This is a genomic window from Algoriphagus aestuariicola (assembly GCF_017254835.1).
GTDB lineage: Bacteria > Bacteroidota > Bacteroidia > Cytophagales > Cyclobacteriaceae > Algoriphagus > Algoriphagus aestuariicola.
The window spans coordinates 277,266-507,951 of the sequence record NZ_JAFKCW010000004.1; the positions used below are offsets into that span (position 1 = coordinate 277,266).

At 48.6% G+C, this 230,686-nt stretch carries 210 protein-coding genes and 1 tRNA gene (1 of these 211 running past the window's edge); 105 read left to right on the forward strand and 106 right to left on the reverse strand.

The window, feature by feature from the left end; translation table 11 throughout:
* From J0A67_RS17395 to J0A67_RS17420, 6 genes are all read right to left on the reverse strand, one after another.
* A partial coding sequence (locus J0A67_RS17395) for a glycine-rich domain-containing protein (protein ID WP_498366374.1) occupies positions 1 to 918 on the reverse strand: 918 nt, incomplete at its 3' end.
* A 348-nt stretch (positions 919 to 1,266) separates the two neighbouring features.
* A complete protein-coding gene (locus J0A67_RS17400) occupies positions 1,267 to 4,422 on the reverse strand; it encodes a beta strand repeat-containing protein (protein ID WP_206570670.1) in 3,156 nt (1,051 codons plus the stop codon).
* A gap of 253 nt (positions 4,423 to 4,675) precedes the next feature.
* Complete coding sequence (gene rho, locus J0A67_RS17405) at positions 4,676 to 6,523, reverse strand: transcription termination factor Rho (RefSeq protein ID WP_206570671.1); 1,848 nt, start codon at positions 6,521 to 6,523, stop codon at positions 4,676 to 4,678.
* Positions 6,524 to 6,723: 200 nt separating this feature from the next.
* Positions 6,724 to 7,413 carry a DNA repair protein RecO gene (recO, locus tag J0A67_RS17410; RefSeq protein ID WP_206570672.1) on the reverse strand — a complete coding sequence of 230 codons (690 nt, stop codon included), beginning with the start codon at positions 7,411 to 7,413 and terminating at the stop codon, positions 6,724 to 6,726.
* Positions 7,414 to 7,581: 168 nt separating this feature from the next.
* Entirely contained in the window at positions 7,582 to 8,166 is a 585-nt protein-coding gene (locus J0A67_RS17415; RefSeq protein ID WP_206570673.1) for a thymidine kinase, read from the reverse strand.
* A gap of 2 nt (positions 8,167 to 8,168) precedes the next feature.
* Positions 8,169 to 8,495: a 2Fe-2S iron-sulfur cluster-binding protein gene (locus J0A67_RS17420; protein ID WP_206570674.1), complete on the reverse strand. Its 327-nt coding sequence runs from the start codon at positions 8,493 to 8,495 to the stop codon at positions 8,169 to 8,171.
* 33 nt (positions 8,496 to 8,528) lie between these two features.
* Here J0A67_RS17420 and J0A67_RS17425 point away from each other — a divergent pair, with 33 nt between their 5' ends.
* Entirely contained in the window at positions 8,529 to 9,638 is a 1,110-nt protein-coding gene (locus J0A67_RS17425; RefSeq protein ID WP_206570675.1) for a DUF8457 domain-containing protein, read from the forward strand.
* Positions 9,639 to 9,764: 126 nt separating this feature from the next.
* On the opposite strand, the gene rodA is transcribed toward J0A67_RS17425, so the two are convergent.
* The 5 genes from rodA to J0A67_RS17450 form a co-directional block, all read right to left on the reverse strand.
* Positions 9,765 to 11,039 carry a rod shape-determining protein RodA gene (gene rodA, locus J0A67_RS17430; protein WP_206570676.1) on the reverse strand — a complete coding sequence of 425 codons (1,275 nt, stop codon included), beginning with the start codon at positions 11,037 to 11,039 and terminating at the stop codon, positions 9,765 to 9,767.
* Entirely contained in the window at positions 11,039 to 12,841 is a 1,803-nt protein-coding gene (gene mrdA / locus J0A67_RS17435; RefSeq protein WP_206570677.1) for a penicillin-binding protein 2, read from the reverse strand. The genes rodA and mrdA overlap by 1 nt, the downstream gene beginning before the upstream one ends.
* Positions 12,842 to 12,958: 117 nt before the next feature.
* Positions 12,959 to 13,480: a rod shape-determining protein MreD gene (locus J0A67_RS17440; RefSeq protein ID WP_206570678.1), complete on the reverse strand. Its 522-nt coding sequence runs from the start codon at positions 13,478 to 13,480 to the stop codon at positions 12,959 to 12,961.
* On the reverse strand, positions 13,470 to 14,309 hold the full coding sequence (gene mreC / locus J0A67_RS17445) for a rod shape-determining protein MreC (RefSeq protein ID WP_206570679.1): 840 nt from the start codon (positions 14,307 to 14,309) through the stop codon (positions 13,470 to 13,472). Before mreC ends, J0A67_RS17440 begins: the two co-directional genes overlap by 11 nt.
* Before the next feature lie 7 nt (positions 14,310 to 14,316).
* Entirely contained in the window at positions 14,317 to 15,345 is a 1,029-nt protein-coding gene (locus J0A67_RS17450; RefSeq protein ID WP_206570680.1) for a rod shape-determining protein, read from the reverse strand.
* 320 nt (positions 15,346 to 15,665) lie between these two features.
* On the opposite strand from J0A67_RS17450, the gene rimP reads away from it, so the two are divergent.
* From rimP to J0A67_RS17490, 8 genes are all read left to right on the forward strand, one after another.
* Positions 15,666 to 16,139 carry a ribosome maturation factor RimP gene (gene rimP / locus J0A67_RS17455; protein WP_206570681.1) on the forward strand — a complete coding sequence of 158 codons (474 nt, stop codon included), beginning with the start codon at positions 15,666 to 15,668 and terminating at the stop codon, positions 16,137 to 16,139.
* 5 nt (positions 16,140 to 16,144) lie between these two features.
* Positions 16,145 to 17,389, forward strand: coding sequence for a transcription termination factor NusA (nusA, locus tag J0A67_RS17460; protein ID WP_206570682.1), 1,245 nt, complete (start codon positions 16,145 to 16,147; stop codon positions 17,387 to 17,389).
* Between the two features lie 61 nt (positions 17,390 to 17,450).
* The gene (gene infB / locus J0A67_RS17465) at positions 17,451 to 20,306 is read left to right on the forward strand and encodes a translation initiation factor IF-2 (protein WP_206570683.1); all 2,856 of its coding nucleotides are present in this window, start codon (positions 17,451 to 17,453) and stop codon (positions 20,304 to 20,306) included.
* A 386-nt stretch (positions 20,307 to 20,692) separates the two neighbouring features.
* The gene (locus J0A67_RS17470) at positions 20,693 to 21,238 is read left to right on the forward strand and encodes a hypothetical protein (protein ID WP_206570684.1); all 546 of its coding nucleotides are present in this window, start codon (positions 20,693 to 20,695) and stop codon (positions 21,236 to 21,238) included.
* Positions 21,239 to 21,373: 135 nt separating this feature from the next.
* On the forward strand, positions 21,374 to 22,309 hold the full coding sequence (locus tag J0A67_RS17475) for a transporter (protein ID WP_206570685.1): 936 nt from the start codon (positions 21,374 to 21,376) through the stop codon (positions 22,307 to 22,309).
* Between the two features lie 12 nt (positions 22,310 to 22,321).
* The gene (locus J0A67_RS17480; protein WP_206570686.1) at positions 22,322 to 23,857 is read left to right on the forward strand and encodes a vanadium-dependent haloperoxidase; all 1,536 of its coding nucleotides are present in this window, start codon (positions 22,322 to 22,324) and stop codon (positions 23,855 to 23,857) included.
* 26 nt (positions 23,858 to 23,883) lie between these two features.
* Positions 23,884 to 24,984: a transporter gene (locus J0A67_RS17485; RefSeq protein WP_206570687.1), complete on the forward strand. Its 1,101-nt coding sequence runs from the start codon at positions 23,884 to 23,886 to the stop codon at positions 24,982 to 24,984.
* A gap of 91 nt (positions 24,985 to 25,075) precedes the next feature.
* A complete protein-coding gene (locus tag J0A67_RS17490; protein ID WP_206570688.1) occupies positions 25,076 to 26,239 on the forward strand; it encodes a DUF3179 domain-containing (seleno)protein in 1,164 nt (387 codons plus the stop codon).
* An 8-nt stretch (positions 26,240 to 26,247) separates the two neighbouring features.
* On the opposite strand, the gene J0A67_RS17495 is transcribed toward J0A67_RS17490, so the two are convergent.
* Complete coding sequence (locus J0A67_RS17495) at positions 26,248 to 27,879, reverse strand: carbon starvation CstA family protein (RefSeq protein ID WP_206570689.1); 1,632 nt, start codon at positions 27,877 to 27,879, stop codon at positions 26,248 to 26,250.
* Positions 27,880 to 28,094: 215 nt separating this feature from the next.
* On the opposite strand from J0A67_RS17495, the gene accD reads away from it, so the two are divergent.
* The 7 genes from accD (at position 28,095) to J0A67_RS17530 (ending at position 35,263) form a co-directional block, all read left to right on the forward strand.
* Positions 28,095 to 28,937: an acetyl-CoA carboxylase, carboxyltransferase subunit beta gene (accD, locus tag J0A67_RS17500; RefSeq protein WP_206570690.1), complete on the forward strand. Its 843-nt coding sequence runs from the start codon at positions 28,095 to 28,097 to the stop codon at positions 28,935 to 28,937.
* A 133-nt stretch (positions 28,938 to 29,070) separates the two neighbouring features.
* Complete coding sequence (gene nqrF, locus J0A67_RS17505) at positions 29,071 to 30,372, forward strand: NADH:ubiquinone reductase (Na(+)-transporting) subunit F (protein WP_206570691.1); 1,302 nt, start codon at positions 29,071 to 29,073, stop codon at positions 30,370 to 30,372.
* 82 nt (positions 30,373 to 30,454) lie between these two features.
* Entirely contained in the window at positions 30,455 to 31,606 is a 1,152-nt protein-coding gene (locus J0A67_RS17510; protein WP_206570692.1) for a formimidoylglutamase, read from the forward strand.
* Positions 31,606 to 31,833, forward strand: a complete 228-nt coding sequence (locus tag J0A67_RS17515; RefSeq protein ID WP_206570693.1) for a cytochrome b5 domain-containing protein — start codon at positions 31,606 to 31,608, stop codon at positions 31,831 to 31,833. Before J0A67_RS17510 ends, J0A67_RS17515 begins: the two co-directional genes overlap by 1 nt.
* Position 31,834: 1 nt before the next feature.
* Positions 31,835 to 32,677, forward strand: a complete 843-nt coding sequence (locus J0A67_RS17520) for an N-acetylglucosamine kinase (RefSeq protein WP_206570694.1) — start codon at positions 31,835 to 31,837, stop codon at positions 32,675 to 32,677.
* Between the two features lie 99 nt (positions 32,678 to 32,776).
* Positions 32,777 to 33,595, forward strand: coding sequence for an N-acetylmuramic acid 6-phosphate etherase (gene murQ, locus J0A67_RS17525; protein ID WP_206570695.1), 819 nt, complete (start codon positions 32,777 to 32,779; stop codon positions 33,593 to 33,595).
* A 123-nt stretch (positions 33,596 to 33,718) separates the two neighbouring features.
* Complete coding sequence (locus J0A67_RS17530) at positions 33,719 to 35,263, forward strand: pseudouridine synthase (RefSeq protein WP_206570696.1); 1,545 nt, start codon at positions 33,719 to 33,721, stop codon at positions 35,261 to 35,263.
* Between the two features lie 126 nt (positions 35,264 to 35,389).
* Here J0A67_RS17530 and J0A67_RS17535 read toward each other — a convergent pair whose 3' ends face one another.
* From J0A67_RS17535 to J0A67_RS17590, 12 genes are all read right to left on the reverse strand, one after another.
* On the reverse strand, positions 35,390 to 38,287 hold the full coding sequence (locus J0A67_RS17535) for a M1 family aminopeptidase (protein ID WP_206570697.1): 2,898 nt from the start codon (positions 38,285 to 38,287) through the stop codon (positions 35,390 to 35,392).
* 111 nt (positions 38,288 to 38,398) lie between these two features.
* Positions 38,399 to 39,535: a helix-turn-helix domain-containing protein gene (locus J0A67_RS17540; RefSeq protein ID WP_206570698.1), complete on the reverse strand. Its 1,137-nt coding sequence runs from the start codon at positions 39,533 to 39,535 to the stop codon at positions 38,399 to 38,401.
* A 121-nt stretch (positions 39,536 to 39,656) separates the two neighbouring features.
* Complete coding sequence (gene trxA, locus J0A67_RS17545) at positions 39,657 to 39,965, reverse strand: thioredoxin (protein WP_206570699.1); 309 nt, start codon at positions 39,963 to 39,965, stop codon at positions 39,657 to 39,659.
* A 58-nt stretch (positions 39,966 to 40,023) separates the two neighbouring features.
* Complete coding sequence (locus J0A67_RS17550; protein WP_206570700.1) at positions 40,024 to 40,575, reverse strand: OmpH/Skp family outer membrane protein; 552 nt, start codon at positions 40,573 to 40,575, stop codon at positions 40,024 to 40,026.
* A gap of 13 nt (positions 40,576 to 40,588) precedes the next feature.
* Positions 40,589 to 41,119, reverse strand: a complete 531-nt coding sequence (locus J0A67_RS17555; protein WP_206570701.1) for an OmpH/Skp family outer membrane protein — start codon at positions 41,117 to 41,119, stop codon at positions 40,589 to 40,591.
* Positions 41,120 to 41,209: 90 nt separating this feature from the next.
* Positions 41,210 to 43,906 (reverse strand): BamA/OMP85 family outer membrane protein, encoded by a 2,697-nt coding sequence (locus J0A67_RS17560; RefSeq protein WP_206570702.1) that lies wholly within the window; start codon positions 43,904 to 43,906, stop codon positions 41,210 to 41,212.
* A gap of 101 nt (positions 43,907 to 44,007) precedes the next feature.
* Positions 44,008 to 44,745 carry an undecaprenyl pyrophosphate synthase gene (gene uppS, locus J0A67_RS17565; RefSeq protein ID WP_206570703.1) on the reverse strand — a complete coding sequence of 246 codons (738 nt, stop codon included), beginning with the start codon at positions 44,743 to 44,745 and terminating at the stop codon, positions 44,008 to 44,010.
* Positions 44,746 to 44,826: 81 nt separating this feature from the next.
* Positions 44,827 to 45,588: a type IX secretion system protein PorG gene (gene porG / locus J0A67_RS17570; protein WP_206570704.1), complete on the reverse strand. Its 762-nt coding sequence runs from the start codon at positions 45,586 to 45,588 to the stop codon at positions 44,827 to 44,829.
* A 90-nt stretch (positions 45,589 to 45,678) separates the two neighbouring features.
* Positions 45,679 to 46,554 carry an NAD kinase gene (locus J0A67_RS17575; RefSeq protein WP_206570705.1) on the reverse strand — a complete coding sequence of 292 codons (876 nt, stop codon included), beginning with the start codon at positions 46,552 to 46,554 and terminating at the stop codon, positions 45,679 to 45,681.
* Between the two features lie 89 nt (positions 46,555 to 46,643).
* Positions 46,644 to 47,309: a CBS domain-containing protein gene (locus J0A67_RS17580; RefSeq protein WP_206570706.1), complete on the reverse strand. Its 666-nt coding sequence runs from the start codon at positions 47,307 to 47,309 to the stop codon at positions 46,644 to 46,646.
* An 81-nt stretch (positions 47,310 to 47,390) separates the two neighbouring features.
* On the reverse strand, positions 47,391 to 48,590 hold the full coding sequence (chrA, locus tag J0A67_RS17585; RefSeq protein WP_206570707.1) for a chromate efflux transporter: 1,200 nt from the start codon (positions 48,588 to 48,590) through the stop codon (positions 47,391 to 47,393).
* 1 nt (position 48,591) lies between these two features.
* Positions 48,592 to 49,569 (reverse strand): isopenicillin N synthase family dioxygenase, encoded by a 978-nt coding sequence (locus J0A67_RS17590; RefSeq protein WP_206570708.1) that lies wholly within the window; start codon positions 49,567 to 49,569, stop codon positions 48,592 to 48,594.
* A 77-nt stretch (positions 49,570 to 49,646) separates the two neighbouring features.
* Here J0A67_RS17590 and J0A67_RS17595 point away from each other — a divergent pair, with 77 nt between their 5' ends.
* The 5 genes from J0A67_RS17595 (at position 49,647) to J0A67_RS17615 (ending at position 53,214) form a co-directional block, all read left to right on the forward strand.
* Positions 49,647 to 50,417, forward strand: coding sequence for a hypothetical protein (locus J0A67_RS17595; RefSeq protein ID WP_206570709.1), 771 nt, complete (start codon positions 49,647 to 49,649; stop codon positions 50,415 to 50,417).
* Between the two features lie 36 nt (positions 50,418 to 50,453).
* Positions 50,454 to 51,725, forward strand: coding sequence for a serine--tRNA ligase (gene serS / locus J0A67_RS17600; RefSeq protein WP_206570710.1), 1,272 nt, complete (start codon positions 50,454 to 50,456; stop codon positions 51,723 to 51,725).
* Between the two features lie 309 nt (positions 51,726 to 52,034).
* On the forward strand, positions 52,035 to 52,667 hold the full coding sequence (locus J0A67_RS17605; RefSeq protein ID WP_206570711.1) for a peroxiredoxin: 633 nt from the start codon (positions 52,035 to 52,037) through the stop codon (positions 52,665 to 52,667).
* Between the two features lie 6 nt (positions 52,668 to 52,673).
* Entirely contained in the window at positions 52,674 to 52,985 is a 312-nt protein-coding gene (locus tag J0A67_RS17610) for a thioredoxin family protein (protein WP_241265241.1), read from the forward strand.
* The gene (locus J0A67_RS17615) at positions 52,966 to 53,214 is read left to right on the forward strand and encodes a DUF6952 family protein (protein ID WP_206570712.1); all 249 of its coding nucleotides are present in this window, start codon (positions 52,966 to 52,968) and stop codon (positions 53,212 to 53,214) included. The genes J0A67_RS17610 and J0A67_RS17615 overlap by 20 nt, the downstream gene beginning before the upstream one ends.
* A 115-nt stretch (positions 53,215 to 53,329) precedes the next feature.
* On the opposite strand, the gene J0A67_RS17620 is transcribed toward J0A67_RS17615, so the two are convergent.
* The 8 genes from J0A67_RS17620 to J0A67_RS17655 all read right to left on the reverse strand — a co-directional run bounded on the left by J0A67_RS17620 (position 53,330) and on the right by J0A67_RS17655 (position 59,413).
* Complete coding sequence (locus tag J0A67_RS17620) at positions 53,330 to 54,214, reverse strand: bestrophin family protein (RefSeq protein ID WP_206570713.1); 885 nt, start codon at positions 54,212 to 54,214, stop codon at positions 53,330 to 53,332.
* 44 nt (positions 54,215 to 54,258) lie between these two features.
* Positions 54,259 to 54,867, reverse strand: coding sequence for a dephospho-CoA kinase (gene coaE / locus J0A67_RS17625; RefSeq protein WP_206570714.1), 609 nt, complete (start codon positions 54,865 to 54,867; stop codon positions 54,259 to 54,261).
* A complete protein-coding gene (locus J0A67_RS17630; RefSeq protein WP_206570715.1) occupies positions 54,860 to 55,825 on the reverse strand; it encodes a YbbR-like domain-containing protein in 966 nt (321 codons plus the stop codon). The genes coaE and J0A67_RS17630 overlap by 8 nt, the downstream gene beginning before the upstream one ends.
* Positions 55,826 to 55,833: 8 nt before the next feature.
* Positions 55,834 to 56,151 (reverse strand): preprotein translocase subunit YajC, encoded by a 318-nt coding sequence (gene yajC / locus J0A67_RS17635; RefSeq protein WP_206570716.1) that lies wholly within the window; start codon positions 56,149 to 56,151, stop codon positions 55,834 to 55,836.
* 6 nt (positions 56,152 to 56,157) lie between these two features.
* A complete protein-coding gene (locus J0A67_RS17640) occupies positions 56,158 to 56,694 on the reverse strand; it encodes a DUF1573 domain-containing protein (RefSeq protein WP_206570717.1) in 537 nt (178 codons plus the stop codon).
* A gap of 1 nt (position 56,695) precedes the next feature.
* Positions 56,696 to 56,998, reverse strand: a complete 303-nt coding sequence (locus J0A67_RS17645) for a YtxH domain-containing protein (RefSeq protein WP_206570718.1) — start codon at positions 56,996 to 56,998, stop codon at positions 56,696 to 56,698.
* A 9-nt stretch (positions 56,999 to 57,007) separates the two neighbouring features.
* Complete coding sequence (gene nusB / locus J0A67_RS17650; RefSeq protein ID WP_206570719.1) at positions 57,008 to 58,192, reverse strand: transcription antitermination factor NusB; 1,185 nt, start codon at positions 58,190 to 58,192, stop codon at positions 57,008 to 57,010.
* A gap of 120 nt (positions 58,193 to 58,312) precedes the next feature.
* On the reverse strand, positions 58,313 to 59,413 hold the full coding sequence (locus J0A67_RS17655; protein ID WP_206570720.1) for a Glu/Leu/Phe/Val dehydrogenase dimerization domain-containing protein: 1,101 nt from the start codon (positions 59,411 to 59,413) through the stop codon (positions 58,313 to 58,315).
* A 145-nt stretch (positions 59,414 to 59,558) separates the two neighbouring features.
* Between J0A67_RS17655 and J0A67_RS17660 the strand changes: the two genes are divergently transcribed.
* Positions 59,559 to 61,349, forward strand: a complete 1,791-nt coding sequence (locus J0A67_RS17660; RefSeq protein ID WP_206570721.1) for an ABC transporter ATP-binding protein — start codon at positions 59,559 to 59,561, stop codon at positions 61,347 to 61,349.
* A gap of 69 nt (positions 61,350 to 61,418) precedes the next feature.
* A complete protein-coding gene (locus J0A67_RS17665; protein ID WP_206570722.1) occupies positions 61,419 to 61,736 on the forward strand; it encodes a hypothetical protein in 318 nt (105 codons plus the stop codon).
* Between the two features lie 60 nt (positions 61,737 to 61,796).
* Here J0A67_RS17665 and J0A67_RS17670 read toward each other — a convergent pair whose 3' ends face one another.
* The 7 genes from J0A67_RS17670 to hemW all read right to left on the reverse strand — a co-directional run bounded on the left by J0A67_RS17670 (position 61,797) and on the right by hemW (position 69,668).
* Positions 61,797 to 63,161, reverse strand: a complete 1,365-nt coding sequence (locus J0A67_RS17670) for a peptidylprolyl isomerase (RefSeq protein WP_206570723.1) — start codon at positions 63,159 to 63,161, stop codon at positions 61,797 to 61,799.
* A gap of 40 nt (positions 63,162 to 63,201) precedes the next feature.
* Positions 63,202 to 65,196 (reverse strand): peptidylprolyl isomerase, encoded by a 1,995-nt coding sequence (locus tag J0A67_RS17675; RefSeq protein WP_206570724.1) that lies wholly within the window; start codon positions 65,194 to 65,196, stop codon positions 63,202 to 63,204.
* An 87-nt stretch (positions 65,197 to 65,283) separates the two neighbouring features.
* A complete protein-coding gene (locus tag J0A67_RS17680) occupies positions 65,284 to 65,697 on the reverse strand; it encodes an ATP-binding protein (RefSeq protein ID WP_206570725.1) in 414 nt (137 codons plus the stop codon).
* 1 nt (position 65,698) lies between these two features.
* On the reverse strand, positions 65,699 to 66,031 hold the full coding sequence (locus J0A67_RS17685) for an STAS domain-containing protein (protein WP_206570726.1): 333 nt from the start codon (positions 66,029 to 66,031) through the stop codon (positions 65,699 to 65,701).
* Positions 66,032 to 66,061: 30 nt separating this feature from the next.
* On the reverse strand, positions 66,062 to 68,134 hold the full coding sequence (locus J0A67_RS17690; protein ID WP_206570727.1) for a GAF domain-containing SpoIIE family protein phosphatase: 2,073 nt from the start codon (positions 68,132 to 68,134) through the stop codon (positions 66,062 to 66,064).
* Between the two features lie 96 nt (positions 68,135 to 68,230).
* Positions 68,231 to 68,542: a DciA family protein gene (locus tag J0A67_RS17695; RefSeq protein ID WP_206570728.1), complete on the reverse strand. Its 312-nt coding sequence runs from the start codon at positions 68,540 to 68,542 to the stop codon at positions 68,231 to 68,233.
* Between the two features lie 4 nt (positions 68,543 to 68,546).
* Positions 68,547 to 69,668 (reverse strand): radical SAM family heme chaperone HemW, encoded by a 1,122-nt coding sequence (gene hemW / locus J0A67_RS17700; protein WP_206570729.1) that lies wholly within the window; start codon positions 69,666 to 69,668, stop codon positions 68,547 to 68,549.
* A 48-nt stretch (positions 69,669 to 69,716) separates the two neighbouring features.
* On the opposite strand from hemW, the gene J0A67_RS17705 reads away from it, so the two are divergent.
* The 8 genes from J0A67_RS17705 to porN all read left to right on the forward strand — a co-directional run bounded on the left by J0A67_RS17705 (position 69,717) and on the right by porN (position 78,967).
* Positions 69,717 to 71,414: a BamA/TamA family outer membrane protein gene (locus J0A67_RS17705; protein WP_206570730.1), complete on the forward strand. Its 1,698-nt coding sequence runs from the start codon at positions 69,717 to 69,719 to the stop codon at positions 71,412 to 71,414.
* 15 nt (positions 71,415 to 71,429) lie between these two features.
* A complete protein-coding gene (locus J0A67_RS17710; protein WP_206570731.1) occupies positions 71,430 to 72,539 on the forward strand; it encodes a DUF4271 domain-containing protein in 1,110 nt (369 codons plus the stop codon).
* A gap of 34 nt (positions 72,540 to 72,573) precedes the next feature.
* A complete protein-coding gene (locus J0A67_RS17715; protein ID WP_206570732.1) occupies positions 72,574 to 73,347 on the forward strand; it encodes a uroporphyrinogen-III synthase in 774 nt (257 codons plus the stop codon).
* Positions 73,348 to 73,420: 73 nt separating this feature from the next.
* The gene (locus J0A67_RS17720) at positions 73,421 to 74,398 is read left to right on the forward strand and encodes a PorP/SprF family type IX secretion system membrane protein (RefSeq protein ID WP_206570733.1); all 978 of its coding nucleotides are present in this window, start codon (positions 73,421 to 73,423) and stop codon (positions 74,396 to 74,398) included.
* A 169-nt stretch (positions 74,399 to 74,567) separates the two neighbouring features.
* Positions 74,568 to 75,662, forward strand: a complete 1,095-nt coding sequence (gene porK, locus J0A67_RS17725) for a T9SS ring complex lipoprotein PorK/GldK (protein ID WP_206570734.1) — start codon at positions 74,568 to 74,570, stop codon at positions 75,660 to 75,662.
* A gap of 45 nt (positions 75,663 to 75,707) precedes the next feature.
* On the forward strand, positions 75,708 to 76,490 hold the full coding sequence (gene porL, locus J0A67_RS17730; protein WP_206570735.1) for a type IX secretion system motor protein PorL/GldL: 783 nt from the start codon (positions 75,708 to 75,710) through the stop codon (positions 76,488 to 76,490).
* Between the two features lie 37 nt (positions 76,491 to 76,527).
* Positions 76,528 to 78,126, forward strand: coding sequence for a type IX secretion system motor protein PorM/GldM (gene porM, locus J0A67_RS17735; RefSeq protein ID WP_206570736.1), 1,599 nt, complete (start codon positions 76,528 to 76,530; stop codon positions 78,124 to 78,126).
* Between the two features lie 25 nt (positions 78,127 to 78,151).
* Positions 78,152 to 78,967 carry a type IX secretion system ring subunit PorN/GldN gene (gene porN / locus J0A67_RS17740; RefSeq protein WP_206570737.1) on the forward strand — a complete coding sequence of 272 codons (816 nt, stop codon included), beginning with the start codon at positions 78,152 to 78,154 and terminating at the stop codon, positions 78,965 to 78,967.
* A gap of 12 nt (positions 78,968 to 78,979) precedes the next feature.
* Here porN and uvrC read toward each other — a convergent pair whose 3' ends face one another.
* From uvrC to porW, 3 genes are all read right to left on the reverse strand, one after another.
* Positions 78,980 to 80,785 carry an excinuclease ABC subunit UvrC gene (uvrC, locus tag J0A67_RS17745; RefSeq protein WP_206570738.1) on the reverse strand — a complete coding sequence of 602 codons (1,806 nt, stop codon included), beginning with the start codon at positions 80,783 to 80,785 and terminating at the stop codon, positions 78,980 to 78,982.
* 65 nt (positions 80,786 to 80,850) lie between these two features.
* Positions 80,851 to 83,154 (reverse strand): penicillin-binding protein 1A, encoded by a 2,304-nt coding sequence (locus J0A67_RS17750; RefSeq protein WP_206570739.1) that lies wholly within the window; start codon positions 83,152 to 83,154, stop codon positions 80,851 to 80,853.
* Between the two features lie 6 nt (positions 83,155 to 83,160).
* Entirely contained in the window at positions 83,161 to 85,779 is a 2,619-nt protein-coding gene (porW, locus tag J0A67_RS17755; protein ID WP_206570740.1) for a type IX secretion system periplasmic lipoprotein PorW/SprE, read from the reverse strand.
* Between the two features lie 132 nt (positions 85,780 to 85,911).
* On the opposite strand from porW, the gene J0A67_RS17760 reads away from it, so the two are divergent.
* From J0A67_RS17760 to atpG, 8 genes are all read left to right on the forward strand, one after another.
* Positions 85,912 to 86,145 carry an AtpZ/AtpI family protein gene (locus tag J0A67_RS17760; protein ID WP_206570741.1) on the forward strand — a complete coding sequence of 78 codons (234 nt, stop codon included), beginning with the start codon at positions 85,912 to 85,914 and terminating at the stop codon, positions 86,143 to 86,145.
* A 119-nt stretch (positions 86,146 to 86,264) separates the two neighbouring features.
* Positions 86,265 to 86,648, forward strand: a complete 384-nt coding sequence (locus tag J0A67_RS17765) for a hypothetical protein (protein ID WP_206570742.1) — start codon at positions 86,265 to 86,267, stop codon at positions 86,646 to 86,648.
* 19 nt (positions 86,649 to 86,667) lie between these two features.
* Complete coding sequence (gene atpB / locus J0A67_RS17770) at positions 86,668 to 87,696, forward strand: F0F1 ATP synthase subunit A (RefSeq protein WP_206570743.1); 1,029 nt, start codon at positions 86,668 to 86,670, stop codon at positions 87,694 to 87,696.
* A gap of 37 nt (positions 87,697 to 87,733) precedes the next feature.
* Positions 87,734 to 87,991 carry an ATP synthase F0 subunit C gene (gene atpE, locus J0A67_RS17775; RefSeq protein ID WP_206570744.1) on the forward strand — a complete coding sequence of 86 codons (258 nt, stop codon included), beginning with the start codon at positions 87,734 to 87,736 and terminating at the stop codon, positions 87,989 to 87,991.
* 83 nt (positions 87,992 to 88,074) lie between these two features.
* On the forward strand, positions 88,075 to 88,569 hold the full coding sequence (locus tag J0A67_RS17780; RefSeq protein WP_206570745.1) for a F0F1 ATP synthase subunit B: 495 nt from the start codon (positions 88,075 to 88,077) through the stop codon (positions 88,567 to 88,569).
* Positions 88,570 to 88,575: 6 nt separating this feature from the next.
* Complete coding sequence (gene atpH, locus J0A67_RS17785; RefSeq protein ID WP_206570746.1) at positions 88,576 to 89,139, forward strand: ATP synthase F1 subunit delta; 564 nt, start codon at positions 88,576 to 88,578, stop codon at positions 89,137 to 89,139.
* Between the two features lie 23 nt (positions 89,140 to 89,162).
* Positions 89,163 to 90,740: a F0F1 ATP synthase subunit alpha gene (gene atpA / locus J0A67_RS17790; RefSeq protein ID WP_206570747.1), complete on the forward strand. Its 1,578-nt coding sequence runs from the start codon at positions 89,163 to 89,165 to the stop codon at positions 90,738 to 90,740.
* Positions 90,741 to 90,795: 55 nt separating this feature from the next.
* Positions 90,796 to 91,665 carry an ATP synthase F1 subunit gamma gene (gene atpG / locus J0A67_RS17795; RefSeq protein WP_206570748.1) on the forward strand — a complete coding sequence of 290 codons (870 nt, stop codon included), beginning with the start codon at positions 90,796 to 90,798 and terminating at the stop codon, positions 91,663 to 91,665.
* 150 nt (positions 91,666 to 91,815) lie between these two features.
* Here atpG and J0A67_RS17800 read toward each other — a convergent pair whose 3' ends face one another.
* Positions 91,816 to 92,451: a GDSL-type esterase/lipase family protein gene (locus tag J0A67_RS17800; protein WP_206570749.1), complete on the reverse strand. Its 636-nt coding sequence runs from the start codon at positions 92,449 to 92,451 to the stop codon at positions 91,816 to 91,818.
* Between the two features lie 141 nt (positions 92,452 to 92,592).
* Between J0A67_RS17800 and J0A67_RS17805 the strand changes: the two genes are divergently transcribed.
* Positions 92,593 to 93,423: a UbiA prenyltransferase family protein gene (locus J0A67_RS17805; RefSeq protein WP_206570750.1), complete on the forward strand. Its 831-nt coding sequence runs from the start codon at positions 92,593 to 92,595 to the stop codon at positions 93,421 to 93,423.
* Between the two features lie 54 nt (positions 93,424 to 93,477).
* Here the strand turns inward: J0A67_RS17805 and J0A67_RS17810 are convergent, their stop codons facing one another.
* A complete protein-coding gene (locus tag J0A67_RS17810) occupies positions 93,478 to 94,836 on the reverse strand; it encodes an acyl-CoA dehydrogenase family protein (protein WP_206570751.1) in 1,359 nt (452 codons plus the stop codon).
* A 132-nt stretch (positions 94,837 to 94,968) separates the two neighbouring features.
* On the opposite strand from J0A67_RS17810, the gene J0A67_RS17815 reads away from it, so the two are divergent.
* A complete protein-coding gene (locus tag J0A67_RS17815; protein ID WP_206570752.1) occupies positions 94,969 to 95,577 on the forward strand; it encodes a class I SAM-dependent methyltransferase in 609 nt (202 codons plus the stop codon).
* Here J0A67_RS17815 and J0A67_RS17820 read toward each other — a convergent pair.
* From J0A67_RS17820 to J0A67_RS17840, 5 genes are all read right to left on the reverse strand, one after another.
* Entirely contained in the window at positions 95,566 to 96,444 is an 879-nt protein-coding gene (locus J0A67_RS17820) for a helix-turn-helix domain-containing protein (RefSeq protein ID WP_206570753.1), read from the reverse strand. The genes J0A67_RS17815 and J0A67_RS17820 overlap by 12 nt on opposite strands.
* Positions 96,445 to 96,478: 34 nt before the next feature.
* Positions 96,479 to 96,781 carry a DUF983 domain-containing protein gene (locus J0A67_RS17825; RefSeq protein WP_241265244.1) on the reverse strand — a complete coding sequence of 101 codons (303 nt, stop codon included), beginning with the start codon at positions 96,779 to 96,781 and terminating at the stop codon, positions 96,479 to 96,481.
* A gap of 204 nt (positions 96,782 to 96,985) precedes the next feature.
* A complete protein-coding gene (locus J0A67_RS17830) occupies positions 96,986 to 98,347 on the reverse strand; it encodes a neutral/alkaline non-lysosomal ceramidase N-terminal domain-containing protein (protein WP_206570755.1) in 1,362 nt (453 codons plus the stop codon).
* A gap of 41 nt (positions 98,348 to 98,388) precedes the next feature.
* Positions 98,389 to 99,552 (reverse strand): AIR synthase related protein, encoded by a 1,164-nt coding sequence (locus tag J0A67_RS17835; RefSeq protein WP_206570756.1) that lies wholly within the window; start codon positions 99,550 to 99,552, stop codon positions 98,389 to 98,391.
* A gap of 109 nt (positions 99,553 to 99,661) precedes the next feature.
* Positions 99,662 to 101,071, reverse strand: a complete 1,410-nt coding sequence (locus J0A67_RS17840) for a M24 family metallopeptidase (protein ID WP_241265245.1) — start codon at positions 101,069 to 101,071, stop codon at positions 99,662 to 99,664.
* Positions 101,072 to 101,171: 100 nt separating this feature from the next.
* On the opposite strand from J0A67_RS17840, the gene bshA reads away from it, so the two are divergent.
* The 5 genes from bshA (at position 101,172) to J0A67_RS17865 (ending at position 107,255) form a co-directional block, all read left to right on the forward strand.
* Positions 101,172 to 102,308 carry an N-acetyl-alpha-D-glucosaminyl L-malate synthase BshA gene (bshA, locus tag J0A67_RS17845; RefSeq protein WP_206570757.1) on the forward strand — a complete coding sequence of 379 codons (1,137 nt, stop codon included), beginning with the start codon at positions 101,172 to 101,174 and terminating at the stop codon, positions 102,306 to 102,308.
* A 102-nt stretch (positions 102,309 to 102,410) separates the two neighbouring features.
* Complete coding sequence (locus J0A67_RS17850; RefSeq protein ID WP_206570758.1) at positions 102,411 to 103,037, forward strand: sterol desaturase family protein; 627 nt, start codon at positions 102,411 to 102,413, stop codon at positions 103,035 to 103,037.
* Between the two features lie 133 nt (positions 103,038 to 103,170).
* Positions 103,171 to 104,001: a Rossmann-fold NAD(P)-binding domain-containing protein gene (locus tag J0A67_RS17855; RefSeq protein ID WP_206570759.1), complete on the forward strand. Its 831-nt coding sequence runs from the start codon at positions 103,171 to 103,173 to the stop codon at positions 103,999 to 104,001.
* A 247-nt stretch (positions 104,002 to 104,248) separates the two neighbouring features.
* Positions 104,249 to 106,135 carry a molecular chaperone HtpG gene (gene htpG, locus J0A67_RS17860; RefSeq protein ID WP_206570760.1) on the forward strand — a complete coding sequence of 629 codons (1,887 nt, stop codon included), beginning with the start codon at positions 104,249 to 104,251 and terminating at the stop codon, positions 106,133 to 106,135.
* A gap of 364 nt (positions 106,136 to 106,499) precedes the next feature.
* Positions 106,500 to 107,255 (forward strand): glycine zipper family protein, encoded by a 756-nt coding sequence (locus tag J0A67_RS17865; RefSeq protein ID WP_206570761.1) that lies wholly within the window; start codon positions 106,500 to 106,502, stop codon positions 107,253 to 107,255.
* A gap of 462 nt (positions 107,256 to 107,717) precedes the next feature.
* Here J0A67_RS17865 and J0A67_RS17870 read toward each other — a convergent pair whose 3' ends face one another.
* The gene (locus tag J0A67_RS17870; RefSeq protein ID WP_206570762.1) at positions 107,718 to 108,197 is read right to left on the reverse strand and encodes a hypothetical protein; all 480 of its coding nucleotides are present in this window, start codon (positions 108,195 to 108,197) and stop codon (positions 107,718 to 107,720) included.
* Positions 108,198 to 108,463: 266 nt separating this feature from the next.
* Between J0A67_RS17870 and J0A67_RS17875 the strand changes: the two genes are divergently transcribed.
* The 9 genes from J0A67_RS17875 (at position 108,464) to J0A67_RS17915 (ending at position 116,786) form a co-directional block, all read left to right on the forward strand.
* On the forward strand, positions 108,464 to 109,264 hold the full coding sequence (locus J0A67_RS17875; protein WP_206570763.1) for a LytR/AlgR family response regulator transcription factor: 801 nt from the start codon (positions 108,464 to 108,466) through the stop codon (positions 109,262 to 109,264).
* A gap of 70 nt (positions 109,265 to 109,334) precedes the next feature.
* Positions 109,335 to 109,751, forward strand: coding sequence for an RrF2 family transcriptional regulator (locus J0A67_RS17880; RefSeq protein ID WP_206570764.1), 417 nt, complete (start codon positions 109,335 to 109,337; stop codon positions 109,749 to 109,751).
* Positions 109,752 to 109,825: 74 nt separating this feature from the next.
* On the forward strand, positions 109,826 to 110,104 hold the full coding sequence (locus tag J0A67_RS17885) for a DUF2061 domain-containing protein (protein ID WP_206570765.1): 279 nt from the start codon (positions 109,826 to 109,828) through the stop codon (positions 110,102 to 110,104).
* Positions 110,073 to 110,777: a phosphoadenylyl-sulfate reductase gene (locus tag J0A67_RS17890; protein ID WP_241265246.1), complete on the forward strand. Its 705-nt coding sequence runs from the start codon at positions 110,073 to 110,075 to the stop codon at positions 110,775 to 110,777. Before J0A67_RS17885 ends, J0A67_RS17890 begins: the two co-directional genes overlap by 32 nt.
* An 88-nt stretch (positions 110,778 to 110,865) precedes the next feature.
* On the forward strand, positions 110,866 to 111,765 hold the full coding sequence (cysD, locus tag J0A67_RS17895) for a sulfate adenylyltransferase subunit CysD (protein ID WP_206570767.1): 900 nt from the start codon (positions 110,866 to 110,868) through the stop codon (positions 111,763 to 111,765).
* A 74-nt stretch (positions 111,766 to 111,839) separates the two neighbouring features.
* A complete protein-coding gene (locus tag J0A67_RS17900; protein ID WP_206570768.1) occupies positions 111,840 to 113,099 on the forward strand; it encodes a sulfate adenylyltransferase subunit 1 in 1,260 nt (419 codons plus the stop codon).
* A gap of 147 nt (positions 113,100 to 113,246) precedes the next feature.
* Positions 113,247 to 115,346: a ferredoxin-like domain-containing protein gene (locus J0A67_RS17905; RefSeq protein ID WP_206570769.1), complete on the forward strand. Its 2,100-nt coding sequence runs from the start codon at positions 113,247 to 113,249 to the stop codon at positions 115,344 to 115,346.
* Positions 115,343 to 116,113 carry a uroporphyrinogen-III C-methyltransferase gene (cobA, locus tag J0A67_RS17910; RefSeq protein WP_206570770.1) on the forward strand — a complete coding sequence of 257 codons (771 nt, stop codon included), beginning with the start codon at positions 115,343 to 115,345 and terminating at the stop codon, positions 116,111 to 116,113. Before J0A67_RS17905 ends, cobA begins: the two co-directional genes overlap by 4 nt.
* A gap of 97 nt (positions 116,114 to 116,210) precedes the next feature.
* A complete protein-coding gene (locus J0A67_RS17915) occupies positions 116,211 to 116,786 on the forward strand; it encodes a precorrin-2 dehydrogenase/sirohydrochlorin ferrochelatase family protein (protein ID WP_206570771.1) in 576 nt (191 codons plus the stop codon).
* Between the two features lie 126 nt (positions 116,787 to 116,912).
* Here the strand turns inward: J0A67_RS17915 and J0A67_RS17920 are convergent, their stop codons facing one another.
* Together J0A67_RS17920 and J0A67_RS17925 are read right to left on the reverse strand one after the other, a co-directional pair.
* Entirely contained in the window at positions 116,913 to 118,049 is a 1,137-nt protein-coding gene (locus J0A67_RS17920; protein ID WP_241265247.1) for an acyltransferase family protein, read from the reverse strand.
* Positions 118,050 to 118,167: 118 nt separating this feature from the next.
* On the reverse strand, positions 118,168 to 118,725 hold the full coding sequence (locus J0A67_RS17925; RefSeq protein WP_206570772.1) for an ankyrin repeat domain-containing protein: 558 nt from the start codon (positions 118,723 to 118,725) through the stop codon (positions 118,168 to 118,170).
* A gap of 450 nt (positions 118,726 to 119,175) precedes the next feature.
* Between J0A67_RS17925 and J0A67_RS17930 the strand changes: the two genes are divergently transcribed.
* The 3 genes from J0A67_RS17930 to J0A67_RS17940 all read left to right on the forward strand — a co-directional run bounded on the left by J0A67_RS17930 (position 119,176) and on the right by J0A67_RS17940 (position 124,940).
* Entirely contained in the window at positions 119,176 to 121,245 is a 2,070-nt protein-coding gene (locus J0A67_RS17930; protein WP_206570773.1) for a helix-turn-helix domain-containing protein, read from the forward strand.
* Positions 121,246 to 121,334: 89 nt separating this feature from the next.
* Complete coding sequence (gene metK / locus J0A67_RS17935; protein WP_206570774.1) at positions 121,335 to 122,588, forward strand: methionine adenosyltransferase; 1,254 nt, start codon at positions 121,335 to 121,337, stop codon at positions 122,586 to 122,588.
* 177 nt (positions 122,589 to 122,765) lie between these two features.
* Positions 122,766 to 124,940: a bifunctional alpha,alpha-trehalose-phosphate synthase (UDP-forming)/trehalose-phosphatase gene (locus J0A67_RS17940; RefSeq protein WP_206570775.1), complete on the forward strand. Its 2,175-nt coding sequence runs from the start codon at positions 122,766 to 122,768 to the stop codon at positions 124,938 to 124,940.
* Between the two features lie 21 nt (positions 124,941 to 124,961).
* On the opposite strand, the gene J0A67_RS17945 is transcribed toward J0A67_RS17940, so the two are convergent.
* The 7 genes from J0A67_RS17945 to J0A67_RS17975 form a co-directional block, all read right to left on the reverse strand.
* Positions 124,962 to 126,743, reverse strand: a complete 1,782-nt coding sequence (locus J0A67_RS17945; RefSeq protein WP_206570776.1) for a glycoside hydrolase family 15 protein — start codon at positions 126,741 to 126,743, stop codon at positions 124,962 to 124,964.
* Between the two features lie 127 nt (positions 126,744 to 126,870).
* Complete coding sequence (locus tag J0A67_RS17950) at positions 126,871 to 128,445, reverse strand: M1 family metallopeptidase (protein WP_206570777.1); 1,575 nt, start codon at positions 128,443 to 128,445, stop codon at positions 126,871 to 126,873.
* Between the two features lie 20 nt (positions 128,446 to 128,465).
* On the reverse strand, positions 128,466 to 128,948 hold the full coding sequence (locus J0A67_RS17955) for a GNAT family N-acetyltransferase (protein ID WP_206570778.1): 483 nt from the start codon (positions 128,946 to 128,948) through the stop codon (positions 128,466 to 128,468).
* Positions 128,949 to 129,009: 61 nt separating this feature from the next.
* Entirely contained in the window at positions 129,010 to 129,447 is a 438-nt protein-coding gene (locus tag J0A67_RS17960) for a UPF0158 family protein (protein WP_206570779.1), read from the reverse strand.
* 90 nt (positions 129,448 to 129,537) lie between these two features.
* Complete coding sequence (locus J0A67_RS17965; protein WP_206570780.1) at positions 129,538 to 130,185, reverse strand: alpha/beta hydrolase; 648 nt, start codon at positions 130,183 to 130,185, stop codon at positions 129,538 to 129,540.
* Positions 130,186 to 130,260: 75 nt separating this feature from the next.
* Positions 130,261 to 130,560, reverse strand: coding sequence for a DUF3784 domain-containing protein (locus J0A67_RS17970; RefSeq protein ID WP_206570781.1), 300 nt, complete (start codon positions 130,558 to 130,560; stop codon positions 130,261 to 130,263).
* 121 nt (positions 130,561 to 130,681) lie between these two features.
* Positions 130,682 to 131,161, reverse strand: a complete 480-nt coding sequence (locus J0A67_RS17975) for a cytidine deaminase (protein ID WP_206570782.1) — start codon at positions 131,159 to 131,161, stop codon at positions 130,682 to 130,684.
* Between the two features lie 119 nt (positions 131,162 to 131,280).
* Here J0A67_RS17975 and J0A67_RS17980 point away from each other — a divergent pair, with 119 nt between their 5' ends.
* Positions 131,281 to 132,609 (forward strand): saccharopine dehydrogenase C-terminal domain-containing protein, encoded by a 1,329-nt coding sequence (locus J0A67_RS17980; protein ID WP_206570783.1) that lies wholly within the window; start codon positions 131,281 to 131,283, stop codon positions 132,607 to 132,609.
* 6 nt (positions 132,610 to 132,615) lie between these two features.
* Here the strand turns inward: J0A67_RS17980 and J0A67_RS17985 are convergent, their stop codons facing one another.
* The 6 genes from J0A67_RS17985 to J0A67_RS18010 all read right to left on the reverse strand — a co-directional run bounded on the left by J0A67_RS17985 (position 132,616) and on the right by J0A67_RS18010 (position 138,486).
* Positions 132,616 to 133,323: a tRNA1(Val) (adenine(37)-N6)-methyltransferase gene (locus tag J0A67_RS17985; RefSeq protein WP_206570784.1), complete on the reverse strand. Its 708-nt coding sequence runs from the start codon at positions 133,321 to 133,323 to the stop codon at positions 132,616 to 132,618.
* On the reverse strand, positions 133,323 to 133,925 hold the full coding sequence (locus J0A67_RS17990) for a DUF2179 domain-containing protein (RefSeq protein ID WP_206570785.1): 603 nt from the start codon (positions 133,923 to 133,925) through the stop codon (positions 133,323 to 133,325). The genes J0A67_RS17985 and J0A67_RS17990 overlap by 1 nt, the downstream gene beginning before the upstream one ends.
* Before the next feature lie 60 nt (positions 133,926 to 133,985).
* On the reverse strand, positions 133,986 to 135,152 hold the full coding sequence (locus tag J0A67_RS17995; protein ID WP_206570786.1) for a CynX/NimT family MFS transporter: 1,167 nt from the start codon (positions 135,150 to 135,152) through the stop codon (positions 133,986 to 133,988).
* Between the two features lie 80 nt (positions 135,153 to 135,232).
* On the reverse strand, positions 135,233 to 136,264 hold the full coding sequence (gene hemH / locus J0A67_RS18000) for a ferrochelatase (RefSeq protein ID WP_206570787.1): 1,032 nt from the start codon (positions 136,262 to 136,264) through the stop codon (positions 135,233 to 135,235).
* Between the two features lie 146 nt (positions 136,265 to 136,410).
* Positions 136,411 to 137,646 (reverse strand): cation:proton antiporter, encoded by a 1,236-nt coding sequence (locus J0A67_RS18005; RefSeq protein ID WP_206570788.1) that lies wholly within the window; start codon positions 137,644 to 137,646, stop codon positions 136,411 to 136,413.
* Positions 137,647 to 137,652: 6 nt separating this feature from the next.
* Entirely contained in the window at positions 137,653 to 138,486 is an 834-nt protein-coding gene (locus J0A67_RS18010) for a universal stress protein (RefSeq protein ID WP_206570789.1), read from the reverse strand.
* 198 nt (positions 138,487 to 138,684) lie between these two features.
* Here J0A67_RS18010 and J0A67_RS18015 point away from each other — a divergent pair, with 198 nt between their 5' ends.
* From J0A67_RS18015 to J0A67_RS18025, 3 genes are all read left to right on the forward strand, one after another.
* The gene (locus J0A67_RS18015) at positions 138,685 to 140,271 is read left to right on the forward strand and encodes a M14 family metallopeptidase (RefSeq protein WP_206570790.1); all 1,587 of its coding nucleotides are present in this window, start codon (positions 138,685 to 138,687) and stop codon (positions 140,269 to 140,271) included.
* 12 nt (positions 140,272 to 140,283) lie between these two features.
* Positions 140,284 to 142,023: a M14 family metallopeptidase gene (locus tag J0A67_RS18020; protein ID WP_206571034.1), complete on the forward strand. Its 1,740-nt coding sequence runs from the start codon at positions 140,284 to 140,286 to the stop codon at positions 142,021 to 142,023.
* A 176-nt stretch (positions 142,024 to 142,199) separates the two neighbouring features.
* Positions 142,200 to 143,189 carry an SAM-dependent methyltransferase gene (locus tag J0A67_RS18025; RefSeq protein ID WP_206570791.1) on the forward strand — a complete coding sequence of 330 codons (990 nt, stop codon included), beginning with the start codon at positions 142,200 to 142,202 and terminating at the stop codon, positions 143,187 to 143,189.
* Positions 143,190 to 143,327: 138 nt separating this feature from the next.
* On the opposite strand, the gene J0A67_RS18030 is transcribed toward J0A67_RS18025, so the two are convergent.
* Both J0A67_RS18030 and J0A67_RS18035 read right to left on the reverse strand, forming a co-directional pair.
* Complete coding sequence (locus J0A67_RS18030; RefSeq protein ID WP_438839594.1) at positions 143,328 to 145,517, reverse strand: DUF5916 domain-containing protein; 2,190 nt, start codon at positions 145,515 to 145,517, stop codon at positions 143,328 to 143,330.
* Positions 145,518 to 145,568: 51 nt separating this feature from the next.
* The gene (locus tag J0A67_RS18035; protein WP_206570792.1) at positions 145,569 to 147,962 is read right to left on the reverse strand and encodes a TonB-dependent receptor; all 2,394 of its coding nucleotides are present in this window, start codon (positions 147,960 to 147,962) and stop codon (positions 145,569 to 145,571) included.
* Positions 147,963 to 148,275: 313 nt separating this feature from the next.
* Between J0A67_RS18035 and J0A67_RS18040 the strand changes: the two genes are divergently transcribed.
* Positions 148,276 to 149,067 carry a hypothetical protein gene (locus J0A67_RS18040; RefSeq protein ID WP_206570793.1) on the forward strand — a complete coding sequence of 264 codons (792 nt, stop codon included), beginning with the start codon at positions 148,276 to 148,278 and terminating at the stop codon, positions 149,065 to 149,067.
* Positions 149,068 to 149,116: 49 nt separating this feature from the next.
* Here J0A67_RS18040 and J0A67_RS18045 read toward each other — a convergent pair whose 3' ends face one another.
* From J0A67_RS18045 to J0A67_RS18065, 5 genes are all read right to left on the reverse strand, one after another.
* Positions 149,117 to 151,264: a cation:proton antiporter gene (locus J0A67_RS18045; protein ID WP_206570794.1), complete on the reverse strand. Its 2,148-nt coding sequence runs from the start codon at positions 151,262 to 151,264 to the stop codon at positions 149,117 to 149,119.
* Between the two features lie 287 nt (positions 151,265 to 151,551).
* On the reverse strand, positions 151,552 to 152,508 hold the full coding sequence (locus J0A67_RS18050; protein ID WP_206570795.1) for a calcium/sodium antiporter: 957 nt from the start codon (positions 152,506 to 152,508) through the stop codon (positions 151,552 to 151,554).
* Positions 152,509 to 152,708: 200 nt separating this feature from the next.
* A complete protein-coding gene (locus J0A67_RS18055) occupies positions 152,709 to 154,208 on the reverse strand; it encodes a flotillin family protein (RefSeq protein ID WP_206570796.1) in 1,500 nt (499 codons plus the stop codon).
* Positions 154,209 to 154,220: 12 nt separating this feature from the next.
* The gene (locus J0A67_RS18060; protein ID WP_206570797.1) at positions 154,221 to 154,787 is read right to left on the reverse strand and encodes an NfeD family protein; all 567 of its coding nucleotides are present in this window, start codon (positions 154,785 to 154,787) and stop codon (positions 154,221 to 154,223) included.
* A 205-nt stretch (positions 154,788 to 154,992) separates the two neighbouring features.
* A complete protein-coding gene (locus J0A67_RS18065) occupies positions 154,993 to 157,914 on the reverse strand; it encodes a S9 family peptidase (RefSeq protein ID WP_206570798.1) in 2,922 nt (973 codons plus the stop codon).
* 148 nt (positions 157,915 to 158,062) lie between these two features.
* Between J0A67_RS18065 and J0A67_RS18070 the strand changes: the two genes are divergently transcribed.
* A complete protein-coding gene (locus J0A67_RS18070) occupies positions 158,063 to 159,061 on the forward strand; it encodes a TolB-like translocation protein (RefSeq protein WP_206570799.1) in 999 nt (332 codons plus the stop codon).
* A gap of 260 nt (positions 159,062 to 159,321) precedes the next feature.
* Here J0A67_RS18070 and J0A67_RS18075 read toward each other — a convergent pair whose 3' ends face one another.
* Positions 159,322 to 161,025 carry an amidohydrolase gene (locus J0A67_RS18075; protein ID WP_206570800.1) on the reverse strand — a complete coding sequence of 568 codons (1,704 nt, stop codon included), beginning with the start codon at positions 161,023 to 161,025 and terminating at the stop codon, positions 159,322 to 159,324.
* A gap of 63 nt (positions 161,026 to 161,088) precedes the next feature.
* Entirely contained in the window at positions 161,089 to 163,179 is a 2,091-nt protein-coding gene (locus J0A67_RS18080) for an FG-GAP-like repeat-containing protein (RefSeq protein WP_206570801.1), read from the reverse strand.
* 92 nt (positions 163,180 to 163,271) lie between these two features.
* Here J0A67_RS18080 and J0A67_RS18085 point away from each other — a divergent pair, with 92 nt between their 5' ends.
* On the forward strand, positions 163,272 to 164,567 hold the full coding sequence (locus J0A67_RS18085) for a UDP-N-acetylmuramoyl-tripeptide--D-alanyl-D-alanine ligase (protein WP_206570802.1): 1,296 nt from the start codon (positions 163,272 to 163,274) through the stop codon (positions 164,565 to 164,567).
* Positions 164,568 to 164,582: 15 nt separating this feature from the next.
* Here the strand turns inward: J0A67_RS18085 and J0A67_RS18090 are convergent, their stop codons facing one another.
* The gene (locus J0A67_RS18090; RefSeq protein ID WP_206570803.1) at positions 164,583 to 165,581 is read right to left on the reverse strand and encodes a hypothetical protein; all 999 of its coding nucleotides are present in this window, start codon (positions 165,579 to 165,581) and stop codon (positions 164,583 to 164,585) included.
* 175 nt (positions 165,582 to 165,756) lie between these two features.
* Here J0A67_RS18090 and J0A67_RS18095 point away from each other — a divergent pair, with 175 nt between their 5' ends.
* The gene (locus tag J0A67_RS18095) at positions 165,757 to 166,434 is read left to right on the forward strand and encodes a DUF2461 domain-containing protein (RefSeq protein ID WP_206570804.1); all 678 of its coding nucleotides are present in this window, start codon (positions 165,757 to 165,759) and stop codon (positions 166,432 to 166,434) included.
* Positions 166,435 to 166,459: 25 nt separating this feature from the next.
* Here J0A67_RS18095 and J0A67_RS18100 read toward each other — a convergent pair whose 3' ends face one another.
* The 9 genes from J0A67_RS18100 to J0A67_RS18140 all read right to left on the reverse strand — a co-directional run bounded on the left by J0A67_RS18100 (position 166,460) and on the right by J0A67_RS18140 (position 170,382).
* Positions 166,460 to 167,284: a Cof-type HAD-IIB family hydrolase gene (locus J0A67_RS18100; protein ID WP_206570805.1), complete on the reverse strand. Its 825-nt coding sequence runs from the start codon at positions 167,282 to 167,284 to the stop codon at positions 166,460 to 166,462.
* Complete coding sequence (locus tag J0A67_RS18105; RefSeq protein ID WP_206570806.1) at positions 167,284 to 167,556, reverse strand: hypothetical protein; 273 nt, start codon at positions 167,554 to 167,556, stop codon at positions 167,284 to 167,286. The genes J0A67_RS18100 and J0A67_RS18105 overlap by 1 nt, the downstream gene beginning before the upstream one ends.
* Positions 167,557 to 167,573: 17 nt before the next feature.
* A complete protein-coding gene (locus J0A67_RS18110) occupies positions 167,574 to 167,993 on the reverse strand; it encodes a hypothetical protein (protein ID WP_206570807.1) in 420 nt (139 codons plus the stop codon).
* A 34-nt stretch (positions 167,994 to 168,027) separates the two neighbouring features.
* Entirely contained in the window at positions 168,028 to 168,342 is a 315-nt protein-coding gene (locus tag J0A67_RS18115; protein WP_206570808.1) for a hypothetical protein, read from the reverse strand.
* A 306-nt stretch (positions 168,343 to 168,648) separates the two neighbouring features.
* Positions 168,649 to 168,909, reverse strand: coding sequence for a GIY-YIG nuclease family protein (locus J0A67_RS18120; protein WP_206570809.1), 261 nt, complete (start codon positions 168,907 to 168,909; stop codon positions 168,649 to 168,651).
* A 114-nt stretch (positions 168,910 to 169,023) separates the two neighbouring features.
* Positions 169,024 to 169,284 carry a GIY-YIG nuclease family protein gene (locus tag J0A67_RS18125; RefSeq protein ID WP_206570809.1) on the reverse strand — a complete coding sequence of 87 codons (261 nt, stop codon included), beginning with the start codon at positions 169,282 to 169,284 and terminating at the stop codon, positions 169,024 to 169,026.
* A 62-nt stretch (positions 169,285 to 169,346) separates the two neighbouring features.
* A tRNA-Ala gene (locus J0A67_RS18130) sits at positions 169,347 to 169,420 on the reverse strand.
* Positions 169,421 to 169,468: 48 nt separating this feature from the next.
* Positions 169,469 to 170,077, reverse strand: coding sequence for a recombination mediator RecR (recR, locus tag J0A67_RS18135; RefSeq protein WP_206570810.1), 609 nt, complete (start codon positions 170,075 to 170,077; stop codon positions 169,469 to 169,471).
* Positions 170,078 to 170,088: 11 nt separating this feature from the next.
* The gene (locus tag J0A67_RS18140; protein ID WP_206570811.1) at positions 170,089 to 170,382 is read right to left on the reverse strand and encodes an ATP-dependent Clp protease adaptor ClpS; all 294 of its coding nucleotides are present in this window, start codon (positions 170,380 to 170,382) and stop codon (positions 170,089 to 170,091) included.
* Positions 170,383 to 170,434: 52 nt separating this feature from the next.
* Between J0A67_RS18140 and J0A67_RS18145 the strand changes: the two genes are divergently transcribed.
* Positions 170,435 to 171,880, forward strand: coding sequence for a sodium:solute symporter (locus tag J0A67_RS18145; protein ID WP_206570812.1), 1,446 nt, complete (start codon positions 170,435 to 170,437; stop codon positions 171,878 to 171,880).
* On the opposite strand, the gene J0A67_RS18150 is transcribed toward J0A67_RS18145, so the two are convergent.
* Together J0A67_RS18150 and J0A67_RS18155 are read right to left on the reverse strand one after the other, a co-directional pair.
* Positions 171,877 to 172,215: an MGMT family protein gene (locus J0A67_RS18150; RefSeq protein ID WP_206570813.1), complete on the reverse strand. Its 339-nt coding sequence runs from the start codon at positions 172,213 to 172,215 to the stop codon at positions 171,877 to 171,879. The genes J0A67_RS18145 and J0A67_RS18150 overlap by 4 nt on opposite strands.
* Positions 172,196 to 173,089: a mechanosensitive ion channel family protein gene (locus J0A67_RS18155; RefSeq protein WP_206570814.1), complete on the reverse strand. Its 894-nt coding sequence runs from the start codon at positions 173,087 to 173,089 to the stop codon at positions 172,196 to 172,198. The genes J0A67_RS18150 and J0A67_RS18155 overlap by 20 nt, the downstream gene beginning before the upstream one ends.
* A 57-nt stretch (positions 173,090 to 173,146) precedes the next feature.
* Here J0A67_RS18155 and J0A67_RS18160 point away from each other — a divergent pair, with 57 nt between their 5' ends.
* From J0A67_RS18160 to J0A67_RS18170, 3 genes are read left to right on the forward strand one after another with little or no spacing between them, the layout of a single operon-like run.
* Positions 173,147 to 173,824, forward strand: coding sequence for an SDR family NAD(P)-dependent oxidoreductase (locus tag J0A67_RS18160; protein ID WP_206570815.1), 678 nt, complete (start codon positions 173,147 to 173,149; stop codon positions 173,822 to 173,824).
* A 3-nt stretch (positions 173,825 to 173,827) separates the two neighbouring features.
* The gene (locus tag J0A67_RS18165) at positions 173,828 to 174,289 is read left to right on the forward strand and encodes a nuclear transport factor 2 family protein (RefSeq protein ID WP_206570816.1); all 462 of its coding nucleotides are present in this window, start codon (positions 173,828 to 173,830) and stop codon (positions 174,287 to 174,289) included.
* Positions 174,290 to 174,294: 5 nt separating this feature from the next.
* Positions 174,295 to 174,750, forward strand: a complete 456-nt coding sequence (locus tag J0A67_RS18170; RefSeq protein WP_206570817.1) for a GreA/GreB family elongation factor — start codon at positions 174,295 to 174,297, stop codon at positions 174,748 to 174,750.
* Between the two features lie 7 nt (positions 174,751 to 174,757).
* Here J0A67_RS18170 and J0A67_RS18175 read toward each other — a convergent pair whose 3' ends face one another.
* Positions 174,758 to 175,186, reverse strand: a complete 429-nt coding sequence (locus J0A67_RS18175) for an META domain-containing protein (protein WP_206570818.1) — start codon at positions 175,184 to 175,186, stop codon at positions 174,758 to 174,760.
* Between the two features lie 409 nt (positions 175,187 to 175,595).
* Between J0A67_RS18175 and thrA the strand changes: the two genes are divergently transcribed.
* The 3 genes from thrA to thrC all read left to right on the forward strand — a co-directional run bounded on the left by thrA (position 175,596) and on the right by thrC (position 180,341).
* A complete protein-coding gene (gene thrA / locus J0A67_RS18180) occupies positions 175,596 to 178,046 on the forward strand; it encodes a bifunctional aspartate kinase/homoserine dehydrogenase I (protein ID WP_206570819.1) in 2,451 nt (816 codons plus the stop codon).
* On the forward strand, positions 178,046 to 178,981 hold the full coding sequence (locus J0A67_RS18185) for a homoserine kinase (protein WP_206570820.1): 936 nt from the start codon (positions 178,046 to 178,048) through the stop codon (positions 178,979 to 178,981). The genes thrA and J0A67_RS18185 overlap by 1 nt, the downstream gene beginning before the upstream one ends.
* A 61-nt stretch (positions 178,982 to 179,042) precedes the next feature.
* Positions 179,043 to 180,341, forward strand: coding sequence for a threonine synthase (thrC, locus tag J0A67_RS18190; RefSeq protein WP_206570821.1), 1,299 nt, complete (start codon positions 179,043 to 179,045; stop codon positions 180,339 to 180,341).
* A gap of 64 nt (positions 180,342 to 180,405) precedes the next feature.
* On the opposite strand, the gene J0A67_RS18195 is transcribed toward thrC, so the two are convergent.
* The 3 genes from J0A67_RS18195 to J0A67_RS18205 all read right to left on the reverse strand — a co-directional run bounded on the left by J0A67_RS18195 (position 180,406) and on the right by J0A67_RS18205 (position 182,082).
* Complete coding sequence (locus J0A67_RS18195; RefSeq protein WP_206570822.1) at positions 180,406 to 180,810, reverse strand: type II toxin-antitoxin system VapC family toxin; 405 nt, start codon at positions 180,808 to 180,810, stop codon at positions 180,406 to 180,408.
* Positions 180,807 to 181,058 carry a DUF6364 family protein gene (locus J0A67_RS18200; RefSeq protein WP_206570823.1) on the reverse strand — a complete coding sequence of 84 codons (252 nt, stop codon included), beginning with the start codon at positions 181,056 to 181,058 and terminating at the stop codon, positions 180,807 to 180,809. The genes J0A67_RS18195 and J0A67_RS18200 overlap by 4 nt, the downstream gene beginning before the upstream one ends.
* A gap of 94 nt (positions 181,059 to 181,152) precedes the next feature.
* A complete protein-coding gene (locus tag J0A67_RS18205) occupies positions 181,153 to 182,082 on the reverse strand; it encodes an SGNH/GDSL hydrolase family protein (RefSeq protein WP_206570824.1) in 930 nt (309 codons plus the stop codon).
* A gap of 118 nt (positions 182,083 to 182,200) precedes the next feature.
* Between J0A67_RS18205 and J0A67_RS18210 the strand changes: the two genes are divergently transcribed.
* Positions 182,201 to 183,301, forward strand: a complete 1,101-nt coding sequence (locus J0A67_RS18210; protein ID WP_206570825.1) for a glycoside hydrolase family 43 protein — start codon at positions 182,201 to 182,203, stop codon at positions 183,299 to 183,301.
* A 101-nt stretch (positions 183,302 to 183,402) separates the two neighbouring features.
* Here J0A67_RS18210 and J0A67_RS18215 read toward each other — a convergent pair whose 3' ends face one another.
* Positions 183,403 to 184,377: a polyprenyl synthetase family protein gene (locus J0A67_RS18215; RefSeq protein ID WP_206570826.1), complete on the reverse strand. Its 975-nt coding sequence runs from the start codon at positions 184,375 to 184,377 to the stop codon at positions 183,403 to 183,405.
* A gap of 159 nt (positions 184,378 to 184,536) precedes the next feature.
* Between J0A67_RS18215 and J0A67_RS18220 the strand changes: the two genes are divergently transcribed.
* From J0A67_RS18220 to J0A67_RS18230, 3 genes are all read left to right on the forward strand, one after another.
* Positions 184,537 to 185,016 carry a DUF4199 domain-containing protein gene (locus J0A67_RS18220; protein ID WP_206570827.1) on the forward strand — a complete coding sequence of 160 codons (480 nt, stop codon included), beginning with the start codon at positions 184,537 to 184,539 and terminating at the stop codon, positions 185,014 to 185,016.
* Between the two features lie 80 nt (positions 185,017 to 185,096).
* Positions 185,097 to 186,794: a 1-acyl-sn-glycerol-3-phosphate acyltransferase gene (locus J0A67_RS18225; protein WP_206570828.1), complete on the forward strand. Its 1,698-nt coding sequence runs from the start codon at positions 185,097 to 185,099 to the stop codon at positions 186,792 to 186,794.
* On the forward strand, positions 186,772 to 187,830 hold the full coding sequence (locus tag J0A67_RS18230; protein ID WP_206570829.1) for an NAD(P)H-dependent glycerol-3-phosphate dehydrogenase: 1,059 nt from the start codon (positions 186,772 to 186,774) through the stop codon (positions 187,828 to 187,830). Before J0A67_RS18225 ends, J0A67_RS18230 begins: the two co-directional genes overlap by 23 nt.
* A 76-nt stretch (positions 187,831 to 187,906) precedes the next feature.
* Here J0A67_RS18230 and J0A67_RS18235 read toward each other — a convergent pair whose 3' ends face one another.
* A complete protein-coding gene (locus J0A67_RS18235; protein WP_206570830.1) occupies positions 187,907 to 189,067 on the reverse strand; it encodes a PQQ-dependent sugar dehydrogenase in 1,161 nt (386 codons plus the stop codon).
* A gap of 63 nt (positions 189,068 to 189,130) precedes the next feature.
* Positions 189,131 to 190,177, reverse strand: coding sequence for a class 1 fructose-bisphosphatase (fbp, locus tag J0A67_RS18240; RefSeq protein ID WP_206570831.1), 1,047 nt, complete (start codon positions 190,175 to 190,177; stop codon positions 189,131 to 189,133).
* A gap of 56 nt (positions 190,178 to 190,233) precedes the next feature.
* Here fbp and J0A67_RS18245 point away from each other — a divergent pair, with 56 nt between their 5' ends.
* The 3 genes from J0A67_RS18245 (at position 190,234) to J0A67_RS18255 (ending at position 193,681) form a co-directional block, all read left to right on the forward strand.
* Positions 190,234 to 191,502 (forward strand): aspartate kinase, encoded by a 1,269-nt coding sequence (locus J0A67_RS18245; protein WP_206570832.1) that lies wholly within the window; start codon positions 190,234 to 190,236, stop codon positions 191,500 to 191,502.
* A gap of 85 nt (positions 191,503 to 191,587) precedes the next feature.
* Positions 191,588 to 192,691, forward strand: coding sequence for a Gfo/Idh/MocA family protein (locus J0A67_RS18250; protein ID WP_206570833.1), 1,104 nt, complete (start codon positions 191,588 to 191,590; stop codon positions 192,689 to 192,691).
* Positions 192,692 to 192,754: 63 nt separating this feature from the next.
* Entirely contained in the window at positions 192,755 to 193,681 is a 927-nt protein-coding gene (locus J0A67_RS18255; protein ID WP_206570834.1) for an alpha/beta fold hydrolase, read from the forward strand.
* Positions 193,682 to 193,698: 17 nt separating this feature from the next.
* Here the strand turns inward: J0A67_RS18255 and J0A67_RS18260 are convergent, their stop codons facing one another.
* Genes J0A67_RS18260 through J0A67_RS18270 form a run of 3 tightly spaced genes read right to left on the reverse strand, consistent with a single transcriptional unit; the run spans position 193,699 to position 195,546 of the window.
* Positions 193,699 to 194,196 (reverse strand): GNAT family N-acetyltransferase, encoded by a 498-nt coding sequence (locus J0A67_RS18260; RefSeq protein ID WP_206570835.1) that lies wholly within the window; start codon positions 194,194 to 194,196, stop codon positions 193,699 to 193,701.
* Positions 194,196 to 195,068, reverse strand: a complete 873-nt coding sequence (locus tag J0A67_RS18265; protein ID WP_206570836.1) for a fructosamine kinase family protein — start codon at positions 195,066 to 195,068, stop codon at positions 194,196 to 194,198. The genes J0A67_RS18260 and J0A67_RS18265 overlap by 1 nt, the downstream gene beginning before the upstream one ends.
* Positions 195,061 to 195,546, reverse strand: coding sequence for a low molecular weight protein-tyrosine-phosphatase (locus tag J0A67_RS18270; protein WP_206570837.1), 486 nt, complete (start codon positions 195,544 to 195,546; stop codon positions 195,061 to 195,063). Before J0A67_RS18270 ends, J0A67_RS18265 begins: the two co-directional genes overlap by 8 nt.
* A 52-nt stretch (positions 195,547 to 195,598) precedes the next feature.
* Here J0A67_RS18270 and J0A67_RS18275 point away from each other — a divergent pair, with 52 nt between their 5' ends.
* From J0A67_RS18275 to panB, 4 genes are read left to right on the forward strand one after another with little or no spacing between them, the layout of a single operon-like run.
* Complete coding sequence (locus J0A67_RS18275) at positions 195,599 to 196,987, forward strand: 3-deoxy-D-manno-octulosonic acid transferase (protein WP_241265248.1); 1,389 nt, start codon at positions 195,599 to 195,601, stop codon at positions 196,985 to 196,987.
* A complete protein-coding gene (rsgA, locus tag J0A67_RS18280) occupies positions 196,977 to 197,900 on the forward strand; it encodes a ribosome small subunit-dependent GTPase A (protein WP_206570838.1) in 924 nt (307 codons plus the stop codon). The genes J0A67_RS18275 and rsgA overlap by 11 nt, the downstream gene beginning before the upstream one ends.
* Before the next feature lie 54 nt (positions 197,901 to 197,954).
* The gene (locus tag J0A67_RS18285) at positions 197,955 to 198,446 is read left to right on the forward strand and encodes a phosphoribosyltransferase family protein (protein ID WP_206570839.1); all 492 of its coding nucleotides are present in this window, start codon (positions 197,955 to 197,957) and stop codon (positions 198,444 to 198,446) included.
* Positions 198,447 to 198,450: 4 nt separating this feature from the next.
* On the forward strand, positions 198,451 to 199,272 hold the full coding sequence (panB, locus tag J0A67_RS18290) for a 3-methyl-2-oxobutanoate hydroxymethyltransferase (RefSeq protein WP_206570840.1): 822 nt from the start codon (positions 198,451 to 198,453) through the stop codon (positions 199,270 to 199,272).
* 81 nt (positions 199,273 to 199,353) lie between these two features.
* Here panB and J0A67_RS18295 read toward each other — a convergent pair whose 3' ends face one another.
* Positions 199,354 to 202,299: a serine hydrolase domain-containing protein gene (locus tag J0A67_RS18295; protein WP_206570841.1), complete on the reverse strand. Its 2,946-nt coding sequence runs from the start codon at positions 202,297 to 202,299 to the stop codon at positions 199,354 to 199,356.
* Between the two features lie 260 nt (positions 202,300 to 202,559).
* Between J0A67_RS18295 and J0A67_RS18300 the strand changes: the two genes are divergently transcribed.
* Genes J0A67_RS18300 through J0A67_RS18315 form a run of 4 tightly spaced genes read left to right on the forward strand, consistent with a single transcriptional unit; the run spans position 202,560 to position 206,534 of the window.
* Positions 202,560 to 202,970, forward strand: coding sequence for a hypothetical protein (locus tag J0A67_RS18300; RefSeq protein WP_206570842.1), 411 nt, complete (start codon positions 202,560 to 202,562; stop codon positions 202,968 to 202,970).
* Positions 202,963 to 204,804, forward strand: a complete 1,842-nt coding sequence (gene mutL, locus J0A67_RS18305) for a DNA mismatch repair endonuclease MutL (RefSeq protein ID WP_206570843.1) — start codon at positions 202,963 to 202,965, stop codon at positions 204,802 to 204,804. The genes J0A67_RS18300 and mutL overlap by 8 nt, the downstream gene beginning before the upstream one ends.
* Position 204,805: 1 nt before the next feature.
* Positions 204,806 to 205,597 carry a rhomboid family intramembrane serine protease gene (locus J0A67_RS18310; protein ID WP_206570844.1) on the forward strand — a complete coding sequence of 264 codons (792 nt, stop codon included), beginning with the start codon at positions 204,806 to 204,808 and terminating at the stop codon, positions 205,595 to 205,597.
* 1 nt (position 205,598) lies between these two features.
* Positions 205,599 to 206,534 (forward strand): rhomboid family protein, encoded by a 936-nt coding sequence (locus J0A67_RS18315; protein WP_206570845.1) that lies wholly within the window; start codon positions 205,599 to 205,601, stop codon positions 206,532 to 206,534.
* A 30-nt stretch (positions 206,535 to 206,564) separates the two neighbouring features.
* On the opposite strand, the gene J0A67_RS18320 is transcribed toward J0A67_RS18315, so the two are convergent.
* Both J0A67_RS18320 and rlmN read right to left on the reverse strand, forming a co-directional pair.
* Entirely contained in the window at positions 206,565 to 207,035 is a 471-nt protein-coding gene (locus J0A67_RS18320; protein ID WP_206570846.1) for a hypothetical protein, read from the reverse strand.
* Between the two features lie 68 nt (positions 207,036 to 207,103).
* Entirely contained in the window at positions 207,104 to 208,345 is a 1,242-nt protein-coding gene (gene rlmN / locus J0A67_RS18325; protein WP_241265249.1) for a dual-specificity RNA methyltransferase RlmN, read from the reverse strand.
* Positions 208,346 to 208,357: 12 nt separating this feature from the next.
* Between rlmN and ccsA (J0A67_RS18330) the strand changes: the two genes are divergently transcribed.
* From ccsA (J0A67_RS18330) to rnhA, 6 genes are all read left to right on the forward strand, one after another.
* Positions 208,358 to 209,080, forward strand: a complete 723-nt coding sequence (ccsA, locus tag J0A67_RS18330) for a cytochrome c biogenesis protein CcsA (RefSeq protein ID WP_498366377.1) — start codon at positions 208,358 to 208,360, stop codon at positions 209,078 to 209,080.
* A 3-nt stretch (positions 209,081 to 209,083) separates the two neighbouring features.
* Positions 209,084 to 209,326 carry a CcmD family protein gene (locus tag J0A67_RS18335; RefSeq protein WP_206570848.1) on the forward strand — a complete coding sequence of 81 codons (243 nt, stop codon included), beginning with the start codon at positions 209,084 to 209,086 and terminating at the stop codon, positions 209,324 to 209,326.
* Between the two features lie 10 nt (positions 209,327 to 209,336).
* Positions 209,337 to 209,753 (forward strand): cytochrome c maturation protein CcmE domain-containing protein, encoded by a 417-nt coding sequence (locus tag J0A67_RS18340; protein WP_206570849.1) that lies wholly within the window; start codon positions 209,337 to 209,339, stop codon positions 209,751 to 209,753.
* 28 nt (positions 209,754 to 209,781) lie between these two features.
* Entirely contained in the window at positions 209,782 to 212,301 is a 2,520-nt protein-coding gene (gene ccsA / locus J0A67_RS18345) for a cytochrome c biogenesis protein CcsA (RefSeq protein WP_206570850.1), read from the forward strand.
* 67 nt (positions 212,302 to 212,368) lie between these two features.
* Complete coding sequence (locus J0A67_RS18350) at positions 212,369 to 212,950, forward strand: MarC family protein (protein ID WP_206570851.1); 582 nt, start codon at positions 212,369 to 212,371, stop codon at positions 212,948 to 212,950.
* Between the two features lie 87 nt (positions 212,951 to 213,037).
* On the forward strand, positions 213,038 to 213,490 hold the full coding sequence (rnhA, locus tag J0A67_RS18355; protein WP_206570852.1) for a ribonuclease HI: 453 nt from the start codon (positions 213,038 to 213,040) through the stop codon (positions 213,488 to 213,490).
* Between the two features lie 91 nt (positions 213,491 to 213,581).
* Here the strand turns inward: rnhA and J0A67_RS18360 are convergent, their stop codons facing one another.
* On the reverse strand, positions 213,582 to 214,706 hold the full coding sequence (locus J0A67_RS18360) for a sugar phosphate isomerase/epimerase family protein (protein WP_206570853.1): 1,125 nt from the start codon (positions 214,704 to 214,706) through the stop codon (positions 213,582 to 213,584).
* Positions 214,707 to 214,958: 252 nt separating this feature from the next.
* Here J0A67_RS18360 and J0A67_RS18365 point away from each other — a divergent pair, with 252 nt between their 5' ends.
* Positions 214,959 to 215,342, forward strand: coding sequence for a GIY-YIG nuclease family protein (locus tag J0A67_RS18365; RefSeq protein ID WP_206570854.1), 384 nt, complete (start codon positions 214,959 to 214,961; stop codon positions 215,340 to 215,342).
* A gap of 62 nt (positions 215,343 to 215,404) precedes the next feature.
* Here the strand turns inward: J0A67_RS18365 and J0A67_RS18370 are convergent, their stop codons facing one another.
* The 3 genes from J0A67_RS18370 to yihA are packed head-to-tail and all read right to left on the reverse strand — an operon-like array spanning position 215,405 to position 216,826.
* Positions 215,405 to 215,716 carry a hypothetical protein gene (locus J0A67_RS18370; protein ID WP_241265250.1) on the reverse strand — a complete coding sequence of 104 codons (312 nt, stop codon included), beginning with the start codon at positions 215,714 to 215,716 and terminating at the stop codon, positions 215,405 to 215,407.
* A gap of 35 nt (positions 215,717 to 215,751) precedes the next feature.
* Positions 215,752 to 216,174, reverse strand: coding sequence for a DUF5606 family protein (locus J0A67_RS18375; protein ID WP_206570855.1), 423 nt, complete (start codon positions 216,172 to 216,174; stop codon positions 215,752 to 215,754).
* 40 nt (positions 216,175 to 216,214) lie between these two features.
* The gene (yihA, locus tag J0A67_RS18380) at positions 216,215 to 216,826 is read right to left on the reverse strand and encodes a ribosome biogenesis GTP-binding protein YihA/YsxC (protein WP_206570856.1); all 612 of its coding nucleotides are present in this window, start codon (positions 216,824 to 216,826) and stop codon (positions 216,215 to 216,217) included.
* 122 nt (positions 216,827 to 216,948) lie between these two features.
* Here yihA and ubiE point away from each other — a divergent pair, with 122 nt between their 5' ends.
* From ubiE to J0A67_RS18425, 9 genes are all read left to right on the forward strand, one after another.
* Positions 216,949 to 217,671 carry a bifunctional demethylmenaquinone methyltransferase/2-methoxy-6-polyprenyl-1,4-benzoquinol methylase UbiE gene (ubiE, locus tag J0A67_RS18385; RefSeq protein WP_206570857.1) on the forward strand — a complete coding sequence of 241 codons (723 nt, stop codon included), beginning with the start codon at positions 216,949 to 216,951 and terminating at the stop codon, positions 217,669 to 217,671.
* Positions 217,672 to 217,682: 11 nt separating this feature from the next.
* Complete coding sequence (gene porT / locus J0A67_RS18390; protein WP_317195069.1) at positions 217,683 to 218,411, forward strand: type IX secretion/gliding motility protein PorT/SprT; 729 nt, start codon at positions 217,683 to 217,685, stop codon at positions 218,409 to 218,411.
* A gap of 167 nt (positions 218,412 to 218,578) precedes the next feature.
* On the forward strand, positions 218,579 to 218,791 hold the full coding sequence (locus tag J0A67_RS18395) for a hypothetical protein (protein ID WP_206570859.1): 213 nt from the start codon (positions 218,579 to 218,581) through the stop codon (positions 218,789 to 218,791).
* Entirely contained in the window at positions 218,788 to 220,200 is a 1,413-nt protein-coding gene (locus J0A67_RS18400) for a sodium:solute symporter family protein (protein ID WP_206570860.1), read from the forward strand. The genes J0A67_RS18395 and J0A67_RS18400 overlap by 4 nt, the downstream gene beginning before the upstream one ends.
* Complete coding sequence (locus J0A67_RS18405) at positions 220,190 to 221,569, forward strand: glycoside hydrolase family 88 protein (RefSeq protein WP_206570861.1); 1,380 nt, start codon at positions 220,190 to 220,192, stop codon at positions 221,567 to 221,569. Before J0A67_RS18400 ends, J0A67_RS18405 begins: the two co-directional genes overlap by 11 nt.
* A complete protein-coding gene (locus tag J0A67_RS18410) occupies positions 221,566 to 223,008 on the forward strand; it encodes an oxidoreductase (RefSeq protein ID WP_206570862.1) in 1,443 nt (480 codons plus the stop codon). The genes J0A67_RS18405 and J0A67_RS18410 overlap by 4 nt, the downstream gene beginning before the upstream one ends.
* Positions 223,005 to 223,775 (forward strand): 3-ketoacyl-ACP reductase, encoded by a 771-nt coding sequence (locus J0A67_RS18415; RefSeq protein ID WP_206570863.1) that lies wholly within the window; start codon positions 223,005 to 223,007, stop codon positions 223,773 to 223,775. The genes J0A67_RS18410 and J0A67_RS18415 overlap by 4 nt, the downstream gene beginning before the upstream one ends.
* Before the next feature lie 38 nt (positions 223,776 to 223,813).
* Complete coding sequence (locus J0A67_RS18420; RefSeq protein ID WP_206570864.1) at positions 223,814 to 225,109, forward strand: NCS2 family permease; 1,296 nt, start codon at positions 223,814 to 223,816, stop codon at positions 225,107 to 225,109.
* The gene (locus tag J0A67_RS18425; RefSeq protein WP_206570865.1) at positions 225,106 to 225,897 is read left to right on the forward strand and encodes a 5'-methylthioadenosine/adenosylhomocysteine nucleosidase; all 792 of its coding nucleotides are present in this window, start codon (positions 225,106 to 225,108) and stop codon (positions 225,895 to 225,897) included. The genes J0A67_RS18420 and J0A67_RS18425 overlap by 4 nt, the downstream gene beginning before the upstream one ends.
* Before the next feature lie 48 nt (positions 225,898 to 225,945).
* Here the strand turns inward: J0A67_RS18425 and J0A67_RS18430 are convergent, their stop codons facing one another.
* From J0A67_RS18430 to J0A67_RS18440, 3 genes are all read right to left on the reverse strand, one after another.
* Positions 225,946 to 227,085, reverse strand: a complete 1,140-nt coding sequence (locus J0A67_RS18430) for an acyl-CoA dehydrogenase family protein (protein ID WP_206570866.1) — start codon at positions 227,083 to 227,085, stop codon at positions 225,946 to 225,948.
* Between the two features lie 94 nt (positions 227,086 to 227,179).
* Entirely contained in the window at positions 227,180 to 228,055 is an 876-nt protein-coding gene (locus tag J0A67_RS18435) for a glycoside hydrolase family 16 protein (protein WP_206570867.1), read from the reverse strand.
* Between the two features lie 20 nt (positions 228,056 to 228,075).
* A complete protein-coding gene (locus tag J0A67_RS18440) occupies positions 228,076 to 230,190 on the reverse strand; it encodes an outer membrane protein assembly factor BamB family protein (protein ID WP_206570868.1) in 2,115 nt (704 codons plus the stop codon).
* Positions 230,191 to 230,426: 236 nt separating this feature from the next.
* Here J0A67_RS18440 and J0A67_RS18445 point away from each other — a divergent pair, with 236 nt between their 5' ends.
* Positions 230,427 to 230,686, forward strand: the 5' portion of a protein-coding gene (locus tag J0A67_RS18445; RefSeq protein WP_206570869.1) for a heme exporter protein CcmB. It continues 406 nt past the right edge of the window; 260 of the gene's 666 nt are visible here — the first part of the coding sequence; it begins with the start codon at positions 230,427 to 230,429; its stop codon lies off the right edge, out of view.

The following is a 230,686-nucleotide window of genomic DNA, read 5'->3' on the forward strand; positions in this document are numbered from 1 at the left end:
TGTAGCAGTAAGCGCGCCAACCTGTGCGGAGGTCAGGGTGGTTGAGTTGGTACCGACATTGGTGACGTTGGCAGTGAAGGCCAGATCGTCTGCCCTTTGCCATTGGATGGTTCCTGTGGCACTGGCTACTGTTAAATTTGAGGGGGAACTTCCACTGCAAATAGCTTGATTAGCTGAAATAGCTCCAACAGCGCTGGGGTTTACTGTTATTATTATTCGACCATTACCCCCATTACCTCCATTTCGGGAAGACCCTGAATTTCTTATTCCTCCTGATCCACCACTTCCTGGACTATTTCCAGAATTACCATTAGAAGTACCTGAAACTCCGTTTGGACCTACTGTACTTCCATTTGTAGAAGTACCACCTGTTGATCCAGAAGCAGGATTTCCATTTCCTGAAGTTCCGGCACTTGCGCCACCCCCTCCACTGGTTGTTGTACCATTCGTATTACCACCAGCTCCTCCATACCATGAGGCCAATGTACCCCCTAAATTCCCTGAGGTCACTGCCAGAGCTCCTGTTCCTATTCCCGATGAAGTACCAGCTCCTCTACCTCCAACTGCAAAAATAGAACTGTTAGTTTGAAACCAACTACTTTGTCCATCAGATCCTGATGCACCTGATCCGCCAGAACCCACAAAATAATTAATTGAAGATCCTGGAGTAACGGATAAATTTGTCCTGACATACCCTCCTCCAGAACCGCCTCCACCTGCAGAAGGATTACTACCCGCTACTCCACCAGCACCACCTGCTCCCCATACTTCGACAGTAATTGAAGTTACGCCAGAAGGCACTGGCCATGATCCATTGCCTGGGGTTGAAATTGTTGTAGGAGAAGGACACTGCCCATACGCCTCCCTGCCGACCAAAATCAGAAAAAGTGTAATGAAAGAAAGTAAAACTCTCCTCATAGAATCAAATTGGGAATTGGGCGATTTTTGTACTCACAAAAACGTATTTCAAATATATCGGTATTTTTCCAAGTTAAATGTATCTGATAATATTTTATTCTTTGCTAATCTGGAACTTATAACAGGTTATAATTGGATACGATGGCCAAAAAACGGGTAGGAGAGCTGTTTTTATCCGATTCGTCGACTCGTCGGGTGATTTTTTTATTATAGCTTCCTAATGGCTCTTCGATGGATCAATATTTCCCAAAAAACTTTATGACGCATTTAACCCAAGCGAAAAATCTCCGATGTGCCGGATGCCTCCAAGACAAAAGTAAAAAATCAGAAGAAGGCAAATTGGCAAAGCTATTTTCTGATCACCTTGAGCTGTTGGCTTTGTGAGCCCCACAGAATTTGAACAAGGTATATTCCCGGAGGATACAGAGCCATCCACTCCGAGAGTAGACTCGACGCCTCATTGGGTGAGGTTGCCTGTCCGCTTTTCACCTCTCCAACAGTAGTAATGAGGGAAAGGGTTATTTTTTCGTCGAGATACAATTCGGCCCCGAGCGGCTGTATTTGGATTGCGGCTCCACCGGCGCTTGGGTTTGGAAAGAGAATCCACGCTTCACGGGATCCTGCAGCAGGTGCCTGAATCGCCCGGGTGATGCTATAGGAGTAACTGCCGTCAAAATCCACCTGCTTGATGCGGTAGAATACATTGCCGCCTGAAGGTGGCAAAGCCATGTCCTCGTAGAAGTACTCCATTGGCTTCTCGGAGTATCCTTGTCCGGCTACTTCACCGATTTTTTCCCAAGTTTTGATGGAATTTACCGCACGCTCTATCTCAAAGTGGGAATTCCCCCATTCTTTGGTGGAGGCCCAAGAAAGCTTTGCGGATCTTTTGGAGTCTATAAATTCTGCTTGGAAGGAAGCAAACTCGATCGGAAGGATTCTACAGCCACCGTAGAAAGCAGGGCTGGGAGAAATGGACATTCCCGAGCCGCTGGCGTTTGGGTACTGTCCAGAAACTGTTCCGTCTGGTAGTCTGGCATTACAAAACACCAATTGGCTGTCTTTTAGAACAGTGACTGTTCCCCCAGACTTGGTCATATTGCCGGTTACCAAGACATCGGCGTTGTCGTCTGTCCAAATTTGTGCATTGCCAACATTGGGTAGGTTGATGTTTCCATCAAAGGTCACCGTCACATTGTCATTCATGCGAATCGGGCTTTCTACGGATGTGTTTCCTCCTACATAAAAAAAGCTGTTGTCGTTGATTACCAGTTCACTGGCAACATTGGGAAGAGTGAGATTCCCTGAGAGGTTAATCGTGGCGTCACCATTTACGTACATGGGCTTGTTGAGGGTAGTGTTGCCACCTACAGTAAGGTTGACGTTGTCAGAAACGGTCAGCGAATTGTCACCATTGTTTTCCAGGACAAGGTTACAGGAGATACTTACCTCGCCGTCATCCTCAGCGGTAATATGTTTGCTGACCGAAACACTCCCTGTGACATCCAAGACTCCCTCACCCCTAACTTGGACTCTTGTCGGGCTAGCTCCTCCATTGTTGGACACGACAAAGGTATTTTTGCAATCCGTGACATTGATACCCGTTTCAAAGCTGCCCTCAATCGTCAATTGTGAATTTCCGCTCTGAAGCGTGGCGACATCGAGGATTCTTACAGCGGTGTTTTCGCCAACATTGAATTGTCTGGGCGATGACCCTCCATCATTTGAAAAGTTCAGAGTATTCGCTGTAAGCGTGGGACCTGGACTGAGGTTGGCGGCATTGGTGAGGTTAACTTGGCTGTTAGCTGCCACATCAAAGGTGTTTCCCACGACGAGATTTCCATTCCCCGAAAGCGTAAGATTCGTAAGGCCGCTATTTGTTCTGAGCGTAAGGTTTTGCAGGAAGTTGGCATTGCCCTGGATATTCAGGGCTCCGGATGCGGTCACAGAGCTGCTGACGGTAAGACTGGCGTTGGAAGCATTGGTGAATGACATCCCGGAGGTATTAGTGTCAAAAGTGAATGCACTCAGATTCATAGTTCCCGAGTTGGACACAGCACCGGAACCGCTTAGGGCTAGACTTCCAGAAAGTGTTCCGGAATTTGAAAAGATTCCGTTTCCGGAGACGACGATAGGGCGACTGATCGTCCCCTGATTGCTCAAAGTTCCATTTGTGATATTGATCTGCCCCCCTGTTTGGCTACCTGCTGACGTAATCGTATAGGAAGTATTGGGATTGTTCGTGGTCACATTTCCGGATTGCACACCGGAGTTGGAATAGGTCGCGGTGTTGTTGAGCGTAACACTATTCGAAGAAGTGCCAGAATTGCTGAAGCTGGAGGTGTTGCTCAGCGTGACTTGGCCGGATTGTGTACCGGCATTCGTGTAGATGGCAGAATTACTCAGGGTGACCTGCCCGGTTTGCGTTCCGGAATTGTAGTAAGTTGCGGAGTTGGAAACTTGTACCCCGTTGCTGATCGTCCCTTGATTGGTCACGGTGCCGGCCTGAGCCGATAAGGTACCGTAGCTGTTAAACCTGCCCCCAGAAAGCACATTGAAACTGCTTTGGCTGTTGTTTAAAGTCAAATCCCCTGAGGTGGTACCGTATACGTTTACCGTGATTTTGCTGGAGGAGTTATATCCTGTGAACCACCCGGTAAAAGTGACTCCAGCGGCTACGCAGATCGTGAGGTCTGTTCTGTTTTGCAGGTCGATGGCGAAGGTTCGGTTGCCTCTGATACAGATCGTGCTGCCACCTTGAATGGTTCCGGTCACGGTGCCGCCGTTGACCACTACATCACATCCCGCTGGGCCACAGGAATTGTTTGCGGTCAGCAATCTGCATACCTCTGTTCCGTCACTTTCGTTAGTCCATGAGATATTCCCTGAACTTCCTCCAGAATTTGGAGTGGCGATCGGGCATACTCCGGATGTAGTGCCCGTCCAGCCTGTGATATCTACTCCCCCACTACCGAGGATAAAATCGGCTTCCCCAATTTCCAGTTGCGCGTTTGGACCTTGTAGGTTGATTTGAACTCCGTCTAAGGTATAATCATTGCGCGTAGCGTTTCTGGAGTCCATGATCAACTTGCCACCGTCTTCTACACAAATCGTAATATTCCTAAGCTCCGTAATATAGACGAGGTTCAGTACCGAGCCAGCACCGATGGTAATACATGCACCCTGAATGGCAAAGGATGGGTTGTTTCCTAGGTTGCCACGGTCAAGAGTTAGGTCAGCGCCATTTTGGAGGACTATACCTCCCAAATTAAATTGATTGTTTTCCGTCCAATTATAGGAAGCGTTCGTACCGTTGAATCTCACAATAGTGGCTCCGCTGGAAACAGCACCCGTTGGCGACCAATTGCCTGAGGAATTGGAAACGTTCCCTCCGCTACCCGTGTAAGTCTTCGTTGCGGTGCATGCCGAGCACTGTCCTTTCGCCTCTTTCGTGGAGAAAAAGGCAAAGCATAAACATAGAAGAAGTAGATGAAATTTACTCCTCATTAAGCAGTGTTAAGAATTATCGGGCAAGGGCGGGCCCAAAGGTCTAGGTGTTAAGCAATTAAGCGCTGGCAAAGATAATTGGACATTTTATAAAGCAAAATAAGATTGCAAAATAATGTAGGTGGAAAGCAGTAAAATACATTTTGTTTTTAGTTGCATCTTTGCACCTTTAGTCATCTTGGACTTCCTGATAACAAAAAAAGCTCTCCCGTGTTTGAACGGGAGAGCTTTTTTTGTTTACGGACGAATTTATTTACCCATTCATACTGATTAGAAACTCCGCGTTGTCGCGGGTGCCTTTCATTCGGTTGAGCAGGAATTCCATGGATTCTTGAGAGTTCATATCGCTCATCAATTTTCTAAGGATCCATACGCGCTGCATCTCTTCTTTGTCCATGAGTAGATCTTCTCGTCTTGTGCCAGAACCCAACACATCGATAGAAGGATAGATTCTGCGATTGGCAAGCTTTCTGTCCAGTGCAAGTTCCATGTTGCCGGTTCCCTTGAATTCTTCGAAGATCACTTCGTCCATCTTGGAGCCTGTTTCCACCAGAGCCGTGGCGATGATGGTCAGGGAGCCGCCGTTTTCTACATTTCTGGCCGCGCCAAAGAATCGCTTCGGCTTGTGCAGCGCGTTGGCATCCACACCGCCGGATAGGATCTTTCCTGAACTGGGGACTACGGTATTGTGTGCCCTTGCAAGTCGGGTAATGGAATCCAAAAGGATGACCACATCATGACCCACTTCGACCATGCGCTTGGCTTTTTCCAAAACGATGTTGGCCACTTTGACGTGGCGCTCTGCTTGCTCGTCGAAAGTCGAGGAAATCACCTCTGCCTTTACCGAACGGGCCATGTCTGTCACTTCTTCTGGACGCTCGTCGATCAGAAGGATCATCAAATGGACTTCTGGGTGGTTTCTGGTAATGGCGTTGGCAATCTGTTGAAGCAATACCGTCTTACCAGTCTTTGGCTGTGCCACGATCATCCCGCGTTGTCCTTTTCCGATAGGAGCAAAAAGGTCGAGGATTCGGGTCGAATACCCGTCAGGCTTGGTAGAGAGATTTAATCTTTCCTCTGGGAAAAGAGGTGTGAGGTACTCAAAAGGTACCCTGTCACGGATTTCGTCGGTGGTCTTTCCGTTGACGGTGCCGATTTTGAGCAGGGCAAAATACTTTTCCCCTTCTTTTGGCGGACGGATGGAGCCTTTGATATGGTCGCCGGTCTTTAGTCCGAATAGTTTGATTTGACTTGGTGATACGTAGATATCATCGGGGGAAGCCAGGTAGTTGTAATCCAACGAGCGAAGGAAGCCGTAGCCTTCCTGCATAATCTCCAGCACGCCTTCGTTTTCGATCACCCCGTCAAATTCCCTCGGACTGACAAAAGGCTTTTTACGGTTGGGATTGTGGAATGTCTCCGCCGCAGGAGCCATGAGCTCATCCGGGGATCTGAAGTTTTTACGTTTTGGAAGCTCCGTCTCTGAATCCTGTTTTGGGGCCGAAGCCTCTGAAGGAGCTGGTGGAGTAGTACTTGCGGGAGTCTCGGATGAGATGCTTGCCGTCACGTCCACTTCTTCGAATGCCCTGCGTCGAGGTCTAAAAGTTTTGGGCTCCTCTCCGGTTCCTGCTTCCTGCTTTTCGGGCTGGGTTTCTTTTTTCTCTTGGGCGGGTCTAGCTTCCTTCTTTTCCAGATTTGGTCTTTCTTCCCGCTTCTGCTTCCACTCGGGTTTTGCTGGCTTGGCTTCAGGAGCCGGCGCCGGTGCCGATGGAGCCACCTCTGTTTTTTCGGCTTCTGGTGCGGCCGGAATTTCGGTTACGTTTTGTCTTTTGAATTTAGGCTTGAATTCAGCCTGCTCTTCTGTTGATGCTGCCTTTGGCGCGGGAGGGGGGGCGGGTTTTTCTGCTTCAGTCGGTTGGGTTTCCGCTGCAGCCGGCTTTTTCTTAGGGAGTGCCTGCTCAGGGGTGATGGCCTGCTGGTCGAGGATGGCATAGACCAATTCGTCTTTTTTGAGTCCTTTGAAGTTTTTCACTCCTAGCTCCTCAGCAATCTCCTTCAGCTCAGATAAAAGCCTGATTCTGAGTTCTTCTATGTTATACATAAAGAGGGTATGAAATAAATATGATGATGTGAAATCCGGTTTTTGGGATCGTGGATGATTTTCTGAGCAAAAAAGGTCTGCAGGAAAAGCTCAAGTCAAAGTGGGCTGACTTGTTCATACACGGTGATGACACAATATTAACCGATGCATTTGGATTTAACAAATTTTTTGTTTTGACAGCTTTTTGAACGCCTGCTTGTTTATTCCATCAGTTGGCGGATTACCGCCAGAGATTTGAATAGGCTGGGATTGTCCAAATGCTCGGAATAGAAGTCCAGCAAATGATCCAGCAGCTTTCGGCGGAGGTGGGCGGGGAGTTTTATTTCACCATTGAAATTGTTCTCCAAGAGTTGGTTAAGAGCGCCGAGAACTATCGGCAGTTCTTCCGCCGCGAAAGGATGGTTTTTGGATTCTAGGATAAAGCCTTCGGCGTCTTCCGGGGAAAATCCCAGAAACCTGGCGTTTTCGATCAAAAAGGCCAAGGGGAAGATCGACAGCTTTGCATCCTGCTCGTCCAGAAGTGTGACGCTTTCGGCCAAAAAGTCAAAAAGACTTTCATTTTGGTAGTTTTCATAGATGCTGCGGCTGATCACTTCGGTCATGAAAAGCGCGATGCTCGTCCTTAGAAAGTCAAAGGGTATCCGCTGGTTCGGTCGCTGTAGCCGCGCATCCGATATGCGGTTTAGTCCAGCACTTTCCTTGTCATAGACCACGAGATCCAGGAGGGTGAGAGGTTGATACAGTGCGATCTTGGATCCCTTACCCATGCTTCTGATTCCATTGATCAGGTAAGATTTCAGGCCAAGTTCTCTGGTGAAGATCTTCACGATGATGCTCGTATCTTTGTACTTGATCGAACTGAGGACTATTCCTGAGGTTTTGCGGATCACGGAATCAAGGATATGGGGTTCAAGGTTTGAGATTCGAAATTGAGTCCCAAACGTTTAAGGTTTTTTGATATACAAACTAAGAGATGAAGAATCCTAGGCCGGAGATTGGCGATTTTAAAATCTTTCAATTTTCAAGCTTAGATCATCGGGCTCCAACTTCCAACCTCCCTACTTCTTGTCCTCCAAAAAGCACTTCCTGCATCTCGCCTCGTAACTCTCTTTTTCACCCAAAACGACCTTTTCCCTAGCGCCCGAAAGCCGTAGCGAAAATGCCGCAAGATCCCCGCATTTCATACAGATCGCGTGCACCTTGGTCACGTACTCCGCGATTGCCATCAGCCGGGGCATAGGTTCGAAGGGCTTTCCCTCAAAATCCATGTCCAAGCCAGCCAGAATCACGCGCTTGCCCTGGTTGGCCAATAACTGCACCACCCGGACAATCTCCTCGTCGAAAAATTGCGTCTCATCGACCCCGACTACGTCACAGTCTCCGGCTAGCAGGATAATGTCCCCCGCAAATTGGACAGGGGTGGAGCGGATGGCGTTTTCGTTGTGGGAGACGACGTTTGACTCGTGATATCGTTTGTCTATAGAGGGTTTGAAGATTTCGACCTTCAGTTTGGCCAGTTTCGCCCGGGTGAGCCTCCGGATCAATTCTTCAGTTTTCCCGGAAAACATCGATCCGCAGATGACCTCGATCTGACCTTTGCGTTCGGATTGCCTGCGGCTGCTCAGGGAAGGTTCTACAAACATGGCTACTCGGTATAGGCGATATGGGGGAATTTGTTGATTTCGGCAACCCGTACGACCAGCTCCCCGCGCAAAAGACTGCTTTGGCAGGAGAGTCTTTCGTTGGGCTTCAGCCGGTCTTGGCTTCTGTACATGAGCTCCGGAGCAGTCTCGGGGCTCAAGTTTTGCATTCCTTCCACTACGATCATTTTACAGGTAGTACATCGCCCTTTTTTCCCACAAGCATGCATCCAGTCGGTGCCATTTTCATGAATTAATTCGATAACTTTACGATCGGCATGTTCCGAATCAATGGTAAGATTTCCCAGGTTTTGAATGACTATTCGGGGCATTTGTTCGTTTGCTTTTGAAAACAAGACCCACACATGACAGTTCAAATTAACAGCAATTATTTAGAAAACTATTCCAGTGAATATGCCCGCCTGGTTTGCGATCGTTTTTTCTCTAGCCGGCAATTTATCACAGGTCAGGATATCATCCAGCTTACCAGCAGTACCCAGGTCAATTTTTTTATCATCAAGAGACTGTTTGAACTATGGCAAGAGGAGCTGGGGAAGCTGAAAAGCAATCCGTATTTCGATTATAGGGATATAGCGGTGCATGAGGCCTTGACCCAGTTTATGAATGTGCTGTCCCGGCGGATCAAAGTCGAAAGATCCAACCTGGAGCCCTTGGTGAAAGTAGCGGTAAAGCATGCTGTCGAAGTCGCGACCGACCCGGTGGCTTTTTATCAGAGTGAGATCAACAAGGCTCCGCAAGGGAAGATCAACGAGTATCTGAAGGAAAACAAGAAGTACTATAAGTGGCATGACAAAGCGGTCGTCTTTCTGATAGACAAGACTGGTTTTGGGCATGACAAAGACTCGTATCTGCGTGCCGTGGCCGCCAACTATCAGGTGGTAAAAGATTCCTTTGAATCCGTAAACCTGCTTTTGGCCACCCTGGGGGATGTCAAAGCCTTTGACCTGGATCAATACCTGAATGAGGAAACTGATCGTCCGACCGTACCTATTCAGGAAAACAACACGGCAGCCACGGACTCGAGTTTTTTTGAGGAGGTGGAAGCCAGTCAGCCCCCTCAATCCACTCCGCCGCCTACAATGGATGGACCTGCCCCCAAGGCCTCGGTAGAGTCGGTGGCTCCACCAAAAGCGTCCTTTGGCAACGGAGTGAAGCTGGATGCGTCCAAGCTAAAGTCCCATTTCGCGTCTGAATCCTACAGAGGCATGGTTGGGATTCTCGGGGAGCTGTCGGAAAGCCTTGCCTTGAACCAAAGATTTATGTTTACCAAAGAGCTTTTTGACGGCAACGCCGATTTGCTTCGCCATGCGCTCAAGTCGATTGACGAAGCTGGGTCCTTTGATTCCGCAGTGGAGTTGATCAACACCAGATACGTGTCTGAGTTATCCTGGGAGCCCAATTCGGATGTAGTACGGGAGTTTATGCAGCTAGTCTACAGAAAATACTCGGACTGAGAGTAGGTACGGAATTTCTTCGAGGCACTGGAGCTCTAAAAAACAGCCCCTCACAAAGACTGGACTAGGACTGACTGCTGTACACTGCAAACTGATCACTGGCCCACTGCCAACTGAACTCTGCTATCACCCCAGCCGTCCCAGTTGAGTAGCCCTAGAGGAGTCCATCTTGATAAAGATAAAGAGCAAGACGGTAAATGACCAAAGCGAGGATCCCCCGTAACTGAAGAAGGGGAGCGGGATCCCGACGACCGGAAAGAGCCCGATCGTCATCGCGATATTGATCATAAAGTGGAACAGCAAAATGGAAACGACGCAGTAGCCGTAGATTCTGGTGAATCGGGTTTTTTGGCGTTCGGCCATGAAGACCAGTCGGTAGAGCAGTCCGACGAAGAGCGCGATCACCACCAGGCTGCCCACCCAGCCAAACTCTTCCCCTAGGGTACAGAAAATAAAGTCGGTATGCTGCTCGGGCACAAAGTCAAACTTGGTCTGCGTTCCCTCCAAGTAGCCTTTTCCAAACAAGCCTCCGGAGCCAATGGCGATTTTGGATTGTGTCACGTTCCACCCCACACCCAGAGGGTCAAGATTGGGGTTGAACAATACCATGATCCGGTTTTGCTGGTGTTCGGGTAGCTTGGAGACGACGAAGTCGATGGAGTAAATAAATGCAATCAAGCCCAGTCCAATTGCGGAAAATGCAACGGTACGCTGCCAGGTTCTTTTTCCCAAAAAGATCAAAACCAAAGTGACCGCCACTATGGCGCCGGCGAGATAGAGGTTGTTTTCTATGCCCAATGCCAAGAGCACAATGGCGATGAGGCCAAAGCCGAGGATGTAATAAACTGCGGGCAAGCCCTCCCGATAAAACATCAAGAGCAGGGAAAAATACACCATTGCAGTACCTGTATCCGGCTGGAGAAGGATCAGAATGACTGGTAACAGCAGGACACCAAAAGCGATGGCCTGGTAGTTTTTCTTCGATAGGTCAAACGTCGGCCGCTCCATCACCTTGGCCAGGGCCAAGCCCGTGGCAAACTTGGCGAATTCTCCAGGCTGAATGCGAAAGTCTCCGAATCCGATAGAAAGGATCTGACCGTTGACTTCCTTTCCCACAAAGGGGGTGATCACCAGCAATCCGATAAAGGCCAAATAGATGTAGAGGGAAAGATTTTCGAAAAACCTCGAATCAGCGACCATGATGACAGTGATCAACATGACAGCAGTGCCTATCCATACGAGTTGTTTTCCCGAGTTGATGGAAAAGTCAAAGATGCTCTTCTCCGCCTGACCGTCGTAGACGGCCGCATAGATGTTGAACCAGCCGATCATGACCAAAGCGAAGTAGATCGCCACGGTGACCCAATCCACTCGGTTGATATGAATGTCAGACTCCCTCATCAGTAAATAAAGTTTCCGGCCAAGACGTATTCTTCCAGGGCTGGCCTTGTGATGCTGTCCCGGAGGTATTTTTCGATCATTAGTGATGCCGTGCTAGCTGCTGCCCTACCGCCCCAGCCGGCGTTTTCCACGTAGACAGCAATGGCGATTTTGGGATCTTCTTTGGGTGCAAAGGCGAAAAATACCGAGTGGTCTTCTCCATGCGGGTTTTGGGCGGTTCCGGTTTTGCCGGCGATGGTGATGTCCTTGAGCACCGCTCGGGCTGCAGTGCCATAGATCGCTTCCGCCATGGCATCCTGGATCAGGTCAAAATGGTGCGCATCGATGCCCACCTCATGCTTGATCTGGTATTTGGCAGGAATCATCGTTTCATCCCCGTCGACCGCTTTGATCAAATGAGGCGTGTAGTAGTAGCCCTTGTTGGCAAATACCGCAGAAAGATTGGCCATCTGCAGAGGAGTGACCAAAAGTTCACCCTGCCCGATGGAAAGCGAATAGATCGTGGAATATTTCCAATGCCCCTCACCATACACCCGGTCGTAGAGCTTGCTCGATGGGATAGAGCCACCCTTTTCATTGGTCATGTCCACGCCGAGCGAGCTTCCCAGGCCAAATTTCAGCACCTTCTCCCTCCAGGCATTCAAGCCGATTTCGGTATCCTTGAAGGTGTTGGAGGAGACTTCCTGGTTGATGATCATCCGGAATGCCTGATGATAGTAGGGGTTACAAGAGTTTCGGATGGCGCCAAAAAGGTTGACCGGGCTCGGGTGGTTGTGGCAGGCCACCAGAGAGCGGTTGCAGGCAAAGGTCGTATTGGGAGTCAAGATTCCCTCTTGCAGCCCGATTAAGCTCTGCACGATTTTGAAAATCGACCCTGGAGGGTACATGGCCATGATCGGCCTGTTGAAGAGTGGCTTGCTCGGATCGTTGTTGAGTTTGCGGTAGTTTTTTGAAAAATCAGCTCCAGTCAGATCATTTGGATTGTAAAAGGGAGCCGAAATCATGGCTAGAATCTCTCCGGTTTTTGGCTCTATCGCCACCACAGAGCCCGTCTTGCCGGCCATCAGCATCTCCCCATAGAGCTGGAGGTCCATGTCTATCGTGGAGGTGATGTTCTTGCCAGCTACCGAGGCGGTGTCGTATTCACCGTCTTTGAAAGGACCCTTGTCCACGCCTCGGACGTTGACCATTTTATATTTGACGCCTTTTCTGCCGCGCAGGTCATTTTCATAGTAGCGCTCCATTCCGCTAAGTCCCACGTAGTCGCCTTGGGCGTAGTATTTCAGGGTATCGCGCTCAAGCTGGTTAGCACTGATCTCTCCGATATAGCCGAGCGCATGCGCGGCAGTTGCATTGGGGTAGGATCTTACCGAGCGGGTTGTGATGAAAAGTCCCGGGTAGTCTACCAGAAAGTCCTGGATGCGGGCAAAGTCCCTCGTCGAAAATTGCTTGATCAGGGTGGAAGGCTTAACCGAGGAGTATTTTTTGGCGGCGGTGTAAGACTCGATCAACTGCTCCTTGGAAATCTTGAACAGTTCGCAGAATCTAGCCGTATCGCCGACTTTAAACTCCTTAGGCACTATCATCACGTCGAAAATCGGGTTGTTAAAAACCAGAAGTTTTCCGTTTCGATCATATACAAGTCCACGGTAGGGGTGGTCTACAATCCTTTGGATGGCGTTACTTTCAGCTCTCTTCATGAAGCTGTCATCCACCACCTGGATCATGAAAAGCTTGGTAAGCAAGATGACGCTCACCAAGAAAATAAAGATGAGAATGACTACGGGTCTCTGGTCTTTCATCTGTTTATAATTGGCTTTTTATAGTCATCTCCCCGATAGCTATCGTGGCTATCGGGAGGAATCTCGCATGGATTCCCATCATCCTAGTTTCTGACAGGGAGAACATGCTCAGTTTCATCAGATTCTCCTCCTGCGTTTGAAGAACAGTAGTTGCACAAGTATAACCAAAAGGCAGGTGAAAATGGAAGAAAAAAAGCTTTTGTTCAGAATCGTCCAAAGCCCGCCGGTACCCCATTGGTCCGCCGTAAAAAAGACCATGGAATACCCGAAAATCAGTGGTAAAGAGTAGCTCAAAAACCAGCCAAATCCCATCTCGGAGAGGGAAGGCTCTTCAGTTTCGACATACCCACCGGTAGGGCTGATAGCTCTCAGCCAAAGTGATCTTGCAAATGCCAAAAACGTGGCCGCCGCTGCGTGCATCCCTATGGTCTCATAGAATAGGTCCAGCACCAAACCCAGTAGAAACGCGATGAATATCAGTGTCACCGGTCGCATCGAAATAGGCAGAATCAGAATCCCGAGGAGATGGACAAAAGCGAAAGCGACGCCAAAAAGAGCCAGGTTTTTCAGAAAGAAAATCTGAACCAAACCCAAGAAAAGGATCAGCACTAAGTAGGAAATCAGATTTCTAATATTCATTGCTTATCTCAGATTGGCGATTGAGCGAATCCAGTTCGTCGAAGGCCGTGTTCTCAACCAGGTACACATAGCTGACCTTGCTGAAATCAGTACTTAGTTTGACGGTGAGGTCCAGGTAGTTTGGGTCTTTTTCGTTGGGGGCGACCTTTGAAATGATCCCGATCTGTATTCCCTCGGGAAAGACGGCATTAAATCCAGACGTGACGACCGTATCTCCTTCTTGGGTTTTCACGTGCCTAGGTACAAAGAGGAGACGGGCTTCCGTGGAGTTTTTCCCATCCCACTGCACAGAACCAAAAACATCGGTTGACTTGATTTTTGATGAGACCATCAGGCCGGTGTTGAGCAAGGAAAATGCCACGGAGTAGTTTTCGGATACGGACTTCACCCTGCCCACGACCCCTTCTGGATTGAAGACTCCCATGCCGGGCTTGATGCCGTCCTTGGACCCCTTGTTGAGTGTGAGGTAGTTTTGGGAGAATCTCAGGGAATTGCCAATGACCCGCGCTCCGCGAAACTCATAGGTGGCGACGAAAGCTGAGTCAAGGGGCAATTGGATGCTGTCCGGTTTCACCTGCAGCGCGAGCAGGGTTTGGAGGATTTCGGCATTTTCAGCTGTCAGGGCTTCGTTGGCATCGGCCAAGGAAAAAAACTGGACCACATCCGCCTGCTGCTTTAGGATGGAGCCGACAAGCGCATTGGAACTGTTGAAGAAAGCTGCACCCTGTGGAGAATTGTTGGTGACAATCATCCAGACTGCCACCACTTCAAGAAAGACGAATAGGATAAACGCCCGTATTCGGTAAAGAAACTGGAGGATGCGTAGCATTCAGTACTTAAGTCATCAGGACGGTTCGGAAGTTTTGGATATTTTTCAGGGCGGTCCCTGTGCCTCTTACCACGGCTCTTAGCGGATCTTCGGCAATGTGGATCGGTAGCTTGGTCTTTTGGTGCAGCCTTTTATCCAGGCCCTTGAGCAAGGCTCCACCGCCTGTGAGGTGGATTCCATTGTCGTAGATGTCAGCGGAAAGCTCGGGTGGGGCAATTTCCAAGGCTTTGAGAACCGCCTCTTCTATTTTTGACACGGATTTGTCCAGAGCAAAGGCGATCTCGGAATAGGAGACCTTGATGACTTTCGGTATCCCTGTCATCAAATCCCTCCCACGGATTTCATAGTCATCCGGAGCTTCGTCCAGCTCGGTAAGGGCGGATCCGATCGCGATTTTCACTTTTTCCGCGGAGCGCTCTCCGATCAACAGGTTGTGCTGTCTGCGCATGTAGTCGAGGATGTCTTTGGTAAAGGTGTCACCCGCCACACGTATGGACTGGTCGGCCACGATCCCAGATAGCGCGATGAGCGCAATCTCCGTCGTGCCTCCTCCGATATCCACTATCATGGAACCCATGGGTTTTTCGATGTCGATGCCAATACCTATCGCCGCCGCGATGGGCTCGTAGATCATGTAGACTTCTTTTGCCCCGGCATGCTCGGCTGAGTCACGTACCGCCCGCTTTTCCACTTCGGTGATGCCGGAGGGAATGCAGATCACCATTCGGTGGGACTGGGGAAACATCCCCTTTTTCTGTCCCGGGATCATCTTGATCAGTCCACGGATCATCTGCTCGGCCGCATAGAAGTCGGCAATCACCCCATCTTTCAAAGGACGGATGGTCTTGATGTTCTCGTGGGTTTTTTCGTGCATGTTCATGGCCTCCCGGCCGACCGCGAGCACTCGGTTGCTTGTCTTATCGATGGCGATGATGGACGGCTCATCGACCACTATTTTATCTTTGTGAATGATCAGGGTGTTGGCGGTACCCAAATCAATGGCTATATCACTAGAGAAAAAATCAAATAATCCCATTTTATACTGATGAATTGGCTTTTTAACTGGAGTTTGAAGTTTAAGGTAGTACCTGGGTACCGATTTTAAACGTGGGTCGGCAAAATTATTATCTTATATCGACAAAACTGAGATAAAGAAGATTTTTTTGTTTTCTGAATCTAAAGGAATTAGCGGCGGGACAAAATGGAAGTTTTGCCGCCCGATTTTTAAGATTTATTTCTAATCAGCTTGGATTGGGAGCACCCGTTTTGCAATTCGGGATTCTTTATATTACTTTTGCACCGTATTCGAAAGTTTCTGGAGGGGACAAAAAGTCCCCTCTTTCATTATTCTAACTTATGACTGAACTGAGGCAAGCTATCGAAGAATTGGTGGAAAAGCATCTTCCGGATGATTCCCACTTTGTAGTAGAGGTGAAATTGGAAGAAAAGCTGGGTAAAACCCGGGTTTTGATCCTCATTGATTCGGATGAGGGAGTGACCATACAAGCCTGTGCGAAAGTTAGCCGAGCAGTATCGGAAGAGTTGGAAGCAAAAGAAATGGTCGGGGAAGCCTACGTGCTTGAAGTGTCTTCTCCCGGGCTTGACTTTCCTCTGGGTAGCAAGCGGCAATATCAAAAGAATATCGGCCGTGAGCTGAAGTTGACTCTGGCTTCCGGCGCCGATGTGTCGGGGAAATTGCTGGAGGTGGACTCGGAAAAGGTGAAGCTACTGGTGAAGAAGAAGGAAAAGGGCAAGAAGGCGACAGAAGAGGAGGTCTTATTCCCTTTTGCTGAAATCAAAAAATCTATCGTACAAGTATCTTTTAAATAACTCAAATGGATGCCAAAATCTTAATAGAATCTTTCGCAGAGTTTGCGAGGTCTAAAAATGTGGATCGCCCTACCATGATCCGTATTCTGGAAGATGTGTTCAGAGCGATGATCCGTAAAAAGTTTGAGACTGACGAAAATTTCGACGTCACGATCAATGCTGACAAAGGCGACTTGGAGATTTTCCGGATTAGGGAGATTGTCGACGACAATTCCGAGGACATTTGGGATTTTGACAAGATCAGCTTCACAGAGGCCAGAAAGATCGAGCCGGATTTTGAAATCGGCGAGGAGGTTTATGAGAAAATCGAATTGGAGGCGTTTGGGCGTCGAGCCGTACAAATGGCCCGTCAGACCTTGATCCAGCGAATCAAAGATCTAGAGAAGGATATCCTCTACAACAAATATGAAGAGCAGGTAGGAGAGATCATCTCCGCGGAAGTGTACCAAATACTCGGACGCGAGATTCTCCTCATCGACGGCGATGGCAACGAACTGATCCTGCCAAAGGCAGAACAGATCTCCAAAGACCGCTTCAGAAAGGGAGACTCCGTGAAGGCAATCGTACATCGTGTAGACATGATCAACGGCAACCCGAAGATCATCCTTTCCCGCACTTCCCCGGTTTTCTTGGAACGCTTGTTTGAAAACGAGGTTCCTGAGGTATACGACGGCTTGATTACAATCGTCAAGATCGTGCGTGAGCCAGGGGAGCGTGCCAAAGTGGCCGTGGAGTCCTATGACGATCGTATCGATCCGGTAGGCGCTTGCGTCGGGATGAAGGGATCCAGAATCCACGCCGTGGTGCGGGAATTGCAAAATGAAAACATCGACGTGATCAACTATACGGAGAACCTCGACCTGTACGTCACCCGTGCACTCAGCCCGGCAAAGGTATCTTCGATCAATGTTGACCAGGAGAGAAAACGGATTTCCGTTTTCTTAAAGCCCGACCAAGTTTCCCTGGCTATCGGAAAAGGAGGCTTCAACATCAAATTGGCAAGCCGATTGGTAGGATATGAAATCGATGTGTTCCGTGAATTGAACGAATACGATGACGAAGATGTAGATCTTAACGAATTCGTAGACGAAATCGAGGCTTGGATCATCGATGAATTGAAAAAGACGGGTTTGGACACGGCCAAGAGTGTTTTGGCACTGACCAAAGAGGACCTGACCCGTCGTACGGAATTGGAGGAGGAGACGGTCGACGAGATCTTTAGAATCCTCAGACAAGAATTTGAACAATAAAAAGGGACTTCCCTTTTAGAATACCTAATTTTACTTAAGATTTCGAAAGAGGTTTTTGCTTATGTCAGACGAGAAAATGATGCGTTTAGGCCAAATAGCCAGAAAACTCAACGTGGGTACGGCAACCATCGTTGAGTCCATGGCTAAGAAGGGCTTTGAGGTAGAGAACAATCCTAATTCCAAGATAACCATGGAACAAGTGGCTATGTTGGAAAAAGAGTTCAAATCCTCGGCTCTTGAAAAAGAGGAAGCTTCCCACCTTTCAATAGGGAAGCGTCACGAGCCTATTTCGCTCGAACCTGAAACACCCAAACAGGAGAAGGCTCCCGAGCCTGCACCTGCCCCGGTTCATAAGGAAGAACCAAAACCTGCCGCACCCACACCAAGCCCAGCGCCTGCGCCAACTCCCGCTCCCGAGCCGGAGCCGGAAAAGATCACTCCCGAAGCTCCCAAGCTGGAGGGCATTAAGATCTTGGGCAAAATCGATTTGACTCCAAAGCCAGCTCCTGCACCCACACCGAAGCCTACGCCGGTGCAACAGCCTGCTACGCCAAAAGCGGATAAGCCGCAGGAGCAGAGAAAGCCTGCGCCAAGCCAGCCTGAAAGGCCACCTTATCAGGCGCCTAGACCAGCTCAACCGCAAGCCCCAACGCCTCCGGCTACACCAGCTCCTGAGGTGCCGAAGGTAACCAAGGAGGAGCCTGCACCTGCACAGGATCAGGTGATTGCAGCAAAAGCGGACTCTCTGAAGGGGCTGACCGTTCTAGGAAAGATCGAACTGCCTGTGGATCGGGCTAAGAAGAAATCCGGTCCGGTTGCTTCTTCCGATGAAAGAAACAGGGACAAAAAGCGTCCACGTAAGAGAATAGACAAGCCAGGAACCCCAAATCAAGGTGGACAGCCAGGTCAAGGCAACAGGCCTCCTCAGGATCAGAGAGGGCCAAACAGACCAGGGCAAAACCGACCTGGGGGCAATCAGCAAAGAGGTGGCAATCAAGCCCCTCAGCGTGTGCAGAAAGCCGAGCCTACCCAAAAGGAAATTCAAGATCAGATCAAACAGACTCTGGCGCGCCTTCAGGGCTCAAAGCCAGGAGGAGGAAAGACCAAATCCCGTAGAGACAAGCGAGCTGAAAGAGACCGCGATACCGAGATCGAGGGCGATGAGTCCAAAGTACTGAAAGTAACCGAGTTTATCTCGGCCAATGACCTCGCGGCATTGCTGGATGTATCTGTAAACCAGATTATCTCCACCTGTATGTCTCTCGGCATGTTCGTTTCCATCAACCAGAGATTGGATGCCGAAGCTATCACCATCATTGCCGACGAATTTGGCTATGATGTGGAATTCACCAAGTCAATTGAAGACGAAATGGTGGAGGAAGTAGTGGACGAGGATGAAGATCTGGTCGAGAGAGCGCCTATTGTCACCATCATGGGACACGTCGACCACGGTAAGACATCCTTGCTGGATTACATCCGAATGTCCAAAGTGACCGCTGACGAGGCAGGGGGAATCACCCAGCACATCGGAGCTTATGATGTGAAGACCAAGGACGGACACAAGATTGCTTTCCTGGATACTCCGGGTCACGAAGCCTTTACGGCGATGCGTGCAAGGGGTGCTAAGCTGACTGATATCGCGATCATTGTGATCGCAGCGGACGACAGCATCATGCCCCAGACCAAGGAGGCCATTAATCACGCGCAAGTAGCGGGCGTACCGATGATCTTTGCGATCAACAAGGTGGACAAGCCTAACGCTAGACCTGAGAAGATCAAGGAAGAATTAGCAAACATGAACCTACTCGTAGAAGAGTGGGGTGGTAAATACCAGTCTCAGGACATTTCTGCGAAAACTGGTCAGGGTATCGACGAGTTGCTGGAGAAAGTATTGCTCGAAGCAGAAATCCTCGAGCTGAAGGCCAATCCTGACAAAAATGCAGTAGGCTCTGTGATCGAGGCATCCCTTGACAAGGGACGCGGCTACGTAGCTACCATCATGGTGCAGGCGGGTACGCTAAGAGTAGGCGATATCATGCTGGGAGGTCAGCACTATGGCCGAGTGAAGGCCATGTTTGACCACAAAGGAAAGAAGCTGAAGGAGGCTGGCCCATCTACTCCTGTACAGGTACTTGGTCTCAGCGGCGCACCGCAAGCGGGTGACTCCATTAAAGTATATGATACCGAACGTGAGGCCAGGGAAATCGCCAACTCCAGAGAGCAGATCCAGCGGGAGCAGAGCTTGCGTACCAAGAAGCACATTACACTTGATGAAATCGGTCGCCGTTTGGCAATCGGAAGCTTCAAGGAACTCAATATCATTATCAAAGGTGACGTGGATGGTTCCGTGGAGGCACTTTCTGACTCCTTGCTCAAGCTGTCCAAGGACGAGGTCAAGGTATCCATCATCCACAAAGGTGTGGGTCAGATCTCCGAATCAGACGTCTTGCTGGCTTCGGCATCGGATGCGATCATCTTGGGATTCCAGGTAAGGCCATCTTCCAACGCCAAAAAGCTGGCTGAGCAAGAGGAGATCGAAATCCGTCACTACTCCATCATCTATGATGCGATTAACCAGATCAAGGATGCGATCGAAGGTATGCTTGAGCCAGAATTTGAAGAAGTCATCACCGGTAATATCATCGTACGGGAAGTATTCAAGATCACCAAAGTGGGTACCGTTGCAGGTTCTTACGTCACCGACGGATTTATCACCAGAAAGAACAAGATTCGAGTCATCCGTGGCGGTATCGTAATCCACGAAGGCGAGATCGATCAGTTGAAGCGATTCAAGGACGACGTATCCGAAGTGAAAGCTGGTTACGAGTGCGGTATCTCTATCAAAAACTTCAACAACATCGAAATTGACGACACGATTGAAGGATACGAAATGAGGGAAATCAAGAGAAAGAAATAATTCTCTAAATGATTCATTAAGAAAAAGGAACGGCGACAGTCGTTCCTTTTTTATTTTTAGCCAATGATAGCAGCACTGCAATTATCACTTCTTTTCCTTTCGGGCATTTTTCTTTTAAGCATTGGGCTTGGTCTTTTTAGGCCGGTAGTTGTCTTGTGGTTCTTGGATAGATTCAATCGCCGGAAGGTAGTTCGTTATTATGGGACCGCGTTCTTGATTTCGCTTGCACTTCTGTTGATTCTTGCTTTTTTGGAAGGTTTCCAAGTATAATATTCTGTCAAGTGATTCTTTTTTAGGATAGTGTATTTTGTTTGAATGAAATTTCAGGTTTTTTGACAATCGGATTTTTTTTTCATTATTTTTCGAACTGAATCCCAGATAACCCCTTGAGAAAAGCCGTAGCCATAGCACTTTTACTTTGCTTTGCCATGTACCATTTTGGCTACTACGCATTCTATTATTCCTATCAGTATTCCATCGAGAGCAACTGGCAGGACAAAATTTACGGGGAGCAGTTGGGCGCATTGGAGGAGCGTATGATGGAGATTCCGCTTTCGGCCCCCTACATGTCAAACCAAGAGGATTTTCAGCCTACCAATACCAAGTTTGAAAAGGATGGCAAGTTTTTTAGGGCTATCAAACAACGCTATCAAAATGACACCCTGCAGATCGTTTACGTTCCGGATACTGCGCGAAGGGCTTTGGTTTCTACAGTGAAAAGTTGGGTGGCGTCCTTGACCGACGACGCGCTGCCCCAGGATCAGAATGGGAAAACCCAGCTCAAACTCTTTGTAAAGGACTACATCGAAGCTGAGGTCTATCAACTAGATCAAATCGGCCTAAGCGCCATTGAAAATAAGATTGGGTTTATTTTTTCACCTTACATGAGTCGTTTTTCCACGCCAGACTCTCCACCTCCTCAGCTTTCCTGAGTTTTTTTCATGCGACATTCCAGATAGAATGGGATGAAGCCGCATGCGTTTAAAATTTGCCAAAAGGGGGATAACTATGTTTATCTACTTTTCCCTTTTGGCCTGTACATTCCAATTTATCTATCCTTATCTGAAATGAACTTCTACTCGAAGTTCCAAATGGGGCTGCTTACGCTCTTTTTGGGACTGACTTGCTATACTTGGGCCCAGTCGCCCACGGACGAATTGATGATGCCCCATCGGGAAATCTGTTTCCTAGGAAATTATGAATTCGGCCAATTTGATGAATATTGGGAGGGATCCACGCTTCGGACCAATGCCACAATCGCTACCGTAAAGCGGAGGACCGCTCTGCTAATGGCCGCCTATGGGATCACCGACAAGCTTGATTTCTATGTGGGGTTGCCCTACGTCTCCACCAATTCCACGCTTCCCAATGGGGGGAAATTTGCCGGCACTTCCGGATTTCAGGACTACTCTTTGGGTCTGAAATATCAGGCGGTGAAGAAAACTTCCGAAAAGGGTGAGTTTTCGGCCTATGCCTCTTTGAATTTCTCCAACCGTGCGTCCGATTACCTTTCAGACTACCAGCCCTACGCCTTGGGTTTGGGAACTCCGCAATTGGCCTGGAGAGCAATCGCCCACTACAAGTGGAACAATGGATTGTATCTCAGAGGTGTGGGAGGGTATATCTGGAAGGGATATACCGAAGCCGAGCGTGAGTACTACTACAACGATGGCAGCTATTACACCGCTTGGATGGATGTACCCAGCTCCTGGAACTATGAGGCAGTGGTGGGCAAATGGTTCTTTGCCAATAGCCTTCGCGTCGAATTGAACTACAGCGGGCAGCGCTCGACCTCGGGAGACGATATCCGCGCCTACAATGCACCCCAGCCCACCAACCAGGTCAACATGGACCGAGTCGGTGGTTTTGCGCACTACTATTTTCCAAAGATTAAAGGCCTGGGTGTGCTGGCCTACTACAACGAAGTCATCGATGGAAAAAATGCGCCGAAGATGTCCGTCTTCGGAGCAGGGGTAACCTACCAGTTTAGGCTTTTGAAATAACAGAGATTTTACATGAAAAAACATTTACTATATATCTCCTCGGTCATACTCCTTTCTTTGGGCGCTTGCCACAAAGACTTGCCTACCGAGCTGGAATTTGAAAGCTACCAATATGCTTCTTTGGACGAGGATGGTGGAGAATGGTCACCGGTATTGATCTCTGCGGGATCGGAGCTTGAAATTCCGGTTCCTGCTGAGACTAGTTCGTCCGCCTATCAAAGCGAACTGGCGATGACCAAGTCCGCCATCCAAAATATGACTGCTGCGCAAAAAGAGAATCTGACCCGCTGGACCAATAACCCGGTGGTGAGGTGGAATGAGATCGCCTTGGAATTGATCGCCAAATACAATCTCATCCCCGGGCCAAATGCAGATGGTACCTATACGCTTCCTAACCCTGCGACCCCCGAAGGACCTCCAGGATTCCCTTTTGCCCATCCGCCTTATGCAAGTCGGGCACTCGCTTACCTATCGGTGGCCCAGTTTGACGGATTGATTGCAGCATGGCACTACAAGTATCTCTACAATCGCCCCGCAGCCTACCAGGTGGATTCTTCCATTCCTTTTGCCTACATCAAACAGGAAATCCCCGCTTATCCTTCGGACGGGGCGGTGATTGCGTCTTCCTCGCGAAAGATTCTCACCGCGATGTTTCCCTTGGAAGCGGCCTACCTTGAACAAAAAGAAAAGGAGCATCTGGAAAGCCTGCTTTTATCAGGCGAGTTTGTCTCAAGCGATGTCGAAGCTGGATCCAAAATAGGAAACGACATTGCCGCGAAAGCCCTTGCCAGGGCTTCCACCGATGGCATGAAAAACGCCCAAACCTCCAAGGCCGTCTCTGACTCGATTGCCAATGCAGCTTTTGAGCGATTTGGGTGGAAGTGGGTCAACTTGGAATCTCCCCAGCGTCCGGTTGGTTTGACTCCGCTTTTTGGCAAAGTGAAAATGTGGAACGTCCCCAATGTCGAGGCGACGCGTCCGGGTATGCCTCCAGTGCCGGGCTCTGAGGAATATGAAGCGGATGTTAAAATGCTGAAAGACTACGCCGCCAAGAGGACTTTGGAGCATAGAAAAATCGCCAACTTCTGGCAGGATGGGCTTGGTACATACACTCCTCCAGGGCACTGGAATGATTTTGCGAACCGATTCATAGTAAAGTATAAAATGAGTACCCTCAGAGCAGCCCGAACTTTGGCTTACATGAACATGGCCATCATGGACGGTGGAATCAGCTGTTGGGACGCAAAATATTATTATCACTATCCCCGTCCGATCCAGCAAATCGATGGATTTGAGACGATTGCGGGCACGCCAAATTTTCCCTCCTACACTTCTGGCCATTCGGTGTTTTCTGCAGCGGCCTCAGAAGTATTGGCCTACATCTTTCCAAATGAAGCGTCTATGGTAAGAGCCTGGGCCGAAGAGGCCGCGGTATCCCGAGTATATGGAGGCATACATTGGAGCTTCGATGCTACCGTGGGCACACAGCAAGGCAGGAACGTTGCACAATATTCAATAAACAGAGCCGCTTCGGATGGCGCTGATTAAACTATGATTATTAAAAATTGAACGACATGAAAAACTATATACTCACCTCATTTCTAGTTCTGGCAACACTTGGGTTTTGCCAGCAATCAATGGCCCAAGGGTGCGTGGCCATCCGACAATTTTCCGGTTTGGGAAATGCGGTCGGGCAGGGCAATATCCTCAATCAGGGCGAATGGAATATCAGTATGAACTACCGTTATTTCAAATCATTCCGACATTTCAGGGGATCACACGAAGAGCCCGAGCGAATTGAAAACGGTACAGAAGTGATCAACTACCAGCACGGCTTGGATATCAACGTCAGCTATGCTTTCAGCGAGAGACTGTATGGGATTGTTTCTCTTCCTTTCCAGTACAATGAGCGAAGCTCACTCTACGAACACAACCGCACAGATAGACACACGACCTATTCCAGCGGATTCAGCGATATGAGAATTGGTGCGGGCTATTGGCTGCTTTCTGGGGAGAAGGCCAAAAAGGGGAATACGGCTATTGGCCTCGGACTCAAATTCCCTACTGGCGACTATGCGGCGACCAGTACCTTCTATAAAGGCGAAGAGGAGACTCCTACCGAGTTGACAGTGGACCAGTCCATCCAGTTGGGAGATGGAGGTACGGGTCTAATCGTTGATTTTCAGGGTTTATGGAATATCTCCGGCACCTATTTTTGGTACTATGACGGCTTCTATATGTTCAATCCCAAAGAAACCAATGGAACACCGACCAACAGAAGTAGGGAAAATGAAGCAATCATGAGTGTGCCCGATCAGTTTGCCGCCAGAACGGGTGTGTTTAAGTCATTTGAGAAGATTCACGGACTGGGCGCCTCCCTTGGGTTCAGGGTAGAAGGGATTCCCGTCCGTGATGTTTTTGGCGGAAGTGAGGGATTTAGAAGGCCTGGATACATCGTGTCCGTGGAGCCGGGAATCAGCTACATGCGGGGCAACGTCACCGGTACACTGAATGTGCCAATCGCTCTGTACAGAAACAGAACCCAAAGCGTGACCGATATCGAGAATTCCACACCAGATCGGGAGGTTCACGGTGATGCGGCTTTCGCCGACTACCTGATCAACTTTTCCCTGGCCTGGAGAATTCCCAAAAAGATCGAGAGTCCTTTCAATTGATCTTTTGACCTACCCCTTTCAGTTCATGGTGGCTGGCCGATGTTGAAGTCGGCTAGCCACCTATTGACTTTCCCATCCTACTTCTTACTTGATGAAGCGCTTGTTTTACTTTGGAATAGTCGGGTTGATCCTGTTCGAGTTCCTCAAAGTCTATTTTATCATGCCCATGCCGGGCAGCCAGCGGTTAAATTCCATCGACTTTGCTTATTTCCTGCATCAATATCGGTGGGTGTTTCGCGTTGCTTTTGCCATCTTGGTATTAGTTGGGACAAGGCCGGCTTTGTCCACTTCCCGCAGATGGCTTCCGATAGGCAGCTTCGTATTGGCTTTGACCCTGGGCCTGGTGTTTAATTTCAAAATGGCCGCCGACGCCATGTTTAAGGAGCCTAAGAATCTCGGTTTTATGGACAGGGAGTCATTTGAGCAAAGCGACAGCACGCTCGTGGTGGTGGTCGAACGACGAGGTGAGGCAAAAGCCTATCCGATCCGCTACATTGTATACCATCACCAGGTGCGCGATACACTCGCGGGAGAGCCGATCATGGTGACCTATTGCTCGGTATGCCGTACGGGAAGGGTTTTTTCCCCATTTATCGATGGCGAGCCGGAGAGATTTCGCCTGGTAGGCATGGACCACTTCAATGCCATGTTTGAGGATTCGGAGACCGGAAGCTGGTGGCAGCAGGCCACAGGTGAAGCGATCACTGGCGTACTGAAAGGCCAAAAACTGGATGAAATCGAATCCATTCAACTCACTGCCGGCGCTTTTTTCAGAGCTTATCCAGATGGGAAAATCATGGCGGCCGATCCAGAGTTCATGTCCAAATATGATTCGCTCGGAAAGTTTGAAAAAGGGAAAAGCGAAAGCGAGCTGACGGGAACCAACCCTTTTTCCTGGAATGAAAAATCCTGGGTAGTGGGTGTGGTGCTGGACGGAAAAGCTAAAGCCTACGACTGGAATGCGCTCAGACAAGATGGGGCCATTCGGGATAGGCTTGGAGAGAAGGAGTTGCTGGTACTTTTGCACCCGGATACCCAAAGCTTCGCCGCTTTTGAACTGCCGATAGGCACCTCGGAATTTCGCTGGACCGGGGATACCCTCTATGTAGATTCCGCAGGATATGCTTTCACCGGCAAATCACTCGACGCTGTCCATCCAGATCTCATGCGTGTCCAAGCTTACCAGGAGTTTTGGCACAGCTGGAGGACTTTCAGGCCCAACTCTGCAATTTATCCCGACGAACCGGAAAAATAGGCTGGGTTTTACGCTCCCACAGTAGACTTGGACTCGGTCTTTAGACTCTTGAATGCCAGATAAATCAGCGCAATCGCCAGCACAAATAGCAGCGCCGCGATCACTGCGAGCACATAGCCTTTTTCCTGGAAATTCTTCCAGGCAAACAGACCGAGCGAAGCCAAAGTAACTGTGAACATGAAAAACATCGGGATCATGACAAAGGTGGCGGGGATGTTTTTTCGGATGAGCCAAACGGCAATCGTCAGCAAGGCAAGTGCGGCCAGAAGTTGATTGGCTGACCCGAAAATCGGCCATAAGGTGCCGAATTCCCCTGAAAGTAGAAGCAAGACGGACAGAAGTACGACAATGCCTGTGGAGAGATAGCGGTTTTTCGCTACAACTTGGGCAGTCGGCTGGGGCATGTCCTCAAAGTACTCCTGAAGCGTGAACCTAGCCAACCTGGTACAAGTATCCAGAGTCGTCAAGGCAAAAGCCGAAACAGTCAGGGCAACAAATCCAACCGCGAAAGTTTCTGAAATGCCCAAAGTGGCAATCATCCCACCGATGCCGTTTGAGAATAGCGCTACGGGACCTTCCGCGCTGAGGCGGCTGGTATAGTCTTCCCGCGATAGAATCGCCACGGCGCCTACCGATATAATGGCCAGAAATGACTCAATGAGCATGCCACCAAAGCCCACGATTTTTGCATCGCTCTCTTTGTCCAGCTGCTTGGAAGTAGTACCGGAAGCCACCAGAGAATGGAAGCCGGATATTGCCCCGCAGGCGATAGTTACAAACAGCACGGGAAAAACAAAACCCAAGCTTTCGCTGGAGGCTTGGATTTGGGTGCTCATCTCGATTTGGGGATTGGCGATAAAAACACCTGCGACTGCCGCAATCATCATTCCGTAGAGCAGATAGCTGTTCAGATAGTCTCGGGGCTGCAGGAGCAAGCTGACCGGTGCCACAGAAGCCAAAAATGCGTAACCCAATAGGCCGGCAATCCAGAATTCATAACTGAGCGAAATGGGAATCTGGGTGCCCAGATACACGAAGTAATACATCAGGATCACACCGACTACTGTGATGATGGCAAAGGCAATCTTCCCATTTCCTACCATTCGGTTGAGAAATCCGAAGCCGACAGCTAGCAGGATAAATAGAATAGAAGCCGAACCTACGCCTGGGTTGGCGATGAAGGTCTTGGCGATGATATCCGCGAAGACCCCGATGACCAAAATGAGCGTCGAAAAACTGAACAGGACAAAAAGCTGTTTACCCTTAGGGCCGATTTGGTTTCGGATGATCACGCCAATAGACTTGCCTTCCGTACGAAGTGAGGCGGCCATACTGCCCAGGTCATGAACAGCCCCAAAGAAAATGCCCCCTACCAAGATCCAGATAACGGCGGGAATCCAGCCAAAGGTGACCGCGATGATCGGTCCCACGATGGGTCCCGCGCCTGCGATCGAAGCGAAATGGTGTCCCAAAACAACAATCGGCTTGCTGGGCTCATAGTCCACGCCGTCCCTCAAAAGATGGGCTGGTGATTTGCGGGAATTGTCGAGCCCGAATTTTTTGTAGACAAATGAACCGTAATACTTATATGCGGCAAAAAGAAGAACTGCGGAAATTAGGAGAAGGAGGGCTAAACTCATGGTTTATTCTGGAAAAAGGGGATTTGGCTTTTCTGGAAATTGGTAATCCTGTCGCAATTTAGAACAATGTGAAATTCATCCCGCGATTAAGTGAATTTTCTGGGGCGAAAAAGGAAAGGGTTTAGCCGCGATCCTGGCCCTTAATTTTATTTATATGGAGATTCGGTCTAAATTTGCGTCCTTTGACTTGTCAAATAACAACCTAACAACTCAATATGGCTTGGTTTAAAAGAACTGACAAAGGCATCAAAACCTCCACCGCCGAGAAAAAAGATGCTCCTGATGGGCTTTGGTTTAAGACTCCAAACGGCAACATTATCCACACCCGGGAGCTCAAAAACAATGCTTTCGTATGCCCTGACGATGATTTTCATGTGAAGATCGGCTCCAAGGAATACTTCGAAATCCTATTTGACAACAACAAATTCACCGAACTGGACGCGGATATGAAATCCGGCGATCCCCTGAAGTTCAGCGACACCAAACCCTACACTTCCCGCATCGAAGCCACGATCAAGAAGACCGAACTAAACGACGCCGTACGTACCGCATACGGCAAGATGAACGGCCTCGATCTGGTGGTAGCCTGTATGGATTTCAACTTTATCGGAGGATCTATGGGCTCGGTAGTTGGGGAAAAGATCGCACGGGCCATCGACCATTCGCTCAAGCACAAGGTTCCTTTTCTGATGATCTCCAAATCCGGGGGAGCAAGGATGATGGAGGCAGGCTTTTCACTGATGCAGATGGCAAAGACCTCCGCAAAGCTTGCGCTGCTAGACCAAGCCGCTATCCCTTACATTTCACTCCTTACGGATCCCACTACGGGTGGTGTGACGGCTTCCTATGCCATGTTGGGAGATTTTAACATTGCCGAACCCGAAGCATTGATCGGATTTGCGGGCCCGCGGGTGATTCGCGAGACCATAGGCAAGGACCTACCCAAGGGTTTCCAGAGCGCCGAATTTGTCTTGGAACACGGATTTCTCGACTTCATCATCGACAGACGGCAGCTGAAGGCCAGGTTGACCACCTTGCTCAACCTCCTGAACAATTAATCACGAGTCTCATCAAAAAGCCTCAAGGAATCAGGTCAAAATTGTTTTTGTTTGGCCTGTTTTCTGGATTAATAAATATATTTGTGCTCCCAAATCGGGTTCAATCCAGACGAAAAAGTAAAATCAAAATTTCATGGGTTCAGTTATTCTTACCTCCATTGTAGCATTTACGGTGATCATCCTGCTACTGGTGTTTATCCTTCTCTTTGCCCAGTCCAAGCTGGTCAATTCAGGGGATGTGAAGATTGTAATCAATGGGGATAGTGGAAATGCGATCGTGGCTTCTGCCGGATCCAGCTTACTTTCCACACTCAGCAATCAGAAAATATTCCTGCCTTCTGCCTGCGGTGGCGGCGGTACCTGCGCCATGTGCAAGTGCGTGGTGGAAGACGGAGGCGGCGATGTACTTCCTACGGAAGTCGGGCACCTGAGTCGTGCCGAGCAGCAGGGCAATGTACGATTGGCTTGCCAGGTAAAGGTGAAGCAGGACATGAAGATCCGCGTACCGGAAGAAATTTTCGGTATCAAGAAGTGGGAATGTGAGGTGATCTCCAACTACAACGTCTCTACTTTCATCAAGGAATTCAAGGTGAAATTGCCTGAAGGAGAAACCCTTCATTTCGAAGCGGGTGGTTATATCCAGGTCGACGTGCCTGCGATTACCGTCAACTTCAAGGATATGGATATCACTCCACATCCTGAGTTGGGACACCCGGCAGATGTGTACAAGAGTGATTGGGACAAGTTTGGTCTTTGGAGCTTGGTCATGAAAAATGACGAGCCGCTCTTCAGAGCCTATTCCATGGCCAACCACCCAGCTGAAGGAAACATCGTCATGCTGACCATCCGTATCGCGACTCCACCTTGGGATCGCGCCAACAACCGATGGATGGACGTGAATCCAGGTGTTTGCTCCTCCTACGTGTTCTCCAGAAAGCCGGGTGACAAAGTGACCATCTCCGGTCCTTATGGTGAATTCCACATCAACCCAACCGAGAGGGAAATGATTTATATCGGTGGTGGTGCAGGTATGGCTCCCTTGAGAGCTCAAATCTTCCACCTTTTCCACACTGAGAAGACCCACAGAAAAGTGTCCTACTGGTACGGTGGACGTTCGAAGAAAGAACTCTTCTATGTACCCCACTTCCGGGATATCGAAAAAGACTTCCCTAACTTCAGATTCTACATCGGACTTTCTGAGCCGCTTCCGGAAGATAACTGGAAGGTCAAAACGTCCTTGGATGGCGAAGGAGACGGATATGTCGGCTTTATCCACCAGGTGCTTTATGACAACTATCTCAAAAACCACCCTGAGCCAGACGAAATCGAATACTATCTGTGTGGGCCTCCATTGATGAACGCCGCAGTACTCAAGTTGCTAGACGATCTGGGTATTCCTAAAGAAAATATCCGCTTCGATGACTTCGGAGGATAAAATTTCACAAAAGATCCCGCTTCGGCGGGATCTTTTAGTTTAGTACCATTTTTGTTTACTTTTAAACACCCATCACCACGCTATGAACATTCAGTCTTTTTTTGACCCGGTTGCTGATTTTCTTTTTGAGAAAAAGTATTCGGAAAATTCCTTTTGCCATCAGATTCGCGCACATCGGACAGAGTTCCCCGACCTGAAAGGCATCCAAATTGCACTTGTTGGGATAAAAGAAAAACGAGGAGCAAAGAGGTCGGAAAGCATAGAGCGGGGAAGCAGCGAGATCCGGGAAAAGCTCTACGAATTAAAAAAAGGACTGGTCCCGTACCGGATCGCAGATTTGGGTGATCTGATTTCTGGAGAATCCCTCAACGATACCTATCAAAACATCAGACAGGTTGGGGAATTTTTGATGAAGAGCCAAATCCTTCCCATTTTCTTCGGTGGATCCCATGACCTGGACTATGGGCAGTACCTCTCCTATCAGAAGATGAAGAAGCTCGTAACCCTGGTGACGGTGGATTCCAAGGTGGACATGGAAGAATCTGGCCCGGAAGACGATCGCCACACTCAGGAGATCGTGCTCCATCAGCCCAATTTCCTTTTTTCTTATACGCACCTGGCATACCAAAGCTTTTTGGTAGATCCCACGCTGATCAATGTGATGGAGAAGCTATATTTTGACCATGTCAGACTGGGTCAGCTCCGTGACAAATTCAAAGAGACGGAGCCCTTGATCCGCGACGCGGATTTGTTGAGCTTTGATCTGAGCGCCATCCAGTCTTCGGACGCCCCAGGAGCGGTTGATGCGCAGCCCTTTGGCCTTAGCGGTGAAGAGGCCTGCCAGGTCTTTTGGTTTGCCGGCATGAATGAGAAACTGAGTTCGATTGGACTCTATGGATATGATCCCTATTTCGACGACGCAAACAACAAAACCGCAAAGGTCGCGGCGGTGATGATCTGGTACTTTGTCGAGGGATTTTATTCGAGAAAGGACAGCCTTTCATTCAAAAGTGCGGATTATATCAAATACACCGTGTCTTTGGATACCAAGCCCAATAACTTGGTGTTTTACAAAAGCAAAAGAAGCGGAAAGTGGTGGATGGAAATTCCGCACAATGAGACGGGAAGGTACGATCGGGTGAGCACTGTGCCATGCAGCTACTCGGACTACTTGGTGGCCCAAAAAGGGGAGATCCCAGAGCGCTGGATCAATGCGCAGATCAAGCTGTATTGATGAAGATCTACTCTGCACAACAACTGGCACTCCGAAATGGACAGGATAGGCCTGAGATATGGGTGGCCTACAGAGGAGTGATCTATGACGTAAGTGAGTCTAGGCTATGGAAAAAGGGCATGCATTACGAGCACTGGGCAGGCCAGGATCTGACGGAAGAGTTGGTGGATGCACCGCATACAGAGAAGGTATTCGAAAAATTTCGGGCCGTAGGCCAATTACAATAAGATGATATTAATTGCAGACAGCGGTACCAGCAAGACAGACTGGCGGGTCATCCACCGGGATGGCAGGATCAGCCAACATCGGGGTGTGGGCTTCAATCCCTACTACATGACCTCAGAGGAGATGGCTATTCAGATGCGCCATGATTTCTTGGTTAATCTGGAGAGCGAGATCGATCAGATCTACTACTATGGGGCCGGCTGCTCCGCTCCTGATCGGAAAATGGAGGTCGCAAATGCGCTGGGCGCCATCTTCCGCCATGCCGAGATTCACATAGATCACGACCTTGCTGCCGCAGCACATGCGACCTGTGGTCATCAGGCAGGAATAGCCTGTATTTTGGGGACCGGCTCCAATAGTTGCGACTATGATGGCAAAAACATCGTGGCGACACGTCCGGCAGCGGGATATATCCTGGGAGACGAGGGAGGAGGCTGCTATGTGGGACGGAAATTTCTCACGGATTTCATCCATGAGGAGATGCCTGTCACTATCCGCGAAGCTGCGATCGCGCGCTTCCACATCACCCAAGACATCATTCAAGACCATGTCTATCGACAGCCTTATCCGAGCAGGTATATGGCTAGTTTTTGCCGGTTTATCACAGAGAACAAAGCTGACCCATATTGCTATAGCTTGTACTATAATTCCTTCAAGGATTTCTTTGCAAAGCACATCTTCAAGTACCCAGATTTTCGGCAAAAGCCTGCAAACTTCGTAGGCTCTATCGCTTACTATAATTCTGATATCCTGAGAAAAGCTGCCGCAGACTCGGGAATCAACGTCAACATCATCATAGAAAGTCCGATCGCAGGACTCACGCTCTATCATCAGGAAAAACTATAAAGTCGTAGTCTGCAGGAATAACGACTTTTCCTGCAACATCCCTCTCGATAGCTCCGAATACTACATGGGCGAGGACCACGAAAACACAATATCAAACAGATGAAAGTCACAGAAAGCAGTTCGCTATATGAGAATTTGGAGAAGATGGATACCCTCGATCTCCTAAAAAATATCAATGCCGAGGATCACAAAGTCGCACCGGCGGTGAAGGAGAAGATATCCGAAATTTCAGCTTTGGTCGATCAGATTGTTCCTAGAATGCGGGAAGGAGGAAGGCTTTTTTACATTGGTGCGGGAACCAGTGGAAGACTTGGGGTCTTGGATGCCTCCGAGTGTCCGCCTACCTATGGGGTGCCCCACGATTGGGTGGTGGGCCTCATTGCGGGAGGGGATACAGCGATTCGCAAGGCGGTGGAAAATGCTGAAGACGATCCAGAGATGGCTTGGCGGGATATCCAGGCTTATGGCTTTTCCCAGCTCGACACAGTCATAGGTATAGCGGCCTCTGGTACTACGCCATATGTAATTGGAGGAGTGAAAGTGGCTAGGGAGAAGGGGCTTCTCACGGGATGTGTTACCTGTAATGTGGATTCACCTTTGGCAAAGGCCGTGGAATTCCCAGTCGAGGTAGTCGTTGGGCCGGAGTTTGTCACAGGAAGTACACGAATGAAATCCGGAACCGCGCAGAAGCTGGTCTTGAACATGATCTCGACGACTGTCATGATCAAATTGGGCCGAGTCAAAGGAAACAAGATGGTTGATATGCAACTCTCCAATGCGAAATTGGTAGACCGGGGTACCAAGATGATCATGGAAGCGACCGGTCTGAACTATTCGGAAGCGAATGGGTTATTGATTTCTCAAGGATCTGTCCGAAGTGCTACAGAATATTATTACAACAACAGGGCAGATTCTTAAGGAATATTTTGAATCGCATAGTAATAATTGCTGCCTTTAAGCGTATCTTTGCAGCCCTAATAAGCGTTTGAATTTCAATGGCTTATTATTCACCACAAACTACAGCAGTGATGCTGCATACTTATGAGAAAGAACAATCCTAGAAAGCCTTTTTTCAACGAGGGAGGTAAAGACTCCGATCCTCGAAAATCCTCCGGAAAGTCGGACTTTACTCCAAAAGGAGGCAGATCCGATAAAGGGGAAGGGAAATTTTTCCAGAAGGGAAAGTCCTTTGACAAGAAAGACGAATCCCACGGCAAGCCTTCATTTGGCAAAAAAACAAACTTCGATTCTGACAACAAGCGTTCATTTGGCGATAAGCCAAAGGGAAGATTTTTCAATTCCGATGAAAAAGGTTCTGACAAGCCTTCGTACGGTAAACGCTTTGACTCTAGGGACTCCGGCAAGAAACCCTTTGGGGACAAGCGATTTGACAAGGGAGAAGGCTTCAAGAAGAAATTCGACAAAAGAGAGGATTCCGGATTTCAGAAAAAGACATTCGGGGAGAAATCCGAACGGTTCAAAAAGGACGATTTTTCCGGAAAGAAATTCGAAAAGCGGGATGGAGGAGATTTTCCAAAGAAGTCCTTTGGTGATAAGCAGGAGCGGTTCAAAAATGAAGGATTTTCGCCGAAAAGGAAATTTGTAAAGGACGACTCATCCGAAAAGCCATTTTTCAAAAAGGAATTTTCAAAAGACTCCTCACCAAGAGACTCTGGCGAGAAATTGGTGTACAAGGGGCGGGGGAGAGATCAGAAGCCGGTCTTTGGCTTTGAGCAGCCCAAGTCTTCTGACGACAAGCCTACTGAGAAACGTGGTTTTGGCAAAAACAGACCAAACCGTCAAGAGCTGAATCCAGACAGACCCGATTACAATTTCGATGCACTTCCTGCCCGAAAGACAAAAGGAAAAGAGGAAAGCGAACTGCTTCGACTGAATAAATTCATTGCCAATTCGGGCATCTGCGGTCGACGAGAGGCTGATGACCTGATCGCCAGGGGACTGATCACCGTCAACGGCGAGGTGGTGACCGAGATGGGATTTAAGGTCAAGAAGACCGACCGTGTGGTCTATCAAGGAAAGAAGATCAATCCGGAGAAGCCAGTTTACGTATTGCTCAATAAGCCAAAGGACTTCATCACGACTACCGATGATCCTATGGAGCGCAAGACGGTGATGAAGCTGGTGGAAAATGCCTGTGAGGAGCGGATCTTCCCTGTCGGAAGATTGGATAGAAATACAACGGGCTTGTTGCTTTTCACCAATGACGGGGAGCTTACCGCCAAGCTTTCGCACCCTTCCAATGAGGTAAAAAAGATCTATCAAGTGACTTTGGACATGCCCTTGACACAAAACCACGAGAAGGAAATCTTGGAAGGGCTTACTCTGGAGGACGGTGACGTGAAAGTGGATGACATGCAGGTGCTCTCCAAGGATCGAACTATTCTTGGTCTGGAAATACACATTGGCAGAAACCGAATAGTCAGGCGTCTGTTTGCACATCTTGGATATGAGGTCATAGGCCTCGATCGTGTCATGTACGCCGGGCTGGACAAAAAAGATCTAAAGCGTGGTCACTATCGATTCCTCACCGAGCAGGAAGTGATCCGACTGAAATTCTTCACTTAAGAAACAAGAAAGGCTCCCGAAACAGAGCCTTTTTAGTTTGTCCACGCTCCAAGGGTTCCAAATCCCTTGGAGAGTTTTTGTTTTCCCCTGTTTGATATTTGTAGCGTCGAAGGGCCTTGTCGGGGATTAACGCTGCGGGCTGACTTCTGAATACTCCAACAGAAAGCTACTTTCCAAAAACTCAAATCCTTCGGCAGAACCTTCCTCCAAACTCAACTCCTGCCATTCCTTGTTCGGATAGAGTCTCAACTCTTTTTCAGTTGCAGCGTGGAAGGTTACCGGGATTTTCACCTCACCCAAATCTTTGTCAAGTCGATAGAAGAGCGAGGTTTTTCCACTCTGACTTTTCACATAATACTCCAGCTTGGGCAATTCTCTTTCATGTAGATAGTGATGGAAAAGCAAGCTCAAGTCCTGACCTGTCCTTTGGCTGAGCAAGCGCTCCAGGTCCTGTGAAGAGACGCTTTGGTGGCGGAAAGTGGATTGAAGTTCTTTCAGATACGCAAACCAGACGTCGTCGCTTGCCAGCTTTCTCAGCGCATCCAAAAACAAGGCTCCCTTGGTGTACATGTCCCCGATGTCGTAGTGGACGTGGTTCACCCCAAATTTTCCCACCAAAGGCGTCTTGTGGTTCATCTCTGTCCTCATCGAATTCAAGTAAACCTGCCCCGACTCATAGCCATAGATATCTTCCAGAAATAGCGACTCCGCGTAAGTGGCAAATCCCTCGTGGATCCACAGCTCGGCATTGTCGGTACAGCTGAGGCTGTTTCCCCACCATTCGTGCGCAAATTCATGAAGCAGGAGCTGGGCAGGAATCCAGCCTTTCGCGAAGTTTTCATCAGTAAATTCATTCCAGTCCCGTTCTTCTTCGGTAAAAAACTCTGTGCCCAATGCAACGGCACTTTGGTGTTCCATGGCATGTGGGGCGTCCACGAAACGGATGCCGTCACGGGGAAAAGGGTAGGGGCCGAAATACTTCTCGAAGGAATCGAGGACTGGCTGGACTAGTTCCATTTTCTTTTTTCCGATCGCTACATGATCTTCCAGCAAATCCATTTCAAAGGCAATTTGCCCTTCTACGCCCTTGAGCTTGTCGGCCAATGCTTCGTAATTTCCGAGATAAAGGATCAGGTTGTAGTTGTTGATCAGATAGCTGACAGCCCAGGACGTACGTGATTTTCCATTCCCCAGTTCCTTGTCCTCGACCTTCCGGCCATTTCCGATGGATACGAGATCAGACGGATGGGTAATGCTAATCCGGGCTGAGTCGGGCTCGTCGGAGAGATGGTCTTTGTTCGGCCACCAGCCGCTCGCCCCATATCCCTGGCAAATCGCCTGGATCCAAGGATGATCGTTTTCGTCTCTTGTCCAAAGAAAGGAAGCGTACATGGGAATATTTGGATCGTAATCCAATGGTCTCCCGCGGAAAAACACCTGAATCTCTTCGATGGAACCTTTTGAAAGATTGCCCGGAAACTGCACGGTTACCGCATCATAGTCCCGTGAAAAGTCCAAGGCTTTAGACCGATACAGGATGCTGTCGATCTGCATCTTTGAGTAGAGGTCGACCTGGATTTTGTCGGTATTTTCCATGACCTTGAATCGGATCAGACTACTCCCCGCAATGACTTCTTCCTCCGGAAAGACCTCCACATCCAAGTGATAAAAGCCGACATCATAAGAAGTCCTTAATGGCGTCAGCCCACCTTTCAGCGTGTCTAGCCTGCTGAACTCGTAGGGTTTCTGGTCGGGAGAGACATCTTTGAATCCATAGACGTCTTGGGTTTCGATTCCTTTGCTTCGATCAAAAGCGTTCCAAAACTCCGGCGAATAGTTTTCCTGAAAATAGGTATTGGCCCTGCCAATATCGTTGGAGAGAATTGGTTTGGAATAGCGCGCTGGAACGGGTGACTCGCTTTCAGCCTTGAAATGGAGGCTATGAACCAAGGGAGCATGGTCCAAACCGCGCGGCTTGCTTGAAATTTCGAAGATCTTACTCGAGTTGATCTCATCCAAGATCCATTTGTCTCCATCGAGTTTAAACTGAATCACTTCCCTCCATTCGCCGGTCTTGTAGTGAAACTTATAGAGGTTGGACACCATTATATAAGCGGCTTGGGACTTGAGTTTGTCAAATGCTTTTTCGGTGGAGATGAAGTCGATCTTCACATAGGCAAGCGTCTCTACATCCAGGTAGAGGTGTCCCGTCCAGATTGCGTATTTATGCTTTCTTTTTGGTTCCAGGGAGATCTTGTAGGCTGGTCTTCCCTCGAGTGACACCCGGTCTTCCAATTCAAAATGGTAGTTTGAGATGAACATCTCCCGCTGCACGCTGGAGGTAAAGTCTCTTGCTACATCCCGGTTGAAAAGCTGATAAGTATTATTTTCGTAGGGAGTCATGATGTGTACTTTCCAGTCGTCATATTCCGTAGGCATGGTACGCACCTGCCTCACATGTATGGAGTCGCCCACTTGATCCCATTCTTCGTCGTGCAGCACATAGGGATACTGGATGATGTCGATAAAAGCCTCTGTATACCGCAGGATTTTGTTGTCCAGCAGGGCGCTGTTTTTATAGTAGCCTTGGATGAAAGCACTGTCAGTGCCGTAATTTTTGGGGATGTTTGCGGCAGCTGCCCGCAGCAGTGCAACGGGATCTTCGGGTCGAATTTCTACCATTTCAAGATCCAGCAACTCTTCCTCCAGAGAGATTTCCAAAAATCCACTGCTGACTTTCCAGGTCACTTCTGCGTCTTTAAATCCCAGACAACTTACTCGCAGCTCGACCTCGCCGATTAGGGGTTTGGAGAAACTCACTTCGAAATCCCCCTTGAGCCCTGCTATTGCACCCGTTCCCATTTCGGAAAGGTAGATGTGGGCAAAGGGTACTTCCTCTTTGGTTTTGCCATTGACCACTTTTCCTTTCAGCCGCTGGACTTGGGCCTGGAGGTCTATGGCTGACAAGGAGAACATCATAAAAGCTAGCAGAACTGACTTTACAAAATTGGGGGAGGCAAGCATGGAGCGTTGGTTTTGTTACCGATCAAAAAAACGGCTTTTAGAGCCATGATGGCTGGCTTACGCTGGGATTAGACTTCTCAAATCCTGATTTGAGAACTTTCCCTTCCTATTTTACTCCACTTTCTTCCTGGCTTGGAAGTAGGATTTGGGTGTGTCGCCTTTGAATTTTTTGAAAGTCCTCTGAAAAGTGGCTGAGGAATTAAATCCGCAATCGAAGGCGATTCCCTGTAGGGTCAGCTTGCTGTTTTCCGCTTTTTCCGCCTCCCTACAAAATGCCTCCACCCGATAAGAATTCACAAAATCGTTGAAATTTACCCCACGTGATTGGTTGAGTATTTTAGACAAGGTTTTAGAAGGAAGGCCTGTTTTCTCAGACAAAAGTGAAAGGTTGAGCTCCGGATTGCGGTAGAGTTCGTCTATTTCCATAGCACGTAGGATCAGGTCCATTTCGGGAGAATTTGGCTCATTTTGGGATGGTTTCTCTTTTTTCCGAATGGGTTCTACGGTAATCGAGCGCATCCTGAAATAGCCGGCAATGGCAATCCAATAGAGAAACAGAACAAGCAGCAGTTCGACAGGATAGTACTCAGACCAACTAAACGGCCAAAAATCGAAATAGGAGATGATTACGGTCGCTGGCCAAATGAGCGACATGAGAAACTGAAATACCAGCAGTTGCTTTGCCCAGTCGACTGCGATTTTTCTGGGTTGCAAGCATCTTTTGTCCAAGAGGGCCGCCCGGTGGTTTTTTCGAAAATCCCAGACAGATAGGCTGAAGAAAAACAAGAAGACCAGCACACTGACCGGTTCGCTATACCAAGCATAGAATTGGCCGGCGCTCCTAAGCCAGGGCTGAAAGTTTAAAAGCTCCGACTTGGTCAGGAGATAGCCGATCCAACAAAATGCGAGGTAGGTGAATTGAAAAATAAAAGGGCTGTAGCTTATCAGAATTCTTTTGCGGGAAGGGGCTGTGCCTGCACGCAAAAGCGAATATTGGTACAAATAGAAAGAAGGGCCGACCAAAAAAATGAGTACAAAAGGGAAATAGTCAAAGAGGCGGGTGTATTGCTCCAGGTTAGAGCTCCAGTTGAACGTCTCGAGACCATTGTAAACCAAAGCCAATACAGCCAGCGCGAGAAATTTTGCCCCGGGGTGCTTGCTGCTGGCAAATAAGGCAATCATGAAAGTCATGCCCTGCACCGCCCCAAAAAGAATCAAAATGTTGATAAGGCTTAAGTCAAGCTCCATACAAAAAGGATTAGCCAATCGGCAAGAATTGATCGTGTGATTGCTTACGAAATATCCTGTCTAATATAAAACAATCCGTGAAAGCTTGTAATTGCGGTCTCTGAGACCGTGAAAGAGTCACTTAGCCTACAAAGCCCTTCAACTGCTGCAGCAACTCTCTTTTTGTTATCACTCCGCCTTTTCTCCAGAGGATTTTCCCCCGCTTGAAAAGAATATAGTGGGGAATAGACCGAATGGCAAACTGCTGGCTGAGCTGGGGATGCTTGTCGACATTGAGCTTGAGCAGCTTGATTTTCCCTCCCAAGTCCCGCAATGCCTCCTCCAAAATCGGACTCATGGTCTGACATGGCCCGCACCAGTCAGCATAGAAATCTACCAGGATCGCATCTTGGCTTTGGCTGATGAGGTCTTTGGGGTTCTTTTTTGACATGGATAAAAATAAAAAAACCGACTCGTTACGAGTCGGTTTTCAAGGAAGTTATTAGTGGTTATTGATTAGTTCCAGCTGGAGCTTCTGGCATCTTCAGGCCAAGCTTGGCCAATACCAACTCGGTGAATTTGTCGTCTTCTTTGGTGTAGAGCAAAATCGGAGACTGTCCGGCAGTCTCGGCGAAGATGTGCGTGTAGTTGTTTTCGGCAGCTACAGCGTTGATCGCATTGATTACCTTGGTCTGAACCGGCTGGAGCAATTCACCTAATTTTCTTTGATAGGACACCTGGGCATCTTGCTGGTACTTTTGTACGTCCTGCTCCAATTTTCCAAGTTCCTGTTCTTTGGTCGCGCGGGCCTCGTCTGTCATGGTGGTGGCAGCCTGCTGATAGGCTTGTACTTGCCTTTGAAAATCCGCCACCTTGGTCTGGATATTGGTTTGCAGTTGGGTTTCGTAATCTTTGATATCAGCCCCGATTTGTTCCATCTCAGGCATCAGGTCCATGATAAATTCCACGCTCGTATAGCCGATTTTCACCTCTTGCGCCTGAGCTGCAAATCCTACAAATAGCAGCGCTACTGCTGATAGGATAACTTTTACTTTGTTCATTTTGTGTTTGTATTTAATTGTTTTCTTCAATTCCCAATTCTTCCAGGACAAACTCAGAGTAGTCATGTCTTGGATCTGTATAGATTATCGCTGAGGGGCCTGCCGCCTTGTCAAACAAGACTGCCAAGTTGTTTCTTCTTGATACCCGCTCTATGGCATCGTAGATTTTGGATTGCAGGGGCTGAAGCAGTTCGGCCTGCTTCTGATAATACATTCCGTCAATCCCAAATATTCTGCTGTTAAACTCCTGCGAGGCCTTCTGCTTCGCTTTGATCTCTTCGAGCCGCTGCTGATACATTTCTTCAGTCAACAAAACCTCCTCTGCCTTGAGCTGAGTGGTCAGGTCCTTGACCTCCTGATCCAAACTCTGTGCCTCTTTCTTCCAATCGGTACTCAACTTGTCCAGCTCGCCCTGTACGACTTTGTAGTCAGGATGCTTGTTGAGAATATATTCTGAATCGATATATCCGAACTTTTGGGCTGTCAGAGGGCCTGCTTGGAGCAGAATGAGCAGCAAAAGTACAATTTTCAGTGATTTATCCATGTGTTCGTCTTGTTTTCAGTGGCATTTGAAGTCGGGGCATAGCCCCTCGTTTTTTGCATAAATTAACTAAACGAATCACTGCTTACAAGATTATCTGAATTGCTGGCCAATGGTAAAGTGGAACTGAGGGCCGCTTCGCTCCAATTCCGGGAAAACCCGATCAAATCCATATCCCCAGTCGACTCCAAGAAGTCCGAATGCCGGCATGAAGATCCTCGCGCCAAAGCCTGCGGACTTTTTCAGGTCATATGGATTGTAGTCTTTGTATGAACCCCAGTTGTTTCCAGCCTCGGCAAAACCCAACAGGAAGATGGTTGCGGATGGATTTGGAGAGACCAGAAATCGAACCTCTGTCACGAATTTGTTGTACACGACACCACCGTAGGGGTCTGGATTGGCTGTTCCCCGACTATCCTTTCCAGGGGTGATAGACTGGTTTTCGTAACCTCTCAGACCGATGATCTCCTGGCCGAGGGCAAAGTTGTTGAAGGTCATCCCGTCACCGCCCATTACAAAGCGCTCCAATGGAATAATTCCAATTTTGTTGCCGTAAGAGCCGAGGAAGCCCATGTGTGCACGCGCACTGGCCACAAACTTGGAGGATCCAAAGATTGGCGTGTAGAAAGAGGCGTCAAACATCCACTTGTGGTATTCCAGCCACTTGTATTTCTCCTGGTCAGGGGACTCATCGTTGATGTTTTTGTTCAAAGACGCATAGGGAGGAGTAAAAGCGGCGGACAACATGATGTTGGAGCCCATCCGTGGGAAGGTATTGTTGTCTATGTTGGTTCTGGCGATGGTGGTATTCCAGGTGATACTTTTTGAAGTACCGGTTGGATAGCTCAGACCAAATGATGTACCGAATTCGTCGAACTCATAGTTTTGGAACTGCAGTGAGTTGCTGATGCTGAAGTTGTCATCCGGCCACGTCACACGCTTCGCGAGTCCCACCGTGACTCCAGTGATCTTAAAGTATCCAAGCTCGTTTCCAAAATTGGCTTGGTTGTAGAAATCAACTTGTCGCTGTACCGAGTGGTTAAAGGAGAAGCTCAGCGCATTGGGTTTTCTACCCCCAAACCAAGGCTCGGTAAGTGAGATGGAGTAGTTCTGAAAAGTCTTGCCGTTGGCTTGAACGCGCAGCGAGAGCTTCTGTCCATCGCCCACTGGAAGTGGATCCCACTTGCTGAAGTCCCCGATATTTCTCACGGAGAAGTTGTTGAATACCAAACCGACAGTACCTACAAAGCCATAGAATCCGCCCCAACCGCCGGAAAGTTCAATCTGGTCATTAGGTCTTTCTTCCAGCTCGAAGGTGATGTCCACAGTTGCCGCTTCGAAATTTGGTCTAAGATCCGGATTGATTTTTTCAGGGTCAAAATAGCCCAAGGTGGAGAGCTCCCTGATCGTTCTGACCAGTAGCGCCCGATTAAACTTCTGTCCCGGTAGGATGCGTATCTCGCGCATGACCACGTGATCGGAAGTCCGCTCGTTTCCTTTGATACTTACACTGTTCACGGTCACTTGAGGGCCTTCGAAGATTCGCATCTCCAAGTCGATGGAGTCGCCGGAGACATTCACCTCCACCGGATCGATGGAGAAGAAGAGATATCCATCGTCTTGGTATAGAGAGCTGACGTCATCACCACGTTGTGGGTCATAGTTCAGACGCTTGTCCAGCTTTTCTTTGTCATAGACATCGCCTTTTTGGATTCCCAGTTTGGCGAGCAAGACCCCATCGGGGTGGATGTAGTTGCCCGAGAAAGTGATGTTGCGGTAGTAGTATTTTCGGCCTTCGACTACATCGATGTCAATGTTGATCTTATCCTCGGAGAAGTTATAGACCGAATCGTTGAGGATCTTTGCGTCACGGAAACCCCGGCTGTTGTAGAAATTGATGACGGCGTCCTTGTCGTTTCGGTATTCTTTCGGGATGTATTTAGATCCGGCGAAAAAGTTGAGTTTGAAATTTTTGTTGATGTAAGTTTTGACCTCCTCGACAGAGGCCGTGTCGCTGTGCAAAATAGAGTTTTTGACACTGGCGGCATCGGCGTCTGCAATCCTGGAGTAGACATCCTTGAAGATGGCCACCCGGGCGTGTTCTTTGGTTTTCTTCATCTTACCCTTCAGGGCGCGGTCACCGATTTCCTCATTGCCGTAAAATTGGATTTCGTTGATTTTGACCTTGGAATTAATGTCAATGTCAAATCGGAGCTTGACGCTGTTTGGGAGCGTGGTATCCCGATCCTGGAAGACTTTGACCTCGGTATTCAGGTAGCCCTTGTCCAGGTAATACTTTTCGATGTTTCTTTTTGCGGTGTTCAGCACATCATCCCGCACCACTCTACCGCGGATGTTTACCTTGTCACGCAGCTCACCTTCCTGGGTTTTGTTGATTCCCGTGAATTCGACTCTGGAGAATCTTGGCCGCTCGGCAAGATCCAAAAGGAGATAGATGTCCTCGCCTTCGATCTTGGTGACGAGGATCTTCACATCGCCGATGATGCCTTGGCCCCAGAGTTTTTTGAGGGCATTGGAGATGGCATCTCCCGGCACATCGATCCGGTCATCGACCTTGAGGCCAGAGAGGGATATGATGGCGATTTCGTCCAGGGTGGTCAATCCCACCGCCTTGATTTCGGCAATTCTGAATTTCTGGGGTTTGGAATAGTTCAACTCCAGAATGTTGATAGGTTTTGTTGACGCATAGCGGCTCTGTCCCAATCGTATTTGGGAGTATGCCGAAGCAGACCATATCAAACAAAACAGAATTAATAAACTTCTTTTCATAAGATTATAATTTGGCCTGAGAGGCCATATGGAATCTCGCATGGCTAGTCTTCATGAGTGTGTATCACGAGGCTAGCGTCTAGCTCGACTTCATGCATTACTTAAGATTTAACTTGCTCGCCGGTCTTGCCGAACCTTCTTTCTCGCTTTTGATAGTCCTCTATTGCGGCATGAAGGTGTTCCATTCTGAAATCTGGCCATAGCACCGGCGTAAAGTACAACTCGGTGTAGGCTAGCTGCCAGAGTAGAAAATTGCTGATCCGATGCTCCCCACTGGTGCGAATCATCAGCTCTGGGTCGGGTATGCCGGCCGTATCCAGATGATCAGCGATGGTCTGCTGGGTGATTTCCTCGGGTTTCAGTTTTCCCTCAGAGATTTTTTGAGCAATGCGTTTGGTAGCTTTGGTGAGTTCCCACTGTCCGCTGTAGCTGAGTGCCAGCACTACAGTCAGGCCGGTATTGTTTTCTGTCTGTTTTCTCGCTTCCTCCAGTTTCTCGTTTGCCGATCGGGGAAGGCTTTCCGTATCGCCTATGGAGATAAGGCGGATGTTGTTTTTCATCATCAGCGAAATCTCGTCGATGATGGTCTTAACCAAAAGCTCCATGAGCGCCTTTACCTCGTCCTGCGGGCGGGACCAGTTTTCCGTGGAAAATGAAAATAGGGTCAGGTATTTCACTCCCAGATCGTCCGCCCCTTCGATGGCATCTTTGACCGCTTGGATCGCATGTCTGTGTCCGAAGATTCTCATGGCTCCCTTTTTCTTGGCCCATCGGCCGTTGCCGTCCATGATTATCGCGATATGTCTAGGGATTTTGGTTAGGTCAAGTTTTTCCTTCATTCCAATGGATTGGGTACCTAATTTTTTGGAGGTACAAAAATGCTATTTCTTTTCCAATTTTCAGGCCTAGCATTCAATTTATTAATAGGCGAAACACTTCACATTGTCTAAGGCATAGCTGATTGTAACCCCCATGAAGTAATACCAATCCTTGGTGTAGGGATTTCCAAAATTGATGCCGTAAGGGGGGATTTGTCCAGTGTTCGGATCGGGGGGAGGAGCTGTTCTGGGAATGGCTGGAAGGCTGCTATCAATTTTATCCAGGTAGTCTGTCATCGTAGGGCGGAAGCCGAGTTCCGCAGCTAAAGTCCATCGTTTGTTCAGCCGGTATTTTACTCCACCGCCAAAGGGGATCACTAGGGAGTTGTCGTCGTATCTTTCGGAATTCAGGTATCCATAGGTGTTACCTTTCATGATAAAATACGAATACCCAAGGCCAAAGAAGGCATACGGAGACCAGCGAAACTCGGAATTGCTTCTGAGGAAGTCCAGAAAGTTGAATTCCATCACTGCGCTGCCCTCTATCACGCCACCTCTAAATCTCCCGTCCCTGACACGGGCTGCGGGATCCAATGGTCGCAGGCTGTCCTCAGCCTGCAGGACGGAGGAGCTGATGGCTACTCTTAAGCTCCACACATTGTCAAAATTTCTCTTGCCAAACAACGTGCCTTGAAGTCCAATCTGACGGGGGTCAACTTTTCGGATAATGTCCCCAGTATATGTTCCTACACCGAGCCCACCACCTATCTCGTATTTCTGGGCCTTGGCCGGGACCAAATGCCCGGTCAAAACGAGGATAAAAACGAGTAAGTGTCTGATAATCTTAAAATTGACCTTTTTCAAGACGGTGCAAGTTATGAAGTACCCAACGTTTAAAAAACGCTGCTTGGTATTTAACGGGTTAATTAATGTTAACCCCTAATTGTGCTCTTTTTAGTTTCTCATGTCAAAGCCCCAATTGAGCTTCTGTCGCAGGGTATCAAAGAAATGAAAGTGAGGCAATTTGACCAATTTTGCCGAAAACAGCTCTTTTTTTACACTGAGTTTTACTTCCGAGGAGATGGAAGTGGAGCGAGAGTCCAGTGAGATCAGAAACTTTTCACTTCTTCCCTCAATTTCGAAACTGATCTCAGAATCGTCCGACACGATGATGGGGCGCACGTTCAGGTTGTGTGGGCTCACTGGAGTGATCACAAAACTCTTGGTCGTCGGAGTAATCAGAGGTCCTCCGCAGCTCAGGGAGTAGCCAGTGGAGCCTGTGGGCGTGGAGACGATCAGTCCATCGGCCCAGTAGGAGTTCAGGTATTTGCCGTCTATGTAGGTATGTACCGTGATCATAGAGGAGGTATCCCGCTTGTGTATCGTAAATTCGTTGAGGGCAAAATTTATCCCGTTGAAAAGCCTCCGACTGCAGTCTAGGGAGATGAGCGACCTGGATTCAATCTGGAAATTGCCACCGGCTAGGTTGCTGATCACCTCGCCTATCTGGTTGGTAGCGGCCGTGGCCAGAAATCCCAGCCTACCGGTATTTAGGCCGAGAACGGGGATTTCCAGACGTCCAATCAGGCACACTGCGTCCAGCAGGGTACCATCCCCACCGATGGTGATCATAAAGTCCGCGGAAGCCAAATCTTCCTCGCTTTCAATCAACCAATAGGTCAGGTGCTTGTTGCCCAGCATCTTTAATGCCCGATCCATGGGTTCGGTTACGAGGATTTCTATCTGGTGGGCTTGGAGTTCCTGAAAGAGTCGTTCGATGTGAAAAGTATATTCGGCTTTGAATGAGATGCCGTGCAAGGCTATTTTCATGTGATTGATATTGTTTTTTAGCGGTCACATGGAATGCCGTACGTGATAGTTGATGGTGTGGTTAGCTGGTTTGATGGGCATTTCATGCCTTAAATATCTAAAAATCTCAGCAAGTTACCGATTCGGTCTTCTTCGCTGCTGATGCCGGTCTCTTCCTGATAGTGGTCAATCACCCGATAGCCAAAGCGCTCTAAGGTTGCTTTGACGTGCCGCAATTCCGGTTTGTCTAGCTTTAGCGTGAGCTTGATCTTGTCGCTGTCCAGAGGATCGTTTGTGATAAATGAGCTGAGGATTTTGGTGTTTTCGGACTCTACAAGTCTTGATATTTCGGACAGTAGGTAGTCCGTCATGTTCATGGAAAGAATCAGGACGCTCCCCTGGGATTTGATCGAAAGACTGTCTGCAAAAGCTGCGATTGCATCCTCCATGGAAATTACACCCAGGTAGCTGTTTTCCCTGTCCAGGACCGCCACGAGGTTGGACTGGTTTTCGGAGGCCACACGCAGCACATCATAGATATGCTTGTCGGAGTAGACCCAGCAAGCGCCCGCTTCGAGCTCTATCGTGCCGACCAATTGTTCGGGATCGTTGAGTTCAAAAATCACCTCATCCCCTATGAATCCCAGGAACCTTCCTTGGTCCGCCACGGGCAGGGAATCGGTTCGTATCTCCTCCATCCAAGCCAATGCCATCCCCGCTCTGTCGGAGAGTTTGAGGGGCGGAATCAGACTATTGATGAACTCGTAGGCTTGCATGGATGGAATTTAGGAAATGAATTTAGAACTCAAAACGCTTTTCATCCTATTCTTGTTCCTTTTCGTCCCTTTTTCCGATGGCTAGATCCCCAGATAATTGGCCACTATACCTAGAGCGATGCCTGCGAGGATGATCATCGGCGAGGAGATTTTGCTGAACTGCAAGACCGAGTAAGTGCCAAGGATGAAAAAGATATGAAGGGCATTGGCTTCCAGCGGTTCGAAAAGCAGGTAGGCTGCCGCGATCAACATTCCGCAGGAAACCGCATTGATGCCCTCGAGTGCAGCCCGCACAGGTCTGTACAGCTTGAGCTGATCCCAAAATCGGATCACAAAGAATATGAGGAAAATCCCCGGCAGAAATATTCCCGCTGCAGAAATCAAGCCTCCGAGCAAAAATCCGGTCAGCCCAAACTCCCGCATTGAAAGCGCACCGACGTAGGAAGAAATGGAAAATGTAGGGCCTGGAATGCCTTGGGAAATCGCGTAGCCGGTCAAAAATTCCTCTGAGCTCAGGAAATGCTTGAAGTCCACAAACTCCGTGTAAAGGTAGGGGACCAGTACCTGGCCGCCTCCGAAGATCAAGCTGCCGTTTCGGTAAAAGTTCTCAAAAAGCAGGATAGGCTGGTAGTTGGTGATGGCACCGGCGATTGCTGCCAAAAGCAACACGCCTCCCCATAGGTAGAAATTCGCCCACTTGATTTCAAGCGTTTTGTCCTCTTCCGCCTTGGGTTGGTTTTTGTACTTGATCGAGGTGCTCAATCCTCCCAGTACCAGCATCACCGGAAATATATAGGGAGAACTATAAAAAAAGGATACAAAAGCAGAGATCAACATCAGGATCATAGCTTCGGTACTTTTGACCATTTTGGAGATGGTTTTCTGGGCGGCAAAAATGATAAAGCCAATAGCCATGGGCTGGATAAATCTCGCAAAGCCCAGGGCACCTGGGGTGTTTTCCTGCAAAAACTGGATCAAGACCGCCGTTGCTGTCATGATCAGTGTGGCAGGAAGTATCCAGACAAAAAGCGCCAAGTACGCCAAGTTTGGCCCGCCAACCCGGAAACCAATTGCGGAAATCAATTGGGTAGAGGATGGACCAGGAAGGATGTTGCAGAGTGCATTGAGCTCCCAGAGCTCGTCCTCGGTGATATAGGCCCTGTTTTTTACCATCCGCTCCAGCAGCATCGCCAAAAAAGCCTGCGGCCCGCCAAAGGCAGTGACAGAAAGTGCCAGGACATCTTTTAGAAACACATAGTATCGGACTTTGCGGACCGACATCTTATTTCTTCAATCCTAATTCACGAAGTCTTTCATCCAGAAATTCCCCAGCTGTAGCATCAGCAAACTGCTTGGGATGCTCTTCGTCGACACAGCTTGCCAGACAGGTGAGGTCCATTTCGGACCTAGGGTGCATGAAAAACGGAATGGAATATCTGCTGGTATTCATCAACTCCCTGGGAGGATTTACCACCCGATGGATGGTTGACTTCAGTTTTTTGTTGGTGAGGCGCTCGAGCATGTCGCCGACGTTTACGACCAACTGATCTGGGAGCGCCGTAATCGGAATCCACTTACCGTCTTTTCTTAGCACCTGCAAACCATCCGCGCTGGCTCCCATGAGGAGCGTGATCAGGTTGATATCGCCATGCTCGGCAGCCCGAACAGCATCAGCCGGGACTTCGTCTGGATTTTCGATCGGGAAGTAGTGGATCTGCCGGAGGATGGAATTGCCGTAGGCTACCTTGTCCTCAAAATAATCCTCTGGGAGATCCAGATTGATCGCAATGGCGCGGAGCATGGCTTTGCCGGCATTTTCAAGAGTTTGATAGGCCTCGATGGCGTCATTTTGAAATTCCTTGATCTCCGTTGGCCATAGGTTTTCGGGATATTCTCCTTTGACGCTATCTGAGTCGGGGATCAGATCCAATTCTTGACCGACATGATAAAACTCTTTCAGGTCTCCCGTATTGCGGCCTTTTGCGTGTTCCTTGCCTTTGCCGGTGTAGCCACGCTGATAGCCGATTTCGGGTTTTTCGTATTTCTTTTTTATCTCGTCGGGTAGCGCAAAAAATGATTTGATAGAGTGGTAGAGCCTGTCTTGGAGCTCTTTGGACAGTCCATGGTTTTTGATTGCCACAAATCCGATATTCTCATAGGCTTCCCCCAGCTTTTTGACAAAAGCCGCTTTTTGGGCGGGAGTGCCGGAGGTGAAGTCCGCCAAATCCAGGCTTGGGATTTCATCAAAGAGGATGTCCATTTCTATTGTTGTTAGTTGTGCTGTACCGATATATTTCTTCAAAAATAAATATCTTTAGACTCAATCTGGGTCGCCAAATGAAGAAATTCCTCCTTTTACCGATTTTGTTTTGTCTGCTGTTGATCGGCTGTTCGGAAGACAGACGAAAGATAAATGAGTCAGTAGTAGATGGATTGTCGGATTCGGTTACTTTGGATTTGGAGATGCCCAAAGTTTCTTTTTACCAATACGGGGATTCGGCTGCCTATCCTGATGCGATTCTGGAACTGCATACGCCCTTGGGAAATCAGGTCTTTCGGCCGGGTAAGGTCCCCTTCGAATTCAACAGCAAAAATTTTCCATTTGGCGATATTACTGGAGATAAGCCAAGGCTTCACCTCATCCTGAACGGGGGAGATCCGGTTGGCTATTATTCTCCTATCTTCCAAAGGGAGCTCACCGAGGGTACTTACAGGGTGGTGGGCTTTCTCGTCGATGATGAAGGCCATGCGCTGAAAAGTTTCGGCAACTATGTGGACCGGGATTTTATAGTCGGAGACTCACGGCCCTTTCCCTATTCTGCGGAGCCCTATTTGGCTCTCAACCTACCGAGAAACTCCCAGACGATAGCAGTCGGTGAGGAGCTGGTGGTGGATTTTTTGTTATTGGGTGGAGACATGAAGCTTGACGGCCTGAAAGTCCAGATCAAAGTAAACGACTACACCTACGAGATAGATCACATGGCTCCGGTGCGCGTCACCAACCTTCCAAAAGGCGACTATCAGGTAAATGTGAGGCTGATGGGGACGAATGGAAAAGAGCTGGAAGGTCCATTCTCCGCCGTCACCAAAGCCGTGTATGTTCGATAAGTCCTTATCTTTGGGCTCCCAAATCAAGATTTCTCCATGCTTTTAGTCAACCAAATCCGGGACAACTACGCCGGTATGCTAGCTGGGCTGCAAAAAAGGAATATCCACAACGCAGCCAATCTCCTCCTTCAAGTAATCACCTTGGACGACAAGAGAAAGTCCACCCAAACGCAAAGAGACCAGTTGCAGGCTGAAGCAAATGCTATCTCGAAGCAGATTGGACAGTTGATGAAGGAAGGCAAAGCGGAAGAAGCGGTTGCGGTCCGAGAGCGAACTAGCGAGATCAAGGAACAGGTCAAATCGCTAGAAGAGCAGTATTCCCAAACGGAAGATGAGCTCAAGGCCTTGCTTTACACCATCCCCAATGTGCCCCACAGCTCTGTGCCGACAGGCAAGTCGGCGGAGGATAACGAGGTGGTGTTGGAACACGGCTCGATCCCAAGCCTTTTTGAAGGGAAGTTGCCGCATTGGGAGCTGATCAAAAAATACGACATCATCGACTTTGACCTCGGTGCCAAAATATCCGGGGCGGGCTTTCCAGTCTACAAGGGAAAAGGTGCGCGTCTGCAGCGGGCGATGATCAATTTCTTTTTGGACGAGGCCTTGGCTCAGGGCTTCACCGAAGTGCAACCTCCTATCTTGGTCAATGAGGAGTCGGGCTACGGGACAGGCCAATTGCCGGATAAGGAAGGACAGATGTATCACGCTACCGTCGACAACCTCTACCTTATCCCCACTGCCGAGGTTCCCATCACTAACCTCTACCGGGATGTGATCGTGTCCGAGGCAGAACTTCCGATCAAAAACGTAGGCTATACGCCTTGCTTCCGTCGTGAGGCGGGTTCTTGGGGGGCGCACGTACGTGGGCTGAATCGACTGCATCAGTTTGACAAAGTAGAGATCGTACAGATCACGCATCCGGATAAGTCCTATGAGGCACTCGAAAGCATGAGTACTTACGTGCAGAGTTTGCTTCAAAAGTTGGAATTGCCTTATCGCGTACTTCGACTTTGTGGAGGTGATATGGGCTTCACTTCCGCGCTTACCTATGACATGGAAGTCTACTCTGCAGCGCAGGAGAGATGGCTTGAGGTGAGCTCTGTGTCCAACTTTGAGACTTACCAGACCAACCGTCTGAAGCTTAGATTCCGGGGAGAGGACAAGAAGACGCACTTGGCGCACTCGCTCAACGGTTCGGCTTTGGCCTTGCCGCGTATTGTGGCTTCCATACTGGAAAACAACCAGACTCCTGAAGGCATTCTGATGCCCAAAGTGCTACATCCCTATCTTGGATTTGACAAAATCTAGATGCTGAATGCCGTCCCGAAATGATCGGGACGGTTTTGGTTTATGCGAGATTTGGAGTCCATTGCTTTTCCACATTCCCGATAGAGTAAATCAATACTAAATTTTTTATGTGGTTCGCAATCCGTTGCGGGCAGATTTAGTAGGCTGGATTTTTTGATTCGGAGCCTTTAGTTCTGATAAGTTTTCGAAATCGGAATAATATTCTGTTTGCTGCTATTTTAGAAATCCCTAAGAGATGGTTTGTTTTTTTACAAATACCGAATCCATGGCTAGCTTTGTACTATCAAATTTTCAACAAAACAAAGAATCATGGCATTAGTCGGAAAAAAGGCTCCAGCATTTTCGGTAGGAGCGGTAATCAACGGAGAAGAGATCGTAGAAAACTTTAGCTTGTCTCAGTACATCGGCCAGAAGAATGTGATCCTTTTCTTCTACCCCAAGGATTTTACCTTTGTTTGCCCTACAGAGCTTCACGCATTCCAAGCGCAATTGGCAGAATTTGAGAAAAGAGATACCGTAGTGATCGGTTGCTCTACTGATACTGAAGAGACTCACTTGGCTTGGTTGATGACTCCAAAGGCTGAGGGCGGTATCGAGGGCGTGACTTACCCAATTTTGGCTGACGCTGCCAAGACTATCTCCCTGAACTATGGAGTGCTTGCCGGCGAATATTCTTTCGACGCTGAAACCCGTCTTTGGTCATTCGCTGGTGCGCCGATTGCATACAGAGGTACCTTCCTCATCGACAAAGAAGGAATAGTACGTCACGAGTCCATCAATGACCTTCCACTGGGAAGAAATATAGACGAATACCTAAGAATCGTCGATGCGCAACTGCACGTCGAGAAGTTTGGTGAAGTATGTCCTGCCAACTGGGAGGAAGGAAAAGAAGCGATGCAGGCTACCAATGAAGGTGTTGCTAACTACTTGTCAAACAATTAATAGATCATGATCGAACTGACCGAAGATACCCTGCAGGAGCTGGTAGCGCAACATGACCAAGTCGTGGTGCAATACTCTGCCGGCTGGTGTGGCAATTGCCGCATTATGAAGCCCAAGTTCAAAAGACTGGCGGGAGAGAATGCCGGGGCAGTATTTGTCCTAGTTGACGCCGAGAAGTTCCCCAATTCCAGAAAGTTGGCCCAAGTGAACAACCTGCCGACTTTTGCTTCCTTCAAGGGCGGTCAGCTGCTCAAGCAGATCCAAACCAACAAAGAAGACCAGCTAAAAGCATTGATCCATGAAGTTGCCGGTAATTAAGACAATCCAGCGTAGCTGTACGCCCGAGCAGATCGAGACGGCCTTGGGGGTTTTGGAAGCTATCACTGAGGCACCTTCACTGAAAGAGCCGGAAATCGACGTGATCGGCGAACTGATCTCCAATCTTTGTGGCGCACTTGAGGTACACGAAATGATAGCAGATGGAATGTCGGAAAAAGATGCCGGAAACGCCTTCATGAAAAAAGTGCTAGGCTCGATCGACAGATAATAAATTAGTGTTAGGGTTTATTGTATTGAAATGGGATCTCAGTTGAGGTCCCTTTTTTTCTTTCTGTCAAGACGATGCCCGGAGAGTAGATTCGATTGTACTGGGGATGTTGAAGTCAGCTCAGGATTTCACCGACATGCCGTTGGATATTTTCCGACATTTTTGCCATGGGGAGGTCGTTTTCGTCGTCTCCAAAGGGCTCCTCGATTTCCTCGGCAATCAGCTCCAAGCTGGCCAAGACATAAAAGACGAAAGCGACGATCGGCGCGGCAAAATAACCCAACATGTAGGCATAGCCGACCGGAAGCGACAGCGTGTATAGCATGATAAACTTCTTGATGAAAGAGCTGTAGCTATAGGGGATGGGCGTGTTTTTGATGCGTTCACAGGCTCCGCAGATGTCAGTGAGCGCCGTGATTTCTCCGTTGAGGACGATTAGCTGGTCACCGCTGATTTTGCCCTTGGAGTAGAGTTGGTTGATTTTGGCAAATAGCCCCTTCGCAATCTGATTTGGAACGTGCATTTGCCCATCTACTTTGGTAGGCAAGCCTTCAATGTCCCCTTCATGGAGGCTATATTCTGTCAATTTGGATTGAAGGTGATCTTTGAGTGCGAAGGCGTACACGGGAATAGCCCTGCGAAAAAACTTTCTGGTTTCCTCATCCTCCGGAGCTATCATTCCCGCAATCTTGATGGCAAAGTTTCGACTGTTGTTGACCAATTGCCCCCAGAGCTTTCTCCCTTCCCACCAGCGGTCGTAAGCCGTGTTCGTTCGGAAAACCAGCAGCATCGAAATCACAAAACTCAGTAAACTGTGCATCTGAGGGAGGTTCCTTACCCAGCTGTCCGAAGTGACTTTGAAATAGTGGATTTCCAGATAGGTAATGCCAAGGGAATAGGCCAGGATAAACAAAATCAGAGGAGCCAATTTTAGTAGCGTATCCGATTTGGTGACCATAAAGACAAACTGGGCCCAGTCCTTGGTATTATAGACCTTCATATTATCCAATTAAGATTCTTAGTTGCCTATTTCCTTTGACCGCTTTATTCATAACCGGCGCAGAGCTTCCGATGGATATCCAGGACTTGTGGAATCAGGAGTTTGTTGTCGGTATTTTTGATTACAAAATCAGCCTTTTCGTTTTTCTCATCGTCCGGCATCTGCTGGTCGATTATGTGGTTGATCTGGGCTTCATCACGGTGGGGATCCCTCATCAAGACGCGAGCGATTCGGATTTTGAGGGGGGAGCTTACGTTGATGACCTTATCCAGTTCTTTGGCCGAACCAGTTTCAAAAAGCAATGCGGCTTCCTTGAGCAGGTAAGGGCTTTTCTGTTTGTCCGCCCAGTTCCTGAAATCTTTTCCGACAGCAGGATGGACCAGGGCGTTGATTTGTTTTACTTTTTCTGGATCCGGAAAAACTTTTTCCGCTAAAAAGACTCGGTTGACGCTCCCATCCTCGCGGTAGCTTTTTTCGCCAAACGATGAGCTGATACTGAGCCTCAGCTCAGGGTCATTAGCCATGAGCCATTTGGCGCGATCATCGGCGGAGTACACCGGAATTCCCAAGATTTGGAAGATTCTGCATACGGTCGACTTGCCGGAGCCTATGCCTCCCGTGATCCCGATCCAGCGAGGCTTCGAACTATTCATATTTCAACTTGACAAAGGGAGGTTCGATCTTCATCTCCTTGATATAGCTGGGGTTGGGCCTGACCACGATGGTGATCGTGCTGTCTTCCCGGTTGCGCTTCCCATAGTCCAAAATAGCCTCGAACTCCATGTCTTTCAGTTCTGTGACCTTGCTTCCATCCACCAAATAGGAAATAACAGGCGTGAGCTCTTCATTTTCGAGCGTCACTGTCTTGGGGAAATTCAGTTTTTTCAGCTTGAGCCGTTTGTTGCCTTCGAGAAATTGGATCGTAGAGAAGCTTACCTCGACGGATTCATTTTGGAGCGAAAGTATGTCCTCAAGACCTTTCTGAATTCTCAGCGGTACGGGCTCATTGAAATCTTCGCTGATCCGCTCATTGTAAAGCGAAACCAAGAACTTGCCTTCAAAGGTGTCCAACAAAGAAGACGGACCAACTACCGTGATTTGTTCTGGATCGAAGTTGATCTCGCCGTCTATTTCGACATTCTTAGCCAGCGTGAAACTGGCTGTGTCCAGCACGGGGTTTAGTTTTCGCGATTCTATCTGGTCGATATGGTAAGTGAGTGAATCTTCCAGCAAGCCAATCAGAGTGGTGGGTGTGATAAAATCGCCTAAAGGGCGCTTCAGGTCAGAGGTGAGGATATAGGTCCGGGAAGCGGGCTCGGCCAGGTTGATGACAAAAGGCGGCTCGTTGAGCTTGAAATACTTACGGAGGAGATCCCAGCCATTTCCTGAAATCTGTATGGGGACGCTTTCGGGTAGAGGCTGGATGGCCATGTATTTTTCCCCATCAAAGTCCCACTCGATCGGATAGTCCACGATGGTGGTGTAGTTGTCTTTGTTAAGGGCATTTAAAATCCAAAAAGTGGTAGCCGCTACGATGCAGAGGACTACCACTTTCAGATTGGAGAGTTTTTTGGAAGAAATCCTTCCGGAGGATTTTTTATGTTCCGGCAAAGCTCAATTTATTTGGATGGGGTGGATTTCTTTGAGAAATCAAGAGAGATGGCGGATTTTTCGACGGTCACCTTCAGCCCACGGTCAAGCTCAAGCTGCACGGTAGTCCCGTCCACGCTGTAAACCTTGCCATGTAGGCCTCCGATGGTCACCACGTCGTCGCCTTTTTTGATCTCCTCAATGAATTTTTTGGTTTCCTTCTGTTTTTTCTGCTGGGGTCTGATCATGAAGAAATACATAATCAGAATGATGGAGCCGAATAGAAATACTTGTCCAAGAATTCCCCCGCCACCTGCTGCGGCCTGTGCTAATACTGTGTTGATCATGATTATCTAGCGCTTCAATGGACCTGCAGGAGCTTCAGCGCCAGCCAATTTTGGAGTAACCGAACCCTTCATCCTCAGCCGGGTTACTGTTGGGTTGGTGTTTGCCTGGATGGTGACAGTCGGAGCCTGGGCGCCTGATTTTGCTGTAGAGTTGAACACCACTTTCACAAATCCTTTTTCACCTGGGTTGATGGGAGACTTGGTCCAGTCAGGGCTGGTGCATCCGCAAGACGCGGTGATGTTGGAAATGACCAAAGGAGCTTGGCCGTTGTTGGTGAAGTTGAAGATATGCTCCACGACTTTGCCTTCGTTGATCGTTCCGAAATCATACTCCATTTCGGCAAACTCAAACTGGCCCAATGTGCTCGGGTCTGCGGTGGTGGTAGACTGGGCATTGACTGGGGTCACTGCGGTGTTACTGGTTTCCAACTGGGCGATTTTGTCCTCTAGGGCTTTGATTTTAGCCGCTTGGTCGTCCTTTTGAGCGCAGGAACTGGCCAATACCAAGGCCAGGGCGAATGCGCTAAGCAATTTGATTTTCATGTTAGTTATTACCTTGGTTAATTTGATCGATTAGTTTGTTCACGTCATTGAGCAGGTTTTCTGCTTTGTTTTTTGCTTCGGAGATCACCCGCTTGCCTTCTGTTTTTGCTTCGTTTAGGTGAAGTTCTTTTCCTTCTACAAGTTCGTTGATGAGTTCCTCCAGCTCTTTTTTGTATTTGGAGAGTTTGAAGGAAAGCTTGTCACGGGTATTTGCCCCAGTGTCGGGTGCAAACAAAATGCCCAGTGCCGCGCCAACTCCGGCGCCGAGGGCAAATGCGAATAGGGTGTTGCTGCTCTTGCTCATATTTTTTTCTTATTTATTGTCCAAAAGTCCTCGACCACTCTTACGGATTTGGCCGCTGTCGGTTAGTTCTTTCGCCAAAACATCCAACAGTCCGTTGACAAATTGCTTGCTCTTGGGCGTGCTATAGGTTTTGGAGATGTCAATGTACTCATTGATACTGACTTTCACCGGAATGCTCGGGAAATGTTTCATCTCGGCTATAGCCATGGAGATGATGATTTTGTCGGTGAATGCCAGTCGGTCAATATCCCAGTTCTTGGTCTTTTGGGCGATTAGGGACTTGCTCATTCCCTCGTTTTCGATAGTGAAGTTAAAGATATTTTGAAAAAACTCTTTGTCCTCGTCCCAATTGATGGCAATCTCCGGCAGCTGGTCTCCTTCTGATTCCTCACTTCCAGCCGCATTTTTCAACACTTTGGAAGCCAGGCTTCTCACGACCGACTTGTTCTCAGTCCAATTGAGATCTTTCTCCGAAAAATAGTTGAGGATGACTTCATTTTTGAAAATCACCTTTTTCAAAAGATCGTCTGCAGCCTCGAAATCCTGCTCTATCGTAGGCTCGGCAATTTTCAGATATTCCTGATAGGGTTCCGAGGTCTTAATGTAATCTCTGAACCATTCCCTGATTTCAAGCTCGAGGTCGTCAAGGTTGACGTTGTTCCTAGCTATCGCGGCTTGGTAGGCTTGGGACTCGCGGATGTTTTTTAAGATTTGGTTGTTTGCGAGGTTGAGCTCGTTTGTGAAAGCAACAGGACTGTCTCCGGCAAGTCTTTTCTTTTTCTCGATCTCTTTTTCGACATGCTTGGCGAAAGCCTGAAGCAGTTCAATGGCTAAGAGGTAGAGCTGCGGGATGCGCTCCGCAGAAGTGATCATGTTTCTCAGCATAAAATCGCGATCCTTCTCATTGGCAGTGTGGAACTGCTTTAGCGCCTGTAGCACTATCTGTTTGATTTTAGGTTTCGCGTCGGAGGATTTCAGCAGGCTCTCATTCTCGAGATTTTGGTCAAAAAGCTTGACGGCTTCTTCCGCATCTCTCGTGAGCGCAGGCTTGTCCTGGACTTCCATGCTGTTGAGATCCGGCAGGAAAGACTCCCGAATGAAGTCTTTGGCAATATTGAGATTAGATCCTTTGCATTGTTCGAAAGCATAGAGGTTTTGAAATGCCTTGACTCTGAGGATTCTTCTGTTAAGCATATAGGTAGTGAAAGAGCCGTAAATATAGGGATTTTTGGACGGGGTGTAGCCATCATATAGAGGACAAAAAACCACCGACAGTTTGGCTGCCGGTGGTTTTTATCGAAAAGGGAATTGTGATTAGAAAGAAAGTTTTACTCTTCCGATCGCCTCAATTCGGGCTTTGGCCACTTCTATGGCTGCCTGTTGGGCTGGGATGGTTTCTTTTTCGGATTTTTCCAGGATGGTGAGACAGGTGTCGTAGATCTTTTCAGTCTGTGAGAACACGGTTTCTTTGTGATAGTCCCCGTAATATTCCGCGCCTACGTTGATCACTCCGCCTGCATTGATCAAGAAGTCGGGGGCATAGACGATTCCTTTTTCCATAAGGATCTTTCCATGTTTTGCTTCATCCTTGAGTTGGTTGTTTGCGCCGCCAGCGACCACCGCACACTTCAGTCTGTCCACGGTCTGATCGTTGATGGTTGCACCCAAAGCACATGGCGCATAGATGTCCATCGGAAGGTCGTAGATCATGTTTGGATCCACGACAGTTGCTCCTGTCGTCTTTGCAATTTCTTTGAGTTTTTCTTCGAATATGTCTGTGATGAGAATCTCAGCGCCTTCTTTGACCAAGTAGTCTATGAGGTATTTGCCGACCTGACCCACGCCCTGAACGCCTATTTTTTTGCCATTCAGTGAGTCGGAGCCAAAGGCTTTCTTGGCAGCAGCCTTCATTCCCATATACACCCCAAATGCCGTCACGGGTGAAGGATCGCCTGCACCACCTTTGATTTGCGGCAAACCGGTCACATGGCGGGTTTCCATGGCGATGTATTCCATGTCGGAAGTTTTCATGTTGACGTCTTCCGCGGTCACATATCTTCCACCCAAGCTTTCCACAAATCTTCCGAATCTTCTCAGAAAAGCCTCGTTCTTTAGTTTTGGATCTCCGATGATCACCGCCTTTCCGCCGCCTAGATTCAGCCCCGCGAGGGAATTTTTGAAGGACATTCCTCTGGAAAGTCGCAATACGTCGGTGATTGCCTCGGCTTCCGTCGCGTATGGCCACATTCGGGTACCGCCCAGAGCAGGTCCAAGTATGGTGTTGTGGATGCCGATGAGCGCTTTCAGGCCTGTGGCTTGGTCATGACATACCACCAGCTGCTCATGATCCATTGTGCTGATCTGTCCAAAGATGGACCCTTCCTGCACCGTTTCGGTTGCATTAATCTCTAACATGTGAACTTAGCTTTTTAGAATATGTTATATTTGGGTTGTAGCCTCCGGAAAGGGCTGATACAAAATTAAATACTTTTATCAGCCAACAAAGGAATTGCATCAGTAGTTTCTGTAACTCTATATTGGAATTAAAAATTTTTATTTGGTGAAGCCGCTTTGGAGAATCAATAAGTATTTATTTAAGTACAAGGGTCTGTTGCTGTTGGGGATAGTATTTACGGTAATCTCCAACATCTTCGTAATTATACCTGCCCAACTCGTCAGAATCGCGATAGATTATGTGGTTGAGAGTTTTTCACTGTATCGTCCTCTGATGCAGGGTGGTATGGGGGAGACAGCCCGTGAAATTTTCTTGGAGTATGTCTTCATTTTTGGGATTTTGATCCTGGTGATGGCCTTGCTGCGGGGTTTTTTCCTTTTTCTGATCCGGCAGACGATTATCATCATGTCCAGACGGGTGGAGTATGATATGAAGAACGAGATCTTCGAGCATTACCAGAATCTCCCACTGAGCTTTTATCGAAAAAACAGCACAGGCGACCTGATGGCCCGGATCACCGAAGACGTAAGCCGGGTGAGAATGTATCTGGGGCCGGCAATCATGTACGGGCTCAACCTATTGATACTTTTTCCGCTGGTAATTTTCTACATGATCTCGGTCAATCCCGAGCTCACACTCTACTCTCTGCTTCCCCTGCCTATCCTATCGGTCAGTATCTATTTTGTAAACAATCTGATCAATGAACGATCTGAGAAGATTCAGCGGAGCTTATCAGAATTGAGCACTTTTGTTCAAGAGGCTTTTTCCGGCATTAGGGTTTTGAAAGCCTTTGTGCGGGAGGAGGATTCTGCCAGAAACTTTGCCGAAGCAAGTGAAGCTTATAAGCATAAGTCCATCGCGTTGACGCGGGTGAATGCCTTATTCTTCCCACTTATCATGGCCTTGGTAGGAATATCCACAATTATCACCGTGTATGTCGGGGGTATCATGGTGATCGAAGGCGAGATAGGATATGGCGTGATTGCGGAGTTTATTCTTTATGTCAATATTCTGACTTGGCCGGTGACATCCTTGGGATGGGTGACCAGCATCGTCCAGCGGGCAGCTGCATCCCAAACGAGGATCAACGAGTTTCTGGATGTGCGAAACGACTTGGTGAGTACCGAAAATCTCGAGGCGGATTTCCAGGGAGAAATTCGTGTCAACAATTTGACGTTTGTTTATCCGGATTCGGGGATCAAGGCTTTGGATCAGGTGTCTTTTGAAATCAAAGCCGGACAGACCTTGGGTATCATCGGGACGACTGGTTCTGGAAAGTCGACGATTGCCAACCTGCTGATGAGAATGTATGATCCTACCTCTGGGGAAATACTGATAGACGGTGTAGATATCCGGAGGTACAACATCTCCGATCTAAGACGACAAATCGGTTTTGTCCCTCAAGACGTGTTTTTGTTTTCGGATACGATCTCCAACAATATTGCTTTTGGGCTAGACCATCCCGATCAAACCCTAGTCGAAAGGGCGGCGAAAGATGCCGACGTGTATCAGAATATCGTGGATTTTCCAAAAGGCTTCGAAACCATGCTCGGAGAGCGTGGGATCACACTTTCTGGCGGACAGAAGCAGCGCGTTTCCATAGCCCGGGCTATAGCTAAGGAACCCAGAATCCTGATTTTGGACGATTGTCTCTCCGCTGTAGATACCAAGACGGAAAACTCCATTTTGACCGCCTTAAAACGGATCATGGAGAACCGGACCTCGGTTATTATCTCCCATAGGGTCTCCTCTGCAAAACTCGCGGACCACATCATTGTGTTGGCAGACGGAAAGATCATCGAACGGGGCGACCACGATTCCCTGATGGATCAACGGGGAGTCTATGCCGAGCTTTACGAAAAGCAAACACAATCCGGTGAACAGATTGAAGGGTGAATTTTGCCAGAGAAAGCTGGTTTTCAAGTTTTTCCCCTAACTTGAATATCCAACTGATCACTTTTGGCCATGACTAAGAAAAAATCTACAACTCAGGATATCGAGGAGGTTCTCCAGGAAATCGGAAACAAAATCGAGGAGCTTGTTCAAAAAGGGGCTGAGGCCGGCGCCGAAGTCAAGGAAGAGATAGAGCAAAAGATCAAGGATCTGAAGGAGAACAAGACCAGCCTCGAAGAGGAACTGCGGAAAGGCAAGGAACTGCTGGAGCGAGAGTTCAAGGAAAAGAAGAAGGAAATGGAGCCGAAGATCCAGGAATCAAAGGGTTTTTTCAAGGAGGGGGTGAGGCAGCTAGGTCTTGCGATCAAGTCCCTTTTCGGAAAGAAATAAAAATGTCCCGAATACAAGTCAAAGTACTCGGGACATTTGGTTTTAAATGGGTAAGCTTTTTTAATTCCCCTGTAAAACCTCGCATCGGTCATAGGTCGGATCGACGTCGATGAAGACATCCTCTTTGGCCGTGATAAACCACTTGCCGAGGATTTCGTCTTCTTTCCGGCGGAGCGCCGCAGCTTTCATTTTTTCATAGTCATCTTCGAGGTTGGCCCGGTGTGCGGGATATTTTGCGTGGTAGTACAAAATTCTGACTTTGGTACCTTCACGTGGATCTTCGAATCGGATGGGCTTAGTCATATTGCCCACCTGCATCGTGTCGATGGTGAAATAAAGAACCGGATCCTCAAGCGTTCTCAGCGAAAGTCGGTTTGAGTTGGTTGCCGGATCGGTGAAAAAGCCTCCATGATCAGATGTGGCGCGGTCTTCGGAATACTCTTTTGCAGCCTTGGCAAACTCGATTTTGCCCGCCTCGATTTCCTTTTTGAGACTGTCCAGATAGCGTTCCGCTTTCAGGAGATCCTCTTCGGTAGCCTTTGGAATACGCAAGATATGGCGGGTATTGAAGGTGCTGCCTTTTATTTCAAGGAGTTGGATCATGTGAAACCCAAACTGAGTCTCGACTGGATCACTGATTTCACCTTGTCTAAGACCCAAAGCAGTTGACTCATACTCCGGCGCCAATTCCCCTCTCCTGAAAAATCCCAAATCGCCCCCTTGAGCACCAGAGCCTGGATCTTCGGAGTACCTCTTGGCCAGATCTGCAAAATCAGCCTTCCCATCCAAGATATCCTGTTTAAACTGTTTCAGCTGGGCGATGATTTCTTCCCGCACTTTGTCGCTGACTACCGGCTTTCTGACAATTTGTCCCACGGTGGCTTCGGAGGTGAAAAGCGGCAGAGAGTCTTTTGGAATGCTGTTGAAAAAAGCGCGGACGTCTGCAGGAGACACCGTCAGTCCTTCAGTGATTTGGCCTCTCATTTTGGAGACAATCAGCTGCTCGCGGATCACGTCTTCCAGTTCGCCTTTGAGTTGCTCGGCGGTTTTTCCATAGACTTGGACGAGCATGTTTTCGTCGCCGCCAAATTGCTGCAATACCGCATTGAACCGGTTTTCTGTCTGCAGCATCACCTCGGCATCGGTCACGATTACGGAGTCAATCTCTGCTTTGGCCACCATCAGCTTATTGATCATGAGGCTTTCGAAAATGTCGCAGCGTGTGGGAGCTTCCATTCCCTGCTGGGCCTGGGCCAAAGCCTCTATGTAGGTTTGTTGGACGTCAGATTCCAAGATGATATTATTGTCTACCTTGGCGACGATTTTATCCAAGACCTGGCCGGTAGGGGGAGCTTCCTGAGCAAAAGTCTGACTCAGTACTATCGCTCCCACAAGGCTGGGAATAAGTCGGTTTAGAAATTTCATGGGTTTTGGTAATCTGTTTTCCACTGAGGTGGAGTTTTGTTTATTGATTCAGTGCCAGAAAAGTCTCCTCTTTTACTTGGGGATTGATCTGGATGGGGTATTTGCTTTTTAGGGATTCGGTCAGGCTTAGGTCTAGGTATTCCTGATAATCGCGGATCACGAGTCCCCTTGATTCTTCAAATTTTCTCGGGCCCGCCGGGATTTTCTGTCCTGTGAGAACCAGGTAGAGGCTGCCGTCCGATTGGATCTCCTGATAGGAAAGTTGCGTGTCGATCTTGGATAGTACTGGATGGTCAGGGTACTCGAATACGCCCCACTCCGTCTGATAAGCAAGGGGCGAGTTGGCCTGATAGTCGGCTTCAAAACCCTCGATGAGTGTCTGGTTGTAGCCGTTTCCCTGGAGTTTTTTGCGGGCGTTTTCTGCTTGCGAAGGATCCAATACTTTCACCAGAAAGGCCTCGATGCGGTTTTTCCATTGGTATCGGTCTAGGTTTTTGCGGTAAAACTCGGCCTGACCGAGCGAGTCGGCTATTCCTTTTTCCCACACTTCCTGATTCATCAGCGAGAAGAGTAGGATGCCGTCATGGTATTCCTTGAGGAGCATTTGGTACTCCTTGTTGTTGGATTCTATGTCCTTCTCCTCGGTCTGGGCTAGCATTTTTGCCACAAAGCGATCAAACCAAAGGTCAAATGTGCCTCCGGTATGTTTGGAGCTGATCTCCTCACCGTCCATATAGGTGGTCAAGTCCGACACGAGGTAGGTTTTTCCCTGGAGTGTAAAAAGGGGCGCTTTGTCCAGTGATTGGCTGGTGACCTCAGATGCGAAGCTTGTTTTTTCCACTGGGTTCAGAATTTGGGCCAAGCGACTGACGGAAGACTCGTCTTCCTGATAGCCATAGCGGGCTTTTTGTATGGCCACCACCTGAGACTGAATCATTCCTGAGCGACTATCCCTCAAGATTCGGGATCGGATATTTTCCTCCATTTCCTCGAATGGGGCAATCGGTTTTTTTTCCTCCAAGCGGAGTATGTGGTAGCCATATTGGGTCTTGAGCGGCGGAGACACTTCGCCGATCTCAGTGAGAGAGAAGGCCCCCATTTCAAATTCGGGGATCATGCTTCCCACTCCAAACCAGGGCAGAAGGCCCCCCCTCTGGTTGGTTGCGGGATCTTCCGAATAAGTTTTGACGATGTCTTCCCAGACGGTGCTTTCTTTTTGGATCTCGGCATAGATGTCGGAGATCTTCCTGCGGGCGTTTTCTTCTTGGGTGGGATTTTCGGCATCAAAGCGTACCAAAATATGGGACACCCTTACCTGTCCGGGATTGGGCTGGCGGTCTTGGACTTTGATGATATGGTAACCAAAATTAGTCAATACGGGGTCGGAAACCTGTCCAGCCTGAAGTGTGTAAGCCGCATCCTCAAAAGGCTGAACCATCTGAAGTCCGGTAAAATAACCCAAGTCACCCTTGTTTATTTTGGCAGATGGGTCGTCGGAATATTGTACGGCCAGCTCGTTGATGTCACCTCCATTTTCGATTTCGCCTTTTACTTTCAAGGCCATCTTCAGGACGATCAAGCTGTCTTCGGTGCTGGCATTTGGCGGAAACTGGAAAAGGATGTGGCTGGCCCTAACGACCTCCTGCATCCTTGAGTAAGCTTTTCTCAATTCCCCCTCTTCCAGGGAATTTTTGATCAGATAGGGGCGGATCAGGGTCTCTTTGAAGGAGCTGAATTCCCTTGAAAATTCCTCTGTCTTCTCCAGTCCCAAGGCTTCCGCTTCACGGACTTTCAGCTTGTAATTAATAAAAAGCTCCAGGTTTTCCTCAAACTCCTCCCGGCTGATGCCCGGGGATTGGGCTCCAGTGCTTTTACCTTTGGAGATGAGGTACACGAGTTCATCCTTGTCCACGGGTTTTCCTCCCACAGTAAGCAGCGCATCACCTGTACTTTGGGCGATGGTGGACAGGGGGAAATTAAGCAAGAATGCAATCTGAAGGGTGACTACAAATGCCGAAACGGTTCGGTGATTCATGTACTGGATAGCCGATTTACAATGCAATGTTACAAATTTATCAGTAATTCGAGGTGAAAGCCCTATCGCTCGGGCATTTAACCAAAATTAGGATCGAAACCACTTGATCAGCCGGCAGGTATTCGTACCGTTTTTGGATTCAAATTCGATCTCGTCCATGATCTTCTTTACCAAAATGATGCCTAAGCCACCTTTTCGCTTTTCTACCATGACCTTTTTGAGGTCGGGAACTTCGTAGTCCAGGAGGTTAAAGGCTTCGCCTTGGTCAGAAATCTCAAAAATCAGTTTTTCATCTGCGTCTTTTATTTCGAGCTGGATGATGTCCTGGGGGTTGCAGCGGTGGGAATGGATGATGAGGTTGGCACAGACTTCTTCCACCGCCAGGGTGACCTGGTGCTTTTCGATTTCGTCGAGGGTCGCGCCACCCAGCGCTTGCTGGAGGAATGCTCTCAATTCCGAAAGTGCCGAAGTTTGGCAAGATATGTCCAATCTGTACTTCATTTCAATCTGCAAATGCTGCCGCTCGATCCGGATAGATGGGAATCAATTGGTCAAGGCCAAGAATCCTGAACACTTCAAAAACCCTTGGGGCTAGATCGCATATTTTCATGCGGATGCCCTGGTCCTGAAAGTCCTCCAGGTAGGACATGAATACCCCCAGCCCAGCGGATGAGATGTATTCGAGGTTTTTGCCGTCGATAAGGAGGGATTTGCTGCCGGAAGCGATGATCTCCTGAATGGCCTCGTCTAGGATTACGGAGTTGCTGGCATCCACTTCTCCGTATAGACTCAGGATTTCAAATTCGTTTTCTTTTGATTTTTCCAGACTAAGCATGGTTTGGGATTCTAGATTCTATGGGGTTTTTCAGTTGTTTGGCTGTTGAAACTTTACGACCATCATCGAATAGTCATCTTCGATCATGCCGTCGCCACCTACAAAGACGTGAAGGGCATCGATAAGTTGGTTTTGGATTTCCTTCGGACTTTTCAAGTGGTGGATTTCCACCAGACTTTTGATCCGTTCAAAGCCAAATTGCTGGCCCTTCTGGTTTTTGGCTTCCACGATTCCGTCCGTAATCAATACAAGGATGTCTCCCGGCTCATAGGTGAAGGTTTTTTCCTGAACGTGATTTTCGTACTGCTTGTTTCTCAAAATCCCCAAGCCCAGTCCGTCGAAGAACAAATATTCCGACTTTCCCTCGGTTGCCTTGTAAAGCAAGGTCGGAATATGGCCCGCACGAGCATGACAGATTTGGCGCTCTGAGATATTGATCTGGAAAATCGAAGCTGTGATAAAATGGTTCCTTTCAAGGCATTTTCCCAAGGCTGAATTGGCCTTGATCATAAATTGAGCAGGGCTCAGATTGAGTTGGATTAGACTTTGGAAGACGCCCTTCATCTGTGCCATGTGGAAGGCCGCGGAGGTACCCTTGCCCGAGACGTCCCCGATGATCATCACGTAGCGGTTTTCGTCCACCTTATAGGTGTCATAGTAGTCGCCTCCGACTTCGTCCGCCGCATTGGAAAACGCGCAAATTTCGTATTGATCCGGATGATCAAGTTGGGAAGGAAGCAATGCTTTTTGGACGCGTTGCGCGATTTTGAGCTCTTCCTGATAGCGTTCGTTTTGGATAGCTTGGTTCAGCAGTCGGTGGTTTTCCACCGCTATACAGGCTTGTCGGACAAAGGTGCTGATGATATTGACCATCTCTTTGTTGAAGCCGTCACGAACCTCCTTGCACAGCACCATCCGGCCAATGGCGATTTTGTTGATCACCAGCGGGACCAAAAGGGTGGATTCATATCGGGGATGCTCCAGTCTCACCAAGAGGGGCTGGAGCATTTCGGGACGGTCCGAGGTGGCCCAGCCTATGGCCGATTTCTGGTTTTTGATCATCTCGGAGATTTCTTCTTTGGTTGCTTCATCGAGAAACCGCAACTGGTTGATCCCCTCATTTTGCCCGTCAGGGCTGATTTCTATCCAGGCTCCGTCGGAATAAGACGCACTCATGCAGCTGTCCAGTAGGATGTCGAGTACTTGCTCTTCGTTGTCGTCTGGCTGTATGGATTGGCTCAGGCGCTGAAAATTGATCGCCTCGGTCAACTTCTGCTCAAATACCGAGGAGGTAGGAAGGTTGAAGAGCGTGACCAAAAAACTGAACAAGGCATAGGTAAAGATGAAGCCAAACAGAGCCATCAAAAACAGGTTGTCGGTCAGGTTGACCTGAAAGGGTTCGGCTGTATTGAATGCAAGCATCCTTCGGAAAAGGTAGCCTGTGCAAGCTAGGATCAGGAACAGGAAAAGGAGAGACTTCCACTTTTCCTTGAAGGTCAGGTAGGGTATCCATTTCAGGTTGCTGGACAGGACCACCGTGATCACGAAGAGGATGACCATCCCAAATAGGAAGCTGTAGTCGAAGTTGTTTTTGTTGAAAAACACAAAAAACATCGCCAAGAGCATCGCAAATTCAAAGGTCTGCCATTGCTTGACGACTTGTTTGTTTTTCTGGTACAGGATCAGATGCTTCCAAAGCAATGCCGAGGAAATCAGGAATATCGTCGTCAGGGCAAAGTTGACGTGGTAGAAGAAATTTTTGAGGAAGGGCTCGGTGGCAAGTTTGCTGTCGCCCATGGAGACGTAAAACAGCTCCGTGAGTAAGGCCATGCCGGTGGCGAATATGCCGGTCGATGCTGCCCTCCATAGCAGATTGAGAAAGTCGCTCTGGATATTCTTGCCTACTGAATAGTTGTAAAAACCATAGAGGGTAAAGAAAAAGAGGATTTCGAGTATCCAGGTGATTTCGGTGGAAATTCCCGACTCGATCTCGTTGATCATGCCAAAAAGCCGTACCAAGTCTACAAACAACAGGGCCAGCCACACCAGAATGGCGAGCAGGAGACTGAGTTTGCCGATATGGATGGAGGGGAGCTTGACCATCAGTATGATTTCGCAATAATACTCAAACTGAACTATTCCTTCTCAAAACGGGTGTTTTCAGTCGGCTTTGGCTAGTTAAAAATTGTAAAGAACCAATCAAAGGCAAATCAGCTCTTCCACTATCCCTTTGCCCACTTTTTCTTCGATCAGCACCAATACTTTGGAGCGGTTGAGCATGAGTTCTTTCTTGATCGGTCCTGAGCTGAGTTTTACAAAAAGCTTTTTGTCTTTGACAAAAACAGAAGAAGTTCGGTCGGCGATCGTCTTTCCCACGATCTCGCCCCAGCTGCTGACAAGTTGTTTTTCTTTGAACTTATCTTCCAGCCTGTAGGCTTTCAGCAGCTCATTGAAGGCTGCCTCAAGCGGTGCCACTTCTTTTTTTCTGCCTGGATTTGGATTGTGGTTCATGGATCTAGATGAATAGTTCGGCTGCGATACTGTCAGCCAGTAACATTCCCCTTTTGGTCAAAGATAGAGTTTTACCGTCCCAATTCAGCCAGCCCTGGCGAGCTAATTTTTCGATGGTGGAGGATTTGGTCTGCCAAAGGTCTATTCCATAGTCCTCTACCAAGTTGGAGAGAGAGATTCCCCACATCGTCCTAAGCCCGGTCATGATCCGGTCGTTAGCCCGGTCTTCGATAGTAGAATGCTCCTCTTGGTAGGGGATTTTTTCTGATTCCAAGATGCTGATGTAGGAAGCGTTGTGGGCGGGATTGGCACCGCGCTTGTCTCCGTCAAATGAATGGGCACTCGGCCCAAGCCCCAGGTAGGGCACGCCCCGCCAGTAGTTGGTGTTGTGAAGGGCAAACTGCCCCAGCTTTCCAAAGTTGGAGATCTCATATTGCATGTAGCCCGCATTCTCGCTTTGCTCCTGAAGCCATTCGAATTGCTCGGCGGCGAAGTCCTCTTCGGCGGGGTGGAATTTGCCTTTCTCGGCCCACTTTCCCAGTGCAGTTTTGGGTTCAACGGTCAAGGCGTAGGCTGAGATATGTCCAGGATCTTGGAGGAGCGCTTCTTTGAGGTCTTTTTTCCAGATCGAATGGTCGCTATGGGGGAAGCCATAGATCAGGTCTATGGAAAACTTGTCGAATCCGGCGTTTCTTCCGCGCGAAATGGCCTCCAAAGCTTCTTTGGCAGAATGTGCCCGATTGTAAAACTTTAGGACCTCTTCGTCAAAACTCTGGATGCCCAAGCTAAGACGGTCTATGCCCAGGGATATCCACGCCTTTAGATTTTCTTCGGATAGGTCGTCTGGGTTGGCTTCCAGTGTGACTTCTTTTAGCGCCAATTGGAAATTGCCACGGATCTTATTAAGCAGGAACTCCAAGTGTTTTTCCGAAAGAAGCGAAGGTGTGCCTCCGCCAAAGTAGATCGTTTCCAGCTTTTGGTCTTTCAGAAAATCCTTTCGCAAGTCGATTTCTGTCCCGATCGATGCGACCATTTGATCTACGCGGCCTAGATTGGTGCTGAAGTGGAAGTCGCAATAGTGGCACGCCTGCCTGCAAAACGGAATGTGGATATAGATGCCTGCCAATTGAATTCGATTAACTTGCGAATATAATCAATCCCGAATTGCGCCTTGATGACCCGGTTATTGGCAGTCTTCTTTTTGCTGGCTTGCGTCAAGTACGCTTGCTTGGGCCAGCAGGCAGTCAGGGTGGCTTGGGATGAGACATCAGGAATCGGTAAGCGAGAAATCCGACATTTTTCGGAGCGGGACTCTGCCCTGATGCTGACGGACTCACTCACACGGCTGTTCCATAGGGGGGGATTTCTTGAAGGAAGATTTAATGAGCGGATCCAAGGCGATACCTTGACCTTGCATTGGGACTCAGGCAGGCTTTTCCGCTGGGAAAAAATCGATCTGGGAAATGTGCCTCCAAATATCGTAGCACAGCTTGGAACCCCAAATCTAAGCTACCCAGCACCATATAGATGGATGGAAGAGGGCCTGAAGCTGTCAGAAAACAACGGATACCCTTTTGCGGAGTTAAAGATCGACAGCCTGGAAATCCGGGATAGTTTCCTTTCGGGGAAAATCACCTATGTCGCGGGCCCCTACATCACCTGGGATAGCTTGGAGATAGCTGGCGAAAGCAAGACAAAAGCTACTTACCTCCAGTTGATCTCGGGTTTGGCTCCAGGATCGCCCTTTTCCCAAGAGGAACTGGAAAATGCCACCATGACGCTAAGAAAGTCCCCTTATTTTACCTTGGTGGGTTCCCCTTATTTATCCTTTCAAACCCAGCAAGCGAAGCCGATTTTCACACTTCAGGATCGCCGGGTCAATGTCTTCGATGGCGTTGTTGGACTTTTGCCGAATGAGAACGAGCCGGGTAAAATGCTGGTCACGGGGGAAGTAGATCTTAGGCTGTATCATCTGGGAGGCAAAGGGCGGGATTTTTTGATCCAGTGGCAGCGGCTAAACATCCAGTCACAGTCCTTGGAGATACATGCAAGGGAGGCTTTTATATTCCGATCTCCCTTGGACTTCAACGTAGGATTTTCACTTTTGAAGCAGGATTCCACCTTTGTCAACCGGACCTTTGAATTGGCTTTTGGCTACAGGATCTCAGACGAAGGCTACCTTGATTTTTTTACCAGGCGGCAGGCTGGAGACTTGATTTCTCCAGAGGGGCTCGAACATTCAGAGACTTTGCCGACCGCAATCGACTATCGCTGGAACCAATACGGAATGGGTTTGGACTGGGACATGCTTGATTCGCCGATAACACCCAGACGGGGAATGCTGTTTCAGGGGCAGTTTTCACTAGGGAACAAAAAGATTCTGGAAAATACCGGCTTGCCGGAGGAGGCCTATGAGGACTTGGATGAATCGTCCCCGCAATATCAGGTTTGGTTTTCGGCGGAAAAACACCTCTACCTCAAACCGGGCTGGGGGATGTGGATCCGGGGAGTTGGAGGTTTTCTTGAAAATGAGAACCTGTTTCTGAATGAGTTTTTCCGACTGGGGGGACTAAAGAGTATCCGGGGATTCAACGAAAAGAGTTTTTTTGCGAAAAGCTATGGATACCTGAACTTGGAGCAGCGCCTGTTTTTTGACCAAAACTCCTATTTGGTGCTTTTTACGGATATGGGAGTCTTGGAAAATCCCTATTCGGATAAAAAAAACGACCGGCCTTTTTCTTTTGGCACTGGAATCAATTTGGACACTGACGGAGGATTGTTCAGTTTTGTGTTTGCGTTGGGAAAATCAAATACGCAGTCTATGTCTTTTGCCTATTCCAGAATTCACTTCGGATATCTGGCGAGGTTTTAGAGTATGAAATATTATATGTCCAGAGTCCGATTTCTGCTGTTTTTTCTTGTTTTCCTTAGTCTTGGCGCCAAGGCCCAGGTCTTGGAGAACTACGATGGCCTTTGGAAGTCCGCGCGCGAGGAATCGTGGCTAGGAAGCAACAACCAAATCGAGCTCAAAGTGGACCTAGTCGATTTTCCCGAGTCAGAGCTCCAGATCAAGTTGCCTTCAAAATCCACAGTTTTTATTGAGGGCAAATTGTGGAGATTGACAAGTGGAGACACCGTTTTCTTTCGCTCACTCAGAGAGATTCAAAGCGAGTTTGGTCAGGACACCGTCACTTTTACAGTGGTAAGCCCTAATTTGGGACCGGGTAGGACAAGCATAAAAAAGGTGCTAGGAAGGAGCAATCTGGACGAAACGGTGCTCCGTTCCGACCAGAGTTCCGTCAGCGGGCGCTTTGTCCCTCAGCCGGTGAAGGATTTTTACTTTACGGCTTTGTTCATCATTCTTTTTTTCCTGGCTATTTACAAGTTGGCGTATCCCTATCTCCTAGCGATGATGTTGCAGCCGCTTTCTGTGATCAATGCGGAGGATTTTTCGGACAGCGGCAACTTGCAGAAGTTTTTCTCATTCGATGTGATATTCTATATCCTGATCGTAGCGATGATGATCTCCCAGGGAGCGGTCAGCAGCTTGGTGGTATTCAGGAGGGAATGGCTGGATACTTGGATAGGCTTAGACTACTCCTCTCTGCTGGCGATATGGTTGGGAGGGGCTTTTTGCATTTTGGCCCTGACAATTGTCAAGTTTATCGCGATCAAGCTTATTTCATACCTTTTTGACTTGGGCAAAGCCGAGTTTTCCCATTTCTTTTACTTGCTGAGGCTGATTGTATTTGGAAGTGCGGTGGTACTTTTGGTTGGGGCATATTTCGTGTCCAACCATTTCTCGGGCCTCGAATCAGCCCTTTCTTTGGTGCTTTCAGGCTTTTTTTGGTTTTACATTTTCGGTGTTCTCGGATTGTTCCTGATTATGATGAGTAGGTTGAGTTTTAAGAAATACCATTTATTTACTTACCTTTGCATCGCGGAATTAGTACCTTTTCTAATCCTTGCGAAATGGATTATGGCTCTAGGACAGTGACGCAATCGAACTATAATTAAGGAATATAATTAGCATGAGTGCAGCTCCAAAAGATCGCTTTAAGCCAGTAAAGAGTATCCTAGTTTCCCAGCCCAAGCCTACTGATGCTAATTCTCCCTATCTGCTACTGGCGGAGAAATACAAGCTGAAGATTGATTTCAGGCAATTCATCAAAGTGGAGCCAGTTCCTCCAAAGGAATTCAGAAAGCAAAAGATCGATATCCTGAAGCATACCGCAATCATTTTTACCAGCCGGAATGCAATCGATCATTTCTTTGCGATCTGCAAGGAATTTAAGATAGAGATGCCTGCAGAGATGAAGTATTTCTGTATTTCGGACCAAACGGCGCACTATCTCCAAAAATATATCGTCATCCGTAAGCGTAAGCTGTTTGTAGGGCAAAAGACAGCAGAAGATCTTTTTGACTATTTCAAAAAGCACAAAAACGAAAAATACCTTTTCCCATGTTCGGATATCCGCAAGGATGACATCCCGGGATACATGGAAAAGCACGGAATAGCGTTTACTGAAGCAATAATCTACCACACGGTAGCGGCGGATCTTTCGGACTTGGCTGACGTGAAATATGATATTCTTGCTTTTTTTAGTCCTTCGGGCATTAAGTCCCTCAAAAGCAATTTTCCGGATTTTGTTCAGGGAAATACCAGAATCGCCGCTTTTGGTCCTACTACAGCAGCAGCGGTGAGGGATATGGGGCTGATTTTGGATATTGAAGCGCCGATGCCCAATGCCCCAAGTATGACGGGCGCCTTGGAGCTTTACATCAAAAAGGCCAACAATTTGTAAAACTTAGAATCATTTGCTGTGGTTTTTCAGTTTAAATTCATACACTAGTTTAAAATTGAGAGACCTCAGCCAAATGACTACCAAAAGCCGATTGGATTACTTTTTAAAGCTTGGATTTTCGTTGCTTCTGTTTTTGTATGCAGCATATGCCCAGGCACAGCAAGACGCGCAATTCACCCAATACATGTACAATGGCATGTTCTACAATCCTGCAGTTGCAGGTAAGGAGGGTGGTTATCGTTTTTCGGCACTGCATAGGTCCCAATGGGCGAATTATACTACCAGCGCGGGTCAGGGGGGCGCGCCGACGACCCAGTTGATCACAGCGGAAGGAAGTCTAGATGCAAAATCAATAGGATATGGTCTTTCCATTGTCAATGACCAAATCGGAGCGACAGGCAATTTGGAGGTCAATCTGAAAGGAGCCTATCACAAAAAAATAAAGAGAGGTACCCTGAGTGTCGGTGGCTATGTAGGAATGTATTCCAGCTCACTGGATTACGGAGAGCTGGTTGTTGTAAATCCGGAGCCTAATTTGCCGCAATCGGGAAAAGAAAGTCAGATTGCGCTGGATTTTGGAGCGGGAATATTCTATGACAGGAGCAATTATTACGTAGGCATAAGTTCCAAACATTTGAATCAGCCTACTTTTGACTTTGGGGATGCCACCTATGCCAATCAACTGAAGAACCATTCCTATTTCTTGTTTGGCTATAGGGTACGTCCAATCGGACAATTGAGAATTGAGCCCAGTCTCCTTATAAAAACGGTTTCTTTCAATAATTTTTCCTACGATGTAAGCGTTATGGCAACACATCAAAATAAGATTAACGGAGGGATAGCTTACCGTGGTGAAGAGTCGCTTTCGTTGATAATTGGTTACAGCCTTTTGAGGGATAACTCCTTGAAATTGGGCTATGCATTTGATATTGTGACGGGTGGGTTGGAGGCGAAGTCGCCTACCAGCCATGAATTGATGCTGAGATATGCGCTTCCCACCTCAAGTAGGGTGGTAGAGCGGGTGATCCAAAGGACTCCGCGATTCCGATAATAATCCTTTGAACCAGACTGTCTAGCAAGCCGCGAGGCGCTTCCTTTGGTTTACAATCTGGGTTAAAATTGGCAGGTTATTTGCATTATTGGGCCTAATTCCTCTAAATTTCGGCGAATCAAGTAGGTTTAGATTAGGCAAAAAATTGATGATTTCAAAAACGCCATTTATGTATAGAAAAATGAAACTCCGCTTAATGCCTGTTACATTGGGCTTGGCCATAGCGACTCTTTTACCTGGTTGCGGGCTTTTTAATAAGAAGGGTTCGGCGAGTGATAAGGCCAACAGACGTGGCGAAGTGACCGGAGTTCCTAAGCGTGCAAGCTGGCAACAAAACCTACCTATTGATATGGTTCCTGTCAAAGCGGGGACATTCTGGATGGGACAGTCCGACGAAGATATTGCCTATACACAATCGGCGATGAACAAGCAGATCACGATATCTGAATTTTTTATGGACAAATACGAAGTGTCCAATAACAAATACAGACAGTTTTTGGAGGCGGTGAAAAATGGCGAACTGGCGACAGGTACTCCGACTACGCTAAAAGATCCTCCTACTTTGAACTATGATGAGCTGAGACCAGATACAACAGTATGGTCAACCAGTTTTTCCTACCACTATGGAGATCCTCTGATGGAGTTTTATTTTGACCACCCTGCATTCGACAACTATCCAGTCGTTGGCATTTCTTGGGATCAGGCACAGAAATATTGTGAGTGGAGGACCTATCACCTCAGAGCAAACGACGAATCTGATTTTGATGCACCTTCATTCAGGTTGCCATCAGAGGCGGAGTGGGAATACGCTGCCAAAGGAGGAAAGGATGTTGCCAAGTATCCTTGGGGCGGTCCGTACTTGAAAAACAAAAGAGGCTGCCTGATGGCGAACTTCAAGCCTGGTAGAGGAAACTACATAGACGACGGATTTGCATACACGGCACCGGTTGATGTCTTTGCACCAAACGGTTTTGGGCTCTACAACATGTCCGGAAACGTAGCGGAATGGGTATTGGATGCATATAAAGCCACATCCAGAGTGGATACTTGGGATTTGGATCCAGTGTATGACGATCCAAATGAGCCAAGAAAGATCGTAAGAGGAGGAAGCTGGAAGGATATCGCACATTATCTAGAGACATCCACCAGAACTTATGAATATCAGGATGTCACCCAAGCCCACATTGGATTCCGTGCGGCAATGACCTTTATGGGAAGATCAGGATCAATGGACGTGAAATCCAGCAAAAGGACAAAAAGATAACCCACCCAAAAACAACAAAACTCAACCTTAATACACAAATTCCAAATGGCTAGCAACAGCAATTCCTTTAAAGCTAAGTTTTACAGCAACATTATGCCAAAGATTTATGGTATTGGTGCTGCTGTCGTAATCCTCGGTGCAATGTTTAAAATCCTCGATTGGCAATTTGCCAACGTTATGATCGGGGTTGGTTTGACCACAGAGGCGATTATCTTTTTCCTTTCTTCATTTGAGCCGAGACAGGAAGAAATGGATTGGAGTAAAATTTACCCGGAGCTAGCCGACAATGCTCCTAAGAAATCCAAAGGTGATGATGTGTCCGCCAAATTGGATGAAATGCTTTCCAAGGCAAAGATTGGCCCTGAGTTGATCGACAGTTTGGGTAAAGGAATGCAAAATCTGGCCACTTCCGCCCAGAATATGGGCAACTTGTCTGATGCAGCCCTCGCAACTAACGAATACGCTACTAACGTAAAGTCTGCCGCAAAGACTCTAGTGGACATGAATGCATCTTATGGCAAAACTGCCGCCGCTCTGACTGAGATGTCAGCGGCTTCTCAAGATGCAAAAGCTTACCACACCCAAGTGGTGAATGTGACCAAGAACCTCACCGCTTTGAATGCTGTCTATGAGATGGAGCTTCAAGATGCCAACAGCCACGTGAAAACCCTCAACAAATTCTACAGCAACATGTCTGCAGCAATGCAGGGACTTTCCGAAGCAGGAAAGGAAACTGAAGCGTTTAAGAATGAATTGGCTAAGCTGAACCAAAACGTAAGCTCACTCAACAAAATCTATGGTGGAATGCTTTCCGCTATGAAAGGTTAATCTATCCTAATCATCTAAAGAACCGAAAGCTAGAAAGATGGCAGGAGCAAAAGAAACACCTAGACAGAGGATGATCGGGATGATGTATCTGGTATTGACGGCCCTTTTGGCCCTCCAGGTAAGTAATCAGATCCTCCAGAAGTTCGTCCTCATCAATGATGGGATGGAACGTACTTCAAGAAATTTTATCTCAAAGAACCAGTCCACCGTCAACTCGATAAAGGCAACCGTAGAGGAGCAGGGTAATAACCCTAGAGACGTGCCCAAAGTAGGTGCCTCGGAGCAGGTAAGAGCGGCAACGTCCGAAGTCTATACCTACCTCGAAGAGTTGAAGCAGGAATTGATTGAAACTTCAAATGCGAAGAACGATGAGGGGAATTTTGTCAACTCAGCGTTGAAGAACACGGAGATCACCGGTAACATGTTTGCCAATGCAGGCAAGGGCGAAGAATTAAAGGCGAAACTTAATGCCTATCCGGCGCAGATTTCCGAGATCCTGAACGGAGTTGGAATCACTGGCGTGACCTTCAAGCCTATCGCTTTGGACGCCAAAGACATTGAAATCTTTGCCAATGACCGAGATGTTAGAGGCAAGAGCTTTGTGAATTTGAACTTCGTAAAGTCTCCCGTAGGTGCGGTGATGACTTTGCTTACGCAGTTCCAAAACGAAGTATTGAACATCGAAAGTGAGTCACTCGCGCAGATTGCGAGCACTTTGGGATCATTCTACTTCAAGGCGGATATATTGGAAGGCAAGATTGCGGCAGTCTCCAACGTGGTGGCAGCGGGTACTAAATTCCAAGGCGATATGTTTATTGCGTCAGCGTCTTCGTCAGCTGCTCCTACCATGACTTTGGGTGGGCGATCAGTGCCAGTGGAGAATGGATTTGGTAAGGTTGAATTTACCGTTCCTCCTGCATCGAACTATGACGACAAAGGACTTTCACGACAGTTGCTTACTGGACAGATTGTGACCAATGTCGGAGGGGAAGACCAAGTGATCCCTGTGGAATATGAATACTTCGTTGCTCAGCCGGTGATTAAAGTTTCTTCTGAAGTGGTGCAGCAGCTTTACGCAGACTGTGCTAACGAGCTTTTGATCGAGGTTCCGGCGTTGGGAAACACTTATTCTCCTGAGTTTGCCATCAACAATGGTCAATCCATCAAAGGTAGCAAGCCAGGTCAAGTGACCATCATTCCTGGAGCTTCTGGCAAAGTGAATATCGGCGTAAGCAGCGGTGGAAATAAAATTGGCGATGTGGCGTTTGATATTAAGCCGGTTCCTGCTCCGACGATCAAAGTCGTAGGGGGTAATGGCAGCGAAATCGACATGAGCCAGGCGCAGGCACTTAATACCCTAAACAGTATGAAAGTGGTCGCCGTGCCAGAGCCGACTTTCGCACGTACCATGGCGAAGGATTCCAACTTTGAGGTAACCGGCGGTGAGCTAGTGTTGTTGAGAAGTGAGGTGCCTCGCCAGACTGTCCCAATCGGAGGAAGCATGCGTTCCCTCTTGGAAAGTGCCAGGCCGGGGGATGATATCGTGGTGAGAGTGACCCAAGTGACCAGAACCAACTTCAGAGGTAATAAAATCAACTCTGAATTGAGAGAAATCAAACGTATTGCAGTTAAATAAGCGATACGAGTAAATCAAAAATATTATGAAAAGATTTGTGCAACACATCTTCTTGGCTCTTTTGCTAGCCGCCGGACTGGTTCCGCTTAGCGGCAATGCGCAGGTGGCCACAAGTGTCAATCCTTCTGGTTATGGAGATCGACAATTTTCGATGGATACGGTCTATTCTGCGAAGAGGATCCGGGATGATGACAAGATGTATCAAATCTCTGTATGGAGAAGGATTGACTTGAGGGAAAAATACAATCTTTCGCTCTATGGCTCTGGTGACAATAAGGCTAACGGGATAGTAAACCATATCTATAAGGCCGTGGTAGATGAAAATGCCCTCGAGGTATTTGCGGATGCGGAATTCACTGAGCCGCTTTCAATCGCTGAGTTCCAAGACAACTTCTGGATTTCCGCCAATGGGGATTCGATTTTCTCCAAGCAGCTTTACTATCTGGATTTCAAAGAGGATTTTGTCTTTGACAGACATCACTCTGATATGGTGTTTGACATAAAGTACATCGAGTTGGTGATGCCTTCACAGACAAATGCAAATGCAGGTCAAAAATCCATCGCATTTATTCGCTACAAGGATTTTGTGAACTACTTCAAAAATCATCCGACTGCCAGATGGATCAACTTTCAGAATATATCAAAAAGTCTGACTTACGACGAAGCATTTGAGTCAAGGTTATTCAGATCTGTGGTTCGGAGGTTTACCAATCCGGATGATGCTCTGATTGCCGACTTGGTCTCCACAGATCACCCAAGTCCGGAGATGCAGGCCTATCTCGATGCGCTTGCCTTTGAATACAAGCTATTGGAATTTGAAAACTCCCTTTGGGAGTGGTAATAGGAAAGGGGCTTAGGCCCCTTTTTCTTTTTCCATCCATTCTAGTAAGGACTTTGCCCGGCTGTTACCCACTACTTCCGCCAGTTCGGCTTCGCTTGCTGTTTTGATTTTTTTGACAGACTTGAAGTGCTTCAGCAGTTTGTCCGCGGTGTTCTCCCCAATACCCGGAATCCCGGTAAGCTGGGTCCCAAAGGCATTTTTGCTTCGGACCTTTCGATGAAAAGTAATTGCGAAGCGGTGCGCCTCGTCTCTGATGCGTTGAAGAAGCTTGAGGCTTTCTGATTTTTTGTCGATGTGAATGGGGTAGGAATCTCCCGGAAAATAGATTTCTTCAAGCCGTTTTGCGATCCCGATGATTGGCATTTTGCCGTAGATTCCCAATTCCTGCAAAGCCTCAACGGCGGAGGAAAGCTGCCCCTTACCTCCGTCGATCACGACGAGTTTTGGAAAAGGCTTCTCCTCTTCCATCGATCTCTTGTAACGACGGGTGACGATTTCTTTCATGCTTGCAAAATCGTTTGGCCCTTCTACAGTCTTGATGTGGAAATGTCGATATTCTTTCACGGCAGGTTTCCCTCCCAAGAAGCAAACCATACTGGCAACCGGGCTAGTGCCTTGGATGTTAGAATTGTCGAAACATTCTATGTGGTCTGGTATCTCAGGAAGGCTTAGATCTTGCTGAAGCTGTCGAATGACGCGATCCTTTTTGTCCTTGTTGAGGCCTTGCAGCAGGGCTTTTTCTTTTTTGTAGTAGAGGGCGTTTTTTAGCGAGAGTTCTATGAGCTTCTTTTTGTCTCCGATTTTCGGAACGGTCAGGTTGAGTCCCTCAATGGGGTTTTCGAGTTCTATGTTAATCAACACCTCCTCTGCGTCTGTTTGAAATTGGTCTTGGAGGCGGACTAATGCAGTCAGTAGCAACTCGTCGTCGCTTTCGTCAAGGCGCTTTTTTAACTCCACGTTTTTTGAGGTGATCATCGCCCCATTTTTGACCCGCATGTAGTTGACGTAGGCGTATTTTTCATCTGATACCAGAGTACACACGTCAAGGTTTTGGATACTCGGACTGGTGATTAGGGACTTGGACTGGTATTTTTCGAGAAGGTCCAGTTTTTCCTTCATCTTTTGCGCCTTCTCAAACTCAAGATTTTCGGCATGGGCCTGCATTTCTTGTTTAAAATAGGTTTTTGCAATGCCTAGGTTTCCTTTGAGAATGTGCTTGGCTTGTTCCAAGTCCTTAAGGTAAGCCGATTCATTTTGGAGCCCGACACAAGGACCTTGACAGTTGCCGATGTGGTATTCCAAACAGACTTTGTATTTGCCTTCAGCGATCTTGTAGGGAGAAAGGTCAAGCTTGCAGGTGCGGATGGTAAAAAGTTCTCGGATCAAATCCAGGACATTGTTCATTGCCTTTACACTGGCAAATGGGCCAAAATAGGTTCCCCGCTTCGGGATTAGTTTTCTAGTCTGGAAGATGCGGGGAAAATTCTCTTTTGTAATCAGTAGGTAGGGGTAAGTTTTGTCGTCCCGTAGCAGGATGTTGTAGCGGGGTTGGACTTTCTTGATCAGGTTGTTTTCCAAAAGAAGCGCATCCAGTTCACTGTCCACCAAGGTGATTTCGATCCGCCGGATTTCTTTCACCATCCTACGTGTCTTGAGATTTACTCCTGTGTTTTTGTTGAAGTAGCTACTTACCCTTTTTTTCAGGCTTTTTGCTTTGCCTACATAGATCAACTCATTTTCTTCATTGAAATATTTATAGACTCCAGGATGGTCTGGGAGAAGAAGATGGTTTTCGGGTGAAAATGAAGACGACTGCATGGCTTAAAATTAAAAAAACAGCCCGTGAAACAGGCTGTTTTATGTGGAGATAACTTATTCTGGTTTTAGAAATCGTTCTTTTTGGCATCATAATCAAAGTCGGCGAACCGCTGGCTGTCTTGCTCATAGCGATCGCAGTCGATCTCTATGCTGAGCGGACGCTCCGGTCTTGGAAAAGGACCTTTGTTGTAGCCGAGGCTTTCGTCCGCATAGACTTTGGTCATATATTTCACCCAAATAGGCCTAGCGGTGCGTCCGCCTTGACCTGCCGCCCAGTTTCTAAAGTGGATGGCACGGTCGTCACCACCAACCCAAGTTCCTGAAACCAGGTCTTTGCTTACGCCCATGTACCAGCCGTCTGATGCATTCTGGGTAGTGCCGGTTTTACCCCCTAATTCGTTTCCTTCACGCAGGGCCCAAGGTACGCCTTGGCTAGTGCCGTCCTCTTCTTCAAATCCGCCACGAAGCATGTACAGCATGAGGTAGGCATGCTCCTCACTCATTGCGGGTTTCTTCCTTGGAGTAAATTGCTGAATCACGTTGCCGTTTTTATCTTCAATCCGGTCGATGTAGTAGGGCGTCGTGTGTTCTCCTTTGTTTACAAAAGTTCCAAATGCACCGGTCATTTCATAGACTGATACGTCGTTGACTCCCAGTGCCAGAGAGGGGACTTCCTCCAGATCGCTGGTGACTCCCATCCTTCTGGCCGTCTCTATGACGATCTTAGGACTCAGTTTTTTCATCATGTAAGCGGTGACAGAATTGACCGATTGAGCCATGGCCTTTCTGATAGTCATCTTTTCGTAGCTGAATTTACTATTGGAATTGGATGGGCTCCAAGCCGGCTGGCCCGGGATATATACTTCTACAGGCTGGTCGATCACCGAGTAGCATGGGCTGTAGCCGTTTTCAATAGCCGCCGCATACACGAAAGGTTTAAAGGTCGACCCTGGCTGGCGCTTGCCCTGTTTGACGTGGTCAAACTTGAAGTATTTATGGTCGATGCCGCCTACCCAGGCCTTGATGTGACCGGTGTGGGGATCCATGCTCATGAAGCCTGTCTGGAGGAATTTTTTGTAATATCTCATCGAGTCCATGGTGCTCATCAGCGTGTCGATTTCTCCTTCCCAAGAGAAGATCCGCATCTTCTTCTTTTCGTTTAGCTTGAGATTGATCGAGTCGGTGTCATCTCCATAGCGGACCTTAAGCAGTCTGTAGGCTTCGGTTCTTTTCACGGCCGTCTCGATAAAATTGGGAATTACCTGGTAATTTTCATCTATCCAAGGCTCTCTGTTGCCCATCTCTTTGAAGAAGGCCTTTTGCAGGTCGGTCATATGTTCCTCTACAGCCTCCTCTGCATAGCGTTGCATGCGGCTGTCAATGGTCACGTAGATTTTAAGTCCGTCACCAAAAAGGTCATAGGCTGAACCATCAGACTTTAGGTTTTCCTTTGTCCATTTGATCAGATCCGCTTTTACGATCTCGCGGAAGTAGGTAGCCAGACCGTGGTTTTGGTTTCTCACTCGGTAGTCCAGCTCGATCGGAAGCTGGGCAATGGAATCGAATTCAGACTCGGTTAACACGCCGTTCTTTTTCATTTGGGAAAGGACGGTGTTTCTTCTTCTTAGGGAATTTTCCGGATTGAAAACAGGGCTGTAGTAGGTAGGAGCTTTAAACAGACCTACCAAAACGGCGGATTCCTGTACACTCAACTCAGAAGGCAGCTTGTTGAAAAACGTCCCGGCGGCGGTCTTGATTCCGTAGGCATTTGAGCCAAACTCGGAAGTGTTCAGGTATAGCGTCAGAATCTCGTTTTTGGTGTAGGCCTTCTCCAGCTGGGTAGCTACTATCCATTCCTTGGTCTTGATAATGAGCATCCGCAACCCCGGAATAGAACTTAGTACACCCTGAGAAGCGTCTGTACGGGTTTTGAAGAGGTTTTTTGCTGTTTGCTGGCTGAGCGTCGAGCCACCGCCTGCATCCTGTCCAAGTAGGATGGATTTTACGAACACCCGCAGCATAGCCGTCATATCTATACCGGAGTGGTCTTGAAATCTGACGTCCTCTGTTGCGATGAGCGCCTGCACCAAGTTTGGTGATAGGTCTTCGTAGTTGACTGGACTTCGGTTTTCTCGGGCATAGGTACCCAAAAGGAAGCCGTCTGCTGAATACAGCTCGGAGGCGAGCTCGCTCTCTGGATTTTCCAGTGCTTTGAAATCCGGAAGAGAGCCGAACAAGCCCAGGAAATTGATGCTGACTATCCAGACAAAAAGGATGAAGAAAATCACCCCTCCGACAAATGCGATCCAGAGGTATTTTATCGTTTTACCGGCCCAATTGGGAATTGTGGCTTTGGCAGGTTTAGACATAGGAAGTTACTGATATAGGGTTCGGAAGAAGGTTCTGTATTCCTCCAGATTTTTGGATTTATTTAACGTTTGAAAGTTTTCGATAGAAATAAAGAAAGCGTTCGATTTTACATTTTCTGGCAGGCCCTCTGATGCGAATTCTTCGGAAAATTTTCGGTAATACTCATTTGCTTTTTCCGCGTTGGCGAACGGACTGATAATATAGATCGCATTTTCCGGACTCATATTCATGTTTCCGGTTCGTAGCCGGGCATTTGGATAGTTGGCAGCGTGGAAATTTTCCAAATCTCCCAGAAGGTTTTTTGCCTCATCCGTCTCAGAACGGGACAAGGCAATCACAAATATATGAGTTTGGGACTCGTTGAGTTTATAGGGAGAGTCCTCGGGGACTTGTCTTCCGGCATTCACGGCAGTAGAGTCTGCTTGGAGCTGCGTGGAATCCACCTCTATAATTTCTTTTGGCGCCAAGGCTGCCAACTCCTCTTTGCTCAACATCGGTCGGAGCATATTTCTTGCCAAACTAACCAGGGCAGGATCTTTGGTGTTGTCGATGTAAGATTCCAGCCTTGATTTGAATCTGTCACGACTTTCGAGCTTGCCTGTCACCATGATGTCCAGCAATAGTAATTTCTCCGTGTTTCTCGTCAATGGATATTCCTCCAGGGTTGATTTTACGAGTTGCCTGGACCTTTGGAAATCGCCCGCATAATATGCGTTATAAGCAGCTTCATAACCTTTGGAAGATTCCAACGCGGCAAGGTTGCCTGATGCGGCATCTGGGTTGTTGACGGAATAAGTGTATTGGGACTCTGGGAATTCCCGGTTGAGTCGCCCGGCATACTGCTCGAAATTTCCCCCTGAATCCTTTTGTCCTAAGTACAACAAGTAATATGCCTCCGGCTTGCGAACCGTATTTGGGTAGTTTTGGATGAGTGTTTCCAGATTTTCAATGCTGGGCTCAATCTCTTTGAGGTCAAAATAGAGAAGTTTTCCAAGCTCGAAATACGACTCCTCCAATTCTGAGTTGAGCTGGGCGATTTGCTCGGGAGTATTTGGGATTTTTTCCAAGAGACTTTCGAGGGTGGGTAGTCCGGCGAGAATTTGGTTTTCAGCAGGAGCCAACGAATCGGGTTTGGAGCTCGGTATCTGCTGTGTGGAGGTCTGAAAGATGGCCGCTCTTCTCCGCCAGTCGTCTTGCAAAGGTCTGTTTCCCCAGACGCGATTAAACTCAATCGCTCCCTGCTGCATGGCTACCCCATTGTCAAAGTAGAAACTTGCTCCTGGGTCCTTACCGCTAAAGGCCAGGAGGTTGTTGAAGATATTGGGGTTTTTGGGTTGCTCTTTTGCCCTAGCTTCAGCCAGAAGCCTCTCTTCTTCCGCCGCTATGAAGTTTTCCGCAAGGGCGATTTGTTCGTCTGTGCTCAGCGAAGCAATGACCGTGAGACTGTCGTTGAGTTGTATGCGTTCCACATGAAATACATACTGGTCCAATGTGGCTTTTTGTTCCTGAATTTCCAGCGCTACCGGATCCTCTTCTTTAATGAAGGTCAATGCACTATCCAGATAGTATTTGGTCGCTCGGAAATCCTTGAATTCATCCAAGTTGATTTCCGCCAACTTTTGGTAGATATAACCCTTCAGCCGCGGATTGGTCCCGGGTTCGCGAACTGCCTGGTGGAGTAGCTGCAAGGTCAAGGGAATATCGTCTTGTTTTTCTTCAAACAAGGCCCGCTCATAGATCACTACATCTTTGAGATCCTTGTTTTTTGGATCTTTATACAGATCATCGTAGTAGTTTCTGACCTTTTTGAGATCTTTCGAAGCATTCAATTCCGCTACCTGCTGGGCATAGAGTGTAGCGAAAAAGCTTCGTTCATAGGGAGGGTTTCCGTCGAGAGATTTGCGGTAGTAGTCGTATGCCAAGGCATCCAGTCCCTCTTTTTGATAGCGCTGGGCGAGGATGAAATGGATTCTTGATTCTTCCTTTTTGTCGGGAACGTAAGCGACTGCACGATCCAAAGCGCCGATGACCCCATTTTGGTCAGCGCGGGTCTCATAGTAGTAAGCGAGGGTTTTGAAAAGGGCGAATCGGTTTTCATCGCTGATTTCAGACTCCTTGGAGAGATAATCTATCGTGAAGTTTGCGTTTTCGTATTCGAGCTTGTCCACATACAGCCTTAGTAGACTGATGAGCGCTCGGTGTCGCAGGTCCTTGTCTTTGCTCCTGCTGTTGACATATTTGAAGGCGTTGAGGGCATCGTCCTGCTGTCCCTGGAGGTAGTCGATCTTGCCGATCAGATAGTAGCTGTCGTCGACCCATTTGGAGATCCGGTGCCAGTCAATGGCCTTGGACGAGAGCTCCCGGGCAGAATCGAGTTTTGCTTTGTTGTCTTTGATGGTCGCGGAGTCTATCGGGATAAAGACCGGCAAAACCTGTGTGTAGTCCTCCTTGTAGTTTGCGACGACCTGAGCCTCTACGTCCTTGATTTTGGTGTCGGAGAGGTAAAAGGCGTTGAAATGGGACGTAAGATTGTGAAATGTCCTGTTGGTAAAGGTGTTGCGCTCAGAGGAGCAAGCTCCAATCACTATCAAAACAACTACCGCAAGCCCGGAAAATCTTCTCATCGCTGTATACACCCAATTTCAGTACCAAAATAGCCTTTTTAGCTCACTTACCGAACGCTAAAAAATGTCAAATCATGTGTATGGGGAGTTTTGGAATGCGGATTGATACATATTTTGGATACTTTCACTAAAATGAACGAGAAGCCTGAAAAGAAAAAGAATGAAGAGACCGGCCCACCGGTTTATGCGAAGTACGTTGGAATATCATTTCAGCTCTTCGGCATCATAGGTGCAGGAACTTATATGGGTTATTGGCTACAGCAGCGGTCCGAGATGAAATTCCCGCTATGGATTCTTTTATTTTGCTTTTTCTCGGTATTCGTGGCCTTTTATCAGCTATGGCTTTCGATGAAGAGGGATAAATAATGGTCGCAAATAGCTAGCCGAAACTGTTGGATGTGTAGTCGTGACAGCGTCAGGTGCACACTTGCCGTTGGTTTTTCTGAATTTCGGTCAAATGCGGTATTTTTGGGAAAAATTCAAGCATGAGTCTTCCCAAGAACGTCCACATCCGCTTTTTGATCCTTACAGCAGCTTTGATCTTACTGATCTTCGTCCTTCAATTCCTGATACCGGTGATCGTCCATCCAAAGATCTGGGAAATCGTAGGCTTTATGGTAATTCTGTCATTCCTGATCAGCCTGCTCAACTCCTTTTTGCTCAAAAGCTTTGGCGAGAATTTTTTTCAAATCATGGTTTTGGCGATGATTCTGAGATTTATAGCATCACTCGTGTTCATTGGAATCCAAGTTTGGCCAGGGATGGAGAATATTATTCTGTTTATCGGGAATTTCTTTGTGGTTTTTTTGTTCTACTTAGTTTTTGATATCTACGCCTTTCTGTCTAACTTGCGGCCGATTTCGAAGTAGCCCTCAAAAATTAGAGTTGATGACGCGTAAACTACTGGCCCTAAGTCTTTTATTATCAGCATTTTTGCTGGGATTCACCAGCTCCACTTTCGCAGCTGAATCAGAAGAAGATAAGACGAGTTTCATCATGCATCACGTGGTTGATTCCCATGAGTGGCACTTTGCGACTTTTGGACATACCCATGTGACGCTTCCCCTTCCTGTAATCGTATATTCAGGCGACCGTGGACTGGAGTTTTTCATGTCTTCAGACTTTCAAAACCACGAAACTCATGCCTTTGGGAAAGAATTTGCCTATGAAGGGTACTTTATAGATGATCATGACCATCTGGGCCGAGTAGACGGCGGAAGTTTTACTGAGCTGTCCATCACCAAGAATGTGGTGATGATGTTTATCGTGATTTTCATCGTGGGGTATGTCTCTCTTTCTGCGGCAGCACACTACAAGAAAAACGGGGCGGTAGCTCCAAAGGGGGCTGCGGCGATCATCGAGCCGATCGTGATTTTCGTCAGAGATGAGATCGCTCACAAATCTATCGGGCCTAAGTACAAGAAGTACGTTCCTTATCTGATTACCCTTTTCCTTTTCATTTGGTTTGGTAACCTTCTTGGCCTTTTGCCAGGAGCTGCCAACATGACCGGCAATATTGCGGTGACTTTGACCTTGGCGGTGCTGACCTTTATCATCACCAATGTCAGTGGCAACAAGGATTATTGGAAGCACGTGTTTGCCACACCGGGGGTTCCGATCCCGATGTTGCTAATCATCGTGCCAGTAGAGATCATCGGTTTGTTCACCAAGCCCTTCGCGTTGATGGTCCGTCTCTTTGTTGCGATCACTGCGGGTCACATTGTGATTTTGGGTTTCATCGCCTTGGCCTTCATCTTTGAGTCTATGGCCATCGGTCTGGTGAGTACGGTGATGGTGACCTTTATCAATATCATCGAATTGCTCGTGGCCACGATTCAGGCTTATGTATTCACGCTGTTTACGGCGATGTACATAGGCGGTGCAGTGGCGGAACACGCGCATGACGATCACCATTAAGTAGAAATTTCTTTGTTCAATTTATAATTCTAAAACTATGTTAATGTCTATCTTATTGACTGCTGGTTACGCTCTTATGGGAGCTGGTATCGGTGCAGGTATTGTTGCGATTGGCGCAGGCCTTGGTATCGGTCGTATCGGTGGTCAGGCAATGGAATCTATTGCCCGTCAGCCAGAAGCTGCCGGAAAGATCCAGGGTGCAATGTTGATCATTGCTGCTTTGATCGAGGTAGTTTCCTTGTTCGCGGCAGTAATCTGTTTGTTGATCGCGCTTAACATCGCGGAGATCCAATAAGCAAAAACGGAAAGGGATTGGCGCTAGGCCTCTCCCTTTTCTTTGTTTTCTATTGAACAATCTGAAATAAATCACATCTATCCATGGATTTAATAACCCCAGGTTCCGGTCTTATTTTCTGGCAGCTATTTGGCTTCCTAGGTTTGCTTTTCATCCTGATCAAGTTCGCTTGGAAGCCCATGCTTGCGGCGTTGGAGGAAAGAGAGAGCAGTATCGAAAACGCGCTGAAATCGGCAGAGCAGGCCAGAAACGAAATGGCAAATCTGAAAGCAGACAATGAGAAGCTGCTTCAGGAAGCGCGCTTGGAGCGTGATACCATCTTGAAAAAAGCTCAGGAAGCTTCCGTAAAGATGATAGAAGATGCCAAAAACGAGGCTTCCAAAGTTGCGGCTCAGCAGATTGAGAATGCCAAGGCTGTGATCGAAACCGAGAAAAGAGCGGCGCTTACCGAAGTGAAAAACCAGGTAGCAATTCTTACGCTTGAAGTAACAGAGAAATTGCTGAGAAAGACTTTGTCGGACGAGAAAGCCCAAAAGGCGCTTGTTGATGAGTTTGTAAAAGATATCAAGCTTAACTAAGTCCTCATGTCAAACCAAAGAGTCGCATACGCTTATGCCAAATCTCTGATGGAACTTGCCATCGAACGAGGTGAATTGGAAAAAGTGTATCAGGATTTTCTTCACTTGGCCTCCATGGCCCGGTCAAACAGAGAGCTTGAGTTGGTGATGAAGAATCCCATCATCAGCTCAGAAAAGAAGTTGGCGATCTTGAAAGCACTTTATGAAAAGAGAGGTGCAACCGAGGCGACGCTTTCATTCTTTGAGATCATCTGCCGAAAGGGAAGAGAAGAAGTGTTGGCAGATATCGCCCGGGAATTCCAGGTGCTCTACCAAATCCACAATTCTATCCAGGTAGCGGAAGTAACTACCACTTTTCCGCTGGACGACACCCTTCGTGCCGAATTTTCCAAAATCATCCGAGAAATCTCCGGGATGAAGGAGGTAAAATTGACCGAGAAAGTCAATCCAGATCTAATTGGGGGATTTATCCTGCGGGTCAACGACCGACAGCTGGATGAGTCACTGAGCAGCAAATTGAGAGAGCTACGTGTTCAGTTTTCCCAAAACCATTACCAAAGTAAAATCTAATAAAAGCTATAATAGACGATAACATGGCAGAAGTAAGACCTGATGAAGTTTCGGCAATCCTGAGAGAACAGCTCGCGGGTGTCAGAACAGCAGCCGAACTTGAAGAAGTAGGCACAGTCCTCCAAGTAGGGGATGGTGTAGCTCGAATCTACGGACTTTCCAAAGCTCAGGCAGGTGAATTGCTGGAATTCGACAATGGGATGAAAGCAATGGTTCTAAACCTTGAAGAGGACAACGTAGGTGCCGTATTGTTTGGTGATTCGAAAGAAATCAAAGAAGGCGATACCGTAAAAAGAACCAAAAAAATCGCCGCGATCAATGTGGGTGAAGGCATGCTCGGCAGAGTGGTGGACACCCTGGGTAATCCGATTGACGGTAAGGGTCCTATCCCCGGAGACTTGTACGAGATGCCATTGGAGCGTAAAGCCCCTGGAGTAATCTACCGTCAGCCGGTAAATGAGCCACTTCAGACTGGTATCAAGTCTATCGATGCGATGATTCCGATTGGCCGTGGTCAGCGGGAATTGGTGATCGGTGACCGTCAGACAGGTAAGACTGCCGTGGTGATCGATACCATTATCAACCAAAAAGAGTTTTACGAAAAAGGCGAACCGGTATTCTGTATCTACGTTGCGATCGGCCAGAAAGCATCGACCGTTGCAGGGATCGTGGCAGCTTTGGATAAAGGTGGCGCACTCCCTTACACGGTCATCGTCGCAGCTCCTGCTTCTGATCCTGCTCCAATGCAGTTCTTCGCGCCATTTGCTGGTGCTGCAATCGGTGAATTTTTCCGTGACACCGGACGTCCTGCTTTGGTGGTTTATGATGACCTTTCCAAGCAAGCAGTAGCATATCGTGAGGTTTCTCTTTTGTTGAGAAGACCTCCGGGACGCGAAGCATACCCAGGTGACGTATTCTACCTACACTCCAGATTGTTGGAAAGAGCGGCTAAAATCAACAAGTCTGACGCCATTGCGCAGCAGATGAACGACTTGCCGGAGTCTATTCGTCCTTTGGTAAAAGGTGGAGGATCACTGACGGCTCTTCCGATCATCGAGACTCAAGCTGGTGACGTTTCTGCCTATATCCCGACTAACGTAATCTCCATTACCGACGGTCAGATCTTCTTGGAGACCAACCTGTTCAACTCCGGTATCCGCCCTGCGATCAACGTGGGTATCTCGGTATCCCGAGTAGGTGGTAACGCGCAGATCAAATCCATGAAAAAAGTAGCGGGTACATTGAAACTCGACCAGGCTCAGTTCCGTGAATTGGAGGCTTTTGCCAAATTCGGTTCCGACCTGGATGCCTCTACCAAGCGTACCATCGAGAGAGGTCGCCGCAACCAGGAAATCCTGAAGCAGCCTCAGTACGCGCCAGTTTCTGTAGCCCACCAAGTCGCGATCATCTATGCCTCTACAAGAGGTTTGATGGACAGCGTTCCTGTGGAGAAGGCAAGAGCATTCGAGAAAGAATTCTACACCTTGTTGGATTCTACCTACCCTGAAGCCTTGCAGCTGATCTTGAAAGGCGACATCGACGGAGCTGGAAAGATTCTGTCCACTGCAGCTGCCGAACTGGCCCCTAAATACGCTAAATAATTGAAAGACCCCGGTGAGGCTAGCCTCACCGGATTTCTATAAGTACAAATCACTGATGGCTAACCTTAAGGAAGTAAAGCAAAGAATCAACTCGGTAATCTCTACGCAGCAGATTACCAAGGCCATGAAAATGGTGTCCGCCGCCAAGCTGAGAAGAGCTCAGGACAAAATCATTCAGATGCGTCCTTTCTCTCAGAAGTTGACCGCTATTCTGAACAATGTCTCCGCATCCTCCGAGGCTAGCGCTGACTTGGTGTATGCTGAGAAGCGTGACGTGAAAAAAGTCCTGTTGGTACCGATCACCTCAGACAAAGGTCTTTGCGGAGCTTTCAACACCAATGTGATGAAGGCCACCAACCTCGCTATCAGAGAACAATTTGCGGGAGCGGAAATCTCGGTGATGCCGATTGGCAAGAAAGCTTTCGAATATTACAGAAAAAGCAAATACCCGCTGATTGACCAGTATGCCAACCTGTTTCATGATTTGTCCATCGAAAACATCCGCGTTGCGGCTAATCATGCAATGGACGCTTTTGCGGCAGGAGAATATGATCACGTTGTATTGGTATTTAACGAATTCAAAAACGTAGCTACCCAAATCATCCGTACCGAGCAGTTTTTGCCCATGGCACCGGTAGAGAATGAAGTAGCTACCATTGAGACAGACTACATATTGGAGCCGTCTCGGGAATTCATCATCGAGGAGCTGGTACCGAAGGCCCTGAGAGTGCAGTTTTACAAAGCGATATTGGAAAGCAATGCTTCCGAGCATGGTGCACGTATGACTGCAATGGACAAGGCAACCGAGAATGCCGGAGACCTGCTCAAGGAATTGAAACTGATGTATAACAGAACCCGTCAGGCAGCCATCACCAACGAGATCCTTGAGATTGTCGCTGGTGCCGAAGCCCTCGGAGGAAAGTAATCATACAATAGATCCCAAAGTAGGACCACAGCCCGCAAGGGTTGTGGTTTTTTTATGAATTCTATTTTTTATTAAAAATCGCTGTGAGGCTTGAAACAAAAAATCCTGCCTCTCAAGAAGCAGGATGTTCAGCGTTTAGTCTGGATCGAATTACAATCTTATCCCCCTCGCAATCACCTCAGCCATGATGGTGAGGCCTTCGGTATTGGGATGGACACCATCGGGTAGCAGCTCGGGTTTGTCCATCAGTGGCGTATAGAGGTCGATGACTTCGGCCCCGGATTTTTGGACGATCTCGAAGAGCATCAGCCGCTGCTCGTTGTTCATCACTTCTGGGTTTATCCCAAAGTTGACTCTTGTCACGGGAACCGGGAAAATCACATAGACTTTGCCGTCTTTGGGCATATTCTCGCGGAATTCTGCAATCATTTCCAAGTAGTCTTTCACGAATTCCTCCTTATGGGCCCAGTTCTGCGGTTTGGAGTCGTTGGTACCCAGCTTGATGAGGAGAACATCGGGCTGAAAGTCCTTTGCTTCTTGAAACTGAGGCTCATTCCAGTAGGGGAAGTCGCCTTTTTTCAGCAGGGTCCGACCGCTGACTCCGAAGTTTTTCACCGTATAAGCGTCCCCAAGAATGGTACCCACCTGCAAGGGGTAGCTATCTGGATTGTCCCTACCTGGACCTTGGGTGATGCTGTTGCCGACAAAGGCTACTTTGATGGGGCTTTGAGCAAAAGTGTGAAGAGAGACAAAAAGTGCGGAAATGAGGAGGGATAGTTTTTTCATAAATGTTTTTGGTCAAAGTCTGCTGTCAATGGAAGATAGGTTTTTGGAAATGTGGGTTTATTTTGCCCCAAAATATAAAATATTGCCTATAAACCTGACTTGGTCCGTGCACCGTCGACTGCGGACTTCTATTTTTATCCAATGAAGCTGCTGAAGGTTTTCTCCCGATACATTTCATGGTTATCAATTGACGTATCTATTGGCGCTATGGCGGGGATGCTCTTTTTTGAGCGGCTGCTTCTATCCAGCCTCCAGTGGCCTGTCTATCTCCTGCTCGCGATGGCGGTGTGGAGTATCTATACGCTGGACCATCTCATGGATGTTCGCCAGCAGAATCCGCCTCTCTCTCCCCGACGCGCTTTTCACCATTCGAACAGAAAGCCTTTAGCTTTCTTCCTTGGGCTTACCATAATGCTGGGCCTGGTCGGTGCATACCGGTGGTTTGGATGGGGAAGGGAACTTCAGCTTACGTTTGCATTGGGCGTTTTGATCGTTGGGAGCAAGCTTTTGGTAGGGAAGGGTGGCCCGGGTTGGATGAAAGAGCTGTCCATTGCGTTGTTTTATGTGCTTGGGATCGTCTGGCTTCCAGTACTTCGTGCCGAACACACAGATCTGGTGTGGCAGGCAATGCTCTTCCTACCGATATACATTGGAGTCGCATTTATGAATTTGTTGATGCTGTCTTTTTTGGACCAAGATGAGGACAGGATGGCGGGCTTTTTTTCTGCAGCTTCCACACTGTCCCCCACCTTGCTCATCCTTTGGATCCGAAGGCTGGCCTTTGCCCTGATCCTAGGCTGCCTTATGGCGTTCATTCTGCTTCCTTCTTTCTACCGTCCTTTTGCCTGTATTTTGCTGCTTATGGGGCTGTTCCATTACGTGGTCTTTTTCCATCCCAATCTTAGTCCAGAACAAAAAAGAGTTCAGATGGAAGCGAGCTTTACCCTTCCGCTGGTTCTGTTTTTACTATAATATCAATTTTTCGTCAGAATAGTCCCTGAATACTCCGATTCGGAAAGACAGCAGCTATACAAAGGCACTATGCCCGGTGATTGCTCTTCCCACGATCAGGGAATTGATCTCTTTGGTGCCCTCGTAAGAATAAACCGCCTCGGCATCTGCTACAAAACGTGCGATGTCGTGTTGTAGCAGAATCCCGTTTCCTCCAAAAAGCTCCCTAGCATGATCGACGATCGACCGCATCCGTAGGGTACAAAAGACCTTGGCCAAAGAGGCATGCTCATCCAGCAGTTCGTCACTGTCCTGCATCTGTGAAAGCCGAAAGACCATGGTCTGCATGGCTGTCAAATCACCGAGCATAGTGACCAAGAGATCCTGTACGAGCTGGAAAGACGCAATCGGCCGTCCAAACTGCTTGCGCTCGTTGGTATAGGCAAGCGCCAGTTCATAAGCCCCGCGCCCGCAGCCTACCGCCTGCCAAGCCACTCCTGCCCTAGTCATTCGGAGAACCTTTGCCGTGTCTTTGAAGGAATTGGCGTTTTGCAGTCGGTCATTTTCCGGAACTTCACAATTCGTCAGGGTGATCAGCGCATTTTGAACGGTTCGAAGCGCCATCTTGTCCTTGAGTTTTTCGGCAAGGAAGCCAGGATTGTCTTTGCGGACAATGAAGCCCTTGACTTGGTTGTCATCCAGATCCCTGGCCCAGATGACCGTCATGTCAGAGAAGGTGGCGTTTCCAATCCATTTCTTTTGGCCATTTAGCAGCCAAGAGTCGCCATTCCGCTTGCAAGTCGTTGTCAAGCCTCCTGCGACGCCCGAGCCGACTTCGGGTTCGGTGAGGCCAAAAGCGCCTATCTTTTCCAAGCGCTGCATGGACGGAAGCCACTCCCGCTTTTGATCTTCCGATCCGCAGAGGTAGACGGAACCCATCGCCAAGCCGCTTTGTACCCCAAAGAATGTGGAGATAGAGGTGTCCACTCTTGCCATCTCCATGGCTATAAACCCCTCTAGCAGAGCCGAATGTCCCGGACAGCCATAGCCCTGATAGGTCAGGCCTGCGATGTCCAGCTCGGCCATCTTTGGAATAATATGCATGGGGAACTCTGCCCTGTTCCAATAGTCATTGGCTATGGGCTTGATCTCCGTTTCCATGAATTCTCGCACCCGAAGCTGAATCTCCCGTTCGTGGTGGGGCAGCATCTTTCCGAGTTCGTAGAAGTCCCCATTGACCGGCGGAATCTCCTTGGGTTTGCCGCCGCCTTTCAGCATGCCCATCATCTTGCTGAGATCTTCTTCACTCATCTTGGATACAAGACCGACCATCTTGGGGAGATCGACTTTTTGGGAAAGTTTTGCTACTTGGTCCAGATCGACACTACCGAGAAGTTGACGAATACCGGAGATTTTTTTGAGAAGATCTTTCATGTGTTTATTTTTTGTTTTTTTCGGTCACATGGAATCTCGCATTGCTGAAAATTACTCCTTCGTTAGGCATGGGAAAAATGCTCGATTTCATGAAAAATAGTTTTGGGTTGTTGTTATAGACAATTTTAACTGATGTCAGACGACTATGGTTTTCTAGCTCCCTTTTATCAGCCTCTTTCCAGATTGGTTTTTGGAAAAGATCTGATTGCGGCCAATTCCTGTTTTTCTTCCTTTGCCCAAGATAGACATTCGCTGATCATCGGAGGAGGCGACGGGAGTGCTTATAAGGATTGGGATGGGCGATATACCGGGGAATATTGGGATACCTCCGCCAAGATGGCTGAGTTGGCGGGCAGAAATTTAAAAAAAAGTAGGATTCGCGTGCACTGTGGACATTGGCTGGGAGACGGAACCTTTGATGTCGTCTTTTTGCCCTTCGTTTTGGATACTCTCTTGGATTCCGAAATTGACGAGCTGGTTCGTCAAGTCCATGCAGCGCTGAAGCCGGGAGGTCGGGTCATACTTTCGGATTTTTTCACGCCTGCTACTTTCTTTCAACGTGCGCTCCAGCGCTTGATGCTGATCAGCTTTCGGCTCTTTACCAATCATCGCAGAAAAGACCTTCCCGAATACGCTAATTACTTTGACTCCGATGCATGGGAAAAAGAAAGTTCAAAAGTCTGGAGAAAAGGCTGGATTCGCGCGCAGCTTTATCTCAAGAAGCAGGGTTCAACGGGTTGATTTGCGAAACTGCTCAGGAGTGCTACCGCTTTTTTTTCGAAAAAGCCGGCTAAAATAGGAAGGGTCTTCAAATCCAAGCTGCGAGGCAATTTCCGAAATATTTTTGTCAGAATAAGTCAGCAGACGCTGGGCTTCTAAAATGATGCGATCGATCACAAGCTGTGAGACGGTCTTCCCGAGAAAAGTCTTGCTCTGGCGGTTGAGCTGCTTGAGACTCAGGTTCAATAGATCCGAATAAAAAGAGGCTTGATGTTGGCTCCGAAAGTGGGTTTCTATCGCTGATTCCAGTGCTTTTTGCCTGTTTTGGCTAGGCCGATTTTCAGTTTTTAGTCCATAGGCGGATTCGTAGATTCGGCTGAGTGTGATCAAGAGGATCTCCAGATAGCTTCGGAGCATTTCCTTTTTAGAAGATGCCGGATTCAGGATTTCTGCTTCCATCGCCTCAAACAGTCGCTCCACATCCACCTGCTGTTTGGCTGGCAGGAGCAGACGTGAAGGCATCTCTGAGGCGCTGAAAAAAGGGTAGTGAAGGAGGTTTTTTGAGGGAAATCCAAAGCTGTAAAACTCCGTGCTGAAAAATAGGATATGCCCCTCACAATCCTCCGAAAGCTGCCAAGAATGTACTTGGCCAGGAGCTAGAAAGAAGAACGCTCCAGCCTCCACAGAGTAGCTCTGTACGTCAATGGCGTGTGTTCCCGAACCGGCAGTAAACAGCAAAAGGATGTAAAAGTCGTGCTTGTGGGGCTTCTGGATAAAGTGATGGGTATGCAGATGCCTCCCCAGTCTGGAATGGTAAAATGCAGAGGCATCCGGTCGATTCGTTTCAAAATCGGGTATTTGGTAGATCGGCAAGGACTCCTTCTTCATTCCCGAAAGTGGCCATTTCAGACAAAACTCGCAACTAGCGAGGCTCTGGGACGGCTGCTTCTTTTGCCTTTTTGCCCGCATCCGCTTGGAAGGGCACAAAGATGGCAATCCAGATAGACCTACTCAGACGAAAAATAAGCGGAAGCGAAAGCATCACCGTAAGTCCAAGCAGGAACAATAGGGTAGACAGGGAATAGTCTGGCGTGATGACAGAAAGGGCGACCCATGCCGTGATAAAAAGTGCGGTATTTAGGCCATAGCTGACAAACATCGCCCCAAAATAGAATCCGGGCTCAGGTTCAAAGCTTTGGCCGCATACTCCACAGGTTTTGTTCATCAGATAGAATTTCAAAGGGTGCATGAAATTTCCCTTTGGAAACATGCGGCCCCGTCGGCATTTGGGACATTTGCATGCCAAAATACTCGCGAGGATTGAGGGAGTACTTTCCATTGTTTTGCTGTTTCTGCAAAAATAGATCAGAACGCAGGAACAAATTAGGATTATACTGACCTTCAATGGGACAAAAATCCCCTCTTCGATTTAATGTGCTTTTTCTATCGTTCGCTTGATGAGTTTGTCAAAATAGCTGCCGTTTCCCGGTCCGTACCAGTTCATCTCCCGCACTTCGTGAAAGTGTTCGTCGTAGAGTTCATCGGGGGTAATGTAGCCGATGTAGCCGCCGTTGAATGTGGTGACGATGAGCTGGAGATCATTTTGCCTAGCTAGTTCTTCCCAGTCTTTGTAAAAAACACCCGAAAGTTCTCCACTGGAGGCAATCATCAGCAGATTGCCGATCTGGGTAATATCCAAGTGGGGATTGGTCTCTCCCAAGAGATAGTTGAAAAGCCAAGGCCGAAGCCTGAGGTCACCAGATATCCTCAGATGGGGAGCGCGCAGGCCTAGGTCAAGGCGGGAGTAAGCGATGCGGGGATTTTCGAGAGTATCCGTTAGCGTAGCCTGCTGCACGGTAGAGTCCAGTTGCAGTGCATAGTCCTCGACTTTTTCAGGCGTATTTCCAGGAGCAAGGGGTCTATGACTTCCGACCGTGCCTGCGGCGAAAAGAGCAAAGTCGTAACTACCGGCTTCCAAGGATTCATTCAGATACTTGGGATAGTCGCCAGAAAGCCCCATGAATTTGGAATTGAGGGAGGTTGCGTGGGCGGAATAGGTGTAAAAGCTTGCCTTTTTCCCGTCTTTTTTGGTAAAGATCAGCTGCCGGATAAAAGGGTCAATCGGTCCGCCCTTGACGAAGCGGTTGGCCACAAACTTCCCGGCATCTACTTTTCTGTAGCTGATTGCGACTGTATCCAGCGTAGAATTTGCCTCTTTAAGCGACGAGATGCTTTTCTCCACGAGCATATCGACTATGTTTTGGTCATAGCCTCCGAAGGCCATCTCTCCCAAAGGCCCTGGCATATAGCCCCCAATTCCAGAGTGGGTGTGTGTGGCGGTGAAAATCAACTGGTCCGGGGCAATTCCTGCGTCTTTGATTCCTGTTTCCACGGCTTTTGCCAGCTCGGGATGGACAATCAGCAGCTCAAAGTTGAGCCAGGCGATTTCCGTCTTTCCATTGCTCAGTACGAGCGCTTTTACATAGCTGCTGTCCTGTACAAACTCATAGGGTCCTCTCGGCGCGTAGCCCACGAGGTCGACTGGAGCGCTGGGCGTCACATTGGCTTTGCTCCAGCCTGCGAGCCAAGCTTCGCCGTCGGAACCGTGCCAGGGTGTATTTTCGAGACGTTCGAACGTCTCGCTGTAAAAGTCATGGCTCTCGATGGGGCTTCTATCCACCCTCGTAAGGAGGATCAATGCAAGAAGTACAAAAAACAGGAAAGCCCCCAAGACGATCTTGAGGGCTTTTATTAGGCTAGTGGACAAAAAATTTCGGCTGTCGACTTTCATGAAACCTGTTTGACTATAATAATTTCGAACTTCCAGCTTTCTTAATACTCAAAGGTTCCGTGTGGGCTCTGAATCGTGACTTTTTTCCCTTCATGTGGCTCTACCCGACCGATGATTTGGGCTTCGACTCCATAGGATTCCGCGATGTCGATGATCTCTTCGGCATAACGCTCGTCGAGATAAACTTCCATTCGGTGCCCCATGTTGAACACCTTGTACATTTCCTTCCAATCCGTGCCGCTCTCCTCTTGGATAATGCGGAATAAAGGAGGGGTGTCGAAGAGGTTGTCTTTGATCACGTGTACATTGTCCACGAAGTGGAGGACCTTAGTCTGCGCACCGCCACTGCAATGAACCAAGCCGTGAACGTGGGGTCTCATGTAGTTGAGCACGTCGACCATAATCGGTGCGTAGGTTCTGGTGGGTGACAAGACAAGTTTGCCCACGTTGACCGGCGCGCCTGGCGCTGCATCAGTCAGATTGTATTTTCCACTGTAGATCAAATCCTCAGGAACTGCCGGATCGAAGCTTTCGGGATATTTCGTTTTGAGTACTTTGTTGAAAACATCGTGTCGGGCAGAGGTCAGGCCATTGCTGCCCATCCCGCCATTGTATTCGCTCTCATACTTCGCTTGACCATAGGATGCCAGCCCGACGATCACATCACCCGCCAGGATCTTGTCATTGGAGATTACTTCATCCCTTCTCATCCTGCAAGTGACGGTGCTGTCCACGATCACAGTGCGGACCAAATCACCCACGTCGGCAGTCTCGCCTCCGGTCAGGACTACATTGACTCCATTTTCACGGAGCATCTGCAGCACTTCTTCCGTTCCCTGGATAATCGCTGAAATGACTTCGCCAGGAACCAGGTTTTTATTTCGCCCTATCGTGGACGAGACCAAAATGTTGTTGATGGCGCCGACACATAGCAGGTCGTCCGTATTCATGATGATGGCGTCCTGAGCAATTCCTTTCCATACACTCAGATCACCTGTCTCTTTCCAGTACAGGTAGGCTAGGGAGGACTTGGTGCCGGCTCCGTCTGCATGCATGATATTGCAAAAAGCCGGGTCGTTGCCCAAGGTGTCTTCTACGATTTTGCAAAAAGCTTGTGGAAAAAGACCCTTGTCGAGCTTGGAAATCGCATTGTGGACGTCTTCTTTCGATGCGGAAACTCCGCGCTGCATATAGCGCTCGTTCATGGCGGGGGTAAGATTTGGTTAGCGCAAAGGTAAGGAATTGAAAAATCGAAAGATCGGAAAATTGCAAAATTGTCCTTTCCGAACGATCGACGCCAAAAGAGGTCACCTGTCACTTTTTCCCCACCAAGATTAGCTCCTCTTGCGGTGCGATAAGGTAATTTGCCCCGGATTCGGTGACGACAGCCATCTCCTCCACGGAGATTGTCTTCTCGGTGCCGTCTGGTAGTTTCCAGCAGTGGAAGCCGTCAAAAGCGAAGACCATACCCGCCTTCAGGAGTTTTTGCGCCGCGGGTCTAGGCGTAGGAAGTCTCGCCCCACCCAAGTTGGGACCGACGTCATGGGCAACGTATCCTACCGGATGCCCGGTGCTCCACGGGACATAAAGAGAGCCGTTGGCATCCATCAAGTCTCTTTGGGCACGATCTACATCCTCACCTTTCACTCCTGGTTCCATGGCTGCAAGAGCGGCCCTGCTTCCAGCTTTTCCATTTTCCCAATAGCGCTGAATGTCTGCAGGCGCGGTAGTTTCGCCATCCTTGAGGACGTAGGCGAATCGTTGGATATCACTCACCCACACGCCGTAAAGCTTCACACCGAAATCGGTCTGGATGACGTCTCCCGGCATGATTATTTTATTCGTCGCATGCGAATGGCCGCGATCTGGACCTGAGTTGACATTGGGGTTTTGATCGGGATGCCAAGCATCAGTGACGCCGTATTCGGCCATTTTGGCTTTTAGAAATTTCGCCACATCTGCGTCCGTGGTTTTCCCCGGTTCGATCATCGCATAAGCTTCTACTTGGAAATCGGCCGCCAGCTGGGCGGCTTTGGTCAGAATTTCCACCTCTTCCGGGAGCTTGATCGATAGCCATTCGTAGACCAGTTCTTCCGAGGATACCAGCTTCGAAGCATCGCTGTCGAGAAGCCTTGCGAGTTCCAAATATTGGCTGTGGGTCATGCCGTCAGCCATTTCATTCGCCTCGGAGCTGTTGATTGCGATGGACTGAAACCCTTTGGACTTCACAAAATCCACGGCTTTGGCCAAAGATGACTCTCCTCTTGGCACCCTTTCCACCTTTTCATGAATGTCCAGTTCATCCAGCGCGGTGGCTTCTCCATCGGGGGAAAACACCAGGGAATGAAATCCGGAGTCGTCATTGTAAAACAGAAAAACCGCAGAGCCGCTGGCATTTTCCCCTCCCACGTGCGTAGCGATCGGGTCATTGTAGTTTTCCCGGCAGATGACCAGCCAGCAAGCTACGTCGGCGTTTCTCAGGGCATCCGGAAGAAGTTGGCTGATTCTTTTTTTGCGGATTTCCGGCCAGGGGTTTTCGCCCCAGCGATTTTTCGAATCGGGGCTTTTGAGGCTCGGGGTTGATTTCTCGGAAGGCTGGCAGGCAAATACTATCGCCAAGAATGCACAGATTAGGTATTTATTTCTCATAAGGTATTTGGAAGATAGCGTAAAATACTCCTGAAGATGGACACCAAAAAGTACTTTTCCAGCAATGTAAGCCATTGGAAATCACAAGTGGAAGGATAAATGCCTTATATTTTGAACAAAATCGAACCTAAAGCGTGTTTAAAAGCAAATCCAAAAAAGCCCTGATTGGCATTCAATGAAAATAGGAATCGTCTGTTATCCCACCTTTGGTGGTAGTGGCGTGGTAGCCACTGAGTTAGGTAAAGGTTTGGCGAAGGTGGGCCATGAGGTGCACTTCATTACCTACAAGCAGCCGATGAGGCTAGATTTTTTCAGCGAAAATCTCTTTTACCACGAGGTGGATATTAAGAGCTATCCCCTATTTGAATTTGCTCCTTACGAGCTGGCTTTGGCCAGCAAAATGGTTAGCGTGGTCAAGTATGAAAATCTGGATTTACTTCATGTACACTATGCAATTCCCCATGCCTCATCCGCATACATGGCCAAGCAAATCTTGAAAACACAGGGTATCCATATCCCTGTGGTCACAACGCTACATGGCACGGACATCACCTTGGTAGGGAAAGATCCGAGCTATGAGCCAGTGGTTACCTTTTCGATCAATCAGTCGGACGGGGTGACTGCGGTATCGGAAGACCTGAGGAAGGAGACCTACCAGCATTTTGACATTAAGCGGGACATTCAGGTCATTCCAAATTTCATAGACTTGGAGCGGTTTAAGAAGCAGCGAAAAGAACATTTCAAGATGGCAATCTGTCCGAACGGGGAGAAGCTGATGGTTCACACTTCCAATTTCCGTAAAGTAAAGCGGGTGGAGGATGTTATCCAGGTGTTTTACGAAGTGAGGAAGAGCATTCCCGCCAAACTTCTGCTGGTTGGCGACGGACCGGAAAGAGACCGAATGGAGCGGCTCTGCCGCACACTAGGTACCTGCGATGACGTCCGCTTTCTGGGAAAATTGGAGGCGGTGGAAGAGGTGCTTTCCGTGGCCGATTTGTTTTTGATGCCTTCGGAAAAGGAAAGTTTTGGGCTGGCGGCGCTCGAAGCAATGGCTTGTGAAGTGCCCGTTTTGTCTTCCAATGCGGGGGGAATACCTGAGCTCAATCTTGACGGTGTGACCGGCTTTGCCTGTCAGGTGGGGGATGTGGAGGATATGACTGAGAAGGCCAAGTTTATCCTTGCCGAAGAGAATTTGCCGGGCTTCAAAGAGCGGGCATTGGCTAGAGCAAAGGAATTTGACATTCACCAGATCATGCCAAGATACGAGGCCTACTATGAAAGAACCATAGCCGAGTCGCTCAGCGCAGTCTAAATTTATGAGCTAAATCATTTCGGGAGACAGTCTTCCAAAGCTCAAAAGCCTTACCTTTGTTGAGGCGAATACCAATAAAAAAGCTTACAGAATAGACTACCTATGAAAAAGATTGGAAGATTGGACAAACCAGACAATTTCGGTTCTGCCAAGATGTTTTCTAATCCAATTTTGGAGAAGATTTCCAGAACCAACATTCTAGTGCCGATCATTATGTTTTTTGCCATTTCAGCAGTGTCATTCTACTATGCGGTAACTACGACTGAGATAGGATTGAAAGTTGGGATCCCTGTGCTTTTTGTCGGACTATTTGTATTCACCTTCGTGGAATACATGATGCATAAGCACTTCTTCCACATGGAACCCGATACACCGATCAAAGACAAGCTGCAGTATACCGTCCATGGAGTGCACCATGATTATCCAAAAGATAAGGATCGACTAGCGATGCCTCCTTTTGTCAGTGCGGCCTATGCGGCGATATTTTACCTCGTTTTCAAGTTGCTGATGGGGGCTTATTCGCTTTACTTCCTACCGGGCTTTTTGATCGGATACGCAGGCTACCTCGGCGTTCACTATGTTGTACATGCCTACAATCCCCCAAAAAATTTCTTCAAGGTGCTATGGGTCAACCATGCCATCCATCACTACAAGGATCCGGACGTGTCCTTTGGGGTAAGTTCTCCTCTTTGGGATATCCTCCTGGGAACGATGCCTAAAAAAGATTAATCAAAAGCCTCCCTTCGGGGAGGTTTTTTGTTTCTTGTGGCAGCCGACCCCAATTTTAATTCTTATTCGGGTACTCTTTATTAATAGCCCATCCTCATAGTTTTATCCGCCTATTTGGCAAAACCAAAACCCAATGAACTCAGTCTCCATCATCGGCCTAGGCTGGATCGGTACGCCGACAGCTCACCTGCTGAGAAACGCCTATGAAGTCATCGGCTCTACCACCAATGCCGAGAAACAGACGAAACTTGCCTTGGAGGGCATCAAGGCCTATCGCTTTTCCCTCAATCCACATCCGGAAGGCATAGGCTTCAACACGCTTTTCCATTCCGAAATCCTGATTGTGAATATTCCGCCGCGAACCCGCACGGGAGATGGGACTTTTCATCTAGAGCAGATCAAGTATCTGAAAAGTCTTTTAGCCCAATCGACGGTCAAGAAGGTGCTTTTCGTCTCCAGCACCGGCGTTTATCCCGATCAAAATATCGCGGGAAAATATGCTGAAGACTTTCCAGTAACCCTCGATACTACCGGTCATGATACCATTTTTAGAGCGGAGCAAATGATGGCCAAAGACCGGAACTACGACTTGACTATCGTCAGATTTGGAGGATTGCTGGGAGATGATCGGATTCCGTTGAGATATTTTACGGGAAAGGAAAATGTGGCAGGCCATACGCGGGTGAACTTTATCCATCGCCAGGATGCCGCCCGGATGCTGGCTTGGATCGTGGAGAAAGGTCTTTGGAATGGCATCTATAATGGGGTCGCGCCTAAGCATCCCCTACGCCGCGATATCTATGAGAAACTGTCGCAAGAGACCGGCATGGCACCTCCTGCCAGCTACCAGAATGAACCGGAAGGCAACGATCGGCTGATTTCCTCCGAGAAAATCCGCGCGACAGGTTTTGAGTTTAAGTTTTCGGATCCTTTGGAGTTTTCCTATCAGCCGCAAGGACAATAAGACATAGAGAAGGTCTGGAAATTCTAGTGGCTTCTTTTAAGAGACGTTTGATTCATTGGCCTTTCAAAATCTGCTATTGAAATTTTTTCAGCTTTCTGACTTTACCCATCGGACTTTTCAACACTGCCAGCCGAGACTGCTTACTGCCAGCTGAAAAATGCCATCTTGTCACGTTTTCCTGAGTGGAACGGGCATTGTTAATCTCCTTTTGTAAAAAATCTGTAACCATTTAAACTGATTCATAACCATGCAGGAAAAAGGTACCATCTCGATCCATACCGAGAATATTTTCCCTATCATCAAGAAGTTTCTCTATTCTGATCACGAGATCTTCCTCCGCGAGCTTGTATCCAACGCCGTCGACGCCACGCAGAAGATCAAGCGTCTGGCGACTTTGGGACAGTATAAGGGCGAACTGGGCGATCTGACCGTGGAGGTTTCTTTTGATGAGAAAAAGAAAACCATCACCATTTCCGACAAGGGCCTTGGCATGACAGCCGAGGAGATCAAAAAGTACATCAACCAGATTGCTTTCTCCGGCGCGACTGAGTTTGTGGAAAAATTCAAAGACGCCAAAGATGCCAACGAGATCATTGGTAAGTTTGGTCTGGGCTTCTATTCTGCCTTTATGGTGGCGAAAAATGTGGAAATCCACACGCTGTCTTACCAAGATGGAGCTGAGCCAGCCATCTGGACCTGCGACGGTAGCACCGAGTTTGAGATCAAAAAAGGCAAGAAAAAGACCAGAGGTACTGATATCATCCTCCATGTCAACGAAGATTCTGAGGAATTCCTCGACAAGTGGAAGCTGCAAGGCATCCTCGACAAATACGCCAAGTTCCTTCCGGTTCCGATCAAGTTTGGCACCAAGTCCGAGTCCGTGGAAGACGGCGTGGACGACAAGGGCGAGAAAAAATGGAAGTCCGTTGAGGTAGACAACATCATAAACACCACCGCTCCGATCTGGACCAAATCTCCAAGCGATTTGACTGATGAGGATTATCTGAAGTTCTACAAAGAACTCTATCCAATGTCAGAGGATCCATTGTTCTGGATTCACCTGAATGTGGACTATCCGTTCAATTTGACCGGTGTGCTCTATTTCCCTAAAGTGAAGAATGAGTTCGAGCTTCAGCGCAACAAAATCAAGCTATTCAGCCGCCAGGTATTCATCACCGACGAGGTGAAGGACATCGTGCCTGAGTTCCTGATGCTGCTGCACGGCGTAATCGACTCTCCAGACATTCCGCTGAACGTATCCCGAAGCTTCTTGCAGGCCGACGGCAACGTGAAGAAGATCAACAACTACATCACCAAAAAGGTGGCGGACAAACTTGCCGAACTGTTCAAAAAGGACCGAAAAGCCTACGAGGAGAAGTGGAGCGATATCGGCCTCTTCGTGAAGTATGGCATGATCTCCGAGGAGAAATTCTACGAAAAAGGAAAGGATTTTACCCTGCTGAAAAACACCAAGGGAGAGTTCTTTACCCTGGATGAATATCGCGAAAAGGTGAAGGCGATCCAAACCGACAAAAACGACACGACGGTTTTCCTTTACTCTACTGACTTGAACAAGCAGGACAGCTTTATCGAGTCTGCGAACAAGAAGGATTACGATGTCTTGGTGCTGGATTCTCCGATCGATAGCCACTTTATCCAGCATATCGAAACCAAACTTGAGAAGACTCAACTCAAGCGTGTAGATGCGGATGTAGCCGAAAAACTGATCCAGAAAGATGATACCTATGCAAATCTCTTGACGGAAGAGCAAAGCAAGTCCGTGAAAGAGCTTTTTGAAAAAGCCATTAACAACAAATCCTACAGCGTGGAGGTAGAAGGCCTAAGCCCAGAGGAACTTCCTGTGACCATCACCATGGAAGAGTGGATGCGCAGAATGAAAGATATGGCGCAGACTGGTGGCGGTCCGATGAGCTTCTATGGCAACCTGCCTGACAGCTACAAGGTCGCAATCAACGGCAACCATCCTGTGGTAGACAAGATCCTCAAAGCCGACGGCGAAGAAGCCCAAACCAAACTGGCCAAGCAGGCCTTTGATTTGGCATTGCTTTCCCAAGGCTTGCTGACGGGTAAGGATCTCACAGCATTTGTAAGAAGAAGCGTGGAGATGCTGTAGTTAGATTGAGTTTTAGTACCTAAACGATTTTATAAGTTTCATTTTACCAAAATAAAAATCCTCGGTGAGAATCGGGGATTTTTATTTATAGGATAGCCGCTAAATGAGATTGTACTTTTTGAATAAATTTTCACTATTGAATGTGAGGCAGTTATAGTTTTATCGACTCGCGATCTAGTTTTGTACTTGCTTTTGAAGTTAAAAGAGGTGTTTTTGTTCAAATTTTTGGCGCGAAAAATTTTACACTATTTACTTGAAGAAAAATTAAAAAATAAATTTACTAATAGCGTGTGTTTTCTGCTTCACTTTCTCATGTCAGGAGATTGATAATGAGGTGGATCCGACTTTGAATTCATTCGAAGATATGAAAGCCATAACAGATGAGCTATTCCATTTTAATGCGGCTAATCTTAGTTCCTATCTTTCGAAAGACGGAAAGAACAAATTATGGTTAGATAAGCAAAAAATGGCTTTGGAATCCTTCAACCATCTGAATGGAAAATTAATAGATGCTTCAAACCTTGATTTCCAACTATTATCAGGATCTTATGGTAAAACTGAAATAGTTCCTCAGAATTTGAGCATAAGGGCGTCCGTTGAAATTGACTATGGGGCCTTTAATGGGTCTCAAGTTACACTTGCGGATCAGTATATCACAGATTTGTTGGCATTAGATGACTTGTCTCTTGTTGGGAAAACCACTAAGGCATTCAATATTACTGTAACAAACTCTACTCTATCCCAAGAAGAAAAAGATGAGCTTAAGCTTTTATCTGCAACAATTCTGAGTTTAAAAGATTTTCTCTTAATCGACGATGGGCAATCAATTATCTATAATGGATTGACTAACGAGTTTGGCCCATCAGATCCGACAATTGGAGGAAGAGTTTTGGGATGCAATATTAATACCAGAGATGTGTTCAGAGCGGCTGTTATGGGCGTAGTAAAAGGCGCAGTTGTCGGTGCTTATGTTGGTGCTACTGGCGGAACTGTCGTGATTCCGGGGATAATGACTGTAACTGGTGCGGTTTCAGGTGCAGTAGTTGGTGGGGCTTATGGATTTGTTTCTAATGCCGTACAAAGTATGGCGGAACAGATGTTTTGGACATGTTGGTCATGAAAATGTTAAAAAACCTTAATAAGAAATTCAAGATTAGGTTGGCCATAGGCTTCTTTTTCTTGATTGCCATAGATTTGGGTTTGTATATAGTTTTTGAAAGGGATACTCCATCCTATGTTAAGGTTATAGGTTCGATGTTGTCATCAGGTTTTATTGTTTTAGGATTGGCTTTTTTTTTCAATAAGTACAAGAAAATTGAATAGTCGATCGCCAATAACGTAAAAATTTGGTATTGAGATAATACGAGGATGTCTACGCAAACAGTTAAGTTGTGACTTGAATTCCGTTGACAAACCAACTAATTTAGTCTGCCTCTAGAATTATTCGCTCAACTGCTCTTGCCTCGAGCAAAGACCTAACCGCCTTTGTAAGAAGAAGCGTTGAGATGCTTTAAGTATCTCTGAATTGGAAAACGTAAAACCCTCCAAAGGCTAGCCCTTGGAGGGTTTTGTTTTTTATAACTTACCTCAAATAGGCGAGCAACTCCCCACCCGGAAGTTCCTTTGACTTGTAGTACATGCTGATCTGGTGTTCTGCGTGCGCTTTTTCGAGCTGGCGAAGTTCCGCTACCGAAACCTTCATGGGCTTGTTTTCGCTTGGGCTGTTGGCGAAAGTCCACTGCTTGAGCTCATGACCTTGAGCGTCTTTGAGCACGATCACCCGCTCGCTGCCCGAGCCAGACTTGATGGTGCAGTGGTTGTACTTGACCCAAAGCAGATCTTCGGGCGCTGCTTTGTCCAGCTGCAGCGTGCGAAGATTCAAGGGCTGGTTGATGTATTGCTTCATGATTAGCTTGTCATTGAGGTAGATTTCGTAGCTGTCTAGTCCGAGCTTGGGAGAAAAGGCCATGGTAATCAGGCCGATGATGAGTGCTGCCAGAAGGCTGGTGATAGTGGTTTTTGCATTTGGAGTTTTCATGGTGCGATTCGTTGAAGTGAGCATGTGTTTTTTTAACTTGTGTGTAGGCCTTCCATTCCCCAAGATCAGAGCCGGTTGACAAAGGAGTTCTGGAGAGCCTTCCAGTAACTTTACGCCGAAGTCTAAAAAAGGTAAAACACTAATAGTCTAAAGTAGACCAACGGCTCCGATACTAGACTTGTGAGTGGCGAGGTTTTGGGCTTCGTTGGTCGATAATATCGGCTCTTTGTCTACTCCCTTGAATCGACTACCGAATTTGTGCGTAATTGAAGTTTAGACCCCCACTGTCAATGTCAGCAAAGCTTGGCTCCAAAGTCCTTTCCCGCACCAATCTCCTTCACCTGCTGTTTTGGTCGGTGATTACCTTGATTTTCATTTATGATCGGCGATATCTGATCATGAAGTTTCGCCTACCAGAGCACTTTATCGCCTGCGTAGTCGTGCGGATGGGCCTTCTGATTTCGCTGGTGTATTTTCACCTGAATGTCTTGGTGCCCCGTTTTTTCCAAATTCGGCGATACCTGAAGTACACGCTGTTTCTCTTGCTTTCGACCTGTATCTACGTCAGCCTGCAAAATGCCTACGATATCTACCTCTATGGTTTCGTGATCGGGGATGTTCGGAGCAGGGATTTTTGGAGCGCCTTTCCCTACAATTTTTTCACCACTCTTTGGTATCTAGCGCTCAGCGCAGGGCTAAAGTTGAGCTTGGATCGCTATGGTGATAAGCGAAAGACAAATCAGGATTTGGAGCTATCCGATACCGTCTCGGATGTTGCGGATAGGCAGGTGTTGCTGAAAAGCGGCACCAAGCAGGTGAGGATCGACCTCGACTCGGTCACCCATGTCAAAGGCCTCAAGGACTACTCCATTGTCTACACCGAGGATGAGCAGGTCATCGTGAAGGGCTCACTGAAAAGTGCTGAGCAACTTCTGGGTATGAAAAAACTGGTGCGGGTACACAAGTCATACCTCGTTGCTTTGGACAGGATCAAAACCATTGAAGGCAACCATATCATTTTAGGCCAGCATTTCATTCCCATAGGGAGATCGTTTAAAAAGGATCTTTTTCAGCAATTGGTACCTTCTTGACTCTTGTTTTTCCGCAAGTGATACCCCACTTCCGTACTAGGCTATTTGCCTTTTTCTCGTATTTTTGATCATGCTATCCAAAAAAACCAAGTACGCCCTGCATGCCCTGACCTATCTCGGCAAGCATCGGGAAAACAAAACTGTGTTGATTCAGGACATTGCCGAAGAGCACGGCATTTCCCACAAGTTTCTGGAAAACATTCTCCTCGAACTGCGAAAGGCGGGATACCTGGGCAGCAAAAAGGGCAAAGGAGGAGGCTACTATCTCATCAAAGAGCCCAAAGAAATTCCTCTCTCACGCATCATTCGATTGCTGGACGGGCCCATCGCCCTGCTTCCCTGCGTGAGCCTCAACTACTACGAACCCTGCGACGAATGTAAAAGCGAAGTCCAATGTGGCATCAACAAAGTGATGGCGCAAGTCCGGGATGAGACACTCAAAATACTGGAAAACAAGTCTTTGCAAGATATTCTGGACGGGGAGTAAAATTTTTTTGTCACAAACTCTATAAAATTTATAGGGATTATATACTTTTGTTTTTCCCATCCGTATAGAGAGCCATGTTTATAGACCAAATCGCAAAGAAGTTCTTTTCTCCCAAGGCGGGGAAAGACAGTAACGCCAAAAGCCTGCTTAAGTCTATCTCCTGGAGAATCGTAGGTACTTTGGACACGATCGTGATTTCCTATTTTATCACCGGGCAGCTCGTCATGGCGGTATCGATAGGATCGGTGGAGGTTTTTTCCAAGATCATCCTCTATTATTTCCATGAACGGGTATGGGAAAATGCAACAAAAAATAAAATCGATGAGCCAAAGCCTGAATACATCCGATCTTGAGTTTAGACTCGACTCCCTGAGCGCTGGGGAGGGATTGGCCTTGATTGCCGAGCTGTTTCCCGGCAAGGTGGTTTTTTCCACCTCCTTGGGGCAGGAGGATCAAGTAATCACCCAGTTGATCACTTCGCAAAACCTTCCGATTCAGATTTTTTCCTTGGATACCGGACGCCTGTTTCCGGAGACGCTGGAGCTGCTCGCCCGCACCGAGAGCAAATACAAAACCCGTATCAAAGTCTACTACCCTGAGACTTCCTCGGTGGAAAAGCTAGTCTCTGAAATTGGAATTAACGGCTTCTACGAGTCAGTAGAAAACCGAAAATCCTGCTGCTACGTCCGCAAAGTCGAGCCGCTCAAGAAAGCCTTGGCCGGCAATCAGGTTTGGGTTACGGGACTTCGAGCTGAGCAGAGTGCAAACCGAGGTGGAATGAAACGTGTGGAATGGGACGAAGCCAACCAAATTCTCAAATATAACCCCTTGTTGGATTGGACTTTTGACCAGATGATTAGCTACATCAACGAACTCAATATTCCTTATAATCCACTTCACGACCAAGGCTTTATCAGCATAGGCTGCGCACCCTGCACCCGGGCAATCTTCCCGGGCGAAGATCCCCGAGCCGGACGCTGGTGGTGGGAGGACTCCAAAAAGGAGTGCGGACTGCATGCCAAATAAGAATTTATATCTAAGACGCAAGACATAAGAATTATCGGACTGAAGTTCTTTTTACCTCGTAAATGGCACTTCGTAACTCGTAACTAAAATGGAGAACCTATTTATACCTAATCCCAAAGAGGCAGAATCGATCCACATCCTGAGGGAAGTGGCGGCGCAGTTTGAGCGCCCTGTCTTGCTTTTTTCTGGAGGGAAAGATTCGATTACCTTGGTCAGACTGGCCCAGAAGGCTTTTTTTCCAGCAAAGATCCCTTTTCCTCTACTCCATGTGGACACAGGACACAACTTCCCGGAAACCATCGAGTTTCGCGACAGCTTGGTGAAGGAGCTTGGTCTCGAGCTTATCGTACGAAATGTGCAGGACTCCATTGACCAAGGCAAAGTGCGGGAGGAACGAGGCCGCTACGCCAGCCGAAATACGTTGCAGACTACCACGCTTTTGGATGCGATTGAAGAGTTTAAGTTTGACGCCTGCATAGGTGGGGCGAGGAGGGACGAGGAAAAAGCCAGAGCAAAAGAGCGGGTTTTTTCGGTTCGTGATGACTTTGGGCAGTGGGATGAGAAAAACCAGCGTCCGGAGCTTTTTGACATGCTCAATGGCAAAATCCATGTTGGCCAAAACGTTCGCTGCTTCCCTATCTCCAACTGGACAGAACTTGACGTATGGGAATACATCCGCACCGAAAATATCGCAATCCCGAGTATCTATTTTGCCCACAAGCGGGAAGTCTTTTTCCGGGATGGTATGATTTGGACGGCCAACGAACACGTGTTCCGCGAGGCACACGAGGAAGTGGTGGAGAAAATGGTTCGCTTCCGTACCGTGGGTGACATGACCTGCACTGCTGCTGTTCTTTCAGAGGCAGTATCCCTGGATGACGTAGTCTCTGAAATCAGACTATCCACCATCTCCGAGCGCGGCGCCCGCATCGACGACAAGCGCTCCGAGGCTGCAATGGAAACGAGGAAGAAAGTCGGATACTTCTGATTTGCGATTTAAAAATACGATTTACAAAAGGCCGTGGACAGTGGTCCGTCGACCGTTGATAAAGAATTGAAAAAATGGACATACAAGGCAGAAAACTCATCAAAATCGCAACAGCAGGCTCCGTGGATGACGGCAAAAGCACCCTGATAGGCCGCTTGCTCTATGATACCAACTCGCTGACCACAGATAAAATCGAGGCCATCGAGCGTAACTCCAGGCAGCGGGGTTACGATTACCTGGACTTTTCCCTAGCCACTGATGGCTTGGTTGCTGAGCGAGAGCAGGGTATCACTATCGATGTGGCGCACATCTACTTCAATACGGACAAGACCAACTTTATCGTAGCTGATACCCCTGGCCACGTGGAGTATACCCGAAACATGGTCACTGGCGCCTCTACTTCCCAAGTGGCGGTCATCCTAATCGACGCCCGAAAAGGAGTGATCGAGCAAACCTACCGCCACTTTTTCATCAGCAACTTGTTGAGAATTTCGCATGTAGTCGTCGCCATCAACAAGATGGACTTGGTGGACTACAGCGAGGATGTTTTTCTGAAAATCAAGAGTGACTTCGATGCGCTCGTGGAGAAAAGCAATTTCAATGAAGAACAGATTACGTTCATTCCTGTTTCGGCTCTCAAAGGGGAAAATGTAACAAGAAAGTCCGAGCACATGCCTTGGTATCTAGGCAACACGCTGCTGGACCACTTGGAAATCCTCGAGCCCGAAGATCTGCAGGAAAGTTCGGTAGCAAGATTTCCGGTGCAGTACGTGATTCGCCCCAAGACGGAGGCCTTCCATGATTTTCGCGGATTTTCCGGTAAACTTTATGGGCACAGCTTAAAGGTAGGCGACGAAGTGACAGTATTGCCGTCTGGGAACAGGTCCAAGATCAAAGGCATTCAGTTTTTTGATCAGCAAATTGACTTGGTAGCTCCGGGATCCTCGGTGACTATTACCCTAGAGGACGAGGTAGATTGCAGCAGAGGCGATATGATCGTCAGAGCCGGTGAAGAACCGAGCAGCGAGAAAGCCATTTCCGCTACGCTATGCCAAGTCAACAGCAAAGCGCTGAAAGTGGGTGGGAAATATATCCTTCAGCACGGTGTCAACCGCGTCTTGGCCAAGGTAGACCAGATCGAATCCAGAATTCATACGGATTTTACGGGAACTGAAGAGGCCGATCAGCTCAGATTGAATGACATCGGGCGGGTACATTTCAGACTTAGCAAGCCTATCCATTTCGATTCCTATCAAAACAGCAAATCCAATGGAGCCTTCATTCTGATTGACGAGGGAAGTTATGACACCGTCAGTGTGGGTTTTATTGAATAGCATCTAGTATCAAGAAGCCAGACTAGGCCTATTCACGCCGAGTCTGGCAATCTACCTTCCTCGGGCTTCGGTCTTCCAGCTGGATCTGGGGATTTTTGACAAAAAGAAAAAATGTGCAAACCCTTCGGGGAAAAACCTATTACAGCCATGCAAAGCTTTCGAACTGAACTTGAAAATCCGATTGTAGAAAAAGATATTCTTGACTTGGAGCGTAAAATAGCCCTCTTTCGGGAAGGGAAGATAGACGAGGAAAAATTCCGCAGCCTTCGATTGGCACGCGGAGTCTATGGACAGCGCCAGCCTGGCGTTCAGATGGTACGCATCAAGCTGCCTTATGGCCGGGCCACCTCAGCTCAGCTGCGACGAATCTGTGCCGTGTCGGAGGAGTATTCCATTGGCCGTCTGCACATCACTACCCGCCAGGACATCCAGATCCACTTCGTGAGTTTGGACAGGACGCCTGAGCTATGGGCAGAGCTGGAAAAGGACGACGTGACCCTACGAGAAGCATGCGGCAATACGGTCAGGAATGTCACCGCGTCCGAAACTGCCGGTATCGATCCCAAGGAGCCTTTTGACGTGACTCCCTATGCGGACGCGACCTTCCGATATTTTCTTCGAAACCCGATCTGCCAAGAGATGGGGAGAAAATTCAAAATGTCTTTCTCCTCTTCAGACGAAGACAATGCGCTGAGCTATCTCCATGACTTGGGCTTTATCCCCAAGATTAAAGAAGTCGATGGACAGCAGGTCAGAGGTTTCAAGGTTTTGCTCGGAGGGGGCTTGGGGTCACAGCCGCGGCATGCCGATGTGATTTCGGACTTCGTGGCGACAGACCAGATCATCCCGTTCACTGAGGCGGTTCTTCGAATTTTTGACCGTCATGGAGAGAGAGCCAGACGAAACAAGGCGAGGATGAAGTTTCTGGTGAAAGACTTGGGTATCGAAGCCTTTTTGGAACTAGTGGAGAAGGAAAGAAAAGCACTGAAGTTCCAAAGCTATCCACTGGATTTTGAAGATTACGAAGCGGGAAAATCCCTTCCAAATCCAGAGAGCCCAGCGCTTGACGGAGAATTGGGGCTAGAGTTTGAGCTTTGGAAGCTGACTAATGTGCTGCCGCAAAAGCAGGCTGGCTACGTCTCCATAGGCGTGAAGGTTTCCTTGGGTGATTTCTACTTGGATCAGGCGAGGCCATTGGCCGATTTGGTAGAGACCTATGCAGCTGGTGAGGTTCGCTTTACTTTGAGACAGAATATCCTGATCCGAGACGTTCGGGAGGACTTGGTACCGTTCTTTTACCAAGAGCTGAAAAAAATCAGACTGGCAGACCGCGGTTACAACACCCTTGGAGATATCACAGCCTGTCCTGGCACCGATACCTGTAACTTGGGCATCGCCAGCTCCACCGGTATTGCCGCTGAGTTGGAAAAGGTGATCCTCGATGAATATCCTCAATATTTGCAAAACAAAGATCTGGTGATCAAGATCTCCGGATGCATGAACGCTTGCGGTCAGCACAATATGGCACACATCGGCTTTCAGGGCATGTCCATGAAAGCAGGTAAGACGGTCATTCCAGCTTTGCAGGTCCTTTTAGGTGGGGGAAATTTGGGAGATGGCAATGGAAGATTTGCCGACAAGGTGACCAAAGTCCCCAGCCGACGAGGCCCTCAAGCTTTGCGTATTTTGCTCGAGGACTTTGAGAAAAACGCCGGAGGGCAGGATTTCCTCAGCTACTACGATCAGCAGGGGCAGATTTACTTCTACGACTTGCTTAAAGAACTCAGCGACGCGTCCACGATTACCGTGGCGGATGCTATAGACTGGGGCAACCAAGAAGCCTACGAGGTGGCAGTCGGCGTGGGAGAATGCGCCGGCGTGGTGATCGATTTGGTGGCGACTCTTCTTTTGGAAGCCTTGGAAAAACTTGAGCTGGGACAGCAGGCATTGGAAGACGGACGTTGGGCCGACAGCATCTACCATCACTACGCAGGCTTGATCAATGCCGCCAAGGCGCTTCTGCTAAGCGACAATACCAGCACCAACAGCTACGCCAATATCATTTCCCTCTTTGACGAAAAGTATGTCCAAACGGGCAAGATTGATTTGGGTGGCACCTTTGCGGACAAAGTCTATCAGATCAACCAGCATGAGCCAAGCGAAGCCTTTGCGAGAGCCTATTCAGTCGAAGCCATGGAGATATACCGTTTGTTGAAGTCCTATCGTGAGGCGGAGGTGGAGGCATGAGCACTATTGTCTTTCCAAAAGTCACCCTAGTAGGAGCTGGGCCTGGAGATCCGGAGTTAATCACCTTAAAGGCGGTCTTGGCACTAAACAAGGCCGATGTGGTGCTCTATGACGCTTTGATCGATCCGGTTTTGCTGAAGCATGCTCCGGATACGGCCCTGAGAATTTTTGTGGGGAAGCGTGTAGGCAAGCACTCCACGGCCCAAGAAGATACCAATCAGCTTTGCGTCAGCCTCGCCAAAAAGTATGGACATGTGGTTCGGCTCAAAGGCGGTGATCCCTTTGTCTTTGGGCGGGGAGCGGAGGAGATCGAGTACATCGAGTCGTTTGGGATTTCCACAGAATTGGTTCCTGGGATTACTTCGGCGGTTGCTGTTCCGGCTTCAGCTGGTATTCCGGTGACCAAAAGAGGCGTTTCCGAGAGTTTCTGGGTTGTGACCGGGACAACGTCTACCGGAGAGTTATCCAGGGATTTGGCATTGGCAGCGCAGTCTACCGCTACCGTGGTGGTCTTGATGGGTACGAGAAAGCTGAGTGAAATCGTGAAAGTCTATCAAGCCTGCGGCAAGTCCGAGCTGCCAATAGCAATCATACAAAGCGGTACGACTCGAGAGGAAAAGGTCGTGGCTGGATACATTTCTGACATCGAACAGCGGGTGAAAGAAGCCAAAGCTGAAGCTCCGGCGATCATCATCGTTGGAGAAGTGGTGAAGGAAAGCCAAAAGCTGGCTGAAGTCTATCGGATTGCAGTGGGCAGCTTGCAGTAGTACAGTCTTTCAATGTTGAGTATGCAGTGGCTGTAAATCATCCTTCGAAGTCTTTTCTTTAGCTTTATCTTGCTACTATCGCCTTGATTCTCTTACCATGAACCATCTTTATCCCATTTTCCTCAAAGTCCACGAATTAAACGTCCTCTTGGTCGGTGGTGGAAATGTGGGCACGGAGAAGCTGGAGTTTCTACTCAAGTCCAGCCCCCAGGCTCAGGTGACCGTGGTGGCAAAAGCATTTATTCCTGCCTTCTTGGAGGTGGCGGAAAGAAGTGAGACCGTGACGCTGATCGAGGATGAATATCACGAGAAATACCTAGGCGGAAAGCACATCGTGATCGCCGCCACAGACGACAAAGCCGTCAACCGGCAGATCCGAGACGAAGCCAAGGAGCGCTTCCTCCTAGTGAATGTGGCCGATACACCGGAACTCTGCGACTTTTACCTTGGCGGGATCGTGACCAAGGGAAATCTCAAGATCGCCATCTCCACCAATGGTAAATCGCCCACGACTGCCAAGCGCTTGAGACAGTTGCTGGAAGAAGTTCTCCCCGAAGAAATTGATGACCTACTCGAAAATCTTCACGCCTACCGAGACACACTGAAGGGTGACTTTGAGTACAAGGTCAAGGCTATGAATGAATTGACCGAGGGACTGGTGAAGAAAAGATAGGTCAAGGGACCTCAGCGGACAGGCCGCTATTACTCTGCATTAAAGGCATTGTCAAGATTAGAAGCCCAGCTGCGCAAAATCATAGTTTAGGTTCTGATTGTGTCATTGTTTAACCGCATTATTCGCTTAGTCGGTGATTTGGGTATGAGCAGGCAGATTCAATGCTTCGCCACGATGTTTCGAATTCCGCAGGTTTGACTTTGCCGGCATTTGCTTCAATCCAAACAAAGGTCTGAGAAATCCGACTCTTCGAACCAGCTCGAAAGTTCCAAAACATCCAGCGAGCGTGATCAGCAAGACCAGCAGAAACTGCAACTGAACAGGAATAGCGAGGGGAAATACCCAAACCGAACCCAGATACAAGAAGATCATGTGAAGGATATATACCGGATAGGCCGCCTCGCTGAGATAAGCAAGCGTTCTTCCGGGCTTGTTCAGGTATTTGCTGCCAAAGGCAAAAACCGTCAAAATCCACGCAATGGACTCTGTTGCCAGAAGATATCCTGGGATCAGGCTGCCAAATTGGATAATCCTTAAGACATAAAGAGCCGCGGCTAGTATGAAAAATAGCCAACGTCCTCGCTGGATCATCGTCCAGAATCCCTCTCCTGCCAGCACAAAGCAAAACCCATAAAAGAATGCCAACAGTCCAAGGACGAAGCCATGCATGTTCATTGCATAAAGTTCAAAGGGAACAGGATTGATCACTAACACCTCGGCTACAAATGCGGCAAGGACCACCAATAGACCCCAAGGCTGGCTCATTGCCTTTTTGATCCAAGCGACCACTTTCCCCGAGTCGTTTTTCTTGAGGTAGAAAAAGAAAGGGGAGAGCACCAAGACATAGCAAAAGATATTTCCCAAAAACCAAAGGTGGCCGGGTGACCAGATGTACTGTTGGGTCATCCCATAGAAGTGCCTCCATAGCCACAGGTGAATGGGTACAATGACAAACATCCCAAATACAAAAGGCAATAGTATCCGTTGGGAGCGCTCTTCAATCAGCTGTGCCCAAGTCCTGGTTTGCATGGCGAAGTACATTCCCATGCCAGACACGAAGAAGAGAAGTGGTATCCTCCACACATTCAGCAATGACATCGGGATCCATAGGGCGCTCCACGGCTCATCGGAAGTGATGAAGCCAATCATGCGGCCCCAGGGTTGGACCCCGATGGCCACATGGTAGATGAGCAGTAGACCGATTGCAATTACACGCAACCAATCGATATCGTATCGACGCACATTTTTTATTTGATTTTCCATGTTTTTAAGGCAAAGTTTTTAGAGAAAGATCGGGTTGGACTTTCTTCCGTCTCCGGTAGTCCATCACTCGATTGAAGGGCCCTGTCTGACTCCGTGATTTCAGAACGTCTCGCTGCACTTACCTCAGCATCTCGGCGATCTCTGGACGGATTTTTTCCAAATAGGCATAGTCCAGCTTCAGTCCCATGGGAGCAAGCATATTGCCCATCATGTCATACACTTCCTTTACCTCGGCAAAAGGTGCGGATACGTTGTCCAGTGCAGTTGTTCCGTATTTGTTCTTGATCGACTTGTCAGCACCCTTCGCCAGCAGCAACTGGACGATCTCAGGCCTTCCGAAAAAGGCGGCGGAAATCAATGCAGTGGAACCGTCGTTGTTTTGGAAATTGATGTCAGCACCGGCATCCAAGAGAAGCTTTGTCGCTTCTCGCTTATCAAAAAGCGCTGCCGTGATCAGGGGGCTTGAACCGCCAAAGGGATCTTTTTCATTCAGATCACTTCCCGCGGCAATATGTTGCTTGATCGCGTCCAGATTGTCGGTAAGGATCGCAGTATGTAGATCAACATCGGGGGCACCTTCCCTTTTCTGGGCAGAAGAGTTGCATGATGCAAAGAATACCATACCCAAAACCAGAAGGCAGGCTAACAATTGGGGGTTTAGAATAGCTGTTTTCATGTCTTTATAGTTTGATTTTAATTTGTCACATGGAATCTCGCATTCCTATCAGCACTCCCTCGATTCGGTACGTTCTGGATGCTCGATTTCATGATGAATTTTGATTTGTTTTGATGCTGACAAAGTAAAAACAGCGGCTTGCGCCAGGCTAAACAGTCCTGCTCACAAATGCATAAGTCTTGCTTTGAGCGATATAAACTATGATGCAGGGATATAAAAAATCGCGCAAAACGGCTAAGGAAAGGGGTTGCGAGGTGGTATTTGCAAGCGGTAGAAATGAGCTGAGGCTTCGAGATCTGGCAAGCTCTACAGCCTTAGCGCCGTATAACTTTCCAAGCCGATTTCCAGCTTTTCAATATAGAACATCGAATGATCAACTCTTAATATCGAAGCATGGGACTTCCCTTATACCTCATCCCGCATTTCATATTTTTCTTCTAGTTTTACCTAATGACCACCGCTTCACCTCAGGATAAGGAATTTTTGGATCAGCTGATTGCGAAGATCGATTCGCATCTTGCTGAGGAAGCGTTTGGAGTGGCAGAGCTGGCAGAGGCCATGCATATGAGCCGGTCCAATCTGCTTCGGAAGGTCAAGAAGGTCAGCAATCTCTCCGTCAGTCAGCTCATCAATCAGATTCGTCTAGAGCGGGCCATGCATTTGCTTAGGACGGGTACCTTGAATGTTTCGGAGGTTTCGCATCAAGTGGGATTCAACAGTCCTTCCTATTTTATCAAATGCTTTCGGGAGCACTTTGGCTATCCTCCTGGAGAAGTTGGGAAGCATATTGAAGTAGTTCCGCCACCTTTGGAATTGTCCAAGCCTGAAGCTGCTGTATCCAGCCGCAGGGCTTGGATTATCGGAGCTTTGACGAGCCTTCTGTTCTTGGCATTGGGGTGGTTTCTTTTTGGTGGGCTTATTTTCGAAGAAAATCTTCAGCTCGAAAAGTCCATCGTTGTCCTGCCTTTCAAGAACGACAGCGCCGATTCCACGAATCTCTACCTCATCAATGGCCTGATGGAATCCACTTTGAACAACCTGCAAAAGATCAAAGACTTGAGAGTGCTCAGCCGTACCTCGGCCGAAAAGTACCGAAACAGTGATAAATCCATCCCGGAAATGGCAGAGGAACTCAAGGTCAGCTATCTGGTAGAAGGCAGCGGTCAGAAGATAGACGATCGCATCGTACTGAATATCCAGCTGATCGAAGGGGCTAGTGACCGACACCTTTGGGGTAAGCAGTACAGGCGCGAGGTCAGCGACATCTTTACCCTGCAGCAGGAGATTTCCCAGGATATAGCGAAGGAGATTCAGGCAGTGATCACGCCTGAGGAACAGTCGCGGATAGACAAAGTCCTTACCGAAAATCCCAAAGCTTACGATTCCTTCCTAAAAGGGCTGGATCTGCTAAATAAAGGAGGAGACGAAAATCTGCTACAATCCGTCACTTTCTTTGATCAGGCGATCCAGGAGGACAAAAACTTCGCCTTGGCCTATGCCTGTGCCGGATTCGCCTTTTACTATTACGATTTGTTCAGGGCTGAAAAAGGTCATCTCGACAAACTGGGGGAGTATTCAGACAAGGCTATGCTGTTTGATCCGACTTCAGCAGAAAGTCTCAGGGCAAAAGGCATGTATTACCTCTTGAAAAAAGAGTATGGTCAAGCCCTGCCTTTCTTGGAAAAAGGGCTGGAATACAACCCCAATTCCTCGGAGATCATCGGATTGCTGGCGGACTTCTATGCCAACTACCTGCCCAATACCGGAAAGTATCTGGAATATGCGCTGAAAGGTATGCAGCTGGACGCTGGACCGGCCGATTCGGTGGCAACAAGCTACTTCTACCTTCGCTTGGGAAATGCGCTGGTCCAGGCTGGTTTTGTGGATGAGGCAATGGAATACATCGACAAGTCCCTGGTGTATTTCTCCGGCAACGTTTATTCCCGATATGTGCGAGCTTTTGTCAGTTATGCTCAGACCAAAGATCTGGAGAAGACCAGAGGGATGCTTATCGGGGAATTTGGCAGAGATTCGTCCAGATTTGATATACTCCAAGATATAGGGAAGGTGAGTTACTACCTGCGCGACTACGATTCTGCCTATTTTTACTATGAAAAATTCAACCAAATCCGAAACCAACAAAAGCTGAACGTGTATGTCCACGAGAATCAGATCATCGGACAAGTTTATCAAAGAGTAGGGAAGACCGCCGAAGCGGAAAGGCTTTTTCAGAGCTACAGACAATACATCGAAAAAGACCAAACCATCTACAAAAACCTGGGTTTGGCGATGATGTACGCAAGCGATGGCAAACTAGACTTGGCGCTGGATTATCTACGGCTTTTCGCTGAGGAGGACAATATCCAACTGTGGGTTGTTTTGTTTTTGCCTCAAGACCCCATGGTGGATGAGCTCAAAAAGCGTAGGGAGTTTCGGGAAATTTGGGCCGGAGTGGAAAAAAAGTTCTGGGAAAACAACCGTAAAATCCAAGAACAACTCCAGGCAGAGGGGCTCTGGTAAATTTGGCTTGGTTAAAGGTTGTGGTTTTTTATTTCCCCCAGTTCCCTTATTTTTGGGGCTTCAAAAAAAGGATTACTAATTAAGCATTTATGGCATATTTATTTACCTCAGAGTCAGTGTCTGAGGGTCATCCTGACAAAATTGCTGACCAGATTTCCGATGCGTTGATTGACAATTTTTTGGCCTTCGATCCCAATTCCAAAGTAGCTTGTGAAACTCTCGTGACGACCGGACAGGTGATCCTGGCGGGGGAAGTGAAATCAGACATCTATCTCGACGTGCAGAAGATCGCACGTGATGTGATCAACCGCATTGGGTATACCAAAAGCGAATACATGTTCGAAGGCAACTCCTGCGGAGTACTTTCAGCCATCCACGAGCAGTCTGCCGACATCAACCAAGGCGTGGAGCGCAAGAATCCTGAAGAACAGGGTGCCGGTGATCAGGGGATGATGTTTGGCTACGCGACCAACGAGACGGAGAACTATATGCCATTGGCGTTGGACCTTTCCCACATGATCCTGCGGGAACTTGCCGAGCTGCGAAGGGAAAACCAGGACATTACCTATCTCCGTCCTGACTCCAAGTCCCAGGTGACCATTGAGTACAGCGATGACAACGTTCCTCAGCGCATCGATGCGATCGTGGTTTCCACCCAGCATGACGACTTTGACGAGGAGGAGGCGATGCTGGCCAAGATCAAGGCGGATATCATAGACATCCTGATCCCGCGAGTGAAGGCCAAACTGAAGCCGGGGCTTCAGAAGCTTTTCACCGCCGATATCAACTACCACATCAACCCAACCGGCAAGTTCGTAATCGGTGGCCCCCACGGTGACACCGGTCTGACGGGACGCAAGATCATCGTCGATACCTACGGTGGCAAGGGTGCGCATGGAGGTGGGGCTTTCTCGGGAAAAGATCCCTCGAAGGTTGACCGCTCTGCCGCCTATGCAACACGGCATATCGCCAAAAACATGGTGGCTGCGGGCGTCGCCGACGAGATCCTCGTACAGGTATCCTATGCGATCGGCGTTGCGAAGCCTATGGGTATCTATGTGAATACTTACGGGACATCCAAGGTGGGATTGAGCGACGGTGAGATTGCCAAAAAGGTGGAAGCGATCTTCGACATGCGTCCCTACGCGATCGAGCAAAGACTGAAGCTACGGAATCCCATCTATGAGGAGACAGCGGCCTACGGGCACATGGGAAGAAAAAGCGAAGTCGTGACCAAGACCTTCTACTCCCCTTACCGTGACCAAATTTCCCTAGATGTGGAATTGTTTACATGGGAGAAACTCGATTACGTGAACAAGGTGAAAAGCGAATTTGGACTTTGATCCGACATAGACACTCCAAGGCCCTGGTTACACGACCGGGGCTTTTTTGTTTCGGAATTTTTAGATCTTAGGCAGGGAAATTGCCATTTTTTCAATGTTCTTGGCCATAATTCATTAACTTGAATTTGACCGCCAAATACTCACCGGGATTTCATCCCATGTTTTTAAGCTAAACCAATGTCAAAAACAATTATTGTCTCCAACAGACTCCCTATTTCGCTTCGCCCAAAAAATGGCCATTATGAGTACACTCCTTCAGCTGGAGGATTGGCTACTGGCCTGGGATCCATCTACAAAGAGGGTGAAAATATCTGGATAGGATGGCCAGGAAATGTGGTCGATGAGCCAGAGAAGAGGGCGGAGATCTTCTTGGATCTCCATAAGCACAAGATGGTGCCGGTATTCCTCTCCCAAAAGGACATAGAAGAATTTTACGAAGGCTTCAGCAATGAAACGCTCTGGCCGGCCTTCCACTATTTCACCCAATATATTGCTTATAATCCCGAGCATTGGGAGGCTTACCTCCGGGTCAACGAGTTGTTTTGCGAAACGATCCTGAAAAAAGCCCAGCCAGACGACACGATCTGGATCCATGACTATCAGCTAATGCTCTTGCCAAAAATGCTCAGGGATGCGTTACCTGATGCCACGATAGGGTTTTTTCAGCACATCCCATTTCCGTCTTATGAGATCATTCGAATGATCCCTTGGAGAAAGGAGATACTTGAGGGCGTGTGTGGAGCGGATTTGGTCGGCTTTCATACTTATGACGACATGCGCCACTTTTTGAGCGCAGTCAGCCGTATCATCGGCCTTTCCTCCGAAAGCGGTACGATCCAGGCGGAAAACCGCATTATCAATGTCGATTCTTTTCCCATGGGAATTGACTACGGCAAATTTGAAGACCAAGCCAAAAGCAGCAAAACACAAAGCCTGGTCAAAGAATACCGTCGGCAAGTGGGCGACCAGCAACTGATTATCACCATTGACCGCCTCGATTACTCCAAGGGAATACCACAACGTCTTCAGGCATTTCATGATCTGCTGACAGAGCATCCCGATCTGCATGGTAAAGTATCCATGATCATGATCGTCGTTCCCAGTCGTGACATGGTCCAGTCATATAAGGAACTCAAGGAAGAAATCGACCTACTGGTCGGCAGGATCAATTCCTCGTTTTCGACGCTCAATTGGGTGCCTGTTCACTATTTTTATCGAGGCTTTCCTTTTGAGGAGTTGAGTGCTTTTTACAGCATGTCAGACATCGCCTTGGTCACACCGCTGCGCGATGGGATGAATCTGGTATGCAAGGAATTTGTCGCAAGCAAGATCGACCAGAGGGGAGTTTTGATCCTTTCAGAAATGGCAGGAGCGGCAAAAGAGCTTCGCGAGGCGATTCTCGTGAATCCAAATGACAAGCGTGCCGTGGTTGATGCCATCTATCAAGCCCTGACCATGGAGCCTTCGGAGCAAAAAGTCCGAATCCGCTCGATGCAGGAAAGCCTCCAAAAGTACGATGTGTTCCAATGGGTTAAGGTTTTTATGGATCGCCTTCGTCATGTTAAGGCAAAGCAGGCCGAGTTTACCTCAAAAAATGTCGACCAAAAAGTGATTGAGGAAATAAGCGAGGCTTTTCGGTCAGCCCATGAACCCGTTCTTTTCCTAGACTATGACGGTACGCTTACGGGATTTACATCCAATCCTCAAAACGCCGTTCCAGATCAGGAGCTAAAGGATCTTGTCCGAGACTTAAGCCGGATGGCCCAGGTTGTTATCATTTCCGGAAGGGACAAGGATACGCTCGAAAAGTGGTTTCATGACTTTCCCATAGATCTGATCGCGGAGCACGGGGTGTGGATGAGAAGGAAAGAAAACCAAGATTCTTGGGAGTTGTATGCCGAAGTTGACGACCATTGGAAGCAGGATATCCGCAATGTGATGGAATACTACGTCTTGCGGACTCCAGGTGCATTTATTGAGGAAAAACACCATTCCTTGGTTTGGCACTATAGAAAAGTAGAAAGCGGTTTGGGCGACCTCAGGATGCGGGAATTGTTTAGTCACCTAAAATATATGGCAAGCGGATATAACCTCCAGGTATTGGAAGGGAATATGGTCTTGGAAATCAAACGACCGGATATCAACAAGGGAAGGGCGGCATTGACTCTGCTGAAAGGTCTTGAAAATGACTTCATCCTCGCCATAGGCGATGACTGGACCGACGAAGATACTTTTAAGGCACTTCCCAAGGAGGCTTACACGATCAGAGTGGGATACAGCTATACCCAAGCCACGTACAACATCAAGTCTTTCCGGCAGGTAAGGCAGCTACTAGCTGCCCTGACCAAATAGATGGAATTGCCGGGTTGGGGTCTAGAGAAAATTGGGTTTGTCCAGTTTTCTCCCAATTCGAAACGCTGCATTCATCAGGCCGACATGGGAATAGGCTTGCGGAAAGTTGCCCCATTGGCTCCCAGTGGCCTGATCCACGTCTTCTGAAAACAACTGCAGGTGGTTGCAGTACTTGGTCAGGGTTTCAAAGCCCTCAATGGCTTCGTCGAGTCGGTTGACACAGGCCAGGGCCTCGATGTACCAGAAGGCACAGATGAGGAAGGTCGTCTCCGGTACCCCAAAATCATCCTTGTGCTTGTAGCGGTAAAATAAGTAGTCTTTGGCCAACAGCTCACTTTCCAAGGCTTTAAGATGGTTGTTTGCCCGCTCGATGTCATTGCCAAAATAACCCATGGTGATCAGCTGTAGCGTGCTTGCATCCATGTGGGTGACGCCGATCGCCTGTGCATAGGCCTTACGCTCCGGAAGGTAGCAGGCTTCTATTTTTTTGATGGCGGCATTTTTTAACGCTGTGGCTTTTTGATGCATTTCCTCGTTGTTGAGACGGGCTGCGATCTTGATGGCGGCGGAGGCACCTGCCCAGTGGAACAAAAATGTGTAGCAATGTTCTTGCGCCAAGTTTCTGAATTCCCATAGCCCAGCATCCTTTTCCTCCATCGTCTGTTCTATCTTGTTCAGCAGATTCATGATCATGGGCTCTGAATAGCTCCGCTCTTTCGCCGTAAACCGGTGATCCGAGTACAGCGGCAGCAGGGAGACGAGCACCTGGCCATAGAGATCATTTTGTACGTGGGTGTATGCCAGATTACCAAACCGAACTGGTTTGTTTCCCAAGTAGCCTGCTAGGGTGCTTATTTCTTCGGACAAAAACCAATTGCCCGTGACGGAGTACAGGGGCTGATAGCGATTGTCCTGTACGGTAGGGAGATTTTGGATGTAGTCAAAATACTTTTCCAACTCCTCAAAGTGGCCTATGCTGTTGAAGCATGTCAGCGTATAGTAGCTGTCCCGGATCCAACAGAAGCGGTAGTCCCAGTTGCGGGTGGAGCCTGGAGACTCCGGCAGGGAAGTGGTGGATGCTGCGATGATCGCCCCGGTGTCTTCGTATTGGTGGATTTTTAGGATGAGTGCAGAGCGTAGGACTAGGCGCTGGTGAAAATTGTAGATACTGGTGGACTTGACCCATGAATACCAATAGTCTGCGGTGGCTTGGAGAAATCGCTCGGCTGTCGATTCGATAGGCGCTTCGAGTGGGCGACCATAGGTAAAAACCAAATAAATAGGGCGTTGTAGTACAAAGCTTTTTTCCTCTACGATAAAGCTAAGAGGTGCGTTGGTCGTGAGGCGTATCTCCTGCTCACCGCTCAGAAATTGGATATGGTTGCTACCCTGAGTTCCCTTAAGTTTTTTGCTTCCGCGCTCACTTACAGGCAGGCATTTGATTCGAATCTTGGGGGATCCTGATATAGGCTCGATCTTGCGGATCAACATTAGCGGTCGGTAGTAGCGATCATAATTCTTAAATCTGGGAGCAAAGTCAGTGACCTTGTATCGCTCTTTCCCGCTTTGGATGATCGTTTGGAGTATGTTGGTATTTTCCAGATAGGATTGGCTTGACTCAAACTCTGCGGATTCGGGAAGAATGGTGAATTCTCCGCCTTTTTCCTTGTCCAACATGCCCCCAAACAAAAAGTCGGAATCGAATCTGGGCATGCAAAGCCAGGAAATATTGGTGTTTTTTTGGATGTGGGCGATAAAGGAGCAATTCCCGATCAAGCCGGAATCATACAAGTGCTTTTCCATCTAACAAGGGATTTGGTGAAAAAAACTAAGCAACAGCGGTTGCTATCAATTAAGTAAATGCCTGAATACAATCAAAAGAACTGACCCCAGAACTTCCAAAATCAGACCAAATAATAAATACAGGCAATTACCTAGCCATCATGATCCAACCATTCGGATCCACCAACGGAGGAATTGTGCTATTTACTTGGGTTGGTTTCGGACCGAGGTTCATCTTCACCAGTCCATCTGAAGTCTCGATTTCCACAGGCATGGAGAAGTCAATTCCTTGAAGGGAAATGGCGTAACTCGACTTTCCCTTTTTCGCCACCTTCAGCTTCGGCAATTCGGTGGTGTATAGATATAACCCAAAAAAGCCTTCCAGGTTTTGTCCCGTGTAAGTTTGGACAAAGTCGGTGAAGTCCTTGGTGCTGACTTTGTTTTGGTAGGTGAATCGCTCGTCATTCGCGAAAGCCTTGATCATGGGGAAAAAGACCTCGTCACCCAAAATCCCGCGGAGAGAGTGGATGACCATGGCTCCTTTGGAGTAGATTTCCCCATGGTAGGATTCGCCTTCAGTAGAATTGGGGGCGCTCACCACGGGCTTGGCGTGGAGGATATACTTGTAGTTACCTTTCACTTTGGCAAAGTAGGCATCAGGCCCGCCATGCTCCCAATAAAACAGGAAATCCCCATAAGCGGTCAAGCCCTCGTGAATCCACATGTCGGCAAAGTCCGCGACTGAGATCTTGTTGCCAAACCACTCATGGCCGAGCTCATGGTGCAGCAGCCAGTCGTATTGGGTGTCTCCCATCGGGACAAACTGAAAATTGTTGCCATAGGCGTTGATCGTCTGGTGCTCCATGCCAAGGTATGGCGTCTCCACGACGGATATTTTGTCTTTCGGAAAAGGGAAGGCTCCAAAATACTTCTCATGCGTCTCCGTACTCACTTTCAGCAGCTCAAGTAGCTCGGCAGCTTTTGCGCGGTTTTCCTGCAGCACCCAGACGTGCATGGGCACTATCTCTCCGGACACGGATTGGAACTCCAGACTTTCCTCGGTAAATATCCCCATCGTGAAGTTGATGTTATACACGTTGATAGGGTAGTCTGTCGCCCAGTGATAGCTGATCTTATCTTCCGTTTCGGTGGTCTCTAGCAGGTGGCCATTGGAAGCGACGAAATAGGGCTTCGGGGCGGTGAGCAGCAGGTCGACCCCTTCGCTAGGTTCACTGGAAGGATGATCCAGCCCCGGCATGAAAATCTGTGATCCCTCACCCTGCGAAGACAGCCCCATCCAGTGATTGTCCAATTGGTCCTTTTCCCAAGTAAAGCCCCCTTCCCAAGGTGGGTTGGGCGCGATGGGGGTTTTTCCGCCATAGAAAACCTGTACCTGATCGCAGGTACAATCGATGGGGATAATGTCGAGCAGGTCATTTTGGTGCTGAAACTCCACATCTTTTCCCCCCATTGTGACCCTTTCTACCTGATAGCCATCGATCAGGTTTAATCGCAGTGTGTCTAGTTTTTCTTCGGAGGAAAAGGTGATGATGTTCGATCCGAGGATACTTTGGGTTTCTGGGAAAAATTCAATCTCTAGTTTGTAATGGCGAATATTGAGCTTCTTTTGAAGGGGATCCACTGGGCCGCCCCAATCCCAATCCTGTCCAAATGAAACTTGGGTGAGAAGGACTAAAAAGAAGACGATGGCAGTATTTTTCATGGTAAAAGTAAATCTTGAGTCTAAGGTAATCGGTAGAGGATTTCTTTCAGAGGTACTCCGAATTCTTCCGAATGTTTTTCGGACACCTTTCTAAAGCCATAGCTTTCGTAGAGATGCACCGCCGGGTCGAGTCCACTCGTCGTGTAGAGATAGGCACCGGCATAGGATCTCTGCCTGAAATACGCCATCCATTCGTTCATCAGCCGTCTGCCCAAGCCAGTGCCGCGGTGTTCTTTTTCGAGAATAAAATAGCGCAACTGGGCTTGGTTTTCCGGACGATGCATAAGCAGCAGAAACCCGATCATTTTCGCCCCACTTTCCACCACCCACACTCGGTCTTTTTCCGGATCATATTGACGGTAAAACTCAAGCAAGCTTTCCATGACATAGGCTTCAAACCCTTGCCCAAATCCGTGCTCTGCAGCGTAGATCTTGCCGTGAAGATATGCTACCTGCCCAAGGTCGCCGGGCAACAAGGTATTTCGGATAGAAAGCGTAGACATGTCAGAAGTTTACATTAGGTACAAAATCAAAACCGCCCGAAGATCTCCGGGCGGTGCTTGTTTAGTCTTCTGCAAAGTTGAAGGCATCGACCTGTTCTTTGACCCAATCCTGGTATTTCCCTTTTCGGTACTCTACCCATTCGCTTTTGTATTTGGACCCGTCGATCAAAAATTTGAACCCGGTAGCGGCCTTTGGCTTGCTGAGCGCATTGACCAAGTCCTCGGCGAGGTTTCGCTCCTTTACCTTTCGGTCGATGAAATCCTGCATCATCTGGTGCTCTTGGGCTGGTTCCATTCTCGTGAATTCCGCAAAATTGTCCGGATCTTCATCAATTTCGTCCAATATGTCCTCCTCTTCGGGAGTCAGATCGTAATTGAAATAGTCTTCGTCATCAGGCATTTGATGGATCTTCTTCTTGTCGATTTGGTAGAAGCAGATCATTCCTTTGAGTAACTGGGCAGCAATATTGTCTACCTCTTTTTCAGTAAGCGAAAGCATGTATTGGTGTCAAGATTTATCTAAAAAAACGAAAGGTAAAATTTCGGCAAATTGTTTCAAACATAGCAATCCCAAGGCCAAAAAATAGCCTTATATCTGTCGATTTATGATTTTTTGTAAAAGCGCCGTATCTAGCTCATGCCCACTGGGGTAGTATAGCCTCCGAATCGGTTTTCCAAGGCTTGCGATCAGCTCCTCCTGCTTTACAATATTGTCTTGGCTGATGATGTCGTCTTTCTCCCCAAGTGCAAGGATTAACCTCGTCCCGGAAAAGGCATCCCGTGCAATCTCCAGGTTCAAGTCCAGCGCAAATCCACCCGCCCAAAGCACCAGCGTGCTTATTTTCCCTTCCCAACGGCTTGCCCAACGAGTGGCGGTAGCGGCGCCTTGGGAGAATCCCAAAACGTGGACAGTCGGCTGTTTAGGATAATTTTTTAGGATAGTGTCCATCAGCCCATCCAGAAGTCGGTGGTTGTTGGCAATGGCCGTTTCACGTTCGTGTTTGGTCATCCAGTTTGCTCCGACCCTGCCTTGGAATCCCTCCAAATAGTTATAGTTGGTTCCTTCTGGGGCTATGAAAAGTCTCTCCAGTGTCGAAAATGGCTTGAACTTCCGGACAAAAAACTCCGCCAATTGACCGTATCCGTGCAAGACAAGCCAGATTTCATCCTCTTGGTAGCTAGGCTCTTGGGATAGGTGGTAGTGTGCTTCGTACTCAAATCGGATGGTTTGTTTCACGGGTGTGAGACTTTTTTTGGAATAGCCGAAGATAGTTTGTTTGATCTTCGATAGTGGCAGCCTAGCCCATGCAGGTTACTTGTGCTTTTTCAGGTTTGAAGCAATGACGAGGTAGGGTACACCGATGAAAATGGCTGCGAAAAATAGTGTATGCTGCAGGGAACCATCCCCCGTGATTTTGGCTGCAAGGTAGCCGATTAGGATGAGGGCAGCCATTCCAAACATTCCATTTCGGAAGACTTTGGCAACCGCTTCCACGTTAAATTGTCCTTTTTCGGAAGAGGACATCGTGTTATATCCGGCTATCAGAAAGTACATCTTTCCATATTTTACAAGAGCTCCCAAAACGAGAAAGAAAATGGCGATTCCGATCATGGCTTTTTGGTTTAAGGCACCGAGATTGAAAATGTACTTGTCCTAAATGTAATGAAATACAGCTGGTTTCCTTTTGTGCAACTAGAAAATACGGAAAAAATAGACGGGACGCGGTTCATCTCTATGTATTAAGATCATTGAATTTCAGCGGTAGCAGTTCGGAGATTCCTTTAACCCGCAGTATATTTCCATTTTGTCTCAGAATCAGCATCGTCACCGGTTTTCCAAAGCGCTTTTCGGACTCATTGATCGTCTGTCGGCAGATGCCGCAGGGGGAGACTTCTGCCCAGACTTCCTCGCCGGCGCGCCTTGCAACGATGGCAAGCATTAGCGGTGCCGAGTCGGGATAGTTGGCACCAGAATAACCTAGCAGCAGGCGTTCAGCACAGGATCCGGCCGGGAAACTGACATTTTCCTGGTTGGAAGACTGGAGGACTTCACCGTTTTCCAGCAAAACAGCCGCGCCCACTTGGAAGTTGGAATAGGGCGCGTAGGCCATCTTGGATACTTCCTGCGCTCTCGACAGCAAGTTCTGCTCTCGATCATCCAGCTCTTCCGGGCTCAATTCCTCGATTTCCGAATTCAGATTTATCTTTTTCAAACAATGAGATTGCTTTGGGCAAATGCAACACTTCAAAGTAGGGAAATGTTCGAGAATTACCTTCAGCCAGTCTATATCCCCGGGAAAATATTCCCATTTTAGTTGTGTAAACTTTAGAGATGAGCACGATTTTAATTCTTGGAGCGGGGAAATCCACCTCTTTTTTGATCGATTATTTGGCAGATACCTGTGCCAAAAAGGACAGGCACTTGATAGTGGCTGATCTGGACTTGGAGGCGGCGAAGGCGAGACTGCAAAGTCGTCCGGGTACAACAGCGGAATTTCTGGATTCGATACATGACGCAAAGAGACGTGAGTTGATCTCTGTAGCTGACGTGGTGATCTCTATGTTGCCGGCGTCTATGCACCCCTTGGTTGCGTCGGATTGCTTGAGCTTGGGCAAGCATTTTTTTTCCGCATCCTACGAATCATCGGAAATGAAAGCCTTGGCCCCTGAAATAGAACAGAGAGGGCTTTTCTTTCTCAATGAATGTGGCTTGGACCCGGGAATAGACCATATGTCAGCCATGAGGATCATCCATTCCGCAAAGGCAAGGGGAGAGGAGATCGTCTCCTTCAAGTCCTATTGCGGTGGCCTCCTGGCTCCAGACTCGGAGGATAATCCGTGGAATTACAAGTTTACCTGGAATCCCAGAAATGTCGTCCTCGCTGGCGTCGGGACCTCCTGCTATATCGAAAAGGGTGATATGAAGTATGTGCCCTACCACCGGCTTTTTCACCGCTTGGAGCCGGTTAGTATCTCGGGTTTTGCAGCATTCGAGGGGTATCCTAATCGGGACTCACTGAGCTATCGTGCAAAATATGGGCTGGAGGATATCCCAACCATGCTTCGCGGCACGCTTCGAAGAGTCGGTTATTGCCGAGCTTGGGACGTTTTCGTACAGCTGGGAATGACTGACGACTCGACTCAAATGGAGCTGGCACAGGGCGCGACATTAAAGCAATTTTTGAATGCTTTTCTGCCCTATCATGACCAGTTGAGTGTGGAGGAAAAGCTCGCGGAGGCGATTCCAGAGTTGGATTTTCCGACTTTTGAAAAGATCCAGTGGCTGGGATTTTTTGAAGACCGCAAGCTGCCCAAAACCCACGGCACACTCGCCCAAATCCTGCAAGCTATCCTGGAGATTGATTGGGAGCTACAGCCGGAGGACAGGGATATGATCGTGATGAAGCACCTGTTTGAGATTTTGACAGCAGAAGGGACAAAAAATATTACCTCTACGCTGGTTTGCTTGGGGGATGATGCGGTGCGCACTGCGATGGCCAAGACCGTTGGCTTGCCTTTGGCAATCGCGGTTGATCTTTTTTTGGATGGCAAAATATCGATCACGGGGCTCCATATTCCGACTATCCCGGAGCTGTATGTTCCTATTTTGCTGGAATTGGAGAGGTGGGGAATCCGATTTGAAGAGCAAGTTTGGAGTTGAATTCCGTCAATACCCAAGCAAAAAGCCTGAAAGCAAGCTCGAATAGTACGTGGAGTAGGATCTATCCGCATTTTTCAGCGTGATGATTTCCTCCGTGCAATCCTCCTCATGCTGGGAAAAGGAACAAATTTCCCGATAGAAGAGCTTGTCAGGAGTATCTCTTACCTGTGTCCTTTGACCTAGTCGCAGTCCGGAATTTTCGGCGAGAATCTGTAAATCCCGCATTTGCCTTGGAGGCAAGATCGCCCAGAACTTTCCTTCTCGCGAAAGTAGGGAAGATACTTTTACTACCAACTCTTCAAAAGACAGCTCATCTGTATGAAGTGCCCGGTTTCGCTTGGAATCGGGAGATTTCAAGTGGTCTGCGAAATAAGGAGGATTGCTCACGATCAAATCAAACTTGTCCTTTGTCGCAAAATCCTGAACTCTTGCCTGAATGAGGGATAGTCTGCCAGCAAACGCGCTCCCGCTGAAATTCTCCGCTGCTTGCTCGGCAGCATCGGGATCAATTTCTACTGCGGTGACCTGCGCGTCGGGAAAGCGCTGGGCCAGCATCAGGGCAATGACCCCAGTGCCGGTACCAATGTCTAGGATTTTTGTAGGGTTTTCAGCTTTCGCCAGCGAACCCAAAAGGATGGCATCGGTACTGAGCTTCATCGCGCAGCGATCCTGGTGGATGCGAAACTGCTGGAACTGAAACAAGGAATTGCCCATCAGTTTCTGGCTTTGCTGAAGAATTTGCTTCGAAAACCAGCTCTGTCCTCCATCGTGTTCAAATCGTCTTCAGAAACCCGCTTCACACTTTCTATGGTGTAAAAGGCTTTTTCGTCCACCTCTTTGACCTTGGAAATGAATTCTTTCAGGGAATCTCTCTTCATGACGGTGAACAGCAGATTGACCTTGCCATATCGCCCTTCACCGCCCACATTGGTGAATCGGTAGTTTTTTTCCTTCATAAACTCGAGCAGCTCAGGGTGTGGCGTGGGGGTGATCACCCGTACCAGTACCCGGCCGATGGCGAGCTTTTCCTCCAAGGCCATCCCTACAAAAGTTCCTGTCGCAAACCCGCCAGCATAGGCGATGTAGGAGATGGGATTGTCCACGTTTTGGAAGATTTGCCCGATTGCCAAGAGCCAGATCATGGCTTCAAAAAAACCCAAAACGGGAACGATTCCCTTTTTTCCGTTCATCATAAACATGATGCGGAGCGTGTTGATCGATACGTCGCCGATTCGCGCCACAAAGATCAGAAGCGGCATCAGGACGTAATTGAGCAGGTTGTCGGAGATTCCTAGGGAGTTAAACAAGTCTTGCATGAGTGTGTAGAAGCTTGCGCAAAAATACGGGTTTTATCGTGGATGCCGGCCCTGAAAATCCTAGAGTATCTTTTTATCCCGTCCTGCAGGAATGCCAAAGGCCAGGAATTGGACGGTCATCAGGAGCAAAAACCAAATCAAGAAATCCCAATTGCCAAACATGTCCATGGAAATTCCAAAAAGCAGGGGACCGAGGGCGGCGAGGATATAACCGGCCGACTGGACCATACCTGAGAGTTTTGCCGTAGTCATGTCTTCTGCCGAGCGAAGCGAAATGAGGGTGTAGGCGATGCTTAGACTTGCTCCGCTGCCTATTCCGATGATAGTAAGCGCAACGTAGGTGACGAGCTCGTTTTCGATAAATAGCGTCCCATAGCCGAGTACATAGCCGATGCCGACAGTCAGGATTACATTTGATTGCTCACGTAGCTTGATCAAAAGACCGGGAACAAAGAAGGTTCCGATAAGTGAGATTAATTGCATGTAGGAAAGGGAAATTCCAGCCTTCACCGGAGTCATGCCCCGGGCTATCAGCATGTCCGGCAGCCAGGTGATCAGCGTAAAATACATCACTGACTGAGCCCCCATGAAGAGCGTGACCTGCCAAGCGAGCCTCGAAGCCCATACGTTTTTGGCTGGGAGAAGCTTGGTTTGACTGGCGGATTGATGCGGCTTCAATTGGGGAATCCAAATTGCAAGCGCCAACACCATCAGGATGCTCCAAGATGCAAGAGATCCTCTCCATCCCCAGCCCAAATCGACGGCAAGAGGTACGCTCACTCCAGAGGCGATCGCGGCAAAGAGCGACATGCCCGTGGTAAGAATTGCCGTTAGAAGGCCGATCTTTTTGGGCAGGCGGGCTTTAAAAAAGGGAATCATCAGGACATTGGCGATCACGATGCCGATGCCCGTCAAGGCGGTGCCTAAATATAGCAACTCGATGCCCCCGAGTACTCGGATCAGCACACCCACAGTCAAGAGTACAATTCCGAGAAATATGGCTTTTCCATGTCCCAGCCTCTTTCCAATCGAAGGCGCAAAAAGAGAGAAAATGGCAAATGTGAGCAGGGATAGCGTCGTCAGAAACCCCGCCAGCCCATTGGAAATCCCCAAGTCCTCCCGAATAAAAGGGATCAGCGGTCCGACAGATGCGATGGAAGTCCTCAGGTTGATGGACACCAGGATGATGCCGAGGATGAGGACCGCATGGCGGGAGGATTTGGACATTTAGGAATTTTGATTTACGATTTGCAGCGTCGGTCCTCTGGGGATTGAACTTTTAACTAGCTAGCCTTTACTCTAGATCGTTAGGCTCTTGACTCCACCAGGTCCTTCACACATTCCACCCAGATATTCTCAGAGTTTAAGCTAGGTACCAAGTCCCATTCTTCTCCTCCCGCTTCCAGGAATTTGTCCCGGTATTCACCTGCCACTTCTACGGTAGTTTCCAGACAGTCGGCGACAAATGCCGGAGAAAATGCCAGCACCTTTTTGACGCCTTGAGCCGCTAACTCAGTGATGACTTCGTCGGTGTAAGGCTTTACCCAAGGGTCTTTGCCAAGTCTGGATTGGAAACAATTCACGGTTTTTTCTTCAGGAATGCCCATCTCAGCTGCGATCAATCGGGTCGTCTCAAAACATTGCGCCCGATAGCAGTAGGTGTTCGAAGGGCCATATTTATTGCAGCAGGCACCGAGCTGGCAATATCCGCCAACTGACCCTTTGAGAATCTGCCGCTCGGGGAGCCCATGGTAAGAAAACAGGATTTTGTCGTAATCTCTCTCTTTGATGAGAGCGTTGCCGCGCTCAGCCCATGCGGCAATGAATTGTGGATGATCCAGGAAATTGCTGATGAAAGAAAACTCAGGAATGATTTGCCAGCCTTGCGCAATTTCCATCACTTTGTCGATCACTGAGCCAGTAGAAGCTGAGGCATATTGTGGGAAAAGTGGCAAAACGATAATTTTGCCTACTTTTTCTTTTCGCAGCTCTTCCAGTCCTGATTCTATGGAGGGGCTTTGGTAGCGCATCCCGATGCTGACGACATACTTTTTGGGGTCCAGCTTTTCAGTCAGTTTTTCACGAAGGTCCACGGTGTGAAAAAGCAAGGGAGAACCTCTATCCGTCCAAAGTTTGCGGTATTCATGGGCAGACTTTGGAGCTCTAAAGGGCGCTATGATGAAGTTGATCAGCATCCATCTGGACAAAAAAGGAATGTCGATCACCCGGGGATCCATCAGGAACTCCCGGAGATATTTTCTTACATCGCTTGTCTCCGTGCTGTCTGGAGTCCCTAGATTCACCAGCAAAACGCCGGTTTTCGCTTTATTCATCGCCATGGATTGCTTTCAGATTTCCTTTGGAAAGCCCAAAAATAGCGGCTTTGTTTAAATTCTCCCGATTGATCTTTTCGAAGACCGATTGAAAGGAAAGGCGGAAAAAGATATCTTGGCGAAACGTACTGAAGAAAAACGCTATCCGGTACTCAGATCTTCAGCTTTCCGGCCCATCCCATCAAAGGCCCAGAGGCGATGCTAGAGATCAGTGCCAATATCACCAAGCCGATAAAGAGCGAGTCGGAAACCAAGCCGGCATCCAAGGCAATCAGCCCTAGCACGATGTCCATGCTTCCGCGAGTACTCAAGCCGAAACCCACCACGATGGATTCCTTTCGCTTGATTCCCGCCCACCGGCCCCCTATATACGCGCCAAAATACTTCGTGAGCAAGCCGACCACGACCACCACTCCCACTATTCCTAGGTCAAAAGACTCGATGAAGTTCACTTTCAATCCAATGCTAAGAAAGAAGATGGGAGCAAAGATGTTATTGATAAACTGGTGGAGGATTTCCTTGGCCTTTTCGGTAAGATATTCGGAATCTCCCAATGCGACGCCGATAATAAATGCTCCGAAAATCGCGTGAATGCCGATGAACTCGGTAAATGAGGCCGCCAAAAAGCAGATTGCCAAGGAGAGGGACAAGAGTCCGCCGGGCCAGGCGAGTTTCTTGTTGATCCATGGCAAAACCCGATTGATCAGACCCTTCCCGACAGTAAGCATGATCAGTGTAAAAGCGAGGGTGAGCCCTATGGTTTGCCATATTCCCAAGCCGCCTTTCCCCGATTCGGATAATGACAGGATTACCGAGAAGACTACCCAGCCCAAGACATCCACGATCATCGCGGCAGCTATGATCAAGAGACCCGTGGAGGTCTTGAACAAGCCCAGATCCATAAGGACTCTCGCTACGACTGCCAGAGCGGTGATCGAGATGGCTAGCCCAAAGAACGTCGATGCGACTATCCTGTCATTGATGTTGACGCCCAAAAATTCGGGGAAAGCATAGGCGACGACAAATCCCGCGATGATAGGCAGTATCATGGAGGCGACGGCGATTTTCAGTGCATTTTTCCCTTGGTTCCACACCACCTGTAGCTCCACTTCCAGCCCGGCAATAAACAGCAGCAGTACGACCGATATTTGTATAAAACCGTCCAAGGCGATGTTGGACATCTCGTGCGAACCAAACAGATACGTGTGGAAATCGGGCAGGAGCGTACCCAGTATGGTGGGACCGATGATGATACCAGCCAATATTTCGCCCACTACGGCGGGCTGCTTGAATTTCCTTGCGAGCTCGGCAAAAGCCCTCGCCATTATCAAAAGGGTCGCTAGTTGAAGGAGAAGGTTGATGACCTCCTGGTGATTGAGTGATTCCATGGAGGTTTACTTTTTTACGATCAATAGGTTGCAGGGAAGAGTGCTGAGGATATCTTCCAGGTCATGGGGAAAGATGCGATCAAAAAAGGTCAGCCTTCGGCCATCGCCTACCACGAGGAGATCAGCATCGATTTTTTCACAAAATCGAGCCAATTCTACTGCCCAGCGGCCACCAGTGACCTTGATGTTGATCCGCAGGCCCTTGTGGTCGAGGTCCTTCAGGATGTCTTGCACGTATTTTACTTCGTCTTGGACGAGCAGTCTGCGGGTTTGTGAGGCTTCTTCCTCGGAGTCCTCGCTGGCCGTCCCCATCATCAGGCCATACATCTTGATTTCGTTGAGAATGGAGATCTGGCTGGAGTCAACCGTTTTGGCAAACTCCAGTCCCTGACGAATAACCAGAGGAGTCACGGGAAGCTGGGTCCCGTTGATGACCACTTTCTTGAATTCTGATGTGGTGACTTTTGGATCAATAAGGGTCAGTACCGAGCAGTTTGCCTTGCGGATAATCTTGCGTCCTACCGAGCCGAGGTAGTACATCAGGAGTCCTTCCTCTTTTAGCGCTCCCGACACCAAGAGATCCACCTCTTCCTCCTCGCAAGCCTCCAGGATTTTTTTTACGGGCTTACCCTGCTCCTTCCACAGGATCTTGGTTGTCGTGGGATCCAAGTCCAACCGCAGAACCAAATCGTCAAGTCTTTTTGTCAGATCTTCTGTTTTTTCCCCTACGTGGATCAGGATTAGATTACTTTCAAAAAGCTCCGCCAACCTTTTGGCTTCAGAGACTAGGGCCTCCATCCGGGGAGAAAAGGCTATGGCAAGGGCTATTTTTTTGTACATGATCAAAGTCTAACTCTGTCAAATAAGCCAATTTTTATTAATTCACCAATGTCTTTGCTCATTCGAACCACTCATCCAGTGGGGTATCCGCTTGAGCGTGATTTCTTTTTTCAAAAAAAAGCGGTCGAAAAAACCTCCGGAATTTTTCCTAAACTACCCTAGAATTCTTTATTCAGAAAAAACCCGAATCCTTACCCTATGAGAAAATTCCTACTCACTGGATTGATGCTAGGGAGTCTGCTTGGTACTGCAGTTTTTGCCCAGTCGGACTATCCCACGCTCAGTCAGATCACCCAAAGGCTCCAAAAACTGGACGGCAACGCCTCTGTGGAGCTCACCTCCCTCACCAAGACGGAGGGTGGAAAGGACGTCTACGTGCTTAAGGTCGGCACTGAATCGGCAGACGAGAATCCGGCCATCGCGGTGGTTGGTGGCGTGGAGGGCTATCATGTCCTCAGCGTCGAGCTGGCACTGCAGTTTGCCGAGAAGCTCGTGGCCGACCATGAAGAAGCCTTGGAGAAAACCACATTTTACATTTTTCCCAACATGTCTCCTGACGCGTATGAACAATATCATGCCGCACTCAAGTACGAGCGCCGAGGTAATGCCGTGGCCGTGGACCATGATCGCGATGGCAAGCCTGGGGACAACGGCTACACCGACCTCAACGGGGACGGGATGATCACCTGGATGCGTGTGGAGGATCCCATGGGAGAATGGATTCCCTCCAAAGAAGACGAGCGGGTGCTTGTAAAAGCCGATCGCGCTAAGGGCGAAGCCGGGAAATACAGCCTCTATCGCGAGAGCAAGGACGATGACAAAGACGGTAAATTCGCCGAGGATCTAAAGGAGGGAATTGCCTTCAACAAGTCCCTGACCTACAAGTTTCCGGTTTTTGAGCCGCTGGCCGGAGATATTGCGGTATCGCAGAAGGAAAGCCGGGCGATGCTCGACTACCTGTTTGAGCAGTGGAATATCTTCGCATTCGTGACTTTTTCCCCGGCAAACAATCTCAGCACCCCACTAAAGTACAGCGCGGGAGATGCCAAGAAGCGGGTGATCACTTCCATTTTGGAAAAAGACCAAGCCGTCAATGCGATGGTGTCGGGGATCTACAATGAAACCGTCAGCCAAAAGGCTTTTCAGCAAAACAACCAGGGCACTGACGGAGACTTCTTCCAGTGGGCTTATTTTCATTTTGCGAGATTGAGCTTCTCAACCCCCGGCTACTGGACACCGGAGTTTAAAGCGAAAACCAATGCCGAAGCCAACTTGCTCGCATGGTCCGACTCCCTAGGACAGGAAGTGTTTGTTCCCTGGTTGGAGGTAAAACACCCGGATTTTCCCAGTCAAAAGGTGGAAGTAGGCGGAATCAAGCCCTTCGCGGCTTCGAATCCTCCCTTTGACAAAGTGGGAGAAATCGCCGAGGAGCACACGGCGTTCATCCTGAGGCTGGCGGAAATGCAGCCGAAACTGGAGTTTCACAACCTCAAAACAGAGGACTTGGGCAATGGACTGACTAGAATCAGCGTGGACCTGTACAACAATTCACCCCTTCCCTCACACTCGGAGATGGGCGAGAAGTCCCGATGGCTAAGAAAGATACGTATAGACATGGATGCCTCTGCCGACAAGCTGGTCTCGGGCGACAAGATCAAATTGGTGGATTCTCTGGGAGCCTTTGAGAAGACCTCCCTCAGCTGGATCATCCGTGGTGGCGGCAGCGTCACCTTCAAGGCGGGCGCGCCGCATGCAGGATTTGCCACCCAAACCGTAAAACTCTAAGCCATGAAAACTATGAAAACCAAAAATCTGATCGTAGCCCTGGCTTTGGGAGCATTGAGTTTGGGCAGCTTTGAAGCAACTGCCCAACAAGAAAACTACTTCCGTGCCATTGGTACGCCCCATAAGCCCAAAGTGGAGATCGCCTGGAACCGCTACTACAGTGCGGAAGGTCTTTGGGACTGGATGAAAAAAATCGCAGCTGCACATCCAGACTTGGCCAAGGTGGAGGCTATCGGAAAATCCGTCGAGGGTCGGGACATCCTGACGCTGACGATCACGGACTTTTCTACCGGAAAAGACACCGACAAACCAGCCATGTGGATAGATGGGAATATCCACTCCAACGAAGTGCAGGGGGCTGAGTTTTCCCTCTATGTGGCCTGGTACCTTACCGAGATGCACGCGGACAACGAATTTGTCAAACAACTGCTCAAGGACAAGACCTTCTACATTACCCCTACGATCAATCCAGACGCGAGAAACAATTTCTTCAAAGAGCCAAACAACGCCAATACCCCAAGGTCTGGGATGATGGTTTTGGACAATGACGGAGACGGGATGGCAGGAGAGGACCGAATGGACGATCTGGACGGGGACGGACACATCACGATGATGATTCGCAAGTCGCCGACGGGAAGATACATCAAGGACCCGCTGGACCCAAGAAGGCTGATGGCAGTAGGCCCCAGCCAGGTAGGGGAATATGAGATTCTCGGCCAGGAGGGAACTGACAACGACGGTGACGGCCAAGTCAATGACGATGGCGTGGGCTATTACGATCCGAACAGGGATTGGGGATGGAACTGGCAGCCGGACTATATCCAGCGGGGAGCGCTCAAGTATCCGTTTACGCTACCGGAAAACCGCTCCGTGATGGAATTTGTCATGAAGCACCCCAATATCGCAGGTGCGCAGAGCTTCCATAATTCAGGCGGGATGATCCTTCGTGGTCCTGGAGCCGAGGAGGACGTCAACACCTACAATCAGGACGATATCCGCATCTATGACGCCATCGGCAAAAAGGGCGAGGAGATGATCCCCGGCTATCGTTACTTGACCGTGTACAAGGATCTTTATTCTGTATTTGGCGGTGAGTTGGATTGGTTTTATGGGAATCGTGGGGTATTCACTTATTCTAACGAGTTGATGGTTTCCTATCTGTATTTTCATCAGCAATCTGGTGGCCGTGGTAGCCAAGACGAGCAATTCAAAGTAGACGAGCTGCTGACCTTTGGGGATGCCTATGTGAATTATAAAGAATTCACGCATCCGCAGTTTGGTACGGTGGAGATCGGTGGATTCAAGAAGACCTTTGGCCGTGCTCATCCTGGATTTCTGCTAGAGCAGGATGCCCACCGAAATGCCGCTTTTACCATCTACCATGCCTATCACACCCCAAAGCTTTCGATACTGGACGTGAAGGAGGAGGATCTCGGAGGCGGACTGAAAGCGATCACGGCGACTGTCTTCAACGAGCGTCTGATGCCCACCCATGCTAGCCAAGATCTTAAATACAAGATTGAAAGACCTGACTACGTCACGATCTCCGGTGCCAAAGTGGTGGCGGGATTTGTTGTGGAAGATGAGGATATGAAAAAATTCAAAGAGCAGAAATTTTCTCCAGAAAAGATCGCGGTGGAAAATGTGCCTGGAATGGGAGCAGTAAAAGTGAAATGGATCGTATCATCCGGCTCCAGCTATAGTATCACGGTCGATTCCGCCAAAGGCGGCAAAGCCAGCTGGAAAAAATAAAAACAGTTGGCGAGAATTTGAAAATGCAAATGTCCCAACACGGACGGTGAAATTTGTTGGTCCCCGGTTCTGAAATTCAGGATCGGGGATTTTTTTTGATCGGGAAATGGTACCTTATAGAGAATTGAAAATCAAATCCTTAAAAAAAAACCTGACTAACCCCAAATAATCCCAACATGGACAACACAGAAATCAACAAGGAGCTTTTGACCAAAAATTGGAGCGGCTCAAGCGTCAGCGAGCGGGAAGGCCAGGCTTGGGACAAAAAAAAGGAAATGGACTTTACCTACACGAACATTGACAAGTTTATAAGGTACAGTCTGGGGGAGAATCCGGTTTTCAGCAATGCCATGTACAACGGGGACTTTTCTCTTTCCCTAGAGGAAGCCCAACGAAGAAAGCATGAATTTGTCACCAAAGCATTGGGTATAGAAAAGGGAAGTCGGGTCCTTGATTTGGGATGTGGCTGGGGGGGATGGCTCAAATACCTGAAGGAGGTGGTCGGTGCCGATGGCATCGGGGTCAATCTTTCCGATGGCCAAGTGAATGCCTGTCGGCAAAATGGATTGACAGCCTATATCAAAGATGCCCGATTTATCAAACCAGAGGATTTTGGGACATTTGACGCGGTTACGGCTTTTGGAAGCTTCGAGCATGTGGCCTCCGTCAAAGACTATCTGGAAGGCAGACAGGACGAAGTCTATGAGGACTATTTTCGTCATGTCTCCAATCTGCTCGAGCCGGGAGGGAAGTTTTACATGCAGAGCATGGTCTTTGACAAAAACATGATTCCTTTTGAACAAATTGACATCAATTCCCCAAAGGATTCCGACAGTTATATTATCGCATTGTTGTTGAAGCATAATCCAGATTCATGGATTGCCTATGGACATGAGCACATCATCCGCACGGCAGCCCCATATTTCAAGAACACATTCTATAGTGATGGTAGGCTCGACTATGTCAAGACCAACCGGGAATGGACGAAGCGGTTCTACAAATTCAACCTGAAAAAATACCTGTGGTTTGCCTCTTTGGTTCCCAAGCTATTCACCGACAAAGAATTCCGGCACCAGCTGGCGATCCTGAGAGTCCGTCCCAATAGAGTGTGCTTCGAAAGGCAGATCATGGGACATGCTAGACTCGTTTTCGAAAAATCGGTATGATTCGCACCTCAGGTTTTTGGGGTGTCTACAGCTCTGCGAGTTGAAAAAGTAAACTTAGACAGTCGGCCTAGATTCGTTGTATGGACGCAGATAGTCAATTCGATTTTATTTAGTGCGGGAGTAAGTCGTTTTTGCGATTTACAAATTCCACCAGTATGTAAACTTCAGTACGAGCGAGCGGTTTTTCACATTGAAAGGATCTGGGAGGTAGTTGTCGGTGTAGACGATATAGATATCAGAAGCCGGCTTGAATCTCCATTGAAACCGGGTATTGAGGTTGATGTTGTCGATTTGCTCGTTGTACTGGATGAATGCCGTGAAAAAGAGCGTGTTCGTCATCGTCACATCTATCCTCGGGCCCACCAACAAATAATCAGTGGTGCCCCAGGGCTCCGAAAGCACGATTTTATTGTAGGTGGTGCTCAGTGCCAAACTCACATACGGCTGGAAGCGGTAGCCCAGATCCGTCGTGAGCGTGTACAGTTCCCCATCTGCATAATACCCGCCCATTCTGGTCGAAAAACCATAAGTAAAAACACTTTGGGGCTTTGATACATACTCCGTTCTCCAGCTGAAAGCATAATGATCCGAGCCTACCGGCAATTTCTCATTTCCGGAGTTGGTCGGGTCAAAAGGCGCTTGGAGTTTCACAAAATCATAGATCAGGTAGGTGGCCAAATTGCTTTGGCTGCGGAAACGCACATTGTAGGAAATGAATGAATTGTTGTCGGTATGGACGCCCTTGGTGTTATAAAACAGCGTCGAACTTGCATCGGGACCGTGGCTCAGGATTTTTTGGCTTTTGGGAAACCAGCGATAGCCGACAAATGGGTTTACTTTGTAGTAGCCGCGTCTTGGCACATAGCCCACCTCCGCGGTGTAGTTTTCAGACACATATTCATGCTGCCAGCTCCAAGTCAGATTGCCTGCAGCATACTTCAGATTAGCAGCATGGACAAAGCCATTGCCGGTATTGTCCGGGCCAAAGCTTTGAAGGAGCATTGCCTTGCCTGTCCAGATGTTGTTCGCTGAGGCGAGATTGTACTCAAGTCCCACATTTCTGTTGAATTGGGAATAAACCGGGTTTTCGGAATTTGGATCAGGATTGTAGTTCAGACTCTGTTTGTTGACAAAGATGGCTCCGATGTTGGATCGAGCGCCGACTTGACGCTGAATCGCCATCACGGTGAAGTTTTGCGAGGGTAATTCGGTTTCCTTCACGTCTCCGGTTTGCATGTTCATTGCACCGATCCGCCAGTCTTTGTTGAGTTTGCCGCTCAGTCTCGCACCAAATTGAATCGGGGCATTCAAGCCGATTCTTCTGGAGAAAAAAGGCCGGATCGTCGTATAGCCAAAGCCGGCAAACAAGTCCCCGTTCTCCAAAAAGAATTGTCTTCTCTCTGGGAAGAAAAGCTCAAAGCGATCTAAGTTGGTGACCTGTCGGTCAACTTCTACTTGGGAGAAATCTGGATTTACGGTCAGGTCCAGGTTGAGGGATGAAGTGAGAGCGATTTTCGCATCCACGCCTACTTCGCCTCTGGTTTCCGTAGAGCCTTCGTTTTGAAAGTCTTTGCTTATCCCGCCGAGAGCATAGGGGATAATGGAAATGTTTGCTCCGGGATCTGGCGGGGGATTATCCCATACGAGCGTTCCCGTATACGCCAAAGACGCGGATGGAAACTGCCGAGGTACCGGCGCCCATCCAGACTTTTCGGTAGTCTTAAGATCCAGCCTGCTAAAGTTGATTCCCCACTCAGAGATTCCTTTTTTGTAGCGGATGGACTTGAAGGGAATAGCTGCCTCGAAAATCCACTTGTCTTCATAGTTTTTGACTTTGGAAACCCATTTGTTGTCCCAGCTAAGATCCACGGAGCCGCCGTTGTACATCTGTCCGTCCCATTGCGCGCCAGCCGCATTCGCTCCAAATGAAAACCCGTTTGTCAGATCGTCAAAGGGATCCATGAAGAGTAGAAAATTGTCGTTTTTCCCAAAGCTGAAATCCCTACGCAGTGACTCGACCATGTAGGGGCCAGGTAAGGCGTGATGGTTTACTACAAGCAAATACAGATGATCCGTATCGTAGCTCATTCTTACGTCCGTTTTCACCTGCGCGAAACTGGTGTCCATGGGTGTGATCATGAAAAAATCAGTTGCGACTTCCGCATCTTCCCAGGCCTTTTCATCCATGACGCCGTCAATGATCACAGGCGAGGAGGCCATTTTTATCGGCAAGCGATACTTTGCATTGATTTTTTGCGCTGAAATGGGCGGAATAAGGCCAAGACCCAGCAGGAAAACAAGAATGAGTACTCGGACGGATTGGATCACGCTGTTGGGGCTAGGCTTCCTGGTAATATATCGGAAGTTGGGCACGTTCAATTATTGCTTGATTCGGTAGGCGAAGGTCAGGTTGGACTGTCTCCGTTGCATTTGCGACTCGCCTTCGGTGTAGAAATTGTACCCCTCGGAGATGAAGCGATTGATTCTGGTATTGAAGATGTCGGTCACATTCAAGACCAAAGTTCCTCGATCTTCGAGTATTCTTTTGCTTGCAGAGAGATCCATGAAAAATATGCCCTTTCGGTAGCCTTGGGCAGTTTTTTGTTTTGCCTCATAGTTAGCTCGGACCTGGATATCCCAGCCTTCTCCGAAGGTAAACCTGGACGTTTGGCGGAAAAGCCAGGAATAGGTTTTCCTCAATTCCGTCTGTCCTATGTTGCTGGCGTCGATTCGTGCATGGAAGAAGTTGGCGTTGAAGTCTAGTTTCCACCATTCCTTCACCCGGTAGTCCCCGCTGAATTCGACCCCGAAGGACTTTTCTCCGGTCAGATTGTATGGAGCGGTCACGGAGAAACCATCGTCATTGACCTGGCGGATGCGCTCGATCTTGTCCACGGTATTTCTGAAATAAACAGTTGAAAACAGTGTGGCCTTTTCAAAGTATTTGATGTGACCAAGCTCGAAGGCGTCGGTGTATTCCGGGTTTAGGTCGGGATTTCCACTGAAGAAATTCCGCTGGTCGGAAAAGGTCACGTATGGACTCAAATCGTTGTATACAGGTCGTCTGATCCTTCGGCTATAGCTTAGTTGGAAGGCGTTCTCCTTAGTCAGGTTGTAGGTCAAATGGGCTGATGGGAAGAAGTTAGTATACTCCCTGGGATTGCTTTCATTGGTCTCCACGAGAATAGTTTCCACTACGGTATGCTCGGCACGTAGCCCGCCTTGGTAGCTCCATTTTCCTGTTTCGTTGCCGAATATACCATATGCGGCTAGGATGTTTTCATTGTATAGGAAGATATTGTCCAGCCCTGGAATCGTGACAAAATCTCCAGTTTCATCCTCTTCCTGTACGATATAGTCGTTTTCCATTTCCCTGAAGCTTGTCCGGAGCCCGGTTTCAAACTTTCCTTTTGTCGCAAACGGTTTCACATAGTCCATCTGGAGCAGGTACTGGTTTTCAAACTCGTCGTTTAGGGAGGTCTGAACCAAATCATCGGTGGGAACTGGAGTGTCGCTTGGAGTGAAAGAATACTGGGTGAAAAGCTGATCGGATCGCTCCCAGTAATTCAAATAAGTGAATGAAGCGGTGAATTCGTGGCCCTTTTGGGCAAAAGTCCGCTTATAGTTGACAATGGCTTCTTTGTTCGGCTCGTCTTCGGTTTCGTCTTGACGGCGGAGTGTATAGCCAAGGTAGTTGTCGAAGCCATTCAGGTAATCCTCGTATCGAATATCGGTGATACGGTGGGCATCGCTTCTTCTCCACAAATAAGAGGCCGTCAAGACGCTGTTTTCGTTGAAATAGTAATCCAAGCCGCCTCTTAAGTTATTGTTCAGCCCTGATACAGTCGACGCATTGTTCTGGCTCAATATCGAGGTGGTTCCGTCCTCATTATAGACCTCCTGATAAAGTTCGCTGATCCCAGGTTGCTCACGATAGGTGAGGCCGTAGTTGATGAACCAGTTGATGCGATTGTGCCTGTAATTCAGATTCGCGGTGAAGCCCGTGTTGAGTGGATATCCGGCAATAACCTCAAAAGAGCCATTGAATCCCTGCTTGCTGTCTTTTTTGAGGACAATATTGATGACCCCAGCCATTCCTTCCGCTTCATATCTGGCAGAGGGGTTGGTGATTACCTCGACCCGTTCGACCATATTGGCCGGTAGCTGACGAAGTCCGGCGCTTCCTTTGAAACTGACCAATCCCGATGGCTTGCCGTCGATGAGGATGCGCACATTTGAAGAGCCTCTCAGTCGGACGTTGCCATCAGGGTCGACCGCCACCGAAGGAAGATTCATCAGGATGTCTGAAGCATTACCACCGGCGTTGGCGAGGTCTTTTCCGACGTTGAAAATTCGCTTATCAAGGGAAAGCTCCATGATGGTCTTTTCTCCCTGGACCACCACCTCAGTGAGATCAGATGCAGTCGTAGATAGTCCAATTTCACCCAGATCCTGATTTTGGCTGTCTCGGGAAAGCGTAAAAGCCTTCGTTTTCTGAGCCTCATAGCCCATGAATTCGATCAAGGCATAGAATTTTCCGAAAGGAAGGTCAACTGAATACTTTCCATTTTCATCGGAGATTCCACCTCCCACAAGGCTGTCTTTTTCAGAGTAAACCGCGATACTGGCAAAAGGAAGCGGCTCTGAACTTCCAATGTCGAGGATAGTGCCACGGATCTTTCCCCGATTTTGTTGGGCATGGGACTGGACAAAGCTCAAGAGTAAGGCCAGTACCGAAAGAATGAGTAGGTTTTTTGGGTAAAAGGGTTTCATAGGTTTGGTAAATAGAGCCAAATCAAAATTAATATGAATCAGGCGGCCGAAATTTAGAATGAAAGCGATTCCTTTCCATGCTTATTTTTACAAATGGCGAAATCGATGGGACTATTCCAAGGCATTTGAAAGGAATCCGGCGGCTCAGACCAGTAACTGTCGTCTACGGACTCGGCAAAATATGTAACTAAAATGTCATAACTTTCCTGCTCTGCGACGAGATGACAAATTTTTCTTTGGCATCTTGTTGTACTGGATCAAACTCTGGAACTGCTTTTTTTATTTTATCTCCAATATCCAAACCAACAACACAATGAGAAGGACTTTTGCGCTGACTGTTTTGTTTCTATCCACTTTATGCAGCCTTTCATTTGCTCAGGATGATGCTGCCGAGTTGGCAAAAAAACTCGCCAATCCCATCGCCTCGCTGGTTTCTGTCCCCTTCCAAAACAACACCGACTATGGAATCGGAGAGATGCGGGGAACTAGAAACACGATGAATTTCCAGCCAGTGTTGCCGATATCGCTAAACAAGGACTGGAATGTGATCACTAGAATTGTCGCTCCCTACGTTACCCAGTACAATGTTACCGGCTTTGGAGAGAAGCAGTCCGGGCTGTCCGACGCGGTGATGTCGGCTTTTTTCTCGCCCAAAAATTCCGAGAAACTCACTTGGGGTGTAGGGCCGGCCTTCTTGCTTCCGATTGCTACCAATGACTATTTGGCTACCAAGAAATTTGGAGTCGGGCCTACGGCAGTGGCTTTGAAGCAGGCCAATGGATGGACCTTGGGTGCGCTGGTCAACCAACTCTGGTCTGTAGCCGGGAACGAAGATCGACCGGATGTGAGCCAGATGTTTGTTCAGCCATTTTTGGTGTATAACTGGAAGTCCGGTGCTGGCTTGGGGGCGAACATGGAATTCACCCAAAACTGGAAAGCTTCGACAACCACGCTTTGGCTCAATCCTACGATCAGTGCGGTGACTGCCTTGGGCAAGCAAAAGACTCAATTTGTTATAGGCCCACGATTCAATCTAGCCGCTCCAGATGGAGGAAAGGCTGATTGGGGCTGGAGAGCCGTCGTAATTTTCCTCTTCCCGAAGTAGGCAACCTGTGCCCTTAAAAATTCCGACAATTCAACGTTTCTAAACGAGGCTACTTCGTGAAAAGCCGGTTTATGCCTGCGCGTATCACTTCCAATCTACTTCTGGGCCCGGCGAGGTTGCTATGCAGGAAGTCATGGGAAAGCGCTGAACTTGCGTCAAGGGGGTTTGGATAGATCAGGATAAAACTGTGATCCTTGAGCCAAGTCCCCACCAGGTCTGGAACCAAGTCCATGTTTGGATGATGCGAGGGATCCCCCCTTCTGCTGAGTACCATGATCAGGTTGTCGTCCTTTTTCAGCAAAATGTTAAGATTGCTGGGATCATCCCAGCTTGGAAATGGGCGAAACTCCACTCGGATGGGGTTGGCGACCAGGATTTTTTGGAGATATTCCCGGGTATCCTCATTGACATAGAAGATCATACGACGCCCCGTGTTTTTGGCGATATTCCAGATTTTGACCAGCCAAAGCGGAAACCCCAATTCATGCTCGGCTTGTGGCGGAATCATCACTAGGTGCCTTTTGTGGGACGCAAAGGGTTGGTGGGGCTTGTAGATAAATGTGGTTGTGTTGACTTTTTCAAGTAGTCGATTAGTGACTTGACCGAGAAAAGAGTCTTTTCCTTCCAGCTGGACATGGAGTCCCAAGATCAGATCGGTGATTTTATTTTCATAAACCACGCTTGCGATTCCCTGCACAACATCTGCATCGTATCTAAGTAGCTCGATCAGAAAATTATCAGTGGCGGCCGTAATGGAACTGGCTTGATTGAGGATTTTTTGGGCTTTTACTTCCGCTGAGTAATCCTGAGTTCCCGGCTTGAGGATACTCAGACCGTAGAGTGAATTTTTCTTCCCTATGGATTTGAGGTTTAGAGCGAGGTTAATCAGGTCTTGGGCGGTCTCCTCGCTTCTGATTGGGATCAAAAACCGCTCGGTGAAGTCCATTCGATCTTTTTCGGCGAACGTAGCCTCGGAGAGGATGATCTTCTGAGCGCCCCGCTGAGCCTCCAGCGTGGCGATGGTACAGGTGACCAAGATCATGATAATCGTACCGTTGAGGACAGATTCAGAAAGTAGGCGGATGGGTTCACCCAAGGCGTCTCTACCGACGATCGTGTTATAGCCCACAAGCACGGCGGCGAGGGTGGCTGCGGCCTGTGCGTTGCTCAAGCCAAACATGAGGCTGCGCTCAGCCTTGGAGTAACCGAAGGATTTTTGCGCAGCAAGAGCCGCCAGATATTTTGAAGCCGTAGCCACCACGGTCATCGCTATGGCAATAAATACCGTCTCCCCATCTCGGAAGAAAACCCGAAAATCGACTAGCATACCAACGCTGATCAAAAAAAAGGGAATGAAGATCGCATTGCCGACAAACTCGATCCTGTTGAAAAGCCCCGAGGTTCGTGGTATAATGGGGCTGATCGCCAGGCCGACCAAGAAGGATCCGATAATACCCTCCAGGCCGGCCAACTCTGCCAAGAGCGCGCCTGCAAATACTATCGCCAGCACAAAGATGTATTGGGTGACGTTATCTTCGTTTTTCTTCAAAAACCATTGCCCAAACCTAGGTAGCACGATCAGAATAAGTAGGGCAAAGACCAGCAGGGAGAAAAATAGCTTGACCCAAAACATCATGTTGATCTCCCCGTGGGCCATTCCCACGATGATGGCTAGCACCAAAAGGGCTAGGGTATCGGTGATGAGCGTGCCACCTACAGTGACATTAACTACCCGGTTTTTGGCAACTCCGAGCTTGGAAACGATAGGGTAGGCGATCAGGGTATGTGAGGCAAACATACTGGCTAGCAACAGGGAAGAAGCCATGGAAAAGTTAAATAGGAAAAGGCTTGCCAGCGTGCCCAGAATCATTGGGATCAAGAAAGTATACATCCCGAATACGAAGCTTTTTCGGCTGTTTTTTTTGAAGTCCTCTAGATCTATCTCCAATCCAGCCAAAAACATGATGTAGAGCAGACCGGCAGTACCGGAAAGCAAAATACCGCTGTCCCGCTCCATCAGATGAAGTCCCTTTGGGCCGATGATGGCGCCGGCGATGATAAGCCCAAGAAGTGGCGGGATTCTGAGTCGATTGAGAACCAAGGGTGCCAAAAGGATGATCAGCAAGATCAGGAAGAACTTTAGCCCTTGATGGGTAATAGGCAATTCGAAGCCATTGGTGATTTCCAACAATCCCATACCTGGTTATAAAGATTGGTTGGGGTGGAAAAAGATCCCAAGGAATTGATACTTCGGGCATCGCTTGAGTAAAAGTGAAAAGCCAACTGCCATAAAATCTGTATTAGGGATTGATTTGTGGGATCTATAAGTTGCTAGCCTTTCAACGTCCTCTTCCAAAGATAGGTATAGATTTGCCTTTTTTGAGACAGTTGAGGTTTCAAAAAATAACTGGGCAAAACACGGGAGTTGCATTCCATGTCCTCGGCTGTGATGAATAGCGCTGGGGCCAAGCTGGCCGTCTTCTCCTAAGACTCTAGCCCGATAAGATATCCGGTGTAGAGCAGATAGGATGTAAGAAGCAAAAGGGCCTCCCAACGATCCAGTTTGTGTCTTTTGCCGGTAAACATCGCCAAAAAAAGGAAAATCGTACCGGCTGCCAAGATATAGAGATCGGTATTGAATCCCGAGTTATAAGCCATTGGGCGGATCAAACCACTTACGCCGAGGATGAGGAAAATATTAAAAATGTTGGAGCCGATGATGTTGCCTATGGCGATGTCCGCGTTTTTCCGCATGGCAGCCACTACGGAAGTGGCAAGTTCTGGCAGTGATGTTCCGGCTGCGACAATAGTTAGGCCGATGATCTTTTCGCTTACTCCAAGAGACTGGGCCATGGACACGGCGTTGTCGACCACGAGTTTTCCACCTCCTACCAAGCCTGCCAAACCGATAAAGATCAGTCCCCAAATCTTCATTGTGGAATAGTCTTTAATCTCGATTTTTTCATTGCTGGGATCGGATTTGAGCTGGGTGGCGACGTAGTAGAGAAATCCGGCAAACAGAGCCAGGTGTATTCCGGCATCCAATCTGGAGAATCCCTCAGAGTTGCCGAAAATAAAATTGTTTGCCAACAGGAAAAGGAGGATTGCCGCTATCAAAGAGAAGGGGATCTCTTTCCAAACCGTTGTGGACTGCACGGAAAGCGGAACAATCAAGCCAGCGATTCCGAGAATGACGAAGAGGTTGAAGTTGTTTGACCCGATGATGTTCCCAAAGACGATGTCGGGGTAGTTGCCGGAGGCGGCGACGGCGTTCACTACAAGCTCGGGCGCAGAGGTGCCAAAGGCCACGATAGTGAGGCCAATAGCCAAGTCGGATACATTCTTTTTCTTGGCTAAAACCGAGGCGCCGTCTACGAGCCAATCCGCTCCCTTGACCAAAAGAACCAAACCAATCAATAAAAGTACAGTTTGAAGGATCATGAGGGGAATCAGTTAAAAGTTTGAGTTTTCCAAATGGATAAATTCCCCAAAACTAGAAAGGAAAATCGGCCTTTCAAGCGCCTTGCTTGACTCTATTTTAATTGTACTTCAGTGATCCATGAAGCTTAGGGAAATTGATGATCTGTGAAAAAAAATCCCCTGTGTATTGCAGGGGATTTGAGAGGAGGGGAATTTGAATTTCACTCGGAATCTTTGGCTGGATTTTCAGTTTTCGTCTCATCTCCTTTGAGGTAGCTTGGAAGGTTGAGACCCGCCATGTTGAAGAGATCATTCAGCGGCGGGACGGTTTTCATCATTCCTGATACAAAGTTTGCGGTTGAGTTGTTTCCGCTTTCATTTTGTCCGGAGTCCCAAACCGTGATCTTGTCTATTTTGATGTTTTTGACGGCTTCCACCTGGGTTTTGACCAGCTCGGGAAGTTTTTCGATTAACAGCAATTGGAAGGCTTTGGTCGGATCTCCTCCGGCAGCGCTGACGACGTCTCGATATCCCTCTGCTTGTTTGGTCAGAATCTCGTAAAGACCCTTTGCTTCGGCTTCCATTTTGGCGTAAATGGCATCCGCCTCACCTTTGGCCTGTTCCCGGATTCGCTCGGCCTCCGCTTGCGCTTCGATGATTGCACGTTGCTTGGCGATCTCAGCGGGTACGACAATGTTTGCGTTTTGGGTGGAGCGTTCCCGTTCGGCTCGGGCAGTTTCCGCTTTTTGCTCTGCCAGATAGGCTTCTTCCAGTGCTTTTGCCTGTTGGACTTTTTCGGAAGCCAAGGCGATCCTTAGTGCTTCCGCTTCTTTTTCCCTTCTCAGTGCATCTGATTGGGCGATGGAGATTTTGGCTTCGTTTTCTCCCCTAATGGCGATGGCATTGGCTTCGGAAGTTTTCACCCGGGTGTCCCGCTGCGCTTCTGCTTTTCCGATACTTTCTTCCTTTTGGGCTTCGGCGATGCTCACTTCCCGATCCTTGAGTGTCACGGCGATTTTCACATCACGATCCCGCTGGGTGTCGGCGATCTGTACGTCTTTTTCCCGGTCTGCCAGTGCCTTTCCGGTTTCCCCGATTTTCTCCTGCTCGGCTACCGAGATTTTGGCTTCATTGATTGCTTTTGCCGCAGCTTCCTTGCCTAGCGCTTCGATGTAGCCGGATTCGTCCTTGATGTCCGTTACGTTGACGTTGATTAGTTTGAGACCAATTTTCTTGAGTTCGGTATCGACGTTTTTGGAGATGTTTTCCAAAAACTTGTCCCGGTCGGAGTTGATCTCCTCAATGGTCATCGTAGCAATCACCAGACGCAGCTGTCCAAAGAGGATGTCTTTAGCCAACTCTTGAATCTGCTCGTGGGCAAGACCAAGCAGTCTCTCGGCGGCCGTATTCATGGTGTCTGCATCTGTGGATATTGCAATGGTGAAGCGGCAGGGGACATCCACACGGATATTTTGGCGGGAGAGGGCGTTGGTGAGATTCGCCTCGATGGAGATTGGTTTGAGGTCGAGATAGGCATAGTCTTGGATCACCGGCCAAATGAAAGCCCCGCCACCGTGGATACATTTGGCTGATGTTCCTCCGGTCTTGCCATAGACGACCAGGATTTTGTCTGAGGGGCAGCGTTTATAGCGCGAGATTAAGGCGATGATGGTCACAAAAATGACAAAAGCACCCGCCAGGATGAGTATTAGGGGATCCATAAAAGATTGGGGTTAGATTTTTTCTACAATAAGGAGGGTTCCGCCCTCGATGCCGACCACTTTGACGGCAGCGCCAGTATCGATTTTCTCTGAAAGCGAAATTGCGTTCAGCTCTTTTTGGGAGCCGTTGATACTAATGGAAATCTTTCCAGTTCCCTGTTTTAGAGCGGGAATGGTCAGGTACACGGTGCCTGACTTCTGCAGGGCGCGTTCCAACTTGAAGGTATTATCTTCGGCCAGCTTGGTGATTTGTTTGATAATAAAGAAAAACAGCCAGACAAAACCCAGCCCTACAGCCGTGGCCAAAAGGATCAGCAGGGTGTAATTTTCTATGGAGTGGTAAAAGGTGATCCCAGTCCAGCTGAAACCCAGCAGGAAATTGATCAGATTTCGAAGTGTGAAAAGTTGAAAGGGGGCGTCCATTCCTTCCAGGTTGCCATCAAAGTCTGCGTTGATGCCATCCCCGGAATCAGACCCGATGAAGGTTAGGATAGTCTGAAACAAAAAAATAAGTGAAGTGGGTAAGGCAATGTACCAAAGCGCCCGGAGCGATGGCTCCATTTCGGCTAAAAATTCCATAGTGCTTAGTGGTTAGCGGGTGAAGGATTGTGTGTTTAATTATATCTTTAATTTTTAAGAATTGCAAAAGAGAAAGCAATCAGAATGAAAAAAACAGTCGCTCTTTAAAAACTCCCTGTTCATTGAAGTTATCTTCCTGATAAGCATAAAAAAATCCCCCGAGACATTTGCAGCGGGGGATTTCTATATTTCTGACCTCACCTTTTCAGAAAGCTCTCTCATCCAAGTGCTCGCCGAGCTGAAGTCTAGGAACACCCTTGGTCATCCAGTCAGGAGCCGGTTGGCCTTTGAGATGGTGATCGAAGAATTCCATCATGCGGACGGCGTAATCCTTGCGATTTTCCGTCTTGCCCAGTCCGTGGTTTTCGCCCAGATACTGCACCATAATTACCGGCTTTTTCAAGCGACGGAGCGCATTGTAATATTCCACGCCTTGTGTGAAGTCCACTGCGCCGTCCTTGTCGTTGTGCAAAAGCAAGAGCGGAGTCGTTACGTTTTTCACATGATAAATCGGGCTGTTCCGCTCATAGGCTTCCCAGTTTTCCCAAGGGCCTCCTCGGAATCTACCCTGAGATGCTTCAAAGATGGACATGTTTCCTCCGCCCGAGTTCCAGTAGATCAGGTCGTACATGGAGATCATGTTGGTCAGTGGCGCCCCGGCGGCGGCGGCCTTGAAGCGTTCGGTTTGGGTGATCAGGAATGAAGTCTGGTAGCCTCCCCAACTGTGTCCGTGGATTCCCATTTTAGTCTCGTCTATGACTCCCGTCTTGATCGCGGCATCTACGGCCGGGAGTACCGCCCATACAGCAGACATGCCCGGATCGTCCATTTTGTAGACGATATCTGGGATCAATACCGCGTAGCCATTGCTGGTATAGAGCGACGGGTTCCAGCCTGTACCGCTATAGCCGGGATTGGACCAGTTGTGCAGGGTCTGGGAAAGCTTCTCGTAATAGTAGATGACGGTTGGGTATTTTTGCCCTTCCACGTAGTTGGCAGGGAGGAAAAGAGCCGCCTGGAGCGAGTCGCCTTTAACAGTGACGTAGTCAACTAATTTTACGCCAGAAGACCAAGCAAACTTGCCTGCGTCAGGAGCGTTTTCGGTGACTTTTTTGCCGTTCGTAAGAGAAGCGTCGGTTAGATAAACTTGAGTAGGCTCGTTGAATTTCTCCTTGGTGTAGGTAAACACTCCCGCTTTCTCCGCCTTGCCAAGTCCAGCGATCATGGCGTCCTCCCAGAGAAGAACTTCAGCGCCAGGAGTCAGGCCGCCTTTCTTGGCTGGCGACAAGGTGGCGATTCCGCTTTTCTTGGTGTTTTCGCCATAGATGCGGATGTAGTTGGTTTTGGATAGGTCAATTCCTTTTTCCTCCGGATCCAGGATGAAGCGGTATTGGTAGCGGATTTTTTCGCTTCGACCGTTTTGGGTGAGGTTGATGGCCTTTTCTTTTCCAACCACGGGCACTTGCCAAATATCCCAATCATCACGTAGTAGCACATACTTGCTGTCACTGCTCCATCCTAGGGGACTGACGAGGGGCTTGGTGACGTTGTGATCGTCTTCTACATCAACAAAGGTCACCGGAAGGCTTTCCGTGATGTTGGCGTGGGTTTTGGCAACGATGTCGTAGATGTAAAAATGCCCGTCTTTTCCATACACCAGCTTTGTCCCATCCGTCGAAGGTCTAGGATAGGAACCGAAGGAAGGCTGGTAAAACTTCTCGAAAAGTTGGGTTTTGGCACCCGTCTTCAGGTCGATGATATAAAGGTCTCTGTAGGACTGCCCATCCAGATTGCTTTGGAGCTCATAAGACTGGTTGTCCGAACCCAGCGCATAGAGCTGCTTCGGAAGGATGCTGAGGTCCTTCATGCTGCTGTCTTGGAGCGCGGTGTGCTTCTTGGAAGCGACATCGTACATCGCCCAGAAGCTGTAGTTTTTGTCCATGTTTTCCAGCACTTGCTGCCGGGACTGGAGGCGGCTGTCATTCCAATGCCAGATGGTCATTTCTGGCTTTTTGGTGTCCGCTTTCTTGGGAGAAGTCTTGCCTGAATCGAGTTTGGCGATGGCTTTTTGAAGGTCTGAGATGGACTTTATCGTGGTGTCGGCCATGATCTTAGAGAGCTTTTCGGAATCAGCGACTGCTAGGGAGTCTTTGTTCAGTTCCTTTTTGGGAGTCTCTTTTTCTGCCAAAACCAAAGGGTGGATACCGTAGAAGATCCGGGTCAAGTCTTCGCTCCATTCCGGCTTGCGGTTGGGGCTGATGGTGTACTTTTGGTCAAACCCGCTGCTGTCCTTGGCGGCTTCATATAGCGTCACCTGTGGACTGGAGAGGCTTTTCACGCCAAGGACTGCGCCACGATCCTGCTTGTACTTCTTGTCTTTTTTCATCTTGAGCGCGGTGAATGCGTCACCCTTTTCCGTCCAGTTGATGCTCTGGTAGCCGGCTTCGTCGGTGTCCAGCACTTGGGTGGAGTTGCTGGCCAAAGTCAGGAGGTAAAGCCCATTGCCCTGGGAATTGGCGGCATCGACGGTGTAGGCGAGGTGAGTGCCGGCCTTGTTGACCGAATGCTCGCGGACATTGCCAAGGTTTTGGGACTTGCCGGAAGTCAGGTGATGGATCAGCAGATCGGAGCCTTTGATGTCCGCGTTTCCCTCTTTGGGAAGATTGATGATCAGGTGGGAAGAAGCGTCGGCATTAAAGCTGAAGCCGCCCGCGTTTTCAAAGGTTTTTTTCTCGTCCGTCCCCAACTTGATCAGGTGAACCTTCTCTTTCAGCGGCTTGCCTTTGGACTTTTCGTTGGCCTGCTTTTCGGAGAATTTTGGAGACTCCTTGAATGCCAGCCAATGGCTGTTGTCGCTAAACTCAAAGTTGGGGAAGTTGGTATTGCCAATGGGAAAGGATTTTTTGCTGTCCGGGTCGAAGACTTTCTGCAGGATCAGTTCGCCGTCCGCTTCCAGTCCGATGATGCCGTAGGCGATCCATTGTCCATCAGGGGAAAGTTTAAAAGCACTGCCTGGCATGTATTTCCAGGTCGCGACGTCCTTCCAGGACATGGGCTTGGTCTGCTGGGCTTGCGCAAAAGTGGCCGTTAAGCAGAGTAGCCAAACTAATAGAAGGTATTTTCTCATGGGGTAGAGTTTTTTTGGAAATGGAAAATAGGCGTTTTTTCGGATGCTTCGAACATAGTTTTCACTATCGGTCGAATTTAGATGCAATCAAGTTGCTTTTGAAGGTGGAATTGATTTCATTGACTATGTTTTACTTATATCATGGATAATGAGAGTCAAAATTTGTTTTTTGTGCTTATTCGGCTTGTTTTTTTTCGGCTGCCGGGAGAAATTCCCTTATCCTGTCGGGACCTTCCCGGAAGATCTGCCAATCAATATAGCGGAACTGAATTCGGAATTTGATGAGATGAATTCGGATTACATACCACCCTACTTGACTTTGGATCTGAATTTTATCTATTCTTCCAACGCAAAGAATTTGGGGGTCGACTTTGATCTGGAGCCGAGATCTTTGGTTTTTACATGGGACAAGGAGCTTGGAAAGTTTTCCTATGCGGCTAGCAAAAACTACCCAGAATCGCAGGTGACGATCAATCGACTTTTGGAAGTCAATTCAGAATGCAACGAACGCGGGCCATATTCCTTTGGAGGCCGTCTTTTCTTTTCCCAGGACTGCGCCGGGTTTGCGCACATCTTTGGAAGTAGCTTCCGAAACACCGATTCCTTCAACCAAGTAGAGGCAGATATTTACAGGCTACAGCTATTTGAGGAAAGTGTAAATGAAATGTATCCCAGTTTTTTTGGGCATAGCTATCGGGAAGTGAAAGGGAGTCGTCAAGTAATAGCCGAGAAATTTTTGTTTAGTGCTGACATAGACGGCCGCTTCGATATCTACGAGATCGCGCTTCGCTCTGATTTGGATCCGCTGGAATTCTTGACTAGTGGCATGACTAAATCCATCAATAAGCTAGCTATCAACACTCCTTCAAACGACCACATGCCCTTTGTCTATGGGGATCTGCTGGTCTTTTCCTCGGATCGGCCGGGAGGATTTGGAGGGTATGACCTGTACTATTCCTTGAAAACCGCCGATGGATGGGAGGAGCCGGTGAATTTCGGCCCGAAGATCAACTCGGAATTTGATGAATTCCGTCCGGTGGTTTCCGACGCGGTTGATTTCAGCAATCGCCTGATGATCTTTTCCTCTAACCGTCCTGGAGGAATGGGAGGATTTGATTTGTATTTTGTGGGGATTGAGAAGTTTTGAAGGAAAACCAAGTAAATAGGGTTGCCGATCTCGAAATGTTGAATATAAACCAATTGTAAATTGGCAAGGATACTAGGGTGGAATTGCAAATTCGCCCCAGACACTAATTGGACTTTTGGGTCAGAGTAGAATCTACTCCCAGCGGGGGGGGTTGATCTGTATTTTGTGGGGATTGGGAAGTTTTGAGGAAAAGACCTGTCAGTTTTCTAAAACCTGACAGGTCTTTTGTATCTCGGCTTTCTGATTTCCTCCTTCAGAACCTACGGCATGCTGTAGACGATCTTCCCGCCCAGCACCGTCATCGCCACCTTGGTTTTCAGGATCTCCTCCTCTGGGATTTCCATGATGTTTTGGTCGAAAACGGTGAAGTCCGCCACTTTCCCCACTTGGATCGAGCCTTTGAAATCCTCTTCGAATTCGGCATAAGCGCCATCCAAGGTGTAGGACTTTAGCGCTTGCTCGCGGGTCATCTTCTGATCGCCCTCGTATCCGCCATCCGGCAATCCCTGTAGGGTTTTGCGAGTCACTGAGGCATAAAATGAAGGAATCGGGTCTACCGGCTCCACTGGGGCATCGGTTCCGTTGGTCACGACAGCACCACTTTGCATCAGCTTTTGCCAAACATAGGCTCCGTCGATAATGCGCTTTTCCCCCAATCTGTCTATCGCCCAAGGCCGATCTGAGCTCAGGTGAATGGCCTGCATGGCTGCTATCACGCCCATCTGCCCAAATCTGGGAATGTCGTCCGGATGGATGTGCTGGGCGTGCTCGATGCGAAATCGGAGATTTTTGGCATCCGGATTTTTGGCGAAAGCCGCCTCATAGCGATCCAGGATCTCCTGATTGGCGCGGTCGCCTATGGCGTGTGAGCAAACCTGAAAGCCTGCTGGAATAGCTTTTTCAGATACTTCAGACACGACTGACATCGGCAAAGTCTCATGGCCGCGATGGCCCGGACGGTCGGAGTAATCCTCCAAAAGCCAAGCGCCACGAGAACCCAAAGCGCCATCGCAGTTGAGTTTGATGGATCGGACGGTCAGCAGGTGATCTGCGGTGTCTATCATCGGTCCTTTTTTATACCAGGCCTCCAAAAGCTCCGGCTCTCTGCCGGTGAGCATTACGTATTGGCGCACCGTGAGCTTGCCTTCGTCTTTGAATTTCTGAATCAGGTCGATGGTGGCTTGATTGGCTCCGGCATCATGGAAGCTGGTGATTCCCTTTTCGTTGAGCTCTTTCAATGCCAATGTGAGTGCTTCTGCAGCGCGCTCGGGCGTTTCTTCCGGAATCAATCTGGAAACCAAGCCCGAGGCTCTTTCGGCAAGGATGCCGGTTGGGTTGCCGAGTGGGTCAAGGATGATCTCGCCGCCTTCGACTTCCTTGGGGCGCTCCCCTTTTAGGTTGCTGATACCGGCAAGCTCCAGAGCTTTTTCATTCACAAAGGAAGCATGACCGGAGGCGTGGGCCAGATAGACGGGATTGTCCGGTGTCACCGCACTCAGGGCATCATGCGTCGGGAAGCCTTGGACGGTTTTCTCGGGCATCTCGATCCACTTGTCCTGATGCCAACCGCGACCGGTGACCCAGTCGCCCGGTTTGGCTTTGGCAGCGGCTTCGGCCACTTTCTCCACCAGCTCGTCATAGGTTTTGACATACATCAGGTCGAGTTCCAGCTTGTTGTAGCCAATGCCCATGAGGTGGGCATGCGATTCGACCAGGCCGGGAGTCATGGTTTTGCCTTGGAGGTCGATGACTTCGGTGGCGTCTCCGACGTAGGTTTGGACTTCTTCAGAGGTGCCAACGGCGAGGATCATCCCGTCCTTGACGGCGACGGCCTCGGCTTTGGGATTGGCTTCGTCGACGGTGTAGATGACGGCATTCAGGAATACCTGGTCGGCTGGGGTTTCGGGGCCTTTTTTACAGGCAAAAAGCAGGGTGAGGACAGCTAGGAAGTAAAGTTTTCTCATGGCGCTTGGTTTCTTCACCGAAGCTACCGGATTTTGCCCAGCCCTACAAAACCGATCCTGTAATCAGCGAATGAGGATCTTTTTGACCAAGACCTGTTTGTTTTCAGATTCCAGTTGAAGGAAATACAATCCGGGACTCAGGATTTGAGTTTGGAGAATTACTTCTCTATTCGCCGGAATGTCGAGTTGATCCATCAGAATTTGACCCAGTGAATTGACTAACTGGCCTGTGGAACCTTGATTGGTGATTACGGTAGTCGGTCCGGAACTCGGATTGGGGAAAAGCTTTGCCAAGAATTCGTTCTCGTTGGGGAACTCTGAAGTGGTGGCTTTTAGGTAGACTATTCCTCCTCCTCTAGTTCCTAGGATAAGATCAGGAACTTCCGAAAAATCAGGTTTGACCAGAGTAATCCAAGTGTTTCTCCCCAGTCGGAGCGGAAGATTTTGAGATCCTATTTTGACCAAGACTTCTTCCCGGACATCCGAGTTCATGAAGTCGCGAATCAGAAAGATCCGCCCGGTCTGATCTACCGAGTAGAGATTTGGGGTTTCACCCGAGGTCAAGGCGATGGCCAGGTTTCGGTTGGCGGGATTGTCTTGAAATCCGAGGAAATTGGCGGTATTGAGCGTTACGGATCCCACTTCAAAATCGACGTCGTAAAGCGTCAAGCTGCCGTTTTGCGCAGCGACGAGCAGTTGGTCTTTTCCCCTGAATGAGAAAAACTCCAGCTGATCCCCTGTCCGAAGGGTTAGACCAGGCAGTGAAAACTCCTCCCAATTTTCGCCAGCGCTTCGGTAGATTACTTGGCTTGGAATCCCGTTGGTCCTGCGGATGCCGGAGGCAAGAAAAAGCTGCGCCCCGTCAGCAGCGGAATGTTCGATGAGCTGGATGTCAAGTAAGTTTAGGAGAGAAAGGTTTCCGAAGTTTTCGTCATCCGGAATGAAAGCTCCGTCGGAATATCTAAAATGGGTCGCTCGACCGGTGGTGGGAGCTCCCGAAGAGAAAATCTGATTGGAAGTGATCCAGAGCTCGCCAAAGGATTCATTTCCACGGAAGAGCGGCCGGGTGTTTTCTCCCAGGTCGTAGAGTTGATTTTGCAGGATAGGTTTTGCGAATGTTCCCGCGGGGTTTCCCCAAAACACGGACTGTGCAAAGTCTATATTGTAGCTGGCAGAGGCCTCGTTGGTATTGAGGCTGATCACCAGTTCCCCGTTGATCCACTGGCCGACATGGAAGCGGGGAAAATGGGGTAGCCCGCCATAGGGTGGCACCTCGTTGGAAAACTCGGTGAAAAGCGGTTGATCGGAGGTGCCAGAATTGGGAAGAAAGTAGAGCGTGTTGCATTCGTCCCGACCCAAAAGCAAATCCGGAATATCGTCTCCATCAAAGTCTTGGTACAAAATGCTATGTCCACCGGCGTGGAGGATTCGGTCATTTTCATTCGGATCGATTCGGAAATCGATTGGCCGACCGTCGCAGCGCTGGCCAAAGGCAAATTCCCCGCAGGCGCAGAACACAAAATTCCCCCAATAGTCTACTGGAAAAGCAAATCCGTCGATGTCTGCCGAACCCTTGCGCTCTACCGAGGTATTGCGGAAAAATTCCAGAAAGTCCCCTTGGGCAAAGTTGAACAGCACCAAATCCAGATCCCCATCTCCGTCCAAATCTTGTAGTAGCGGGGTATCTAGGTTGTTTGCCGGGATGTTATTGGCGCCGTCGAGGCGAAGGTAGTTTTGGGCTACAGTCCAGGAGATTTGTCCGCCCTGGGAGGTATTTCGGTAGGCTTTGATCCCGAGTGGCGTGGAGGTGAACAGGTCTTTTTTGCCATCTCCATCGAAGTCGGCCAAGACCAGAAATCCGCTGATGTCGGCCGGAAAGTAGTAAGACAGCTCCGGCAAGTGGGTGAATTTTTCGCCGTCTTTGGCAAAGACCTGCAGCTGCCCGGAATTGATGTCCCAAGTGACCCACTCCTCTACTCCGTCTCCCGTCAGGTCGATGGTCTGGATCTGCGCGGAGTTGATTCCTTGAGAAAATGGATTTCTGATAGGTGCGCCACCGAATAGGATGGTTTTGCTCTGATCCAGCTCGAAAACGGTCTGGGGAAAAGCCTGCGAGAAGATCAGGATAAAAAGTAAGGTAAGGGTTTTGGACATGGAAGGGTGGTATCAAACACCAAAATAAAACGAAACAAGCGTCCCAAAGATGTAGATCATTGCGTTATTTTGGGTACAAATTTTCGCCAAAAATGAATTTGGATATTCTTTACCAACTCTTTCTCAACAGCACCGGAGTCAGTACCGACACACGCAAAATCAATCCCGGAAACCTCTTTTTTGCGCTGAAAGGCCCAAATTTCAATGCCAACGACTTTGCTGCCAAAGCTTTGGAAGCTGGTGCTTCCGCTGTGGTGATCGATGAGGCAAAGTATTTTGTGGAGGACGACGAGCGCTATTTTATCTGTGAGGATGCGCTTACTGCTTTGCAAAAATTGGCGAATCACCATCGCCGAAAACTGGATATCCCTGTGATAGGTTTGACTGGTTCGAATGGAAAGACCACTTCCAAAGAGCTACTCAACGCAGTGTTGAAACAGAAATTCAAAACCGTCGCCACTGTCGGAAACCTGAACAACCACATCGGCGTGCCTCTTACTTTGCTTTCGATAGGAAAAGATGCCGAAATCGCCATCGTCGAAATGGGTGCCAACAAACCGGGAGACATTAAGGAACTTTGTGATATCGCAGAGCCGACACATGGTTTTATCACCAATATAGGCAGGGCGCATCTGGAAGGAATGGGCGGCCCAGAAGGAGTGTTGAGGACAAAAACCGAATTGTTCCAATTCCTGCGCGAAACCGCTGGAACTGTCTTTATCAATTCCCAAGATCCGATTTTGGCCAATTTGGCGAAGCGCTTCGAAAAGCCGATTCTCTATCCTGCCAAAGGCGATTTTTGCGAGGTGACATTTATTGAGGCTAATCCTTTCGTCAAATTCTCGACGGAAGGCGTGGAGGGCGAGCAACTCACGTCGCTGATCGGGGCCTACAATTTTGGAAACATTGCGAATGCGTTGACGATTGGCAAGTTTTTCGGAGTGCCGATGCAGGCGGCTGTGCATGCGGTGACGGAATACAAACCTGCCAACATGCGCTCCCAGCTAATGGAGAGGCGCAGTAACCTCATCATCCTCGACGCCTACAACGCGAATCCATCCAGCATGGAGGTGGCGATTCGCACTTTTGGGCAAATGACTGGAAGGAAGCATAAGATGATCATCCTGGGCGACATGTTTGAGCTGGGCGATCATGCCGAGGCCGAGCATCGCCGACTGGGCGAGATCGTCAGTGAGTATGGGATCGACAAAGTTTGTTTTACGGGAAAGCTGATTGTGTCCGCCTTGGAGAAAGCCCCAAAAGCCTTGTATTTCCCGGATCCATTTTCTCTTAGAAACTGGCTGGAAGACAGCAAGCTTGAGGACTATCTCATTCTGATCAAAGGCAGCCGCGGCATGAAGCTGGAGACTTTGGTGGATTTCGTGTAATCTTTCGAGCTTAGACTAGTCCAAGTTGCTCGCATTCTGCACATACTCGGTAAAGTTGCTCACCGTAAAGACTCTTGAAGCTTCGCCGTCCTTCAGCTTGTATTCCACTTGCCGAATCCTTCCCGTTTCTTTTCCATCCAAGAAAATCGGAAATCTTCTTGCAAGGGTGGTTTCAACAATTGAAAATTCATCTTTTCCTTGGTATCCGGAGCTTATTTCGGGGTTATGACTGATTTCTGGAAAGGAAATCTGACTCATGGATTTGCCATTGTTTACCGAATACCCGATGACATCGCCCTTGCCATCCGGAGCTTGAGTGTAGATGAGGACTTCGGGGAATCCGTCAGAATTTAGATCCTCCACTTCTGCATTCACAACTGTTCCTTGGATCTGGTGAGTTACGGCCCTGTCGTCCACCGTCAAGCCAAAAGGCAATATGGTGAGCTTTTCGCCAGTGGCTTCTTGCAGACTTGAGATGTTGAATCCGATATTTTGGAGCATCAGCACGCTGGTGAAAAGTGTTTTGTCGAGTTGTGAGTTGTCAAATGAGTCGGTGACTTTCTTGTATTCGCCGGCAATGGAAGCCCCTCCCGAGCAGTAGAAATTTAGAATCCCGCTGTCCTCGTCTTTTTCCGTTTGGATCGACACAGAGCTTTCAGAGAAGATGAATAAAACGGGTTTTCCGTTTACGAAAGCCTTATATGAATTCGGCCCGTTTTCATCGGCCAACGTGTTAAATGTGCAGGTGGGGGATTTCTTGTCCGCTCGGGAGCGCACCGCAATGGCAAGTTTTCCGTTTTCCCGTGCCGTCACCAAGACTGCTACCCAATCATCGCCATCTATCCGGCGCTCATATCCGTCTGTAACATAGCTTCCTAAGACTACCGGTACTACTGTGTCATTTACTGTGGCTGCAAGAGGTTCGACTTGCTCTGATGCTTGCTCTGGTTTGCATCCCAGCATAAAAAAGTTTAGCGTGCAGGCAAAAAGGAATAGGCGTGGCTTAGAAGACATGTCAGGGAGACTTTTATGCTAAAAAAGAGAAGGTTTCGTTGGTTAACTGGAATGCCAACTTTCTCATTAAGTTAATAACAAATGGCTTCATCGAGCAAAAAAATGGTGTAAAAGCCTCTGATCCCTTGGTAAATCAGGTTAATTTTCACACCCTGAACTTCATTTTTATAAAGCGATGCGACCCTATCTGGAATTTCTTTCTGCCCTAGCCGAAAACAACCACAAAGATTGGATGGATGCCAACAAGAAATGGTATCTCGAGACGAGAGAGACTTTGTTGGAAGATGTGGCCTTGATGCTGAAACAAATCACCGAACTTGAGCCAGCTCTTGCCGCTTTCAAACCAAAGGACTGTATCTTTCGCCAAAACCGGGACATCCGATTTTCCGCGAACAAAGATCCCTACAAGACCAATTTTGGGATATATTTTGCTCCGGGAGGAAAAAAATCCCCTGGCCCCGGATACTACGTACAGATTCAGCCGGGCAACTCTTTTATTGCTGGCGGAATATGGATGCCTGAAGCCGATACGCTCAAAAAGATCCGTAAGGAAATCGACTACAGCGGTGCTGAGCTTGTACAAATCGAAAACGAACCTCAGTTCAAACAGCTTTTTGCCAAGATCGATGGGGAAAAACTGAAAACCAGTCCCCGGGATTACGACTCGGATCATCCTTATATAGAATACCTCAAGCTCAAAAGCATCACCGTATCGCATCCTATTTCGGACAAAGCGGTTGATTCGGGGGTCTTTATCCAGTTTGCCTTGGATGGGTTCCGCAGGATGAAGCCGTTCAACGACTTTTTGGCTAGGGCTATCGAAGAAGTCGAGGACGGATCGGGGATTTTGTAGAATCCAAAGATCCTATCTCCAAGAATCAAACGCTCAGTGATAGGCTCGCCAGTCGCTCAAGGGTAGCTGCCACACCGTCTTCCTTATGGTGCAGGGTCACTTCTTTGGCGACAGCTTTTACTTCGGGTCGGGCATTGCTCACAGCGACTCCCCAGCCTACGCTCTGGAGGAGGTCTATGTCGTTATAGTTGTCTCCAAAGGCTACCACTGAGTCAATCCCAAAGTCAAATTCATGGGCTAGAATTTTTTTCAATCCCGTAGCCTTAGAGATCGAACGAGGCGCAATTTCCAGATAGGTGTCGCTGGATCGATAGAGGTGCAGGTCTTTGGCGTGTTCCCAATGCAACTCTCCAAAAAGCCAGGAAATATCTTGGGAGCTCCCCATGCACATGACTTTGTGTGCGCCGGAATTTCCCTTGGTCCAGAGTTCCACCACATCCATTCCCCTCATCCAAGTGCATTGGACTTTGGTATTTTTGACTTCACGCTGGGACCAGTAGTCGTCTTTCTCTTCGTACCAATTCTCGCCCTGATAAAGACTGACATGGATTTCGGTTTTTTCGGTAAGGCGAAGGATTTTCTCCACCAGACAAACCGGAATCGAAACGTCCTCAAGGACTTCACCTTCCGAACTCAACACATAGCCCCCGTTGTATGCTATCAGCGATTGCGGATGCTTGCCAAGATCCAATATCAAATGCCGCATGGCATCCGGCATACGCGAGCTGGCGAGTATAAGCGGAAACTCTGGCGGTAGCTTTTTGATGACTGACTTGAGGCGGGGGGAAAGATCCCGCTCGGAATTAAGAAGGGTTCCGTCGATATCGGAACAGATGGCTTTGTAGTTCATTAGTCTATGGAATCCCAGTCAACCTGGTCGGCGAAGTTCATGAAAAATCCGAAGCCCAGCAATCCAACAATCAAAAGAGCAATTACGATTGCGATCAGTTTGACAATCAGTTCTGCCTTCGCCCAGTTGGCTTTTTCCGGTTGAGTATTCTTGTCAACGGCCCAAACGATCAACATGATAAGTCCGATCAACGGGATTTTGGAAACCAGGACATTGATGATCCAATCACCGAGGGATTGGGGAGCTTTTTGGAATTCGGGAGGAAAGTTCATGGCGAGGTGGGTTCGGGTTAGAAATCTTTTACATCGAAAGTATAGTCCTGCATTGCAATATTTTGAGGATTGGAAGGGTCTGATTGCAGAAACTGGACAGTGATTTTTTGATAGTCTATCGATCTTTCGAAATCCCTGAGGTAAATCTCCGCACATTTTCTGGCCAATACTTCAGGTTGGCCACCTAGGGCCAGAGGATCGCCGTTTTCCAATTTGAGGAAGATCGTGGATTCCGTCTCTCCGTCCGTGGTGGATTGGCTCATACTGACGCTCATACCCTGAAATTTTCCCAATGCTCGAATTTCTTCAGAAGGCATGAATCCTTCTCCCATCATCGCTTCCATTCCGGAAAAAGCGAATCGTGCGATGGTTTCTGGTTCGCAGGAGCAGGAAAACAAGGAAAATGTAAGGAGGAATAGGCAAAGACGGCTACGCATGACGAAAGATAGATCATGCTAAAAATAAACATTCTCAGGTAGATCTTTTCGAAACGATCAAAATCACCCGCTTGTCTGCGGCTTTGCCCAAATTGCTAAAATTCGGGAATGGGATTGGATCGATGAGCTTGATGGTGTATTCAGACGTAGAAAATTCCTCCTGAAAGCCTGAGGCTTGTGGGATATTGCTGAGCTGTAGATCATAGACAGTGCCGTCTACCCGGAGCTCTCCATCTACCATGATCATTCCCGCCCAAATGCAATTCCCATCACTGGGACAGCGGGAATCCTGAATTTCGGAAATGGTTATTGAGATGTTTTCGGGGCAGTTTTCGAGTGCTTCGTTCACAGCAATTTCAAACTCGCTGCCAATTTTAAATCCGCGGCAATCCTCATTGCAGGACGAAAGGATCGAGCAACATAGAAGGAGGAATACAATCAACAGTCGAGTCATCGCGTTGGAAAATGAAACTGAGATATAGCTAAAAGACGTTTTTGTATCATCGCCTGCTACAAATAAGAGTGCGCTGAGACAAAATATATGGCAGGGAGTTAAAAAGTGAGTAAAAATACAAAAGGCAGTCCGAAAACAGCCTTTAAACGTGGAGGATAACGGATTCGAACCGATGACCTCCCCGCTGGCTAGCGGGACGCTCTAGCCCGTCGATCCCGATGAGGCAATGAGCCACTCGATGTATCTGCGGCTTTTTTTGCGTTTGATCTCCAGTTCCCTTTTGAGGGCCAAAGAACGGTTTTCCACCGTTTCGGAGTATCTGACAGACCATTCCGGCGCACCGGATTTGGTGTAGGGAGTAAGTCCTGAATTATGGTGCCTCAGGCGTGATTCAAGGTTTTCGGCGGATCCGACATAATATTTCCGGGTCTTTGTCGAGAAAAGGATATAGACAAAATACATCTGCGACGGTAAAAAAAAGTGTTCAAAAAGACAAAAGGCAGTCCGAAAACTGCCTTTAAACGTGGAGGATAACGGATTCGAACCGATGACCTCCCCGCTGGCTAGCGGGACGCTCTAGCCCGTCGATCCCGATGAGGCAATGAGCCACTCGATGTATCTGCGGCTTTTTTTGCGTTTGATCTCCAGTTCCCTTTTGAGGGCCAAAGAACGGTTTTCCACCGTTTCGGAGTATCTGACAGACCATTCCGGCGCACCGGATTTGGTGTAGGGAGTAAGTCCTGAATTATGGTGCCTCAGGCGTGATTCAAGGTTTTCGGCGGATCCGACATAATATTTCCGGGTCTTTGTCGAGAAAAGGATATAGACAAAATACATCTGCGACGGTAAAAAAAAGTGTTCAAAAAGACAAAAGGCAGTCCGAAAACTGCCTTTAAACGTGGAGGATAACGGATTCGAACCGATGACCTCTACACTGCCAGTGTAGCGCTCTAGCCAACTGAGCTAATCCCCCAAACGGAGTGCAAATATAGAACGGGAATAGTTTCCCGCAAACAAAACTTTACTCTTGGGAATAATTTATTCTGGTCAGAATGCTTCTGCCTAGCGTGACCTCATCGGTGAACTCGAGTTCGCCCCCGACGGGAATACCCCGTGCAATCGAACTTACTTTCACGCCACTCTCCTTAAGTCTTTTGCTCAAATAGAATGCGGTGGTGTCTCCCTCCATCGTGGCCGAGAGCGCCAGAATGACTTCGGATACTCCACCGCCGGAGATTCGGTCCATGAGGGTTGCAAAATTAAGTTCCTCGGGACCTATGCCTTGGATAGGAGATATGACTCCACCCAGGACATGATACAGCCCCTGATATTGGTTGGTGTTCTCGATGGCGAGCACATCCCTAATATCCTCTACCACGCAGATAGTCGCCTTATCCCTTCGGTGGCTTTTACAGATGCTGCATTCGTCTTGGTCAGAGATATTGTGACAGATTTTGCAATAGCGAATCTCCTCCCTCATTCGGGTGAGCGCGAGGGACAGGGCCTCCGTGACTGCTTCGTTTTGTTTTAGGAGATGCAGGGCAAGTCTTAGGGCAGTTTTCTTTCCGATACCCGGGAGTCGGGAAATTTCGGTGACTGCATCCTCGATTAGTTTGGATGGGAAATTCAAGGGAATCGGGATTAAAGTATTGCAGCCTGGATGCCGGCTTCAAGGATGGCCTCGCACATAGGCTTCAATTCCTCCTTTGAGCCTTTCTTTACCGCACATTTGCCTTTGTAGTGGATGATCAGCGTGCACTGCTCGGCTTGCTCGTGGCTATGCTTGCAGACTTTCATCAGTACGGCTGTGACATGCTCAAATGTGTTGAAGTCGTCGTTAAAGACCACCAGATCAAGTGCTTCCTGATCCAGCAAATCCTCCAGCAGGATTTCCGATTCCTCGATGTAGGGCAGGGATACGCTTAGTTGGTTCATTTTGCAAAATTAAGAATAATAGACAACTTAGCGACCCATTCAGCCCCTCTTTATGGATCCCCAAGTAGTTTTGTCGGTCATTTCGGCCTATTTTCTTTTGCTTTTTTTGATCTCTTGGTTTACCTCTCGGCAGGTGACCGCCGACACCTTTTTCACCGGAGACCGGCAATCGCCTTGGTTTTTGGTAGCTTTTGGGATGATCGGCGCGTCGCTTTCCGGCGTGACCTTCATTTCCGTGCCAGGGGAGGTGGGCAATTCGAATTTCTACTATTTTCAAGTCGTCCTCGGCTATACAGTAGGCTATTTCACGATTGCGAAAGTATTGTTGCCGCTGTACTATCGACTCAACCTGATCTCGATCTACTCTTATTTAGAAGACCGTTTTGGCTTTTGGTCGTACAAGACCGGTTCATTTTTCTTTTTGCTTTCGAGGGCCTTGGGCTCATCTCTCCGGCTTTACCTCGTAGCTAGTGTGCTTCAGCTGATTCTTTTTGACGCATTAGGGATTCCTTTTTGGGTGTCGGTATTGATTACTGTCGGCTTGATTTGGCTCTATACGTTCAGGGGAGGGATCAAGACTGTTGTATGGACAGATACCTTGCAGACGGCATTCATGCTCTTGGCGGTGGTGATTACCATGGTTTCCATTGGCGGCGAACTTGGGCTACAAAGCCTAGGCGACTATGTTTCATCCATAGCTGATGATAGCCGTTCCCAGATCTTCAACTGGGACTGGAAGGCAGGCACCAACTTCTTCAAGCAGTTTGTATCAGGCGCGTTTATCACTATCGTCATGACGGGATTGGACCAAGACATGATGCAGAAAAACCTGACCTGTAAAAGTCTTGGGGAAGCGCAGAAAAACATGTTTTGGTTCACCACTATCCTCGTGATTGTGAACCTGCTTTTTCTTTCCCTCGGCGTCATGCTCTATCTCTATGCAGAAAGCAAGGGAATCTCCCTTCCGGCAAAGTCGGACCAGCTCTTCCCCATGCTGGCAACGGAGCATTTTTCCGCTTTCGCGGGCATCGTCTTTGTACTGGGAATTACCGCCGCAGCCTACTCCAGCGCCGATTCCACGCTGACCGCACTGACCACTTCTTTTTGCATCGATTTCCTCCAAATCGAAAGGAAATACCCGGCGGAAAAGCGCGTCGCCGTGCGTAAAAAAGTCCATATCGTCTTCACTGGCTTATTTTACCTTCTGATCTTGGCCTTTTATTGGCTCAATGACCAAAGCGTGATCAACTCGGTATTCATTATCGCCGGATATACCTATGGACCGTTATTGGGACTGTATTCCTTTGGCCTTTTTACAAAATGGAAGGTCAAAGACCGTGTAGTGCCGTATATGGCGGTACTGAGTCCCCTGTTGACGTTTGCAATCGCATCCAATTCGGAAAAGCTGTTTTGGGGCTACAAATTCGGCTTCGAAGCGTTGATCTTGAATGGAGCCTTTATGTTCTTGGGCCTCTATTTAGCCCGTCGGAAAGACTAAATCCCCAGCTCTTTCTCCGGGTCCCAAAAGAGCTTGTCAAAATCCCGGATCTTGTCGTTCTCCACGACCACACCTTCCGATTCCAAGAGTGCCTGCATCCGCGTGGGCGGTACAAAGTGGGCCTTTCCCGTAAGCAGTCCGTGCCGATTGACTACTCGATGTGCGGGTACGTCCGATAGGGTATGGGCGGCGTTCATCGCGTAGCCGACCATCCGGGCACCGCTCTTCAGTCCCAAATAGTGTGCTATTGTACCGTAGCTGGTGACTCTTCCCTTTGGGATTTCGCGCACGACCTGGTAGACCAGGTCAAAGTAGTTAGGCTTTTCGCTGCTCATGGCTCCAGTCAATCAGGGCTTGGTTGATTTCTTTTTTGACGGTGATTTCTGTTGATTTCTCTCCCGTTTTGATCGGGAATTGATACCGTACCAGAATGGTGTCGGCTTTACGCTCGATGACATTGAGCTGAGCTCCCTCTGGGAAGACAGTGTCTTTATATTTCTCCAGTTTGGATTCTAGGCTTTCCTCCAGCTTGGCTAGATGAACTTCGCTGACCACGGATATCTCCACGTCGAAGATCACCTGGTGCGTATTGTTTTTGGAAAAGTTGACTACATCAGAGGTCAGGGCCATGGAGTTGGGGATCAGGATGAGTTCTCCCGAATCGTTTTTGAGGACCAAATTGATCAGGGTAATGTCACGAATAAAGCCGGTGTGCTTGCCTATCTGGATTTTGTCACCGATCTCAAGCTGGTCCGAAAACATCATGATCAGGCCATTGACGATGTTGGTGATGTACTCTTTCGTCAGCAAGGCAATCGCCGCGGCGACGATGGTGATACTCGTCAGAAACTCCAGCGGTCGAATACCGAAGGCCAGCATCATGGATATCAGCACAGCGATGACGTTGAGCAATGTAGCGATCCTATCGATGCCGATCATAAAATTGGGCTGGACCTTGGAGTCCTCCCGCTGCTGGAGATAGATCCTTAGTGTGATGATTCTTCCGAGAGAGATGATAAGGTTGGCACTGAGCAAAAAGATCACCGCGCGGATCATGTGGCCCAGCATGCTGTATTTTTCGAGGATGGGTCTCAAGAACGTATCGCCAGCATACAAAACTTCCAATATGACCAGAATGATGAGTTTTATGGCAAAGTTTCTTCTTCTCGCGTTTTCCTTAGTGCGTATGCTGCTTTTTAGGTGATTCATGTTCAATCGAAAAATAAAGGCTAATTTTAGCAAATATAGGACTGAATAGACGGACAGATGAGCAGAAATATTATCGTGACAGGCGCAGCTGGGGCCCTCGGAAGGGCAGTTGTTGAGAAGTTTAAGCGGGAAGGATATCACGTGATCGCGCTGATCCGCCCTGACTCCGACGAGGCGGTGGAAGAAGCGGATGACAATTACGAAGTCGACGTCACTGACGAAGCTGCCGTGACAGATTTTGTCAAGGAATACCAAATCCAATATGGAGAGCTTGATGCTATCGCCATGTTGGTCGGCGGCTTTGCAGTGGGAAGCCTAGAGGAGACTACCCAAGCAGTTCTTTCCAGGATGATTCAATTGAATTTTTTCAGCGCTTTTCAGATAGCGAGTGGATTTCTTCCTTTGTTGAAAAAGCAGCAAAGGGGAACCTTCCTTTTTGTCGGTGCACGCCCAGCGCTCCAATTGGCGGATGCCAAAGGGGCTGTGGCCTATGCTTTGAGCAAAAGTCTGGTGATTTCCCTTTCGGAAATCCTTGCCGAAGAGTGCAAAGGCACCGATATTCGCACCCACGTTTTTGTGCCGAGCATTATTGATACCGAAGCCAACAGGAAGAGCATGCCCGATGCCGATTTCGGCAAATGGGTAAATCCAGTCGAAATTGCCGACGCGATGCATTTTGCGGTAAATACCCCTTCGCTGAGAAACGTGACTTTTAAACTATATGGAGGCGTCTGACCTATGAAAAAAACAATCTTCTTATTGCACCTGCTCGTTTTTTCGTTTTCGATTGCCGCATTTTCCCAAACTGACGAGGAGAAGGTTGAAGCGGTGATCGAAAGTCTTTTCGACGGAATGCGTGCCAAAAATGCCGAGCAAGTAGCCGCGGCCTTCTCCCCGGAGGCCATTATGCAGACCATTGCTGCAAAGCCGGAAGGCACGACCGTTGCCAGCAGTTCGGTTGGTGATTTTGCCAAACGAATAGGCTCAACGCCTGCCGAGACCCAGCTTGACGAACGTATCCTAGAATACCAAATCAAGGTAGACGGCGCATTGGCGTCGGTGTGGACTCCCTACCGCTTTTATCTCAACGGGAATTTTAGCCACTGCGGGGTAAATTCCTTTCAGTTGGTAAAAATGGCCGAGGGCTGGAAAATCGTCTACATCATCGATACGAGAAGAAAAGAACCTTGTGAAGAGTAAGTTTTATGAATGAATTCAAAGCGAAAGTCTATCAGACTGCGATCAGCCAACTGAAGGAAAAGGAGGCTCTCCTTTCTACCGAGCGTAAAAATATTATCGAAAGCATCCTTGAGGAGGAGAAGAACAGTGCCGGAGACAAGTATGAGACCGGCCGAGAGACGATGACCCAAGACCTCAATACGATCGAGGGTCAGATCAAACAGGGCAAGGCGGACTTGGATGAACTTTATCGCTTGAATACGATCAAGGACACTCCGGCCAGCGTGCAGGAAGGTGCTTTGGTCAAACTGGGAGCAGACTGGTTTTTGATTGCAGTGAGCATTGGCTTGGTCAAGGTGGACAATTCCAAGGTATTTCTCATGAGCAGAAATTCTCCGTTGGGCGAGCTGCTCATCGGCAAAAAGAAGAACGACCAGGTGAATTTCCGCGGTAAGATGCATCTGATCGAGGAGCTGGTTTGATTTGGGACTAATCTTTAGTCGGAACAAAGCTCATCAGTTCGGCAGAGCCGTCCAATAGAGTGAGCTTTTCTTTTTCGACTTTGAAGTTCTTGGCTTTTTCGAAGGCCGCAATAAATTCTTCTTCTCCTGAACCAGGACAGGCTTTTCTGGTCATGGCTCCTGGGTCCAGTCTGATCGCTCCAGGCCCGCCTTCGAGTGCAAACTCTCCCGAAAAGTTGTTGCAGCCAGCAAATCCGGCTAGGCGGCCTTCCTCAAGGAAGTTTAGGGTCGGGATTCCTGCGGGGTATTTGGAAAGGTCGGGGGCCTGTCCTGACAAGGAGGAAAGTTCCCAGCCTTTTCCGGTCAAAGCGCCGAGAGGATTGAGATTGTTGGTGCCCGCGCAGGCATTGATCAGCAGGAGCAAGAGGCTCAGGGTGATGCATTGCAGAGTTTTCATATCTTCTGGATTTGGGTATTCTCAAGATAGCTATTTGAGGGAAAAGTGGGTATTGGATAGTTTTGCCAAAATCACATCTCATCTACATTTTCATTGACAAAAGCTTAAATTTTGGCTTGGGACACTGAATTAATTTCATGAAAATCGACAAAGTCTATGGTTTTGTTTGGTCAAACCGTTTTTTCGATGTAACCTTGCCAAGTCAACTATCCGCCCATGGTACTTGCAGCCGATTCATTTTTATACGAAATCCGACTTTCCCCAGCGGGGAAGGCAGCTGCTTTTTTTTGTACCACGACCACCGGTATGACCACCATGATTACGGGGTGACCCGTTATGATCATGAGTACCCGCCCCTGAGGCCAGTAAATGGCCCGTTTCAAGTTCCAAATAATACATTCCCTGTTTTATGAAAATCATCAAGTTTGGAGGTTCATCCGTAGCGAACCCCGAAAACATCCGAAAGGTTTTTGCGATCCTTCAGGATAAGCTCAAGCAACACGAAATCGCCATCGTATTTTCCGCATTTGGGGGAGTCACCGAAAGCCTCCTGACCATCGCGCGATTGGCTAGAGAGGGAGACCAGGCCTATCGGGATTTGCTCCAGACTTTGGAAGAGAAGCATCTTGATATCGTGCGACAGCTGATTGCGGTGCAAAACCAATCCACCGTGATGACCTATGTCAAGGTGCGGTTTAAGGAGCTCGAAGACCTGTTTCACGGTATTTTTCTGATCAAGGAAAACTCAAGCCGAACGCTGGATTATGTTGCCAGCTTTGGTGAGCGGCTTTCCGCATTCATCTTGGCCGAGGCTATGGCAGGCAAGGGCATCAAGACGCAGTTTGTCGATGCAAGGGATGTGATCCGCACCAACGACCGCTTTGGTCAGGCCCGTGTCGACTATGAGGTGACCAATGCCCTGATCAAGGATTATTTTCTGAAAAATGACGGCGTAAAGGTCATCACCGGTTTCATTGCCTCCACTGCGAAAGGGGAAACCACCACGCTGGGAAGATCGGGCTCCGACTATACCGCTGCGATTTTCGCTGGCGCTTTGGAAGCACAGGATCTGGAGATCTGGACTGACGTATCGGGCGTGCTGACTTCCGATCCGAAGATGGTTTATACCGCTTTCACCATTCCTCAGCTGAGCTACAATGAAGCGATGGAACTGTCGCACTTCGGTGCCAAGGTGATTTTCCCGGCTACCATGCAGCCGGCAATGAAAAAGAACATTCCGATCTACATCAAGAATACTTTTGAACCCGAAAACCCAGGCACGCTGATCAACGGGGAAGTGAGCCATGGTGCCTTGATCAAAGGGATCAGCTCCATGTCCAATATCTCCATTGTGACCGTACAGGGAGCGGGCTTGATCGAAGGCGGAGCTACTGTGAGCCGTGTTTTCAGGGCGCTTGCCGAAGCTAAAGTCAATATCGTTTTGATTTCACAGGCTTCGTCGGAGCATAGTATCTGCCTTGCCATCAAGACCCATGAAGCATTCTTGGCCAAGGAATCGATCGAAAAGGAGTTTTTCTATGAGATCAAATCGGGCGAAATGGACGAAGTGTCCCTGCTTCATGGGCTCGCTACCATCGCGGTGGTAGGTGAAAATATGAAACAAAACCCTGGCGCCTCCGGCCGAATGTTCCGCGCCTTGGGCCGAAACAACGTCAACGTGGCGGCTATAGCGCAGGGAAGTTCTGAATTGAACATCTCTGCCGTAATCCCCCAGCCCGACTTGCAAAAAGCCCTCAACGCACTCCATGAGGCATTTTTCCTTTCGGAAAACAAAGTGCTACACGTATTCTTGGTAGGTACCGGCCTGATCGGGCAGGCGCTGATGAAGATGATCGCTTCCCAGCAAAATAAGCTGCTCAAGGACAACGAACTCGATGTCCAGATCCATGGCTTGGCAAACAGTCGCTTCATGGCTTTCCATGAAGACGGATTTGAGCTGAAGCCCGCTTACCAGCTGAGTGACAAAGACGAGCCCATGGATTTGGAAAAGTTCATCCAAAAAATGGAGGAAATGAACTTCTCCAACTCGGTATTTGTGGACTGTACTGCTAGCCAAGATGTCGCTGATGCGTACTCCCGCGTGCTGGAAGCCAAGGTAGCCATCGTGACTCCAAACAAGCGAGCCAATTCCGGTTCCATGGACCAATATCGTGCGCTTAAGCGTATTGCCAAACGCCGTGGCGTCAAGTTCCTATACGAAACCAACGTGGCCGCCGGCCTCCCGGTGATCAATACGCTCCAGGACTTAATGCTCTCAGGAGACAAAGTCATCCGAATAGAGGCAGTGCTGAGCGGTTCTATGAATTTTATCTTTTCCGAGCTGGAAAATGGTGCGCCTTTCTCCGAAGTGGTGAAAATCGCCAAAGATAAAGGCTATACCGAGCCTGACCCAAGGGATGATCTGTCCGGTATGGATGTGGCCAGAAAGATCCTCATCCTGGGCAGAGAGGCCGAGCAGGTGCTGGAGTTTGACGACATCACCATCCAAAGTATGGTGCCTGCAGATTGTCAGCACGCAGCTACCGTGCCGGAGTTTTTTGAAAAACTGAGCGGCCACGATGGAGACTTTGCCAAGCTTCTCCGTAAGGCAGGCGAAAATGGCGAAAGGCTCCGCTTTATGGCGACGTTGGAAGATGGCAAAGCAAAAGTAGGTTTGAAGTCACTTCCTGAATCACATCCCTTCTCCAGTTTGAAGGGATCCGACAACATGATCCTCCTGACTACAGACCGCTACCACGATCGTCCGATGATCATCCGGGGTCCCGGAGCGGGAGCGGACGTGACAGCAGCCGGAGTATTTGCTGATGTCATCCGAATCGGTAATTACACCAGAGAGTAATGAAGGCGGTCAGGGCATTTGCGCCAGCTACCGTCGCCAATGTGTCTTGCGGGTTCGATATTCTCGGCTTTGCAATAGACGCGATGGGAGACGAGGTGGAGGTTCGGCTAAAAGACGAGACTGGACTGGTAGTCGTTTCTATCGAAGGGGATCAGGGAAGGCTTCCCTACGAAGTGGAGAAAAACACCTGTGCGGTTGCCATCCAGGCTATGCTTGACGAGATGGATCGACAGGTGGGTATGGAAATATACCTGCGTAAAGGCCTTCCGCTAGGTTCAGGCATGGGTTCCAGTGCGGCAAGTGCGGTTGCTGCGCTAGTCGCCGCCAACCGACTGCTTGGCGAACCGTTCGAAAAGAAGGGCCTGCTACCATTTGCGATGGCTGCCGAAAAAGTCGCCTGCGGCGCAGGCCATGCGGACAATGTTGCTCCCAGTTTGCTGGGCGGCTTCGTCCTGATCCGAGACTACCATCCCTTGGATGTGATCAAATTGCACGTACCAGAAGGATTGCACTGCACGCTCTTGCACCCGCATTTTGAACTGAAGACCTCTGATTCCCGCTCGGTTTTGAGAGACAATGTCTCGCTGAAGCATTCGACGATTCAATCAGGAAATGTCGCGGGTCTTATTGCGGGGCTTTTCCAAGAAGACTTTGAGCTGATCGGCAGATCCCTGCGGGACGTGATCGCGGAGCCTTATCGCGCGACGCTGATTCCGGGTTTCTACGAAACCAAAGAAGCTGTAAAAGGTGCCGGTGCCTTAGGAATGGGGATTTCGGGATCCGGGCCAACGATGTTCGCACTTTCCAAAGGATCCGAAACATCCCCTGCAATCATCCGCGCTGCAGAGCAAGTATATGAGTCCATCGGCTTGGGAGTGGATGCTTACCATTCCGCGGTCAACATCCGAGGAGCTTACGTGATAGAAGAAAAGTAAATCTGGTCAACGGTCGACTGTCTACTGGCGACGGCCAATGTCCTTAGCTTGAAAATACCCTATGCTGTACTTCAGTACCAATAATCCCAGCCACAAAGTTTCTCTTTCCCAAGCCGTCATTAAGGGCCTTGCCCCTGACAATGGGCTCTATATGCCGGAGCGGATTCCGGTCTTGCCAAAGGAACTGATTAAAAGTCTTTCTAAAATGAGCTTCCGTGAAATTGGCTATGCCGTGATTGGTGCCCTTTTTTCGGAGGATATGAAAGAAAACCAGATCAAGGAGCTGGTGGATCATACGCTGACATTCGATGCTCCGATCGTGAAGGTGGAGGATGATGTTTACAGCTTGGAACTCTTTCATGGGCCGACTTTGGCTTTCAAGGATTTTGGGGCAAGGTTCTGCTCCAAGCTGATGAGCATGCTTCACGGGGAAAATGATAAAACCGTCCGGGTCTTGGTAGCGACTTCCGGTGACACGGGAAGTGCCGTAGCCAATGGTTTTCTGGGAGTCGATGGGGTAGAAGTGATCATCCTTTTTCCAAAGGGAAAAGTCAGCCTGCTGCAGGAAAAACAATTCACAACCCTCGGCCAAAACATCACGACCCTGGAAGTAGATGGGGTTTTTGACGACTGTCAGGCGCTGGTGAAGCAGGCTTTTCTCGATGCCGAACTGAATGAAAAACTATTGCTGACTTCGGCCAATTCCATCAATATCGCGCGCTGGATTCCCCAGTGCCTGTATTACTTCTATGCGTATTCTAGACTTCCAGAAATGGGAAAGAAGATCGTTTTTGCCGTTCCAAGCGGGAATTTTGGCAACATCGGCGCCGGGATTTTAGCGCAAAGAATGGGGCTGCCGATCGACCACTTCGTAGCGGCTACCAATGTCAACAAGGTGGTGCCGGATTATTTGAGAGGTGATGCTTTTGCCGCGAAGCCTTCCATCCAGACGTTGTCCAACAGCATGGATGTGGGTAATCCCAGCAATTTTCCTAGACTTCTTTCGCTTTACCACAATGACGAGAGCCTGTTCCGGGAAAAAGTGGGAGGCTATTTTTATTCCGATGAGGAAACGATCCAAGCCATCCAAGCCGTAAAGCCGAAAGGCTACACCTTGGACCCGCATGGCGCAGTGGGCTATTTGGGATTAAAGGATTTCATGTCGGAGAATCCGGGCTATGTAGGCGTGTTTTTGGAGACTGCCCATCCGGGCAAGTTCCGGGATGTGGTGGAGGAAGCTTTGAAGGAAGAATTGGTGTTGCCTGAGCGATTGGCTGCTTTCTTGGAAGGCGAGAAGAAAGTGATCCCGATGGGGAAAAGCTTTGGGGAGTTTAAGGGGTATTTGGAGGGATTGGTATAGTCGACTGATGGTGTAATTTGATGCTATTCAAAACACTAAAAGTCTTACTATGTAGTTGGTCTTTCTAAACCAGTTCCTTAGGCTCGAAAACCGCGATCTGGCTAGAAGAGAAGTCCTTTGAGTTTCGGGTGATGATTCCGGTGATATTTGGAATTTTTAAAGCGCAGAAGTGCTGAACACCATCCTCCAAATCCTTAAAGTCGGAGCGTATTGCAGCTTCGATGTCAGATTTTTCCACCGAAACCAGGGAAAGAAAGTTCAAGATTCCTCCGATTTTTTGCCTGCTTTGATTCTCTCCGATCTCCTTGGAAAGGATGTAGTAAGTGGTCAGAATAGAATTAACGGAGGTCCACAGTTGCCATTCCCTGGTTAATCCTTTTTCAAAAATTTTTAATGCGAATTGCCCATACGGGAATCGGTTGCCCAAAAAGTCCAACAAGATGTTGGTGTCCAAAAAATAGGGTTTCATGATTTCTGTTTTTCCGCCAAGATTTGTCTGATTGTCTCCTTTTCGTTTAAATCTACAGGCAAGTTTACTGTGCCAAAAAGGCCTTGGAATTCTTCAGGAATCTCCAACTGCTTATTTTCGGACTCTTTGACTTCTTTTTCAAGGTAATTTTCCACCAGATCAGAAAGGCTTCTTCCTGATTCATTTGCAAATTTCTTTGCCTTCTCGATCAGAGACTTTTCAATGGTTAGAGTCAACTTAGTTTTCATGACACGTGTGAGCTGTGATAAATATACGTATAGGGAAGGATTTTGATACCCTGCGATTAGATTTCTTTGGGTTCTGAAGGATTCTAGCGTTCATTCAATGTTGTCTGAGGACCGAATTGATTTCTTGGTTTATGCTGGATATTTGATTTTTCGCTTCCTCTATAGGCATCCCCTCAGCCAATCCAGGCCGTTGATGTCCCGTTTGAGTTAGCCAGGCATTTCTCAGGATTTCTTGCCGCTTTTGGATGAGTTGAAGGACATTCATCCCCTCTGGAAAATCCGTCAATAGTTCCTCGATAGAGTTTGCAACTGTCATCTCCGTTTCTCCCAATCCCATAAGAATCTCCTTCGCCATCAGAAAATGTCCAGCTTCGTTGGGATGGACTCCGTCTTTCGCAAAAACAAAATCAGGGTTTTTGAAGCGATTATCTTCAAGTGCTTTCCTCATCGGCCAATGCAGATCGATCACTTGCCATTGCTTTGTGTAGCGCAGGCTGATCAGCCAGTCAGAGTAGACATCCAAGACATTGGCATAAGCGGCGCCTTTGCGGGGATCATAGATTGGAGGTGTCACATGAATGATTTTCGCTCCCGAATTCTCGACTGTCTGATGCATCCATTCCATCCCATCCTTGAATTTTTCAAATCGATCATCATCCAGCGGGAGGTAGATACCATCATTCATACCGTAGTTGGCGATCACGAGATCGGGTTTTAGCTGTGTCAAAACCCGCTGCAATCGCTCTCTTAGATCCGGCCGGGGAAACTTGCCTTCGGCGTGATTGGGCTCGGAAAGACCGGAAACTGTCTCACTCGGTAGGCCAAGGTTGATGATTTCCAGATTCCGATCTGGATAGGCGAGGGTAAAATATGCGTCGAGGTAGGAAACAAATTTACCGTTGTAAGTGATGCTGTTTCCTAGAAAGACAATTCGCTTTGTTTCTTCAGGGATGGCGTAGTTCTGCGCGAAGCTCTGGAAATTTATCAGCGAGAAAAGAAGAAGAACGGGGATGTATTTAACCATAGTTTATTGGATTGGGTCATCTCTTCAAAATCAGGTGATAATTGTCAGTTTGGAATAGATCTGTCTATTTATTTCTTAATTTGATTCTTAAACCTAATCTAACTCTACCTATTATTCTATGAAAAACCCAATCAAATGGTGCTTGTCTTATGGACTGTTGATCACCGGAGCCTTAGCCTGCTCTGCTCCAAAGCAGGAGGAAATGGCTGAGAAACCCACAGAAGATAGCATTGCGGCCAAGTACAACCATCAGCCACTTGTGACCGATCTCTTTACTGCCGATCCCTCCGCGCACGTTTTCGAGGGCAAAATATACATCTATCCCTCCCACGATATCAAGACGGATGTCCCACAGGACGATATGGGCTCCCATTTTGACATGAGGGATTATCATGTCTACTCCATTGAGAAGCCCGGATCACCTGTGACAGATCACGGAGTCGTGTTGAAATTGGAAGATATTCCATGGGCCAGTCGACAGCTATGGGCACCAGATGCTGCTGAGAAAGATGGAAAATATTATCTGTATTTTCCTGCCAAGGACATGGAAGGCATCTTCAAAATTGGCGTCGCAACTTCGGACAAACCAAGTGGTCCATTTACTGCCGAGCCTGAGCCGATTCCGGGTACATTCAGCATGGATCCGGCAGTCTTTCAGGAAGGCTCCGACTATTTCCTGATTTGGGGTGGTATCTGGGGCGGACAGTTGCAGTGGTATGAAGATCAAAAACTCGTCTCAGGGCGAGACGGTCAGTTAACTGGGCTCCCAGAACCCGAAGAGCCGGCTTTGACTCCCTACATGGCGAAGCTGGGTGGGGATATGAAATCTCTTTCTGAAAAGCCGAAAGAAATCCAAATTTTGGATGAAGGGGGCAATCCCATCAAAGCAGGTGACAATAACCGCCGCTTTTTTGAAGCCGCTTGGATGCACAAACTTGGAAGTACCTACTATTTGTCCTATTCAACGGGGGACACCCACTACATTGCCTATGCCACTGGCGACAATCCATACGGCCCTTTTACCTACCGAGGCAATGTATTGAACCCGGTAGAAGGTTGGACTAATCATCATTCTATTGTCCAGTTTGAGGGAAAATGGTATCTGTTTTACCACGACACTCAGTTATCGGGAGATACACCCTTGCGAAATATCAAAATGGCGGAATTAACGCACAAGCCCGACGGGACCATTCAGACCGTGGATGCGATGAAAAAGTAGTTGCCGACGGTCGACCGAAGACCACGGAATGCTACTGTGGAACAATCACTAAGATCAGGTAGCGGAGAATATAAAGAGCCTGTCCAGAGTTTTGGGCAGGCTTATTTTTTTCTTTCTATGGTATAGCTGACCAGATCCTTGAGCGAGTTTCTGTAGATGGACTCTGGAAACTCCTCCAAAATACCCAGCGCTTCCAAGTAAAAGCCGTCCATTTTTTCCTTGGCATACTCCAGGCCTCCGCTCTTTTTTACAAAAGCAATCACTTCGTTGACGGCTTTTTTGTCCTCGGATCGGTTGCGGATAAGGTAGATGATTTTTTTCTTGGTCAGCCAGTCCGCATTGCGCAGGGCGTAGATCAGCGGGAGGGTCATTTTTTTCTCCTTGATGTCGATGCCGACCGGCTTGCCGATCTCCTCGTCGCCATAATCGAAGAGGTCATCCTTGATCTGGAAGGCCAAGCCGACTTTTTCTCCGAAAAGCCGCATTTTTTCAATCACCGCTTCGTCATTTTGAACGCTGGAGGCGCCGACGGCGCAGCAGCTGGCGATGAGGCTCGCAGTCTTTTGGCGGATGATTTCGTAGTAAACTTCCTCGTCCACATCCAGCTTGCGGGCCTTGTAGCTTTGGAGCAGCTCTCCCTCGGACATTTCCCTAACGGCATTTGACACGATGCGAAGCAGATGGTAATCTCCGTATTCTACGCTCAGTAGTAATCCGCGGGAAAGCAAATAGTCTCCCACCAATACCGCGATTTTGTTTTTCCAAAGGGCATTTACCGAGAAAAAGCCCCTCCGGTAGTTGGCATCGTCGACGACATCGTCATGCACCAAACTGGCGGTGTGCAAGAGCTCGATCAGTGCAGCACCACGATGGGTGGACTCGTTGATTTCTCCAAAGATCCCGGCCGTCAAAAAAACGAACATCGGACGCATCTGTTTGCCTTTGCGCTTGACGATGTAGTTGGTGATGTGGTCGAGGAGCTTGACCTTGCTTTTCATAAAGTCCCTGAACTTATGTTCGAATTGAGCCATTTCGGCTTCAATGGGGACTTGTATTTGTTTGAGGTCTGGTTTCATCCGGCAATGCTGGCGTAAAAATAATACCCTTTAGCTCACGGGCAAGTGATTCTATGATAGACGCCCAATCAAACGCGTCAATCGGAGGATCGTTTTGGTACTTTTTGTGTATTTTGTATGAACTGGAAATTCATCAAACCCATAAACGATCCAAACGCAATGAAAAACATCCGAATTGAAATAAAATGGGGCGTCCTGTTTATCCTGGCCGGGCTGATCTGGATGATCTTCGAAAAGGCGATGGGCTGGCATGATGTCCATATCGACCAGCATGCAACTTATACCCTGCTCTTTGCTCCAATTGCCATCGCCTTATACGTTTTTGCGCTTTTGGACAAGAAGAAGAACTTTTATGGAGGACGAATGAGCTTCAAGCAGGGTTTTGTCGCCGGCCTGATTGTCACCTTGGTCGTGGTGATCTTAACCCCATTGAGCCAGTATATAACGAGTACTTTCATCACCCCGGATTATTTCAATAACGTCATATCGTACGCTGTATCAAGCGGGCAGATGGACCAGCAGGCCGCAGAGGAATATTTTAACCTGAAAAGCTACATCGTCCAATCCACGGTTTTTGCTGCGGTGATGGGCCTGGTGACCTCGGCGGTGGTCGCGTTTTTTGTCCGCTCAAAGTCTTGACAGCGTCGCCTTTCCAATGTTTTCTATTGGAAATGGCATTTTTTCTATCTTTGAGGCCTTTCTAAAACCAGCATTCCACCTTGGAAGAGAAATACATCAAGCACCGCTACGATCCGATCATCCCCAGCAAAAACGAATGGCCGGTGGTGAAGTTGGCTAGGGAGCGCAAAGAGTTTGTGAAGAAGGTGGCCGAGCTGGCGGAGGCCAGGATTTTGGGATTGACGGGGAAGAATCCGGATATTTTAAAAGAGGAACTTGAAACCACGCTCTACCGCGAAAAGCTCCGCGTCAAGCAAAATCCTTGGGCCGTAGATCCGGATGACGAAAATGAGTTTTGGAATGAGGTCAAAAATTCCCTGCTCCAGACCAATAACGACACGACGCTGGATAGAGAGCGACGCTTCCTTGCCTATCAGGGACTGCTTCACCGAATTACTTCGCGCTACGCAGAGGAGATCGCCTCCAATTTCAAAGCTTCCCACTACAAGTTTACCAGAAGTATCGTGACCTATGGTTTTGCCCGCCTGCTCAATGCGGCTAGGGTGAAAGGCATTAAGTCCATCTTCAGTACGCAATACACGCTACAGGACAAAATCCAGATCACGGGACAGACCGACCAGATCCGCGACTTGGCTACCAAGGGGACGATCGTCATGGTGCCTACCCACTTTTCCAATTTGGACAGCGTATTGATCGGCTGGATTATTTCGGTGTTGGGCATGCCGCCCTTTATCTACGGCGCAGGGCTAAACCTCTTCAATATCTCCATCTTCGCCTATTTCATGAATGCGCTGGGCGCTTACAAGGTGGATAGGAGAAAGAAGAATCTGATGTATCTGGAGACGCTGAAGACCTACTCCAAGGAGGCGATCCAGTTTGGCTGCCACAGTCTTTTTTTTCCAGGCGGTACACGCTCCAGGAGCGGGATGATCGAGTCCAGACTAAAACTCGGCCTGCTGAGTACAGCCATAGAAGCGCAGCGGGCAAATTTTCAAAATGGTCTCAACGACATCTCCGGCAAAGTGTTTATCGTTCCGGTGACGATTAACTACCACTTTGTGCTGGAGGCGCCGGGACTGATCCAAGAGCATTTGAGCACAACGGGCCAGGAGAGGTATTACAAGGAAAACGACGAATTTTCCACTTCGTACAAGATCTCCAAGTTTTTGTTCAAATTCTTCACGAAGGGATCGGACATTTCCGTGTCCATCGGGAGGGCCATGGATGTGTTGGGCAACTATGTGGATGAGGATGGAGATAGCCTTGACAAGCGTGGCCGTAGGATCGACACGCGGGACTATTTCATTTCGGAGGGGAAAGTCACCATCGACCAGCAGCGGGAGGAGGAATACACCAACATGCTGGGCAAACGCATTGTGGAGGAGTTTCACATCATCAATCGTGTGTTCAGCTCGCATCTGGTGGCCTTCGTCGCGTTTGAATTGATCAGGCAAAAAAACAACAAGCTGGATATCTTTGATCTGATCCGATTGCCGGAAGAGGAAATTTCCATTCCCTATGAGGAATTTAGGGATGCTTGCCAGATGGTTTTGGACAGGATTTTCGAATTGAAAAGTCAAGGCAAGATCGACGCAGCACCTCACCTCAAGCGAGGTATCGACGAGATCATCAGCCATGGCATAGACAATGTCGGCATGTATCATGCGAAGCACCCGCTGGTGCGAGACAAGCAGGGGAATATCGCCACTGAAGACATGAGCTTACTTTATTTTTATCACAACAGACTGCACGGATATGGCCTTGAAAAACTCTTTTAAGTCCAAAAAAGTCGGCGTGGTCGGCGTAGGAAGTTTCGGGACGGCAATCGCAAATATGCTTGCCGAGAAGAATGAGGTGGTTGTTTTTGCAAGAAAGGAAGAAGTGGTGGAAGAGATCAACACGGTACACACCGTCTCTGGACGGGAGTTGAATCCTGCCATCCGGGCGACCGTTGACCCTAGCGAGCTTTGCCGTCACTGTGACATCCTGTTTTTCATGATTCCCTCGACGGGATTTTTGGAGGTGGTGAGGAACTTTGCGCCTTTTCTCTATCCCTATCACATTATCATTCATGGGACCAAGGGACTGGCGCTCAATCTAGGAGAGAGTGAAAGCCTTGAGACTGTCCAAAAACTGAAAAGAAGCCAGGTTTTGACCATGAGCGAGGTGATTATGCAAGAAACGGTTGCCATACGAGTGGGCTGTCTTGCAGGCCCGAATATCTCAAAGGAGCTGATCCTCGGCAATCCCGCCGCGACGGTAGTTGCCAGCAAATACAACGAGGTAATCCTCGAAGGCCAGCGCCTGCTCCGATCTGAGCGATTTCAGGTGTACGGCAACTCGGACATAATCGGAGTCGAGTTGAGTGGCGTTCTAAAAAACATCATTGCGATCGCTTCTGGTGCTTTGGCCGGTTTGGGACTGGGCGAAAATGCCAAAGGCTTGCTGATCTCAAGAGGAATGGTGGAAATGGTTCACCTGAGCAAGGCCCTAGGCGGAAGTGTCCAGTCTGTCATGGGACTGGCTGGCATAGGCGATTTGGTTACGACGTGCAATTCCGTGGATTCCCGAAATTTCACAGTCGGGTTTCGACTGGCGAAAGGGGAGACGCTGGACCAGATTCTTGCCACGATGGATGAAGTGGCTGAAGGGGTCAACACCGTAAGAATCGTAGACGCTTTCATCAAAACAGCAGGAATCCGCGCGCCGATCACGGAAAATCTCCACCGTGTACTTTTTGAAGATCTACCAATTTCTGACGCACTTCAGTTTCTTATGAAGTACCCCTTCAGCGTAGACGTAGACTTTGTCTGAAAAAATCTGGATTACAAGCTCAACTCAAAGCTATTGGATAAAAAGAAAGCTCTCCGGTTTGGAGAGCTTTCTGCTTTTAGTTTGCTGGTAGGATCTTAACCAAAAGACCGGTTCCTTCTGTGATCGCGTAGAGATACCCATCTGGGCTTTCCGCTACTTGGCGTACCCGTCCGATGCCGGGAAGAAGTTTTTCTTCTGCGACGAGCTTGTTGTCCTTCAACACTACCCGTGCGATATGCTGCTTGGCAAGAGCCCCGACGAGGATGTTACCTTTCCAGTTTGGATACTTATCTGAAGTCACCACGGTGAGTCCGCAGGTGGCGATAGAAGGCACCCAATAGTGGATAGGCTGCTCCATTCCTGCTTTTTCAGTGAATTCAGCCAAGATGGTCCCGTTGTAATTGATGCCATACGTGATGACCGGCCAACCGTAGTTTTTGCCTTTCTCGATGATATTTAGCTCATCTCCCCCTTTTGGGCCGTGTTCGGTTTCCCAAAGGATGTTGTTTGCCTTGTCGAAATACAAGCCTTGCGGATTCCTGTTGCCATAGCTCCAGATGGACTTGACCGCATCGGTAGAGTCCACGAATGGATTGTCGGCTGGGATGCTTCCATCGTCGTTGATTCGGTGGACTTTGCCATGCGCATTGCTCAGCGTCTGCGCGTTCATCGGGGTATCGCCTTTGTCCCCGTTGGAGAAGTAGAGATGGCCTTCGTTGTCGAATACAATCCGGCTACCGAAATGGCGTCCGCCCTTCCAGGATGGTCCGGCGGTGATCAGGTCTTCCTGCTCCACGGCAGTATTGCCGTCCAGCTTGAAGCGCATGATGGTGGTAGCGCCGGTGCTGTCCTCGAAGTTCTTCGCATAAGCGATGTAGATCCAGCCATTTTCCGCATGCTTCGGATGGGCAGCGACATCGAGAAGGCCGGCTTGATTCACCACATGTACTGCCGGCAGGCCTTGGACTTTTTCTCCGGTAAATTTGTCGTCTTTGAAGATCAGGATTTCACCTTTTCTCTCCGTTACCAGCATTCGTCCGTCAGACAGCCAGGTCATGCCCCATGGGCTTTCAAAGTCGCTGTGGAGGGTATCCACGCTGATACTCATTCTTTCCGTTTCGAGGACTGCGGAATCACTCACCGCTTCGGTGGCCGTTTCTTTTGGCGTGCAGGAAGCCCACAGGGAGACCGCTCCTGCCAAAAGTGCAACAGGTAAATAATGTTTGTTTGAGGACATGGGTTATGAATTTTTCAGCAAGTAAGTTAAGCTGAAAGATTCAAATTCAGAATAAAATCTCGGTCAATGGCTGATTCCCGTGATCTGCGATTCTGGAATGTTGATAAACTGCTCAGCTTCCTCGACCATCGCCGATGATCCAATGAAAAGCGGTGTTCGCTGGTGAAGGCTCTCGGGCTGGATATCAAGGATTCTCCCACCGCCATCACTGGCTTTCCCCCCCGCTTGCTCAATGAGAAATGCCAAAGCATTTGCCTCGTAAAGGAGTCGGAGCTTTCCGTTGGGATTTTTCAAGGTTGAGGGATAAAGGTAGATGCCGCCTTTGAGGAGATTTCGGTGAAAGTCAGCCACCAGGCTTCCAATATAGCGAGACTGGAATTTCCGTTCCTTGCAGGCTCGTACATAGTTTTTGATGCCGGTTTGCCATTCGTATTCGAGACCCTCGTTGATCGAATAGATCAGCCCGTCTTTTGGAGCTTGGATGCTCGGGTGGGAGAGGAAAAACTCGCCCAAACTTGCCTCATAGGTAAAGCCGTTGGTGCCACATCCCGTGGTATAGACAAGCATGGTAGAAGAGCCATACAGGACATAACCTGCGGCTACCTGCTGGTTTCCGGGCTGCATGACATCCTCGGTGGTGACGGGACTGCCCACGGGAGTCTTTCTCCGATAGATCGAAAAGATGGTTCCGATGCTGATGTTCACGTCAATGTTGGAGCTGCCGTCCAAGGGGTCTATGGCGACCACATACTTGCCGGAGTTGTTTTGCAGGTCGATCACCTCGTCCTCCTCTTCGGAAACAATGGCACAGACTTCGCCTCCTTTGCTGAGCGCGCGCATGAAGCGGATGTTGGCGATGACGTCGAGTTTTTGTTGTTCCTCGCCTTGGACATTGGTCTGCCCAAAGGCGCCCCCGATATTGGATAGTCCAGCGCGGTTGGTTTCACGATTGACTATCTTCGCCGCAAGCGCAATGTCGCGGAGCAGCTGGGACAACTCTCCGGAAGCAAAGGGAAAGTCACTTTGCTTGAGCTTGATAAAGCGGTCTAGCGTCACCCCGACGGAGTAGGCGAGGTTGGTTTGGTCTGGTTGATACGGTGAAGTTTTCATTCTGAGAAAAGTGCAATATTTGGGTTTATACCCCAGAAAATTAAGAATAAATACCTATGGCAAAAACTTTGGTCTATAAATTTGGCGGTGCTTCTGTCAAAGATAGCATTGCGGTCAAAAACTTAACTGAAATTCTCCGTAATCGATTGCGTAAAGACATGGTTATCGTGGTGTCCGCAATGGGAAAGACGACAAACGCACTTGAGTCCATTCTATCAAGAAAACTGGCCAAAGAAGATTTTTCACAGAATAGTTCAACTTTAAAAGCCTTTCATCTGGAGATTTGCGAAGGGCTTTTTTCTGCCGGACATCCCATTTTTGCGCAGGTTCAGAATCTTTTTCTCCAGCTGGAAAACAAACTTGAGCTGGACTTGAGTAGAGAAAACTATGACGAATTTTACGATTCCATCGTGGGATTTGGAGAGCTTGTCTCTTCCCGGATCGTGGCCGAATACCTTTGCTCACAAGATCTGCTGGTTGTTTGGAAGGATGCGCGGGAGGTGGTAAAGACCAATTCCGACTTTCGCTTCGCAAAGATTGATTGGGAGGAGACTAAGAAATCCTGCTCTTCCCAGTGGAAGCCGCTTCTTGGGAATTTCCCCATTTTGACGCAGGGGTTTATAGGTTCGGATCCCAAAGGGAAGCCGACAACGCTAGGCCGCGAGGGATCTGACTTCACCGCCGCAATCCTCGCGACAAGCTTGGGTGCAAGCTCCGTGACAATTTGGAAGGACGTTCCCGGAGTGCTCAATGCAGATCCCAAGATCTTTTCTGACACTCGCAAATTTGACGAGCTGGGATACAGGGAAGCGGCAGAGATGACTTATTTCGGCGCTTCGGTTATCCACCCCAAGACCATCAAGCCCTTGGCAAACGTTGATATTCCCCTTTTTGTGAAGTCCTTTCTCGATCCAGAGGCGCCGGGCACAAAGATTCACGGTGCTGCCATCCCACACGAAGTACCAACCATCGTTCTGAAAAAAGAGCAAATTCTAGTCAGCTTCAAGGTGACGGATTTTACTTTTATCGAAGAGCTTCATATCCATCGGGTGTATGAGCGATTGCAAGCCTTGAAGCTGCGTGTCAACATGCTTCAGCTATCAGCTATCAGTATTTCCATCGTCATAGACGCACAGCTCTTCAAGCTAGACCAATTGCTGGAGAAGCTAAAGTCGGAATTTGAAATCCGATATAATGAGGGCTTGGAACTCCTGACCATTTTGCATCCCGCACAAGAAGGGATTTCCGCCTATTTGGAAGGCTATGAGGTACTGCTGGAGCAGGCTTCCAGAAATACCTTTCAGGCAGTGAGGAGAAAGATATGATTGTAGTTGTGTAGGCGAAGGTGTTTGGCTATTCAATTTTTGATTGGCTATATTCAGTGAATCAAACCCGTTAACCTTCAGCTCAATGGACAACAGAAGAGTTTTTCTCAAAAAAGCAGGGATTTCCACTTTGGCCCTGAGCCTGCCCTACGCAACTACCCTTTCAGCTATGCAAACACAAAATGAAGACAAAATCCTCCGTGTCGCCATAATGGGACTCGGCAGCTACGGTACACGTGTGGCAGAAGCCATGAAAGACTGCAAGCGCGCGAAGCTCGTCGGGGTGGTCAGTGGCACTCCGACCAAGATAGCCGATTGGCAGAACAAGTACGGTATCCCCGCCAAAAACTGCTACAACTACGAAAATTTTGATCAAGTAAAAGACAATCCGGATATCGATGTGGTGTACATGACCACACCCAATTCTCTTCACAAACCTCACTGCCTCCGCCTGGCCGCTGCCGGAAAACACGTCATCAGCGAAAAGCCAATGGCACTCAACGCCGTCGAGGGACGGGAGATGGTCGATGCTTGCACCAAGGCCGGCGTTCATCTCCTTGTCGGTTACCGCATGCATTTTGAGGCGAAAACCTTGGAAGTGGTGCGTATGCAGCGTGCTGGAGATTTTGGGAAAACCCTGTTTTTCCAAGGTCTGAGTGGTTTTATTATTGGAGATCCAACGCAGTGGCGACTTAACCGGGAGCTGGCGGGCGGAGGCTCCATGATGGATATCGGGATCTATTCTGTCAATGGCGCCCGATACATGCTGGGAGAAGAGCCAATTTGGGTGACGGCGCAGGAGTCCAAGACTGATCCGGTTAAATTCAAAGAGGGCGTGGACGAGACTATCACCTTTCAGATGGGATTTCCCTCCGGTGCGATCGCTTCCTGCCTATCTACCTATGCGCTCAATTATCTGGACAAGTTTTTCCTAAACGGTACCAAGGGCTTTGCCGAGATGCAACCCTCGACAGGCTATGGCCCGATCAAAGCTTGGACCAATAAAGGGCCTATTGAGCGCGAGCATATCACTCACCAGACCACCCAGATGGACGAAATGGCGGCGATAATCCTGGATGGGAAAAAGCCGGTCATTCCCGTGGATGGAGAGGAAGGTCTCAAAGATCTGGTGATCATCGACGCGATCTACGAGGCTGTTCGAGCCGGAAAAAAGGTAGAAATCAAGTAGATGAGTTGCCAAAATAGAGAATCTAGTCGATCGATCTCAGATCCAAAACCAACTGATTTTTTAATGAAATATGTATTCTTGGCGCTTGTCCTGCTTGGAAGTATCCCCTCCTGGGCTCAGGAGGGCGTGATTTTTGGTAACGGAGCCAAACTGCACTACCGGATTTTTGGTACGGGTGACCCGCTACTCCTGATCAATGGTGGACCCGGCATGAGCTCTGAGGGGATGGCTGACTTAGCCCAAAGGCTTGCTCAAGACAACGCCGTGATCATCTACGACCAGCGAGGTACTGGGCTGTCCGAAGTTCCTGCTTTGGACGAGAATCATATCAATATTAAAAAGATGATCGAGGATATCGAAGTTTTGCGGGAGCACTTGGAGATTGAGAGCTGGATTGTGCTTGGCCAATCATTTGGGGGAATGCTCGCCTACTTCTATGCGGCAAAGCATCCCAAACGGGTAAAAGCCATGATCCAATCTCATTCGGCCGGAATGAGTGACATGGGACTTTTTCTCAGTTCAAATCCCGCCAAGAACCTAAGCAAGGAGGAATTGGATTCCCTGTTGTTTTTTGAAGCGAAAATAAAGGCAGGAGATAGCAGCGAGGTCAATTTGAGGAATTTTGCAGAGGCAAGGACTTCCGCTTATCTCTACAGAGATGATGATGAGATGGTTAACAAGATGGCACGGGCGATGTTGTCGGCTAGTTCCAGGATAAAACAATTGGTGATGGTCGATGTTCTTTCGAATGGGCTGTCTGCCGAAAACAAAATGAAGCGGTTCAGAAAGCCCGTATTGCTGCTTCAGGGAGAGTATGACATTTTTATGGAGCAGCTGATCTTAGATGCGCACCAGACGCTCAAAAATTCAAAAATGCTCATTTTGCCGGACTGCGGCCATTGGGGCTGGATCGAACAGCCTAACCTCTATTTTGGCGAAATTGAGGCTTTTTTGGACCACGTCAACCAAAACCCAGAATATGCCTTCTAGCTGGGACGCCACTGAAGTCAATCCAGCTTCAGCTGCATGAACACCAAGTTCAGCCATCTTTCAAACTTGAAAGCCACCTCGGGGAATCGTGCGACTTCGCGGAAGCCCAGCCTTTCGTGAAAGCGGTAGCTGCCCAAGTTTTCCGAATCCATTCCGGCTATCATCACATGATAGCCTTCGTTTTTTGCGATTGCGATCAGCTGCTTCATCAAAGCCGATCCAATTCCCTGATTTTGGGATTTGGCCGTCAGGTAGATTGAATGCTCTATGGTGGTGTTGTAGCCGGGCTTTGCGCGGAACTTCCCAAAGGTCGCATAGCCCGCAAGCTCGCCCCCGATCTCACCGATCAGGACGGGAAACCCGGCCGCCAGTTTTTCCGAGAATTGCGTCTGCACTTCTTCCAAAGTCTTCGGATCGTAGTCGTAGTTGTGAAAGGTGTTTAGGATGTAGTCATTGATGATCTCCAGGATGGCCGGAGCATCGCTTTCCTGATAGGTTCGGATTTGGAAGTTCATTATTGAAAGCGTTTGACGATTTTTTCGATTCCAGGCAGATAGGCCGTGCCGAAGAGATTAAGGTGCACGAGCAGGGGATAGAGATTGTAGATCCCCATACGGCTTTCAAAATCCGGCTCCAAGGGTACGATGGAGTCGTAGGCCTCATAAAACCGTGAGTCAAACCCGCCAAAAAGTCGGGAAAAGGCGATGTCCATCTCCCGGTGTCCGTAGTACACCGCGGGATCAATCAGGCAGGGTAGGCCTTCCCTGTCGCAGATCACGTTGCCCGACCAGATGTCACCGTGCAGCAAGGCGGGTTTTTCCTTTGGAAAAATCGAATCCAGTCTAGGGTAAATGGCTTGGAATTTTTTCAGAAAGTCCAAGGGGATCAGTCGGTCAAAATAAGCCTTTCCCAACATAGGCTCCAGTCTCTGCTCGATGAAGAAGTTAAGCCAGCTATCGAATTGGAGGTTTTTTTGGTGCAGGGAAGCGATGTAATTGTCCGACCCAAACCCGAAAAGTCTGGAGGTGTTGAGGTGTAGCTGGGCAAGTCCGAGCCCGAGATTTTCCCAATAGTCTAGCTGCTGTCTGGAGGATGGTATAAATTCGGAAAGGAGATAATTGTAGTCACCCACACGGCCAAGTCCAAAGGTCTCCGGTACTTTGAGAAAGGTGGATTTTCGAAGCTTTTGTAGCCCTTCCGCTTCTTTGGCCAAAATATCCTTTTCGTGGTCAAAGTTTAGCTTGAGAAAAAAAATGCCCTCGGAAGTGTCGAGTCGGACGCCTTGGTTGTGATTTCCGGCGGCGATTAGGCTAGCGGATTTTACCTGGGCCATGGGCCCCAAAGTCACTGTGATTACCTGTGCGTAGATCTCGTGCTGATCATACATAGAGTTGGTGAACCTCTTTGATTTTCCTCAGAAAACTCTCGATCGATGCGTCCAGGATATGATATATTTCGTCAAATCCTTCTTCCCCTCCGTAGTAGGGATCCGGTACCGGCATACCTTCCCAACCCGTCACGAAATCCCGCATGAGGTACACTTCCTTTTCCGGGAAGTTAAACTTCTCTTTTAAGCTTTCGAGATTGGTAAGGTTGCTTTCATCCATCGCGATGATGTAGTCAAAATCCCTGAAATCCGTGCGGTTCACCTGTCTGCCCCGATGATTGATTTTCAGGCCTTTTCTTTGGGCACATTGAATGGTCCGTTCGTCGGGGAGCTCGCCGATATGATAGTCTGAGGTGCCAGCACTGTCTGATTTGAATTTGCGCGACAATCCCAAAGCCTGGATTTTGTGGTTGAAAATGGCTTCGGCAAGTGGTGAACGACAGATGTTGCCCAAACAAACAAATAGGACTTTAATCATATGGAGAGTTCTACTAAGGCTGTTTAACGGTGATGGAATAAACAGAACGGCTTTGAAAGTAATTATTTTTCAGGGTTTTTGCACGGGTAAAATCCCAATTTCCCCCACTTTTTTTGAGCCCATGGATTTTTTGATTTCCGGTTTTAAGAAAAAAAGAGGATTTGGTATTGAATGGCTACTTTTGGGGATGAAGTTGCTATACCGTCTGTTTTTTTCAGTGATTCCGGGTATTTTGATTTTGCTAAAGCCCTTTTCCAGCAAATTGAGTCATTTTTTGGAGGGCAGAAGACATGTCTTCACAAAGTTGGGAAAATTTCGCGACTCATTCCCGGGTGCCCTTGCTTGGTTTCATGTTGCTTCCCTTGGAGAGTATGAGCAGGCTCGTCCCTTGATCGCGGCATTAAAGGCGAAAAGGCCTGAACTCGGCATCGTGGTCAGTTTTTTCAGTCCTTCAGGCTACGACCATGTCGCCAAAAAACCTCAGCCCAACCTGGATTACATTACTTATTTGCCTCTGGACAAAAAGAGCTGGGGGCAGAAGTTTGTGCAAATCCTCAAGCCGGAACTGGTATTTTTTGTCAAATACGACCTTTGGTACCACCATATCCAAGCTTTGAAAAAGCAGTCTATCCCCGTTTTTTTGGTAGCGGCGAGCCTGCGGGAGGATCAGAGTTTTTTTGGAGCTTTTGGCTCTTTTTTTCGGCAAAACCTTTTTGCAATGGACTGGATTTTTACCCAGAACAAGAAGAGCTTGGATATGCTGAAGCAAATCGGATATACCCAAGCCTCTTTGGCGGGAGACACACGTTTTGACCGTGTGGCATCCACCGCTGCCGAGCCAAAGAAAATGCAGGATATCAAAAACTGGACAAATGGACGGCCTGTAGTCGTGGTCGGCTCCGCTTGGGAAGAAGACATGGCTATCCTCATCCCGCTGATCAATTCCCGCCCGGACTATCGCTGGATCATCGCCCCACATGATCTCAGTCCTGAGCCCATGGATCGCTGGACCGAACGCATCCAACTTACGACCGCCAAATATTCGAAATGGGGTCAGGTAGATTCAAATTCTGTTTTGTTCATCGACAATATCGGCATGCTGTCGTCTCTATACCAATTTGCCAAAATCGCCTATGTCGGAGGTGCATTTGGGAAGGGCCTGCACAACATCCTCGAGCCGCTTGGCTTTGGCTGTCCGGTGATATTCGGAAAAGTGAAAAATACCTCCAAGTTTCCCGAGGCAGAACAGAGCCAGCTGGAAGGCTGTGGTTTTTCAGTAGCGGATGAAAGATCCCTCACCGAAGTTTTTGTTCAGTTGGAGAACCCTGAACTTTACAATCGATCAGTCTTTTCTGCACAAAATTGGGTAAAATCAAACCTTGGAGCAGCGGATCGGGTCATAGCAAAAGTTGCCGAACTAATCTCAAAACATGAAAGGTAGAGTCATCAAGTCAACTGGTAGCTGGTATATAGTTCAGGTGGAAGATAAGATAATCTCAGCCCGCCTCAAGGGGAAATTCAAACAGGACGAGCTGAAATTGACCAACCCCATCTCGGTAGGAGATTGGGTAGAGCTGGAGGAGGAATCAGGACAAGCTACGGCTGTGATTTCCCAGATTTTGCCAAGAGAAAACTACGTGATCCGAAAGTCGACCCGCAAGCAGCACTTCTCCCACATCATCGCAAGCAACTTGGATCAGGCGATTTTGGTCATTACGATGAAAAAACCACGTACCTCCTTCGGCTTCATCGACAGATTTTTGGTCAGCACGGAGAGCTTTAGGATACCGGCAATCTTGGTAGTGAATAAAATGGATCAACTGGAAGGTGAGGTCGAGGAGGAATGGCTGCAGGACATCCACGAGATCTATGAACCTTTGGGATATCCTGTAGTGGAGATCTCTGCCTTGACGGAAAAAGGGCTCAAGGAAAAATTCTTGCCCTTTATCCAAGGGAAGACTTCCCTTATCGCGGGGCATTCTGGCGTGGGAAAATCCACGCTGCTGAATGCACTGATCCCCGAGGCTAAGCAGGATACAAAGGAGATTTCCGGATTTAGTTCAAAAGGTGTTCACACCACAACGTTTGCAGAGCTTTTCCCACTTCCTGAGGGCGGAGATTTGATCGATACACCAGGGATCAAGGAATTTGGCATTTTGGATATAGAGGACAATGAGCTCTCGCACTATTTTCCCGAAATGAGAAAATACCTCGGGCAATGTAAATACCATAATTGTACGCACATCAACGAGCCTGGATGTGTGGTGCTAAAAAAGCTGGAAGAGGGATATATACACCCCTATCGGTATCAGAGCTACGTGAATATCCTCGACGATGAGGACAGTCACCGGTAGGTGGTTTTGAATCCAAATCAAATTGGTCTAATTTTCCCTTTTTAAAATCATCCTATGAGCGAAGTACTCAATCATAAGCAGGTCGGGCAGAAACTCACCCGAATGGCTTTCGAAATCTACGAGCGCAATCTGAATTCATCAGGTGTCGTATTTGCGGGGATCACCGGAATGGGCATGATCCTGGCCAAGCTTCTCGCCGAGGAGCTGAGGCGAATTTCACCGATTCATGTAGAGGAGCTGGAAGTGGTGCTGGACAAATCGGACGTTGCCAAATCGGAGATTGAGCTTTCGGAAAACGTGGACTTGACCAACAAAAACATCATCCTGGTCGACGATGTGCTGAATACTGGCAAGACGCTGGTCTATGCCATGAAGCCATTTTTGGACCTCGAGATCCAAAAAATGGAGATCGCGGTGCTGGTCAACCGAAGTCATGGACTTTTTCCCCTAAGACCCGACTACACCGGTTTTGAGCTGTCTACCACTTTCAATGAGCATATCCGTGTGGATGTCTCAGGTCCACAACATTCCGTGCAATTACACTAAGCCCATGTCCGTACATTCCTCAGCGAATATCAAGCGCATCACGACCCACACCCTTCAAGAGATGAAGCACCGTGGGGAAAAAATATCCATGCTTACGGCATATGACTACTCGATGGCCAAGATCGTGGATGAGGCGGGCATCGACATCATTCTGGTGGGCGATTCTGCATCGAACGTGATGGCGGGTCACGAGACCACCCTCCCAATCACTTTGGATCAAATGATCTATCATGCCTCTGCGGTAGTTCGGGCAGTGAAGCGGGCCTTTGTGGTAGTGGACATTCCCTTTGGCAACTACCAAGGAAACAGCTCGGAAGCACTGCGATCCGCGATCCGAATCATGAAAGAATCCGGCGCCCACTCGGTCAAAGTAGAAGGAGGCTCCGAGATCAGGGAGTCCGTGGTGCGGATCCTAAGTGCCGGAGTGCCCGTAATGGGCCACTTGGGATTGACCCCTCAATCCATCTACAAGTTTGGCACCTACACTGTCAGGGCAAAGGAAGAAGCTGAGGCGCAGAAGCTACTGGAAGACGCCCAAGTTCTCGAGGAATGCGGCTGCTATGCCATTGTTTTGGAGAAGATTCCCGCGGCGCTGGCAAAGAAAGTCGCAGAGACGGTCTCCATTCCGGTGATAGGAATTGGCGCTGGTGGTGGCGTGGACGGGCAGGTACTGGTAGTGCACGACATGCTGGGCATCACCCAGGAGTTCAAACCGCGATTTTTACGCCAGTATGCCGACCTCCAGTCCGTGATGAAGAACGCGGTCAAAAATTACGTCGCTGACGTCAAAGCGAAGGATTTTCCCAACGAGTCGGAAAGTTATTGATGTCTTCCTGCGCAAAAACAAAATCGGCTGTCCCAGATTTTCTGGGACAGCCGATTTTGTTTTCAGCCTTCAAGATCCAAATTATTTGGAAGCCATGGCCTCGTAGACTATGTCGTGGATTTTGGTTCGGATTCCTTCTTGCAGCAGTTTGCCGTTTTCCGCCGCGGGGTAGACGCGATTGGAGAGGAAGACATAAACCAGTTGATTATCGGGATCAGCCCAGACGCAGGTTCCCGTGAAGCCAGTGTGCCCAAAGGTGCTTTTTGGCGCAAACTTGCTCGCAGACCCGCCTTTTCCAAATTCCGGTTCAGGCTTATCCCAGCCCCAGCCTCTTCGGCTCATGTTGGACTGTCTTTTGGTGAAGTCTTCAACCGTCTCAGGATCTATCAGCGTGACATCTCCGTAAGTTCCCTTGTTTAGCATCAGCTGCATCATCACCGCCAGATCGTTTGCGGTGCCGAAGAGACCCGCGTGACCGGCCACTCCACCGTACATGGCCGCACCAGGATCGTGCACGAAGCCATGAACCTGGCGTTTTCGAAATGCTACATCTTCCTCTGTCGGAGCGATGTTGGTCAGTGGCATTTTCTGCCAGGGATTAAAGGTCAGTGTTTTCAGACCCAGAGGCGCATAGAAATTTTGGTCTAGAAATTCGTCCAGCGGCTGGTTGACCACGCGCTCGATCACTGCCTGCATAAAGTACATCGTCAGATCAGAGTAGACGTATTTTCTTGGTTTGGGAAGCAGATCAGACTTCACCGTCCAGCTCCAGATTGAATCTCGAAGGCCATCCCTACCAAACATGTCGTTTGACACCGGGCGGGTAAATCCCGGCTGGGATACTGGCTTATAGTAGTCGCCGCGCCACTGACCTGACTGGACGGTGTTGACATAGTGGGGAATGAAAGCCTTCAAGCCTGCCTCATGGGTCAGGACATCTTTGAGAACGAGGTTCGCTTTGTTGGTTCCTTTCAGCTCGGGCAGGTAGTCTCCCAATGTATTGTTCATGTCCAGTTCCCCACGGCTGTGAAGGAACATGGCTGCTTGTGTGGTGGCCAACACTTTGGTGATGGAGGCGAGATCATATACCGTCTCCGGGGTGACAGGAGTCGTTTTTTTGTAGTCGAGGTATCCATAGGATTTCTGGAAAACCACCTTGCCGTCCTTCATCACCAACACATTTGCTCCGGGAGCTGCTTGGATGAGCGTCATCCTTTTGGCCACCTCGTCGATTTTTTCGAGTACTTTCCCGTCCAACCCGATGCTTTCTGGGCTGCCGTAGGATAGTCGTTGGCTTGGGGCCAAGTAGCCGCCGACGCCGTGTGAATATTGTCCGCTAACTGACACGGGAAGAATCCCCATTCCCGGCCTTCCTCCAAATAGTACCTGAGGGGTTAGTTTTTGAGTTTCATCGGAATTTTCATAAGCTAATACCACATTTCCGAAGCCCTCCAAAGCTTTGGCTCCATAGGCATTTCCGAATAGTACGGTGACCACTTTTTGCCTTTTTTCTAAGTCTCTGATCAGTTGCACGTCCCCCGGAGCAATGCCAAAGGCCCGCTGGGGGCTATTCGTTACCCCCATCAGACCTACCACGACTACGTCGTAGTCTTCGAGCTGCTTCATGAGCTTATAATGGGCAGATTCGCCCGCTGCTTTTTGAATGGAAAAGTGATCTACGGCCGCATATTTTTTCAAGTATTGGCTGAAGATCTTTCCATCATCCCCGATGGTTAAGCTGGCAAAACGGGTAAGGTCTAGACTTTTAAAAGGAAGGAGGTCATTTTTGTTTGAGGCGACGGTAATAGCCTCAGCATAGAGTTTTTCGATTACGGCTTCTGTTTTTGGAGTGTTCAGGCGCTCGGTAATCTTGTAGGTATCGATAGGCCTATACTGATTGAGCCCCGCCCAATACTTGGCTTTCAATATTTTTTTGACCCGTCGGTTGATCTCGGATTCAGTGATGGTTCCCTGTGCTACAGCATCCTTGATCAAGGTTTTTGCTTTAGGTACATCTTGTGAATAGAGGAGGACATCATTTCCAGCCAAGAGTGCCTTCAGGTCGACGTCCCCGGGTTTGTTGGCGGTCGCGACGCCTTTCATATTGAGTGCGTCGGTAAATACCAAGCCCTGGAAGTTCATGCGTTTTTGGAGCAAGTCGGTGACTACAGGCTTCGAAAGGCTAGTAGGGATGTTGGAGCCGTGGTCGAGGCTCGGCACATTGAGATGCGCCACCATCACGGACATGAGATCTTCTCTAAAAAGCTCTTGGTACGGATATAAGTCGACATCCCAAATCCTTTTCTCGGGATGGTTGATCACCGGAAGTGCATAGTGGCTGTCGGTTTCTGTATCACCGTGTCCCGGAAAATGTTTTGCATTTGCTATGACTCCGTGGTCCTGCAGCCCCTTCATATAGGCTACTGCCCGACGGGTCACGATTTCCTTGTCCTCTCCAAAAGCCCGGTATCCAATCACGGGATTGTTGGGATTGGAGTTTACATCCACTACGGGAGCGAAGTTGATGTGCATGCCGAGTTCTTTAAACTGACGGGCGATCTCGGTTCCCATTTCGTAGATCAAATCCAGATTTTGAATGGCCCCCAAGGTCATCGCTTTGGGGAAATTGGCTACGGAGTCCAAGCGCATTCCGATTCCCCATTCGGCATCCATCGCAATGAAGAGCGGAGTTTTGGTCTGAGCCTGATAATAGTTGGTGAGTCGGGCTTGGCGATCAGGGCCTCCCTGGAAAAAAATCAGACCACCGAGGTTTTCGGTTTTGATCAAGTTGCTGATCTCGTCGACGTGGCGCTGGTCTTTGTTGGAGTAGGCGGCGACCATAAAAAGCTGCCCCAAACGCTCGTCGAAATTCAGCGAATTGAAGACGCTGTCCACCCATAATTGCTGGTCTAACAAGTCATCGCTGACCAGGGGATCTTCATTTGCCACGAAGGGATCGACTTTGCCGGATGTGAATAAGCCCAACAAAACCAAGAGGGAAATCAAGCTCCAATGCCTCCTATTCATTACTGAGTTCAATTTTTAATCCTTAACTTTCAAAATATATTTGTGATTGCGACGGAAGTACGCACTTCCGGATGTCCCTGGCCGCTTCAGCGCATTGGAGAACGGGACGATTAAATGAATATAGTAAAGATTGGGCAACATTGAACAGGCTTTAAGGTTAAAAAACGGAGAAAAGTGATCTACGGTATTTCACTTCCCTGCAAATCGGCAATTTTCCCTTTCAGTTTTCAAAATCCCAAGCAGCCGCAAAATTACAGCTCATGAAATTCCCCTCCATATTCCGTACCGCCGCACCAATGCGATTTGATATCAAACCCCGCTACTACGATCCGATCAAGGAAGAGATCGAAGAGCGCACTGCCCGTATCAAAAAGGAGTTGGAGGAAGACGGGCTCTTGAATCCAGAGGAAGTAGAGGCACGCTCCAAATCCTACGGAGGGGGGATTCGGGGCGCTTTTTCCCAACATCGGGGTATTAAGCCCAAGAGCCAAAGCATGTTCAATTCCACCGCGATGATCCGTACGCTGCTGTTTTTTGGGATGATCATCGCTGCCTTTGGATACATCTATATTGGCCCGGAAATCCTCAACTACATGCTCTATGCGGCACTGGTTCTTGGGGGATTCTACTATTTTTCCAGATTCATAAAGCGGGGGAGGAAAGATGACTGACATCATCCAGCTGCTGCCGGATGCGATTGCCAACCAAATTGCTGCAGGTGAAGTAGTACAGCGTCCCGCCTCTGCACTCAAAGAATTGCTGGAAAACGCGGTGGATGCTGGTGCCACCCAAATCCAGGTTGTGGTAAAGGACGCAGGAAAGCAATTGATCCAAGTCATCGACAATGGCAAGGGCATGTCCGCCACGGACGCCAGGATGAGTTTTGAGCGGCACGCGACCTCCAAAATCAGAACTTCCCAGGATCTCTTTGCCATCCGTACCTTCGGTTTTAGGGGAGAGGCGCTCGCCTCCATAGCGGCGGTCGCCCAGGTGGAGCTTAAGACTCGGCCAAATGACGCTGAGCTGGGTACTTTGATCCAGATCGAGGGATCAGAGGTGAAAAAACAAGAACCAGTCGCCGTGCCGGTAGGCACCTCCGTGGCCATGAGAAATCTTTTTTTCAATGTCCCGGCCCGACGCAACTTTCTGAAATCCAATCCAGTCGAAATGCGCCATATCGTCGACGAATTTCAGCGGGTAGCGCTGTCCTATCCAGACGTGGCTTTTACGCTTTTCCAGCAGGACATGGAGGTTTTCAGTCTCACCTCCGGGAAATTAAGCCAGCGTATCGTGGGGCTTTTTGGGAAAAGCTATCAAGGCCAGCTGGTTCCATGTGAGGAAGAAACTCCGCATGTGAACGTGAAAGGATATATCGGCAAGCCGGAAAATGCGAAGAAAACCCGAGGGGAACAGTTTTTCTTCGTCAACAACCGCTTCATCAAAAGTACTTACCTGCACCATGCGGTGAATTCAGCATTTGAGGGGCTGATTGCGAGTGACCAGCATCCGTTTTATGTTCTTTTCTTGGAGATCGACCCAGCTCAGATCGATATCAATGTCCATCCCACAAAGACAGAGATCAAGTTTGAAGATGAGCGGACGGTGTACGCGGTCATCCGCTCCGCGGTAAAGCAGGCGCTGGGCGCACACCATGTCATGCCTTCTCTCGACTTTTCCCTAGACGTCAATTTCCAGCAGAATTGGACCAATAATCCGGAGACTAAAGCTCAGGTGGACAGGGAATACAGCTACAAGACTTATAACACGCCTGAGTTCAAAAAATCGTCTGTTTCGGGATGGGAGAAGCTGTTTGAAGCAAATTCCAACCCCGTGCCACTCGACCTGCCCAAGCCGGAAGAGGACCAGGAGATTCTGACCTTTCCCAGCAAGGCCTCTGCCGATGAACCAAGATTCATGATTCGACCTCAGGAAGAGGCAGCCACCGGGACTACATTTCAGGTAGAGTTGAGTTATATTGTGGCGCAGATGTCTACCGGACTGCTGATCATCGACCAGCAGGCTGCACACGAGCGGATTCTCTACGAGCGGTATTGCAGGCAAATCCAGTCGACGCAGGGGGCGTCACAGCAGTGCCTTTTTCCTCCTACCGTCCAGCTAGGGGCTTCGGATTTTGCCTTGGTCATGGACATGTTGCCCGAGCTCCAGAGCCTGGGTTTCGTCGTGGAGGAGTTTGGCAAGGATACCGTGCTGATCCAAGGCGTGCCAGCGGATGTGCAAGTGAGAAATGAGAAGGAGCTCTTCGAAGGTTTGATCGAGCAGTTTAAAAACTTCAGAAATCAGCTTTCTTTGGACAAAAGAGAAAATCTTGCGAGGTCGCTTTCCCGTAGATCATCTATCAAAAAAGAACAAAAGCTCAATCCGCAGGAGATGGAAACCCTCGTGGGCCAGCTTTTTGCCTGCCAAAACCCAAACTATTCCCCCGGTGGGAACAAAACTTTTGTGAAATTGGATTTAAGTAGCATTCACTCCTTCTTCGGAAAATAGCATGTTTAGAAATATTACCCCAGTCGTACAAAACCTCCTGCTGATCAACATCGTCGTGTTTGTAGTGGCAAGCTTTGTTTTTCCAGCACTCAACGAATGGTTTGCCCTCTATTACATCCAGAGCCCATATTTCAAGCCGTTCCAGTTTTTGACTTACATGTTTATGCACGCTGACTTTTGGCACTTGTTCAGCAACATGTTTGGACTATTGATATTCGGGCCATTGTTGGAGCAGTTTCTTGGGCCGAAAAAACTGCTCATCCTTTGGATGGCCTGTGGGATAGGCGCCGGAGTGCTGTACTCCGGATATACCATGTACGAGTATAAGAGCTTGGAGACAAAGGTGCTCACTTTTGAGGCTAGCCCGGATCCCGAGTATTTCAACAAACTCGTTCTGGAAAATCGAGGGTATTTTTCTCCGGAAGTATTTGATTTTGTGGATCAATACAGCAGAAATCCCCAAGATCCCGTTTATATTGAGCGTGCTGAGAAAACCTTGGACGCAATACTGAGACTTCATGCCAACCAGCCAATGGTCGGAGCTTCGGGAGCGCTTTTTGGGATATTGGTGGCATTTGCCATGCTTTTTCCCAACACCCAGCTTTTCCTGTTGTTTCCGCCCATGCCTGTGAAGGCGAAATATCTGGTAGGTGCCTATGCCCTTTACACGATTTACAACGTATTGCTAAATAACCCGACAGACAACGTGGCCCATTTTGCCCATCTCAGTGGTTTGATCATCGGGGCCATTTTGGTTTACAATTGGAAAAAAGACAGAAACTCCTTCTATTGATATGTACGGAAGCTTTTGGGACAACCTGAGAAATGCCTTCAGGCACAAGGACAACAGTCTTTACAAGTTGATTGCGATCAATGTATTGGTGTTTTTTGTGCTCTTGATCGTACGTGTGCTGCTGACGGTCAGCGGCCTGGAAGGGCTATACCGAGAGGGGCTGAGCTACTTGATGATGCCGGCGGCTCTTTCCAAGCTGGCGACTCAGCCTTGGTCTTTGTTTTCTTATATGTTTTTGCATGAGGGGGTATTTCATGTTCTTTTCAACATGCTCTTTCTGTATTGGTTTGGCCTTTTGATCCACCAATATCTTGGTAGCAGAAAATTGGCTAACCTCTATATTCTCGGGGGGCTTTTCGGAGCTTTATTTTATGCGGTGATCTACAACGTGGCCCCTTATTTCAGCGGGTCAGTGGGCAGTTCCATGATGTTGGGCGCCAGTGCGGGTGTGTTTGCAGTGGTCGTGGGAGCTGCCACCTTGACTCCCAACACGACTTTCTTTCTGATATTGATCGGTCCGGTCCGAATTGTTTACATCGCCGCCTTCTACGTGATTCTGTCTTTTGCCAACTCCATCGGAACCAACGCCGGCGGCGAAATTGCCCACTTGGGTGGGGCCTTGCTTGGCTATCTCTATATCGTGCAGCTGAGGAAAGGAAACGATTGGGGCGTGCCGGTGCAAAAAGTGGGCTTGTTTTTCGAAAATCTCTTTAGCCCCAACCGGAGCAAGGTAAAGGTCAGTTATCGAAAGGCGAAAACGACCAGCTCGGGAGGATTTGGAGGCTTTACTTCCAGGGCTAGCTCCAGTCCTGCCCCGAAGTCCCTGGAGACTTCCCAGGAAGAGATCGACCAGATTTTGGACAAGATTGCGGCTAAAGGCTATGACGCACTTTCCAAGGAGGAAAAGCGCAAGCTGTTTGAATTCAGCAAAAAGTAAGTTTCGGGGAGTTTCGTTCCTAACTCAAGTTCAGAGAGAGAAAGCAAAACCGATTCGGAATCCCGCTTCCTGAGGGTACTGCGTTTGTACTCTGAATTCCGTACTCAGTCCCACCCAGTCCGTCAAGCCGACAAAGGCGCCAATTCCTGCATTGGCTCCGACGAAATTCTCCCTTGTGCCAGCCTGGCCTGGTGCGGTATTCTGGAAGTTTTGGCTATAACCCGCCATAAAATATAATTGTGAAGGGCCCTCGGTCACGTAGTAGCGAAGATCAAAACTGAAGTTGCTCAGGTTGCCCACCTCAGGATAGACTTTGAAGAAGCTCGGCATCAGCGCAAATCTGTCAGTAAAGAAATATTCCACTCCTCCCCCTATTCCAAAATCATTGTACTCCAGGCCATAGCTTCCCAAGACATGAATGCGCGCGTCACCTTTTACCTGCGCTTGGGATTTTAGTGAAAAAATGGTCAGCAAAACGAAACAAAGCAGGGTTTTTCTCATCAGAATGTTTTTAATGAGAAAAAGGTAGGAGGCTTTGTCCTGTTTTGCAAGAGTCACTCTGCGGGTATCTATTCGGCTAGATGAGCCACCTCATTCTTGTTGGCGAGTTGTCCGCAAGCCGCATCGATATCCTGGCCTCTGGATTTGCGCACTTTTGCGATGATGCCTTGCCCCTCGAGGATACGAACATACATGTCCACGGCATCTTGTTTCGCTTGGTGAAATTCCCCCTCGTCTATGGGATTGTACTGGATGATGTTGACCTTGGATGGGATGTGTTTGCAAAATTTTGCAAGCGCCCGGGCATGTCGTTCGTCATCATTGATGCCATCCCAGATCACGTATTCGTAGGTGATTTTGCGCTTGGTCTTTTGGTACCAATATTTCAGTGCCTCAGCCAGATCTTCCAGCGGATTGGAGTCATTGATCGGCATGAGGAGGGAGCGGGTTTCATTGATCGCAGAGTGGAGGGAGATCGCCAGATTGAATTTCACTTCATCATCTGCCATTTTACGGATCATCTTGGGAATGCCGACGGTGGAAAGGGTGATTCGGCGTGGGGCCATGCCTAGGCCCTCGGGCGAGGTGATCTTGTCGATCGCCTCGATCACATTCGCGTAGTTGAGCAGGGGTTCGCCCATACCCATGAAAACAATGTTGGTTAGCGGACGCTGAAAATAGGTTTCAGCTTCGTCTTTGATCGCCACGACTTGGTCATAAATCTCGTCGGGATTCAGATTCCTCATTCGCTTGAGTCTTGCCGTGGCGCAGAAGTTACAGTCTAGACTACAGCCGACTTGGGAAGAAACGCAGGCGGTAATCCGCTTGGTGGTGGGGATCAAGACGGACTCTACGATTTTGCTGTCGAAAAGCTTCACGGCGTTTTTGATCGTCCCGTCGCTGCTGTGCTGCATCAGGTCAACATGGATGTGGTTGATCGTGAAGTGGTTTTTGAGAAGCTCCCTGGTAGAAAGAGAGATGTTGCTCATGTCGTCGAAGTTCTTCAGTGACTTGTTCCAAAGCCATTCATAGACCTGCTTGGCCCGGAATTTTTTTTCACCGTGCGCCAAAAAGAACTCCTCGAGTTCGGCCAGACTGAGTTTTCGGACGTCTTTCTTTTGATTTTCCACGGGACAAAGGTAAGGATTGGAAAATTCAAAAATTGTAAGATTGGAAAATTGGGGAGGAGCTGAAAGGCTGTAAAGTGGGAAGGTTGGAAAATCAAGCGAGGAAAAGAGGTGCTGTTCGTGGGAGGATTTGCATCGGATCGCATAGATTTTTTCAATCTGAGAGCCATCGCCTTTTATCATAAAAACAAGGGGATTTGGGATTTATACCTTACTTTTGTGCCGGAAAACCCAACTCTTCCTATGCGCCAATCCTGGTGGAAAATTCTGGCGATCGCCCTGCTGCTGTACACGCTCATCGCCGGTCTTCTGATGGATGCTCCCCGGCTTCCCATCTTAAATGAGACGATCCGCGCCTTGCATTTTCATGTCACCATGTGGTTCGGGATGATTTTGATGCTGGTGGTATCGGTATTCTACAGCATCAAGTTTCTGCGGACCAATAAGCTCGAGTATGACGATATGGCCTTGGAGTTTACCAATGCGGCCATTCTGTTTGGTGTCTTGGGTATCGTGACGGGCATGCTTTGGGCCAAGTTTACCTGGGGAGATTATTGGAGCGGTGATCCCAAACAGAATGCCGCCGCGATCGGATTGCTGATGTATTTTGCCTACTTGATCCTCAGAGGAAGTCTAACTGATCCCCAGCAAAGGGGTCGAATCGGCGCGGTGTACAACATCTTTGCTTTCGCCGCATTTATCCCCCTGATTTTCGTCTTGCCTCGCCTGACCGATAGCCTTCATCCCGGCAATGGCGGGAATCCGGGTTTCAACGCTTATGACTTGGACTCCAAACTGAGGATGGTGTTTTATCCTGCGACCATAGGATGGACACTTTTGGGTGCCTGGATCGCAACCGTACGGGTGAGAATCCGTAGGGTAGAGCGGGTTTTGGAGGATAGAATGCTTAATTCCTGATTGATGAAAAAATTACTGACTATAGCCGTATTGCTTTTCTCTTTGAATGTATTGGCGCAGGAAAAAATTGAAGTGACTGAATCGGATTATTCCAATTCCTCCGTGGAGATGGCCGACCAGATGCGCGCTGACGGCAAGATCTACGTGCTGGTTGGAATTATCGCGATCATTTTCGTGGGAATTGCCGTGTATGTAGTGAGTACAGACCGCCGTATTTCCAAACTGGAAAAGAATCTTCCCTCCTAAAAATAGTGAAATGAAAAAAGGACATATCATCGGACTCGGGATTATCGCAGTGGCAATCATCATCATTATGACTTCCATTGGCGATGCCAGCTCCTACGAAAGCTTCAACACCGCTTGGGAAATGAAGCAGGATGGGGACGACAAGGCTATTCACGTGGTCGGACAGCTGAAAAAGGATGCTGCTGGACAGGTCACTGGCCTTGAAGTAGGTGAAGACAAGACTTCTTTTACATTTCTTCTCGTCGACAATGACGGCACCGAACAAAGAGTATTCTACAACGAGCCCGTCCCGGCAGACTTTCAGCGGTCTGAATCCGTCGTGGTGATAGGCTCTTATCGAGAAAAGGAAATCTTCGTGGCAGACAAAATCCTGATGAAGTGTCCATCCAAATATCAGGAGACAGATGTCCAGACAGCGGGCATGTGAGGTTGAGTAATCCCCCAAGTAAACAATCATGATCAATACCTTTATGGGTAATCTGGGTCATCTCATGACCATCTTGGCCTTCGTCAGTTCCTTGGTGACGGCCTACTCCTATTTCCAATATTTCAAAGCCAACGAACTGGAGAAGGCGAGCTGGAGGACATTCAGCCGGATCAGCTTTTACGTCCATACCATCTCCGTGGCGATGATTGCTTTTTCTCTATTTGAGATTATCTACAATCACCGCTACGAATACTTCTACGCCTACTCGCATAGCTCCAAGGCGCTTCCGGTGCACTATATGGTGTCGAGCTTCTGGGAAGGACAGGAGGGGGCTTTCATCCTTTGGGCATTTTGGAATGTGGTATTGGGCGTCACCCTTATCCACACCAACAAATTCTGGGAAGGGCCAGTGATGATTGTTTTCTCGTTGGTTCAGGCATTTTTGGTTTCCATGATTCTTGGCGTGGTGATTGGCGATCTGAAGATTGGAAGCTCGCCTTTTATCCTGCTTCGCGATGCCACGCAGGCGCCGATTTTCGAGATGAACCCTGACTTCGTTCCTGAGGACGGCACTGGGCTTAACCCACTCCTCCAAAATATCTGGATGGTGATCCACCCTCCAACGCTTTTCTTAGGATATGCCTCGACATTGGTTCCTTTCGCTTTTTTGATGGGTGGGTTGGTGACCAAAAAATACTCGGAGTGGATTCGTCCAGCTTTGCCTTGGGCGATTTTTTCCGCAATGATCCTCGGCATGGGAATTATTATGGGGGCCTATTGGGCCTACGTGACGTTGAACTTTGGCGGGTATTGGAACTGGGATCCAGTGGAAAATGCCGTATACGTTCCTTGGCTTATCCTCGTCGCGGCTATCCATACCATGATCACCTTCAAGAAAAGCGCCACGGCTCTCAAGACCTCTATAGTGCTGGTGATCTTGAGTTTTATCCTGGTACTTTATGCCACGTTCTTAGTAAGATCTGGGGTGCTGGGAGATGCGTCAGTTCATTCTTTTACGGACTTGGGCTTGTCTGGGCAATTGCTGATTTACATGCTTTTCTTCCTCGTGATAGCGGTAGTGCTTGCAGCTAGAGCCTGGAAACATATCCCGACTTCGGAAAAAGAAGCCTCGGTCTATTCCCGGGAATTCTGGATTTTCATCGGTGCGACTACACTTGGTTTGATGTCTTTCCAGGTGATCTTGCCGACTTCGATTCCTGCTTGGAATTCGCTTGTGGAGAGTTTTGGAGGTATCTCCAACATGGCTCCCCCGGCTGACCAGATTGAGTTTTATACCAAATTCCAGCTTTGGTTTGCCGCGGTGATCGCCTTGTTGACGGCGGTTGGCCAGTTTTTCTGGTGGCAAAAGATGGATAAAAAAGCATTGAAGGATGCCTTGATTACTCCCTATATCATTTCGGTTCTTTTGTCTGCGGGGATCATCGTCTTAGCCAAAGTCTACGATTGGAAATACATCGTCATTGTCTTGGCAGGGACTTTCACCATCGTGGCCAATGCCGTGATTTTGTCCAAACTTGTCAAGAAGTCCACTTTCAAGCTTACCGGAGGCTCACTAGCGCACATCGGCATCGGGATGATCCTGATCGGAATCATGTTCAGTTCGGGATATTCCGACGTGATTTCCATCAACATGTCGGGCTTGACCTACAGCAACAGCTGGGAGGATGAGATGAACAAAGAGCACGTACTCCTCTGGATCAACAAGCCTACCCAAATGAAGGACTACACTGTGATCTATCGTGGACGTCAGAAGAAGGTCGTGGGCGTGCCTGAGTATGTTCCTGCGAAGTTTCTGGAGCCGACTGGCAAAGTCAACGAAGCACTTGCGCTGGAGGATTACAAAGACTATTTCAAGAAAGGCGAGCTGGTCAATATCGTCTTGGAGGAAAATGACTATTTCAAGATCGATTACATGAAGAATGAGGCTTTGCAATTTTCGCTCAGCCCGATGTCCCAGTTTAACGAGGGGATGGGAGGTCTGATTTCCTCCCCGGATTCCAAGATTTTTCTGGACAAGGATCTATATACCTATGTGGCAGCGATGAATGACTACGCTGATCCAGAGTGGAAAGAAGATGAAATTTATGAGGTAGCACCGGGAGAACAATTCCATGTTTCCGATTTCGTGACCTATTTCGACGGGGCCGAAGTGCTCAAGGAATTGGAAGGCTATACCCTGCAGGAAGGCGACGTCGCGGTGAAGGCTAAACTTCGAGTTTTGGACTATGATGTGGAAAAGACATTGGAGCCCACCTTCATCATCCGCAACAGCCAGGTCGGCAAACTTCCGGTAGTTGACACGGAGCTCGGATTGAAAATTAGTCTTGAAAACATTCTGCCTGAGCAAAACAAGTTTGTCTTTAAGGTCAACCAATACCAAAAGGACTATGTGGTGATGAAGGCGATTGTGAAGCCGTATATCAACGTGCTTTGGATCGGGACACTGATTATGCTTTTGGGCTTTACGGTGGCGATCTATCGTCGCTTCGATGAGTTTGCCAAGATGCGGGACAAGGGGATGGAATGATTTGAGATTCGGGTTTGGGATTCATAATTGAGTCTGGCCGACATTTGAAATCGCTTATTTTTGCGCTATGCTCAACATCAAAGAAATTCTCTCCGTTTCCCTGATCCTTTTCTCTGTGATCGATATTCTCGGCTCCATTCCAATTATCATCAATCTCCGCAAGAAAGTAGGTCATATCCAGTCAGAAAAAGCCACTTTGGCTGCGGGACTGCTCATGATTGCCTTCTTGCTGGCTGGAAAATCTATCCTCAATCTGTTTGGAATCGGCGTGGAGGATTTCGCAATCGCGGGAGCCTTGATCATATTCGCTGTGGGTGCGGAGATGATCTTGGGCATCGAACTTTTCAAGCCAGACCCGGAAGCGGGTTCGGGGGCGTCAATTGTTCCGATTGCTTTTCCCTTGATTGCGGGTGCGGGGACTTTGACCACGATCTTGACCTTGAAAGCCGAGTTTCAACAAATCAATATCGGCATTGGAATCCTCCTGAATTTGATTTTTGTCTATGCCGTTTTGAAAAGCACGACCTGGCTGGAAAGCAAGCTGGGTAAGACTGGTTTGGATGTTTTGAGAAGGATATTTGGGATCATCTTGCTTTCCATCGCGGTGAAAATTTTCAAGTCCAACGCCTTCCCGATCAATATTGGCTAAAATATTTTTGGCTTTTCCGGACTGTGGGGGCATAGACAGGCGCATTTGGAAGCCGCGGTTGCGAGTCTTTTTTCATTTCTTTGTGACATGGTAATTATTTTCACCGATGGCGCTGCCAAAGGAAATCCCGGGCCCGGGGGTTATGGGGCAGTTTTGAAATTCGGTCAGCACCGAAAGGAACTTTCAGAAGGTTTTCGGCTCACGACCAACAATCGCATGGAGCTTTTGGCGGTGATTCGAGCGCTTCAGGCGCTGACGACTGCCGAATATCCGGTTCAGATTTATTCCGACAGCAAATATGTTGTTGATGCGGTAGAAAAAGGTTGGATCTGGGGTTGGCAGAAAAAGGGATTCAAAGACAAGAAAAACCCCGACCTCTGGCTGCGCTACATTCCGCTTCACCTGAAATACAAACCGAAGTTCATTTGGGTCAAAGGTCACGCTGGAAACGCGGAAAACGAGCGTTGCGACCAACTGGCGGTCGCTGCTGCTGAGGGCAGCAACTTACAGCCGGATACCGGCTATGAGCAAAGTTTGTGACGTCTTGGGTTAATAATCTTAGATCGCGCAGTTTTCATAAAAGACAAAGGTTTACGATAGCAACGTAAACCTTTGTCTTCTGGGTAAATTCTCAGGAAAGGGAATCCATCGTCGCCAGCGGAATATCCTTGCGATCAACATCCTTGAGCTGCTGATAGGCTGATGCTGGAAATTGCCAACCTTCATCTCCAAGCTCATACAATAGAGGAGCAAGGTTCTGAACAGCAGCTTTGCAGCCTTGTACAATGGCCCCGAGCTTGCCTGTTTGCTTGGAAAGCACGGCTTCGTTTTCGATTTCAAATGGGCCAGTGAAGCCTTTTTCCTTCAATACATTGACGAAAGCTCTCCAATCCATTGAGTCGCCGAGCCCAAAACCGGGGAGTGTGGCTTCGTAATGATGCCGATCCCAAGGGTTTTTGCTGGAGGTAATGCCAAGTTTCTCGACCCATTCAGCACGAATCTCCTGCATGGGGTACATATTTCCCCAGAAAGGATCGGGATTGTTTCGGGTAGATTTGACGTGAATTCTTTTGAGTCTGCTAATGTCTGTATGGCGGACGACTTCAACTGGATCGGTATGCTGCCAGACGTCGTGGGAAGGATCGTAGATTTCCCCGTGGTTCTTTTCAGGCACCAGTGCGTACATGAGCTTTCGTGCGGCCAACACCCCCGTGAGGTTGTTGAAGGTGCCAAAATGGCCAGAACTTCTCCAGCCTTCCATAGGGCAATTTTCATAAAGCACCGTTACGCCAAGACTATTCGCGTAGCGGATGATGGGTCCGAAGATCTTTTGGTATTCGAGGAGGTTCTTTTCAAAGCCTCCTTCCTGATTTCCCAACTCATGGTTGTAGCCGACGAAGGTTCCGACCTTGACATCGTTTTCGTCGCCTCCGAGGAGATAGGCTATTCGGATAAGACGGAGTAGATGGTTTTGGTTTTTTATGCGATGGACGGGGTCGCCTCCGATAAGATTTTCAAATGCCCCAATAGACAGGCGGAGTTTTGCGACGTTGAATTGAGCAATCAATTTTTTCGCCTCTTCTGGGCCGAAGTTTTCATAGTCCAAGTGGGTCGCCACAAAGTCATCGCGGGTGCCGTCTTTTCGAAACACACAAAGGTCGAGGCCCTGCACTCCGATTTCTTTTGCTTTTTCGACCGTTTGATCTAGACTAAGCTGGTCAAAAGCCGAAGTCATGATCCAAATAGGATTTGCCATGGGTTTTATTGGTTTTTGGGAGGGGAAAATAATGAAAAAATGTTGGGCTTCGACTCCGCTCAGCCTGACAACGACTTCCCGCGAACCGAAGGTCGATGCACAGTTTGATTCCAGACTGGGTGAGACAAGTCATTTGGAGTTTGTTTATGGCGATGGACCTGTCAGTCCGAGCGGAGTCGAGGACTCTTTTTGTTCAATTCCGTCCTTAAGGATTTTAAATTCAGCTAAATTGTAGGGAGTTCTTGATGTTCTATGAAGGCCTATTTTGTGTACATATTAGAATGCTCGGATAGTAGCTACTATACGGGGGTGACCAACAATTTGACTAGAAGATTGGATGAGCACCAAAGTGGACTAGACCCATATTGCTATACCTATCCAAGAAGACCGATCGAGATGGTTTTTGTGCAGGAATTTCAAGAAATAAAAGCGGCGATATCATTCGAAAAACAACTGAAGGGCTGGAGCAGAAAAAAGAAAGAGGCAGTGATAAATGGGGACTGGAACAAACTTAAATCACTGGCCGAATGCAGAAATGCAACCTCGCATACGAATTTCTCGAATGACGGAAACTCTAGTCTTTCTGGTAAAAAAGAGGGCTTCGACTCCGCTCAGCCTGACAGCGAATCTGCTTAATCAGAACTTCGACTCCGCTGAGGGTGACAACAACCATTTTCAAAAAGTCATCGAAAGAAAATCTAATCCCCAGAATACCTTCTCCGGATCTCAACTTTGAGTTTTTGTCTTTCCCAAAGCGCTTTGGCCAAGTCGGGAGCGACCTGATCAGGTTCGGACTCGTGGAGAATTTGTTTGAGCTTGTATTCGGAGAGATCTACTCGATAGCAGATTTGAAGGAGATGCTCCAAGTTTCTGTCCATTAATTGACTGATCGCCCGTGTGAGCACCTGGAGGGCGGCCTCTTCCGAAAATCGCTCCTTTACTTCGGGCAATTGAAAATCTTTGGAGATCAGCGTGTAGGTTTCTTCTGAAAGACTTTGACTTATAGACAAAAAGAAAAACCCCGATAAGAATCGGGGCTGGAAAATTAAGCTTCTTTTTCCTCCTCGGCGCTTTCCTCTAAAACTTCAGGAGTTGATGCACGGATGATCTTGTACCAAGCAACCAGTTTCTTGATGTCTGAGGTATAAACACGGGCATCGTCGAAATCCGGGAGAACCGACTTTAGGAAAGCACGAAGTTCGGCGTCGGAAGAGGTGCTGTCCACTCCGGTGTCGCCTTTGTACTCGGCTTCGATTTTCTTCATTACCGACTCTAGGGGCTCTGCTCCCTCTTCAGTCAGGGTATAGATGGAAATGTCGCTAAGGATGGAAACCCGCTGCGCCATACCGGCCACTAGTTTGGCTTTCTTTTCATCCATTGATTCCAGCACAACTCCAGAACGAGTTGGCTTCAATACTTTATAGAGACCCGGCTTGCCGGCTACCGTTGCGATGTCTTTGAAATTCATGCGGTGATTTGTTTTCAGGCTGCAAATATAGAATTATCAATCAATTTGTCCGCTCTGACTCGTATTCCGAGATAAGTTCATCGACGAACTGCAATACCTCGTCTTTACCTGAGCCCTTTTCCGCGGAAGTAACAAAATAGTCGGGAATGTCTCCGAAAATATCCTCCATCTTGTTGAGGAAAGCTTTGACGTTTTTATCGGTTTGAGTCTTGGACTGCTTGTCCGCTTTGGTGAAAACGACCACAAAAGGTACGCCTTCCTCACCGCACCAATTCAGGAACTCGAGGTCGATCTTCTGCGGCTCCAGTCTGCTGTCGATGAGGACAAAGACACCGCAGAGATTATCCCTTCCGGTCAGGTAGGAGCTGATCATTTTTTCCCATTTGTCCTTGGTATCCTTGCTGACTTTGGCGAAGCCATAGCCTGGCAAATCCACCAAATACCAGCGGTCGTCGATCATAAAATGGTTGATTAGCTGGGTCTTTCCGGGTTTTTGTGAGGTCTTGGCCAGCTCTTTTACTCCAGTCAGCATATTGATCAAAGAGCTTTTACCCACGTTGGATCGGCCGATGAAGGCGATCTCCGCACGGTCAGGTTTGGGACATTTTTTTGGATCGGTATTGCTGACGACAAATTGGGCGTTTCGGATCATAGCTGTTCAGTTCGTTGCAAAAATACGCTTTTATTTTGGAAGGCTCGGACGGGCTTAAAAGCCAACAATTTTAGATTCCTCGGGTTTCTGTAGTAATATTGCGACAGCAAAGAAGATCCGTGATGGCCGTAGTACCCTACAAAGACAAGCAAGACTCCAAAAAGGAACAAGTAGCCGAGATGTTTAACAACATCAGTGGCAAATACGATCTGCTCAACCATGTGCTGAGCATGGGGATTGACATCATCTGGAGAAAGAAGGCCATCAAAATGCTGCAGAAGGATCATCCCAAGCTGATTTTGGACATTGCGACCGGCACGGGAGACTTTGCCATCGAGGCACTCGCCCTCAATCCGGACAAAATCATCGGTGTTGACATTTCGGAAGGGATGCTGTCAGAGGGTAAAAAGAAGATGCTCAAGCGGGGACTTCAGGACAAGATCGAGATGCAGTTGGGCGACTCCGAGGGATTACTCTTCGAGGATAATAAGTTTGATGCGGTGATCGTTTCCTTTGGAGTCAGGAACTTCGAAAATCTGGAAAAGGGTCTTGCCGATATGTATCGGGTGCTCAAGCCGGGAGGGAAGACGGTCATTTTGGAATTCAGCAAGCCCAAGGCGTTTCCCATGAAGCAAGCCTATGCGTTTTATTCCAATACGATTCTCCCCCAGGTGGGCAAGATTGTATCGAAGGACAATTCTGCTTATACTTATCTCCCTGAGTCAGTACAGGCCTTTCCAGATGGGGAGGATTTTCTGGCAGTTTTGAAAAAAGTCGGATTTCATAGCACGGTATGCAAACCTCTCACTTTCGGAATCAGCTCCATATACGTCGGACAAAAATAGGTTTTCTATTTTTGGTCGTTTTCGGGATCGGCATTCCGGGATTTTCCCAGGGACTTTTTGGCCTGACAAGTACTTCAGGGTCGGACGACAAAGTGCTTTCCTACGGTTTTTTTCTGGCAGGCCACAACGCCAGCTATCAGATCAGATATTCGGAAGAGTTTTTTGACCCTTCCAATAGCGAAATCCATTCAATCTACCCCAAGTTCAGCCCCGGCTTTTCATTGGGATTCACCGGGATCCTCAGATTGCATGATCAGGTAAATTTGCTTTTGACTCCCAAGATTGCATTCTATGAGTACCGTACCGATGTCAATATCTATACGCCCGTGGTCGATCAAACAGATGGGATTGACAATACCGTCGGCAACAGTCTAGGATATACCACCGAAGAAGCGGTGACGGAGGCTACCATGGTGGAGATTCCGCTCCTTTTCAAGTATAGATCACAGCGATTCAACAATACCCGGATGTATTTCATCGGAGGGGCCAGCTATCAGTTTCGTACCAAAAGTCAGGATGAAGCTAATCTTGACCCGATTGTCACCACGGGGCAGGATTTTGCCATCGAAGCGGGGATGGGCTTTGAGATCTATTTTAAATATTTCAAGTTTGCTCCCGAAATCAGGTTTTCCCACGGCCTGAACAATATCTACTACGCGGAGAAGAATTCGGCCGAGATCCGCGACGTCATCTCTTCTATCCGAAGAAAAGGGATCACGATCTATCTCAATTTCCAATAATTCGAGCCATTTCGGTTACGAAATTGTTTGCGTAAAAAGCAGCGGGATTCTAGGCTATTTACAGTCCCGCGGGTTAGCAAAGCAGAAGTTTATTGCTATTTTGAGGCGGACGGGGATGGTTAATTCCCGTTGATTGATTTTTACCCATATAACCGCTAGCTCAACCCATGAAATCCAAAATCTGGACGATCATCGTCCTAGCCGTGTTGCTTGTCTCCTTCGGCTCATTTCTCTTCCTCTTTATCGAAAACAAAGTCGAACCCAGGCTCGGCGGGATCCCCTACGTCTTTTGGACTGGACTACTGGTTGCGATTCTACTGGTAGTGCTGACCTACCTTGGATCTTTGTTTTTTCCCCATGAAGAAACGAAGAAGGCATGACGGGCTGGCTGATATTCTTTTTCACGCTCTTCTTGGCCTCTCTGGGCTTTGCATCTTACAAGTCTTATAGCAAAAACCGCAGTTCCGATGAGTTTATGCTTGCGGGGTCAAACATCGGTTCGATCTTAGGTTTCCTGACCTTTTCCGCAGCATTATTCAGTGCGTTTACGTTCATGGGCATGCCGGATTTTTTCCGCACGCACGGGGTTGGGGCTTGGATATTCCTAGCGGTTTCGGATGCTCTGATGGTATTTATGCTGATTTGGTTTGGCTATGCCTTACGCAAAAAGGCGTCTCAGGTCGGATACAAGGGAGTTGCCGGCTTTGTGCGGAGCTGCTTTCAAAATCGATGGGCAGGTTACCTAGTATTTGTGAGTTCCTTTCTTTTCCTGATACCCTACGTGGCGATTCAGATTCGGGGGATCTCGATCTTTCTCAATGCGGCTTTTCCAGACTTGATGCCCGATTGGGGTTGGTCGGCCTTGCTCGTGGTATTGATGCTCGTCTACTCTGAGATCGGGGGATTAAAAGCCATCATGTACAGCGACGCGATTCAAGGCGTGATTATGCTCGCGGTAATTTGGATTATCGGACTGACCTGTCTGTCTATGGCGGGAGGCTTAGAAGCTGGATTGGCCAAAGTAGAGGAGAGCAACGCTGCTTTGCTTTCACTTCCGGGGCCAAAAGGCTTGTTTTCCAGTCCTTTTTTGATTGCCTCGGCCATAGCCATTGTACTGATTCCAGTGTCCCAGCCCCAGTTTACCACGCGTTTGGTGGTATTGAAGAGTCTCAAGTCCGTTCACAAGATGGCCTATGCGGTTGGGGTTTTCGCCATCTTGGTCATTCTGCCGACGGCGTTTATCGGGTTGTATGGTGCGGTGAAATATCCCGAAAGTTCTACTGCCGATTTTCTTTCGTCCGCGCTGCTGTTTGACCAAGCGAGTCCGGTGGCGGCTTTGGCGGTAGTCGGTCTTTTCGCGGCGTGCCTCTCGACGACCAATGCGCAGATTTTTGCCCTTGGCACCGAGCTTCGTTCGCTGCTCTCCGGCTCGGACAAAGGCAACATGAGAGTCACGCAGCTGGCCATCCTGGTATTTTCCCTGATCGTTTTGGTGTTTTCGACCTATATGAGTGATGAGTTGGTACTATTGGCCAGGGTGAGTTTTGCTGGGACTTCCATGATTGCTCCGGTCGTGATGGGGGCGGTCATTTTCAAAAATCCACCCAAATCCCTCATTCTGGTTTCTGGGCTGGCCTTGGGTTACTTTGTCCTGTCACTGCTTGAGTTGGTTCCTGCGGGTTTTGCCGGATTGCCGACAGACGCCGCGATGTATGTTATTTTGATTCCTGTCTCCGTGCTTGTGATGCTCGCACACTATTTTACCCAAAAAACTACCCATGAAGCTTGATTCATCCTTTACAATTAATGAGTTAAAATCTCCCTTGGAGAAGTTCTGGACGCTTTCCGGTCAAAAAATCCGGATGATTGAGGAGTCTTTTGATACCCAAAAAGGAGCCCCCGTCTTTACCGAAAAAGGCAAGTATGTCACTCGCGGCTGGACTGAGTGGACCCAAGGTTTCCAGTTTGGTTCTTCCATTTTGCAGTTTGATGCGACTGGTGAAAAGGATTTTCTGGAGATCGGCCGTAGGAATACCGTGGAGAAAATGGCTCCGCACCTGACGCATATCGGAGTTCATGATCATGGGTTTAACAATGTCAGCACCTATGGCAACCTGCTTCGCCTAATCAACGAGGGCCGGATCGAGGGCTCGGACTGGGAAAAGGAATTTTACAAGATCGCTCTGAAAGTAACCGGAGCAGTACAGGCCACACGCTGGACCAAAATTCCAAGTGGTGGATTTATTTATTCGTTCAACGGGCCACATTCCCTATTTGTGGATACCATTCGCAGCTGCCGGGCTTTGGTGGTTTCTCACCAACTCGGACATGTGTTGCAGGCCGAAAACGACGTCAAAATCTCCCTGATCCAGCGAGCGATCCAACACATTTTGAGCACCGTACGCTACTCGATTTTTTATGGAAAAGGACGTGACAGCTATGACACTCCAGGACGAACCGCGCATGAGATTATCTTCAATACCAACGATGGCAACTATCGCTGCCCCAATTCCCAGCAGGGCTATACGGGATTCAGTACTTGGACCCGAGGTTTGGCTTGGGCGATATGCGGACTTGGGGAGACTTTGGAGATTCTTGATCAAATACCAGAGGCCGACTATTCCGAAGTGATTTCCAAAACCGATTTGATCAAGGAGATGTCTCAGGCCGCGATCGCGACTTCTGAGTTTTATCTCGCGCACACACCGACCGATGGAATTCCATATTGGGATACCGGAGCGCCTAATTTGCATAAAATGGGTGATTACCTCAACCGACCTGCAGATCCTTTCAATGAATTTGAACCAGTCGACAGTTCCGCTGCCTGCATCGCTGCCCAGGGCTTGATTCGCATCGGAAACTGGCTCCAAGAATCCGACCCGGAGCGTGGCAAAAAATATCAACAAGCAGGTATCCAGCTCGCTGGAGTTCTTTTTTCGGAACCCTACCTGTCTACCGATCCTAGTCATCAGGGCCTGATTTTGCACTCCATCTACCATCAACCCAATGGTTGGGACTACGTACCAGAAGCTGGAAAGGTCGCCCACGGGGAGTCCAGTATGTGGGGCGACTACCATGCCCGCGAACTGGCTTTGCTGCTTCAGCGAATAAGGAATGAAGAGGCTTATTATTCTTTCCTAAACTGCGTACCGGCATGAGCGGAAAATACAAACCGGCATATCCGCGAGTAGCCCAGCTGAAGACTGCAGAGCTTTTTCGTCAGCACTTGGAAAAGGAGGGCATCGCCATGGATTTCGATCCGGATTTGATTTCCGGATCTGATTCGCCTTTCGCCAGACCACATACGCTTCGCTCCGGCCGAAAAATCGGCAATGCAATGTGCATCCTTCCCATGGAAGGCTGGGATGGGACTACTGATGGACGTCCGACTGAATTGACCAAAAGACGGTGGAAGCATTTTGGTCTTAGCGGGGCCAAACTTCTCTGGGGTTGTGAGGCTGTGGCCGTGCGACCGGAAGGGCGCGCCAATCCCAACCAATTGATGCTCAATGAGCAGACCTTTCCCGATTTTGTCAGCCTTTTTGAGCTTGTACAGACTAGCCATAGGGAGCAATATGGCGATACAAATGACTTGCTGATTGGCTTGCAGTTGACCCACTCCGGGCGATTCTGCAAGCCCAATGACAAGAAGCGGATGGAACCAAGGATTCTTTATTCGCATCCTGTCTTAAACAAAAAGTTTGGCTTGGGAGATGACTATCCAATAATGTCGGATGAAGAGATCGATTCCATTATCGAGGACTACGTGAAGGCAGCCGTCTTGGCAAAAAGGGCGGGCTTCCATTTTGTTGACATCAAGCATTGCCACGGGTATTTGGGCCACGAATTTCTCAGCGCCTATGATCGGGAAGGGAAATACGGAGGCAGCTTTGAGAATCGGACGCGTTTCCTAAGAGATATCGTAAGTGGAATTCGCGCGGCCACTCCCGCTCTCGAGATAGGGGTGCGGATGAGTATTTTCGACTGGGTTCCTTTTCAGAAAGGTACTGAAGAAACCGGCGTACCAGCCCAGAACGCTCCTTATCGCTACGCTTTTGGAGGGGAAGAAAGCGGAACCCAGGCGGATATGTCGGAGTCTTTTCTATTTCTAGAGGAATTGGAGAAGCTGGGGATAGAGCTCTTCTGCACCACGGCCGGGAGCCCGTACTACAATCCCCATATTCAGCGACCTGCGCTCTTTCCACCCTCCGATGGGTATTTGCCGCCGGAAGATCCGCTTCACGGAGTGGCGCGCCAAATCCAAGCAAGTGCTGAAATCAAGAAAGCTTTTCCTAATCTCTATGTGGTCGGCTCTGCTTATTCTTACCTTCAGGAGTGGCTACCCAATGTAGGACAAAATGTACTGCGGACCGGAAAAGCGGATTCCATTGGCTTCGGTCGTATGGTACTCAGTTACCCGGATATGCCCGCAGATATTTTGGATGGAGCAGGACTGAAGAGGGCGAAGATTTGTCGAACCTTTTCCGACTGTACTACTGCTCCGAGAAACGGCATGATCTCAGGTTGCTATCCGCTCGACCCCTTGTACAAGGGCATGCCGGAATACGATCAACTTAAAGAGCTGAAAGGAGAATGAAAAAAGTAGCATTGATAACTGGAGGAACCCGGGGAATCGGACTGGGAATAGCAAAAAAGCTGGCTGAAGAGGGAATAGACTTGGCGCTGAATGGTATAAGGCCTGAATCCCAGGTCGTGGAGGTTTTGGAGGAGCTTCGCAAAAGCGGAGTTCGTGTGGAATATTTTCCGGGGAATATTGCGGAAAAGGCCGATCGTGATTCCATTTTGTCGGGAGTGAAAGAGAAGTTCGGAACGCTGAATTATCTGATCAACAACGCGGGCGTGGCTCCGCGGGTGCGCGCGGACGTCTTGGATGTTTCAGAGGAAGACTACGATCACCTGATGGATATCAATTTGCGGGGAACGTTTTTCTTGACTCAGGCTATCGCGGGTTTTTTGGTCGACCAAAAGATGGGAATGCCCGATTACGTTTTTGCCATTGTGACCGTTACCTCTGTATCGGCGAAACTTGCGTCCACCAACCGTGCAGCATATTGCATGGCGAAGGCCGGACTATCGATGATGTCACAAGTTTTGGCCGTCAAACTGGCGGAGTTTGACATTCCTGTCTATGAAATCCAGCCCGGAGTGATCGAGACTGATATGACCGAAAAGGTAAAAGCTGTCTATCATAAGCGGATTGAAAACGGCCTCACCTTGGAAGCAAGAATGGGGCAGCCCGAGGACATCGGCAAAGCGGTATCGGCCTTGCTCCGCGGTGATTTGCCCTATGCCACCGGCCAAATTCTGGCTTTGGATGGGGGAATGATGGTGGGGAGGTTGTAAATTTTTTGCAGTGGGATTGATTTGCCTATTTTGGACTTATGAAGGCATCCTTTAAAACAGAAATCCTTGCAGGAATCAGCACTTTTCTAGCCTGTTTTTATATCATCGTCGTCAACCCTGCCATTCTTTCCCAGGCAGGCATGCCCTTTCCGGCTGTCCTCACCGCGACCGTTTTGGTGTCGGCTTTCGGGAGCTTGATGATGGGGCTCTATGCCAAAAACCCCATTGTCGTTGCCCCCGGCATGGGCATCAACGCTTTTTTCACCTATACCGCGGTGATGGGTTTCGGTCTGAGCTTTGAGGAAGCTCTGGGAGCCGTGTTCTGGTCGGGCGTGATTTTCCTGCTGTTGTCCGTCTTTCAGACCCGGGAGAAAATCATCCAGGCGATTCCGCCCGCAATCCGTCATGCAGTTTCGGCAGGGATCGGGTTGTTCATCTGCTTTATCGGTTTTCAAAATGCCCATTTCATCGTCGACAATCCTGCGACGTTAGTAGGGATGTTTTCCTTCAGAGACCCGGTGACATTGACTTTCTTGGCTGGACTGCTTTTTACCGGAAGCTTGCTCGTCAGGAAGGTGCCTGGTGCGATCATCTTCGGAATCCTTTTCACCACGGCTTTGGCTTGGCCGATAGGACGATTTTGGAGTGACGCCTCAGCATACAATCTGGGAGTTTCTACCTTGGTCAACTACACCGGCTTTTTTGCCTGGCCAGACTTCAGTTTGGTGGGAAAGGCAGATATTCTGGGTTCTTTGCGCTTTGCGCATTTACCAGTCATCTTTGTTTTTACCTTCACGATTTTGTTTGATGGCATCTCCACATTCGTGGGGCTTTCCGAAGCTTCCGGCCTGAAGGATCCGGACGGGACCCCAAAAAACATGCGAAAGTCCCTGCTTACGGATTCGCTTGCCACGCTTTTTGCGGGATTGGTTGGGAGTAGCTCCGGGACGGCCTACATTGAGTCTGCGGTGGGAATTGAGGAGGGGGGAAGGACAGGCTTGACTGCTGTTACAGCCGGATTGCTGTTTTTGCCTTTTATGTTTTTTTCTCCCTTGCTTTCGGTCATTCCTTCTATTGCGAGCTCCATTGCGCTGGTGTTGGTGGGGTCATTTATGGTCATTCCGCTCACCAAGATCAACTGGCACGATCCTGCCGAGGCCTTGCCTTCTTTTCTCACAATTGTGCTGATCCCATTTACCTACAGCTTGTCGGTGGGTATTTCCTTCGGTTTTATCAGCTGGACCATACTCAAACTTCTTACGGGGAAAACATCTGAGCTGAACCCGATTTTGGCAGTTATCAGCGTACTTTCACTTTTCTTTTTGTGGATATGAAAAGACTAGCCGTACTGTTACTTTTTGTTTTTTTCTTGGGCAAAGCAGAGGCCCAGCGGATTGCCATTATGGGCGCCTTGGACCAAGAGATTGCCATTTTGATCGACTCCATGAGGTCTGTCAAAAAGGTAAACAAAGGGGGAATAGATTTCTACAAGGGAAAGCTAAAAGGGAAAAAGATTGTCCTGCTGAAAGCTGGGGTAGGTAAAGTCAACGCTGCATACAGCACGGCAATCCTGACTGAAAATTTCGAGCCCAGCATGTTGATTTTTACTGGGGTGGCTGGTGGATTGCATCCAGAAGCGATGCCAGGCGATCTTGTGATTGGGGAAAAGCTGGTTCAGTTTGATTTTGGGCAAGTGGATTCTGCAGGATTTACGGTTTCCCCTTTTCGCAAGCTGACTGGAGGGAGGCACGAGGATCTTTTTATCGCATCAGACCCAGCATTGCTTGAAAGGAGCGCCAGAGTAGCTGATAGAACAGTTCTTGAGCCGATTTCCGGCAGAGAACCTCGGGTATTTACCGGTGTCATTGCCACGGGTGATATTTTTGTGAGTAGCGACGAAAAAGCGGCATGGCTTTACGAAGAGTTTGATGCGCTGGCTACTGAAATGGAAGGGGCGGCGATTGCCCATATCTGTAGAACCCTAGGAATCCCTTTTGTAATCATCCGATCCTGCAGCGACAATGCCAACAACCACGCACGTATGAATTTCAACCAATTTGTCGGCCCTGCCTCGGTCAATTCAGCCCGAATTGTGATGGGGATTTTGGAGGATATGGAGTAATCAGGAACCATTCACAGTTTGCTGTTGGCTGGCTCCTGCAACTGCATGCTATTTCAAAACCTCCCTTGCGATTACGATTTTTTGGATCTCCGAAGTGCCTTCTCCAATGGTACAAAGTTTCGCGTCTCTGTAGTATTTTTCCACTGGATAATCCTTCGTAAAGCCATAGCCCCCAAAGATTTGCACTGCCTCGTTTGCAGCCCAAACCGCAACTTCGGAAGTGTAATATTTCGCTTGGGCGCCCTCCAAAGTCACGCTTTTCCCCTTGTTTTTGAGTACGGCAGCTTTTGAAATCAAAAGCCGTGCGGCCTCGATGCGGGTAGCCATGTCGGCGAGTTTGAACGAGATTCCCTGATAACTTGAAATCGGCTTGCCAAACTGTTGTCGTTCCTTGGAATATTGCACCGAGGCTTCAAATGCTCCCTCGGCAATACCCAGACCCAGCGCTGCGATAGAAATCCGACCGCCATCGAGCACTTTCATGGCTTGGATAAATCCCTCGCCTTCCTTGCCCAAAACCTGGCTCTGATGAACCCTACACTCATCGAAAATCATTTCGGCTGTCTCTGACGAACGCATGCCCATCTTGTCTTCCTTTCTTCCTCCTTTAAATCCAGGCGTTCCTTTTTCGATAATAAAGGCCGTCATCCCATGGCTGTCACCCAGTTCGCCAGTTCTCGCAATTACCACAGCGACATCACCCGAAACTCCATGGGTGATGAAGTTCTTGGCGCCGTTGATGACATAGTGGTCTCCGTCTTTTTTTGCGACGGTGCGCATGTTCCCCGCATCGGAACCGGTGTTTGGTTCGGTGAGTCCCCAAGCGCCTAGCCATTCGCAGGAGGCGAGTTTGGGCAGGTATTTTTGCTTTTGCTCTTCGGTGCCAAATAGCAGGATATGGCCGGAGCAGAGTGAGTTATGCGCAGCCATGGAAAGGCCGACGGAAGGATCGAGCTTTGACAATTCAGCAATGGCTGTGACATATTCCTCGTAGCCAAAGCCAGAACCGCCGTATTCTGAGGGAATCAGCACGCCCATGAGGCCCAATTCGCCTAGTTTTTTATAAAGTGCCCTCGGAAAAATCTGTTGATCGTCCCATTCCTTCCGGAAGGGAGCGATTTCCTTGGCTCCAAAATCCCGGATCATCTGCGCGATCATCCGCTGGTTTTCACTCTGAATAAAATCCATGCTAAAGTCAATTTGGGTTGTAATATGGTTCAACTCCAAAATGAGCATTTGGTTTGGTATCTGCAAATGCGGCAAAGAACCGGCTTTGGCAGCTTTATTCCCTCAATGGCTGATAGTCCATCCAGTCCACCTCAAGTTCAAAGCGTCTTCCGGGTCGCTCTACGGAATTTGGGTTGGTCTCGACCGCCCAGTTGTCTGTGTGCCAAAAATTCATGCGGTAGCGGGAGGGATGTTGGGGAATACCTCTCTTTCCTTCGTAGTCCCAGAGCACGACGGTGTCTGCGGTCACCGGATGGAGCAGCCACCAGCGAACGCGGTCTGCATGCCAATCAAAGCCATAGGTATGAAATTGCGTGGAGGCATTAAATCCCCCGATGGTCTCGATTTTCTCTGGTAGGGCCATATTTTCTTTGAGCGCTTCCCGTAGATCGCTACCGTCTTCCCGGTATTCGGTGGCGTAGATCTTTCCTGTTGCAAGATTGATCGTACGACCAACCCGCTTGAGCTTGCCGGAATGTCCCGTCCAGGTTCCGACATAGATTATCTCTGGGTCAGCAATCAGCCATTCCATATCCACTTCACTCAGCCCTAGCTTGGGGTCATTTTGGTAGGTGAAATAACCTACTACTGCTCCGACATTGGGCTGCTCGTCGCTTGCGGGGATTTTGAGTCGGGTCGAGTAGGTGCCAAAATGGGTAAGATGGTTGGATATAATCTCAGGGCCTTTTCCGGGGCCAGCCTTTTCACTGGGATGAAGCTTGAAAGACAGCACGCGAGCGCTCGACTCGAATTTAGACTTCTTCCCGGACTTCCACTTGAATGCAGCTTTTCTTCCTGTGGAACCATAGTGGAAATTCTCCAAATCGGCGGAGGAAAACTCTTCACGAAAGGCTGGATGGAATTCAGCTTTTTTTTGGTCGCTTTGGAATAAGAGGGAGAGGAAAAGAGCGGAAAAGAGGGTGGATTTCATGGAACTCGATTCTGTCGAATTTAATCAGGAAGTGCGAAAGCCACATATGCATCGCCACTTTTGGTGCCCTTGCCACCGCCGCAGGCAATGACTAGGTATTGTTTTCCATTTTTTCCAAAGACCGCTGGCGTGGCATGGCCCGCTGCTGGAAGCTGGGCTTCCCAGAGCAACTCTCCGGTTTCTTTATCAAAGGCTCTGATCTTTTCGTCCTTGGTGGCCGCAATAAAAAGAACTCCACCAGCAGTCGTGACCGGTCCTCCGTAATTTTCTATACCTGTATTTTTAAAGCCCTGATGAGCCAGTGAATCGACGTTGCCCAATGGAATCTGCCATTTTTTTAACCCTGTATTCATATCGATAGCGGTTAGAAGTCCCCAAGGCGGATTGGAGCCATAGAGACCGTCTTTTGTGAGCAGGCGCTTATAGCCTTTCATGTAATAGCGGGGATAGAGCTTCGAGCTTTCTGATGCTAATTCTTTTTTGTCCCCTTCTTCAGCTTTTCCGAATAGAAAATCAATCAGTACACCTCTTTCCTCTGAAGAAATGTGACTGAAAGATGGCATGGCGCCGCGGCCTTGTCTGAGAAGTTTTTCAAGGGAATCCGTGGCATATTTTTCCTTCAAACCGACCAAGGAAGGAATCGAGGGGGGATTTCCTTTTCGGTCTAAGCCATGGCAGTTTCCGCAGTAGTTGGTATAGATGGATTGGCCCACGTTACCAAAACTCGCATTGGGAGTCATCTCGATCAGCCAGGGGATTTGATTCGCATTGACATACAGCGTCTGCGTTTCTGGATCAAAGGATGCCCCTCCCCACTCGCCTCCGCCGTCCATGCCGGGAAAGAGCACGATGGGTCTCTCCGGATGCGGTGGAGCCCAGGTGTCACCGAGAATGGCATTGTTGAGCTGGTTTCTGATGTCTGATTCCCAGTCCGGCTTGAGGTTGAGGATGTCTTTTTCCTCAAAAACCATCTTCATAAATGGCTCCGGCATGGAAGGGGTTGGCTGGGTTTTGGAACTCACCTCCCCGGGCATGACGCTTTGGGTGACGGGAGTTTCCGGAATAGGCCAGATGGGCTCGCCGCTTTCCCGGTCAAAGACATAGGTCATGCCCTGTTTGGAAATTTGGGCGACCGCGTCGATCCATTTTCCATCCTTTTGGATGCGGATAAGATTGGGGTTGGCGGGGAAATCTCGATCCCAAACGTCGTGGTGGACCGCCTGAAAGTGCCAGATTCTTTGTCCTGTACGGGCATCCAAAGCCAAGAGCGAATTGGCGTACAGGTTGTCTCCCGAGCGATACCCTCCCCAGAAATCGTAGGTCGCCGAGCCGGTAGGCACGTAGACGATTCCCCGATCTTGATCCACAGTCATTCCTGCCCAGTTGTTTGCCCCGCCGATTTGTTGGATGTATTTGGGATCCCAAGTTTCATATCCTTCTTCTCCGGGTTGTGGAATGGTGTGGAAAATCCATTCTCTCTTCCCGGTCTTAACATTATAGGCTCGGATATGTCCAGGAGCTGCATCCAGCCCTTCTGAAAGACGCATGCCCAAAATGATTTTGTCCTCGAAAATGGCGCCTGGTGAATTGGACACAATTAGAAAATCCTCCAAATCCGTGTCCAATTCTTTTCGCAAGTCCACTTTTCCTTGTTCTCCAAAATCGAGGATGGGTTGTCCTGTCAACGCATTCAGCGCCATTAGCCAGTTGCCGGCGGTGAAGAGGATACGGGCTTCCTCCCCGCTCTGCCAATAGCTGAGGCCACGGTTGGTGCCTGCCCAGGAATTTTCCCCTCCGAGCAGAGCAAAAGGATCAAATCGCCAATGCTCCTCGCCAGTGCCTGCGTCCAATGCAAAGACGTTCAGCTGGGGGGTGGTGGCGTAGAGTATGCCATTTGCCACGATGGGCTGGCACTGGATCTGGCTTCGCTCCGTGGCGTCGCCCGTGTGGTAAGTCCAGGCAACTTGAAGCTGGGAGACGTTTTCTGTAGTGATCTGTGTCAAATCCGAATACCTCGAACCGTCCTCAGGACCTCCATAGTGCGGCCAGTCGGTGTAGCTTATATCAGCGGGTTTTTCTGAGCAGGAGAAGATGAGCGCGAACAGTGTAAGGGCGAAAAGGGTTTTGCAGGTCATTTGGACTTATTTGGAGGTAGAAGATCGGGAAAAGTTGGTTCAACGCAAAACCGCGGAGATCGCAAAGATTAAGGTAGAAAGATCTTATGCATTTGAGGCTTATTTGAATTTTTCATGAGCCTGATGGGTGAAGGCAAAGGGATAAGAAGAAAAGAACTGGTGGGTTTTAGATTCTCAGTCTAATTCTCTGCGCTCTTTGCGTCTTCGCGGTGAAAAAAGTATCTACCTTTGGGGCCATGTGGAAAGAAATCTCCGTCTTGATCCGAAAGGAAATTACTCTCGAATGGCGCCAAAAGTATGCGCTGAACGGGATTTTGCTCTATGTGGTCTCGGCGGTTTTCATCACCTACTTGAGTGTGGGGGCGAGATCCGGAACGCTTTCCATTCCGACTTGGAATGCCGTCTATTGGATCATCATCCTGTTTTCTTCGGTCAATGCAGTGGCCAAAAGTTTTGTGCAGGAGCATCAGGGGCGCCAACTCTACTACTACATGAT

Excerpts from the sequence above, each read along its gene's own strand:
- J0A67_RS18145 (WP_206570812.1), top strand. The coding sequence starts at position 170,435 with ATGGATCCCCAAGTAGTTTTGTCGGTCATTTCGGCCTATTTTCTTTTG.
- J0A67_RS18155 (WP_206570814.1), bottom strand. The coding sequence starts at position 173,089 with ATGAATCACCTAAAAAGCAGCATACGCACTAAGGAAAACGCGAGAAGA.
- J0A67_RS18185 (WP_206570820.1), top strand. The coding sequence starts at position 178,046 with ATGAAGGCGGTCAGGGCATTTGCGCCAGCTACCGTCGCCAATGTGTCT.
- htpG (WP_206570760.1), top strand. The coding sequence starts at position 104,249 with ATGCAGGAAAAAGGTACCATCTCGATCCATACCGAGAATATTTTCCCT.
- J0A67_RS17610 (WP_241265241.1), top strand. The coding sequence starts at position 52,674 with ATGATCGAACTGACCGAAGATACCCTGCAGGAGCTGGTAGCGCAACAT.
- J0A67_RS17905 (WP_206570769.1), top strand. The coding sequence starts at position 113,247 with ATGCAAAGCTTTCGAACTGAACTTGAAAATCCGATTGTAGAAAAAGAT.
- J0A67_RS17535 (WP_206570697.1), bottom strand. The coding sequence starts at position 38,287 with ATGCTTGCCTCCCCCAATTTTGTAAAGTCAGTTCTGCTAGCTTTTATG.
- J0A67_RS17415 (WP_206570673.1), bottom strand. The coding sequence starts at position 8,166 with ATGTTTGTAGAACCTTCCCTGAGCAGCCGCAGGCAATCCGAACGCAAA.
- J0A67_RS18395 (WP_206570859.1), top strand. The coding sequence starts at position 218,579 with ATGAAATCCAAAATCTGGACGATCATCGTCCTAGCCGTGTTGCTTGTC.
- J0A67_RS18205 (WP_206570824.1), bottom strand. The coding sequence starts at position 182,082 with ATGGTTAAATACATCCCCGTTCTTCTTCTTTTCTCGCTGATAAATTTC.
- cobA (WP_206570770.1), top strand. The coding sequence starts at position 115,343 with ATGAGCACTATTGTCTTTCCAAAAGTCACCCTAGTAGGAGCTGGGCCT.
- J0A67_RS17950 (WP_206570777.1), bottom strand. The coding sequence starts at position 128,445 with ATGAAAAATACTGCCATCGTCTTCTTTTTAGTCCTTCTCACCCAAGTT.
- J0A67_RS17750 (WP_206570739.1), bottom strand. The coding sequence starts at position 83,154 with ATGTCTAAACCTGCCAAAGCCACAATTCCCAATTGGGCCGGTAAAACG.
- J0A67_RS17850 (WP_206570758.1), top strand. The coding sequence starts at position 102,411 with ATGAAAAAGATTGGAAGATTGGACAAACCAGACAATTTCGGTTCTGCC.
- J0A67_RS18090 (WP_206570803.1), bottom strand. The coding sequence starts at position 165,581 with ATGTCTTCTAAGCCACGCCTATTCCTTTTTGCCTGCACGCTAAACTTT.
- J0A67_RS18100 (WP_206570805.1), bottom strand. The coding sequence starts at position 167,284 with ATGAACTACAAAGCCATCTGTTCCGATATCGACGGAACCCTTCTTAAT.
- J0A67_RS18230 (WP_206570829.1), top strand. The coding sequence starts at position 186,772 with ATGGCCTTGAAAAACTCTTTTAAGTCCAAAAAAGTCGGCGTGGTCGGC.
- J0A67_RS17420 (WP_206570674.1), bottom strand. The coding sequence starts at position 8,495 with ATGCCCCGAATAGTCATTCAAAACCTGGGAAATCTTACCATTGATTCG.
- J0A67_RS17595 (WP_206570709.1), top strand. The coding sequence starts at position 49,647 with ATGAAGAAATTCCTCCTTTTACCGATTTTGTTTTGTCTGCTGTTGATC.
- J0A67_RS17425 (WP_206570675.1), top strand. The coding sequence starts at position 8,529 with ATGACAGTTCAAATTAACAGCAATTATTTAGAAAACTATTCCAGTGAA.
- J0A67_RS18440 (WP_206570868.1), bottom strand. The coding sequence starts at position 230,190 with ATGACCTGCAAAACCCTTTTCGCCCTTACACTGTTCGCGCTCATCTTC.
- J0A67_RS18430 (WP_206570866.1), bottom strand. The coding sequence starts at position 227,085 with ATGGATTTTATTCAGAGTGAAAACCAGCGGATGATCGCGCAGATGATC.
- atpE (WP_206570744.1), top strand. The coding sequence starts at position 87,734 with ATGTTAATGTCTATCTTATTGACTGCTGGTTACGCTCTTATGGGAGCT.
- J0A67_RS18365 (WP_206570854.1), top strand. The coding sequence starts at position 214,959 with ATGAAGGCCTATTTTGTGTACATATTAGAATGCTCGGATAGTAGCTAC.
- J0A67_RS18285 (WP_206570839.1), top strand. The coding sequence starts at position 197,955 with ATGAGCGAAGTACTCAATCATAAGCAGGTCGGGCAGAAACTCACCCGA.
- porN (WP_206570737.1), top strand. The coding sequence starts at position 78,152 with ATGAAAAGATTTGTGCAACACATCTTCTTGGCTCTTTTGCTAGCCGCC.
- J0A67_RS18055 (WP_206570796.1), bottom strand. The coding sequence starts at position 154,208 with ATGGATCCCCTAATACTCATCCTGGCGGGTGCTTTTGTCATTTTTGTG.
- trxA (WP_206570699.1), bottom strand. The coding sequence starts at position 39,965 with ATGTCAAAAAAGAACCCCAAAGACCTCATCAGCCAAAGCCAAGATGCG.
- J0A67_RS18085 (WP_206570802.1), top strand. The coding sequence starts at position 163,272 with ATGAATTTGGATATTCTTTACCAACTCTTTCTCAACAGCACCGGAGTC.
- J0A67_RS18215 (WP_206570826.1), bottom strand. The coding sequence starts at position 184,377 with ATGAAACCAGACCTCAAACAAATACAAGTCCCCATTGAAGCCGAAATG.
- J0A67_RS17830 (WP_206570755.1), bottom strand. The coding sequence starts at position 98,347 with ATGAAAGTCGACAGCCGAAATTTTTTGTCCACTAGCCTAATAAAAGCC.
- J0A67_RS18070 (WP_206570799.1), top strand. The coding sequence starts at position 158,063 with ATGAGAGTCAAAATTTGTTTTTTGTGCTTATTCGGCTTGTTTTTTTTC.
- rsgA (WP_206570838.1), top strand. The coding sequence starts at position 196,977 with ATGAAAGGTAGAGTCATCAAGTCAACTGGTAGCTGGTATATAGTTCAG.
- J0A67_RS18110 (WP_206570807.1), bottom strand. The coding sequence starts at position 167,993 with ATGCGTAGCCGTCTTTGCCTATTCCTCCTTACATTTTCCTTGTTTTCC.
- atpH (WP_206570746.1), top strand. The coding sequence starts at position 88,576 with ATGTCAAACCAAAGAGTCGCATACGCTTATGCCAAATCTCTGATGGAA.
- mrdA (WP_206570677.1), bottom strand. The coding sequence starts at position 12,841 with ATGAAAGACCAGAGACCCGTAGTCATTCTCATCTTTATTTTCTTGGTG.
- J0A67_RS17510 (WP_206570692.1), top strand. The coding sequence starts at position 30,455 with ATGAACATTCAGTCTTTTTTTGACCCGGTTGCTGATTTTCTTTTTGAG.
- J0A67_RS17645 (WP_206570718.1), bottom strand. The coding sequence starts at position 56,998 with ATGAGCAAGAGCAGCAACACCCTATTCGCATTTGCCCTCGGCGCCGGA.
- J0A67_RS17480 (WP_206570686.1), top strand. The coding sequence starts at position 22,322 with ATGAAAAAACATTTACTATATATCTCCTCGGTCATACTCCTTTCTTTG.
- J0A67_RS18025 (WP_206570791.1), top strand. The coding sequence starts at position 142,200 with ATGGACAACACAGAAATCAACAAGGAGCTTTTGACCAAAAATTGGAGC.
- J0A67_RS17780 (WP_206570745.1), top strand. The coding sequence starts at position 88,075 with ATGGATTTAATAACCCCAGGTTCCGGTCTTATTTTCTGGCAGCTATTT.
- J0A67_RS17400 (WP_206570670.1), bottom strand. The coding sequence starts at position 4,422 with ATGAGGAGTAAATTTCATCTACTTCTTCTATGTTTATGCTTTGCCTTT.
- serS (WP_206570710.1), top strand. The coding sequence starts at position 50,454 with ATGCTTTTAGTCAACCAAATCCGGGACAACTACGCCGGTATGCTAGCT.
- J0A67_RS17665 (WP_206570722.1), top strand. The coding sequence starts at position 61,419 with ATGACTAAGAAAAAATCTACAACTCAGGATATCGAGGAGGTTCTCCAG.
- J0A67_RS18045 (WP_206570794.1), bottom strand. The coding sequence starts at position 151,264 with ATGGGATTGTTGGAAATCACCAATGGCTTCGAATTGCCTATTACCCAT.
- nusB (WP_206570719.1), bottom strand. The coding sequence starts at position 58,192 with ATGCTTAACAGAAGAATCCTCAGAGTCAAGGCATTTCAAAACCTCTAT.
- infB (WP_206570683.1), top strand. The coding sequence starts at position 17,451 with ATGTCAGACGAGAAAATGATGCGTTTAGGCCAAATAGCCAGAAAACTC.
- J0A67_RS17710 (WP_206570731.1), top strand. The coding sequence starts at position 71,430 with ATGTCCAGAGTCCGATTTCTGCTGTTTTTTCTTGTTTTCCTTAGTCTT.
- J0A67_RS18150 (WP_206570813.1), bottom strand. The coding sequence starts at position 172,215 with ATGAGCAGCGAAAAGCCTAACTACTTTGACCTGGTCTACCAGGTCGTG.
- J0A67_RS18400 (WP_206570860.1), top strand. The coding sequence starts at position 218,788 with ATGACGGGCTGGCTGATATTCTTTTTCACGCTCTTCTTGGCCTCTCTG.
- J0A67_RS18120 (WP_206570809.1), bottom strand. The coding sequence starts at position 168,909 with ATGTATTTTGTCTATATCCTTTTCTCGACAAAGACCCGGAAATATTAT.
- thrC (WP_206570821.1), top strand. The coding sequence starts at position 179,043 with ATGCTGTACTTCAGTACCAATAATCCCAGCCACAAAGTTTCTCTTTCC.
- nqrF (WP_206570691.1), top strand. The coding sequence starts at position 29,071 with ATGGGTTCAGTTATTCTTACCTCCATTGTAGCATTTACGGTGATCATC.
- J0A67_RS18415 (WP_206570863.1), top strand. The coding sequence starts at position 223,005 with ATGAAAAAAGTAGCATTGATAACTGGAGGAACCCGGGGAATCGGACTG.
- atpG (WP_206570748.1), top strand. The coding sequence starts at position 90,796 with ATGGCTAACCTTAAGGAAGTAAAGCAAAGAATCAACTCGGTAATCTCT.
- porM (WP_206570736.1), top strand. The coding sequence starts at position 76,528 with ATGGCAGGAGCAAAAGAAACACCTAGACAGAGGATGATCGGGATGATG.
- J0A67_RS18160 (WP_206570815.1), top strand. The coding sequence starts at position 173,147 with ATGAGCAGAAATATTATCGTGACAGGCGCAGCTGGGGCCCTCGGAAGG.
- bshA (WP_206570757.1), top strand. The coding sequence starts at position 101,172 with ATGAAAATAGGAATCGTCTGTTATCCCACCTTTGGTGGTAGTGGCGTG.
- J0A67_RS18295 (WP_206570841.1), bottom strand. The coding sequence starts at position 202,299 with ATGAATAGGAGGCATTGGAGCTTGATTTCCCTCTTGGTTTTGTTGGGC.
- J0A67_RS17495 (WP_206570689.1), bottom strand. The coding sequence starts at position 27,879 with ATGAGTTTAGCCCTCCTTCTCCTAATTTCCGCAGTTCTTCTTTTTGCC.
- J0A67_RS17820 (WP_206570753.1), bottom strand. The coding sequence starts at position 96,444 with ATGAAGAAGGAGTCCTTGCCGATCTACCAAATACCCGATTTTGAAACG.
- J0A67_RS17970 (WP_206570781.1), bottom strand. The coding sequence starts at position 130,560 with ATGATCGGAATCGCCATTTTCTTTCTCGTTTTGGGAGCTCTTGTAAAA.
- J0A67_RS18310 (WP_206570844.1), top strand. The coding sequence starts at position 204,806 with ATGTTTAGAAATATTACCCCAGTCGTACAAAACCTCCTGCTGATCAAC.
- J0A67_RS18425 (WP_206570865.1), top strand. The coding sequence starts at position 225,106 with ATGAAAAGACTAGCCGTACTGTTACTTTTTGTTTTTTTCTTGGGCAAA.
- murQ (WP_206570695.1), top strand. The coding sequence starts at position 32,777 with ATGAAAGTCACAGAAAGCAGTTCGCTATATGAGAATTTGGAGAAGATG.
- J0A67_RS17580 (WP_206570706.1), bottom strand. The coding sequence starts at position 47,309 with ATGCAAGCCTACGAGTTCATCAATAGTCTGATTCCGCCCCTCAAACTC.
- J0A67_RS18260 (WP_206570835.1), bottom strand. The coding sequence starts at position 194,196 with ATGAACTTCCAAATCCGAACCTATCAGGAAAGCGATGCTCCGGCCATC.
- yajC (WP_206570716.1), bottom strand. The coding sequence starts at position 56,151 with ATGATCAACACAGTATTAGCACAGGCCGCAGCAGGTGGCGGGGGAATT.
- metK (WP_206570774.1), top strand. The coding sequence starts at position 121,335 with ATGGCATATTTATTTACCTCAGAGTCAGTGTCTGAGGGTCATCCTGAC.
- J0A67_RS17685 (WP_206570726.1), bottom strand. The coding sequence starts at position 66,031 with ATGCTTAGTCTGGAAAAATCAAAAGAAAACGAATTTGAAATCCTGAGT.
- J0A67_RS17675 (WP_206570724.1), bottom strand. The coding sequence starts at position 65,196 with ATGAATCACCGAACCGTTTCGGCATTTGTAGTCACCCTTCAGATTGCA.
- J0A67_RS18410 (WP_206570862.1), top strand. The coding sequence starts at position 221,566 with ATGAGCGGAAAATACAAACCGGCATATCCGCGAGTAGCCCAGCTGAAG.
- J0A67_RS18235 (WP_206570830.1), bottom strand. The coding sequence starts at position 189,067 with ATGTCCTCAAACAAACATTATTTACCTGTTGCACTTTTGGCAGGAGCG.
- J0A67_RS17840 (WP_241265245.1), bottom strand. The coding sequence starts at position 101,071 with ATGGCTTACATTGCTGGAAAAGTACTTTTTGGTGTCCATCTTCAGGAG.
- J0A67_RS17605 (WP_206570711.1), top strand. The coding sequence starts at position 52,035 with ATGGCATTAGTCGGAAAAAAGGCTCCAGCATTTTCGGTAGGAGCGGTA.
- J0A67_RS17515 (WP_206570693.1), top strand. The coding sequence starts at position 31,606 with ATGAAGATCTACTCTGCACAACAACTGGCACTCCGAAATGGACAGGAT.
- J0A67_RS18350 (WP_206570851.1), top strand. The coding sequence starts at position 212,369 with ATGCTCAACATCAAAGAAATTCTCTCCGTTTCCCTGATCCTTTTCTCT.
- J0A67_RS18405 (WP_206570861.1), top strand. The coding sequence starts at position 220,190 with ATGAAGCTTGATTCATCCTTTACAATTAATGAGTTAAAATCTCCCTTG.
- rlmN (WP_241265249.1), bottom strand. The coding sequence starts at position 208,345 with ATGATAAAAGGCGATGGCTCTCAGATTGAAAAAATCTATGCGATCCGA.
- J0A67_RS18010 (WP_206570789.1), bottom strand. The coding sequence starts at position 138,486 with ATGTACAAAAAAATAGCCCTTGCCATAGCCTTTTCTCCCCGGATGGAG.
- J0A67_RS18140 (WP_206570811.1), bottom strand. The coding sequence starts at position 170,382 with ATGAACCAACTAAGCGTATCCCTGCCCTACATCGAGGAATCGGAAATC.
- J0A67_RS17520 (WP_206570694.1), top strand. The coding sequence starts at position 31,835 with ATGATATTAATTGCAGACAGCGGTACCAGCAAGACAGACTGGCGGGTC.
- J0A67_RS17715 (WP_206570732.1), top strand. The coding sequence starts at position 72,574 with ATGAGTGCAGCTCCAAAAGATCGCTTTAAGCCAGTAAAGAGTATCCTA.
- uvrC (WP_206570738.1), bottom strand. The coding sequence starts at position 80,785 with ATGCAGTCGTCTTCATTTTCACCCGAAAACCATCTTCTTCTCCCAGAC.
- J0A67_RS18360 (WP_206570853.1), bottom strand. The coding sequence starts at position 214,706 with ATGGCAAATCCTATTTGGATCATGACTTCGGCTTTTGACCAGCTTAGT.
- J0A67_RS17550 (WP_206570700.1), bottom strand. The coding sequence starts at position 40,575 with ATGAACAAAGTAAAAGTTATCCTATCAGCAGTAGCGCTGCTATTTGTA.
- J0A67_RS17815 (WP_206570752.1), top strand. The coding sequence starts at position 94,969 with ATGTCAGACGACTATGGTTTTCTAGCTCCCTTTTATCAGCCTCTTTCC.
- J0A67_RS18005 (WP_206570788.1), bottom strand. The coding sequence starts at position 137,646 with ATGGAATCACTCAATCACCAGGAGGTCATCAACCTTCTCCTTCAACTA.
- J0A67_RS17880 (WP_206570764.1), top strand. The coding sequence starts at position 109,335 with ATGCTATCCAAAAAAACCAAGTACGCCCTGCATGCCCTGACCTATCTC.
- J0A67_RS18300 (WP_206570842.1), top strand. The coding sequence starts at position 202,560 with ATGAAATTCCCCTCCATATTCCGTACCGCCGCACCAATGCGATTTGAT.
- J0A67_RS18125 (WP_206570809.1), bottom strand. The coding sequence starts at position 169,284 with ATGTATTTTGTCTATATCCTTTTCTCGACAAAGACCCGGAAATATTAT.
- thrA (WP_206570819.1), top strand. The coding sequence starts at position 175,596 with ATGAAAATCATCAAGTTTGGAGGTTCATCCGTAGCGAACCCCGAAAAC.
- J0A67_RS18015 (WP_206570790.1), top strand. The coding sequence starts at position 138,685 with ATGAGAAAATTCCTACTCACTGGATTGATGCTAGGGAGTCTGCTTGGT.
- J0A67_RS17885 (WP_206570765.1), top strand. The coding sequence starts at position 109,826 with ATGTTTATAGACCAAATCGCAAAGAAGTTCTTTTCTCCCAAGGCGGGG.
- J0A67_RS18255 (WP_206570834.1), top strand. The coding sequence starts at position 192,755 with ATGAAATATGTATTCTTGGCGCTTGTCCTGCTTGGAAGTATCCCCTCC.
- fbp (WP_206570831.1), bottom strand. The coding sequence starts at position 190,177 with ATGAAAACTTCACCGTATCAACCAGACCAAACCAACCTCGCCTACTCC.
- J0A67_RS17920 (WP_241265247.1), bottom strand. The coding sequence starts at position 118,049 with ATGGAAAATCAAATAAAAAATGTGCGTCGATACGATATCGATTGGTTG.
- J0A67_RS17450 (WP_206570680.1), bottom strand. The coding sequence starts at position 15,345 with ATGGGATTATTTGATTTTTTCTCTAGTGATATAGCCATTGATTTGGGT.
- J0A67_RS17540 (WP_206570698.1), bottom strand. The coding sequence starts at position 39,535 with ATGGAGCTTGACTTAAGCCTTATCAACATTTTGATTCTTTTTGGGGCG.
- J0A67_RS17825 (WP_241265244.1), bottom strand. The coding sequence starts at position 96,781 with ATGAACAAAACCTGTGGAGTATGCGGCCAAAGCTTTGAACCTGAGCCC.
- J0A67_RS18245 (WP_206570832.1), top strand. The coding sequence starts at position 190,234 with ATGGCAAAAACTTTGGTCTATAAATTTGGCGGTGCTTCTGTCAAAGAT.
- cysD (WP_206570767.1), top strand. The coding sequence starts at position 110,866 with ATGGAGAACCTATTTATACCTAATCCCAAAGAGGCAGAATCGATCCAC.
- J0A67_RS18040 (WP_206570793.1), top strand. The coding sequence starts at position 148,276 with ATGAGAAGGACTTTTGCGCTGACTGTTTTGTTTCTATCCACTTTATGC.
- J0A67_RS18220 (WP_206570827.1), top strand. The coding sequence starts at position 184,537 with ATGAAAAACATCCGAATTGAAATAAAATGGGGCGTCCTGTTTATCCTG.
- J0A67_RS17810 (WP_206570751.1), bottom strand. The coding sequence starts at position 94,836 with ATGAAAGATCTTCTCAAAAAAATCTCCGGTATTCGTCAACTTCTCGGT.
- coaE (WP_206570714.1), bottom strand. The coding sequence starts at position 54,867 with ATGAATAGTTCGAAGCCTCGCTGGATCGGGATCACGGGAGGCATAGGC.
- J0A67_RS17940 (WP_206570775.1), top strand. The coding sequence starts at position 122,766 with ATGTCAAAAACAATTATTGTCTCCAACAGACTCCCTATTTCGCTTCGC.
- J0A67_RS17760 (WP_206570741.1), top strand. The coding sequence starts at position 85,912 with ATGAACGAGAAGCCTGAAAAGAAAAAGAATGAAGAGACCGGCCCACCG.
- uppS (WP_206570703.1), bottom strand. The coding sequence starts at position 44,745 with ATGAAGGAAAAACTTGACCTAACCAAAATCCCTAGACATATCGCGATA.
- mutL (WP_206570843.1), top strand. The coding sequence starts at position 202,963 with ATGACTGACATCATCCAGCTGCTGCCGGATGCGATTGCCAACCAAATT.
- J0A67_RS18095 (WP_206570804.1), top strand. The coding sequence starts at position 165,757 with ATGCGACCCTATCTGGAATTTCTTTCTGCCCTAGCCGAAAACAACCAC.
- porW (WP_206570740.1), bottom strand. The coding sequence starts at position 85,779 with ATGAGAAGATTTTCCGGGCTTGCGGTAGTTGTTTTGATAGTGATTGGA.
- J0A67_RS17655 (WP_206570720.1), bottom strand. The coding sequence starts at position 59,413 with ATGTTAGAGATTAATGCAACCGAAACGGTGCAGGAAGGGTCCATCTTT.
- ccsA (WP_206570850.1), top strand. The coding sequence starts at position 209,782 with ATGATCAATACCTTTATGGGTAATCTGGGTCATCTCATGACCATCTTG.
- atpA (WP_206570747.1), top strand. The coding sequence starts at position 89,163 with ATGGCAGAAGTAAGACCTGATGAAGTTTCGGCAATCCTGAGAGAACAG.
- panB (WP_206570840.1), top strand. The coding sequence starts at position 198,451 with ATGTCCGTACATTCCTCAGCGAATATCAAGCGCATCACGACCCACACC.
- mreC (WP_206570679.1), bottom strand. The coding sequence starts at position 14,309 with ATGCTACGCATCCTCCAGTTTCTTTACCGAATACGGGCGTTTATCCTA.
- J0A67_RS17945 (WP_206570776.1), bottom strand. The coding sequence starts at position 126,743 with ATGGAAAAGCACTTGTATGATTCCGGCTTGATCGGGAATTGCTCCTTT.
- J0A67_RS17990 (WP_206570785.1), bottom strand. The coding sequence starts at position 133,925 with ATGCAAGACTTGTTTAACTCCCTAGGAATCTCCGACAACCTGCTCAAT.
- J0A67_RS17890 (WP_241265246.1), top strand. The coding sequence starts at position 110,073 with ATGAGCCAAAGCCTGAATACATCCGATCTTGAGTTTAGACTCGACTCC.
- J0A67_RS18265 (WP_206570836.1), bottom strand. The coding sequence starts at position 195,068 with ATGTATGATCAGCACGAGATCTACGCACAGGTAATCACAGTGACTTTG.
- J0A67_RS17590 (WP_206570708.1), bottom strand. The coding sequence starts at position 49,569 with ATGGACATCCTCTTTGATGAAATCCCAAGCCTGGATTTGGCGGACTTC.
- J0A67_RS17555 (WP_206570701.1), bottom strand. The coding sequence starts at position 41,119 with ATGGATAAATCACTGAAAATTGTACTTTTGCTGCTCATTCTGCTCCAA.
- J0A67_RS17620 (WP_206570713.1), bottom strand. The coding sequence starts at position 54,214 with ATGAAGGTCTATAATACCAAGGACTGGGCCCAGTTTGTCTTTATGGTC.
- J0A67_RS17670 (WP_206570723.1), bottom strand. The coding sequence starts at position 63,161 with ATGAAATTTCTAAACCGACTTATTCCCAGCCTTGTGGGAGCGATAGTA.
- J0A67_RS18035 (WP_206570792.1), bottom strand. The coding sequence starts at position 147,962 with ATGAAACCCTTTTACCCAAAAAACCTACTCATTCTTTCGGTACTGGCC.
- J0A67_RS17440 (WP_206570678.1), bottom strand. The coding sequence starts at position 13,480 with ATGAATATTAGAAATCTGATTTCCTACTTAGTGCTGATCCTTTTCTTG.
- J0A67_RS17835 (WP_206570756.1), bottom strand. The coding sequence starts at position 99,552 with ATGAACGAGCGCTATATGCAGCGCGGAGTTTCCGCATCGAAAGAAGAC.
- J0A67_RS17765 (WP_206570742.1), top strand. The coding sequence starts at position 86,265 with ATGAGTCTTCCCAAGAACGTCCACATCCGCTTTTTGATCCTTACAGCA.
- J0A67_RS17530 (WP_206570696.1), top strand. The coding sequence starts at position 33,719 with ATGAGAAAGAACAATCCTAGAAAGCCTTTTTTCAACGAGGGAGGTAAA.
- J0A67_RS17680 (WP_206570725.1), bottom strand. The coding sequence starts at position 65,697 with ATGAAGTACAGATTGGACATATCTTGCCAAACTTCGGCACTTTCGGAA.
- J0A67_RS17995 (WP_206570786.1), bottom strand. The coding sequence starts at position 135,152 with ATGTCCAAATCCTCCCGCCATGCGGTCCTCATCCTCGGCATCATCCTG.
- J0A67_RS18065 (WP_206570798.1), bottom strand. The coding sequence starts at position 157,914 with ATGAGAAAATACCTTCTATTAGTTTGGCTACTCTGCTTAACGGCCACT.
- J0A67_RS17490 (WP_206570688.1), top strand. The coding sequence starts at position 25,076 with ATGAAGCGCTTGTTTTACTTTGGAATAGTCGGGTTGATCCTGTTCGAG.
- chrA (WP_206570707.1), bottom strand. The coding sequence starts at position 48,590 with ATGTCGGTCCGCAAAGTCCGATACTATGTGTTTCTAAAAGATGTCCTG.
- J0A67_RS18060 (WP_206570797.1), bottom strand. The coding sequence starts at position 154,787 with ATGGAATTTTTAGCCGAAATGGAGCCATCGCTCCGGGCGCTTTGGTAC.
- porL (WP_206570735.1), top strand. The coding sequence starts at position 75,708 with ATGGCTAGCAACAGCAATTCCTTTAAAGCTAAGTTTTACAGCAACATT.
- J0A67_RS18315 (WP_206570845.1), top strand. The coding sequence starts at position 205,599 with ATGTACGGAAGCTTTTGGGACAACCTGAGAAATGCCTTCAGGCACAAG.
- J0A67_RS18420 (WP_206570864.1), top strand. The coding sequence starts at position 223,814 with ATGAAGGCATCCTTTAAAACAGAAATCCTTGCAGGAATCAGCACTTTT.
- J0A67_RS17640 (WP_206570717.1), bottom strand. The coding sequence starts at position 56,694 with ATGAAAATCAAATTGCTTAGCGCATTCGCCCTGGCCTTGGTATTGGCC.
- J0A67_RS17955 (WP_206570778.1), bottom strand. The coding sequence starts at position 128,948 with ATGTCTACGCTTTCTATCCGAAATACCTTGTTGCCCGGCGACCTTGGG.
- J0A67_RS17485 (WP_206570687.1), top strand. The coding sequence starts at position 23,884 with ATGAAAAACTATATACTCACCTCATTTCTAGTTCTGGCAACACTTGGG.
- J0A67_RS17720 (WP_206570733.1), top strand. The coding sequence starts at position 73,421 with ATGACTACCAAAAGCCGATTGGATTACTTTTTAAAGCTTGGATTTTCG.
- J0A67_RS17695 (WP_206570728.1), bottom strand. The coding sequence starts at position 68,542 with ATGAACCACAATCCAAATCCAGGCAGAAAAAAAGAAGTGGCACCGCTT.
- porK (WP_206570734.1), top strand. The coding sequence starts at position 74,568 with ATGTATAGAAAAATGAAACTCCGCTTAATGCCTGTTACATTGGGCTTG.
- J0A67_RS17900 (WP_206570768.1), top strand. The coding sequence starts at position 111,840 with ATGGACATACAAGGCAGAAAACTCATCAAAATCGCAACAGCAGGCTCC.
- yihA (WP_206570856.1), bottom strand. The coding sequence starts at position 216,826 with ATGATCCGAAACGCCCAATTTGTCGTCAGCAATACCGATCCAAAAAAA.
- rho (WP_206570671.1), bottom strand. The coding sequence starts at position 6,523 with ATGTATAACATAGAAGAACTCAGAATCAGGCTTTTATCTGAGCTGAAG.
- J0A67_RS17960 (WP_206570779.1), bottom strand. The coding sequence starts at position 129,447 with ATGCTTTCGCTTACTGAAAAAGAGGTAGACAATATTGCTGCCCAGTTA.
- rimP (WP_206570681.1), top strand. The coding sequence starts at position 15,666 with ATGACTGAACTGAGGCAAGCTATCGAAGAATTGGTGGAAAAGCATCTT.
- ubiE (WP_206570857.1), top strand. The coding sequence starts at position 216,949 with ATGGCCGTAGTACCCTACAAAGACAAGCAAGACTCCAAAAAGGAACAA.
- J0A67_RS17915 (WP_206570771.1), top strand. The coding sequence starts at position 116,211 with ATGAACCATCTTTATCCCATTTTCCTCAAAGTCCACGAATTAAACGTC.
- J0A67_RS17800 (WP_206570749.1), bottom strand. The coding sequence starts at position 92,451 with ATGAAAAAACTATCCCTCCTCATTTCCGCACTTTTTGTCTCTCTTCAC.
- J0A67_RS18105 (WP_206570806.1), bottom strand. The coding sequence starts at position 167,556 with ATGAACTTTCCTCCCGAATTCCAAAAAGCTCCCCAATCCCTCGGTGAT.
- J0A67_RS17870 (WP_206570762.1), bottom strand. The coding sequence starts at position 108,197 with ATGCTCACTTCAACGAATCGCACCATGAAAACTCCAAATGCAAAAACC.
- J0A67_RS17690 (WP_206570727.1), bottom strand. The coding sequence starts at position 68,134 with ATGGTCAAGCTCCCCTCCATCCATATCGGCAAACTCAGTCTCCTGCTC.
- J0A67_RS18250 (WP_206570833.1), top strand. The coding sequence starts at position 191,588 with ATGGACAACAGAAGAGTTTTTCTCAAAAAAGCAGGGATTTCCACTTTG.
- J0A67_RS18080 (WP_206570801.1), bottom strand. The coding sequence starts at position 163,179 with ATGTCCAAAACCCTTACCTTACTTTTTATCCTGATCTTCTCGCAGGCT.
- J0A67_RS17575 (WP_206570705.1), bottom strand. The coding sequence starts at position 46,554 with ATGAAAATAGCCTTGCACGGCATCTCATTCAAAGCCGAATATACTTTT.
- J0A67_RS17475 (WP_206570685.1), top strand. The coding sequence starts at position 21,374 with ATGAACTTCTACTCGAAGTTCCAAATGGGGCTGCTTACGCTCTTTTTG.
- J0A67_RS18200 (WP_206570823.1), bottom strand. The coding sequence starts at position 181,058 with ATGAAAACTAAGTTGACTCTAACCATTGAAAAGTCTCTGATCGAGAAG.
- accD (WP_206570690.1), top strand. The coding sequence starts at position 28,095 with ATGGCTTGGTTTAAAAGAACTGACAAAGGCATCAAAACCTCCACCGCC.
- J0A67_RS18335 (WP_206570848.1), top strand. The coding sequence starts at position 209,084 with ATGAAAAAATTACTGACTATAGCCGTATTGCTTTTCTCTTTGAATGTA.
- J0A67_RS18340 (WP_206570849.1), top strand. The coding sequence starts at position 209,337 with ATGAAAAAAGGACATATCATCGGACTCGGGATTATCGCAGTGGCAATC.
- J0A67_RS17560 (WP_206570702.1), bottom strand. The coding sequence starts at position 43,906 with ATGAAAAGAAGTTTATTAATTCTGTTTTGTTTGATATGGTCTGCTTCG.
- J0A67_RS18050 (WP_206570795.1), bottom strand. The coding sequence starts at position 152,508 with ATGATCCTTCAAACTGTACTTTTATTGATTGGTTTGGTTCTTTTGGTC.
- J0A67_RS18165 (WP_206570816.1), top strand. The coding sequence starts at position 173,828 with ATGAAAAAAACAATCTTCTTATTGCACCTGCTCGTTTTTTCGTTTTCG.
- J0A67_RS17615 (WP_206570712.1), top strand. The coding sequence starts at position 52,966 with ATGAAGTTGCCGGTAATTAAGACAATCCAGCGTAGCTGTACGCCCGAG.
- nusA (WP_206570682.1), top strand. The coding sequence starts at position 16,145 with ATGGATGCCAAAATCTTAATAGAATCTTTCGCAGAGTTTGCGAGGTCT.
- J0A67_RS18075 (WP_206570800.1), bottom strand. The coding sequence starts at position 161,025 with ATGAGAAAACTTTACTTCCTAGCTGTCCTCACCCTGCTTTTTGCCTGT.
- J0A67_RS17875 (WP_206570763.1), top strand. The coding sequence starts at position 108,464 with ATGTCAGCAAAGCTTGGCTCCAAAGTCCTTTCCCGCACCAATCTCCTT.
- hemH (WP_206570787.1), bottom strand. The coding sequence starts at position 136,264 with ATGGCGATGAATAAAGCGAAAACCGGCGTTTTGCTGGTGAATCTAGGG.
- rodA (WP_206570676.1), bottom strand. The coding sequence starts at position 11,039 with ATGAGGGAGTCTGACATTCATATCAACCGAGTGGATTGGGTCACCGTG.
- J0A67_RS17925 (WP_206570772.1), bottom strand. The coding sequence starts at position 118,725 with ATGAAAACAGCTATTCTAAACCCCCAATTGTTAGCCTGCCTTCTGGTT.
- J0A67_RS18270 (WP_206570837.1), bottom strand. The coding sequence starts at position 195,546 with ATGATTAAAGTCCTATTTGTTTGTTTGGGCAACATCTGTCGTTCACCA.
- J0A67_RS18020 (WP_206571034.1), top strand. The coding sequence starts at position 140,284 with ATGAAAACCAAAAATCTGATCGTAGCCCTGGCTTTGGGAGCATTGAGT.
- J0A67_RS18320 (WP_206570846.1), bottom strand. The coding sequence starts at position 207,035 with ATGAGAAAAACCCTGCTTTGTTTCGTTTTGCTGACCATTTTTTCACTA.
- J0A67_RS18375 (WP_206570855.1), bottom strand. The coding sequence starts at position 216,174 with ATGAATTTCAAAGACATCGCAACGGTAGCCGGCAAGCCGGGTCTCTAT.
- J0A67_RS17985 (WP_206570784.1), bottom strand. The coding sequence starts at position 133,323 with ATGGGCAATTCCTTGTTTCAGTTCCAGCAGTTTCGCATCCACCAGGAT.
- J0A67_RS18195 (WP_206570822.1), bottom strand. The coding sequence starts at position 180,810 with ATGAAACCCTATTTTTTGGACACCAACATCTTGTTGGACTTTTTGGGC.
- J0A67_RS18175 (WP_206570818.1), bottom strand. The coding sequence starts at position 175,186 with ATGAAAACTCTGCAATGCATCACCCTGAGCCTCTTGCTCCTGCTGATC.
- rnhA (WP_206570852.1), top strand. The coding sequence starts at position 213,038 with ATGGTAATTATTTTCACCGATGGCGCTGCCAAAGGAAATCCCGGGCCC.
- J0A67_RS17705 (WP_206570730.1), top strand. The coding sequence starts at position 69,717 with ATGACCCGGTTATTGGCAGTCTTCTTTTTGCTGGCTTGCGTCAAGTAC.
- J0A67_RS18170 (WP_206570817.1), top strand. The coding sequence starts at position 174,295 with ATGAATGAATTCAAAGCGAAAGTCTATCAGACTGCGATCAGCCAACTG.
- J0A67_RS18435 (WP_206570867.1), bottom strand. The coding sequence starts at position 228,055 with ATGAAATCCACCCTCTTTTCCGCTCTTTTCCTCTCCCTCTTATTCCAA.
- J0A67_RS17805 (WP_206570750.1), top strand. The coding sequence starts at position 92,593 with ATGAAGCTGCTGAAGGTTTTCTCCCGATACATTTCATGGTTATCAATT.
- J0A67_RS17855 (WP_206570759.1), top strand. The coding sequence starts at position 103,171 with ATGAACTCAGTCTCCATCATCGGCCTAGGCTGGATCGGTACGCCGACA.
- J0A67_RS18210 (WP_206570825.1), top strand. The coding sequence starts at position 182,201 with ATGAAAAACCCAATCAAATGGTGCTTGTCTTATGGACTGTTGATCACC.
- atpB (WP_206570743.1), top strand. The coding sequence starts at position 86,668 with ATGACGCGTAAACTACTGGCCCTAAGTCTTTTATTATCAGCATTTTTG.
- J0A67_RS17980 (WP_206570783.1), top strand. The coding sequence starts at position 131,281 with ATGAGCACGATTTTAATTCTTGGAGCGGGGAAATCCACCTCTTTTTTG.
- J0A67_RS17865 (WP_206570761.1), top strand. The coding sequence starts at position 106,500 with ATGAAAGCCATAACAGATGAGCTATTCCATTTTAATGCGGCTAATCTT.
- J0A67_RS17930 (WP_206570773.1), top strand. The coding sequence starts at position 119,176 with ATGACCACCGCTTCACCTCAGGATAAGGAATTTTTGGATCAGCTGATT.